General features: G+C 61.3%; 206 protein-coding genes, 3 tRNA genes, 2 rRNA genes, 1 other RNA gene and 1 riboswitch (2 of these 213 only partly in view). Of the genes, 137 read left to right on the top strand and 75 right to left on the bottom strand.

Features of this window, described 5'->3' with window-relative positions:
- The 12 genes from ACX3M4_RS21925 to ACX3M4_RS21980 form a co-directional block, all read left to right on the top strand.
- A 23S ribosomal RNA gene (locus ACX3M4_RS21925) occupies positions 1-1369 on the top strand; it begins 1355 nt to the left of the window's first position.
- Between the two features lie 233 nt (positions 1370-1602).
- Positions 1603-1717: ribosomal RNA gene (rrf, locus tag ACX3M4_RS21930) — 5S ribosomal RNA — on the top strand.
- A gap of 43 nt (positions 1718-1760) precedes the next feature.
- Positions 1761-1837: transfer RNA gene (locus tag ACX3M4_RS21935), tRNA-Met, on the top strand.
- Positions 1838-2351: 514 nt separating this feature from the next.
- Complete coding sequence (locus ACX3M4_RS21940) at positions 2352-3347, top strand: GlxA family transcriptional regulator (RefSeq protein WP_459359484.1); 996 nt, start codon at positions 2352-2354, stop codon at positions 3345-3347.
- A gap of 132 nt (positions 3348-3479) precedes the next feature.
- Entirely contained in the window at positions 3480-4784 is a 1305-nt protein-coding gene (locus ACX3M4_RS21945) for a M24 family metallopeptidase (RefSeq protein ID WP_459355099.1), read from the top strand.
- Positions 4785-5468 (top strand): isochorismatase family protein, encoded by a 684-nt coding sequence (locus tag ACX3M4_RS21950; protein ID WP_459355100.1) that lies wholly within the window; start codon positions 4785-4787, stop codon positions 5466-5468.
- 20 nt (positions 5469-5488) lie between these two features.
- Positions 5489-6151 (top strand): ABC transporter permease, encoded by a 663-nt coding sequence (locus ACX3M4_RS21955; RefSeq protein ID WP_459355101.1) that lies wholly within the window; start codon positions 5489-5491, stop codon positions 6149-6151.
- On the top strand, positions 6148-7266 hold the full coding sequence (locus tag ACX3M4_RS21960) for an ABC transporter ATP-binding protein (protein WP_459355102.1): 1119 nt from the start codon (positions 6148-6150) through the stop codon (positions 7264-7266). The genes ACX3M4_RS21955 and ACX3M4_RS21960 overlap by 4 nt, the downstream gene beginning before the upstream one ends.
- A gap of 11 nt (positions 7267-7277) precedes the next feature.
- The gene (locus tag ACX3M4_RS21965) at positions 7278-8057 is read left to right on the top strand and encodes an ABC transporter permease (protein WP_459355103.1); all 780 of its coding nucleotides are present in this window, start codon (positions 7278-7280) and stop codon (positions 8055-8057) included.
- Positions 8058-8089: 32 nt separating this feature from the next.
- On the top strand, positions 8090-8983 hold the full coding sequence (locus tag ACX3M4_RS21970) for a glycine betaine ABC transporter substrate-binding protein (RefSeq protein ID WP_459355104.1): 894 nt from the start codon (positions 8090-8092) through the stop codon (positions 8981-8983).
- Between the two features lie 126 nt (positions 8984-9109).
- Positions 9110-10042: an alpha/beta hydrolase gene (locus ACX3M4_RS21975; protein ID WP_459355105.1), complete on the top strand. Its 933-nt coding sequence runs from the start codon at positions 9110-9112 to the stop codon at positions 10040-10042.
- A gap of 331 nt (positions 10043-10373) precedes the next feature.
- Positions 10374-11255, top strand: a complete 882-nt coding sequence (locus ACX3M4_RS21980; RefSeq protein WP_459355106.1) for an AraC family transcriptional regulator — start codon at positions 10374-10376, stop codon at positions 11253-11255.
- Positions 11256-11374: 119 nt separating this feature from the next.
- Here ACX3M4_RS21980 and ACX3M4_RS21985 read toward each other — a convergent pair whose 3' ends face one another.
- The 3 genes from ACX3M4_RS21985 to ACX3M4_RS21995 all read right to left on the bottom strand — a co-directional run bounded on the left by ACX3M4_RS21985 (position 11375) and on the right by ACX3M4_RS21995 (position 16728).
- Positions 11375-14548 carry an efflux RND transporter permease subunit gene (locus ACX3M4_RS21985; RefSeq protein WP_459355107.1) on the bottom strand — a complete coding sequence of 1058 codons (3174 nt, stop codon included), beginning with the start codon at positions 14546-14548 and terminating at the stop codon, positions 11375-11377.
- Between the two features lie 132 nt (positions 14549-14680).
- Positions 14681-15871 carry an efflux RND transporter periplasmic adaptor subunit gene (locus tag ACX3M4_RS21990; protein ID WP_459355108.1) on the bottom strand — a complete coding sequence of 397 codons (1191 nt, stop codon included), beginning with the start codon at positions 15869-15871 and terminating at the stop codon, positions 14681-14683.
- A 59-nt stretch (positions 15872-15930) separates the two neighbouring features.
- Positions 15931-16728: an alpha/beta hydrolase fold domain-containing protein gene (locus ACX3M4_RS21995; RefSeq protein ID WP_459355109.1), complete on the bottom strand. Its 798-nt coding sequence runs from the start codon at positions 16726-16728 to the stop codon at positions 15931-15933.
- A gap of 166 nt (positions 16729-16894) precedes the next feature.
- Here ACX3M4_RS21995 and ACX3M4_RS22000 point away from each other — a divergent pair, with 166 nt between their 5' ends.
- The 11 genes from ACX3M4_RS22000 to ACX3M4_RS22050 all read left to right on the top strand — a co-directional run bounded on the left by ACX3M4_RS22000 (position 16895) and on the right by ACX3M4_RS22050 (position 31778).
- Positions 16895-17809 carry a LysR family transcriptional regulator gene (locus tag ACX3M4_RS22000; protein WP_459355110.1) on the top strand — a complete coding sequence of 305 codons (915 nt, stop codon included), beginning with the start codon at positions 16895-16897 and terminating at the stop codon, positions 17807-17809.
- Positions 17810-18141: 332 nt separating this feature from the next.
- Entirely contained in the window at positions 18142-19443 is a 1302-nt protein-coding gene (gene serS, locus ACX3M4_RS22005; protein WP_459355111.1) for a serine--tRNA ligase, read from the top strand.
- A 545-nt stretch (positions 19444-19988) separates the two neighbouring features.
- Entirely contained in the window at positions 19989-21005 is a 1017-nt protein-coding gene (locus ACX3M4_RS22010) for a substrate-binding domain-containing protein (RefSeq protein ID WP_459355112.1), read from the top strand.
- Between the two features lie 113 nt (positions 21006-21118).
- Positions 21119-22639: a sugar ABC transporter ATP-binding protein gene (locus ACX3M4_RS22015; protein WP_459355113.1), complete on the top strand. Its 1521-nt coding sequence runs from the start codon at positions 21119-21121 to the stop codon at positions 22637-22639.
- Positions 22640-22731: 92 nt separating this feature from the next.
- Positions 22732-23655, top strand: coding sequence for an ABC transporter permease (locus ACX3M4_RS22020; protein WP_459359485.1), 924 nt, complete (start codon positions 22732-22734; stop codon positions 23653-23655).
- A gap of 26 nt (positions 23656-23681) precedes the next feature.
- A complete protein-coding gene (locus tag ACX3M4_RS22025) occupies positions 23682-24662 on the top strand; it encodes a sugar-binding transcriptional regulator (RefSeq protein ID WP_459355114.1) in 981 nt (326 codons plus the stop codon).
- Complete coding sequence (locus tag ACX3M4_RS22030) at positions 24652-25647, top strand: aldo/keto reductase (RefSeq protein ID WP_459355115.1); 996 nt, start codon at positions 24652-24654, stop codon at positions 25645-25647. The genes ACX3M4_RS22025 and ACX3M4_RS22030 overlap by 11 nt, the downstream gene beginning before the upstream one ends.
- A gap of 59 nt (positions 25648-25706) precedes the next feature.
- Positions 25707-27434, top strand: coding sequence for a glycerol-3-phosphate dehydrogenase/oxidase (locus ACX3M4_RS22035; protein ID WP_459355116.1), 1728 nt, complete (start codon positions 25707-25709; stop codon positions 27432-27434).
- Positions 27425-28267 (top strand): class I fructose-bisphosphate aldolase, encoded by an 843-nt coding sequence (locus ACX3M4_RS22040; RefSeq protein WP_459355117.1) that lies wholly within the window; start codon positions 27425-27427, stop codon positions 28265-28267. Before ACX3M4_RS22035 ends, ACX3M4_RS22040 begins: the two co-directional genes overlap by 10 nt.
- The gene (locus ACX3M4_RS22045) at positions 28260-29774 is read left to right on the top strand and encodes an FGGY-family carbohydrate kinase (protein WP_459355118.1); all 1515 of its coding nucleotides are present in this window, start codon (positions 28260-28262) and stop codon (positions 29772-29774) included. Before ACX3M4_RS22040 ends, ACX3M4_RS22045 begins: the two co-directional genes overlap by 8 nt.
- Positions 29775-30140: 366 nt before the next feature.
- Positions 30141-31778, top strand: a complete 1638-nt coding sequence (locus ACX3M4_RS22050; RefSeq protein WP_459355119.1) for a GMC family oxidoreductase — start codon at positions 30141-30143, stop codon at positions 31776-31778.
- A 183-nt stretch (positions 31779-31961) separates the two neighbouring features.
- Here ACX3M4_RS22050 and ACX3M4_RS22055 read toward each other — a convergent pair whose 3' ends face one another.
- Positions 31962-33401 carry a helix-turn-helix domain-containing protein gene (locus tag ACX3M4_RS22055; RefSeq protein ID WP_459355120.1) on the bottom strand — a complete coding sequence of 480 codons (1440 nt, stop codon included), beginning with the start codon at positions 33399-33401 and terminating at the stop codon, positions 31962-31964.
- Between the two features lie 130 nt (positions 33402-33531).
- Here ACX3M4_RS22055 and ACX3M4_RS22060 point away from each other — a divergent pair, with 130 nt between their 5' ends.
- On the top strand, positions 33532-33828 hold the full coding sequence (locus tag ACX3M4_RS22060) for a helix-turn-helix domain-containing protein (protein WP_459355121.1): 297 nt from the start codon (positions 33532-33534) through the stop codon (positions 33826-33828).
- Positions 33829-33987: 159 nt separating this feature from the next.
- Here ACX3M4_RS22060 and ACX3M4_RS22065 read toward each other — a convergent pair whose 3' ends face one another.
- Both ACX3M4_RS22065 and ACX3M4_RS22070 read right to left on the bottom strand, forming a co-directional pair.
- Positions 33988-34929 (bottom strand): LysR substrate-binding domain-containing protein, encoded by a 942-nt coding sequence (locus ACX3M4_RS22065; RefSeq protein ID WP_459355122.1) that lies wholly within the window; start codon positions 34927-34929, stop codon positions 33988-33990.
- Positions 34930-35361: 432 nt separating this feature from the next.
- The gene (locus tag ACX3M4_RS22070; protein WP_459355123.1) at positions 35362-36165 is read right to left on the bottom strand and encodes a creatininase family protein; all 804 of its coding nucleotides are present in this window, start codon (positions 36163-36165) and stop codon (positions 35362-35364) included.
- Between the two features lie 168 nt (positions 36166-36333).
- Between ACX3M4_RS22070 and ACX3M4_RS22075 the strand changes: the two genes are divergently transcribed.
- The 7 genes from ACX3M4_RS22075 to ACX3M4_RS22105 all read left to right on the top strand — a co-directional run bounded on the left by ACX3M4_RS22075 (position 36334) and on the right by ACX3M4_RS22105 (position 42052).
- On the top strand, positions 36334-37299 hold the full coding sequence (locus tag ACX3M4_RS22075) for a putative metalloprotease CJM1_0395 family protein (RefSeq protein WP_459355124.1): 966 nt from the start codon (positions 36334-36336) through the stop codon (positions 37297-37299).
- A 118-nt stretch (positions 37300-37417) separates the two neighbouring features.
- Complete coding sequence (locus ACX3M4_RS22080) at positions 37418-38578, top strand: MFS transporter (RefSeq protein WP_459355125.1); 1161 nt, start codon at positions 37418-37420, stop codon at positions 38576-38578.
- Between the two features lie 44 nt (positions 38579-38622).
- Positions 38623-39408, top strand: coding sequence for an ABC transporter ATP-binding protein (locus tag ACX3M4_RS22085; protein ID WP_459355126.1), 786 nt, complete (start codon positions 38623-38625; stop codon positions 39406-39408).
- Between the two features lie 248 nt (positions 39409-39656).
- Entirely contained in the window at positions 39657-40202 is a 546-nt protein-coding gene (locus ACX3M4_RS22090) for a MarR family winged helix-turn-helix transcriptional regulator (protein WP_459355127.1), read from the top strand.
- 375 nt (positions 40203-40577) lie between these two features.
- Positions 40578-40811 (top strand): hypothetical protein, encoded by a 234-nt coding sequence (locus ACX3M4_RS22095; protein ID WP_459355128.1) that lies wholly within the window; start codon positions 40578-40580, stop codon positions 40809-40811.
- A 101-nt stretch (positions 40812-40912) separates the two neighbouring features.
- On the top strand, positions 40913-41266 hold the full coding sequence (locus ACX3M4_RS22100) for a cupin domain-containing protein (RefSeq protein ID WP_459355129.1): 354 nt from the start codon (positions 40913-40915) through the stop codon (positions 41264-41266).
- A 216-nt stretch (positions 41267-41482) separates the two neighbouring features.
- Positions 41483-42052, top strand: a complete 570-nt coding sequence (locus ACX3M4_RS22105) for a putative immunity protein (RefSeq protein ID WP_459355130.1) — start codon at positions 41483-41485, stop codon at positions 42050-42052.
- A 147-nt stretch (positions 42053-42199) separates the two neighbouring features.
- Here ACX3M4_RS22105 and ACX3M4_RS22110 read toward each other — a convergent pair whose 3' ends face one another.
- The 3 genes from ACX3M4_RS22110 to wrbA are packed head-to-tail and all read right to left on the bottom strand — an operon-like array spanning position 42200 to position 44045.
- On the bottom strand, positions 42200-42697 hold the full coding sequence (locus ACX3M4_RS22110) for an MFS transporter (protein ID WP_459359486.1): 498 nt from the start codon (positions 42695-42697) through the stop codon (positions 42200-42202).
- A complete protein-coding gene (locus ACX3M4_RS22115) occupies positions 42697-43419 on the bottom strand; it encodes an MFS transporter (protein WP_459355131.1) in 723 nt (240 codons plus the stop codon). Before ACX3M4_RS22115 ends, ACX3M4_RS22110 begins: the two co-directional genes overlap by 1 nt.
- Positions 43416-44045, bottom strand: coding sequence for an NAD(P)H:quinone oxidoreductase (gene wrbA / locus ACX3M4_RS22120; protein ID WP_459355132.1), 630 nt, complete (start codon positions 44043-44045; stop codon positions 43416-43418). The genes ACX3M4_RS22115 and wrbA overlap by 4 nt, the downstream gene beginning before the upstream one ends.
- 102 nt (positions 44046-44147) lie before the next feature.
- Here wrbA and ACX3M4_RS22125 point away from each other — a divergent pair, with 102 nt between their 5' ends.
- Complete coding sequence (locus tag ACX3M4_RS22125; RefSeq protein ID WP_459355133.1) at positions 44148-45062, top strand: LysR family transcriptional regulator; 915 nt, start codon at positions 44148-44150, stop codon at positions 45060-45062.
- Positions 45063-45108: 46 nt separating this feature from the next.
- On the opposite strand, the gene ACX3M4_RS22130 is transcribed toward ACX3M4_RS22125, so the two are convergent.
- Positions 45109-45564, bottom strand: a complete 456-nt coding sequence (locus ACX3M4_RS22130; protein ID WP_459355134.1) for a methylated-DNA--[protein]-cysteine S-methyltransferase — start codon at positions 45562-45564, stop codon at positions 45109-45111.
- A 127-nt stretch (positions 45565-45691) separates the two neighbouring features.
- Here ACX3M4_RS22130 and ACX3M4_RS22135 point away from each other — a divergent pair, with 127 nt between their 5' ends.
- From ACX3M4_RS22135 to ACX3M4_RS22150, 4 genes are all read left to right on the top strand, one after another.
- Positions 45692-46591: a DMT family transporter gene (locus ACX3M4_RS22135; RefSeq protein ID WP_459355135.1), complete on the top strand. Its 900-nt coding sequence runs from the start codon at positions 45692-45694 to the stop codon at positions 46589-46591.
- A 152-nt stretch (positions 46592-46743) separates the two neighbouring features.
- Positions 46744-47388, top strand: coding sequence for a L,D-transpeptidase (locus ACX3M4_RS22140; RefSeq protein ID WP_459355136.1), 645 nt, complete (start codon positions 46744-46746; stop codon positions 47386-47388).
- A 92-nt stretch (positions 47389-47480) separates the two neighbouring features.
- Positions 47481-47966 (top strand): OmpA family protein, encoded by a 486-nt coding sequence (locus tag ACX3M4_RS22145; protein ID WP_459359487.1) that lies wholly within the window; start codon positions 47481-47483, stop codon positions 47964-47966.
- Positions 47967-48350: 384 nt separating this feature from the next.
- Positions 48351-49442: a LacI family DNA-binding transcriptional regulator gene (locus ACX3M4_RS22150; protein ID WP_459355137.1), complete on the top strand. Its 1092-nt coding sequence runs from the start codon at positions 48351-48353 to the stop codon at positions 49440-49442.
- A 248-nt stretch (positions 49443-49690) separates the two neighbouring features.
- Here ACX3M4_RS22150 and ACX3M4_RS22155 read toward each other — a convergent pair whose 3' ends face one another.
- From ACX3M4_RS22155 to ACX3M4_RS22185, 7 genes are all read right to left on the bottom strand, one after another.
- The gene (locus tag ACX3M4_RS22155) at positions 49691-51331 is read right to left on the bottom strand and encodes a BCCT family transporter (RefSeq protein ID WP_459355138.1); all 1641 of its coding nucleotides are present in this window, start codon (positions 51329-51331) and stop codon (positions 49691-49693) included.
- 29 nt (positions 51332-51360) lie between these two features.
- Entirely contained in the window at positions 51361-51774 is a 414-nt protein-coding gene (locus tag ACX3M4_RS22160; protein WP_459355139.1) for a universal stress protein, read from the bottom strand.
- Between the two features lie 295 nt (positions 51775-52069).
- Positions 52070-54241, bottom strand: a complete 2172-nt coding sequence (locus ACX3M4_RS22165; protein ID WP_459355140.1) for a diguanylate cyclase — start codon at positions 54239-54241, stop codon at positions 52070-52072.
- Positions 54242-54392: 151 nt separating this feature from the next.
- A complete protein-coding gene (locus ACX3M4_RS22170) occupies positions 54393-55574 on the bottom strand; it encodes a pyridoxal phosphate-dependent aminotransferase (RefSeq protein ID WP_459355141.1) in 1182 nt (393 codons plus the stop codon).
- A gap of 311 nt (positions 55575-55885) precedes the next feature.
- Positions 55886-56245, bottom strand: coding sequence for a VOC family protein (locus ACX3M4_RS22175; RefSeq protein ID WP_459355142.1), 360 nt, complete (start codon positions 56243-56245; stop codon positions 55886-55888).
- 116 nt (positions 56246-56361) lie between these two features.
- Positions 56362-57498: an epoxide hydrolase family protein gene (locus tag ACX3M4_RS22180; protein ID WP_459355143.1), complete on the bottom strand. Its 1137-nt coding sequence runs from the start codon at positions 57496-57498 to the stop codon at positions 56362-56364.
- A 161-nt stretch (positions 57499-57659) separates the two neighbouring features.
- Positions 57660-58547, bottom strand: a complete 888-nt coding sequence (locus ACX3M4_RS22185; RefSeq protein WP_459355144.1) for a PhzF family phenazine biosynthesis protein — start codon at positions 58545-58547, stop codon at positions 57660-57662.
- Between the two features lie 97 nt (positions 58548-58644).
- Here ACX3M4_RS22185 and ACX3M4_RS22190 point away from each other — a divergent pair, with 97 nt between their 5' ends.
- The 6 genes from ACX3M4_RS22190 (at position 58645) to ACX3M4_RS22215 (ending at position 64062) form a co-directional block, all read left to right on the top strand.
- A complete protein-coding gene (locus tag ACX3M4_RS22190; RefSeq protein WP_459359488.1) occupies positions 58645-59499 on the top strand; it encodes a LysR substrate-binding domain-containing protein in 855 nt (284 codons plus the stop codon).
- Positions 59500-59694: 195 nt separating this feature from the next.
- Positions 59695-60801, top strand: coding sequence for a CobW family GTP-binding protein (locus ACX3M4_RS22195; RefSeq protein WP_459355145.1), 1107 nt, complete (start codon positions 59695-59697; stop codon positions 60799-60801).
- Positions 60802-60813: 12 nt separating this feature from the next.
- Positions 60814-61791 carry a WD40 repeat domain-containing protein gene (locus tag ACX3M4_RS22200; RefSeq protein ID WP_459355146.1) on the top strand — a complete coding sequence of 326 codons (978 nt, stop codon included), beginning with the start codon at positions 60814-60816 and terminating at the stop codon, positions 61789-61791.
- Between the two features lie 40 nt (positions 61792-61831).
- Positions 61832-62332, top strand: coding sequence for a DUF2937 family protein (locus ACX3M4_RS22205; RefSeq protein ID WP_459355147.1), 501 nt, complete (start codon positions 61832-61834; stop codon positions 62330-62332).
- A gap of 95 nt (positions 62333-62427) precedes the next feature.
- Entirely contained in the window at positions 62428-63327 is a 900-nt protein-coding gene (locus ACX3M4_RS22210) for a LysR family transcriptional regulator (RefSeq protein ID WP_459355148.1), read from the top strand.
- A gap of 195 nt (positions 63328-63522) precedes the next feature.
- Entirely contained in the window at positions 63523-64062 is a 540-nt protein-coding gene (locus ACX3M4_RS22215; protein ID WP_459355149.1) for a TetR/AcrR family transcriptional regulator, read from the top strand.
- A 53-nt stretch (positions 64063-64115) separates the two neighbouring features.
- On the opposite strand, the gene ACX3M4_RS22220 is transcribed toward ACX3M4_RS22215, so the two are convergent.
- Entirely contained in the window at positions 64116-65189 is a 1074-nt protein-coding gene (locus ACX3M4_RS22220) for a Glu/Leu/Phe/Val dehydrogenase dimerization domain-containing protein (RefSeq protein WP_459355150.1), read from the bottom strand.
- A gap of 306 nt (positions 65190-65495) precedes the next feature.
- Here ACX3M4_RS22220 and ACX3M4_RS22225 point away from each other — a divergent pair, with 306 nt between their 5' ends.
- Positions 65496-67388, top strand: coding sequence for a HoxN/HupN/NixA family nickel/cobalt transporter (locus ACX3M4_RS22225; protein ID WP_459359489.1), 1893 nt, complete (start codon positions 65496-65498; stop codon positions 67386-67388).
- Here the strand turns inward: ACX3M4_RS22225 and ACX3M4_RS22230 are convergent.
- From ACX3M4_RS22230 to ACX3M4_RS22240, 3 genes are all read right to left on the bottom strand, one after another.
- Positions 67385-68143: a gamma-glutamyl-gamma-aminobutyrate hydrolase family protein gene (locus ACX3M4_RS22230; protein ID WP_459355151.1), complete on the bottom strand. Its 759-nt coding sequence runs from the start codon at positions 68141-68143 to the stop codon at positions 67385-67387. The genes ACX3M4_RS22225 and ACX3M4_RS22230 overlap by 4 nt on opposite strands.
- Positions 68144-68210: 67 nt before the next feature.
- Positions 68211-68873, bottom strand: a complete 663-nt coding sequence (locus ACX3M4_RS22235) for a response regulator transcription factor (RefSeq protein WP_459355152.1) — start codon at positions 68871-68873, stop codon at positions 68211-68213.
- A 13-nt stretch (positions 68874-68886) separates the two neighbouring features.
- The gene (locus tag ACX3M4_RS22240) at positions 68887-70248 is read right to left on the bottom strand and encodes a cache domain-containing protein (RefSeq protein WP_459355153.1); all 1362 of its coding nucleotides are present in this window, start codon (positions 70246-70248) and stop codon (positions 68887-68889) included.
- Between the two features lie 188 nt (positions 70249-70436).
- Here ACX3M4_RS22240 and ACX3M4_RS22245 point away from each other — a divergent pair, with 188 nt between their 5' ends.
- The 3 genes from ACX3M4_RS22245 (at position 70437) to ACX3M4_RS22255 (ending at position 75338) form a co-directional block, all read left to right on the top strand.
- Entirely contained in the window at positions 70437-71537 is a 1101-nt protein-coding gene (locus ACX3M4_RS22245; RefSeq protein ID WP_459355154.1) for a TRAP transporter substrate-binding protein, read from the top strand.
- A gap of 78 nt (positions 71538-71615) precedes the next feature.
- On the top strand, positions 71616-72650 hold the full coding sequence (locus ACX3M4_RS22250) for a TRAP transporter small permease subunit (RefSeq protein ID WP_459355155.1): 1035 nt from the start codon (positions 71616-71618) through the stop codon (positions 72648-72650).
- Between the two features lie 21 nt (positions 72651-72671).
- Complete coding sequence (locus ACX3M4_RS22255; protein WP_459355156.1) at positions 72672-75338, top strand: TRAP transporter large permease; 2667 nt, start codon at positions 72672-72674, stop codon at positions 75336-75338.
- A gap of 119 nt (positions 75339-75457) precedes the next feature.
- On the opposite strand, the gene ACX3M4_RS22260 is transcribed toward ACX3M4_RS22255, so the two are convergent.
- From ACX3M4_RS22260 to ACX3M4_RS22270, 3 genes are all read right to left on the bottom strand, one after another.
- Positions 75458-76180 carry a response regulator transcription factor gene (locus tag ACX3M4_RS22260; protein ID WP_459355157.1) on the bottom strand — a complete coding sequence of 241 codons (723 nt, stop codon included), beginning with the start codon at positions 76178-76180 and terminating at the stop codon, positions 75458-75460.
- 28 nt (positions 76181-76208) lie between these two features.
- Positions 76209-78179, bottom strand: coding sequence for a PAS-domain containing protein (locus ACX3M4_RS22265; RefSeq protein WP_459355158.1), 1971 nt, complete (start codon positions 78177-78179; stop codon positions 76209-76211).
- Positions 78180-78270: 91 nt separating this feature from the next.
- Entirely contained in the window at positions 78271-78693 is a 423-nt protein-coding gene (locus ACX3M4_RS22270; protein ID WP_459355159.1) for a Ros/MucR family transcriptional regulator, read from the bottom strand.
- A gap of 87 nt (positions 78694-78780) precedes the next feature.
- On the opposite strand from ACX3M4_RS22270, the gene ACX3M4_RS22275 reads away from it, so the two are divergent.
- Positions 78781-78969 carry a hypothetical protein gene (locus ACX3M4_RS22275; RefSeq protein ID WP_459355160.1) on the top strand — a complete coding sequence of 63 codons (189 nt, stop codon included), beginning with the start codon at positions 78781-78783 and terminating at the stop codon, positions 78967-78969.
- Between the two features lie 452 nt (positions 78970-79421).
- Entirely contained in the window at positions 79422-80549 is a 1128-nt protein-coding gene (locus ACX3M4_RS22280) for a porin (protein ID WP_459355161.1), read from the top strand.
- Positions 80550-80715: 166 nt separating this feature from the next.
- Here the strand turns inward: ACX3M4_RS22280 and ACX3M4_RS22285 are convergent, their stop codons facing one another.
- Entirely contained in the window at positions 80716-81606 is an 891-nt protein-coding gene (locus tag ACX3M4_RS22285) for a LysR substrate-binding domain-containing protein (RefSeq protein WP_459355162.1), read from the bottom strand.
- Between the two features lie 106 nt (positions 81607-81712).
- Here ACX3M4_RS22285 and ACX3M4_RS22290 point away from each other — a divergent pair, with 106 nt between their 5' ends.
- Together ACX3M4_RS22290 and ACX3M4_RS22295 are read left to right on the top strand one after the other, a co-directional pair.
- Positions 81713-81880 carry a hypothetical protein gene (locus ACX3M4_RS22290; protein WP_459355163.1) on the top strand — a complete coding sequence of 56 codons (168 nt, stop codon included), beginning with the start codon at positions 81713-81715 and terminating at the stop codon, positions 81878-81880.
- Between the two features lie 152 nt (positions 81881-82032).
- On the top strand, positions 82033-83067 hold the full coding sequence (locus ACX3M4_RS22295; RefSeq protein WP_459355164.1) for a LacI family DNA-binding transcriptional regulator: 1035 nt from the start codon (positions 82033-82035) through the stop codon (positions 83065-83067).
- 202 nt (positions 83068-83269) lie between these two features.
- On the opposite strand, the gene ACX3M4_RS22300 is transcribed toward ACX3M4_RS22295, so the two are convergent.
- The 3 genes from ACX3M4_RS22300 to ACX3M4_RS22310 are packed head-to-tail and all read right to left on the bottom strand — an operon-like array spanning position 83270 to position 85882.
- The gene (locus tag ACX3M4_RS22300; RefSeq protein ID WP_459355165.1) at positions 83270-84037 is read right to left on the bottom strand and encodes an ABC transporter permease; all 768 of its coding nucleotides are present in this window, start codon (positions 84035-84037) and stop codon (positions 83270-83272) included.
- A complete protein-coding gene (locus ACX3M4_RS22305; protein WP_459355166.1) occupies positions 84034-84828 on the bottom strand; it encodes an ABC transporter ATP-binding protein in 795 nt (264 codons plus the stop codon). The genes ACX3M4_RS22300 and ACX3M4_RS22305 overlap by 4 nt, the downstream gene beginning before the upstream one ends.
- A gap of 43 nt (positions 84829-84871) precedes the next feature.
- On the bottom strand, positions 84872-85882 hold the full coding sequence (locus ACX3M4_RS22310; protein ID WP_459355167.1) for an ABC transporter substrate-binding protein: 1011 nt from the start codon (positions 85880-85882) through the stop codon (positions 84872-84874).
- A 543-nt stretch (positions 85883-86425) separates the two neighbouring features.
- On the opposite strand from ACX3M4_RS22310, the gene ACX3M4_RS22315 reads away from it, so the two are divergent.
- The 10 genes from ACX3M4_RS22315 to ACX3M4_RS22360 all read left to right on the top strand — a co-directional run bounded on the left by ACX3M4_RS22315 (position 86426) and on the right by ACX3M4_RS22360 (position 97905).
- Positions 86426-88354, top strand: coding sequence for an AMP-binding protein (locus ACX3M4_RS22315; protein ID WP_459355168.1), 1929 nt, complete (start codon positions 86426-86428; stop codon positions 88352-88354).
- Complete coding sequence (locus ACX3M4_RS22320; RefSeq protein WP_459355169.1) at positions 88351-89178, top strand: ABC transporter ATP-binding protein; 828 nt, start codon at positions 88351-88353, stop codon at positions 89176-89178. The genes ACX3M4_RS22315 and ACX3M4_RS22320 overlap by 4 nt, the downstream gene beginning before the upstream one ends.
- A gap of 12 nt (positions 89179-89190) precedes the next feature.
- A complete protein-coding gene (locus tag ACX3M4_RS22325; protein ID WP_459355170.1) occupies positions 89191-90144 on the top strand; it encodes a branched-chain amino acid ABC transporter permease in 954 nt (317 codons plus the stop codon).
- 4 nt (positions 90145-90148) lie between these two features.
- Positions 90149-91225, top strand: coding sequence for a branched-chain amino acid ABC transporter permease (locus tag ACX3M4_RS22330; RefSeq protein WP_459355171.1), 1077 nt, complete (start codon positions 90149-90151; stop codon positions 91223-91225).
- 107 nt (positions 91226-91332) lie between these two features.
- Entirely contained in the window at positions 91333-92664 is a 1332-nt protein-coding gene (locus tag ACX3M4_RS22335) for an ABC transporter substrate-binding protein (protein WP_459355172.1), read from the top strand.
- Between the two features lie 61 nt (positions 92665-92725).
- Positions 92726-93580, top strand: coding sequence for an ABC transporter ATP-binding protein (locus ACX3M4_RS22340; protein ID WP_459355173.1), 855 nt, complete (start codon positions 92726-92728; stop codon positions 93578-93580).
- A gap of 39 nt (positions 93581-93619) precedes the next feature.
- Positions 93620-94858, top strand: a complete 1239-nt coding sequence (locus ACX3M4_RS22345; protein WP_459355174.1) for a phenylacetate--CoA ligase family protein — start codon at positions 93620-93622, stop codon at positions 94856-94858.
- 292 nt (positions 94859-95150) lie between these two features.
- Entirely contained in the window at positions 95151-96230 is a 1080-nt protein-coding gene (hemH, locus tag ACX3M4_RS22350) for a ferrochelatase (RefSeq protein ID WP_459355175.1), read from the top strand.
- A gap of 239 nt (positions 96231-96469) precedes the next feature.
- A complete protein-coding gene (locus tag ACX3M4_RS22355) occupies positions 96470-97453 on the top strand; it encodes an SPFH domain-containing protein (RefSeq protein ID WP_459359490.1) in 984 nt (327 codons plus the stop codon).
- Complete coding sequence (locus ACX3M4_RS22360) at positions 97450-97905, top strand: NfeD family protein (RefSeq protein WP_459355176.1); 456 nt, start codon at positions 97450-97452, stop codon at positions 97903-97905. The genes ACX3M4_RS22355 and ACX3M4_RS22360 overlap by 4 nt, the downstream gene beginning before the upstream one ends.
- Positions 97906-98023: 118 nt before the next feature.
- Here the strand turns inward: ACX3M4_RS22360 and ACX3M4_RS22365 are convergent, their stop codons facing one another.
- The 3 genes from ACX3M4_RS22365 to ACX3M4_RS22375 all read right to left on the bottom strand — a co-directional run bounded on the left by ACX3M4_RS22365 (position 98024) and on the right by ACX3M4_RS22375 (position 100855).
- Positions 98024-98875 carry a flagellar motor protein MotB gene (locus ACX3M4_RS22365; protein WP_459355177.1) on the bottom strand — a complete coding sequence of 284 codons (852 nt, stop codon included), beginning with the start codon at positions 98873-98875 and terminating at the stop codon, positions 98024-98026.
- 21 nt (positions 98876-98896) lie between these two features.
- Positions 98897-99664 (bottom strand): motility protein A, encoded by a 768-nt coding sequence (locus tag ACX3M4_RS22370; RefSeq protein ID WP_459355178.1) that lies wholly within the window; start codon positions 99662-99664, stop codon positions 98897-98899.
- Between the two features lie 177 nt (positions 99665-99841).
- Positions 99842-100855, bottom strand: a complete 1014-nt coding sequence (locus tag ACX3M4_RS22375; protein ID WP_459355179.1) for a KpsF/GutQ family sugar-phosphate isomerase — start codon at positions 100853-100855, stop codon at positions 99842-99844.
- 200 nt (positions 100856-101055) lie between these two features.
- On the opposite strand from ACX3M4_RS22375, the gene ACX3M4_RS22380 reads away from it, so the two are divergent.
- The 3 genes from ACX3M4_RS22380 to ACX3M4_RS22390 all read left to right on the top strand — a co-directional run bounded on the left by ACX3M4_RS22380 (position 101056) and on the right by ACX3M4_RS22390 (position 105195).
- The gene (locus ACX3M4_RS22380; RefSeq protein ID WP_459355180.1) at positions 101056-102519 is read left to right on the top strand and encodes an outer membrane beta-barrel protein; all 1464 of its coding nucleotides are present in this window, start codon (positions 101056-101058) and stop codon (positions 102517-102519) included.
- Positions 102520-102593: 74 nt separating this feature from the next.
- The gene (locus ACX3M4_RS22385) at positions 102594-103865 is read left to right on the top strand and encodes a lytic murein transglycosylase (protein WP_459355181.1); all 1272 of its coding nucleotides are present in this window, start codon (positions 102594-102596) and stop codon (positions 103863-103865) included.
- Positions 103866-103959: 94 nt separating this feature from the next.
- Positions 103960-105195: an SGNH/GDSL hydrolase family protein gene (locus tag ACX3M4_RS22390; protein ID WP_459355182.1), complete on the top strand. Its 1236-nt coding sequence runs from the start codon at positions 103960-103962 to the stop codon at positions 105193-105195.
- 81 nt (positions 105196-105276) lie between these two features.
- Here ACX3M4_RS22390 and ACX3M4_RS22395 read toward each other — a convergent pair whose 3' ends face one another.
- Positions 105277-106707: a glutamate synthase subunit beta gene (locus tag ACX3M4_RS22395; protein ID WP_459355183.1), complete on the bottom strand. Its 1431-nt coding sequence runs from the start codon at positions 106705-106707 to the stop codon at positions 105277-105279.
- Between the two features lie 91 nt (positions 106708-106798).
- Complete coding sequence (gltB, locus tag ACX3M4_RS22400) at positions 106799-111529, bottom strand: glutamate synthase large subunit (RefSeq protein WP_459355184.1); 4731 nt, start codon at positions 111527-111529, stop codon at positions 106799-106801.
- 592 nt (positions 111530-112121) lie between these two features.
- On the opposite strand from gltB, the gene ACX3M4_RS22405 reads away from it, so the two are divergent.
- The 5 genes from ACX3M4_RS22405 to ACX3M4_RS22425 all read left to right on the top strand — a co-directional run bounded on the left by ACX3M4_RS22405 (position 112122) and on the right by ACX3M4_RS22425 (position 115926).
- A complete protein-coding gene (locus ACX3M4_RS22405) occupies positions 112122-112421 on the top strand; it encodes a BufA1 family periplasmic bufferin-type metallophore (RefSeq protein WP_459355185.1) in 300 nt (99 codons plus the stop codon).
- Positions 112422-112513: 92 nt separating this feature from the next.
- A complete protein-coding gene (gene bufB / locus ACX3M4_RS22410; protein ID WP_459355186.1) occupies positions 112514-113410 on the top strand; it encodes an MNIO family bufferin maturase in 897 nt (298 codons plus the stop codon).
- 1 nt (position 113411) lies between these two features.
- Positions 113412-114197: an HvfC/BufC N-terminal domain-containing protein gene (locus tag ACX3M4_RS22415; protein ID WP_459355187.1), complete on the top strand. Its 786-nt coding sequence runs from the start codon at positions 113412-113414 to the stop codon at positions 114195-114197.
- Between the two features lie 39 nt (positions 114198-114236).
- Positions 114237-114821: a DoxX family protein gene (locus ACX3M4_RS22420; protein WP_459355188.1), complete on the top strand. Its 585-nt coding sequence runs from the start codon at positions 114237-114239 to the stop codon at positions 114819-114821.
- Positions 114822-114867: 46 nt separating this feature from the next.
- On the top strand, positions 114868-115926 hold the full coding sequence (locus ACX3M4_RS22425; RefSeq protein WP_459355189.1) for a threonine aldolase family protein: 1059 nt from the start codon (positions 114868-114870) through the stop codon (positions 115924-115926).
- A 270-nt stretch (positions 115927-116196) separates the two neighbouring features.
- Here ACX3M4_RS22425 and ACX3M4_RS22430 read toward each other — a convergent pair whose 3' ends face one another.
- The gene (locus ACX3M4_RS22430; RefSeq protein ID WP_459355190.1) at positions 116197-116643 is read right to left on the bottom strand and encodes an Hsp20 family protein; all 447 of its coding nucleotides are present in this window, start codon (positions 116641-116643) and stop codon (positions 116197-116199) included.
- A gap of 274 nt (positions 116644-116917) precedes the next feature.
- Between ACX3M4_RS22430 and ACX3M4_RS22435 the strand changes: the two genes are divergently transcribed.
- Positions 116918-117334 (top strand): hypothetical protein, encoded by a 417-nt coding sequence (locus tag ACX3M4_RS22435; RefSeq protein ID WP_459355191.1) that lies wholly within the window; start codon positions 116918-116920, stop codon positions 117332-117334.
- Between the two features lie 183 nt (positions 117335-117517).
- Entirely contained in the window at positions 117518-118624 is a 1107-nt protein-coding gene (locus tag ACX3M4_RS22440; protein ID WP_459355192.1) for an alpha/beta fold hydrolase, read from the top strand.
- 166 nt (positions 118625-118790) lie between these two features.
- Here the strand turns inward: ACX3M4_RS22440 and hisN are convergent, their stop codons facing one another.
- Both hisN and ACX3M4_RS22450 read right to left on the bottom strand, forming a co-directional pair.
- Positions 118791-119588 carry a histidinol-phosphatase gene (gene hisN, locus ACX3M4_RS22445; RefSeq protein WP_459355193.1) on the bottom strand — a complete coding sequence of 266 codons (798 nt, stop codon included), beginning with the start codon at positions 119586-119588 and terminating at the stop codon, positions 118791-118793.
- A 297-nt stretch (positions 119589-119885) separates the two neighbouring features.
- On the bottom strand, positions 119886-120794 hold the full coding sequence (locus ACX3M4_RS22450) for an N-formylglutamate amidohydrolase (RefSeq protein ID WP_459359491.1): 909 nt from the start codon (positions 120792-120794) through the stop codon (positions 119886-119888).
- A 325-nt stretch (positions 120795-121119) separates the two neighbouring features.
- Here ACX3M4_RS22450 and cpdR point away from each other — a divergent pair, with 325 nt between their 5' ends.
- The 5 genes from cpdR (at position 121120) to ACX3M4_RS22475 (ending at position 123882) form a co-directional block, all read left to right on the top strand.
- The gene (gene cpdR, locus ACX3M4_RS22455) at positions 121120-121479 is read left to right on the top strand and encodes a cell cycle two-component system response regulator CpdR (protein WP_006932209.1); all 360 of its coding nucleotides are present in this window, start codon (positions 121120-121122) and stop codon (positions 121477-121479) included.
- Between the two features lie 150 nt (positions 121480-121629).
- Positions 121630-121704, top strand: a tRNA-Val gene (locus ACX3M4_RS22460).
- Positions 121705-121855: 151 nt separating this feature from the next.
- On the top strand, positions 121856-121981 hold the full coding sequence (gene ykgO / locus ACX3M4_RS22465) for a type B 50S ribosomal protein L36 (RefSeq protein WP_008196524.1): 126 nt from the start codon (positions 121856-121858) through the stop codon (positions 121979-121981).
- A 161-nt stretch (positions 121982-122142) separates the two neighbouring features.
- Positions 122143-122805: a tetratricopeptide repeat protein gene (locus tag ACX3M4_RS22470; RefSeq protein ID WP_459355194.1), complete on the top strand. Its 663-nt coding sequence runs from the start codon at positions 122143-122145 to the stop codon at positions 122803-122805.
- A gap of 69 nt (positions 122806-122874) precedes the next feature.
- Positions 122875-123882, top strand: coding sequence for an alpha/beta fold hydrolase (locus tag ACX3M4_RS22475; protein WP_459355195.1), 1008 nt, complete (start codon positions 122875-122877; stop codon positions 123880-123882).
- Between the two features lie 46 nt (positions 123883-123928).
- Here the strand turns inward: ACX3M4_RS22475 and pyk are convergent, their stop codons facing one another.
- The gene (gene pyk / locus ACX3M4_RS22480) at positions 123929-125365 is read right to left on the bottom strand and encodes a pyruvate kinase (RefSeq protein ID WP_459355196.1); all 1437 of its coding nucleotides are present in this window, start codon (positions 125363-125365) and stop codon (positions 123929-123931) included.
- The gene (locus ACX3M4_RS22485; RefSeq protein ID WP_459355197.1) at positions 125362-125793 is read right to left on the bottom strand and encodes a DUF1036 domain-containing protein; all 432 of its coding nucleotides are present in this window, start codon (positions 125791-125793) and stop codon (positions 125362-125364) included. Before ACX3M4_RS22485 ends, pyk begins: the two co-directional genes overlap by 4 nt.
- A 466-nt stretch (positions 125794-126259) precedes the next feature.
- On the opposite strand from ACX3M4_RS22485, the gene ACX3M4_RS22490 reads away from it, so the two are divergent.
- The 3 genes from ACX3M4_RS22490 (at position 126260) to ACX3M4_RS22500 (ending at position 127923) form a co-directional block, all read left to right on the top strand.
- On the top strand, positions 126260-127069 hold the full coding sequence (locus tag ACX3M4_RS22490) for an N-formylglutamate amidohydrolase (protein WP_459355198.1): 810 nt from the start codon (positions 126260-126262) through the stop codon (positions 127067-127069).
- A gap of 40 nt (positions 127070-127109) precedes the next feature.
- Positions 127110-127406, top strand: coding sequence for a DUF1244 domain-containing protein (locus tag ACX3M4_RS22495; protein WP_459355199.1), 297 nt, complete (start codon positions 127110-127112; stop codon positions 127404-127406).
- Between the two features lie 250 nt (positions 127407-127656).
- Complete coding sequence (locus tag ACX3M4_RS22500) at positions 127657-127923, top strand: DUF2312 domain-containing protein (RefSeq protein ID WP_459355200.1); 267 nt, start codon at positions 127657-127659, stop codon at positions 127921-127923.
- Positions 127924-127996: 73 nt separating this feature from the next.
- Here the strand turns inward: ACX3M4_RS22500 and ACX3M4_RS22505 are convergent, their stop codons facing one another.
- The gene (locus ACX3M4_RS22505; RefSeq protein WP_459355201.1) at positions 127997-129796 is read right to left on the bottom strand and encodes a DUF882 domain-containing protein; all 1800 of its coding nucleotides are present in this window, start codon (positions 129794-129796) and stop codon (positions 127997-127999) included.
- A 245-nt stretch (positions 129797-130041) separates the two neighbouring features.
- The gene (locus tag ACX3M4_RS22510) at positions 130042-131577 is read right to left on the bottom strand and encodes a sigma 54-interacting transcriptional regulator (protein WP_459355202.1); all 1536 of its coding nucleotides are present in this window, start codon (positions 131575-131577) and stop codon (positions 130042-130044) included.
- Positions 131578-131771: 194 nt separating this feature from the next.
- Between ACX3M4_RS22510 and ACX3M4_RS22515 the strand changes: the two genes are divergently transcribed.
- The 6 genes from ACX3M4_RS22515 to ACX3M4_RS22540 all read left to right on the top strand — a co-directional run bounded on the left by ACX3M4_RS22515 (position 131772) and on the right by ACX3M4_RS22540 (position 139168).
- On the top strand, positions 131772-133592 hold the full coding sequence (locus ACX3M4_RS22515) for a M3 family oligoendopeptidase (protein ID WP_459355203.1): 1821 nt from the start codon (positions 131772-131774) through the stop codon (positions 133590-133592).
- A 9-nt stretch (positions 133593-133601) separates the two neighbouring features.
- Positions 133602-134498 carry a heme-dependent oxidative N-demethylase family protein gene (locus ACX3M4_RS22520; RefSeq protein ID WP_459355204.1) on the top strand — a complete coding sequence of 299 codons (897 nt, stop codon included), beginning with the start codon at positions 133602-133604 and terminating at the stop codon, positions 134496-134498.
- Between the two features lie 103 nt (positions 134499-134601).
- Positions 134602-135981 (top strand): ABC1 kinase family protein, encoded by a 1380-nt coding sequence (locus tag ACX3M4_RS22525; RefSeq protein ID WP_459355205.1) that lies wholly within the window; start codon positions 134602-134604, stop codon positions 135979-135981.
- Between the two features lie 174 nt (positions 135982-136155).
- Positions 136156-136437: an aa3-type cytochrome c oxidase subunit IV gene (locus tag ACX3M4_RS22530; RefSeq protein WP_459355206.1), complete on the top strand. Its 282-nt coding sequence runs from the start codon at positions 136156-136158 to the stop codon at positions 136435-136437.
- Positions 136438-136586: 149 nt separating this feature from the next.
- Entirely contained in the window at positions 136587-137258 is a 672-nt protein-coding gene (locus tag ACX3M4_RS22535; RefSeq protein ID WP_459355207.1) for a pseudouridine synthase, read from the top strand.
- Between the two features lie 662 nt (positions 137259-137920).
- On the top strand, positions 137921-139168 hold the full coding sequence (locus ACX3M4_RS22540) for an ABC transporter substrate-binding protein (protein WP_459355208.1): 1248 nt from the start codon (positions 137921-137923) through the stop codon (positions 139166-139168).
- Positions 139169-139243: 75 nt separating this feature from the next.
- Here ACX3M4_RS22540 and ACX3M4_RS22545 read toward each other — a convergent pair whose 3' ends face one another.
- Together ACX3M4_RS22545 and rpsU are read right to left on the bottom strand one after the other, a co-directional pair.
- The gene (locus ACX3M4_RS22545; RefSeq protein WP_459355209.1) at positions 139244-140059 is read right to left on the bottom strand and encodes a tetratricopeptide repeat protein; all 816 of its coding nucleotides are present in this window, start codon (positions 140057-140059) and stop codon (positions 139244-139246) included.
- 205 nt (positions 140060-140264) lie between these two features.
- A complete protein-coding gene (gene rpsU / locus ACX3M4_RS22550) occupies positions 140265-140492 on the bottom strand; it encodes a 30S ribosomal protein S21 (RefSeq protein WP_008188883.1) in 228 nt (75 codons plus the stop codon).
- A 402-nt stretch (positions 140493-140894) separates the two neighbouring features.
- On the opposite strand from rpsU, the gene ACX3M4_RS22555 reads away from it, so the two are divergent.
- Positions 140895-142292 (top strand): MATE family efflux transporter, encoded by a 1398-nt coding sequence (locus ACX3M4_RS22555; protein WP_459355210.1) that lies wholly within the window; start codon positions 140895-140897, stop codon positions 142290-142292.
- Positions 142293-142334: 42 nt separating this feature from the next.
- Here ACX3M4_RS22555 and ACX3M4_RS22560 read toward each other — a convergent pair whose 3' ends face one another.
- The 3 genes from ACX3M4_RS22560 to ACX3M4_RS22570 all read right to left on the bottom strand — a co-directional run bounded on the left by ACX3M4_RS22560 (position 142335) and on the right by ACX3M4_RS22570 (position 144291).
- The gene (locus ACX3M4_RS22560) at positions 142335-143429 is read right to left on the bottom strand and encodes a 5-(carboxyamino)imidazole ribonucleotide synthase (RefSeq protein ID WP_459355211.1); all 1095 of its coding nucleotides are present in this window, start codon (positions 143427-143429) and stop codon (positions 142335-142337) included.
- 29 nt (positions 143430-143458) lie between these two features.
- A complete protein-coding gene (purE, locus tag ACX3M4_RS22565; RefSeq protein ID WP_459355212.1) occupies positions 143459-143947 on the bottom strand; it encodes a 5-(carboxyamino)imidazole ribonucleotide mutase in 489 nt (162 codons plus the stop codon).
- A gap of 137 nt (positions 143948-144084) precedes the next feature.
- A complete protein-coding gene (locus tag ACX3M4_RS22570; RefSeq protein WP_459355213.1) occupies positions 144085-144291 on the bottom strand; it encodes a YdcH family protein in 207 nt (68 codons plus the stop codon).
- Between the two features lie 367 nt (positions 144292-144658).
- Here ACX3M4_RS22570 and ACX3M4_RS22575 point away from each other — a divergent pair, with 367 nt between their 5' ends.
- A complete protein-coding gene (locus ACX3M4_RS22575) occupies positions 144659-144838 on the top strand; it encodes a YdcH family protein (RefSeq protein ID WP_459355214.1) in 180 nt (59 codons plus the stop codon).
- A gap of 286 nt (positions 144839-145124) precedes the next feature.
- On the opposite strand, the gene ACX3M4_RS22580 is transcribed toward ACX3M4_RS22575, so the two are convergent.
- Both ACX3M4_RS22580 and ACX3M4_RS22585 read right to left on the bottom strand, forming a co-directional pair.
- Positions 145125-146759, bottom strand: a complete 1635-nt coding sequence (locus ACX3M4_RS22580; protein WP_459355215.1) for an acyl-CoA synthetase — start codon at positions 146757-146759, stop codon at positions 145125-145127.
- A gap of 101 nt (positions 146760-146860) precedes the next feature.
- Positions 146861-147625, bottom strand: a complete 765-nt coding sequence (locus ACX3M4_RS22585) for a sulfite exporter TauE/SafE family protein (protein WP_459355216.1) — start codon at positions 147623-147625, stop codon at positions 146861-146863.
- 184 nt (positions 147626-147809) lie between these two features.
- Between ACX3M4_RS22585 and ACX3M4_RS22590 the strand changes: the two genes are divergently transcribed.
- Together ACX3M4_RS22590 and ACX3M4_RS22595 are read left to right on the top strand one after the other, a co-directional pair.
- Positions 147810-149717 carry a propionyl-CoA synthetase gene (locus tag ACX3M4_RS22590; RefSeq protein ID WP_459355217.1) on the top strand — a complete coding sequence of 636 codons (1908 nt, stop codon included), beginning with the start codon at positions 147810-147812 and terminating at the stop codon, positions 149715-149717.
- 226 nt (positions 149718-149943) lie between these two features.
- The gene (locus ACX3M4_RS22595) at positions 149944-150735 is read left to right on the top strand and encodes an SDR family NAD(P)-dependent oxidoreductase (RefSeq protein ID WP_459355218.1); all 792 of its coding nucleotides are present in this window, start codon (positions 149944-149946) and stop codon (positions 150733-150735) included.
- A 15-nt stretch (positions 150736-150750) separates the two neighbouring features.
- On the opposite strand, the gene ACX3M4_RS22600 is transcribed toward ACX3M4_RS22595, so the two are convergent.
- Entirely contained in the window at positions 150751-152559 is a 1809-nt protein-coding gene (locus ACX3M4_RS22600; protein WP_459355219.1) for an ABC transporter transmembrane domain-containing protein, read from the bottom strand.
- 304 nt (positions 152560-152863) lie between these two features.
- Here ACX3M4_RS22600 and rpmE point away from each other — a divergent pair, with 304 nt between their 5' ends.
- Positions 152864-153088 (top strand): 50S ribosomal protein L31, encoded by a 225-nt coding sequence (gene rpmE, locus ACX3M4_RS22605; protein ID WP_459355220.1) that lies wholly within the window; start codon positions 152864-152866, stop codon positions 153086-153088.
- A 428-nt stretch (positions 153089-153516) separates the two neighbouring features.
- On the opposite strand, the gene rcdA is transcribed toward rpmE, so the two are convergent.
- The gene (rcdA, locus tag ACX3M4_RS22610) at positions 153517-154056 is read right to left on the bottom strand and encodes a protease adaptor protein RcdA (protein WP_459355221.1); all 540 of its coding nucleotides are present in this window, start codon (positions 154054-154056) and stop codon (positions 153517-153519) included.
- A gap of 414 nt (positions 154057-154470) precedes the next feature.
- A complete protein-coding gene (locus ACX3M4_RS22615; RefSeq protein ID WP_459355222.1) occupies positions 154471-154668 on the bottom strand; it encodes a DUF1192 domain-containing protein in 198 nt (65 codons plus the stop codon).
- A 159-nt stretch (positions 154669-154827) separates the two neighbouring features.
- Here ACX3M4_RS22615 and ACX3M4_RS22620 point away from each other — a divergent pair, with 159 nt between their 5' ends.
- The 4 genes from ACX3M4_RS22620 to ACX3M4_RS22635 all read left to right on the top strand — a co-directional run bounded on the left by ACX3M4_RS22620 (position 154828) and on the right by ACX3M4_RS22635 (position 159887).
- Positions 154828-155838: an NAD(P)H-quinone oxidoreductase gene (locus ACX3M4_RS22620; protein WP_459355223.1), complete on the top strand. Its 1011-nt coding sequence runs from the start codon at positions 154828-154830 to the stop codon at positions 155836-155838.
- Positions 155839-155986: 148 nt separating this feature from the next.
- Positions 155987-156727: a DUF1013 domain-containing protein gene (locus ACX3M4_RS22625; protein ID WP_459355224.1), complete on the top strand. Its 741-nt coding sequence runs from the start codon at positions 155987-155989 to the stop codon at positions 156725-156727.
- Between the two features lie 283 nt (positions 156728-157010).
- Positions 157011-157967 carry a TAXI family TRAP transporter solute-binding subunit gene (locus ACX3M4_RS22630; protein WP_459355225.1) on the top strand — a complete coding sequence of 319 codons (957 nt, stop codon included), beginning with the start codon at positions 157011-157013 and terminating at the stop codon, positions 157965-157967.
- Positions 157968-158111: 144 nt separating this feature from the next.
- On the top strand, positions 158112-159887 hold the full coding sequence (locus ACX3M4_RS22635; RefSeq protein WP_459355226.1) for a TRAP transporter permease: 1776 nt from the start codon (positions 158112-158114) through the stop codon (positions 159885-159887).
- A gap of 93 nt (positions 159888-159980) precedes the next feature.
- Here the strand turns inward: ACX3M4_RS22635 and ACX3M4_RS22640 are convergent, their stop codons facing one another.
- Positions 159981-160676 (bottom strand): M50 family metallopeptidase, encoded by a 696-nt coding sequence (locus tag ACX3M4_RS22640; protein WP_459355227.1) that lies wholly within the window; start codon positions 160674-160676, stop codon positions 159981-159983.
- A 116-nt stretch (positions 160677-160792) separates the two neighbouring features.
- On the opposite strand from ACX3M4_RS22640, the gene ACX3M4_RS22645 reads away from it, so the two are divergent.
- Entirely contained in the window at positions 160793-161161 is a 369-nt protein-coding gene (locus tag ACX3M4_RS22645) for a VOC family protein (RefSeq protein WP_459355228.1), read from the top strand.
- Positions 161162-161213: 52 nt separating this feature from the next.
- Here ACX3M4_RS22645 and ACX3M4_RS22650 read toward each other — a convergent pair whose 3' ends face one another.
- The 13 genes from ACX3M4_RS22650 to tkt all read right to left on the bottom strand — a co-directional run bounded on the left by ACX3M4_RS22650 (position 161214) and on the right by tkt (position 174133).
- Positions 161214-162254 carry a peptidoglycan -binding protein gene (locus ACX3M4_RS22650; RefSeq protein ID WP_459355229.1) on the bottom strand — a complete coding sequence of 347 codons (1041 nt, stop codon included), beginning with the start codon at positions 162252-162254 and terminating at the stop codon, positions 161214-161216.
- 13 nt (positions 162255-162267) lie between these two features.
- The gene (locus ACX3M4_RS22655; protein WP_459355230.1) at positions 162268-163257 is read right to left on the bottom strand and encodes a flagellar motor protein MotA; all 990 of its coding nucleotides are present in this window, start codon (positions 163255-163257) and stop codon (positions 162268-162270) included.
- 281 nt (positions 163258-163538) lie between these two features.
- Positions 163539-164345, bottom strand: coding sequence for an inositol monophosphatase family protein (locus tag ACX3M4_RS22660; protein ID WP_459355231.1), 807 nt, complete (start codon positions 164343-164345; stop codon positions 163539-163541).
- A gap of 73 nt (positions 164346-164418) precedes the next feature.
- Positions 164419-164982 (bottom strand): elongation factor P, encoded by a 564-nt coding sequence (efp, locus tag ACX3M4_RS22665; protein ID WP_459355232.1) that lies wholly within the window; start codon positions 164980-164982, stop codon positions 164419-164421.
- A 160-nt stretch (positions 164983-165142) separates the two neighbouring features.
- Positions 165143-166291, bottom strand: a complete 1149-nt coding sequence (locus ACX3M4_RS22670; protein WP_459355233.1) for a tetratricopeptide repeat protein — start codon at positions 166289-166291, stop codon at positions 165143-165145.
- 13 nt (positions 166292-166304) lie between these two features.
- Positions 166305-166946, bottom strand: a complete 642-nt coding sequence (locus ACX3M4_RS22675; RefSeq protein WP_459355234.1) for a thiamine phosphate synthase — start codon at positions 166944-166946, stop codon at positions 166305-166307.
- 116 nt (positions 166947-167062) lie between these two features.
- Positions 167063-168130 carry a class II fructose-bisphosphate aldolase gene (gene fba, locus ACX3M4_RS22680; protein ID WP_459355235.1) on the bottom strand — a complete coding sequence of 356 codons (1068 nt, stop codon included), beginning with the start codon at positions 168128-168130 and terminating at the stop codon, positions 167063-167065.
- 228 nt (positions 168131-168358) lie between these two features.
- A complete protein-coding gene (locus ACX3M4_RS22685; RefSeq protein ID WP_459355236.1) occupies positions 168359-168730 on the bottom strand; it encodes a VOC family protein in 372 nt (123 codons plus the stop codon).
- Positions 168731-168749: 19 nt separating this feature from the next.
- Positions 168750-169943, bottom strand: a complete 1194-nt coding sequence (locus tag ACX3M4_RS22690) for a phosphoglycerate kinase (RefSeq protein ID WP_459355237.1) — start codon at positions 169941-169943, stop codon at positions 168750-168752.
- Positions 169944-169969: 26 nt separating this feature from the next.
- Positions 169970-170593, bottom strand: a complete 624-nt coding sequence (locus ACX3M4_RS22695) for a LysE family translocator (RefSeq protein WP_459355238.1) — start codon at positions 170591-170593, stop codon at positions 169970-169972.
- A gap of 42 nt (positions 170594-170635) precedes the next feature.
- Complete coding sequence (locus ACX3M4_RS22700; RefSeq protein WP_459355239.1) at positions 170636-170824, bottom strand: hypothetical protein; 189 nt, start codon at positions 170822-170824, stop codon at positions 170636-170638.
- Positions 170825-170989: 165 nt separating this feature from the next.
- Positions 170990-172000 carry a type I glyceraldehyde-3-phosphate dehydrogenase gene (gap, locus tag ACX3M4_RS22705; protein ID WP_459355240.1) on the bottom strand — a complete coding sequence of 337 codons (1011 nt, stop codon included), beginning with the start codon at positions 171998-172000 and terminating at the stop codon, positions 170990-170992.
- Positions 172001-172144: 144 nt separating this feature from the next.
- Positions 172145-174133, bottom strand: a complete 1989-nt coding sequence (tkt, locus tag ACX3M4_RS22710; RefSeq protein ID WP_459355241.1) for a transketolase — start codon at positions 174131-174133, stop codon at positions 172145-172147.
- A 430-nt stretch (positions 174134-174563) separates the two neighbouring features.
- On the opposite strand from tkt, the gene ACX3M4_RS22715 reads away from it, so the two are divergent.
- From ACX3M4_RS22715 to ACX3M4_RS22745, 7 genes are all read left to right on the top strand, one after another.
- Complete coding sequence (locus ACX3M4_RS22715) at positions 174564-174860, top strand: DUF4164 domain-containing protein (RefSeq protein ID WP_459355242.1); 297 nt, start codon at positions 174564-174566, stop codon at positions 174858-174860.
- A 5-nt stretch (positions 174861-174865) separates the two neighbouring features.
- Entirely contained in the window at positions 174866-175246 is a 381-nt protein-coding gene (locus ACX3M4_RS22720; protein ID WP_459355243.1) for a cell division protein ZapA, read from the top strand.
- Positions 175247-175338: 92 nt separating this feature from the next.
- A non-coding RNA gene (gene ssrS / locus ACX3M4_RS22725) (6S RNA) lies at positions 175339-175493 on the top strand.
- A 46-nt stretch (positions 175494-175539) separates the two neighbouring features.
- Positions 175540-176118, top strand: coding sequence for a 5-formyltetrahydrofolate cyclo-ligase (locus tag ACX3M4_RS22730; RefSeq protein ID WP_459355244.1), 579 nt, complete (start codon positions 175540-175542; stop codon positions 176116-176118).
- Between the two features lie 42 nt (positions 176119-176160).
- Entirely contained in the window at positions 176161-176988 is an 828-nt protein-coding gene (locus ACX3M4_RS22735; protein WP_459355245.1) for a TIGR00282 family metallophosphoesterase, read from the top strand.
- 106 nt (positions 176989-177094) lie between these two features.
- Positions 177095-177841: a YebC/PmpR family DNA-binding transcriptional regulator gene (locus tag ACX3M4_RS22740; protein ID WP_459355246.1), complete on the top strand. Its 747-nt coding sequence runs from the start codon at positions 177095-177097 to the stop codon at positions 177839-177841.
- A gap of 281 nt (positions 177842-178122) precedes the next feature.
- Positions 178123-178419: a MazG-like family protein gene (locus ACX3M4_RS22745; RefSeq protein ID WP_459355247.1), complete on the top strand. Its 297-nt coding sequence runs from the start codon at positions 178123-178125 to the stop codon at positions 178417-178419.
- Between the two features lie 296 nt (positions 178420-178715).
- On the opposite strand, the gene ACX3M4_RS22750 is transcribed toward ACX3M4_RS22745, so the two are convergent.
- Positions 178716-179477 carry a TSUP family transporter gene (locus ACX3M4_RS22750; RefSeq protein ID WP_459355248.1) on the bottom strand — a complete coding sequence of 254 codons (762 nt, stop codon included), beginning with the start codon at positions 179475-179477 and terminating at the stop codon, positions 178716-178718.
- Positions 179478-179665: 188 nt separating this feature from the next.
- Here ACX3M4_RS22750 and ruvC point away from each other — a divergent pair, with 188 nt between their 5' ends.
- The 18 genes from ruvC to serA all read left to right on the top strand — a co-directional run bounded on the left by ruvC (position 179666) and on the right by serA (position 199505).
- Positions 179666-180190 carry a crossover junction endodeoxyribonuclease RuvC gene (gene ruvC / locus ACX3M4_RS22755; protein ID WP_459355249.1) on the top strand — a complete coding sequence of 175 codons (525 nt, stop codon included), beginning with the start codon at positions 179666-179668 and terminating at the stop codon, positions 180188-180190.
- Positions 180187-180804, top strand: coding sequence for a Holliday junction branch migration protein RuvA (ruvA, locus tag ACX3M4_RS22760; RefSeq protein ID WP_459355250.1), 618 nt, complete (start codon positions 180187-180189; stop codon positions 180802-180804). The genes ruvC and ruvA overlap by 4 nt, the downstream gene beginning before the upstream one ends.
- A complete protein-coding gene (locus tag ACX3M4_RS22765; RefSeq protein WP_459355251.1) occupies positions 180801-181046 on the top strand; it encodes an endonuclease in 246 nt (81 codons plus the stop codon). Before ruvA ends, ACX3M4_RS22765 begins: the two co-directional genes overlap by 4 nt.
- The gene (gene ruvB / locus ACX3M4_RS22770; RefSeq protein WP_459355252.1) at positions 181036-182076 is read left to right on the top strand and encodes a Holliday junction branch migration DNA helicase RuvB; all 1041 of its coding nucleotides are present in this window, start codon (positions 181036-181038) and stop codon (positions 182074-182076) included. Before ACX3M4_RS22765 ends, ruvB begins: the two co-directional genes overlap by 11 nt.
- Positions 182077-182192: 116 nt before the next feature.
- Positions 182193-184301 (top strand): methyl-accepting chemotaxis protein, encoded by a 2109-nt coding sequence (locus ACX3M4_RS22775; RefSeq protein ID WP_459355253.1) that lies wholly within the window; start codon positions 182193-182195, stop codon positions 184299-184301.
- Between the two features lie 83 nt (positions 184302-184384).
- Positions 184385-184852, top strand: coding sequence for a tol-pal system-associated acyl-CoA thioesterase (gene ybgC, locus ACX3M4_RS22780; RefSeq protein ID WP_459355254.1), 468 nt, complete (start codon positions 184385-184387; stop codon positions 184850-184852).
- 262 nt (positions 184853-185114) lie between these two features.
- Positions 185115-185822 carry a protein TolQ gene (gene tolQ, locus ACX3M4_RS22785; RefSeq protein WP_459355255.1) on the top strand — a complete coding sequence of 236 codons (708 nt, stop codon included), beginning with the start codon at positions 185115-185117 and terminating at the stop codon, positions 185820-185822.
- Positions 185823-185825: 3 nt separating this feature from the next.
- The gene (gene tolR / locus ACX3M4_RS22790) at positions 185826-186275 is read left to right on the top strand and encodes a protein TolR (RefSeq protein WP_459355256.1); all 450 of its coding nucleotides are present in this window, start codon (positions 185826-185828) and stop codon (positions 186273-186275) included.
- A gap of 6 nt (positions 186276-186281) precedes the next feature.
- On the top strand, positions 186282-187226 hold the full coding sequence (locus tag ACX3M4_RS22795) for a cell envelope biogenesis protein TolA (protein ID WP_459355257.1): 945 nt from the start codon (positions 186282-186284) through the stop codon (positions 187224-187226).
- A gap of 78 nt (positions 187227-187304) precedes the next feature.
- On the top strand, positions 187305-188654 hold the full coding sequence (tolB, locus tag ACX3M4_RS22800) for a Tol-Pal system beta propeller repeat protein TolB (RefSeq protein WP_459355258.1): 1350 nt from the start codon (positions 187305-187307) through the stop codon (positions 188652-188654).
- 151 nt (positions 188655-188805) lie between these two features.
- Entirely contained in the window at positions 188806-189297 is a 492-nt protein-coding gene (gene pal / locus ACX3M4_RS22805) for a peptidoglycan-associated lipoprotein Pal (protein WP_459355259.1), read from the top strand.
- Between the two features lie 253 nt (positions 189298-189550).
- The gene (gene ybgF, locus ACX3M4_RS22810) at positions 189551-190507 is read left to right on the top strand and encodes a tol-pal system protein YbgF (protein ID WP_459355260.1); all 957 of its coding nucleotides are present in this window, start codon (positions 189551-189553) and stop codon (positions 190505-190507) included.
- Positions 190491-191867 (top strand): tRNA lysidine(34) synthetase TilS, encoded by a 1377-nt coding sequence (gene tilS / locus ACX3M4_RS22815; protein ID WP_459355261.1) that lies wholly within the window; start codon positions 190491-190493, stop codon positions 191865-191867. The genes ybgF and tilS overlap by 17 nt, the downstream gene beginning before the upstream one ends.
- 169 nt (positions 191868-192036) lie before the next feature.
- Positions 192037-193953 carry an ATP-dependent zinc metalloprotease FtsH gene (ftsH, locus tag ACX3M4_RS22820; RefSeq protein WP_459355262.1) on the top strand — a complete coding sequence of 639 codons (1917 nt, stop codon included), beginning with the start codon at positions 192037-192039 and terminating at the stop codon, positions 193951-193953.
- A gap of 176 nt (positions 193954-194129) precedes the next feature.
- Positions 194130-195473: a phosphoglucosamine mutase gene (glmM, locus tag ACX3M4_RS22825; protein WP_459355263.1), complete on the top strand. Its 1344-nt coding sequence runs from the start codon at positions 194130-194132 to the stop codon at positions 195471-195473.
- A gap of 211 nt (positions 195474-195684) precedes the next feature.
- The gene (locus ACX3M4_RS22830; RefSeq protein WP_459355264.1) at positions 195685-196497 is read left to right on the top strand and encodes an outer membrane protein; all 813 of its coding nucleotides are present in this window, start codon (positions 195685-195687) and stop codon (positions 196495-196497) included.
- 165 nt (positions 196498-196662) lie between these two features.
- Positions 196663-197841, top strand: a complete 1179-nt coding sequence (locus ACX3M4_RS22835) for a phosphoserine transaminase (RefSeq protein ID WP_459355265.1) — start codon at positions 196663-196665, stop codon at positions 197839-197841.
- A gap of 77 nt (positions 197842-197918) precedes the next feature.
- The gene (serA, locus tag ACX3M4_RS22840; protein ID WP_459355266.1) at positions 197919-199505 is read left to right on the top strand and encodes a phosphoglycerate dehydrogenase; all 1587 of its coding nucleotides are present in this window, start codon (positions 197919-197921) and stop codon (positions 199503-199505) included.
- A 117-nt stretch (positions 199506-199622) separates the two neighbouring features.
- On the opposite strand, the gene ACX3M4_RS22845 is transcribed toward serA, so the two are convergent.
- Positions 199623-200519 carry a DMT family transporter gene (locus ACX3M4_RS22845; protein ID WP_459355267.1) on the bottom strand — a complete coding sequence of 299 codons (897 nt, stop codon included), beginning with the start codon at positions 200517-200519 and terminating at the stop codon, positions 199623-199625.
- 158 nt (positions 200520-200677) lie between these two features.
- On the opposite strand from ACX3M4_RS22845, the gene ACX3M4_RS22850 reads away from it, so the two are divergent.
- The 5 genes from ACX3M4_RS22850 (at position 200678) to ACX3M4_RS22870 (ending at position 207553) form a co-directional block, all read left to right on the top strand.
- Positions 200678-201949 carry an MFS transporter gene (locus tag ACX3M4_RS22850; RefSeq protein ID WP_459355268.1) on the top strand — a complete coding sequence of 424 codons (1272 nt, stop codon included), beginning with the start codon at positions 200678-200680 and terminating at the stop codon, positions 201947-201949.
- Between the two features lie 278 nt (positions 201950-202227).
- Positions 202228-203520: an adenylosuccinate synthase gene (locus tag ACX3M4_RS22855; protein WP_459355269.1), complete on the top strand. Its 1293-nt coding sequence runs from the start codon at positions 202228-202230 to the stop codon at positions 203518-203520.
- 260 nt (positions 203521-203780) lie between these two features.
- Entirely contained in the window at positions 203781-205499 is a 1719-nt protein-coding gene (locus ACX3M4_RS22860) for a hypothetical protein (RefSeq protein ID WP_459355270.1), read from the top strand.
- Between the two features lie 78 nt (positions 205500-205577).
- A riboswitch (TPP riboswitch) is annotated at positions 205578-205684 on the top strand.
- Positions 205685-205832: 148 nt separating this feature from the next.
- Positions 205833-206588 carry an ABC transporter permease gene (locus tag ACX3M4_RS22865; RefSeq protein ID WP_459355271.1) on the top strand — a complete coding sequence of 252 codons (756 nt, stop codon included), beginning with the start codon at positions 205833-205835 and terminating at the stop codon, positions 206586-206588.
- Positions 206589-206611: 23 nt separating this feature from the next.
- Positions 206612-207553, top strand: a complete 942-nt coding sequence (locus ACX3M4_RS22870; RefSeq protein ID WP_459355272.1) for an ABC transporter substrate-binding protein — start codon at positions 206612-206614, stop codon at positions 207551-207553.
- Between the two features lie 18 nt (positions 207554-207571).
- On the opposite strand, the gene ACX3M4_RS22875 is transcribed toward ACX3M4_RS22870, so the two are convergent.
- The 3 genes from ACX3M4_RS22875 to ACX3M4_RS22885 all read right to left on the bottom strand — a co-directional run bounded on the left by ACX3M4_RS22875 (position 207572) and on the right by ACX3M4_RS22885 (position 212049).
- A complete protein-coding gene (locus ACX3M4_RS22875; RefSeq protein ID WP_459355273.1) occupies positions 207572-209797 on the bottom strand; it encodes a CHASE2 domain-containing protein in 2226 nt (741 codons plus the stop codon).
- 161 nt (positions 209798-209958) lie between these two features.
- Positions 209959-210846, bottom strand: coding sequence for an RNA polymerase sigma factor RpoH (rpoH, locus tag ACX3M4_RS22880; protein ID WP_459355274.1), 888 nt, complete (start codon positions 210844-210846; stop codon positions 209959-209961).
- A 177-nt stretch (positions 210847-211023) separates the two neighbouring features.
- Positions 211024-212049: an RluA family pseudouridine synthase gene (locus ACX3M4_RS22885; protein ID WP_459355275.1), complete on the bottom strand. Its 1026-nt coding sequence runs from the start codon at positions 212047-212049 to the stop codon at positions 211024-211026.
- Here ACX3M4_RS22885 and ACX3M4_RS22890 point away from each other — a divergent pair.
- Together ACX3M4_RS22890 and ACX3M4_RS22895 are read left to right on the top strand one after the other, a co-directional pair.
- Positions 212048-212404: a hypothetical protein gene (locus ACX3M4_RS22890; protein WP_459355276.1), complete on the top strand. Its 357-nt coding sequence runs from the start codon at positions 212048-212050 to the stop codon at positions 212402-212404. The genes ACX3M4_RS22885 and ACX3M4_RS22890 overlap by 2 nt on opposite strands.
- 134 nt (positions 212405-212538) lie before the next feature.
- Positions 212539-212614 (top strand) — tRNA-Glu (locus tag ACX3M4_RS22895).
- Between the two features lie 71 nt (positions 212615-212685).
- Here ACX3M4_RS22895 and ACX3M4_RS22900 read toward each other — a convergent pair.
- The 3 genes from ACX3M4_RS22900 to ACX3M4_RS22910 all read right to left on the bottom strand — a co-directional run bounded on the left by ACX3M4_RS22900 (position 212686) and on the right by ACX3M4_RS22910 (position 215838).
- Positions 212686-213468, bottom strand: a complete 783-nt coding sequence (locus ACX3M4_RS22900; RefSeq protein ID WP_459355277.1) for a DeoR/GlpR family DNA-binding transcription regulator — start codon at positions 213466-213468, stop codon at positions 212686-212688.
- Between the two features lie 61 nt (positions 213469-213529).
- Complete coding sequence (locus ACX3M4_RS22905) at positions 213530-214942, bottom strand: hypothetical protein (protein WP_459355278.1); 1413 nt, start codon at positions 214940-214942, stop codon at positions 213530-213532.
- A 290-nt stretch (positions 214943-215232) separates the two neighbouring features.
- A complete protein-coding gene (locus ACX3M4_RS22910) occupies positions 215233-215838 on the bottom strand; it encodes a DUF1134 domain-containing protein (RefSeq protein WP_459355279.1) in 606 nt (201 codons plus the stop codon).
- A gap of 184 nt (positions 215839-216022) precedes the next feature.
- Between ACX3M4_RS22910 and ACX3M4_RS22915 the strand changes: the two genes are divergently transcribed.
- The 8 genes from ACX3M4_RS22915 (at position 216023) to ACX3M4_RS22950 (ending at position 224649) form a co-directional block, all read left to right on the top strand.
- A complete protein-coding gene (locus ACX3M4_RS22915) occupies positions 216023-216448 on the top strand; it encodes a YHS domain-containing (seleno)protein (protein WP_459355280.1) in 426 nt (141 codons plus the stop codon).
- 238 nt (positions 216449-216686) lie between these two features.
- Positions 216687-217331 (top strand): histidine phosphotransferase ChpT, encoded by a 645-nt coding sequence (gene chpT, locus ACX3M4_RS22920; RefSeq protein ID WP_459355281.1) that lies wholly within the window; start codon positions 216687-216689, stop codon positions 217329-217331.
- 133 nt (positions 217332-217464) lie between these two features.
- Positions 217465-220287, top strand: coding sequence for a hybrid sensor histidine kinase/response regulator (locus tag ACX3M4_RS22925; RefSeq protein ID WP_459355282.1), 2823 nt, complete (start codon positions 217465-217467; stop codon positions 220285-220287).
- Positions 220284-220775 carry a chemotaxis protein CheW gene (locus tag ACX3M4_RS22930; protein ID WP_459355283.1) on the top strand — a complete coding sequence of 164 codons (492 nt, stop codon included), beginning with the start codon at positions 220284-220286 and terminating at the stop codon, positions 220773-220775. The genes ACX3M4_RS22925 and ACX3M4_RS22930 overlap by 4 nt, the downstream gene beginning before the upstream one ends.
- A 37-nt stretch (positions 220776-220812) precedes the next feature.
- Positions 220813-221178 (top strand): response regulator, encoded by a 366-nt coding sequence (locus ACX3M4_RS22935; RefSeq protein WP_006932059.1) that lies wholly within the window; start codon positions 220813-220815, stop codon positions 221176-221178.
- Between the two features lie 20 nt (positions 221179-221198).
- Complete coding sequence (locus ACX3M4_RS22940) at positions 221199-222416, top strand: protein-glutamate methylesterase/protein-glutamine glutaminase (protein WP_459355284.1); 1218 nt, start codon at positions 221199-221201, stop codon at positions 222414-222416.
- A complete protein-coding gene (locus ACX3M4_RS22945) occupies positions 222413-223303 on the top strand; it encodes a CheR family methyltransferase (RefSeq protein ID WP_459355285.1) in 891 nt (296 codons plus the stop codon). The genes ACX3M4_RS22940 and ACX3M4_RS22945 overlap by 4 nt, the downstream gene beginning before the upstream one ends.
- Before the next feature lie 374 nt (positions 223304-223677).
- Entirely contained in the window at positions 223678-224649 is a 972-nt protein-coding gene (locus ACX3M4_RS22950) for an MBL fold metallo-hydrolase (protein ID WP_459355286.1), read from the top strand.
- 118 nt (positions 224650-224767) lie between these two features.
- On the opposite strand, the gene ACX3M4_RS22955 is transcribed toward ACX3M4_RS22950, so the two are convergent.
- Together ACX3M4_RS22955 and ctrA are read right to left on the bottom strand one after the other, a co-directional pair.
- Positions 224768-225931: an ABC transporter substrate-binding protein gene (locus tag ACX3M4_RS22955; protein WP_459355287.1), complete on the bottom strand. Its 1164-nt coding sequence runs from the start codon at positions 225929-225931 to the stop codon at positions 224768-224770.
- 112 nt (positions 225932-226043) lie between these two features.
- Positions 226044-226736, bottom strand: coding sequence for a response regulator transcription factor CtrA (gene ctrA, locus ACX3M4_RS22960; protein ID WP_031270498.1), 693 nt, complete (start codon positions 226734-226736; stop codon positions 226044-226046).
- Between the two features lie 372 nt (positions 226737-227108).
- Here ctrA and fliI point away from each other — a divergent pair, with 372 nt between their 5' ends.
- The 3 genes from fliI to ACX3M4_RS22975 all read left to right on the top strand — a co-directional run bounded on the left by fliI (position 227109) and on the right by ACX3M4_RS22975 (position 229578).
- Positions 227109-228434: a flagellar protein export ATPase FliI gene (fliI, locus tag ACX3M4_RS22965; protein ID WP_459355288.1), complete on the top strand. Its 1326-nt coding sequence runs from the start codon at positions 227109-227111 to the stop codon at positions 228432-228434.
- A 28-nt stretch (positions 228435-228462) separates the two neighbouring features.
- A complete protein-coding gene (fliJ, locus tag ACX3M4_RS22970; RefSeq protein WP_459355289.1) occupies positions 228463-228870 on the top strand; it encodes a flagellar export protein FliJ in 408 nt (135 codons plus the stop codon).
- Between the two features lie 273 nt (positions 228871-229143).
- Positions 229144-229578 carry a paraquat-inducible protein A gene (locus ACX3M4_RS22975; protein WP_459355290.1) on the top strand — a complete coding sequence of 145 codons (435 nt, stop codon included), beginning with the start codon at positions 229144-229146 and terminating at the stop codon, positions 229576-229578.
- A gap of 127 nt (positions 229579-229705) precedes the next feature.
- On the opposite strand, the gene ACX3M4_RS22980 is transcribed toward ACX3M4_RS22975, so the two are convergent.
- On the bottom strand, positions 229706-230686 hold the 3' portion of the coding sequence (locus ACX3M4_RS22980) for a DUF2336 domain-containing protein (RefSeq protein ID WP_459355291.1). It continues 135 nt past the right edge of the window; 981 of the gene's 1116 nt are visible here — the last part of the coding sequence; the start codon falls outside the window, past its right edge; its stop codon occupies positions 229706-229708.

Below are 230686 nucleotides of genomic sequence, written 5' to 3' on the forward strand. Positions count from 1 at the left end.
CAGTTAATATTCTGCAGCTTGGTGGTAGTGACGGATGCTGTGTGTAGTCTTCCCTTATTGGATTGGGGAGGCTGCGAAGGTGTTCCAGGAAATAGCTCCACCGTACAAACCGTACCCGAAACCGACACAGGTGGACTGGTAGAGCATACCAAGGCGCTTGAGAGAACTATGCTGAAGGAACTCGGCAAAATGCTCCCGTAAGTTCGCGAGAAGGGAGACCTCTTTGTGGGCAACCATGAAGGGGTGGCACAGACCAGGGGGTGGCGACTGTTTATCAAAAACACAGGGCTCTGCGAAGCCGTAAGGCGACGTATAGGGTCTGACGCCTGCCCGGTGCTGGAAGGTTAAGAGGAGGTGTGCAAGCTCCGAATTGAAGCCCCAGTAAACGGCGGCCGTAACTATAACGGTCCTAAGGTAGCGAAATTCCTTGTCGGGTAAGTTCCGACCTGCACGAATGGCGTAACGACTTCCCCGCTGTCTCCAGCATAGACTCAGTGAAATTGAATTCCCCGTGAAGATGCGGGGTTCCTGCGGTCAGACGGAAAGACCCCGTGCACCTTTACTACAGCTTCACACTGGTATTCGTGACGACATGTGTAGGATAGGTGGTAGACGTTGAAGCAGGAGCGCCAGCTCTTGTGGAGTCACCCTTGAAATACCACCCTTGTCGTTATGGATATCTAACCGCGGTACAACAATATCCGGGACCGTGTGTGGCGGGTAGTTTGACTGGGGCGGTCGCCTCCCAAATGGTAACGGAGGCGCGCGAAGGTGGGCTCAGAGCGGTCGGAAATCGCTCGTTGAGTGCAATGGCATAAGCCTGCCTGACTGCGAGACTGACAAGTCGAGCAGAGTCGAAAGACGGCCATAGTGATCCGGTGGTCCCTCGTGGAAGGGCCATCGCTCAACGGATAAAAGGTACGCCGGGGATAACAGGCTGATGATGCCCAAGAGTCCATATCGACGGCATTGTTTGGCACCTCGATGTCGACTCATCACATCCTGGGGCTGGAGCAGGTCCCAAGGGTTTGGCTGTTCGCCAATTAAAGTGGTACGTGAGTTGGGTTCAGAACGTCGCGAGACAGTTCGGTCCCTATCTGCCGTGGGTGTAGGAGAATTGAGAGGATCTGTCCCTAGTACGAGAGGACCGGGATGGACGTACCTCTGGTGGACCTGTTGTGGCGCCAGCCGCATTGCAGGGTAGCTATGTACGGACGGGATAACCGCTGAAAGCATCTAAGCGGGAAACCCACCTCAAAACCAGTTCTCCCTGAAGAGCCGTGGAAGACCACCACGTCGATAGGAAGCGTGTGGAAGTGCGGCAACGCATGAAGCTTAGCTTTACTAATAGCTCGTTCGGCTTGATCCTCTCATTAGTCAATGTTCATCTTTTAAAAGCGCCTCACGGCGCTTTGAAAAGATCATCTGGTTCGCTCACGCGCGTTCGCCCTAAAGGGCTGCGCTCCGCGGGGGCGGCCAAACGTGGCCGGCGCGCAGTCGCGCTTGCCTCAGCTTCGCTTCGGAACAAACGTTCCCTTGCAAGGCAGATCTAGTAAATCAAAAAAATATATAGACCAGTTCACGCAAATTGCGCTTCGCCGGCCTGGTGGCCCTAGCGGGGAGCCCCCACCCGATCCCATCCCGAACTCGGCCGTGAAACTCCCCAGCGCCAATGGTACTGCATCTTAAGGTGTGGGAGAGTAGGTCGCCGCCAGGCCTGCCAATCGCAATTTACCTCTTCAACTCCCCTCCGACCTCAACGCGGGATGGAGCAGCCCGGTAGCTCGTCAGGCTCATAACCTGAAGGTCGCAGGTTCAAATCCTGCTCCCGCAACCAAACATAAAAACCCATCAGCTTCGCTGGTGGGTTTTTTTGTTTGATTACGGGGTCGACGATTTTGACCTGACAGGGCTCCTGCAGGGCGCGCTCTGCGCGACGCAGCGGGACAAAAACTCGCAAATCCTGAGACCGAAAACAAATACAAATAGGCCGTCCTTCAGGGCGGCCTTTTTTTGTATTCGATCAGCGGAGACAGGTGAGAAACTGACGGGGTCCCCGCAAGGAGGGCTTTGCCCGACGCAGCGGGGCAGAAAACCATCAAATCCTGTAAAACAAAACCAGATCCCCGAATAGCCCGTGTGTTGCATGCCGCCTTGTATGCCGTATCGGGATAACTATGTCGCATTTGAGGCCCAAAATGGAGGCTGGTTGAAGGGGGGCATATGCCGGGCGCCTCAATTTCCTTAATGCTACGTGCGGCCAGAGATAGAGCATGGGCGTGCGGAAATCGAAAAAGTTGGCTAATCTTCGTCGACATCCCCAGGCGAGGTTGCGATGAATGACACCGAGAATCGAGCCGCGTGAGCCGCCCAAACAGTCGACAGGTTCCGGCACGATCGCCTCCCAATTCGCGGTTCTCGTTTTTCCCGGTTTCCCGATGATGGCCTTCAGTTCCGTTATCGAACCCTTGCGTGCTGCCAACACGTTATCCGGTCGAGAACTATACCAGTGGCAGGTTGTCGGACCGAGCAGAGAGCCTGTCGTCGCCTCGAATGGGGTTGCCGTCACACCGAGCTTTGCGGCGATAGAAAATCCGGCCGCAGACAGAATAGTGGTCTGTACTGGGGGAAATGCCGAAAATATCCAGGCCACCACCGCGGTGTCCTGGATCCGGAAACGGCTGCGGAGCGGCGCCGAGCTCGGCGCGGTCGCCGATGCGGCTTTTTTTCTTGCTCGTGCGGGCCTCCTGGACGGTTACGCCTGCACGCTCCATTGGACGAGCCAGCCCGCCTTCGAGGAAGCCTATCCCGACATCGATTTGCGCCGGGACCTGTTTGTCATCGACAGGAAGCGGTTCACGTCCGCCGGTGGCGTCGGATGTCTGGATATGATGCTGGAGATCATCGCCAGGGACCACGGGGCCGAACTTGCCTCCGGTGTCGCAGAATGGTTTGTTCACAGCCAGCTTCGTGCCAGCGTGGACCGAAGATTGATGCCGCTGCGTCTGCGGACCGGCATCCTCGATGAACTGGTCCTGTCTGCAGTTGCCATCATGGAAGAACACGTCGAGAGCCGTCTGCAGATGCCGGTTCTTGCGGCAAGCCTGAGAGTGTCGCCCGACAAGCTTGAACGTGCCTTCGCCGGCGAAGTCGGGATTTCTCCTGGTGCCTATTATAGGAAACTTCGTTTGAGGCGGGCCGTGGACCTGCTGGCGCATTCCAGTCTTTCCGTGAGGGAGGTTGCCCTCGCATGCGGCTTTTCGTCAATGTCGAGCTTTTCGCGCGCCTTCAGGGAAGCGACGGGACACCCGCCAAGCAAGGTGCGGCGACAAACATCAGTCCGCTAACGCCCTTGGCTGCTTGAACGCTTTGCAGGTACAGCATTTGCGGAAATCCGCACAATAGGTGCGGAAATACGCATAAGAATGACCGAATGCCTCAGCCAAACTCCTTTTCGTGGTTAATTCTGCGAGGGCGAGATGAGCATTGTCGTATTTGATCCGGACCGTACGGAAGAGGTCGATTTCAAGGATCGCATGCGTCATCCTGCTGCGGCCGACGCTTCGGGTGGCATGTGGCTCTCGGATACGGAACCTTCCTTCATCGATACGAACGCCCTGCGGCAAGGCCGTCTTCGCAGATTGCGGGACTGGATGGTTCGGGACGGATACGGGGCGCTCGTCCTGTTCGACCCCTACAATCAACGCTATGCCACCGGTTCGCGGAACATGTTCGGGTATTTCCTGCGAAATTCCACGCGGTATTTCTTCGTGCCGGCCGAGGGACCGATCGTCCTCTTCGAGTATCCGCAGAGCTATCATGTGTCCATGGTTCTGGACACTGTCGATGAGGCAAGACCCTCCAAGCTGGTCTGGTCGTCGGTCTCGAACCGCGATGACGAAACGGCCGGCGCCTTTGCGGATGAAATTGCCGACCTTTTGAAAACCCATGGCGGGGGATCGACCAGGATCGGCCTCGATCGATGCAGCCACCTGCATGCCCTTGCTTTGGAAAAGCGCGGCTGCGAGGTCATTGACTGCCAGGGTGAGATTCTCGCCGTGCGCGCTGTCAAGACACCCGAGGAAGTTCGCTGCCTGCAGGCTTCCATGGCCGGGGCCGAGGCGGCCGTGTCGGCGGTGCGTGAGGCAATCAGGCCCGGTGTATCGGAAAACGATCTTTTTGCGATCATGTATCACGAGGTGATCCGGCAGGGCGGGGAGTTCATCGAAACAAGATTGTTGACCTCGGGTCAGCGGACCAACCCCTGGTTCAACGAGGCGAGCGGACGCAAGATCCGTCCAGGTGAGCTTGTTGCTCTCGATACCGATACGATCGGATGTTACGGGTATTATTCGGATTTCTCCCGCACCTTCCGTTGCGGGCCCGGAAAGCCGAGCGACTATCAGAAGATGCTTTACCGGATGGCTTACGACCAGGTTCAGCACAACATCGGTATCGTCAAGCCAGGCATGGCCTTCCGAGAAATCGCCGAAAGGGCCTGGAAGATCCCCGACCGTTTCGTGGACCAGCGCTACACGTCGGTCATGCACGGCGTCGGCATGCATGGCGAAACCCCGTTTATCGCCCATTCCATGGATTACGAGACCTACGGCCGCGACGGCCACCTGGAACCGGGAATGGTCGTCAGCGTCGAGAGTTACATCGGCGAAAAGGGAGGCCGGGAAGGCGTCAAGCTCGAGGATGAAATCCTGATAACGGAAACAGGAACGGAGCTTCTTTCAAGGTTCCCATACGAAGACGATCTGCTTGAAGGACTGTCCTGAATGAAGCGGCCCTTGCGCCTTCCGCGTGACAAGACCGCTGTCCTGTTTGTCGACCTGCAGGAAGAGCAGCGCCAGGACGAGCGGTATGTCGTTGCCGGCTGGGAGATCATGCTGGCAAACGTCAAGCGTCTGCAATCCGCAGCGCGGCAGGCCGGTGTGGAGGTCATCCACTCGGCCTATGTTGTCGACACGTCTTCAGCCGGTCACTCTCCGCATTTTCCGATCTCGGCGGATGGCCGTCCGATCTTCAGCGCAAAAGACGATCCATTGACCGAACTCTGCCCCGAAGTCGGGCCGGTCAACGGCGAAATTGTGGTGATCAAATCCAGCGCCAGCGCCTTCGGCAATCCCGAACTTGCCGGACATCTGAAAAAGCTCGGAACCGAGTGGCTGATCGTGGCCGGTGTCTGGACGGAGGCGTGCATCGACGCGACCGTCAAGGATGCGATGGCACGGCACCTGCGGGTGATCCTGGTGAAGGATGGCTGCGCAAGCGGCAGTGTCGCGATGCACCAGACAGCCGTCCTCAACATAGCCAACAGGCTTTACGGCGGCGGCGTTGCAACGACCGAGACCGCCTGCCGGATGATCCTGGGTGAGGAAGCCGTGCTCTGGATGGCCGAAATCTCCGTACCCTACCGATTTAGCTATGAGAACGCGCAGGAGCTGTACGAAAGCCTCTAACCAATTCGGGACCCGTACCGATGGAAATCTTGCAATACATGTATGACAACATGGACCTGATTGCGGAACGGACCCTCCAGCACATCTGGATCGTTGCGGTCGCGGTTTCCATTTCGATCCTGACGGCAGTCCCGATCAGCATCCTGATCACGCGGTCGAAGCCGGCGGCGAGCCTCGTTCTCTATCTGGCGTCTATGATGATCACCGTGCCGTCGATCGCGTTGTTCGGCCTCATGATCCCGCTTCTCTCGCCGATCGGCTACGGGATCGGATATGTTCCCGCGGTCATCGCGATCATCCTCTATTCCCAGCTCCCTATCATCCGCAACACCTATGCGGCCTTGATGGATGTCGACGCGGCTCTAAGGGAAGCTGCAAAGGGCATGGGAATGAACTCGCTCCAACGCCTTCGCCATGTGGAGATCCCGCTAGCGATCCCGATGATCATGGCCGGCATCCGCACCGCTGTTGTCATGAATATCGGTGTCGCCGCCATCGCCGCCTATATCGGAGCAGGAGGGCTCGGCCGTTTTATCGCGCGCGGCATCAGCCAGAGCGACCCGCGGCAACTGGTGACAGGCGCGCTTGCCGTGTCGCTGCTGGCGATTTGTGTCGACCTGTTTCTGTCTCTTGTGCAGAAGAAGCTGACCTCCAAGGGGCTGGTTGAAAGGGGGGCGGCATGATCCGGCTGGAAAACCTCTCCAAAATTTTTGAGACAGAGCGCGGGCCGATTGTCGCCGTCGACAAGGTTTCGCTTGAAGTCCCCGCCGGAGAAATCTGTGTTCTCCTGGGCCCGTCCGGTTGTGGGAAGACCACAACGATGAAGATGATCAACAGGCTGATCTCGCCGAGTGGGGGGAAGGTCTTCGTCGACGGCCAGGATACCGACGGCGTCGATCCAATCAGGCTCCGCCGCTCGATCGGCTATGTCATCCAGCAGATCGGCCTTTTCCCGAACAAGACCATCGAGGACAATATCTGTATCGTTCCCGACCTCCTTGGGTGGGACAGGTCAAAGTCGCGCCGGCGCGCCTGCGAGCTTCTGGACATGGTCGGAATGAAACCCGACCAGTTTCTGAGGCGATACCCGCGAGAGCTTTCCGGGGGGCAGCAGCAACGTGTCGGTGTCATTCGAGCGCTGGCAGCCGACACGCCGGTCATGCTTATGGATGAACCCTTTGGTGCCATCGATCCAATTAACCGGGAGGTGATCCAGAACGAATTCCTGCGCATGCAGGAAACGATCCGCAAGACGATCATCTTCGTTTCCCACGATCTCGACGAGGCCGTGCGCATGGCCGACCGGATCGCGATTTTCAGAGCTGGAAAACTCGAGCAGTTCGATCCGCCGGCCCATCTTCTGGCCTCACCCCGCAATGACTTCATCCGCGATTTTCTCGGAACGGACGCGGCTCTGAAACGGCTTCTGCTCGTGAATGTGCGCGACGCGATGCAGTCCGCACATGAGACCGTTCGGCCGGGGATGAATGCCGTACAGGCGCGGGCGGTCATCGACCGGACCGGGACGGACAAGGCCGTCGTCATCGACGGCAACGGCAGGCCTTTGGGCATGGTCAGCCGGGAGAAGGTAAAACAGGCGGAGATCATCGTTTCCGACGTCCTGGAGCCGCTGCGCGCAACCATTGCGGTAAGCGATGATCTGCGGAATGCAACCGCGCTGATGTTCACGCACGATATGCCGGTCCTTCCCTGCCTGGACGAAAACGGCGAACTTCAGGGCGTGCTGACCTACGGGGCCATCGTCAGGTCGCTGTCAAGGCAGGAGGCCGCGGCATGACGGAAGCGGGCTTGAACACATCCTTAGAGGCGGAACCTGAATCCCGGGTGGAAAAGCAGCCGGCCGTCCATTCGCCGGTCCGGGCGAGGACCCTGCTTCCCTTCTTCCTGGTGGTTGCGTGTGCCGGTTTCTGGTTCGCCTTCAGCGACATGCCCAAGGCGATCCTGTCATACCGGGGAGACATTACCTACCTCTTCGGGCAACACATCAGGCTCGTCGCAATCTCGGCCGGTCTCGCTGTGGCAAGCGGCCTGTCTGTCGGCATCATCCTCTCCCGGCCGGTCTTTAACCGAGTGTCGGAACTCGTTCTCCAGATATTCAATCTCGGGACCACCATACCGACACTTGCGGTTCTGGCGCTGAGCATGACCCTTCTCGGGATAGGGCTCCTGCCCGCCGTTTTCGGCCTGTGGGCAGCAACACTCCTGCCGATCGTCCGCAATACCTATACCGGGCTCAAATCGACGCCGGCACATCTGCTTGATGCGGCAACCGGAGCAGGCATGACACCGGCGCAAATCTTCTTCCACGTCGAATTTCCCAATTCGCTTTTCGTCATATTGAGCGGCATACGCACGGCACTCGCCATCAATATCGGCACCGCCCCGCTCGCGTTTCTGATCGGAGCTGGCGGATGGGGGGAATTGATCTTCACCGGGATCGCACTCAACGACCTGCCGATGATGCTGGCAGGCGCCATTCCCACGGCTCTAATGGCCGTTTTCGCCGATTTCCTTCTGGCCCGGCTTCAGTACCTCATCGTGCCACGAGGAATAAACCCGCTTCGATGAAGCCGGGAAACACCAACAGACGGGGAAAAGTTATGACCTTCTTTGGAACACTCACGAGACCTGTATTGGCTGCGGCCGTGGTTTTATGCGGGTTCGCGCAAGCGCAGGCTGCCGAAATCACGATCGGTGGCAAGGACTTCACCGAGCAGTATCTCGTTGCCGAGATGACGAAGCAGTTGCTCGAGAAGAACGGTTTCGACGTCAAGAAGAACGACGGCATGGGGACGAATATCGTTCGTGCGGCGCTCGAAAACGGCGAGATCGACCTGTACTGGGAATACACCGGAACCGCACTGGTCAATTTCAACAAGATCACCGAGCGCCTGACGCCGGAAGAAACCTACAACACAGTGAAGGAGATGGACGAAGCCAGGGGACTGACCTGGCTCGCCTCCTCAAACGCCAACAACACCTACGCGCTTGCGGTGCGTCCCAACAATCCGAAAACCGACAGCATGGAAACGCTGACCGATCTTGCAGCAGCCTATGCAGGCGGTGAAGCCGTCATCATGGCGACGACGGCGGAGTTTCCGAAACGGCAAGACGGCCTGCTCGGCCTGCAGGTAACCTACGGTTTCGAAGCGGGACGGGCGAATATCAAGCCGATGGAAATCGGTCTTGTCTTTCCGGCGCTGGAAAACGGAGATGTCGATGTGTCGGTCGTCGCTGCCACCGACGGCCGCATTGCGGCGATGAACCTGAGACTGCTCGGCGACGACAAGCATTTTTTCCCGGACTACGCATTGGTGCCGGTCGTCAGGACGGAGGTTCTTGAGGCAAATCCGGCGTTGAAGGACCTCATAGAGACGCTTTCGACAAAGCTTGACGATGCCACTATGCAGCGTCTCAACGGCGAGGTCGACGTCGAAAAGAAGGCGATAGAGGACGTTGCTGCCGGTTATCTGCAGGAACAGGGCTTGTTGTGAGACATTTCTCGCTGCGTCCCGGTCTCAGATGCTCGTTTGCGCAATCCCGCTGCTTAAAGAATTGCCGCCGGCAGAAGGCTTCCTCATCGGGGCCGGTGGTGAAGTGCTGAAAAACCGGATCAGCGGATGACAGACTACGCACACCTGCTCGACGAAGACGTTGCCGCCTTTGTCGAGCGGGTCAACGCTTTCTATCCACCCCGGTCCCTGGCACTTCCCGTCGAGGAGAACCGGCGCATTTACGATCGAATGTGCGCGGACTGTCGGGCTCCACGCCCTGCCCATGTTGTCTCCGTGGACCGGATCGCGACACATGCAGGCGTCGAGGTGCCTGTCCGTTGTTATCGAAGCGGCCGCAGAGAGGCATCAGCGCGCCCGGTCGCGCTTTATTTCCACGGAGGCGGTTTCATCCTCGGCGATCTGGACAGTCACGACGACATCTGCGCGGAAATCTGTGCAGGCACGTCACTCGATGTCATATCCGTGGATTATCGCCTAGCGCCCGAACACAGGCATCCGGCTCCTTTTGAAGATGCCGCCACTGTCTTTGCCTGGGTCCGTCAAGCAGAGGGCCGGGACGTCCTCCTGATCGGCGAGTCCGCTGGCGGAAATCTGGCCGCCTGCCTCGCCCATTCCATCGGGGCGGATCGTGGACTGATTGGCCAGGTCCTCATCTATCCCGCGCTGTCCGGTCCTTGCCCGGGCGACAGTTTCCGGCGTCACGCTCATGCGCCCCTGTTGGCAGCGGAGGATATCGCAGTCTACGACCGGTTGCGGTGGAGCGGACCGGAGGATCGTGAAGACATCCGGTTTACGCCTTTTGCCGCCGAAACCTTCACGAACATACCGCCGACATCCCTTTTTGCCGCCGAATACGACCCGCTCACTTCAGAGGGGGAGGCATATTGCAACCTGATCTCACAGTCGGGAGGCTGCGCCAGGTTTTTCGAGGAAACGGGTCTGATACATGGATATTGCAGAGCGCGAAAAGTCTCGTTTCGGGCCGGAGAGGCCTTCAAACGCATCCTCGCTGAGGTGGACAGGCTGGCGGGATCTTAAAACAAGGATATGGTGCGGGACACAGTGAATTCGTAAGATAGGCAGTGTTTTCAATTGTTTGGCAAATAGATTTCATTGTCGCAGACCTGAAGTCCAGCATGCGGCTCTGGCCTAACCACGCATTATGTTGCCACCGGTCCGATAACAAAAAGTCAGGGTCTCAGCGGTTTCACGCTCCCGCAATCAAACATAAAACCCTGTCAGCAACACCGGCGGGAGGCCTTGGTTACGTACCAGACGATCGCCTGAGCAGAACCGCAAGATCGATCGAGCAAGGTGTTGTCCCGGAGGGCTATCTGATGGGGCCACGAGGAAGGGACAGGACGAAACCGTGAAGACCGCGCTTCAGAACTATCATGGCCGGATGCTGCGGGCCCTCGACTACATCGACAGCCATCTGGATGGTCAGCTGGATCTGGAAAAGATAAGTGCCGCCGCAGCCTTTTCGAAATTTCATTTTCACCGGCAGTTCACGGCGGCTTTCGGTGTTTCCGTCTACCGTTATGTGCAACTTGCCCGTCTGAAACGTGCGTCCTACCGGCTTGCCTACAGGGAAGACGAGCGTGTGACGGAGATTGCGATGGAAGCGGGGTACGAAGCTCCGGATGCCTTTGCCCGGGCCTTCCGGCAGCGGTTCGGGCAATCGCCTTCCGAGTTCCGGACTTCTCCCGACTGGGAACCGTGGCATGCGGCCCTTGGGCCACTCGATCTAGCCAGGAGCAAGCGTATGCAGAAGACCTATACCGCTCAAGATGTCACCATCCGCACTGTGACAGCCACCAGGATCGCGCTCATGGAGCACCGGGGAGACCCGGCGTCGCTTGGCGCTACAATCCAGCGCTTTATTGCCTGGCGGAAAGCCCGGAACCTGCATCCGAAAGATCATCCGACCTTCAATGTCTGGCGGTCGGAGCGGCTGCCGGAAGACCCTTCCGGTTACAGCGTCGATCTGTGTGTCGGCACCGACGGGCCGATCGATGACGAGAACGCAGAGATCAAGGCAGGCGAGATCCCGGCGGGACGTTGCGCCGTCATGCACATTGTCGGCAACACGGATAACCTGGAGCCTGCCGCACTCTATCTTTATCGCACCTGGTTGCCGGAAAGTGGTGAGGAGACACGCGACTTTCCGATCTATTGTCAGAGGCTCAGCTTCTTTCCGGAAGTCCCGGAACACGAGGCGGTCGTGGACCTGTTCCTGCCGTTGAAATGATATCCGGGACCGCGCAGCGTGTAGTTCCCGGGGATAAGGAAAAGCCCGCCGGTTGGTACCGGCGGGCTTCTTGCGTTTGAGGTTCTGACCGGAAGGAAACGGCTTCTGGTGGGCCGGTCCTATGCGTCCAGCAGCTCTGCCGTCGTTCCGTGCTGCACCAGCGGGCGGTTGCCCGAAAGTTTCCGGACCAGCACGTAGAAGACCGGCGTCATGAAGATGCCGAAGAAGGTCACGCCGATCATGCCGGAGAAGACGGCGATGCCCATGGCAACGCGCATTTCCGCACCGGCTCCTGTCGAGAGAACCAGGGGCACGACGCCCATGATGAAGGCCATCGAGGTCATCAGGATCGGGCGCAGGCGCAGCCGGCTGGACTCGATGGCGGCCTCGACCGGCGATCTGCCCTCGAATTCCAGTTCACGGGCAAATTCCACGATCAGGATCGCGTTTTTCGCCGAGAGCCCGACAAGCACCACCAACCCGATCTGGGTGAAGATGTTGTTGTCGCCCTGGGTCAGCCAGACCCCGGTCAGGGCAGCAAGCACACCCATCGGCACGATCATGACGATCGCAACCGGCAGCATCAGGCTTTCGTACTGGGCTGCCAGCACCAGGTAGACCAGGAGCAGTGCCAGCGGGAAGACGAGGAAGCCGGAACTGCCTGCCAGGATCTGCTGATAGGTCAGGTCCGTCCATTCGAAGTCGATTCCCTTCGGCAGGGTTTCCGCTGCAATGCGTTCCACCGCTGCCTGGGCCTGGCCGGATGAGAAGCCCGGTGCCGGACCACCGTTGATGTCGGCGGCCAGGAACCCGTTGTAGCGTGTTGCCCGTTCCGGACCGGTGGTGGCATCAACCTTCAAAAGGGCCGCGAGCGGGATCATCTGGCCGGTGGCGGAGCGGACCTTCAGCTTGCCGATATCGTCCGCATGCGCCCGGTATTGGGCGTCCGCCTGGACCCGCACGCTGTAGGTCCGGCCGAAAGCGTTGAAGTCGTTGACATAGAGCGAGCCGAGATAGATCTGCAGCGTCTCGAAGACATCCGTCACCGACACGCCGAGCTGTTCGGCCTTGGTGCGGTCGAGATCCGCATAGAGCTGCGGCACGTTGATCTGGAAGCTGGAGAAGAGGCCTGCCAGCTCCGGCGTTTGATAGGCCTTCGCCAGGAAGGCCTTGTTGGCTGCGTCCAGCGCCTGGTAGCCGAGACCGGCCCGGTCCTCGATCTGAAGCTTGAAGCCACCGGTCGTGCCGAGGCCCTGGACGGGCGGAGGCGAGAACATGGCAATGAAGGCGTCCTGGATGCCGCCGAACTTCTGGTTCAACTGCATGGCGATGGCATCGCCGGAAAGTTCCGGCGTCTGGCGCTCCTCGAAGTCCTTCAGCGTCGCAAAGACGATGCCGGCATTCGACGAGTTGGTGAAGCCGTTGATGGACAGCCCCGGGAAGGCGATGGCGTGCTCGACGCCTTCCTGCTCCAGGGCGATCTCGCTCATGCGGCGGATGACGTCTTCGGTGCGGTCGAGCGTTGCCGCGTCGGGCAATTGGGCGAAGCCGATCAGGTACTGCTTGTCCTGCGCCGGCACGAAGCCGCCCGGAACCGTGGTGAAGAGGCTGTAGGTGGTCGCGGCCAGAGCCAGATAGACGACCATGACGATGCTCTTGCGTGACAAGAGGCCGCCGACGCTTCTGCCATAGGCATTGGAGCCGGCGCCGAAGGCCTTGTTGAAGCCCTTGAAGAACCAGCCGAACAGGAAGTCCATGGACTTTGTCAGCCAGTCCTTCGGTGCATGGTGATCCTTCAGGAGAAGGGCCGCGAGCGCCGGGGAGAGCGTGAGCGAGTTGATCGCCGAGATTACGGTCGAGATCGCGATCGTCAGCGCGAACTGGCGGTAGAACTGGCCGGAAAGGCCGGTGATGAAGGCGAGCGGGACGAAGACGGCGACCAGCACCAGGGCGATAGCGATGATCGGTCCGGAGACTTCCTTCATGGCCTTGTAGGTCGCCTGGCGCGGGCTGAGGCCGTTCTCGATGTTGCGCTCGACATTCTCCACAACGACGATGGCGTCATCCACGACAATGCCGATGGCAAGGACCAGACCGAAGAGGCTGAGGGCGTTGATCGAGAAGCCGAAGACATACATGACGCCGAAGGTGCCGATGATCGAGACCGGAACCGCGATCAGGGGAATGATCGAGGCGCGCCAGGTCTGCAGAAACAGGATCACCACCAGCACCACCAGCACGACGGCTTCCAGCAAGGTGTCGACGACCTTCTCGATGGAAGAGCGCACGAACTTGGTGGTGTCGTAGACGATCTCGTATTTGACGCCGTCGGGCATGGCGATCTGAAGCTCGTTCATGGTTTCCACGACCGCATCGGAAATCGCAATGGCGTTGGAACCCGGGGCCTGGAACACCGGAATGGCAACGGCCGGCTTGCCGTCGAGCAGCGAGCGCAGGGAATAATCGGCGGCACCAAGCTCAATGCGGGCGACGTCGCGCAGACGCGTTACCTCGCCGTTTTCGCCGGTGCGCACGATGATGTTGCCGAATTCTTCCGGCGTCTGCAGGCGGCCTTGTGCGTTGACGCTGAGCTGCACATCGACACCGTCGACATTGGGCGACGCGCCGATGATGCCGGCAGCGGCCTGGACGTTCTGTTCGCGGATGGCGCGGGAGATGTCGCTGGCCGCCAGATTGTGGCTGGCCGCCTTTTGCGGGTCCACCCAGACGCGCATGGAATAGTCGCCCGAACCGAAGACCTGCACCTGGCCGACCCCCTGAAGGCGGGCAAGCCTGTCCTTGATGTTGAGGACGGCGTAGTTGCGCAGGTAGGTGATGTCGTAGCGGTTGTCAGGCGAGGTGAGGTTCACCACCATCATCAGGTCAGGCGAACTCTTCACCGTCGTGACGCCTAGGCTCCGCACTTCCTCCGGAAGACGGGGTTCTGCCTGGGAGACGCGGTTCTGGACCAGTTGCTGTGCCTGGTCGGGATCGGTGCCGAGTTCGAAGGTAACGGTCAGCGTCATGACGCCGTCGGAGGTCGCCTGGCTGGACATGTAGAGCATGCCCTCGACACCGTTGATCTGCTCTTCCAGCGGCGTTGCCACCGTCTCGGCGATGACCTTCGGGTTTGCACCCGGATAGGCGGCACGTACCACAATGGAGGGGGGTACGACTTCCGGATATTCGGAAATCGGCAGGGATCCGAGGCCGAGGAGACCTCCGAGCAGGATGAGGATCGACAGCACACCGGCAAAGACCGGACGGTCGACGAAGAAACGCGAGATATTCATATCCAGGCCCTTCCAGCCGGAATTGGCGACATGCGTCCCGTCCGGCGGAAAGACCGCCAGGCTTCAGGGACGTGACTGTGGGGAGGGGTGGTGGAGGCCAGAGCGCGATGTGCCTGGCCTCCGCCTGCCGGTTCAGTTGACCGTGGCGACGTCGTTTTCGACCTGCGGGTCGATCAGGGCGCCGGAGCGGATACGCTGCAGGCCGTTGACGACGATCCGCTCGCCCGCTTCCAGGCCGCTGTTGACGATGCGGGCGCCTTCAGCGGTGCGGCCGAGATCGACCGCGCGGTAGACAACCTTGTTATCCGTACCGACGACATAGACGTATTTCTTGTCCTGGTCGGTGCCGATGGCCCGTTCGCTGATCAGGATCTTGCTTTCAGGCTTCGGCTCGCCCATGCGGATGCGCACGAACTGACCGGGGATCAGCCTGCCTCCCGGATTGTCGAAGACGGCCCGGACACCGATCGTGCCGCTGCTTGCATCGACCTGGTTGTCGACGAGCTGAAGCTTGCCCTTCACTGGATGGCCCTCGGCTGCGGAGGTCTCGATCTCGACCGGGATCATCTCCAGCGGCGGCACGGCATTCTTCGTGTCGGGAAGTTCTGCCAGCACCCGGGACACCAGGTCCTCGCTGGCGTTGAAGCTGGCATAGATCGGGTCGACGGAGACCAGGGTCGTCAGGGCAGGCGAGGCAGAACCCGCCGCGACCAGGTTGCCGACAGTGATCTCGATCTTGCCGACGCGGCCGGAGACCGGGGCCAGCACCTTGGTGTAGCCGAGTTCCAGCCGGGCAGCTCTCAGGGCGGCCTTCGCGGTACGGAGATTGGCCTGCGCTTCCGCGTAGGCGTTCTGGCGCTGGTCGAGCACGCTCTGGGAGATCGTCCGGTTCTCGATCAGCCTGGAGCCACGGTCAAGCTCAAGCTTGGCAAGGTTCAGCTGGGTTTCGGCGAGTTCCACCTGGCCTTCCCGCTGTGCGACGGCGGCCTCATAAGGGGCAGGGTCAATGGTGAAGAGCAGGTCGCCCGCTTCCACCAGAGCCCCTTCGCGGAAATCGACGGAGAGGATAGAGCCGGCGACACGGGATCGGATCTGAACCCGGTCGACGGCCTCCAGGCGTCCGGAAAACTCTTCCCAGACAGTAATCTCGCGGGATTTGACGTCGGCGACGGTGACCGGGACGGCGGGGATGCTGACGATGTCGCCGGCGGCCGTTGCCGGAGTGCTTGCCGGCAGATTGAGAACGAAGGCAGCGGCTGAAACAGAGACAGCAACTGCCAGACTGGCGCCCGCAAGGGCCCAGCGTCTGCTTTTCGATGTCATTGGTCTCTCCTTGGAACCCCTTGCGGCAAAGGCCGGTATCCGGGGGTCTTAGCTGTAGTTCACTGGATGCTGACGGACCGGACGAAGCCGGAAAACTGTTTGGACAGGCTCTCTTGCCAGGTCGCGGAATGGCCTGTCCTGCCGCCATAGACCGACGGCCAGCCGGCGTCAGTGGCAAGGACATGCCGGTCGACCCTGACATCGGCCTTTTGCAGGCAGTCCGAGAAATTGAGGGTTTCATCCCGCAGCGGATCGTCCTCGGAGGTGACGATCAGCGTCGGTGCAAGCCCTGTGAGGCGGGAACACATGCAAGGCGCGGCATAGGGATGGCAGATGCCGGCGCTCAGATAATGGCTCCAGCCATCGGCCCAGATATCCTTCATGCCGGCTTCGTCCGACTTGGCGAAGGACGCCGAGCCCATGAAGGGATCGAGCAGGGGCGACAGGAGCATCATGCCGTCCAGCTCATTGGCGTAGTGGTCGCGCGCCTTCAGCGCGATGGCGGCGGCAATGTTGCCGCCGGCTTCGACGCCGCCGACGAGCAGCAGCGACTTGCGATTGCCGAGCCCGGCGCGCTTCTGCGCCAGGTAACTGAAGACGGAGAACCCGGTTTCGAGCGGCTTCGGAAACACATCGCCGAGAGGCGCAGTGTAGTCCGGCATCACGACGATGGCGCCGGTTTCGGCGATCAGCTGGGCGACGTCGCTTTCCTGTGGCAGCTGCCCTTGAAAAGCGCCGCCATGAAAATAGATCAGGACCGGCGGTGACTTCGAATATTCGGCGCCCTGATAGACGCGCGCCGCCACGGGGCCGATGGCCACCTTGTCGAGCGTCATGTCCTTTATCTGCACCGTCATCGGTTTGGTTCGCTTCGGTTTGTGAGAGGAGAGGAGCAGATACGATCAGCTCCCTTGCTTGTGCATTAGGTATTGTTGTTCCATCTCTGGAATAAGTAGTGGTTTTTTGGTTATACTATTCGAAATTTCGAATAATTAGCCTGTTTTTTGAGCGGAGTGCCCAAGGATGGATCAGCTTTCGGCCATGCGCGCCTTTGTCCGGGTGGTGGAGACCGGAAATTTCACCCGCGCCTCCGAAACCCTGCAGATGCCGAAGGCAACCGTGACCAATCTCATCCAGAACCTGGAGCGGCATCTGCAGACCAAGCTTCTCAACCGAACGACGCGGCGGGTGATCGTGACGACGGACGGGGCGCTCTACTATGAGCGGGCGGCGCAGATCGTTGCTGAAGTCGACGAGCTGGATGGAAGTCTCTCACAGGCGCAGAGCGCGCCGGGCGGCCGGCTGCGGGTGGAAATGTCCGGTGCCTTTGCCGACTGGTTCGTGATCCCGAAGCTCGGCGAATTCTACAGCAAGTATCCCGACATCCGGATCGATCTCGGCATTGGCGACCGGACGGTCGACTACCTGGCGGAGAATGTCGACTGCGCGCTGCGTGGTGGTGAACCGGCCGACCAGTCGCTGATCGCGCGGCGTATCGGCGAAGTGGGACTGATCACCTGCGCCGCGGCAAGCTACGTGGCCGAGGCAGGCATTCCCGACACGCCCGGTGACATCAAGGCAAACCATCGCTGTGTCAGCTATTTCGTCGCCCAGACCGGGCGGGTCATGCCGTTCATCTTCCGAAGGGACGGCGAGGAGATACAGGTTGAGGGCCGCTATCAGTGTGCGGTCAACGATGCGCGCAGTTATGTCACGGCGGCGCTTGCCGGATATGGCATCGCGCAACTGCCCGACTACATGGTCACGCAAGAGCTGGAGCGCGGCGAGCTTGTGCCTCTGCTAACGGATTGGTCCGCCGATACGATCCCGCTCTACATCGTCTATCCGCCGAACCGGCATCTCAGCAACAAGGTCCGGGTCTTTGTCGACTGGCTGGTCCGGATTCTCTCGGAGATCCGTCCCGCCGGACGAACCTGAGTGCCATCCGGCGCAGGCCCGAAAAGCGGGGGCAGATTGCATCTGCGGCGGGAGACGAGCCTCGACAATTCCCCAAGCGCGCGCTAGAGCATCCTGCGTTCCATTGAACGCAGAGAAGATGCCCGGCTCAAATCCGCGATCAGCATTTGGACATTCAATCGATTGCGATTGTATGTCCGCTGCTCTACTGAGACGGCAGATGACTATGTGGCCTCGCCATCGCGGTTCCGTCGACAGCGTACCCTGCCCGAAAGAATGCGGTTCGGACCGGTTCCTTCAGGTTGTAGCCTGTCCCCCGGTGGCTTGCGAAGGCCGGAATGAGGAGTTTGGCAATGATTGACCTGAACCTGCTGCGCACCAATCCCGATGTTGTCAGGGCGGCGATCAAGAACAAGTCGGCGTCGGTCGATCTGGATCTGCTTCTGCAGCTCGACAAGGATCATGTTGCGATGATTCAGCAGGTCGAGGAAATGCGCGCGGAACGCAACAAGCTCTCCTCTTCCATGAAGGGCGGCAAGCCGGATCCGGAGACGATTGCCAAGGCGCGCGCGCTGCGGGACGAGCTCAACAAGAAGGAAGAGGAACTGGCCGGCAAGAAGGCCGAGTTTCTTGCCCTCTACAAGAAGGTGCCGAACATCCCGACCGACGACACGCCGATCGGCCATTCGGAGGAGGAAAACCAGGTCGTGCGCCAGTGGGGCACGAAGCGCGAGTTCGATTTCGCGCCGAAGAACCACTACGACATCGCACTCCATCACGGCTGGATCGACAAGGAACGCGCCGCCAAGGTCACCGGCGCCCGCTTTGCCTATCTCAAGGGCGATCTGGTCAAGTTGCAGATGGCGCTGATGTCGATGGTCATGGACAAGCTTTCCGACGAAGCCTTCATTGCGTCGATCGTTGCGGAAGAAGGCTTGAAGGTCTCGACGAAGCCGTTCGAACCGGTGCTGCCACCCTACATGATCCGCACGCCGATGTATGACGCCATGGACCGGCTGGAGCCAACCGAGGAGCGTTACAAGATCGAGGGCCAGGACCTGTGGCTGCAGGGCTCGGCCGAGCATGTTCTGGGGTCCATGCACGCGGACGAGATCTTCGAGGAAGCCGATCTGCCGGTCCGCTATCTCGGCTATGCGACCTCCTTCCGCAGCGAAGCGGGTGCGGCCGGCAAGGACATGGAAGGCATCATCCGTCTGCACCAGTTCGACAAGCTGGAGCTGGAAAGCTTCTCCACCGCCGACGCCGCCCATGACGAGCATCTGCTTTTCGCCGCGATCCAGGAACGGCTGATGCAACTGATCGGCATTCCCTATCAGAAGCTGCAGAAATGCACTTTCGACATCGGCAAGCCGAATGCCAAGGGATCCGACATCGAGGCCTGGCTGCCGGGGCAGGACAAGTACCGCGAGACCCACACGGCCGACTACATGACCGACTACCAGGCGCGCCGTCTCAACACGCGTGTGCGCCGGACGGAAGGCGCTCTGGAGTTCATTCACACCAACGATGCGACCGCCTTTGCCTGCGGCCGCGCGCTGATCGCGATCATCGAGAACTATCAGAACGAGGACATGTCGGTGACCGTCCCTGACGTCTTGCAGTCCTATATGGGCGGGCGCAAGACGATCGGCTGATCGGTCGCCAGAGGCCGGTAAAAAGGCGCCTGCGGGCGTTTCCAATTCGGGCAGACGGAGGACGCTTCGTCTGCCCTTTTCTTTGACATCGACTACCGGCCGGACGGTTTCAGGCACTGGTCGAAAGACGATCTTCCAGGGTGTTTCCGGTTCCGGAATTGCCACGCAGACAACAGCTCGCAAGCGCAGTCAGCCCGAAAAAATTCAAGATTACAATCGGTTGCGCTCTGCCGAAGGGTCAAGGATCGCTGCGGTCGTTCCTGACTGAGCTTGAAATAAATTTCAGAAAAAGAAATAAATACCAAAAATGTTTGACCCTCTGCCGGGGCTGCCTCTATCCCTGATCTCGCCGGGATAAAAACCGGTGCTTGAAATTTCTTGCAGTGGCCCGTCGTTCTTGTCAGGCTGGTGCAGGACCGGGAGGAGCGGTCAGGGCAGTCGGCGTTGAGAGGAACGCGAGCGGGTGCTTTGACTTTTTGAAATCGATCAACTTTTGGATGCTCAGCCGGGTCCGGCGGACTGTCCGTTGATCCAGGGAGGAACCTATGAGCATTGTGAAATTCAAGGGCATTCTGGCATCGACCATGCTGACGGCCGCACTCGTGGCGGCAGCGCCAGCCGCCGCCGACGGCCTGAAATGCGAGCCGGGCGAAACCTACATCATGAATGTCATGGTCTCCGGCCATCCCTACTGGGTGCCGGTCTACCAGGGCTTCAAGCAGGCCGCGGCCGCCTTCGGCTGCGAAACTGTCTTCTCCGGCACGCCGGACTATGACATCACCAAGCAGATCGCGTCGTTCGAACAGGACATGGTCAAGCAGCCGGCCGGCATCCTGCTGCATCCGATGCAGTCCGATCCCTTCATCGACCCGATCGACCGGGCAATCGACAGCGGTACCGAGATCGTGACCTTTGCGGCCGACTCGCCGAACTCCAAGCGCAGCGCCTATATCACCTCCGACAACCTCGCCGAAGCCAAGTTCGCGGCGGAAGAGATCGTCAAGCAGGTGGGCGACAGCGCCGAATATGCCGTGCTTGAGAACCCGGGCCAGTCCAACCACGACCTGCGCGTCACCGCGCTGATCGACTACATGGAAAACAACTACCCGAACATGAAGCTTGTCGGACGCCAGGCGACCAACCAGGACAGCAATGCCGCCTACCGGGCGACCGGCTCGATCCTGCAGGCGAACCCGAACCTTGCCGCGCTCTGGATCCCCGAGGCCGGTTCCGCGGAAGGAGCGGTGGCTGCGGTTCTGGAAGCCGAATCCAAGGTCCTGATCATGCATGCGGACGTCACCCCGACGACGCTCGAACACATCAAGGCCGGCAACATCCACATGGCGCTCAATCCGAACCAGGGCATGCAGGGCTTCATGGGCTTCATGGCCGTCTTCCTGGCAGCGCATTCCGACGTGTTCGATCCGTTCAACGACTACAAGGTCTCCGGCTACAATCCGGTCCAGATCCCTTACGTCGATAACGGGTTTGCCGTGATCACCAAGGAGAATGCCGACAGCTTCGACCTCAACGTCTACATGGACGGCCGCGATCCGAGCTGATGCAGTCTGGCCGGGGCGGGCAATGCGCCCCGGTTTCTCTAACGGGTTGCCCTTGGAGGGCAGCGCCGCGGGCAACCCGTCTTTTCCGGAATTATGAGCAAAGCGGTTCAGTCATGACCGACGATCTGATCCTCAGGATCTCCAACCTCTCCAAGTCCTTCGGGCCGGTCCATGCCCTGAAGAGCGTCGATTTCGACCTGAGGAAGGGAGAAATCCATGCGCTGGCAGGAGAGAACGGCGCAGGCAAGTCGACCCTGATGAACATCATCGACGGCATCCTGCAGCCGGACAGCGGCGAGATCTTCTTCGACGGCGAACCCGTGACGATTGCCTCGCCGGCCATGGCGCAGAGGCTCGGGATCGGTTTCGTGCACCAGGAGATCGCGCTTTGCCCGGATGTGACGGTCGCGGAAAACATCTTCATGGCGACCACGAATAGCAGCCGCAAGTTCCTGATGAATTACAGGGCGCTGGAGAAAAAGGCCGGTGAAGTGCTCGGCCAGCTCGGCGACATCGATCCGGCTACCCTGGTGCGCGATCTCTCCATTTCCCACCAGCAACTTGTCGAGATCGCCAAGGCACTGACGCTCGATTGCCGTGTGCTGATCCTGGACGAGCCGACCGCGGCCTTGACCGAAAAGGAAGCGCAGGTCCTCTTCAAGATCATGCGCCGGCTTGCCGACAAGGGCATCTCGATCATCTACATTTCGCACCGCATGGTGGAGATTTTCGACAATTGCGACCGGGTCTCCGTCTTCCGGGACGGCAAATACATCACCACACGCAACGTGGCCGAGATCCAGCCTGACGACGTCGTCAATGCGATGGTCGGCCGGGTCATCGACGAACTTTATCCGCGCAAGCAGTCGGAGAGTGAAAAGTCCGGCGACATCATTCTCGATGTGCGCAATCTCACCGAACGCAGCCGCTTCAAGGACGTTTCCTTTCAGCTCAGGAAAGGCGAGATCCTTGGCATTGCCGGCCTGATTGGCGCCGGCCGCAGCGAAATCGTCAAGGGCATCTGCCGCCTTGAGGGAGACGTGACGGGGGAGGTCAGCCTGAACGGGCGCAAGCTGTCGCTGACGAGCTACCGGGACAGCATTGCCGAGGGCATTGTCTACCTCTCCGAAGACCGCAAGGGCGACGGCATCTTTCTCGACATGGCGATTGCCGCGAATGTCTCGGCGCTGAAGCCGGAGCAGGTCACCAGCAGCTTCGGCCTGATCAACCGCCACAAGGAAGAGGCCCAGGCCGAGGCGCTCGGCAAGCGGCTCAATCTCAAATGCGGCTCGCTTTCAGATCCGGTGTCGTCGCTTTCCGGCGGCAATCAGCAGAAGGTCGCGATCGCCAAGATGCTGTCGGTCAATCCGAAGCTGATCTTCCTGGACGAGCCGACGAGAGGCGTCGATGTCGGCGCCAAGGCGGAGATCCACCGCATCCTGCGCAATCTTGCCGCCGGCGGTGTCGGCATCCTGGTCATCTCGTCCGAACTGCCGGAGCTGATCGGGGTCTGTGACCGCGTGCTGGTCGTGCGCGAGGGACGGATCAGCGGCGAGGTCACCGGCGAGCGGATGACCGAAGAACACATCATGCATCTGGCATCCGTCGGTGATGCCGGGGCGACACTAAATTGAGTGTGGGGGAAACCATGGAAGACGCCGTCTCCCTGACGGGCACGCCGCAAGGCAAACCGGCCGAGGCATCGCTGATCAGGCGCCTGTTGCGCATGCGCGAAACCGGCCTCATCGCGATCATTCTCGTGCTCTTTATCGTGATGTCCTTCGCCTCGCCCTATTTCCTGACCTGGGTGAACATGCGGGCGATGGTCATGGCCTTTGCCGTGGAAGGCATCGTCGTCGTTGGCATGACGATCCTGCTGATTTCAGGTGGCATCGATCTCTCCGTCGGTTCGGTGACCGCACTTGCCATGGTGATTGCCGGCTGGCTGTTCCTGAACGGGGTCGATCCCTGGGTGGCGTCAGCGATTTCGATTGCCGCCTGCAGCGGCATTGGCGCGTTCATGGGCTTTTTCGTCACCCGCGTCGGGCTGCACCATTTCATCGTGTCGCTGGCCATCATGGTGATCGCGCGGGGCATATGCCTGCTCGGAACCGGAGGACGGCCGCTGGGGCTTTTCACGCTGCCGCCGGAGTTCAAGTTCATCGGCCAGGGCTCCATCGGCCCGATCCCGGTCGTGATCCTGATCTTCTTCGTGGTGGTGATCGGCTTCGACTTCCTGCTGCGCCGGACAACCATGTTCCGCAAGGTCTTCTATACCGGCAGCAACGAGAAGGCGGCCGCCTATTCCGGCATCCGTACCAAGCGGGTCGTGTTCTTCACCACGACCCTCTGCTCGGCGCTTTGCGGCGTCGCCGGCATCATCTACATGGCACGCTTCGGTTCTGCCCAGCCGACCTTCGGCATCGGCATGGAACTGAACGTCATTGCCGCGGCCGTCATCGGCGGGGCGAGCCTCAAGGGCGGTTCGGGCACCATCTTCGGTGCGATCCTGGGGGCGGTGCTGTTGTCGGTGGTCTCCAGTTCGCTCGCCCTGCTCGATGTCTCGGTCTACTGGCAGGACATCATCCGCGGGTCGATCCTGCTGGCCGCGGTCTCCATCGACCACTATCTCGTCAAGAAACGCGCCTGAGCGGAACGAACGGAGAGGCTGACCTCATGGCGGACAAGAAAAACGATATCGAGCTGATGCGCCAGATGCACACGGTCCTCGTGCTGCATTTCCTGGAAGGCAAGAAGCAGTCGGAAATTTCCGATCTTCTGAACCTGTCGACGTCCAAGGTGAACCGGCTGATCACGCAGGGCCGCCGGATGGGCATGATCAAGATCGATATCGAGAACCCTTTCCAGCGCCTGACAGACCTGGAGCACATGCTGGAAGAGACGACGCCCTTGTCGAAGGCGCTTGTGACCTCGTCGGTCGAAGGCAGCCCCAATACGACGCTGAAGCAGGTCGGCCGGGCGGCGGCCAACCATCTGGTGGAGACGATCCGCGATGGCGACATCATCGCCATCACCGGCGGCAAGGCTGTCGGTGCGGTGGTGCAGAACATCGAGACGGACCGGAAGTTCGACGTCACGGTGGTGCCGTTGACCGGCGGCGTCCAGGGCAAGTACCACACCGACGTCAACCATCAGGCGAGCCTCATGGCGGAAAAGCTCGGTGGCAGGGCCTTGCAGCTGCATGCACCGCTCTTTGCCGAAAGCCGGGAACAGCGCGACATGCTGATGGAGGTCGCCTCCATCCGCGAAGTGCTGGACCTGGCGCGCAAGGCCACCGTCGCGCTGGTCGGCATCGGCTCCATCGTCACGCCCGGCTCCAGTTACTACGATCTTCACCCGATGCCGGATTCCGACCGCAAGATGCTGGTGGGCAGCGGTGTCGGGGCCGAGTTCCTGGCCTATCTGATGCGCCAGGACGGGACCGTCGCCGACTATGCGCTGAACTCCCGTCTGGTGGCGCTGGCGCCGGAAGAACTGCGCCGGTTCAAGCGGGTGATCGGCGTTACCTCGGGCGAGGAAAAGATCTGGCCGATCCGCGCCGTGCTCAACGGCAATTACCTCAATTCCCTCATCCTGGACGAGGACACCGCCAGCGCTGTCCTGGCAACCATGGAAGGCAAACAGAATGTTGCATGAAATGCTAAACCGGGAAATCGGCCGCTCCGGCATCAAGGCGTCGGCCATCGGGCTCGGCACCTGGGCCATCGGCGGCTGGATGTGGGGCGGCACGGACGAAAGCCGGTCGATCAATGCCATCCAGGCCTCCATCGACGAGGGCGTCAGCCTGATCGACACCGCACCCGCCTATGGCCAGGGCTTGTCTGAAGAAATCGTCGGCAAGGCCATCAGGGGCCGCCGCGACAAGGTGGTGCTGGCGACCAAATGCGGTCTCGTCTGGCACACGCAGAAGGGCAACCATTTCTTCGACTACGATGGCAAGCCGGTGCACCGCTATCTCGGCAAGGATGCAATTGTCTATGAGGTCGAGCAGAGCCTGAAGCGGCTCGGCACCGACCACATCGACCATTACATCACCCACTGGCAGGACCCTACGACACCGATCGCCGAGACCATGGAAGCGCTGGAGATGCTGAAGACCCAGGGCAAGATCCGCTCCATCGGCGCCAGCAACACCTCCGTCGACGACGTAAGGGCCTATGTGGCGGCCGGGCAGCTCGACGCGATCCAGGAAGAATATTCGATGGTGAAACGGGACATCGAGGCGACCCTTCTGCCGGTCTGCCTCAGGGAAGGTGTTTCCGTGCTCAGCTATTCCTCTCTGGCGCTCGGCCTCTTGACCGGCAAGATCGGGCCGGAGCGAACCTTTGACGGTGACGACCAGCGCAAGGACAACCCCCGTTTTTCCGTCGAAAACCGGCGCAAGGTGGCGCAATTGATGGAGGCCATAGAGCCGATCGCCGAGGTGCACGAGGCAACCAAGGCGCAGGTGGTCATCGCCTGGACGTTGCAGCAGCCGGGCATCACCTTCTCGCTCTGCGGGGCGCGTGATCCGGATCAGGCGCGGGAGAATGCCAAGGCCGGACGGCTGCGGCTTTCACCTGAGGAAATCGGGACGATCACCAGCGCGGCGGCCGTCCATCTGACCGAACTCGCCGCTTAAGGCACACGACAATTCGAACCGGAAGGGCGCCGGAGGCAACTTCGGCGAACAGGGAAGGCATGTCCGCACAACGGCAGGAAAAATGGGACCGCATCGCGCAGGACAGCGCCTTCGATGCCGTTGTCGTTGGTGGCGGCATCAACGGCATAGGCGTCTATCGCGAGCTGGCGCTGCAGGGCCTGAAAGTGCTGCTGGTGGAGCGGAGCGACTTCTGTTCCGGCTGCAGCTCTGCCCCCTCGCGCATGATCCACGGGGGGCTGCGCTACCTGGAAAACGGCGAATTCGACCTGGTGCAGGAATCCTTGCGCGAACGCGATGCGCTTCTGGTCAACGCGCCGCATCTGGTGCATCCGCTGCCGACAGTCATTCCGATCGGGACGGTATTTTCAGGTCTTCTCAACAGCGCGGCCAGTTTTTTCGGCCTGTCGGGTGCTCCCTCAAGCCGGGGGGCGGTGCCGATCAAGCTCGGGCTGACGCTCTACGACTGGGTGACGCGCAAACGCCGGCTGCTGCCAAAACACAGGTTCCGCGGTGCGGCGGCAACCCGCCAGCGCTGGCCGAAACTCACCGGCAAGATCCGTTGCTCCGCAACCTATTTCGATGCCTGGATCAGTCACCCGGAACGGCTTGGGCTGGAACTCATCCGGGATGTGGAACGGGACGCGCCGGAATGCATCGCCCTCAACTATGCCTGTCTCAAGCCGGACGACGGCGGGTTTTCGCTTGAGGAAGGTATCGGCGGCAAGACGGTGCGGATCGAGACGAAAGTCATCGTCAACGCGACGGGTGCCTGGCTCGACGATGCCATCGACGAGCTTGCCGGCAAAAGCGCACACGAACCTCTCGTCTCCGGCACCAAGGGCTCGCATCTCATCCTCGACAATCCGGATCTGGAAGCCGCGCTCGACGGCCACATGGTCTATTTCGAGAACTCCGACGGCCGGGTCTGCATCGTCTTTCCGTTCTTCGGCAAGGTCCTTGCCGGGTCGACCGATATCCGGGTGAAGCGGGCAGAGCGTGTGCGCTGCGAGCCGGAGGAAGAGGACTATATCCTGAACTCGCTAGCTCTGGTGTTTCCGGAGGTCGACTTCGGTCCCGAGGACGTCGTCTACAGCTACAGCGGCATCCGTCCGCTGCCCAAGAGCGATCATGATTTCACCGGCCGGATTTCCCGCGGCCACTACACCAAACGTGTTGAGGGGCCCATACCGCAGATCTGCATGATCGGCGGCAAGTGGACGACCTTCCGTGCCTTTGCCGAACAGGCGGCGGATGAAGTCCTTGGCGAGCTGGAATGGCGGCGGAAGACAGACACGCTGGCGCGTCCCATCGGCGGGGGGCGGGACTTTCCCAAGACCGCCGCCATTCTGGAGCGGGATCTGGTTGCCGGGTTCGGCATCGCGCCTGCACGCGCAGCGCATCTCGCCGCCACCTACGGCACGTCTGCCCGGGATCTGTTGACCTTTTGCCAGCGCCGGTCGGATGACAGGCCGCTCGGTCCCCAGACCGAAATCACCCTGGCCGAAATCGCCTTTATCGCCCGGCAGGAGAGCGTGGTGACCCTCGCCGACATCGTGCTGAGGCGCACGACACTGGCCATCCGCGGTTTGTTGACGACGGAGCTGCTGGACGCGCTGACCGCGACGGCAGCCAATGAACTCGGCTGGAGCGCCGAAGAGTGCGAGCGCCAGAAAAGCGCGCTTGCCGAAGACCTTTCCACCTACCACGGCGTCACGCTGGACGGACGCCGGAGCGAAGACCTCAGCAGGAGCAAAGTATGCGTTTGAGCCCGAAAGCCCGCATGAACCGGATGTTCACCAATGGCGGCTGTCTGGATGTCGCCATCGACCACGGCGTCTGCAACGAACCGACTTTCATGGTCGGCCTGGAGGATATGGCGGGCGTCGTCGACACGTTGATCAAGGCCGGGCCGGATGCGATCCAGATGGCCTATGGCCAGGCGGACCTGCTGCAGAACCGGCCGGAGAAGGACAAGCCGGCGCTGGTGATGCGCATCGACATGGGCAATCCCTACAATGACCAGCGCCACCGGGTGATGTGGTCGATGCTGCAGAATGCGGACGAGCCGATCATCGGCGCCCTGGAAATGGATGCCGCTTGCGTCGTGGTGAACCTTTTCATGCTTCCGGACGAACCGGAACTCTTCCGCCAGTGCGTCGAGAACATTTCGCGTGTCCGAGCCGCCTGTCACAGATACGGCATGCCGTTGATGATCGAGCCGCTGGTGATGCTGCCGAATGACATTCGCGGCGGCTATCAGGTGGATGGCGATGCGGACAAGATCGTCACGCTGGTGCGGCTTGCAAGCGAAATGGGAGCCGACATCATCAAGGCGGACCCGACCGAAAAGGCGGAGGATTTCCACCGGGTGGTCGAGGCTGCGCGCGTGCCGGTGCTGGTGCGCGGTGGCGGCAAGGAAGACCTCAAGACGGTCCTGAGCAAATCCGCAGCCCTGATGCGCCAGGGTGCCAAGGGCATGGTCTATGGCCGTAACATCTATCAGCACGACAATCCGAAGGCTGTGGTTGCGGCGCTGATGGCAATGATCCACAACGGAGCGGACGGCGACGAAGCGTGGGACATCTATAACCGTGGCTGAGAGACCTACCTATCTGCTCGGGCTTGACGCCGGCAACACCGTCATCAAGGCGGTGTTGTTCGATCTGGAAGGACGCCAGGTCGCCATGCATGCGCTCGACGGCACCTCGTCGACACCGTCACCGGGCCATGTCGAGCGGGACCTGAACGAACTCTGGGAAAATGCCAGGACGGCTATCCGGACCTGTGTCACGGAAGCCCGGATCGATCCGTCGCAGATCGCCGCCATTGGTTGTGCCGGGCACGGCAACGGGCTCTATCTTTTGGACACGACAGGCGATCCGCTGATCGGCATCCAGTCGCTCGATACGCGTGCGGCAGGTCTTGCGGGGGAGTTGAAGGCTGACTGCGGTGAAGAGCTTCACGCTCTTTGCAGGCAGGAGCCGTGGCCGTCGCAGACGCCGGTGCTGCTTGCCTGGATCAAGCGGAACCGGCCCGATCTCTATCAACGCACCGGAACGGTTCTGCTTTGCAAGGATTTCATCACCTTCCGGCTGACCGGCGAACGGGTCAGCGAGATTTCGGACATGTCCGGTGCGGGCCTGACACGTTTGCCCGAATGCGTCTACGACGACGCTCTGCTGGATCTCTACGGGCTTGCGGATGCGAAGCGCCTGCTGCCACGGCTGATCCAGCCGGCGGATGTCGCAGGCCGGGTGACGAGAGAGGTCGCGGAGGAAACAGGACTTGCCGAGGGCACGCCCGTCATCGGCGGCTATTTCGACGTCATCTCAAGCGCACTGGGTTCGGGCGTTGTCCGGGAAGGCGAAGCTTCGCTCATAGCCGGAACCTGGAGCGTCAATCAGGTCTTTTCCAGCCGCGCCGTCAATGACCGCCGGGTGTTCATGGCGTCGGGCTTCGCGCCCGGGCGCTTCGTCAATATCGAATCCAGCGCCACGTCCGCCGCGAACCTGGAATGGTATGTGCGCGAACTGGTGGAGCGGGGCGGTCATCACGACGACCCCTTCGACTATTGCAACGCGCGTATTGCCGAGGCGACACCGGCGCCGGACGATCCCTTCTTTCATCCCTTCCTCTATGGCTCCGGGCAGGGGGCGGATTTCCGCGCCGGGTTCTACGGCCTTGCCGGCTGGCACACGGAAGGGCATCTGCTCAGGGCTCTCTTCGAAGGCGTGCTCTTCGAACACCGCCGCCATGTGGAGGTGCTGGCCGCATCCGGCTCGACCTTCGACAAGGCTGTCCTCTCGGGGGGCGGGTCCCGCAGTCCGGTCTGGCCGCAGATGTTCGCCGATTGCCTGGGCGTGCCGATCACCGTTGCCGAGGCGCGGGAAACCGGCGCGCTGGGAGCTGCCATCGGCGCCGCAATCGGAGTGGGGCTATATCCGAACTACGAAGCGGGCGTTACGGCGATGACGCGCGCAAAGCGGAATTACCTGCCGGATGCCGGCATGAAGGCGCATTACGACCGGCGGTACGATATCTATTGCAAACTGACGGAAGCCCTGCGGCCCCTCTGGGCCGAAATGCAGGCTCTGAAAAAGACTTAGTGGAGCGTATTTGACATTTGAGTCCCGCTCGCGGCTAGGCTGATGCACAAATGTCAAATTCAAAAGCTCCACTAGAATCATATATTTATCTAGTGGTTCTTATGATTCTGACATTTGCTCCAGCGCTGGCAACAGGGGGATGCAAATGTCAGAATCGAACCACTAGGTTCCGGCCCTAGTCCTCTTGGGGAAGTTGCCGAAACGTCAGGATCGACTACGGTTGGCCGGGTAATGTGTCGCCCGGTTGCCGGGATGCGAAAAGCCTGATCAGAATGAAGATGTTAGAGCGGTGGCCTGAAGCCCAACGGGCGGCTCGCTCAGGCCGGCAGATCATGGCCGGTCACAAGGGTGGAAACGGAAGAGACGATGAGTGCTCGGCAAGAACTGGATGGAACCTACGACTACATCATCGTCGGTGCGGGTACGGCGGGCTGCGTTCTGGCGAACCGGTTGACGGAAGACCCGTCTGTCCGGGTGTTGCTCCTGGAAGCGGGTGGCTCCGACAATTACCACTGGGTGCATATACCGGTCGGCTATCTCTACTGCATCGGCAATCCGCGCACGGACTGGATGATGAAGACCGCGTCCGAACCGGGCCTCAACGGCCGCAGTCTCGTCTATCCGCGCGGCAAGGTTCTGGGTGGCTGCACATCGGTCAACGGCATGATCTACATGCGCGGCCAGGCGGCGGACTATGACCACTGGCGCCAGCTCGGCAATGTCGGCTGGTCCTGGGACGATGTCCTGCCCTATTTCCTCAAATCCGAAGACCATCATGCCGGCAAGACCAGCCTTCACGGAGCCAGTGGCGAGTGGAAGGTCTCACGGCAGAAGCTGACCTGGGACATTCTGAAAGCGGTGCAGGAAGGGGCGCGGGAATTCGGTATCGAGCCGCGTGCAGACTTCAACGATGGCAATAACGAGGGCAGCGGTTTCTTCGAGGTCAACCAGAAGAACGGCGTGCGCTGGAACACTGCCAAGGGCTTCCTGCGGCCGGCGCTGAAGCGGCCGAACCTACGGCTGATCACCCAGGCGGAAACCCGCCATCTGGTGCTGAACGGCAAGCGTGTCGCAGGCGTTTGTTTTGTTCACAAGGGCACGGAACGTGTTGCCCGCGCCAATGCGGAAGTGCTGCTGGCAGCCGGTGCGATCAACTCGCCGAAGATCCTCGAATTTTCCGGTATCGGTAACGGTGAAGTGCTTGCCGACCGCGGCATCGCGCTTCACCACGAAAGCGCCGGTGTCGGCGAGAACCTGCAGGACCATCTGCAGATCCGTACGGTCTACAAGGTACAGAATGCGAAGACGCTGAACACGATGGCGAACAGCCTCGTCGGTAAGGCGCGGATCGCGTTGCAATATGCACTCACCCAGTCCGGGCCGATGTCGATGGCGCCCAGCCAGTTCGGCATGTTCACCAAATCCGATCCGTCGATGGAAACGCCGGACCTTGAATATCACGTGCAGCCGCTGTCGACCGACAAGCTCGGCGACCCGCTGCATCCCTTCCCGGCAATCACCATGTCGGTCTGCAATTTAAGGCCGGAAAGCGTCGGGTCGGTCCATGTCTCCGGGCCGGATCTCGCCAAGCAGCCGGAGATCAGGCTGAATTATCTGTCGGCGGACCGGGACCGGGAAATCGCGGTGAAGTCCGTGCGCCAGGCACGGCAGATCATGACGGCGAAGGCGCTGCAACGCTATCAGCCGGAAGAGATCCTGCCCGGGCCGCAGGTCGACAGCGATGAGGACCTTCTGAAAAAGGTCGGCGACATCGCCACCACCATCTTCCACCCCGTCGGGACCTGCCGCATGGGGCCGGACGAGGCCTCGGTGGTCGATCCGGAGCTGCGTTTGCGTGGGCTTGAGGGGCTCCGGGTGATCGACGCCTCGATCATGCCGAAGATCGTCTCCGGCAATACCGCTTCTCCGGTCGTGATGATCGCGGAAAAGGCGGCGGACCTGATCCGGAAGAGCTGCAAGGGCGCGATTTCGAACGCGGCTTGAGGGGCGTTTTCAAGGCATCTGTGAAAGTGGTTTCGACACACACCTTCCTCATCCTGAGGAGGACCGTGAGGTCCGTCTCGAAGGATGGGCTCCTTGCTCCCGAGTGTGCGGCCCATCCTTCGAGACGCCACTGACGTGGCTCCTCAGGATGAGGGAGAATTTGAAGCGCGTCCCCGAAAAAAACTAATCCAGCGCCTTCACCCGGTACGGAATAATCCCGCGCTGGCCGGGGTCGATGAAGGGGTCCTTGTCGACGGCCGGGAAGGCACGCTGGTCGCAGTTGTCGCGCGGGCAGATGCGGCAGTTGACGCCGATGGGTTCCGGCGAGGCGATCTCGTCGACGGCGATGCCGTCGGCATAGACGAGCGCATCGGCGTACCGGACCTCGCAACCGATGCCGAGGGCATAGCGGCGTTCGCCGCTGCGGTAATCGGGCTGGTGCTTGGTGATCGAGGTGGCAACGCAGAGATAGCGCACTCCGTCCGGCATCTGGGCGACCTGCGAGGTGAACTTGTTGGAGTTCTGTTCAAACGCCTGGTGAACGTTCCAGCGCGGGCACGAGCCGCCGAAGCGGGCGAACTGGAAGCGGGTGGCGCTGTGACGTTTGACGACATTTCCGGCCCGGTCGATCTTCACGAAATAGAACGGCAGGCCCTTTGCCCCCGGTCGCTGCAGGGTCGACAGCCGGTGGCAGACCGTCTCGATGCTGGCATCCAGCCGATTTGAAAGAAGCTGGATGTCGTGGCGTGTCTCGGCGGCAGCTTTCAGGAACTCGTCGTAGGGCAGGATCAGGGCGCCGGCAAAATAGTTGCGGAGCGCCAGCCGCGCGATGCTTTCGGCCGACTTGGTCTTGAAACGTGCTCTTGCGACTTCCTCCGAGATGAGTTCGCGCATGCAGAGTTCGGCGATCACCGAGCCGAGCAGGAAGCTTTTGGTCGAGGAGGGAATGGCACTGTAGAGGGCGATGGTCCTGGAATAATCGTCCTGGCGGATAAGTGTGCCCTGATAACCGGGGAATTCCGTCACCTCGATGCCGAACCGCGCCTGCAGCCAGCCGATGAGAGCGCCCAGTTTCGATGGCGCCTTGTAGAGACCAATCTCCAGCGCCAGCCTTTCCGCGGCCCTGTCGATGGCGTCGACGTAATTGTCCATGTAGTGGAAATAGTCGCGGACTTCCTCATAGGCCGATTTGCGCGGCCCCGGCCCGCCTTCGCCCGCGCCGCTGAGCTGGACGAGGTCGTCCTCGTCCGCCTCGCGGTCGTGATAGGTGCGCAGCGTGCCGTAGAGATCCATGATCGCCTTGGTGATGCCGGGCGCGCGGGTGACGAGTTCGTGCACCTCCTGCCGTCCGACGGAGGCGGAGTGGAACTGGCTGTCGGCGAAAATTTCCTGCAGGTCCTGCACCACGCGGTCGAGGTCGTTCTGTTCGAAGGCGGAGAGATCGACGCCGAAGATGCGGTTGATGGTGAGCAGCACAGAGGCGGTGACCGGCCGGTTGTTGTTCTCGATCTGGTTCACATAGGCGGTCGACAGCCCGATCTTCTTGGCAAGTTCCGATTGGGAGAGGCCAAAATCCGCCCGGATCTGCTTCAGCGTGTGGCCGGAATAGAGCTTTTTGCTCACTTGACACCCTTCTCAAATCGAATTGCAAAGTTTTTGCAATATGCAGTAAGCTTTTTAACATTTTACAATAGCCGGGTAATGATGAACAGTCCCCTCATCACGGATGGAACTCAAAGCCTGGGAGCAAGTGATGACAGCTCATTTCGCCCTGCCGACAATCGGACCCGACGGTCAGACCGGCCCTTTCAGCGGCATTCGCTGGCCGATGAATCTCGGTGACCTTGTTACCCCGCGCCAGCTGGAGATCATGCTGAAGCTGTGCGAGGGCAAGGTGAACAAGCAGATCGCCTACGAACTCGACGTGTCGATCGCGACCGTCAAGGCGCATATCCGCAACGCCATTACGCGCCTCGGCGCCCGCAACCGCACCAATGCGGTGGCGATCGTTGCTGCCAACAGCGCAATTTTCCAGAATGCAGCCGGCTGACCGCAAGGTCAGTCCAGCAACCTGTGCGGCCCCATCGCCCGCTTCTCTATAAGCCGATAACGGCAGATGCTTCCGACGAGGCGGTCCGATGGGCCGCCTTTTTTTGATTTTCTGGGATATGCGTTCCGGAAAGGCAGGCCGTCGTCGAGCCTTTTGCCGTCAGGCCGCCGGCCGGCGGATCATCGCTGCGCGGATCGTCTCCACCTCGGCTGCCAGGAAGTCGCAGAAATCCTTGGCAACGATCGAAATGGGCCGGTGGGTCGGCGTCAGGATGGATAGGCCGTTCTGAATGCGCGGCCGGAAAGGGCGGAAGACGATCATCGGCGGGCCCATGCCGAGCCGGCCCTTTTCCTGGGCGTTGTAGGCGGTGATGACGTCGCAGATGAGGGCGCAGAGGCCCGCTTCCACGAAGCGCAATCCGGGCCAGGCGGTCTGCAGCTCGAAGCGCTGGTTGAAGCGCACGCCCGCGTCGCGGAACCGGGCCAACGTCTGCTTGTGGCTGCGGTGCTCGGAATGGAGCAGCGCCAGCGGATAGCCGTCAAGTTCTGCAGGCGTGATCACTTCCTTCGAGGCCAGCGGATCGGTCGCCGGTATTGCGCACATGCATTCCAGGTCGAAATCGATCTGGTCGAAGGAATTGCGTGCGCGCGGGGTCTCGGCAAAGCCGATGTCGAATTGCTGGGCGGCAATCAGTTCCTCGATCTCGGCAGACGTCCGGCTGGCGAGCGCAACCTTGACGCTGGGTTTGTCGGCAACGAACTGCGACAGGGCGTTGGGCAGGAAGTCGACGACGGCCTCGGGAATGCCTGCAATGCGCAACTGGCCATGTTCCCGGTTGGCAAGGCCCCGCAGCGTCCGCTTGGAAATTTCCAGACGCTTCAGGATCGCTTCGGCTTCTTCCAGAAAGAACTCGGCTTCCGGCGTTGGCACCAGGCGGCCCTGTTCGCGCACGAACAGTTTCAGTTCCAGTTCCGTTTCAAGACCGGCAATGGTGGAGCTGACCGCGGGCTGCGTCCGGCCAAGCGTGCGCGCCGCTTCCGAAATGGAGCCGCTGCGCATGACTTCACGAAAAGTCGCCAATTGCCGAATCGAAAGATTCATCGGTCCCCGTGAACTGCCCCTCCCGGACCCTAGTGGTTCGATTCTGACATTTGCATCCCCTTGCTGCTAGCGCTGGAGCAAATGTCAGAATCATAAGAACCACTAGATAAATATATGTTTCTAGTGGAGCTTTTGAATTTGACATTTGAGCAACAGCCTAGCCGCGAGCGGGACTCAAATGTCAAATTCGCTCCACTAGAGCTTATGCAGGGGCAGGCCGAATTCGGCCCGCCCTTTGTTGTTCTAGACCAAACACTGTGTCGCTTTATGAGGTAGAGGTCAACATCGAGAGGAAGAGGCGGCGCTCAGCCGAGTTGTTTAGGTGATTTTACTAAAGAAGATTTCGCGAAGGGTAATGAATACGCTTCCTGAGTGCTTCCGCGCCAGTAAAGGGTAGCCGGTTTGGCGGCGGGATTTTCTATCACTTTTGCTTTATCGCTCCGGCGCCCACAGCCGGTTGAGGTCGAACGCGTGGACATCCTCGAGAAGCTCGATAAAGCCCCGCGCCGCGTGATCCTGCGACTGTCTGCCTTTTTCAGCGCTTGCCAGCGCCGCGTTGCCGAGCGCGCCGGAAGGGTTGAGGTCCTGGGCCTTCCAGCCGTATTGCGCCTTGCCGTGGCCGCGCAGGTGCCTGAACTCTTCCAGGTAGCGCTGTTGTTCGGACGGGAAGTCCTTTGCACGGTCCATGCGCACGAGGTCGGGGCGCAGGTGCAGCATCAGCGAGGTCTCGATATCGCCGCCATGAATGCCGTAGGCGAATTCCTCCTGGGCGTAGAGACCATCGGGCTGGCCGAAACGCAACCAGTTGGTGGCGGTGACGAACATCTCGTGCTTAACGCGCAGCTCCCGCGCGACGATGTCGAGCACCGGCACGTTGCCGCCGTGGGAATTGATCATGACCAGCTTGCGGATGCCGGCGCGGGCAACACATTCGCCAAGCTCGATCCAGGCTCGGGTGACCGTCTCCCAGGAAAGCGTCAGTGTTCCGGGCGAGGAAATGTGCTCGTCCGACTTGCCGACGGTCTGAAGAGGCAGGAACGTGACGGGGAGGTTTTCGGGCAGCAGCTCGATGACGCGGCGGATCTGGCCTTCGGCAATCGTCGTGTCGGTGGACAGCGGCAGATGCGGGCCGTGCTGCTCGATGGCGGCGACAGGCAGGACCGCGATCCAGTCCTCATGATCGGCCGATTCGAAATCGACCGTCGTCATATCTTGCCAGAACGGCTTGGGCAGCATGGTCTTGTTCCGTCTTTGATGGCACCCGCCCGCTCTCATTTGCATAGCAGGGCCCGGCAGGCAAGGGCTGTGAGGGAGGCGGCGCCACCGGAACCCTCACGAACATATGATGCCGTTTCTTAACCGGTGTTTAGAATTTGCTGACACCTCTCAAGGACAATCGCCGCCATGATCGGCGCAATTCTGACCAACACGCCGGCGATCGTTCTGAAAGGAAGCGGTGTCGCGGCGGAGCGCGATCCTGGCTCGGGGGAAGTTGCCCAGGGCCGGGCCGGGGAAAGTGCGCGCGACAGTCTGGCCAGCCCGCGCGCCGCGGCGATCCGTTCAGACGGCGCGGTGCCGCTTACGCCCGAGGCGGTGCTGGCGCTGCAGGAAAGCGAAGATCCGACAGGTGCCGATGGGCGCAAGCCGCTGCCGGGAGCGACAGACGACGAGGAGACTGCGGGCAGCGCAAATGCGGCCAATCCCGGCGCGGAGGAAGAAGACGCCACGGGGGAAAGCGGTGCTGCGCCAGGATTGCAGGATCCGGCTGAAGAGACGGTAAGCGACGAGGAAGACGCGGACGGCGACGGCCTCAACGAGGCGGAAGAGCAGCAGGTCGACAAGCTGAAGCAACGCGATCGCGAAGTGCGCGCCCATGAACAGGCCCATGCCACCGTCGGCGGTGCCTATGCCAGTGCGCCGAGCTATACCTACCAGCAGGGGCCGGACGGCAAGCGGTACGCCATAGGCGGCGAAGTGCAGATCGACACTTCCAGGGAACGCACGCCGGAGGCCACCATCCGCAAGATGCAAGTCGTGATCCGCGCCGCCACGGCACCGGCAGATCCGTCGTCCCAGGATATGAGAGTGGCGCAGCAGGCGCAGGCACAGCTTGCCGAGGCGCAGGCCGAACTCCGGCAGCAGAAAACCGAAGAACTGTCCGGCGGTGAAGACGAGGATCCGGGACAGCTCGGAGAATCCGACCGCGGCGAGGATGATGCCGGATCGTCCGAGACGGCGCAGGCCGGCGGCGGTAGAGACGAAGCTTCGGCTGCCGGCCGCCGGGAGCGCGCCGATGCCGCGTCCGCCTATCAGGCGGCTGTCGAGCGTGCCGCCGGATCGATTTCCGTGGCCGGTTCCCTGATCGCCTGACCTCAATTCGCCGTATTTCTTTTGCAAGCGATCAAACGTTCGCAGCTTGTCTTGCCGCCTTAGGCGTGACAGAAAGGCGGTCCCCTTCCGGCCCTGTGCCCCCGTTACAGATCAGATCATGCCAGTCCCCACTCAGGATCAAGCAATTGCCGCGCGCCGCGTTGTCTCGGCGGTTTTCTTCATGTGCGGCACCTTCATCGGCATGTGGGCATCGCGCATCCCGCAGATCAAGGACACCACGGGTCTGGACGAAAGCGGCTTCGGCATCCTGCTGCTGGTGATGGCCTGCGGCGCGCTGGTGGCATTCCCACTGACGGGCATGCTGATCGACCGGATGGGCGCGGCGCCCATGACCAAGCTTCTGGCAACGGCCAATGTCGCGACCTTCGTGCTCGTCGGCATTGCCCCCAATGTGCCCGTTCTGACGATTGCCCTGTTCCTGGCCGGATTTACCTTCGGTGCCCTCGATATCTGTATGAACGGCTGGGGCGCGGAGGTGGAGAAGGCGATCGGACGGCCGATCATGTCTTCCTATCACGGTCTCTACAGTCTCGGCGGCGGCGCCGCGGCGCAGGCAGGCGGTTTCGCGATTGAGGCCGGGCTGGGCGTTGCCCTGCATTTCACGCTCTGGGGTGTCCTAGTGGCGCCCTTTCTGGTCTGGTTCTGGCGGCAGAGCTGGCCGCAGGCGGAACAGGCGGCGACGGACGGCCGCAAGGCGCCGCTCTTTGCGCTGCCCAAGGGTGCGCTGGTTCTCGTCGGGTTGATGGCGCTGGTCGCGGCACTCGGCGAAGGCGCCGTGACCGACTGGGCCGCGCTCTACCAGATCGACGATCTCGGCTATTCGGTTGCCATCGCACCGACCGCGTTCACGGTGTTTTCCGTTGCCATGGTGATCATGCGGCTCTCCGGTGACAGGATCATCGCCCGCTACGGACCGGTGCCCGTGGCGCGTGTCAGCGGCGTGGTCGCCTTTGCCGGCGGCTTGCTGCTCGTGACGGGCTGGAACATCTGGGCCGTGTGGGCCGGCTGCTTCGTGATGGGGCTCGGTTACGCCGTGCTGTTTCCGCTCGCCATGTCCCGCGCGGCCAGCGATCCGCACATGTCCAAGGGTGCGGCTCTTGCGGCAGTGGCCACGCTTGGCTATGGAGCATTCCTGTTGGGGCCGCCGATCCTCGGTTTCATCGGCGACCTGCTGTCGCTTCGGGCGTCCTTCGTCACCGTGGCCGTCCTGACGATGGCCATTCCCTTTCTCGCCGGGGCGTTGAAGGTCAGGACCTGACAGGAACACCGCAGTCGGGAAAACTCAAAAGCGGAACGGTTCTCATGACACAGCAAGGCCAGGCTCCCGTCATCGTCTCGCTCAGCGGCATTACCCAGGTGTTCGACACGGGTACGACGGCGCTGCAGGATTTTTCGCTGGATGTGCACGAGGGCGAATTCGTCTCCCTGCTGGGGCCGTCCGGCTGCGGCAAGTCCAGTGCGCTCCGGATCGTCGCCGGACTTTCCCAACCCACTTCCGGATCGGTCTCCTGGCCGCAGGAAACCGGTGCGCAGGAGCATGAACTCGGGTTCGTGTTCCAGGAATCGACGCTGATGCCCTGGTCAACGGTCTTTGCCAATGTCTGGCTGCCGCTCAGGCTGAAGGGCGTTGCCCGTGCGGCAGCCCGGGAACGGGTGCTGGAGGCGCTGGCGACCGTCGGGCTGGAGGAGTTTGCCGATCATTATCCAAGGCAACTTTCCGGCGGCATGAAGATGCGGGTCTCCATCGCAAGGGCGCTGATCACGCGGCCGAAGGTGCTGCTGATGGACGAACCTTTCGCAGCGCTCGACGAAATCACCCGGTTCAAGCTCAACAATGATCTGCTGCGGCTGCAGAAGAGCTTCGGCTGGACGGTGCTTTTCGTGACCCATTCGGTCTTCGAATCCGTCTATCTCTCCGACCGTGTCGTCGTCATGGCGGCCCGTCCCGGCCGGGTGGCGCTCGAAAAGGAGATCGTCACGTCCGGGCCGCGCGAGGAAGGTTTCCGCAATTCGTCCGTCTATAACGACTATTGCCGGGATGTTTCGGCCGCCCTGCAGGCGGCGATGGAGCCCGCCGACAGTCTTTGATGCCGGCTTTTCGGGCAATCCGATACCGATCTCCTCCAGGGTGGTTTTCAGGTCTCTGTCAGTTCTTGCGATGCTTCCAAATCCGGTCTGCCGTATTGTTTAGCTGGATAACGGGCGGCAAGCCCATGCAGGGTCAGAAAAATTGCCCGCATTCACCGCAGTGTCATTTGACGGTTAAATAACCCGGCTAGTGTGCCGCCGCGCCGAGATGAGCGTGATTCGGGTTAATCGAGGACGGGGACGGTTTCATGGCTTTCAATTACAAGAAAAGCATAACCTTTCGCCTGGTTCAGGCCGCGAAGGCACAGCGGGCCCGCTCCGGCGCGCATCTGATGCGGATCGGGCTGCATCCGGGGCAGGAGCTGGTGCTCAAGGTTCTGGCCGACGCGGACGGACGCACCATGAGCCAGCTGGCGCTGGCGCTCGGCGTGCAACCGCCCACCGTCACCAAGATGGTCACCCGCTTGTCCAGCCAGGGCTACGTGCGCCGCCAGGTCTCCGATACCGACGGCCGTCTGGCCCGGGTCTATCTGACCGAGACCGGACGCGAGCTGGTGGTTTCCGTCGACAGGGCCTGGAAGCGGCTGGAGCGCGAGGCCATGTCCGGTCTCGACGACAAGGACCGCAAGAAGCTGCGCAAGCTGCTGCGCCAGGTGGAAAAGAACCTGTCGCTTTCGGTCGACGACGATCCCGAGCATGAAGCCGACTTCGACACCGATGGCGATGAGCCTGCGGAAGTGCAGGCCAAGGAGCAGGACGCCAAGGAGAAAGATAAGGAACTGTCGGCGGCCTGACGGTCAGTGGCAAGGCACGCTGTCTACAGGTCGAGGTGAGAACAGGGGACTTCCCCGCCAAGCACACCGCTCCGGCGACCGCTTGCGGTTTCACCCCGGGCAAGCGAAGCTCAGACCCCGGGGCCTACTCGCAGGACAATTTGCCGGGGCTTTTGAACAAGATCGATAGACACCCAACCAAACGCGCTCTGGAAACGAGTGAGCCACGGGCCTCCCTTCGGTCGCCCGGGGTGACAACAAGTTTGCCGGGCAATGCCGCAAACGGTCTGTCGCGACTCTTCTCCGGCACAAAGATTACAAATCGGTCATTTGAAACCGGCCCACCGGACACCTACCTCCCTCTCAGCCGAACCGGAAACTGTGAGGATGGCTGATATGTACGCAAAAATGCACTCCCTGAACGAAGATCGCGGCGCCCGCCGCGCCGCGGATCTGCGCCGCCGCTTTGCCCATGTCTCCGACGCCGCCATTTCCCGTCCGGCGACCGGCCGGCGGAACTCCGCACAGGCCCGCGTCCTGACGCGTTCGCGCAAGGCGCAACTGACCGAGTTGCTGGGCTGGAGCACCCTGGCGACCGTGATGGTGTTCATCGGGTTCCTGGTCCTGTAGGGCATCGTCCCGGCCATACTGGTCAGCACATGCCGCTCCGGCTAGCATCCTGCAAATCACTCGCCCGGGCTCGAGCCCGGGCATTTGCGCAGGAGCCAAGCATGCACGCCTTTCTTCCCTTCAATCTCGACGACATCATTGCCGAAGAGGACGCACCGGCTTCCGAAAAGGTCCTCTCCGGCGACCCGCGCTTCACCACGTGGCTGGTCGAGGCGACAGACAAGGAAACGCTTTTTACCGGGGTCTGGCAATGCACGCCGGGCGCCTGGCGCATCTCCTATGACGAATGGGAATTCTGCTCCATCCTCTCCGGCCGTTCGAAGCTGACCGACAAGGACGGCAACACGCGCGACATCGGCCCGGGCGACAGCTTTGTCCTGCAGCCGGGTTTTTCGGGCGTCTGGGAAGTTCTGGAGACGACGCGGAAACTGTTCGTCATCCGGTTGCCGGGGTAGGGGGATGGGGTGTTCAAAGGGAAGGGAAGGGGCCTGCAGCGGACTGGCGGTTTAAATAGCAAAGACGTTCAATAGCTGTCGATATTGTTGCGGGCCGATCGCCGGTTTCGACCCTGTCGAGGCCGTTCTTCGGCAAAAGCTGAAGTGGCTACCGCTGACATTGCAGACCACCGGACATTGTGAACAGAAACGGCACTATCCTCGGGGTGATGACGTATGAGCCAGACTTCATGCTCGGGCAAACCGGTCGACGCGGAAAGTTTTCTTCGCCTTGCAGCTCTTTGGGCGGCCGATTGTGCAGACATGGCGCTCGCAGTATTTGAAGGTGAGGAGTGCGGAGACAATCGACCCCGGGACGCCATCATGGGCGCTCGAAAATTCGGACATGGTGGCCCGCGAAATAAAATGCTGCGTCAACTCGCATGGGCGGCTCATGCTGCCGCCAAAGAGAGTGACACGCAATTCGCAAAATATGCTGCGCGCTCCGCGATGTTGGCGGCAGCGGTGGCTTATACTCATATAGAATTGAAGCTGGGCAGCCAGGGTATTCGTCAAGCCAGGCACGTATTGGGGCCGGCTGTCTATGCGGCCCTGGCTTGCGAGGTCGTCTCCGAAAGCCGGGCTGGGGTCGCAAATAAAAAGTTACAGATCGCGGCCGACATCGCGCCAGCAGAAGTGGGAATTCTTTTGCTGCGTTTTCCCCCACAGCCTCAAGGCTCTACGCGTCCAGGCCAACTCTTTCATCATCTCGACACCAATTTGAGGCTGGCTTCTGCGAGATGGTGAAAAGTCACCAGCCCACATTCCACTCCAATCCGACTTTGAATCGACCTGAGCGCAAAGCCTGCCCTTGAAGCATCTCCAAAGCACCCGGAACGGCAATGGCACGCATCCCTGTTTTGGGTGCCGTGACCGGAGTGCCATTTGTCATCTTTACGAGACCACAACATTACGCCGGTGTTTGTCGATGCGTTTGCCAGTTGCCGCCACAAGGGCGATTGCAACCAGGGCCGCACCGGCAACGGCGTATGCGGCCGAACTCCAGCCAAAACGCTCGATTGCGGTGCCGACGGCCGTCGGACCAAGGATTTGTCCCAGGTTGTTGCCTTGTATGATCAATCCGAGGATCACCGGAACCTGACCAGCCGTCGGAGCGACAATTGGCGCGGAAGACAGGATCGTCGCCGGGATCAGCCCGCCAACGGCCGAGAACAGCATGCAAAGAGCAAACGTCGCTGCAGCGGGCAGCAAAGGCAAAAATATGCCGAAACTGGCCAAGCCCATGGTTACGCTGGCACCGGTGAGCAATACTGCACGACTGACGCCACGGGACAGCAGAAGACCCGCCGCCAGATTTCCAGACACATTCACAGCGGAAGCGAGAGCGCTCAACAGTCCGGCAGTCTGGTGGGAGACACCCATTTGCTCCATCAGCAACACAGGCAGGAAGCTGAACAGAGCAAAAAAAACATCAGACTGTAAAGTGCGAACGTGCCGGCAAGAGCGACCGGCACCCCGGCGTGAAACACAGAAACCGTATCGGATTGCAGTTTGCGCCACGACCAGGGGTGACGTTGGTCATCGACCGGAACCACCCATGGCACAAGCACGCAGATGATCAAGGTGAGCAGGCAGCTCGTCCACCAAATCATCCGCCAATCCCCGAACAGGGGGCCGGTCAGCATCGCAATCGCCATGCCGACAGGCATGAAGCAACTCCAAAGGGCAAAAGCCAAATCACGGTCGGAGGATTTCGCGACACGGCTCAGGATCGAGGGTGCTGCAACTGTTACAAGGAGGAAGCCGGCACCTTCGATGACGCGGGCAAGCAAGAGCCCCGACATACCTGAAACCACCGCACCAAGACCCGACCCAAACACTGTCGTCAGCAATCCGATTATCAATAGTCGCCTGCCGCCGAAACTGGCGGCAAGCGCGCCTGTCGGAATACCGCCCACGAGCCCGAGAACCGCAAAGATCCCCGTCAACCAGCCGATGGCCACCAGGCCAATCCCGAGATCTGATTGCAGCAATGGGGCGGCGATGGCCGCTTTCCCGACCTGCAACGCCGTAACGATACCGGCACCGACGATCACAAACACCGCCAACCAACGGGTGCGCGGCGGCTCCAAGGTAAAGGCAGAGGCTGTCATGCGGCTGCTCTCGCCTGCCGGCCAATAGCCAGGGCCAAAGCGATCCCGGCGACGTGTCGCCCTTGGAAGCGGGCGCCTTCCAGTTCGTTTTCACTTGGTTGGCGATCACCGCCGTTGCCATCATCGGCCAGCGTGGACGCTCCATAAGGAGAACAGCCGGTGATCTCGTCCATCCGCATCTGTCCCTTGAAGGTGTAGGGTAGACCGACGACCATCATCCCAAGATGGAACAGGACAGTCTGTGTCGACTGTATGGTGGTTTCCTGACCACCGTGCTGGCTGCCTGTAGAGGTAAAGACGCTGCCAACCTTGCCGACCAGCTTGTCTTCAAACCAAAGGCCACCGGTCTGATCGAGGAAGTTCTTCATCTGGGAAGCCATCGTGCCGTAACGTGTCGGCGTACCAATGATAATGGCATCGTAGTCAGCAAGCTCGGACACTCTGGCGACCGGTGCCTGCTGGTCGACCTTGTAGCCGGATTTGCTTGCTACAGCGTCCGGGACAAGTTCAGGAACCCGTTTCACGTCGGCAGTGGCGCCAGCCTGGCGAGCACCGTCGGCGACCGCTGCCGCCATCGTCTCGATGTGACCGTAAGACGAATAATAAAGTACCAGTATTCTGGCCATGGTTGCACCTTGCTTCGGTTTATGGAACGCCAGCAAAATGCCTTTTTTAACTGCTCTATCTAAGTGATATAATTTGCATCAAAACGATCAATAGAGGTGATCATGCTGGATGCGCTGACGCTCGATCAGATGCGAACATTTGTTGCCATTGCTGACAGCGGAAGCTTCCGGGCGGCCGCACAGTCGTTGTCGAGGGTCCAATCCGGCGTGAGTGTCGCGATCGCCAATCTTGAAGCACAACTTGGTGTCGAATTGTTCGACCGTTCCGGACACCGGCCGGTTTTGACCCGGCAAGGCCAAATGCTGCTTGGCAGCGCAAGAGATATTCTCCTGCGCGTCGATGTGCTGCGGGCCAAAGCCCGCGGATTTGCAGCGGGCGTGGAAACGGAACTCGGGATCGCAGTGGACACTCTCTATCCATTGCAGAAGGTCGGAACAGCAATTTCGCAAATGCGGGACAGCTTTCCCCCGGTCTCTGTGCGGGTTCTGGTCGAGCCCCTGGGCGGCCCGCTCGAGGCTTTGAGGCAGAGGCGTTGTGCACTGGCGGTGATGGTTGGCGAAGATTTTCGGGATCCGCGTATTAAGTTCGACGCGCTGACGTCCATCGTCCAGGTCGCGGTGGTGGCCGCAGAGCATCCACTCGCCAAAGGCAAGGGTGGCAGGGCCCCGGAAGCTCTGGATCTTGCGGACCATCTTCAGATTGTCTTGACCGACCCTTCCCCGATATCCGCCGGACGTGACTTTGGCGTTATCTCGCCGCAGACCTGCCGCGTGAACACGCAAGATGCCAAGTACAACCTCATTCTTGGCGGCCTTGGCTGGGGGCGGCTGCCTTTGTGGCTGGTAGAGCGCGATCTCGAACAGGGACGGCTGGTCAGGCTTTATGTGAGTGCTCTTGGCCGCAACGGTGAAGTCGCGGCGCAAGCCTATGTTGCCCATCGTCTCGATGAAACGATGGGGCCGGCGGCAAGGCATCTTGCAGATGTCCTGATCAGCCTGCATTCGGATGGCGCGTGACTGACAAACTGAAATGCACTGTCACGTCCTCGGCACTCTGCCGCTCCTAAACCAGAAACGGATACCCGCCTTCCAGCTTCAACAGCGCGATCTTGGTATCGGTGCCACCGGCGCCGGAATAACCGCCGAGGCCGTTGGCCGACAGTATGCGGTGGCAGGGGATGACGATGGGGATCGGGTTGGCGCCGCAGGCCTGGCCGATCGGCTGGCCGTAGGTGTCGAGTTCCCTGGCAAGGTCGCCATAGGTGCGGGTCTCGCCATAGGGGATCGCCAGCATTGCGCGGAAGACGGCCTGGTGCAGCTCGCCGCCCTTCGGGGCCAGCGGCAGGTCGAAGGACTTCAGATCGCCGGCGAGATAGGCTCGAAGCTGACGGGCCGCTTCTTTCAGCAAAGGTGTTTCTTCTTTGCCCGCAGCGCCGTTCCAGTGTATCTGGGTGATTGCGCCGTCATATTCCGTTATGGAAAGGCGCCCCAGCCAAGTGTCTATTTCTGCAACAGGCATCATCGTTCCCGTGACCGTTGTTACCTAGGTAGTGGGCCCTGGGTCACAACTCAACCGGGTCAAGCCGTCGAAGCTGGCCGCACGGTCCGCATCATTTGTGGACACTCCACCGAAAGGGCCGCCTTCCATGGCGCATGACAGTCAGGAACGCCCGTCCGGATCGCCGGCCGCCGCACCTCTGGCCGGCATCGGTCTCATCGTTCTGGCCTGCCTCAGTTTCTCCGTTCTGGATGCCACGGCGAAATACATGTCCACCAGTCTGCCGACACTGCAGATCGTCTGGGTTCGGTTCGTCAGTCATGTGTTGCTGACGCTGGTTCTGTTCCAGGTCTGGCGAAAACCCTCGCTCCTGAAGACGAGACGGCCGGGGTTGCAGCTCGTGCGCGCCTTCTGTCTGCTCGGCACGACCATCTGCAACTTCATGGCCGTCCGCTATCTGCAGCTTGCCGAGACCATGGCGATCATGTTCGCCGGTCCCTTCGTCATCACCGCGCTAGCCGGTCCGATGCTGGGCGAATGGGCGGGCGCGCGGCGCTGGGCAGCGATCGTCGTTGGCTTCCTGGGGGTGCTGGTGGTCACGCAGCCCGGCATCGGCGGCATGCACTGGGCGGCGATCTATTCGGTCGCGGCCATGACCTTCTATGCTTTTTACGCGCTGTTGACGCGTCAGCTGACGGCGACCGACGGCTCCGCAGGGCTTCTGATCATTTCCGGTATCGTTGCGGCAGTCGCCATGACGCCGGCGGGACTAACGGTCTGGCAGACGCCGCCCGATGCCTGGACCTGGATGCTGCTCTTTGCCACCGGCGTCTTCGGAGCCGGGGGGCATTTCCTCTTCATCATGGCGCACCGCATCGCGCCGGCACCGGTGCTCGCGCCTTTCATCTACACGCAAATCGTCTGGATGATCGCGCTCGGCTACCTGGTCTTCGGCGACGTGCCGTCGTTCACAACCCTGCTTGGCGCTGCCATTGTCGTCGCCTCCGGCCTTTATATTCTCTACCGGGAGCGGGTGAAGGAGATCTGATCCCGGCATCTTGCCTGTCCACCTCCCTCAAGGGTGGTTGACGCGATTGGCGACTTCCAGTCTTAATACCGGCTGGCGCCCTGCCGGACCTTTCCGGCGATGGCAGGGGTCCGCCGGTCAGCAAGGATCGCCACGCCTGGGGGAGGTATGGGATGGACTTGAACCGCCGCATGTTTTTGACGGGGGCTGCTTCGGTGGCCGGAACGCTGGTTCTGCCGCACGCCGCCAATGCCAATGCAGCCGCCAACGCCTATTTCAACGGCTACCAGCCCGATGGCGACTTTCAGTACAGGCGCACGAACTTCAACAAGATCGACCCTGTCTGGCACCGCCAGATGGTGAAGTATTTCAGCAACGAGCCGCCCGGCACCGTTGTCGTCGATACCAACAACCACTTCCTTTACTGGGTCTGGGAGAACAACACCGCCCTGCGTTACGGCGTCGGTGTGGGGCGCGAAGGTTTCCAGTGGTTCGGCCGGGCGCGGATCGACCGCAAGCAGTTGTGGCCACGCTGGGTGCCGCCACCGGAAATGCTGCAACGCCAGCCGGACCTGCCGCGGATGGTCGAGGGCGGATCGCCCAAAAACCCGCTTGGCCCGAGGGCTCTTTATCTTTACCGGGACGGACGCGATCTCGGGTACAGGCTGCACAGCACGCTGGAACCCTGGAGCATCGGGCATGACGTCTCCAGTGGCTGTATCCGCATGTTCCCCGAGGATGTTATCGATCTCTACCAGCGCTGTCCCAAGGGGACGGGTGTCCTGGTTCTGGAGCATCTTGGCGCAAATGCCGGCTGAAGCCGGTGCCGCAGACTGAATCACGAAGAGAAGTGGGGGCTTCCTTGGGAAATAGATTGGGCCGGATCGGCCAGGGCGCGTTTGTCGCCTGCATGCTTGCCTTTGGTCTTGCCGGCTGCAACAGCGCCGGCCTGACGTCGCCGGACGTGACAAATGCTCCGGCCGCCGGATTCGGTAATATCTCGTCAGGCTCGGAGGAAGAGTTCATCCTCAATGTCGGCCGCCGGATCTATTTTGAAGAAGGCTCGGCTGTCGTCTCCGAAGAGGCCCTTATCACGATCAAGAACCAGGCGCAGTGGCTGAAGAAGAACAAGAAGTGGCTGGTCAAGATCCAGGGTCATGCGGACGATCCGGGCAGCGAGGCTGCGCAAAAGACCCTGTCCACCCAGAGGGGCGATGCCGTCATGGCCGAATTCGTCAAGCTCGGCGTCAACCCCAAGCGCATGTGGGTCAAGGGCTATGGCGTGGAGCGGCCGGTGACGGACTGCGACAAACTGACCTGTCAGTCACAGAACCGCAGGGTGGTCGTCAACTTGAGGGAAGAGTTCGACGACTCCGCTCCAGCGGCTTTGCGCTAGTGGTTCGATTCTGACATTTGCATCCCCCTGCTGCTAGCGCCGGAGCAAATGTCAGAATCATAAGAACCACTAGATAAATATATGATTCTAGTGGAGCTTTTGAATTTGACATTTGAGCACCAGCCTAGCCGCGACCGGGACTCAAATGTCAAATTCGCTCCACTAGATCAGCGGACGCACAACCGGGTCCGGTTGAGTGTCCAAAGCTGATCGATCTTAAGGTGGTAGAGCATCTTAGGTGCGTTCTCCTGAACGCACGATGCTCTCTCTCTGACGCCGGCTTTGCGGGACGGAAACTCAGAAAACGCAAAAAACCTGTTTACCCCGGCGGCAGAGGTCTATAACGGTCTCTGCCATTGCCGCTGCGGTCATCGAGAAATAGGAATGTCTGAAGACAACGGTTCCCCTCCCTCCCAGCCGGAATTTCCGCAAAAGCCGGGCAAAAGGCTAACTCTCGGACATATTGCCGACCAGCTCGGGATATCCACGGCCACCGTGTCGCTGGCGCTGCGGGACAGTCCGCTTGTCGCCGAAGAGACACGGGTGAAGGTCAAGCAGACCGCCGAAGAGATCGGTTACATCTACAATCGCTCTGCCGCGTCGCTGCGCACCGCGCGCAGCCAGATCGTCGGTGTCGCGGTCCACGACATCCTGAACCCTTATTTCGCCGAAGTGTTTTCCGCGCTTGAGGATGTCCTCGAAGAGCAGGGGCAGATGATCTTCATCTGCAACCATCGCGACGACGTCAAACGCCAGCGTGCCTTCGTCAACACGCTGCTGCAGCACCGGGCCGACGGCCTGATCCTGTGTCCCTCCGTCGGCACCTCGGCAGAGGAAATCAACCGGCTGGTGGACCAGGGCATTCCGGTGACGCTTGTGGCGCGCGAAGTCCCCGGCGTCTGGGCGCCCTGCGTGCGCGGCGACGACCTGGCCGGCACCTACCAGATCACCAAGCATCTCATCAAACAGGGGCACAAGGACATCGCCATGGTCGGCGGGCGGCGGGAAAGCTCCACCGGGCGCTTTCGCAATGCCGGCTGGCGCAAGGCACTGGAAGAAGCCGGCATCGACCCTGCGGGCCAGCTGGACCTGCCGGAGCTGATGACCCAAGCGGACGGACGGGCAGCCGTGCCGAAGATCATGGAGGCAGAGCGCCGGCCGACAGCCATCGTCGGCTTCAACGATCTGGTCGCGCTTGGCATGATGACCACCTTCCGCCGCGCCGGCATCGAACCGGGGCCGGATATGGCGATCACAGGTTATGACGATATCGACGGCGCGGATGCCCGCACGCCCGCGCTGACGACCGTCTCGGCCCAGCCGGACAAGATCGGCCGCCTGGCGGCCCTCACCCTGCTGCGCCAGATCGCAGGCGACCGGGTCCCGAATACACCCATCGTCATCGAACCGGAAGTGCGCATCCGCGAAAGCTCGCCGCCTCCGGGTGTGCGCCTGGCACCGAAGCTGGCTGAGTAAAACGGGCGGCTGGGGCTGCCCTCAGCTTACACCTTCCACGAATATCCTCGCCACCGTCCTCCCGGCCAAGCGAAGTGTGAGCCGGGACCGGGGAAGCATGGAGCGGGGGTCTTTTTCGTTTGATCGCAAATCTTTCGGCTCTCCGGTCCCGGATCTTCGATGCGCGGCGTCCGGGATGACGAGAAGAGAGGTGTTGCAAAGAAAAACGGGCGGCAAATGCCGCCCGTTTCATTGTGGGGTGCTGTCCTTCAGCGTGGCTCGTCCTTCAGCCCCTTGAAGATGGCGTAGCAGGCCAGCAGCAGCACGATGGTGAAGGGGAAGCCCGTCGAGACCGCCATGGCCTGCAGGGCGCCGAGGCCGCCGCCGAGCAGGAGCGCGATGGCGACGAGGCCCTCGAAGGTGCACCAGAAGACGCGCTGGGGCACGGGGGCGTCGACCTTGCCGCCGGCGGTGATGGTGTCGATCACCAGCGAGCCGCTGTCCGACGACGTCACGAAGAACACGATCACCAGGACGATGCCGATGAAGGAGGTGATCGAGGCCATCGGCAGGTCGGCGAGCATGCCGAACAGCGACAGTTCCGGGCTGTAGCTGGCAATCACATACTGATGCACCTTGCTGCTGTCCGGATTGGTCAGGACCTGTTCGATTGCCGTGCCGCCGAAGGCCGTCATCCAGATCACGGAGACAATCGTCGGGATGATGAGCACACAGACAATGAACTCGCGCACGGTGCGGCCGCGGCTGACCCGGGCAATGAACATGCCGACAAACGGCGACCAGGAGATCCACCAGGCCCAGTAGAAGGACGTCCAGCCCTGGCGGAAGCCGTCATCCTCACGGCCGAAGGGCATGGACAGCGGCACGATCTCCTTGCCGTAGGCAAAGAGGTTGGCGACGAAATCGGTTGCCAGGGTGGCCGTTGGGCCGGCGGCGATGACAAAGACCAGCAGCAGCGCGGCGATCATCATGTTGATCTCCGACAGCACCTTGACGCCGCCGTCGAGCCCGCGCAGCACCGAGATCAGGGCAACCGCCGTGATGCCGATGATGAGCACCACCTGTGCCGTCACGCTGACTGGAATACCGAAGACGAAGTCGAGACCGGCGTTGGCCTGCTGTGCGCCGAAGCCGAGCGAGGTTGCCAGGCCGAACAGGGTCGCGAAGACGGCGAGGATGTCGATGACGTGTCCCGGCCAGCCCCAGGTGCGTTCGCCGAAGATCGGGTAGAACACCGAGCGCATCGTCAGCGGCAGGCCCTTGTTGAAGGAAAAGAGCGCCAGCGCAAGTGCCACCACAGCGTAGATCGCCCAGGGGTGCAGGCCCCAGTGGAAGATGGTGGCAGCCATGCCCATCGCCTTGGCGGCAGCGACATTTTCCTCAATCAGATTGCCGTCGGCATCGAACGGGGAAGGCACGCCGACCGGCTCGGAAAAGGCCATGTGATAAACCGGCTCCAGCACGCCGAAAAACATCAGCCCGATGCCCATGCCGGCGGCAAAAAGCATCGCGAACCAGCCGAAATAGCTGTAGTCCGGGTCGGCGTCCTTGCCGCCGATGCGCACGTTTCCGAGGGGTGTCACGATCAGCGCGAGACAGACGAGAACGAAGATGTTGCCGGAGATGATGAAGAACCAGTCCAGGTTCGACGTCAGCCATTTGCGCATGGCATCGAAGATCGGCCCGACTTCGGTCTGGAAGGCAAGTGTCAGGAAGACGAAGGCGACGATCGTCAGGCCGGAGATCAGGAAGACCGGATTATGGATGTCGAGATCGAACGGACCGACCGAGGTTTCGATATTGTCCTGGCCGATCTCGTATTCCGTATCGATGAGATTGGCGGCACCGTCCGGACCCGGGATGCCCTGGTTATTGGCGCTGTCACTCATGGGCGCGCTCCTTGTGTGTAATTGTTTTGTTATCTGACGAGAAAGACAGAGACATCCGCATGCGCCGCGATGCGGCCGCCGTTCGACGGCCAGATATGGTCTGGCAGATGCGGGATATGGGTCGCCATCACGACGAGGTCCGCGCCGCATTCGTGCACGGCCTTCAGCAGGCCGTCTTCCAGTTCAACGGCAGGGTCGTGAACAAAAACTTCGTGGCCGGTGGCGTCGATACCGTGAAGTCGGCCCTGCTCTGTCGCATAGGACGCGAGCTTGTTGCGAAACTCTTCAGGCGTATGGGCAAGCGCACCGGGCGCATTGGAAGTTACAGCTGCAAATACAACCGCAATATTGTCGGCTTTCGCCAGGTTTGCCCCCGCCTGAACGGATTTTTCAAGTTTATCCGCATGGCGTAGGTCAATAGGAATGAGTATTTTTTTGAACAAATGTCCCTCCCTGAGTGATAACGACTAAAATATTTTGATATCAAGTCGTTGGTATCATCACGCGGAGGGTCCGCACAGGCATTGAATGATATTGTTTTGTTACTTGTTCCGCTCCGCTGTGGCTCAGAATACTGTCGCACAAATGGTAACGAGCGTCAAAAGAACGGCAGAAACAGGTGCCGTTACGACACCCGTGCAAGAAATGACAGCAACCTGGAAACCGGTTCATGGAGAGGCAGCGGCGAACGTCAAAGCCCTTCGCCGCTGCGCTTCAATTCCGCCGTGGGTCGCCTGGTTACAACACCGGAGATTTTTCCGGCTGTAACGCCTTGTGGGCGACGCATTTGTTGCGGCCGGTCGACTTGGCTTCGTAGAGCGCCATGTCGGCCTTCTGCATCAGGGTCGAGAATTCGACATCCTCGCGGGCGGCCGAGGCAAGGCCCATGCTGCAGGTAACGGTCTGCGCGACCACGTCATGCTGACACTCCTGCATGATTTTCAGCCGCAGGCGCTCGCAGACCAGCATGGCGTCGTCCATGGTGGTGTTGTGCAGGATCATGCAGAATTCCTCGCCGCCGACCCGGCCGAAGACGTCGACCGCGCGCAGGGCGCCGCCGACAATATCGGCGAATTTCTTCAAGACTTCGTCGCCGGTGGCATGACCATGCAGATCGTTGATCTGCTTGAACTTGTCGATATCCATCATGACTGCCGTGAACGGCCGCTTGGTGCGGCGGAATCGCTGCACTTCCGTGTTGGCCTGTTCCAGGAAGGCGCGGCGGTTGAGGATCTGGGTCAGGTCGTCGACGCTGGCGACGCGCTCCAGGTTGATCTTGGCATTCATAAGCGCCTGATGATCGCGCTGGCGGGCTATCTCGTGGCCGATCCAGTCGGCGAACTGACGCACGATCTGCAGGTCGGACGGTGTGAAGTTACGCTTGCGGATTTCGGAATCGGTGAAGTTGATCGTGCCATGCACCTCGCCATCCACAAGCAGCGGTGCGCCGATATAGGTCTCGAGCTTGAAGATTTCGTAGCAGGGATGCTTTGCGAAGGTGGAAGAGGCAGCGTTGGAAGTGGCAACTGCATCATCGGTGCGAAGGGTCAGATTGCAATAGGTATCCTTCAGCGGGAAGGAGGTCCCGGGAACAAGCTCGCCGTTGGGGCTCTGGGCGTGGGTAACCGTGTAATGGTCGTCGATCACATGACTGATAATGCCGAAAGGCACCTCGAAATGCTCGGTGCCAAGGCGCAGGATTTCCGCGATCTTGTCCTCGTGTCCGAGTTCCCGTGTCGATGTGATGGCATAGAGTTCTGCCAGGGTCCGTTCCGTTTTCTTCCGGTCGGTAATGTCGGAAATCAGAACGACGATGCCGAGGACGTTGCCGTCCTCGTCGATGCGCGGATTGCAATCCACAAGACATTCACGGGTAATGCCGTCCGGGAAGTGGAAGCATGTTTCAGTTGAGACCTTCTCTCCCTTCTGGGCGGCCATGAACATCGCGCGCGCATTTTCGCGCTCTTTCCAAGGCAGGCGGTCGCGCAGACGGGTCCCGATCAGGTTTTCGGCTTCGTCGTTGAACCAGGCGCAGCCGGTTTTGTTGATAAAGACACAATTGCCGTCCAGGTCCACGTCCATGACGCTGGCAACGATACTGTCGGCCATCAGGCTGAGGTTCTGGTAAGCGTTTTCCGCCTCTGCCCTGGCCTTTTTCAGCTCCGTGATGTCGGTTCGAATTCCGGCTATGCCACCACGGCGGGTGCGCATTTCGGAAATCCGGATCCATCGCCCGTCGCTGAGATTCTGCTCGAGAACAGCACCGTCAGCCGCCAGATGCCGCTCGAGGCGTTCTGCTAGCCAATCTTCCGCACCCAGACCGCCGGTATCGTATTGCTTCCGGTTGAGGCCGAAACGCAGAATGTCCTCAAAGCGGTTGCCAGGGAACATCGACGGTGCGGACGGTGCATAAATTTCGCGGTAGGTATCGTTGCAGATGATCAGCCGGTCTTCCTTGTCGAAGATTGCAAAGCCTTCGCTGATTGCATCCAGCGCGTCCTCGAGCGTCAGCGCAATGTCGCTCAGTTTGCTTTCAAGAGCCTTTCGTTCGCTTTGATCACGGGCGATAAAGAGGAGACCGCTCAGGCATTGATCTGTATCGAAGAGAGGCGCGCTGACCACTTCCACGGAAGCCGTGGTGCCGTCCTCCAGAACGAGTTCGACTGCGTACGCCTTGCGATTCCGATGGTCCGTCGGGACTTGATAAAGTTCGGCCATCTGTTCGTACTGACTGGGGTCCGCAAAAAAGCGTTTCGTCGTAGAGCCAACGATATCGTGGCTCTTGCCGCGAAGCAGTTTCTCCATCGCTTCATTGATGAAAATTATGGTTCTTTCGGCATTGGTGACGAGAACACATTCGTTCAAGGCACCGAAGGACTGTTCAAGATCCAGAACTATGCTCTCTGCCATTTGTGTCCCCGTTGTCTCGCCTTCGCTTGGGCTTGTCCCTTATTGAAGACAATAAAAGTTTAATAAAAGGGATACGCAAAGGAAGACTCGTGGAAGAAGTTGATCTCGTTAACCTTGTGCCGGGGTTGCGATTGGTAATAGTGCTTATTGTTCAAGTCGTGGTGCTGTCTTTGAGGAAGTTGTCGATCCTCTTCAACGCCTCACGAATGTTGCCGACCGAATTTGCGTAAGACAATCTGATGTAACCCTCGCCCAATATTCCGAAATCCGGACCGCCTATGACGGCAACACCTGCCTCCTCCAGCAGAGCCGAGGCCAGCGCCTTGGCTTTCCAGCCGGTGTTCTCGATATTGGGAAAGGCGTAGAACGCGCCGAGCGGCGTCCGGCAGGAGAGATTGCCGATGGCGTTGAGGCCAGCAACCGTCACCTTGCGCCTTTCGTCGAAGGCCGCGACCATTTCACTGACGGCTGTCTGCGGTCCGGTGAGCGCTTCCAGGGCGGCGAACTGGGCCGGAGCGTTGACGCAGGACCAGGCATTGACGGCGAGCTTGCGCGCCTTGCCGATGAGGCTGTCCGGCCAGAGCGAGAAGCCCAGACGCCAGCCGGTCATGGCATAGGTCTTGGACCAGCCGTCAAGCAGGATCAGCCGGTCATGCAGGGTCTCGAAGGTGAGGAGGGAGACATGCGACATGCCGTCATAGGTCATCTGCGAGTAGATCTCGTCGGACAGGACCGCGACGTCGGGGAACCGTTCCAATCCGGCGACAAGTTTTTCGATTTCGGCGCGCGGTGTCACGCCGCCGGTCGGATTGGCAGGCGAATTGAGGATCAGGAGCCTGGTCTTGTCCGTGATGAGGGACAGCGTTTCCTCGGCTGAGAAGGCAAAGTTGTTTTCTTCGCGGATCGGCACCGGCACCGGCCGGGCACCGGTAAACTCGATCATCGAGCGGTAGATCGGAAAACCGGGATCCGGATAGAGGATCTCGGCGCCCGGTTCGCCGAACATCAGGATCGCCATGAACATGGTCACCTTGCCGCCGGGAACGATCAGCACATTGTCCGGGTTTGTCTCCGTGCCGTGGCGCCTGAGTAGGTCAGCGGACACCGCCTCGCGCAGGGGGGCTATACCGGTGGCCGGTGTGTAGCCGTGCTGGCCGTCACGCAGGGCCTTGACTGCTGCCTCGACGATATTGTCCGGGGTCCTGAAATCCGGTTGGCCGATGCCCAGATTGATGATGTCGCGCCCCTGGGCGGCGAGCTCCGTCGCACGGGCCAGCACGGCAAAGGCGTTTTCCTCGCCGATGCGGTCAAATCCGCTGATCGTCTGCAGCATTCCGGTCTCTCCCCGAGGGCTCTTCGGCGTTTTCGCAGGTCCGCCAGCATGGTCGGGGCTGACGGTACTGCGGCGTCAAGGGCCTTGGAAAGGCTGAAAAGAGGGGAAAGCGTTCGGGCGAGGCACTTCACCGGTGGGGAGGCGAGCGATGGGCCAGCAGCTCTGCCGGCCTTATACCAACCTCAACACATAGGAACCCATCTGACCGCGTTGCGCCGCTTGAACGGCCAGCCAGGCCGTCCTGCGCAACGCGCCTTGCCGGCAAACCGGAACAGCACCATCAGATGGGTTCCTATGTGTTGAGGTTGGTATTAGGGTTTCGCGGGTTGCCAAAGTTCGATCGGATTGCCCTCCGGATCGTGGATCCGGGCAAACCGGCCAACTTCCGAGTCCCATTCGGCCCGGGTTTCCACCGCGATGCCGCTTTCCGTCAACTTTCTGATGAAGCCGTCGAGGTCATCGACCCGGAAATTGATCATCCATTGCTGTTCCGCGCGCCCGAAATAATCGGTGGTCGCAGAGAAAGGCCCGAAGATGGTCATCCCCGCCTCCTGCTGCCACACAGACTTCTGCAGGTTGTCGATGCCGAGATGGGTCTCATACCACTCCGCGAGCCCGGCCGGGTCCGCTGACCTGAAGAACACGCCACCAATTCCAACGACTTTCGGCATGAGTTGCTCCCTTGATAAAGACGGTGATGCAGGCAAGAGGCGAAGGTGTCCCGATGGCGTTTCGCGCCGGTGCAGGTCAAATGACTAAAGTCCTTCGCGACGGCGATCGACTATATCTATCCACTGATCACCTTGGTGAAAAACCGGCGCATGTCGGCGACAAGCAAGTCAGGCGCATCGAGGGCCGCGAAGTGCCCGCCGTGCGGCATTTCCGTCCAGTGAACGATGTTGTTCGAACGCTCGGCGAAGTTGCGCACAGACCGGAAATCGTTGGGGAACACGGCAACGCCGGTTGGTGTCGGGTTGTCCACCTCGCGATAACCTGCGCCTGTTTGCGTGTCTTCGAAATAGACGTTCGCCGCAGATCCGCTGGTCGCCGTGAACCAGTAGATGGCGTTGTTGGTCAGATAGCGCTCCCGGTCCACTTGATCGACGCCACTTCCCTCAAAACCAAACCACAGTTCGGCATTCCAGGCCAGCTGGCCGAGTGGCGAGTCGACTAGTGCAAAGGCAAGTGTGCCGGGGCGCTTCGACTGGATGGCCTGGTATCCGCCGTATTTTTCAAAGGAGGCCAGGTTCGCCATTCCCTCCAGCTCGAAGGGGGAGAGTTTCTCCATCTCGCCTGGTTGTCCCGCGGGAAAGGCGAAGATCTGCAGAAGGTGCGTGCCGGCAAGACCTTCAGGTGCGAGGATGCCGAGTTCGCGGCCGACGAGAGCACCCGCATCCCCTCCGTGAGCACCGTAGCGTCCGTATCCCAACCCTTTCATCAGCGTATCCCAGGTCTTTGCCGTTTTGGCACTGTCCCAGCCCGGCGATGTCATCGGACCGGAAAACCCGAAGCCCGGCAGAGATGGAATGACAAGGTCAAAAGCAATCGACGGGTCCAGTCCGTGCGCTTGCGGATCGCTCAAGGGGCCAATCAGGTCGATGAATTCGATGAAGCTGCTGGGCCAGCCGTGGCTGAGGATCAATGGAAATGCGTCGGGCACCGGCGACTTGATATGCATGAAATGGATCGGCTGACCGTCGATCTCCGTCATGAAGTGAGGGAACCGGTTCAGCTCGCGCTCATGCGTCCGCCAGTCGTAAGCGGTCCTCCATTGGTCGGCGAGTTCCCGGATCAGACCGGCCGGCTGGCCGCGTGACCAGTCACCGGTGATGGCAGCGGGCCACCGTGCCTTTTCCAGGCGATCTTTCAGGTCTGCAATCGCCTCGTCGCCGATCTGGATCTTGAACGGTTCTGCGGTGAACACCGGGTATTCCTCCTGTGATAGCGAAAGGGCGGGGCTGTTTGCGAGTGAAGCGGCAAGCGAAATCGCGCCGCCGCTGAAGGCGCGCCGGGTAATTGTCATGTCCTGACGAGGTAGAACCCGGCGGGGCACGGGCATCCGTCCCGCCGGAGGCGAAGGTGCTGTCAGACCGTCAATGTGCCGCGCATGACGACGATGCCGGCGCCTGAAATTTCCGGCTCGGGGGAAAGGCCGACCTTCAGGATGCTCCGCCGGCCCATTCTGGTGCCCTGTTCGATCTCGATGCGATCGGAAATCAGGCCTTCGGCTGCGAGGTAGGCTGCAAGCGGGCCGGCTGCGGTGCCGGTTGCCGCGTCTTCCCAAAGCCCGACCGTCGGGTTGAAGAACCGTGCATAGGCCCGGTCCGGCGCGGCAGCAGAAATTGCATAGATGTAGCACCCCTCCGCCGAGGCTGTGTCCAGGACCTTCAGAAGCGCTTTTGCTGCCGGATCGGCGCGGTCGACCGTCGCGGCATCGCGAAGACGTACCAGGAGGTGCCCTGCGCCTGTATTCGCGACACGCGGCGCAGGGGTTGAAAGAACATCTTCCGGGGCGAGGCCCAGTGCCGCCGTCAAGGGCGCAAGGTCTCTCAGTTGAGTCCCCAACTTGAGCGGGGCCTGCTTCATCCGGCCGTGGATGCGGCCTTCCATCGGCCGCAGTTCGATCGGTAGTACCTCCCCCGCGATTTCCTGCCGGAACTGACGCGGGGCAGAGATCGTGCCGAATTTGCCGCTTTCGGCAAGCCAGAGCCAAGCACCGAGTGCATTGTGGCCGGCTCCGCCGACTTCGGCTCCAGCCGCGGTGAAGGACCGGAGTTTGAGGTCCGCTCGCTCGCTGTGCATGACGAAGGTGGTTTCCGCCTGGTTGAACTCGCTCGCGATCCGCCGCATCTGGCTCTCGGAGAGCCCGTCGGCATCTTCCACGACTGCAAGCGGATTGCCGCTCAGCGGGGTGTCGGCGAACACGTCGATGAGGCCGGCGGCGTGGGCAGCACTGTTCGATTGCGAGGACATGGCCTTGCTCCTATCTTTGCGATGGCGCTGACTGTGCACCGGACGGCCTCACGCGCAAAACGCGCATTGCTTGCCTGATTGACAAGGGAAACTAATCATTCGTCCCTCACTTGAATCCCTTCGCATCCTGGAAATGTGCGTCAGCATAGGCAGCTTTGCCGGTGCGGCAGATCGTCTGGCCCTTACGCCGGCGGCTGTAAGCCTGCGCATTCGCACGCTCGAGGCGGAACTCGGTCAGCCCCTGTTCAACCGTATCGGCAGACGGGTCGAGCCGACGCCGGCAGCGGCAGCGCTGGCAATCCGGATCAGGCAGGCCCTGGATGGGATCGGCGAGGCGCTCGATGCATTTCACGCGGCTGCAGCGCCGCTGCGGGTGACGGTACCCCCCGCTTTCGCCGCTCTCTGGCTGGCGCCGAGACTGCCCGGTTATCGTGTGCCGGGATGCGCGGCCATCGAACTCGATATTTCCTCGGATCTGCGGACACCGCCCGCCTTCGATGTCGCCATCCGGACCGGGCGGGGAGGTTGGGACGGACTGGATGAATTTCCGATTGCGCCGGTCGATGTCACGCCGATGGTGGCCCCTTCGCTGCTCGAAGGCCGCAGGCTGGCCGATCCGGAGGATCTTGCCGGGTTCGATCTCCTGCGCCATCCCGACTGGAGCAAATGGTTTGCAATGGCGGAGCGGACAATGCCGAAAGGCCTGCGCTTCACCGGCATCAAATACTCGCTTTTCGAACTGATGGCGGCCGCAGCGGTCGCGGGGCATGGCGTTGCCTTGCTGTCGCCGACGCTCTTCCACCCGCTGATCGACGAAGGCAAGCTCATTGCGCCCTTCTCCACCGTGTTGAAGGGTCCGGACTGGTATTTTGCGCTGATCCGGGAAGGCGATCAGCGCCCGGCGCCGCGAGACTTCTGCACGTGGCTCCGCGAGGAGATCTGCCGGTCCTAGATGTGACGTGCGGGGGGCGCGCGGGAAATACCTGAACAGCACCCCAATCCCTCCAGCCGGTTTCCACAGGCCGGGCTGCAAACGGGAAATTTCACCACCGCCCTCCCAAAGCGGCGGTGTTATGCTTATATTCGCGCCAAAGCGGCCCGCCGGATAGCGGGCACCTTCCCATCCCCTGCCAGGAAATTTAGCGCAATGACTGCGACCCAGGACAGCCAGGCCCAGATCCCCGTCACCGTACTTACGGGCTATCTCGGTGCCGGCAAGACGACCCTTCTCAACCGCATCCTGACCGAGAACCACGGCCAGCGGTACGCGGTGATCGTCAATGAATTCGGCGAGGTTGGCATCGACAACGACCTTCTGGTCGAATCCGACGAAGAAATCTTCGAAATGAACAACGGCTGCATCTGCTGCACGGTGCGCGGCGACCTGATCCGCACAGTGCAGAACCTGATGAAGCGCAAGAATTCCTTCGATGCCATCATCGTGGAGACGACCGGCGTTGCCGATCCGGCACCGGTCGCCCAGACCTTCTTCATGGACGACGACGTGCGCGCCGCCGCAAAGCTCGATGCGGTGGTTGCCGTCGTCGATGCCCGCCACGTGCTGCAGCGTCTGGAAGACACCGAAGAGGCGGAAGACCAGGTGGCCTTTGCCGACGTTATCCTGATCAACAAGACCGATCTCGTCTCCGCCGAGGAACTGGCCGCCGTCGAGGCCCGCATCCGTTCCATCAACCCCTACGCCGTCCAGCATCGCAGCGAGCGCTGCAGCATCGACATTGCCAAGGTGCTTGACCGCGGCGCCTTCGATCTTGACCGTATCCTGTCGCTCGACCCGCATTTCCTGGAGCACGGCCACCACGCCGACGAATGCGGCCCGGATTGCGACCACGATCATCACCACCACCATGAACATGACCACGATCATGAGCACGGACACCATCATCACGGTCACGGTCACGGGCACGATCATGGGCATCACCACCATGAGGAGGATCCGCATTCGGTGAAGAGCATCTCGCTGAAGGCCGGCGACCTCGATCCGAACATGTTCTTCCCCTGGGTCAATCAGGTCACCCAGGTCCAGGGTCCGAACATTCTGCGCATGAAGGGGATCCTGGCCTTCAAGGGCGATCCGCAGCGCTACGTGATCCAGGGCGTGCACATGATCGTCGAGGGCGATCACCAGCGTGACTGGAAGGACGGCGAACAGCGCGAAAGCCGTCTCGTCTTTATCGGCCGCGATCTCAACTGGGATGTGCTGAAAGACAGTTTCCAGGCCTGCGTCGCCCAATAAGGACCTCACGTTTTGCCGACAATTGCACCAGTGGACGCGGACGGCTATGTCGTCCGCGCCGGTTTCCTGAAAGGCTGCGCCTATTTTGCCTCCGGCGAAGGCGAGATCATCTTTTCCGGAACGGGAGAAACCAAGCACCGTCCGCACAAGGCGGGACTGCTGGCGGCCGAGCCTGCCATCGACCGGACGGCTCTGATCACGTCCGGGGACGATGGCTGCATCTATCGGACCGGTGTGGACGGATCTTCCGAACTGGTGGCGGAACGGCCGCGCAAGTGGATCGACCTGATCGCGGCAGGCCCTTCCGGAGCGGTTGCCTTTGCCAGCGGCCGCACAGCCTGGGTGAAGCTCGGCAGCGGTGAGGAAAAGGAATTCGCCCACGACCGGGCAGTTGGCGGTCTTGTCTTCGCGCCCAAGGGCATGCGTCTTGCAGTTTCCCGGTATGACGGGGCGACGCTGTGGTGGGCCGGGACAGCCGGTGCGCCGGTGGAACTTTCCTGGAAGGGCGCGCATCTCGGCGTCAGCTTTTCGCCCGATGGCAAATATCTCGTGACGTCGATGCAGGAGAACGCGCTGCACGGCTGGCGCCTGTCGGACAGCCAGGACATGCGCATGACGGGCTATCCGGCCAAGGTCAAATCCTTCAGCTGGTCGGTGAAGGGGCGCTACCTTGCGACCTCCGGCGCCAATGCCGCGATCCTGTGGCCCTTCTTCGGCAAGACCGGGCCGATGGGGCAGACGCCGCTGCAGCTCGGAACGCGCGGCGACAACCTGGTGAGTGTGGTCGCCTGTCACCCGAAGGAAGATGTCTGCGCGGTCGGTTATCAGGACGGCATGATCCTGATGTGCCGCTTTGCCGACAATGCGGAAGTCCTGCTGCGCCGGCCGGGCCAGGGGCCTGTGTCGACACTCGAATGGGATCCGGAAGGCGTCCGGCTCGTTTACGGTACTGAGGCGGCCGAAGCCGGGATCGTCAGTCTGCAGGACTGAGATATCTCTTGGGGCACTGGCCGCGGTAAGGGAGGTCCAGATGGCACGTATCCTGATGCTGCTTGCCATGCTCTTGAGCGGGACGGCGACGTCGCAGCTGCCGGAATTCTCGCAGCAATACCGGCAGAGGCTCGGCGGCGCCATCGATGCGCTGGAAGAAGTTCTCGCCGACTTCAACCGCGATGCCGCCCGTCACGGCCTTACCCCGGCCGAAGCGATCGCCCGGCAGAAGGCGTCGGAAGACCCCTTCGTGCGCTCGCGCGGCGACAGCATGCTGAATGCGGAAATCCGCCTCAGCCGGCTGAAGCTGCAACAGGACGAATTTGAAATGGCGGGGCCGTTGGAACGGCTGCTGATATTTGCCCGCGGCTTCGATCCGCAGCTTGCCCAGGCAACCGCCTCGGACTACGAACCCGCCGTGCCGGTGACGCCCACGGGTTTTGCCAGCGCCGGCATCGGCGCGCTTGGCGGCCTTCTGGTAATGCGCGCACTCTTTGGCGTCGCGCGTCTCGGGCGCCGCCGCAAGCCCGTTCGGGAGTGACCGGCGCAGCGACGAGAATACCGCGAAGCTTTTGACCGGCCGATATCAAATACGCTAAGCAGGGCGCTTGTGCCCGCAAGCTGGAAGGAAACCGGATGGACGCGATTACGCGGATGCGCTGCTTCATTCAAGTCGTCGATTCGAACGGATTTTCCGCAGCTGCCCGCGAAATGGGCCGGTCCAAGGCGCTGGTTTCCAAATATGTGGGCGAACTGGAGGACGAGCTGGGCGTGCGCCTCTTGAACCGCACGACGCGGCAGGTCTCCATGACGGAGGTCGGCGAGGCCTATTACAAGGAGGCGGTGGAGATCCTGCAGCGGATCGACGATCTGCAGGCCTCTGTCCAGTCAAGCCACCAGGAGGTGCGCGGCCGCTTGCGTGTTTCCGCACCCCGCTCCATGGGCGACGACCTGCTCAACAGGGCAATGATGCATTTCCTGGTCCGCTATCCGGAGATCAACCTGGATCTCAGGCTGGAGGACCGGTTCGTCGATCTGGTGGAAGAGGGCTTCGACCTCGCCGTACGCGTGACGCAGCTGGAGGATTCCAGCCTCATCGCCCGGCGGATCGCACCCTTCCGCACGGTCGTCTGCGCAACGGCGGAGGTGATCGAGAGGTTCGGAGCGCCGAAGGTGCCGGCCGATCTCGCCTCCCGTCCCTGCATCATCGATACCAATTACCGCTACAAGCAGAACTGGGCCTTCCAGAAGAACGGCGAGCGCCTGTCCGTTGCTGTCAAGGGACCGCTGGAGGTCAACAGTGCTGCGGCGGCGCGGGAAGCCGCGCTCTGCGGGCTCGGATTTTTGCGGACCCCGTTCTTCTTCGTCTCGGAGGATATCGAAAACGGCAACTTCATTGTTCTTCTGGAGGATTTCGAGGAGCCGATGCGCGGTATTCATGCAGTATATCCGCACCGGCGGCATCTGAGTGCCAAAGTTCGTGCTTTCGTCGATTTCCTTGTCGAGTGGTATTCCTCGGGTCGCGGCAATCAATAAATTTCAAACACCAAAGCTAATATTCCGGCTGCTGCCCGGGTGCCGGATATCCTTGAGGAATGACTATATGAAGCTTTTTTCCGCGCCGGGGCCGTCAAGATTTTCCACCTGCGGTTATTTAAGTAAAAATACGTGGACCAAGTTCCGGCGAAAGAATGACTTGAAAGTCAGAGGTATAGGCACCAAAGTCTAATCATGGAAAACGCTCAGGAACATATCGCAGCCCGTCTGGAAGAGGTCTTCTGGAGCCGGGGGTTCGCCGAGCCGAGCGTTCCGGAACTGAGAGCCGGCGCGGGTGTCAGCATGCGCACGCTCTACCGGCATTTCCCGTCCCGCGAGGCAATGGTCCTCGGGGCTCTTGAATACCGCCACCGGCGGTATCTCGTCTATGTGCGCGAAGGCGTAAGCGTGCCCGGACTGGAGGCCGCCGTGCAGCTCTTCGACAAGCTGGGTGGCTGGATGCGCATGACGGCCGGCAAGGAATGCATGTTCCGCCAGGCTCTTGCGGCCAATCCTGACAGCGCGGAAATTGCCGCCATGGTCAAGCGCCACAAGGGCGAGTTGCTGCGTTTCTTTGGCGAACTCAGTGGCCAGGAGGGGTTCGCCTCGAAGCTCTACCTGCTGCACGAGGGCGTGACGGCCTGTTATGCCGAAATGGGCGAGGCCGCTGTCGAGGACGCCAAGTCCCTTGTGCGGCAAATGTTCAAGCTCGCCAACGAGAGCAAGTTTTCCTGAAACGAAAACGGCGGCCTCAAGTGCCGCCGTCCGGTTACTTGCGATTCCGTCGCTCAGGCCTTGCGGGCCTTGGCAAGACGTTCTTCCGCCATGGTGTCGGCAACGCGCTCCGGCGTCACGTTTTCGCGTGCGGCGCGTTCGAAGATAACTGCCAGCGTTTCGCCGATGGCGACTGTCTTTTCCCGCACTAGCTTGTCGCCGCTGTCGGCTGTCGCCAGCGCGATGGAGATGACGCCGCCCGCGTTGATCGCATAATCCGGGGCATAGAGGATGCCGCGCTTCTTCAGCGCTTCGCCGTCGGCCGGGGTCTGCAACTGGTTGTTGGCGGCTCCGGCAACGATCTTTGCCTGGATCTGCGGAACGGTGCGGGCATTGAGGCCTGCGCCAAGGGCGCAGGGAACGAAGATGTCCGCTTCCACCATATGCGCTTCGGCCGGATCGACGGCGGTCGCGCCGAAAGCTTCGATTGCCTTGAGGACGGCCGGGGCGTGAATATCGGAGACGATCAGCTTCGCACCGGCTGAATGCAGCTGGCGGGCAACGTCATAGCCGACATGGCCGAGGCCCTGGACGGAGACGGTCCTGCCTTCCAGATCATCGCTGCCGAAGACGAATTTCGCAGACGCCCTGATGCCTTCGAAGACGCCGAGCGCAGTGTAGGGCGAGGGATCGCCAAGGCCGGTTGCCTTTGTGCCGCGCACATGGGCGGTGTGGCGGGCGACAGCCTCCATGTCGTCCGGGGAAACGCCGACATCCTCCGCGGTGATGTAGGTGCCGGACAGACGCTCCACATGACGGCCGAAGGCTTCCATCAGGGCTTCGGACTTGTCCTTGCGCGGATCGGCGATGATCACGGCCTTGCCGCCGCCGAGATCCAGACCTGCGAGGGAGTTCTTGTAGGTCATCCCGCGGGAGAGGCGCAGGGCGTCCGTCAGCGCATCATGGGGGTTTTTATAAGGCCACACACGGCATCCACCGAGTGCCGGCCCGAGAGTGGTGTCGTGGACCGCGATGACTGCGCGCAGTCCGGTCTGTTTGTCCTGGACGAACACGACGTTTTCGTGAGTGCAGGTTTCCGGGTGATCGAAAACAGCACCGTGGTGAACAGATGTGTGCAAGGCGTTCATTTCTGGCTCGGCAGTTTGGTTATCGTTGTGAATATTTTACGCCTCTCTCCGGGAAGAATGTCTTTTTTCTCCTAATTCTCACATTGAGTTGAGCTGAAACGTTCCGCTGGAAGCGATTTGACGCGAAAATCGTTCTCAGAATTTTTCGCGCCGCAAAACCCGGCCAGCCATTATCCTGCCGTCTTCTCTGGTCAAGGAGGACTCAGCGTGTCATGTAACCCTATTACGTCTGACCTTGCGGGTGATTTCGTGCTCAAACTTTCCGCCTCATCGATCCGGGGGCTTGCGGCTGCCGCAAGCCACGCAATGCTTGCATTGGTGCTGCTGCTGGCTGCCCTCACCGGTGCCGCCGCCCACCCCCATGTCTTTGTCGAGGCGCGCTCCAGGCTGGTGTTCGACGATGCCGGCAACGCCGTTGCCCTGCAGCAGATATTCCGGTTCGACGAAGCCTTCTCCGCTTTCGCGATCCAGGGCTTCGACACAAACGGGGACGGTATCTATTCAAGAGAGGAACTGAGCGAGCTCGCCAAGGTCAATGTCGAGAGCATGGCGGATTTCGGTTATTTCACATTTGGCGACAACACCCGTGTGGAGTTCGATTTCAACGCGCCGACGGACTATTGGCTTGAAGTGGTCGACGTGCCGCTGAAGGACTATTGGGTGATGAAGCCGGAAGACTTCGCGGCCATGGAAGAAGACGTGCGCTTGAACGGCGGCTCCCTGCCGGAAACCGCGAAGCTTCTGCAGCTGCATTTCCTGCTGCCGTTGAAGGAGCCGAGTGACGCGGCCAATGTGATTACGCTCGATGTCTACGACCCGACATATTATGTCGATTTCCGCTTCGGCAAAGAAGACGGGGCTGTCGGTCTCGTCAATGCGCCGGGCGAATGCCGTGTAACGCGCAAGGAGCCTCCGCCGCTGGACGCGGCTGCGGCCTATGCACTGGCACAGATCGGTGCGGACCAGCGCGATTTGCCGCCGGAACTTCAATCGGCCGCGGCGAGCCAGATCAACCAGATGATTGTCGCCTGCGGTGCGGCTCTTGCGGCGGCACCAGCACCGGCACCGGCAGTACCGGAAAGTGTTCCTGCAGCCGACGTGGAAACTTCTGCCGGCACGAGCACCATGGTCACGGCCGAAGACACCGGTCCGGCTTCTCAGGCCCCTGCCATTGCGGACGCTGACACTGGTGCAGTCGAGACATCCACTTCGACGGAGGTGGCGGAGACTTCCGCGAACCCGGTCAAGCGCATCCTCGGGATCATCGCAGTCAAGCAGAAGGAATTCTATCAGGCGCTTGTCGGCAGCCTTAGGTCCTTCCGCGCCAATCCGAACGCGGCCTGGCTCCTGATCGGTCTCTCCTTCGCCTACGGGATCTTCCATGCGGCGGGCCCCGGACACGGCAAGGCGATCATCACGTCCTATGTGGTTGCCAACAACGAAACGCTGAAGAAGGGCATCGTGCTTTCCTTTGCATCCGCCTTCGCCCAGGCGGTCACGGCGATCGTTCTTGTCGGCGGGCTCGCGGTCCTCTTCAATCTTACCAGCATCGTCATTCAGGATACGGCTTTCTGGCTGGAGGTCGGGTCATATGTGCTGATCACCGGACTTGGCGGCTGGCTTCTCTGGCAGAAAGCCGTGCGCCCGTTTGCGGCTGCGCTTGCCTTGCGCTTCAGCGGTAGCGAGCTGGCCGTGGCGGGGGCGCCTCAAGGTCATCATGGTCACGGCCACCACCATCACGGCCACGATCATGGCCACCACCATCACCACGATCATTCCCATCATCATGAGATCGGTGCGGACGGGGTTTGCTCCACATGCGGTCATGCTCATGCGCCGACACCGGACATGATGCAAGGCCGGATCACGCTGGCGCGCGCCGGATCCATCGTGCTTGCCGTGGGCCTGAGGCCCTGCACCGGCGCATTGATCGTTCTGGTGTTTGCCCTTTCCCAGGGCATGATCCTGGCCGGGGTCGCCTCGACACTGGTCATGGCCGTCGGCACGGGGATCACGGTGTCCCTGCTGGCAGGGCTCGCCGTCGGGGCGAAGGATCTTGCCATAAGGCTCTTCGGCGAAGGCAGCCCGATGGCAGGCAGGGTTCACCGGATCATCGAGATCACCGGCGCGAGCGTGGTGTTCCTGCTTGGATTGACACTTCTGCTCGCGACAGTGGGCTCAAGGTGGGGGCTGGTCTAAAGCCCCAGCCGCTTCACCCGGTAAGCCCTGACCGCGTCGCCGAAGGCGGCGAAGAGTTTTTTGGATGGCCCGTCCGTGGTCACCCAGTATTCGGGATGCCACTGGGTCGCCAGCACATAGCCGGCGCTGTCCTTCACCGAGGCTGCCTCGATGGTGCCGTCCTCGGCTTCGGCTTCCGCCGTCATGCCGTTGCCGAGTACGCCGACGGCCTGGCGGTGCAGCGAATTGACCTCGAAAGGCTCGTCACCCAGGACCGCGGCAAGGCAGCCGCCAGAGGCGACCTCGACCGGATGCGCGATGCGGAAGCGCTCGTCCTGCTGTTCGGACGTCGGGGCCCGGTGATCGCTCCGGCCTGCCATCGTCTGGATTTCGGTGTGCAGGGTGCCGCCCATGGCGACGTTCAGTTCCTGCATGCCGCGGCAGATGGCAAAGACCGGGATGCCGCGTTCCACAGCGCGTTTCAATAGCGGCAACGTGGTGGAATCACGGGCTGGATCGTACGGGCCGTTTTCTTCCGTCGGGTTCTCGCCGTAAAGCTCCGGATTGACGTTGGAGCGGGAGCCGGTCGCCAGCACGCCGTCGACCTGGTCGAGTGCGGCGTCGAGATCGAGATCCGCGCCGAGCGAGGGCAGGATCATCGGGATGGCGTCGGAACCCTTCAGGACGGCCTGAAGATAGGTGGAGGTGGCTGCGTGCCAGTTATAGCCCTCGATGGTCTTCACATCTGCGGTGACGAGGACGAGCGGTTTGGACATCTTATGCCTGTAGACTGGGAGAAACGGGTCTCGAACTGGAATGTGATCACAAAATAGACGTCAAAGCTCAGTCCAGCAATCCCAGATCCTGCGCAACCTTGTAGAGTTGAGCAGCATTCTTGGTGCCGACCTTCTCGCGCAGGTTCAACCGGTGGGATTCGACGGTGCGCACGCTGATGCCGAGGTCCTTGGCGACCTCCTTGTTGGGCTGGCCTCTGGCAATGGCAGTCAGGACCTGGCGCTCCCGGTCGGTCAGGCCGTAGGGATCTTCGACCGGCGCGGACATGCCGGCGCCGACAAGCGTCGGTCCGACCGCGGAGGAGAAGTAGTAGCCGCCATTGGCAACGCTGGTGATGGCGGTGATCATTTCCGCCGCCGAAATGTCCTTCAGGATATAGCCACGCGCACCTGCCTGGACGACGCCGCGTACATATTCCGGATTGTCATAGACCGAAAGGATCAGCACCGCGACGCCCGGCAGCGTCTTGCGGATCTCGGTCGCTGCTTCCAGTCCGTTCATCACCGGCATGGAGACGTCCATCAACAGGACGTCCGGACGCAGCTCACGCGCAAGGGTGAGCGCATCGCGGCCGTTGGTGGCTTCGCCGACGACCTCAAGGGCCGGTACCTTCTGCAATCGGGCGCGAATGCCGTCCCGGACCAATTCGTGGTCGTCCGCAAGCAGGACGCGGATCGGTTTGGTGAAGGTGCGGGGAGAAGGTGAATGCATGGTCATATTTTCATCATGCCGCTTTTGCCGCCGTATTGTCGAGTGGCATCTGAACCTTGATCCGGGTTCCACCGGGAGATCTGCGGCTCAGGGTTAACCGGCCGCCATAGGTTTCAATCCGTTCGCGCATGTTGCGGAAGCCGAGCCCCCCGGATTTTGGCAACGGCCGCGGCAGACCGACGCCGTTGTCCTCGACCGAAAGCACCAGGTTCTGGCCGCCGACTTTCAGTGAAATGGTCACCTCGCTGGCATGCGCGTGGCGGGCCACGTTGGTCATGCATTCCTGCACCACCCGGTAAAGCGCGGTCTTGGCACCTTCCGACAGGCGGCTGTGGCATTGTTCCGCCGAGACATTGACCGTGATGCCCGACTGGTTCTGGAATTCCTTGCCGAGGCTGCCGAGGGCCGCCGCCAGGCCCATGTCGTCGAGAACGCTGGGGCGCAGGTCCCGCGAGATCCGCCGGACCTCGGCAATGGTGCCGTCGAGCGTCTTCAGGCATTTGGCGGCCTGAACCTGCAGGTCCGGGTCGCGGTTGGCCTCGCTGTGGATCATTTCCACGCCGTAGCGCACGGACACGAGCAACTGCGAGATACTGTCGTGCAACTCGGTGGAGACGCGCTTGCGCTCCTGTTCCTGCACCTGGAAGATCCGGTTTGTGAGTTCCTTCAGCTTGCTGTCGGCAAAGCGCTGTTCGGAAAAGCGGACGCCCGCGATCAGCGAACCGGCAATAATGATTGCCGCCAGGGTGATCATGAAGATCACGAACAGGGTCTGGCGGATGGAGCGCGCGAAATCGGTCCGGATGCCGGTGATCTCGCGGGCGATGTCGTCGGTATAAAGGCCCGTGCCAAGCATCCAGCCCCACTTTTCGAGCAGGATGGCGTAGCCGAGCTTTTCCTCCACGGTGCCGGTGGAGGGCTTGTGCCAGACATATTGATGGAAGCCGCCGCCATGCCTGGCCGCCTCGATCAGGTTGCGGATCACATAGTCGCCGTTGGCGTCCTGCAGGTCCCACCAGTTGCCGCCGACAAGTTGCGGCAGCTTCGGATGGACGAGATTCGTGCCGTCGAGCGTATAGGCGAAGAAATAGCCGTCATAATCGAAGGTCAGGTGCTGCAGGATATCCTTGACCTGTTCCTGCGCGGCCTCGCGCCCGCCCGGTTCCTCGCGGTAGATCTGCTCGATGGAGGTCAGTGCGAGGCTGACATAGTTGCGGATCTCCTGGCGCTTGGCAGACAGGATGCGCTGTTCTACCGCTTGTGTCTGGGCGTTGATCAACTCGCGGGACTGATAGTAGGTGGCGCCGCCGATCAGGAGGGACACCGCGATCAGGGGCAGTATCGTGATGAGCAGCAATTTGGTCTTGAACGTCACGGAAGGTGCCCTCTTGTTGCGCATCAGCGCCGCGAACTGACTTTCTCTTGCGCAGTTCTCGGTAGAACTACTGAGAAGCTGCGCAGAACCACGAATAGCTTATCGGACCTCCGGTCAACTAGACATACGTCGAGATCGGTGCAAGTGTGTACCCGGTCCGAAATCGGGTCCGTTTAGGGAGGAAACTAATGGATCGTCGTTCGTTTATCAAAAAGGCTGGTATTGGCGCTACGGGTGTCGCAGCTGGTTCCATGCTTGCTGCTCCGGCCATTGCGCAGGGCACCAAGGAGATGGTCATCGTCTCCACCTGGCCGCGTGACTTCCCGGGTCTCGGCATTCCGGCACAGCGCCTGGCAGCCCGTATTGCAGAACTGACCGAAGGCCGCCTCAACGTTCAGTATTTCGCCGCCGGCGAGCGCGTCGGTGCATTCGACTCCTTCGACGAAGTCGCTTCCGGCAACGCACAGGCCTATATCGGCGCCGACTATTACTGGAAGGGCAAGCATCCGGGCTGGGCAGCCTTCACGGCCGTACCCTTCGGCCTGACCCAGACCGAAATGGACGCCTGGATCAAGTACGGCGGCGGCCAGGAACTGTGGGACGAGCTCGCAAGCGAATTCGGCCTGAAGAACCTCGCCATGGGCAACACCGGCGTGCAGATGGGTGGCTGGTTCAACAAGGAAATTGAAACCGCCGACGACCTGAAGGGTCTGAAGATGCGTATTCCGGGCCAGGGCGGCGACGTCATGGCGAAGCTCGGCGCGTCTCCGGTGTCCCTGCCGGGCGGCCAGATCTACGAAAACCTCGTCTCCGGCGCAATCGACGCAACCGAGTGGGTGGGTCCGTTCAACGACTACTTCATGAAGTTCTACGAAGCCGCCAAGTACTACTACTATCCGGGCATGCACGAGCCGGGCGCAATGCTGGCCCTTGGCATGAACAAGGCCTTCTGGGATGGTCTCGACAAGGTCGACCAGCAGATCATCGTCGCCGCCTGTGCGGAAGAGAACTCCAACACCATGGCGGAAACCAACGCCAACAACGGTAAGTACCTCACCCGTCTCGTCAACGAGCACGGCGTGGTGCTGAAAGAGTTCTCCGACGAGATCTACGACAGCTTCGGTGAAGCTGCCCAGGAAGTTCTGGAAGAAGCTATGGATCACTCCGAGCTCTCCAAGAAGATCTTCGAAAGCGTCATCAATGCGCGTCAGGAGATCGGCAGCTACATGGCGATCTCGGACATTGCCTACAGCAACAAGCGCAACCGCTTCCTCGGCATTCCGGGCTAAACGGTCGGCGAATAAAAGGGGCGGGAGCAATCCCGTCCCTCTTTGCATTGACGAGATCAAAATAGAGGCACAGCCACGATGACGGCCTTGGACACTGTTCAAGACGGCTCGCCTGTTATGAAATCCGGCGGCTCGGCCTCGCCGGAAAGCGCCCGCTTGTTCCGCCTGTTCGGCTGGATCGTACTGGCGATCATGACGGCGTTTCTGCTCAACAACTATCTGACCTACTGGCAAAATCTTCCGGGCATAGCGCCGGTCTTCGGCGGCGCGGCCAACGGGTCGATGCCGGTCGTGTGGTCCTGGCTGCAGCTCGGGCTCTATGCGCTGCTTGTCGTGGCCGCCCTTGCCTATGTGATGAAGAACGGCAACACGCTTCGCCAGGACAGCGTGCGCATCAGCAACCTGAATGCCTACCTCATCCGGGCGTGTTTCTTCGCGGTGCTCATCGTCGGTCTGGTCGACAGTGCCATTTCATTCCTGCGCATCGAAGGGTTTCTGCCCGACGTCGTCGGACAGGCCCTGGCGGACGATCTCGGCAAGTCTCAGTTCCGCGGTCCCTATGTGCACATGCCGCTGATCGCGCTGTCTTTCGTGCTGGCATTGTTCACCCGCACCCTCGGCTTCACCTGGCTGGCACTTCTGGTCGTTGCCGCAGAGCTGGCGATCGTGATCGGCCGTTTCGTGTTCTCCTACGAGCAGGCCTTCCTGGCCGATCTCGTGCGCTTCTGGTACGCCGCGCTGTTCCTGTTCGCCAGCGCCTATACGCTGCTGGAGGAGGGGCATGTGCGCGTTGACGTGGTCTATGCCGGGCTGTCCGCCAAGGCGAAGGGGTATGTGAATGCCATCGGGTCGGTTGTCCTCGGCATGAGCCTTTGCACCGTCATCCTCGTCATCGGCATGGGCGGCAAGCAGAACATCATCAACAGTCCGATCCTGACCTACGAGACCACGCAGGCCGGCTTCGGCCTCTATGTCAAATATCTCATGGCCGGCTTCCTCGGCGTGTTCGCCGTGTCCATGATGATCCAGTTCGTGGCCTATTTCCTGGACGCGGTCGCCGACATACACGGCGAACCGGGCGGCCGGGATCATGACAGCCATACTGTTCAATAGCGCCTGACGAGACTGTTTGATATGGAACTCTTCTTCCTTCTTCTTCTGGTCGTGCTGATGGCGATCGCGCTGGGGTCCGGCTTTCCGGTTGCCTTCGCGCTTCCCGGCTCGGCCATCCTGACCATCGGCATCGCCGCCGGAACGGGTTACCTCTTTGCCGGCGATACGGCTGCCTACTTCTCCCACGGCGGGCCGGGCCAATGGCTCAGCGCGGGCGTGACCAACTTCCGGGGAATTTACTGGGAGGCCGAACGCGACACGCTGATCGCCATTCCGCTCTTCGTCTTCATGGGCATCATGCTGCAGCGGTCGAAGATCGCCGAAGACCTGCTGGTCACCATGGCGCGGCTGTTCGGTCCGGTGCCCGGTGGCCTTGGTATCTCCGTGGTGTTCGTGGGCGCATTGCTGGCGGCAACCACCGGCATTGTCGGCGCCACCGTCGTCGCCATGGGCCTGATCTCGCTGCCGGCCATGCTGCGCAACAAGTACTCGGTGCCTCTGGCAACGGGGACGATCGCGGCCTCCGGTACGCTCGGCCAGATCATTCCGCCGTCGATCGTGCTCATCATCCTGGCCGACCAGCTCGCCAGCGCGGTCGATCAGGCCGGATCGCTGCGCCAAGCGCTCTACAAGTCGAGCACCGGCGAACTGTCGATGCCCTCGGACTATTCGGTGGTCTCCACCAGCGCCGGGGAAATGTTCCTGGGAGCGTTCCTGCCGGGTCTCGTCCTGGTGGGCCTCTACATGCTGTTCATTCTCGGCTTCGCGTTGCTCAACCCGAAAGCCGCACCGGCAGTGCATGAAGAAGGCACGTTCACGCGCCAGTTCGCGGTGAAGGTCCTGATCACGCTGGTGCCGCCGCTCGCCCTGATCTTCCTCGTTCTGGGGTCCATCATCGCAGGTGTCGCCACCGTCAACCAGGCCGGCGCCATCGGTGCCATCGGTGCCATGGTCATGGCCGGCTACCGCTTGCGGGACGGCAAAAGGGGTGCCTACACACCGGCAATCATCGCCATTCTGGCTTTGCTCGGCATTGCTCTGGTGGTCAGCTTCTATGGCGCGGTCAACATCAAGCTGATCCAGACAAGCGACGACGTCGTCGCCCTGGTGCTGGCGCTCATTGCCGTGTCGTTGCTCCTGATCGCGATCCTGTGGTCCGGCTGGCGGACACTGAAATTCGAAGACACCATGCGCGGCGTCATGGTGGAAACCGCGAAGACGACCGCACTTGTCTTCATCATCCTGCTCGGCGCGGCCATGCTGACGTCCGCCTTCCGCGCGTTTGGCGGGGAAGAGCTGGTGAAGAACTTCCTCCAGGGCCTGCCCGGCGGATTCTGGGCTCAGTTCCTGATCGTGATGCTGGTCATCTTCATCCTCGGCTTCTTCCTCGATTTCATCGAAATTGCCGTCGTGGTGGTGCCGATCGTCTCGCCGATCCTGCTGGCCGACCCGTCTGCCAACGTGACGGCGGTCTGGCTTGGCGTGATGATCGGTCTCAACATCCAGACATCGTTCCTGACGCCCCCCTTCGGCTTCGCGCTGTTCTATCTGCGCGGGGTCGCGCCGGCGGTCGTCAAAACGCTGGACATGTACAAGGGTGTCATAGCCTTCATCTGCCTGCAGCTGGTGGCGCTCGGCATCGTCGGGCTCTATCCGCAGCTGGTAAACTATCTGCCCAACCGCTCGTCGCTCCTGTCGGAAACGGCTCCGCCGCCGAAGAACCCGCGCCTGCAATACTGCATGGAAAACGTCGTCTATGAGGATTTCCAGCAGAATGGCAACAGGATCCTTTCCGCGATCCAGACGGTTCAGGACATCGACATGAGCTATCTGCCTGCGGACCTGCAGAAGGATGTCACAGAGGGTCTCGAAAAGGCCCGGGATGCTTTGCCGCAAATGCAGGCGATCCGGGAGGCGGAGGTTGCAGTTGCCGGAGCTTCTGGTGCCTACAAGCCGGTGCATGACGATGTGCGGGCGCTGGAGCGCGATGCGCGCCGGATCGACGAGCGTATCGAGGAACTCGAGGTCGTCGTCTCGCGGTCCAGTGAGCGGGGGATCTATACGGCAGCGCAGGGGGAACGGGCACAGGCCCGGATCGAGGTTCTGACCGCGCGGCGCGATGCATTGCTCGCCCAGATCCCGGCCGATTGGAAGGACACCTACGCAACATTTGCGAAGATCCAGAAGGCTGAAGACCAGGCGCGGCTGACCTACCGGCGAACCGTCGACCAGGCCTATGAGCCGATCGTCGAGCTGAAGGCGATCCTCAGTGGTGCGGACCTCATTGCCAGCTTCAAGCCGGAACTGGAGGCTCTGAAGGCGGAAATTCCGTCGCTGGAACCGAAGGCGGCAGAGGAAGCAATTTCCAACATGCGCTCCAAGGTGGGCGATGCGGAAGGCACCGGCGATATCCGCGAAGGTCTGAACGAAGCCCGCAAGATCATGCGCAGCCGTACACCGAACGCGGAAGAAGCTGTCGCGGAAATCGACAAGTCGATCGCAGCCCTCGACGCGGATCTCGCCTGGCGCGAGAAAGGCGCCGAGGAGATCCTGCCGAAGTTGGAAGCCTTTGACGCTGCGGTCGCGAACAATATCGGCCTCAGGGCGCAGGACCGGTTGCCGAAGGACATGGCGCTGAACGTCGCCGGATGCCTGTCGGATCATCGGGACATTTCCCTGAGCTTCTGACCGGCAGACACGCAAAAAAATGGAAGCGGGGGGAGAAATCCTCCCGCTTTTGTTTTTTCATCTCAGACCGGTTTTCCGGACGGGGCGCAGCGACGTTCCACTTGCGGAACCCTCGAGCCTCAACTCCACTTCACATCGCAGGCGAGCATGTAGCCCGAGCCGTAGATGGTGCGGATGTGGGCCGGGCCGTCCTTGCGGTTGAGCTTCTTGCGGATGCGGGAGATGCGCACGTCGATGGACCGGTCGAGGCTTTCGTCGCGGCCACCATGCTCCAGCAGATAGTCTCGGCTGAGAACGCGCTTGGGCGCGCGCAGCAGCGCTTCCAGCAGGGTTGCCTCGCCGGTCGAGAGGAACGTCTCCTCGCCTTCCGGGGAGATCAGGCAATGGGAAGCGGGCTGGTAGGTCCAGCCCTCGAAACGGGCGTTGTCGACGGTGGGCCTGGCCGGTGTCTGGTCAGTGGACCGGCGCAGGATGGAGCGGATCCTGGCGACGACTTCACGCGGGTCAAAAGGTTTGACCACATAATCGTCCGCGCCGAGTTCAAGCCCCATCACCCGGTCGGTGGAATGGCCGCGGGCCGACAGAACAATGATCGGCACGGAAGAGCGGCGGCGGATCTCGTTGATGAGAGCCATGCCCTCCATGTCGGGCAGGCCGAGATCGACAATGCAGGCATCCGGTGTCTCAAGGCCGAGCGCCGTCAGCATCTGCGAGGCGGTGGAGAAGACCTTGCCTTCCATGTCGAACTGGTGCAGGGCCTCAAGCAGCAGGTTGCCGATCTCCGGCTCGTCATCGACGATGAAAACCGTACGTTTGGCTGCCGGGTGAGAGCGAGACTGCAAAGCGCGTTCCTGTGGTTAGGTTTGAACGTCAGGACGGGTCGGGGTCGGGCGAAAGAATCTTCTGCAAAGTGTCGGCAAGTTGATCATCTGCAAAGGGTTTCGCCAAGACTGGAAATTCGCAACTGCGGTCCTGGTCGGCGAAGGTGGACCAATCGGCATAGCCGGACATCAGGGCGATGCCGAGGTCGTGCCGCCTGTCGCGGATTTCCCTTGCCAGCGTCAGCCCGTTGATCTGACCCGGCATGATGATATCGCTGAGGACGCCGCGCAGTTCCGGCAGGTCGAGAGCCAGTGCTCTCGCGTCCTCCGCGCTTTCCGCACGCAGCACCGCGTAGCCCAGGCTCTGCAACTGGTCGGTCACCGTGTTGGCGACGTCCGGGTCGTCCTCCACAAGAAGCAGCAACTCGCCGTGACCCCGCTTCACCGGGATTTCGCCGTCCTGCTCGGGCGCGGCGTGCAAGGATGCCGGCAGTTTGCGGTAGGGCAGGTACAGTGTCAGATAGGTGCCGACGCCAAGGGCACTGGAAATGTGGATCGCACCGCCCGATTGGCGGATAAAACCATAGACCATGGAAAGACCAAGGCCGCTGCCGGTGCCGAAGGACTTTGTGGTGAAGAAGGGTTCGAACACCCTGAGCTGCGTCTCCGCATCCATGCCGCCGCCGGTGTCGTTGACGACGATCCGGCCGTAACGGCCGGCCGGAATGCCGAGTTCGTCGGCCTCCCGGGAACCAAGTTCCGTATCGTCCAGGGCAAAGCTGAGCGTTCCGCCTTCCGGCATGGCATCGCGGGCATTGAAGGCAAGGTTGATCAGCGCCGTTTCCATCTGGGTCGGGTCGATGCAGGCGCCGACTTCCTCCTCAGGCAGGCGGAAGGTCAGCTTGACCGCGGCGGGCAGTGACCCTTCCAGCAGACGGCCCGCACTTGTGATCACCCGGCCAAGCGACACAGTCTGCGGATCGACCGCCTTGCCGCGGGAAAAGGCGAGCAGGCGCTGGATCAGGTCGGAGCCCCGTTTGGCGGCCTGCAGCATCGGTGTCAGCTTGCTGTCCAGGTCCAGCCTCTCAAGCGGTGTTTCCATGCGGCTGAGGGTGAGCAGATTGCCCATCAGGATGGCGAGCAGGTTGTTGAAGTCGTGGGCGAGGCCGCCAGTGAGCTTTCCGACCGCGTCCATCCGCTGCGACTGAACCAGGGCGGCTTCTGCGGCCTTCTGATCTGTGGCATCCAGCGACAGGACGAAGATGCCGAGCGTGCGGCCGTCCTTTGTCATGTCGGGGATGAGGGTGGAGCGCATATAGGCGGTAGTGCCGTCGGGGCGCTTGCGCTGATATTCGTAACTGACGGCGTTGCCTTCGAAAGCCCTGTTGATATGGGGCTCAAGCTCGGCGAAGAGCTCCTTGCCGACCACCTCCGGCGCAGGTCTTCCGGCGATCGAGGCCACGGACTGGCTGAACCAGTCCGCATAGCGGCGGTTGGCGAAGCGGAACACGGGCCCAGGCGAAAGATAGGCGATCAGCGCCGGAATGTTGTCGGTGACCAGCCGCAGCCAGTCTTCGGATTGCTGCAGGGCGCGGGTGCGTTCCTCCACCGTGCGCTCCAGCTTCTCCTGGCGCTGCCGGTCTTCGGTGACATCGGAATAGGTGGTGACGAAGCCGCCCTGCGGCAGCGGCGTGCCGGAAACGGCGATGACCTGGCCGTTCGGGCGGATGCGCTCGAAATAGTGCGGCTCGAACAGTTTCGCCCGTTCCAGACGGCGCAGGATCTTGCCTTCGATGTCGCCGGGACCGTATTCGCCGCGCTCGGCATTGACGCGCAGAAAGGCTTCCAGATGGGTGCCGCGCTGCGCCAGCTCCTGCGGGAAGTCGAGCATCTCCCAAAGGCCGCGATTCCACGCGACCAGCTTGAGATCCGCATCGAAGACGGAAAAGCCCTGGTTGATGTGGTCAAGCGCCGCCTGCATCAGATCAAGCTGGGTCTTAAGCTGCCGTGTTTCCTCCATAGGATGACATTAGTGCAAAAGACAGACGGGCTGAACCAGCTTTGCTTAGTCCGAAAGGGCAGCGAAGGTCTCCAGGCAGCAGGAGAGTGGCTTAGCGGTTCCGATGTCCGAGCTTTGCTTCCCTTGCCATCTCGGCACGCTTTTGCGCGTAGGCCGGAGCCACCATCGGATAATCCGGGTCGAGGCCCCATTTCCGCCGGTATTCGGCAGGTGTCATGTTGAACTTGGTCTTCAGGTGGCGGGTCAGAAATTTGAACTTCTTGCCGTCTTCCAGGCAGATGATGAAGTCGGCTGTCACCGACTGGCGGATAGGGACTGCGGGAACGAGGGGTTCCCGTTGAGCCGTAGGTCCGGCACTCGATGCGGTTTCCAGGGCACCGTGAACGTCCTGGATGAGATCGACCAGATCCTGTTTCGCTACCGGGTTGTTGGTCACGTATCTGGATACGATCCCCGCTGTAAGTGCCATCAGGTTCGGCGGTTCGAAGGATTCGCCTTCATCAAATTCAGCCATGGAGGATTCCTGTTGCGACTGTGACGGCTGGGTGAGCCCCGTTGGCGGGTGACGTCGAGGTGGGGCGGCGGATTTCCTGAAATAGATTTGTTCGATGACTTCAAAATTCAAGTAGCTAATAAAATTTGTGCAAATAAAATTTTAGAAGAGCGAAATTTGCTGCAACGCAGCGCGAGTGGCGGCTGGTCGGCTGCGGTTTTGACTGTTGATTTGAAGAAGAACGCGGTCACTGGGCGGGAAACTGGAAAAATCACGAAAAAAGCAAAGGAAATATAGACAAAAACGAAGTGACTATTTCTTGGAGAGTGATTCTATTGCTTGGCATTGTATTACACTGAACAGTGTAGTCACGACTTTTTTCATGTTGCATGAAGACAAGAGCAGAAATTCGGCGAAAATATCCGATAAGTATTTAAAGTATAAAAAAGGCAGTCCATATGGGGGCTTGGAATCCGGAGTTCAAGGGCAAAGTCGAAAAAGTGATAGTTTGTAAAAAAGGTAGGTTATTCAATGTGTTGCAAAAATGAGACTCGGTTTTCCAATGTTCGTTTCCGGTATTTTCCTGCTTGAACTACGGACCGCAACCTGTCTTTTTGGAATGGAGACGGCCAAATCAGTTTAAGTATTTTTCTGATAGTGGAAGTCTAATGGTTTGCGTAAGGGGTTTATCGCAAGTATTTGAAATGGCCTCTTTGCCTTCCGCCTGAATTTGAACCTGGAGTAATATGATGAAACTCAAGAGCTTGATGCTCGGCGCTGCAGCGGCTGCTGCTGCCACCACCGCCCAGGCTGCCGATCTTCCGGTCGCTCCGGAGCCGGTTGATTACGTTCGTGTCTGCGATGCTTATGGCGCTCGCTTCTACTACATCCCGGGCACCGAAACCTGCCTGCGCGTCGGCGGCCGTGTCCGTACCCAGTTCGTTGTGAACAACGTCCTGGACGACGGTGCATGGGGCAACCGTGACTCCGACGGCTATTCCTGGCTGTCTCGCGGCTATGTGTACCTCGATGCGCGCACCGCGACCGAATTCGGTACGCTGCGTGCCTACGTTTCCATGTACATGACCAACACCAACGGTGCGTCCTCCTCCACGCTGGAAAATGCCTACATCCAGTGGGGCGGCCTGACCGCCGGCCGTCTGACGTCGAACTTCGACATCAACACCGGTCAGGCTTTCATCGGTGTCGTCGATCGTGACTGGTCGGACGTGACCACCACCCAGATCGCCTACACCGCTGCCTTCGGCAACGGCCTGTCCGCAACGATCGCTCTGGAAGACCGTTCCAACCGTGAATATGGCGATTACGGCGGCACCCGTGCTCCGGACGTCGTTGCAGCTCTCGGCATCTCTCAGGGCTGGGGCTCCGCCAAGCTCTCCGGTGCCCTGCACCAGGTCTACCCGGATGTTGCCAACAACAACGCGACCGGTGGCGAAGATAACCTCGGCTGGGCGATCGGCGGTGGCGCAACCATCAACCTGCCGATGATCAACTCCGGTTCGAACATCTTCTTCCAGGGCTTCTACGGCGACGGCGCGCTGGCTTACGTCACCACCTACGACGGTGTGGCAGATTACAACGGCGATGACACCTCGACCGCCTACTCCCTGTCGGCTGGTGCCTACATCCAGGCAACTTCGACGATCGGTCTGGCGCTCGACGGCTCCTACCTCGACATCGACGCGGCACAGGGCCTGAACGACGTGACCCGCTATGCGGTTGACGGCTCCGTTCAGTGGGAACCTGTTTCCGGGTTCGTCATGGGCGCCGATGTGGGTTATGCTAACACCGATGTCGACACCGTTGGCGACACCGACGAGCTGAAGTTCGGCGTGCGTATGCAGCGCACGTTCTAATCAGCTCAAAGAGATCTGACTGCGAATTAGACCTCCAGTCAGTCACGCAGCCCGGCAGCCTCCAAACTGCCGGGCCGCCCCCGTTTCAGGGCCGGAACTCCTTACGGGTGGGATGGCACGGGCGCAATGCCCCAAGCGGGTCGAGGTCGAGCCGGGCAGCTGGGTGTCAGGCCGTTCTCAGTTCGCCGGCAAGCCAATCGGCAAAGATCCGTCCTGCAGGCGGAAGACCGGAAAAACTTGGGGTGACCAGCCAGTAGGCACCAGGTCCCGCCAGGCTAGCAAAGGCTGTCCTCAGCTCTCCCTTGTCGAGATACGGCCTTGCGAAGATCTCGTCGACCAGAGCAACACCCTGTCCGCTCAGGGCGGCCTGCAGGATCAGGCCCTGATGATCGTAGCGCTGTCCACGGTCGGGGCCATCATAGGAGACCCCCATCTTCGAGCACCAGAAGCGCCAGTCGCGCGCACCGATTTCGTGCAGCAAAGGCAGCCGGATGAGGTCTGCCGGACTGCGCAGGGGGTGATCCGCACCCGGCAAATGAGGCGACCAGACCGGGATCATGGTCAGGTCAAGAATGCGTCTGGCTTCCGTGTTTTTCCAGCTGCTTTGCGTTGCCGAGAAACGGATGGCCAGAACCGGTTCGTGCGGCCGGAATTCGATCGACCGGTCTTCCGTTTCGACCATCATCTCGACTTCGGGATTGGCAGCCTGAAAACCGGACAGGCGCGGCAGAAGCCAGCAGGTTGCAAAACCAGGCTCGACCGACAGCGAAAGGCCGCTTTGCCGGTGGTTGTCCGATAGGCTCTGCAGGCTCGTCTCGATGGTATCGAATGCACGGCTGAGGGTCGCCAGCAGTTCCGCGCCCGCAAAGGTCAACCGGACACCCTGGGCCATGCGCTCGAACAGTCTGACGCCAAGCCGTGTTTCCAGCTCACGCACCTGCCGGCTGATGGCCGCCTGTGACACGAAAAGCTCTTCCGCCGCCCGCGTGAAGCTCTGGTGGCGGCCGGCAGCTTCGAAACTGCGAAGCGCGGTGAGAGGAAGTCTGGAACGGGACACTCATAACCTCAGGTTGGTCTACCCGGCGAGATTAGTCGTTTGCGAAAAACCTGCAAGAGCGGTTTTCTTCGAGGAAATTCAATCCTTTTCACGAAGACGCACCCCGATGAGCGCAAAGAACGAAAAGCCGGGCATCGGCTTGGACGCCGCCGGCGAGAAGCCTGCGGTGTCGTTACATCCGATCCTTGAGATCCTCGATATCATCCTGGTCTCTGTCCGGATTGCGACGCTTCAGGCCGGATCGGTCGCGCGCCGGAAAACCGATCGGTCTTGACGTATCGGCGCATCTTGCAGGTGCTCTCACCGGACGCTCGCCGCTCTCGCGGACGGAGGGGCGGGAAATGGTTTTGCCGGTGAATAGGTCTTCCCTTCCGAGGGCCTCAAAAAATTAGCGACGTCAGATCGTTATCGGCTAACATTCCGGGAATGCCCAGGTCCGATTACAAAAGATCAAATCCGACGGTTCAGGACGTCGCCCGCGCGGCCAATGTTTCCACCGCTACTGTCAGCCGTGCGCTGACAGCGCCGGATAGGGTCTCCGATGAAACCCGCCGCCGGGTCTCCGAAGCGGTCGAGAAGACCGGTTATGTCATCAATCACGCTGCGCGCAATCTCCGCCGCAGGGACACGGGCACAATCGTTGCGCTGGTTCCCGATATCGGCAATTCGCACTTCTCGAATATCCTTCAGGGCATCGAGACGGTCTGCGCGGAAAGCAGCCTGAAAGTTCTGATCGCCGATACCAGAAAACCCACCATGTCGCGCTCGAACCTGAGCGACTATTTCAGCAAGAACAACTGCGACGGGATCGTGATCCTGGACGGGCATTTCTCAATCTCACGCATCCGCGCGTCGAACCCCAAATCGCCGCCGATCGTAACCGCCGGCGAATGGAGCGACGATCCGGCCGTGCCGATTGCCGTGGTGGACAACCTGCTGGGTGCCGAACTGGCGGTCTCGCATCTCCTCGGCCTGGGGCATCAAAAGATCGGCCATGTCACGGGGCTGCTCACGCACAGGGCGGGCCGGGACAGGCTTCAGGGCTTTCAGGCAACGCTGACCGGAGCCGGTATCGATCCGGCGGGTGCGTGGGTCCTCGAAGGCGACTACACGCTGGACGCCGGAAAAAATGCAGCCGAAGTCTGGATGACCCTGCCCGAGCGGCCTACCGCGGTTTTCTGCGCCAGCGACCGGACGGCCTTCGGCTTCATTTCCCGTTTGAGCGAAGCCGGGATTCGCGTGCCACAAGATGTCTCCGTGGTCGGATTTGACGATATCGACATTGCCGGTCATTTCGTGCCGCCCCTGACCACCGTTCATCAGCCCCGTCGGGCGGTCGGCGAACAGGCCGCCAGGCTGCTCTTGAACCTGCTTCAAGGGGCGCAGCCGGACGAAGGCAGCGTGCAACTGGAGCCCTGGCTGGTGGTGCGCAGAAGCGCGGCCAGTCCCGGTTCAGGGTAGAGCTTCGTCCATCCGGCAGTTTCCAGTGGTTCGATTCTGACATTTGCATCCCCCTGCTGCTAGCGCTGGAGCAAATGTCAGAATCATAAGAACCACTAGATAAATATATGATTCTAGTGGAGCTGTTGAATTTGACATTTGAGCATCAGCCTAGCCGCGAACGAGACTCAAATGTCAAATTCGCTCCACTAGCTCGCACAGCTTAGTGCGGCGACCGCTCCGCCCAGCTTGCAAAGATCTTCTCCAGCCCGACGACGATATAATAAAGGACGATGCCGAGCAGGGCCAAGGCGATCAGAACGGCGAACATGAGAGGGTAATCCGAATTCGTTTTGCCGCTGTCGAAAAGTGCGCCGAGGCCGCGGCCATGCGGGCTGACGATCTCCATCAGGTTGGTGCCGATGAAGGCGAGTGTCACCGACACTTTCAGTGCGCCGAAAAATTCAGGCAAGGTTTTAGGCAGGGCGATTTTCCAGAAGATCGTCGTCTGCGACGCGCCGAGGGCTCTCAGGATGTCGCGGTATTCCGGTTCGAGGGTGGAAAGCCCGATCGATACCGAGACGGCAATCGGGAAAAACGAAATCATGAAGGCGATCAGCACCGTGTTGAAGTCGTGCGCGCCGACGAACATCAATGCCACGATGGGGACCACCGTCGCCTTGGGAATGGCGTTGAAACCGACAAGCAGGGGGTAGAGCCCGTCCCGCATCGTGCGCGAGAACCCCATGATCATGCCGATGGCCGTGCCGACGACGACAGCCAGCAACAGGCCTGCGACCGTGCGCCAAAGCGTCTGCCAGCCCATCACCAGGAAGAGTTCCCAATACCGCGTATAGGCCGGCCACAGATCGCTGGGAGAGGCCATCTTGTAGTTGGGCCACCCGTTGAGCCAGACCAGAGCCTCCCAGAGCAGCAGGAATATCAGGATCGCAATCAGCGGAACGATTACTTTTTTAAGCCCTCCGGTCATGGTTTGGCCTCTTCCGGGGCGCGGCCCTGAGCGATTTCGATCTGGTGCCGCAGGATGGTCAGGCGTTCGGCTGCCTCTGCCGTATAGAGATCGTTCAGGTCGGGGGGCGCCGACCTGTCGATATTCATGAGGTATTGGGTGCGCGCCGGACGCCCGGAAAGCACGACAACCTGATCGCCCAGAAAGATCGCCTCGCGCAGATCGTGCGTGATCAAAACGCCCGTGAACGGTTCTTTTGCCTTCAACTCGTGCATGGTCTGCCAGAGATCCTCGCGCGTGAAGGCGTCGAGCGCTCCGAAAGGTTCGTCGAGGATCAGGACTTCGGGCTGGTGCACCAGGGCCCGGCAGAGGGAGGCACGTTGGCGCATGCCTCCGGACAGTTCCGAGGGGCGCTTGTCCTCAAAGCCTTCCAGGCCGACGAGCGACAGGAGATGGCGCGCCCGGTCGACCGCGGCTTTCCCCCGCAATCCGTTGGGAACGATCTCCAGCGGCAGCATGACGTTCTTCAGAATCGAGCGCCACTCGAGCAGCACCGGGTTCTGGAAGGCCATGCCGACGGTCGAGCGCGGGCCGCGAACCTGTTCGCCGTGAAGCCAGACTTCGCCCTCGTCCGGACGCATCAGGCCGGCAATCAGCCGGGTCAGTGTGGATTTGCCACAGCCTGACGGTCCGACAACGGCACAGAAGCCGCCTTCCTCCACCGATACGTCGAGACCGTCCAGCACGCGCAAGGGGCCAGACGCCGTTCGGAAGGCGTGGCGCACGCCTTTTATTTCAATCAAAGCTGTCATGTGAACCTTGGCGGTCGGAGGCGCGGCGGCCTCCGAGCCGATATTATTTCAGGGGGAAACCGCCTGCGGGAAGATAGGCGTCCGTGAAATAGAGGCTGGCGTCCGGTTCGTTCTGGAACGTATAGACGGTTCCGATCTGCTTGATGGCATTGGCCATGCGGTCCGCGTCTATGCCACCCATACCGTTTGCCGTCGTGTAGTCGGTGACGACGTTGGCGTCGATCGACAGTTGCAGGCGGCGCTGTTCAAGTTCCGCGTCGGCGGCGGGATTGCGCGCCAGGAGGGCGGGCATGACGGCTGCCGGATCGGCGATGGCGTCCTTCCAGCCCATGGCGACGGCCTCGAGGAAGCCCTTGATCACTTCCGGATTTGCAGCCGCGTAATCGGAATTCACAATCACCGCATTGCCGTAGAGATCGAGACCGTGATCGGCCATCAGGATGGTCGAGATGTCTTCCTCGGGCACGCCGAGGCGCACAAGGTTCAGATAGGAGCTGAACGAAAAACCGGTGATGGCGGACACGTTGCCTTCGGCGAGCATCGGTTCACGGGTCGGGAAGCCGACCGGTTCGACCTTGATATCATCCATGTTGAGGCCGTTCTCGGCCGCAAAAATCGGAAACTGCGCCCAGGCGCCGTCCGGTGGCGGAGCGCCGAGAACCTTGCCGGCAAGATCTTGCGGACCTTCGACGCCGAGGGACTTGCGGCCGATGACGGCAAAAGGCGGCTTGTCATAGATCATCATCGCGGCGATGACCGGTGCGCCCGGGTTCTGGTCGAGAAACTTGATCAGGCTGTTGATGTCGGCAAACCCGACCGGAAACGCGCCTGTCGCGACTTTCGGTATGGCGTCCAGGGAACCGGAGCCCGCGGTGATCTCGACGCTCAATCCCTTTTCGTCAAAATGGCCGTTGTCTATCGCGGCAAAATAGGGGGCGGCAGGGCCTTCAAATTTCCAGTCCAGAGCAAAGGGGACGGCAGTCTTCTCACTCGCGGTCGCGGCCGTGGTTCCGACTGCAATGAGCGCGGCCGCAACGATTTTGCTGTAGAGCATCAACATCTCCTGTTTCTCGGACTGGGCAGCCCGTGAGAGGGCCGTGCATTGTCGTACAAGCAGATCAGGTTAGTGATGGTTTCAGAGTTTTGCAAACTTTTTCAGCAGGTATAATTTTTGGGCAAAATGCGGCGGGCGAGAAAGGGCGGGAGCCCTTGTCCCGGGCGGTCTTTGCCGGACCGGCCGCATGCCGGTATCGCCTTGCTGTCTGCGGTTCGCCTGGAAAAGTCGGATGCCGGTTCTTCCGGAAGCCGGTCCTCGCCCCGGCGGTCGATCTCGCACCTGCAGCGCAATTGAAACAATTCGACATGATTGAAACATATTGCTGCAAATCGGCCATCCTAGCCTGCTTGTAACGGGCTTGGGGCAACCTGGCTGTTCGCCTTTAACAATTTACAGGTTGAAGGAACGGGCGGCAGGGCGTTTCATACCCGATAGGAACGACCCCGAACAATTGGGGCGCCTTCTAAAGGGAAGAGACAATCCATGGTAGGGTCGGCCAGCGCTTCGCCGCGCGAGGAGGACACCTTTCCGAAGATTCTTATGCACAATGCGAAGGTCTTCGGGTCCCGGACCGCGTTCCGGGAAAAGGACTTCGGGATCTGGCAAAGCTGGACCTGGTCCGAGGTGTCGGAAGAAATCCGCGCATTTTCCATCGGTCTGAAATCGCTTGGCCTGAAAGCCGGCGACAAGATCGCCATCGTCGGCGCCAACCGGCCACGGCTTTACTGGGCCATGGTCGCGGCGCAGGCCGTCGGGGCGGTGCCGGTACCGGTCTATGCCGACAGCGTTGCCGAGGAAATGGCCTTCGTGCTCGGTCATGCGGAAGTCACTTTCGCGGTGGTGGAAGACCAGGAGCAGGTCGACAAGCTCCTGTCCATGGCGGACGATGTTCCGAGCCTCAAGGAGATCGTCTACGACGAACAGCGCGGCCTTCGCGATTACGATCACACCCATCTGAATGCCTACGCGGCCATCCAGGACAAGGGCCGCGAGCTGATTGCCAGGACGCCGTCGCTCGCCGCCGACTGGGAAGCCGGTTTTGCCGGCGGCAAGGGTTCTGATATTGCCGTGATGCTCTATACGTCCGGCACCACCGGGCGGCCGAAGGGCGTGATGCTCTCCTTCGACAATCTCGTCATTTCCGCGCGCAACGGCAACGCCTTCGACCGTCTCGACGAGACCGAGGAAGTGCTCGCCTACCTGCCGATGGCCTGGATCGGCGACCACGTCTTCTCGCTGGCGCAGGCCTTTACTGCCGCTTACTGCGTCAACTGCCCGGAAAGCATGGACACGATCGATGTCGACCGGCGCGAAATCGCTCCGAGCTATTTCTTCGCCCCGCCGCGCGTCTTCGAGAACATGCTGACCATGATCATGGTGCGCATGGAGGATGCCGGCAAAGCCAAGCGGGCGATGTTCGACTATTTCATGGAGATCGCGCGCCAGGTCGGTGAAAAGATCCTCAACGGTGAACAGGTCGGGATAAAGGACCGGTTGCTCTACCGGATCGGCGAGTTGTGCGTTTACGGACCGCTGAAGAACCGCATGGGCCTGACGCGCATGAAGGTCGGATATACCGCCGGCGAGGCTATCGGGCCGGAAATCTTCCGTTTCTACCGCTCGCTCGGTCTGAACCTGAAGCAGCTCTACGGGCAGACGGAAGCCAGCGTCTATATCACCCTGCAGCCGGACGGCGAGATCTTTGGCGACACGGTCGGCAAGCCGGCGCCCGATGTCGAACTGAAGATCGCCGAGAGCGGTGAGGTGATGTACCGCTCGCCAGGCGTCTTTGTCGGCTATTTCAAGAACGATGAAGCAACCGCGAGCACCAAGACGTCCGACGGCTGGGTGCATACAGGGGACGCCGGCATCATAGCCGAGAACGGTCACCTGAAGATCATCGACCGGGCCAAGGATGTCGGCAAGCTCAACGACGGCTCGCTGTTTGCGCCGAAATATATCGAGAACAAGCTGAAGTTCTTCCCCAACATCAAGGAGGCGGTCGCCTTCGGTCACGAGAAGGACATGGTGGCGGTCTTCCTCAACATCGACCTGACCGCCGTGGGCTCCTGGGCCGAGCGCAACAACGTCAACTACGCTTCCTATCAGGAGCTCGCCTCGAACCAGGATGTCTACGCGATGATCGAGGGCCACGTGGACCAGGTGAACCGGGACCTTTCCCGCGAGCCAATGATGGCCGGGGCCCAGATCAAACGCTTCCTGATCCTGCACAAGGAACTAGATGCGGATGACGGTGAGCTGACCCGGACCCAGAAGGTCCGCCGCAGCTTCATCGCCGAGCGGTACGAGCCGCTGATCGAGGCACTCTACGACGGCTCGACCTCCAAGCATGTGCGTACGGAAGTCACCTACGAAGATGGCCGCAAGGGTGCGCTCGAGGCGACTGTCGAAATTCGGGACATGACGGTCCACGACGCCGGAAAGGGCATGCAGGAGGCCGCCGAATGAACGCCATTGTAAAGGAAAAGGTCATTGCTCCGGAGGCCGCGGCTGAAGTTGCGGAGCGCGAAGTTCTACTGAAGGTCGACAATGTGTCGCTGTCCTTCGGCGGCGTGAAGGCGATCACCGACATTTCCTTCGACATCCAGAAGGGCGAGATCCGCGCCATCATCGGCCCGAACGGTGCCGGCAAGACGTCGATGCTCAATGTCATCAACGGTTTCTACCACCCGCAGGAAGGCACGATCACCTGGCAGGGCAAGGTCCGCCGCAAGATGAAGCCCTACGAAGCTGCGAGCCAGGGCATCGCCCGCACATTCCAGAACGTTGCGCTCTTCAAGGGCATGACGACACTCGACAACATCATGTCCGGCCGATCCTTGAAGATGCACCGCAATTTCTTCTGGCAGCTCATGTGGCGGGGACCGGCGGAGCGCGAGGAAATCGAGCATCGCCGCAAGGTCGAGGACATCATCGACTTCCTGGAAATCCAGGCGATCCGCAAGACGCCGGTCGGCCGCCTGCCCTACGGGCTGCAGAAGCGGGTCGAGCTCGGCCGGGCGCTGGCCATGGAACCGGAACTCCTTCTCCTGGATGAGCCGATGGCTGGCATGAACCTGGAAGAGAAGGAAGACATGAGCCGGTTCATCATAGACGTGAACCAGGAATTCGGCACCACGATCGCGCTCATCGAGCATGACATGGGCGTCGTCATGGATCTCTCCGACCGGGTGGTCGTGCTCGACTACGGCAAGAAGATCGCCGACGGACCGCCTGAGGAAGTGCAGGCCAGCCAGGCCGTTATCGACGCTTATCTCGGCGTGAGCCACTAGGAGGGACGACCCATGCTCTACGACATTTTCATCGATCCCTTCGTGCAGATGTACGACATGCCGGACTTCTTCCTGCAGGTCCTGTGGGAAGGGTTCGTCGCGGGAATTCTCTACGCTCTGATCGCGCTCGGCTTCGTGCTGATCTTCAAGGCATCCGGTGTCTTCAACTTCGCGCAGGGCATCATGGTGGTGTTCGCCGGTCTGACGCTGGTGGGCCTGCACGAAAACGGAGTGCCCGCCTTCCTCGCCCTGATCCTGACCATCGGCGTGATGGGGATCCTGGCCTACGGGGTCGAGCGTGTGGTGATGCGGCCGCTGGTCAATCAGCCCGACATCATCCTGCTGATGGCGACCATCGGTCTGACGTATTTCCTGATCGGCTTTGGCGAGTTCGTCTTCGGCGGCGAGCCGAAACAGATGATCACCGAGGAGCTCGGCCTGCCGACCGGTTCGACAGCCTTCGAATTCGGCGACCGCGGGCTCGTCATCCTGCAGCATATCGATATTGCCGCTGCGGTGATTGCGGTGGTGATGGTGACGGCGCTCGGGATCTTCTTCAACAAGACCCGCATCGGCCGGGCGCTCCGGGCCGTCGCGGACGACCATCAGGCGGCACTCTCCGTCGGTATCTCGCTCAACCAGATCTGGGCAATCGTCTGGTTCGCCGCCGGCCTCGTGGCGCTGGCAACCGGCATCATGTGGGGGGCGCGGTCCGATGTGTCCTTCGCGCTGGAGATCGTTGCCTTCAAGGCCTTGCCGGTGCTGATCCTCGGCGGTTTCACCTCCATTCCGGGGGCGATCGTCGGCGGGCTGATCATCGGCTTCGGCGAGAAGATCGGCGAGCTTTACTGGGGTGGTCTGGTCGGCGGCGGGATCGAATCCTGGCTCGCCTATATCATCGCCCTGATCTTCCTTCTGTTCCGGCCGCAGGGTCTCTTCGGCGAACGCATCATCGAACGGATCTGAGCCCATGTTCTATCGTGAAGCTGGACAATTCAAAACGAGCTACAAGGCGGATCAGGCGCTGTTCCCGATCCTGCAGGACCGGGTCGGCCTGGCCGTCATTCTGGCGCTCGCCTTCATCGTCATTCCCCTTACGGCCAATGACTTCTTCCTGACCTCGATCATGATCCCGTTCCTGGTGTTCTCGCTGGCGGCCATCGGGCTCAACATCCTGACGGGGTTCTGCGGTCAGCTGTCGCTTGGCACGGGCGCCTTCATGGGGGTCGGCGCCTATGCGGCCTACAAGCTGACCACGCTCTTTCCGGATGCCAACGTCATCGTCATGGTGCTGCTGTCGGGTGTGTTTTCGGCCGCCATCGGTGCCGTGTTCGGACTGCCGAGCCTGCGAATCAAAGGGCTCTACCTGGCTGTGACCACGCTGGCGGCACAGTTCTTCCTGGAATGGTGTTTCATCCGCATTCCGTGGCTCTACAACTACAATGCCTCGGGTGCGATCGAAGTGCCGCGCCGTGAGGTCTTCGGCATCGTCGCCTCCGGCGCCGAAGCCACCCCGCTCGCCCGCTATTTCATCGTGCTCGGCATCACCACCCTGATCGCCTTCCTGATCGCCAACGTGCTGCGCGGGCGCATCGGCCGCGCCTGGATGATGATCCGCGACATGGACATCGCCGCCGAGCTGATGGGCGTGAAGCCGCTGCAGACCAAACTGATGGCGTTCGCGGTCTCGTCCTATATCTGCGGCGTTGCGGGGGCGATGATGGTGTTCTTCTGGCTGAACGCGGCTGAGCCCTCCTCCTACTCGATCCGGCTGTCTTTCCAGATCCTGTTCATGGTGATCCTGGGCGGGCTTGGAAGTCTTGGCGGTGCGTTCATGGGCGCGGCCTTCATCTGGATCCTGCCGGTGTTCCTGAAATTCGTTCCGGGGCTGCTCGGCTTCGACCTTGCCGCGGAAACAGTGCAGCACGCGACCTACATGATCGTCGGTGCGCTGATCATTTTCTTCCTGATCGTCGAGCCGCACGGCTTTGCCCGGCTCTGGCAGATCGCGAAGCAGAAGCTCAGGGTCTGGCCGTTCCCCTACTGAGGTAGGCCGGCCAGCCTTTTCACCCGCCATCCGGACATGGACCGATCCGGTGAGGAATGGCGCAACCGGTCCGGCGGTCACCGACAGGTGCCGCATGGGAGGAGAATATGAAAAGCATCAAGCAACTTGCGCTTGGAACCGCCGTTGCGCTTGGGGTCGGTCTTACCGGCGCCATGACAACCGCGGTTCAGGCCCAGGACACCAATTACGTGCCGCTCCTGACATACCGGACCGGTCCCTATGCCGGCTCAGGCATCCACATCGCCAACGGCATGCACGACTACCTGAAGATGCTCAACGAGCGCGACGGCGGCATTGGCGGCGTCAAGCTGGCTCTGGAAGAGTGCGAAACCGGCTACGACGCGCAAAAGGGCGTGGAGTGCTACGAAGCCACCAAGGGCAAGGGCGCGCTGGTCTATAACCCCTATTCCACCGGTATCACCCTGCAGCTGATCCCGAAGGCCGGTGTCGACAAGATTCCGGTCCTGTCCATGGGCTACGGCCTCTCGGCGGCGGCCGACGGCTCCACCTTCCCCTGGATCTTCAACGTGCCGGACACCTATTGGGACGGCGCTTCTGTCGTCATCAAATACATCGGTGAGCAGGAAGGTGGTCTCGACAACCTGAAGGGCAAGAAGATCGGCTATATCTTCCTCGACGCAGGTTACGGCCGCGAGCCGATCCCGCTTCTGGAGCAGCTGGCCGAGAAATACGGCTTTGAACTGTTGCAGTATCCGGTTCCGGGTGCGGAAATGCAGAACCAGTCCTCGCAGTGGCTGAACGTGCGCCGCGACCGTCCGGATTACATGGTCATGTGGGGCTGGGGCGCGATGAACCCGACCGCCGTCAAGGAAGCCGTCAAGATCCGCTTCCCGATGGACAAGTTCATCGGTGTCTGGTGGTCAGCCGGCGACGATGACGCGGCTGCCGGCGGCGAAGGCGCCAAGGGCTACAAGGCGATGAACTTCTCCGGTGTCGGCGCGGACTTCCCGGCGCTCGATGACATCAAGAAGCATGTCGTGGATGCAGGCCTGTCCACCACCGATGCGGAAACCATTGGCGGAACGCTCTACAACCGCGGCGTCCTGAACTCGGTGATCATTGCAGAAGGCATCAGGACCGCGCAGGAACTGACCGGCAAGAAGGTGATCACGGGCGAGGACATGCGTCTCGGCCTCGAAGCCCTGAATCTGGACGAAGCCCGTCTGGAAGAGCTGGGTCTCAAGGGCTTTGCCCATCCGATGAAGGTGACCTGCGAAGACCACGCCGGCAGCCATCCGGTGTTCATCCAGGAATGGGACGGCAAGAAGTGGCGCCAGGCCTCCGGCTGGATCGAGCCGATGACTGACGTCGTGCGCCCGCTCCTGGAAGCCGCTGCGGCCGAGTATGCGGAAAAGAACGCACCTTGGCCGGCACGCACCGAACCCTGCCCGAACTAAGCTGAGGCAGACCGCTCCGCCGCGCCTTCCCGCGCGGCGGAGTTCCCAGGGAGATGATGGAATGGCATTGCTGGATGTGGAACAGACAGGACCCGAGAGCGCTTCTGAAGCTGCCCGGACGATCCTGACGGTCAACAATATCGAGGTCATCTACGACCACGTGATCCTGGTATTGAAGGGCGTCTCGCTGACTGTGCCCCAGGGCGGGATCGTGGCCTTGCTCGGAGCCAACGGCGCGGGCAAGACAACGACACTGAAAGCGGTCTCGAACCTGCTGGGTGCGGAGCGCGGAGAGGTGACCAAGGGCAAGATCCTGTTCGGCGGTGAAGAGGTTCAGGCCCTGTCGCCCAATGATCTGGTCCGGCGCGGCTGCATCCAGGTGATGGAAGGCCGGCATTGTTTCGGACATCTCTCCATCGAAGAGAATCTGCTTACCGGTGCCTATACCCGCAAGGACGGACACAGCGCGGTGAAGGCGGACCTGGAAATGGTCTACAATTATTTCCCGCGCTTGCGCGAGCGGCGGAACAGCCAGGCGGGCTATACCTCCGGCGGCGAACAGCAGATGTGCGCCATTGGACGTGCGCTGATGAGCCGGCCGAAGATGATCCTGCTTGATGAACCCAGCATGGGTCTTGCGCCGCAGCTGGTGGAAGAGATTTTCGAGATCGTGCGCCAGCTCAACCAGAACGAAGGCGTGTCCTTCCTGCTGGCGGAGCAGAACACCAACGTGGCGCTCAAATACGCGACCTACGGCTACATCCTCGAATCCGGCCGCATCGTGCTGGACGGTGATGCCAAGGCGCTGCGCGAGAACGAAGACGTCAAGGAATTCTACCTGGGCGTCGGTGGCGAGGGCCGCCGGTCGTTCCGCAATGTCAAACACTATAAGCGAAGGAAGCGCTGGCTGGCCTGATCGGGGCAGAGCCCGGGGTCTTAACAGGCGGAGACGATCATGAGCGACACTGAGTTTGACGCGCGCGAGCGGCAGGACGCCGTTCAGCGTGAACGGGATCTTTTTGCCAGGTTGCCGGAGCTGCTGGCCCATGCCGCAGCCAAGGCCGAAGGCTGGGCCGCACATCTGGCCGGCCAGGATCTTGCTGCCGTCACCGACAGGGCCGCACTTGCCCGCCTGCCGGTGCTGCGCAAGTCGGACCTTCTTGAAAAACAAAGGGCAAAGCCGCCCTTCGGTGGCTTCCTAGCCGGTGATCTTTCGGGGGCCGCGCGTGTCTTCATGTCGCCGGGTCCGATCTGGGAACCCCAGGCCCCGGGTCTCGACCCGTGGAACGGTGCACGCAGTCTCCATGCAGCCGGTTTCCGCAAGGGCGATCTGGTGCTGAACGCCTTCTCCTATCACCTGACGCCAGGCGGTTTCATTCTTGACCAGGGCGCGATCGCGCTCGGCTGTACGGTGTTCCCGGCAGGGGTCGGCAACACCGACAGCCAGGTGGAGGCGATCGAGGTGCTGCGGCCGGCCGGTTTCGTCGGCACGCCGGACTATCTCAAGGTCCTCCTCGACCGGGGCCGGGAACAAGGGCGGGATGTCTCCTCCATCCGCAAGGCTCTTGTTTCCGGCGGGGCGCTGTTTCCGTCCCTGCGCGAGGAATACGAAGCGCAAGGTATCAGTGTCGGGCAGTGCTATGCGACCGCCGATCTTGGCGTCATCGCCTACGAGAGCGAGGCGAAGGACGGCATGGTGGTCAACGAGGACTATATCGTCGAGATCGTCCGCCCCGGTACCGGCGAACCGGTCGCCGACGGCGAAGTCGGAGAACTGGTCGTCACCAATTTCAACAGCCTCTATCCGCTGATCCGCTTTGCGACCGGCGACCTTTCACGGATCATTCCGGGCCAGTCGCCGTGCGGGCGCACCAACATGCGTCTCGCCGGCTGGATGGGCCGGGCGGACCAGCGCACCAAGGTCAAAGGCATGTTCGTCGATCCCGCCCAGATCGCCCAGATCGTCGCCGCGCATCCCGAAGTCAGCAAGGCACGCCTTGCCGTCAGCCGTGTCGGAGAAGCCGATGCGATGACCCTTTCGGTGGAAACGGAGGCAAAAGGCAACGGCCTGTCGGACAGGGTCGCGGCAACACTGCGCGAGGTTACGCACCTGAAAGGCGACGTTGTTCTGGTGACGCTGGGTGCGCTGCCCAACGACGGCAAGGTCATCGCGGACGAGCGGGAGTACGGGTGAGAGGTTTTTGAGATCAAAGCTGAGTGACGAGCAGCAAAATTTAACCTCATCCTGAGGAAGCGCGACAGCGTTGTCTCGAAGGATGGGCCGCTTGTTCTGGAGCAAGGTGCCCATCCTTCGAGACGGACCTGATGGTCCTCCTCAGGATGAGGTTGTTTGGGTAGTCCAAACTCCTTGCCACCTGTGATCTGCTCTCTGCCACCGGCGTATGATAAATGCCGCATTGGCCTCGAGGCCTGCTTGGACTATGTAAGGCGGCAGCTAGACAGAGAGTTCAGGATCTATCCCGCCGATGACCGTTCAACCGACCGCGCCGATCGCTGCCGACCAGGAAGCCGAGTTCAGGAAAGTGCAACTGCCGAAGGATCACCCTTCGGTCAAGAGTGGCAAGGTCGGCGTTCTCCTGGTCAATCTCGGCACGCCGGATGCGACGGATTACTGGCCGATGCGCCGCTATCTGAGGGAATTCCTCTCCGACAAGCGCGTGATCGAATGGCCCCGGGCGATCTGGTACCCGATCCTCTACGGCATCGTGCTGATGACCCGGCCCGGCAAGTCCGGCAAGGCCTATCAGGAAATCTGGAACCACGAAAAAAACGAATCTCCGCTGCGCACGATCACCCGAAGCCAGTCGGACAAGCTGGTGGAAATGTTCGGCGGCATGGATGGCCGCCTGAAGGTCGACTGGGCGATGCGCTACGGCCAACCGTCGATTCCGGACCGGCTGCAGGCACTGAAGGACGAGGGCTGCGACCGCATCCTGGTCTTTCCGCTCTATCCGCAATATTCGGCAACCACCACGGCAACGGTCAACGATGTCGTCTGCCGCACGCTTCTGAAAATGCGCTGGCAGCCGGCCATCCGCACCGTGCCGCCCTATCACGATGATCCGGTCTATGTGTCGGCATTGGCCAAGTCCGTCGAACGGCATCTGGAAAGCCTCGATTTCGAACCGGACGTGGTTCTGACTTCCTATCACGGCATTCCGCAGTCGTATTTCAAGAAGGGCGATCCCTATCACTGCCACTGCATGAAGACGACGCGGCTGATGCGAGAGGTGCTGGGTTGGAGTTCCGACAAGCTGCGCGTCACCTTTCAGTCGCGCTTCGGTCCGGAAGAATGGCTGCAGCCCTATACGGACAAGACGGTTGAACAACTGGCCAAGGACGGCGTCAGGAAGATTGCCGTCATGAACCCGGGTTTCGTCGCCGATTGCCTGGAAACGCTGGAGGAGATCGCCGGGGACGCCGGTGAGATTTTCGAGCATGCGGGCGGTGAACATTTCAGCCACATCCCCTGCCTCAATGACAGCGACCTCGGCATGGACGTGATCGCCCATGTCGTCCGGCGTGAGCTCGGCGGCTGGATCTGACGGCAGCGCCGGAACCTATCCAACGCTGTTTGTTCGGTTTACCTGAAAACCCTCGTAATTTTTCACGAGGCTTTCCATATTTCACGAGACCGTTTCACAACCGCCCTACACCGGGGAGTGGTCGGGCACAGTGCGTATCCCGGATGGTTCAAACCCTCTCAAAGGTGCTGGAACCGCCCAGGAATTCAGCGCATAGTGACCTCAGTATTTGAAAAGAATTACGGGAGATATTCATGCCAATCGCAGGATTTGACATTTTCCTGATCGGCCTCGTGGTGCTGGTCATTCTGGTCTTTTTCGCGGGCGTCAAGACTGTTCCGCAGGGCTACAATTATACGGTCGAACGGTTCGGCAAGTACCGCAAGACCCTGACGCCGGGCCTGAATTTCATTCTCCCCTTTGTCGACAAGATCGGCCACAAGCTGAACATGATGGAGCAGGTCCTGGACGTGCCGACCCAGGAAGTCATCACCCGTGACAACGCAACGGTGTCCGCGGACGGTGTGACCTTCTACCAGGTGCTGGATGCCGCCCGTGCCGCCTATGAAGTCCTCGGCTTGCAGAACGCCATCTTGAACCTGACCATGACCAATATCCGGTCTGTCATGGGGTCGATGGATCTCGACAATCTTCTGTCCAACCGCGACGAGATCAACGCCCAGATCCTCCGGGTTGTCGACGCGGCGGCGGAGCCCTGGGGCATCAAGATCACCCGTATCGAGATCAAGGACATCAATCCGCCGCGCGACCTGGTGGACGCCATGGCACGCCAGATGAAGGCAGAGCGCGAAAAGCGCGCCTATATCCTGGAAGCGGAAGGCAAGCGGCAGTCGGAAATCCTGAAGGCGGAAGGCCAGAAGCAGTCGCTTATTCTGGAGGCCGAAGGCCGGCGCGAATCCGCCTTCCGCGACGCGGAAGCACGTGAGCGCGAGGCCGAGGCAGAAGCCAAGGCGACCCAGCTCGTGAGTGCCGCGATTGCCGCCGGCGACGTCCAGGCCATCAACTATTTCGTCGCCAACAAATACATCGAAGCCTTCAAGGAACTGGCGAATTCCCGCAATCAGAAAACGCTGATCCTGCCGATGGAAGCCACTTCGATGCTCGGTGCCCTGAGCGGTATCGGAGAGATCGCCAAGGAAGCTTTCGGCGACGACAAGCGCAGCAATAGCCAGCCGTCCTCACGGATCCCCAATACGCGGACGAATGAGGGAGGCGATCTGTGAGCCTGATCGAGAGCACCGTTGCGGCCCTCGGACCCTGGAGCTGGTTTGTCCTGGGCCTCATTCTTCTGGGTCTGGAGATCCTGGCGCCGGGGACGATCTTTCTGTGGTTCGGACTTTCCGCTCTGGTCGTCGGCGTCATGTCGCTGGTCTTCGATTTCGCCTGGCAGGTTGATGTCGCCGTCTTCCTGGTGCTGTCGCTGGTCAGCCTGTTGATCGGCCGGCGGATGATGCTGCGCCTGGCATCGGAAAAGGGCGACCCGGGCCTGAACCAGCGTGGCAGCCGCTATATCGGCCGTGAGTTCACGCTCGCCGCGCCCTTGAACGAAGGCGCCGGGAACCTGTCCATTGACGATACGATCTGGCGCATCACCGGGCCGGATCTGCCGGCCGGAACCAAGGTTCGGGTCGATGCCATCGACGGTGCCCGGCTGGTGGTCTCCCGGGCCGGGTGAGTGCCGGCAAGCCGTCGTAGACCTGCCGGAGCACAGGGTTCCGGGAAAACAAGAAGGCCAGCAGCGACACTGCTGGCCTTTTGCATGTTGTCCGGAAGAGCCGGCGCCTTCGCTTGCCTCAGGGCTTATGGCCGAGGGGCAACGGCGGTTCTTCCGCCTTCAGGAGGATGCCGACGCGCCGGTTGGCGGCAAGATAGGGATCGTTCGGGAAAAGCGGCTCGGTATCGGCCTTGCCGACCACCGCAAAGAACTGGTTCTCCGGAACGCCGTATTCGGCAAGGATCTGACGGGCGGTGTTGGCGCGCTCGCTGGAAAGATCCCATCCCGTATAGCTCGGATCGATCGACTGGCGTCCCGCCGTGGTGTGGCCGGTGATCTCGATGCGGTTCGGCATCTGGGCCAGAACGGGTGCCATTTTGGCGATCAGACGGCGGGTCGTCTCATATGGATATTTCGAGCCCTCGCGGAACATCGAGCGGCCATCCTGGTCGACCAGCATGATGTTGAGCCCATCCTCGGTCTCTTCAAGGATGATGTTGCTGGAGATTTCCGTGATTTCCGGCATTTCCTGCCAGGCTTGCCGGAGAGAGGCGGCAGCTGTCGCGAACTGGCGGGGCTTTTCGATATCGGCTTCCAGGGTGTCATGCGTATTGGCCTCCGGTCCCTGCTTGCGCCGCTTCTCGTGGCGCTCCTGGGAAAAGTCGGAATCCAGTTCCTGATCGACCTGGCTGATGTCCTTCATGTAGTCGCGGATCGGAATCCCCTCGACCTCGATAATCCCGGTCTTGCGCGACGTGTCCTTGACGCCGAAGGCCTCGCGCATCGAACCGGCGACGACCTGCAGCTTTTCCTTGTCCTGAATGGAGAAGGAGATGATCAGAACGAAGAAACACACAAGCAGGGACATCAGGTCGGCGAATGTCACCAGCCATTCCGGAGCCCCACTGTTTTGTGGTTTTTTTCTCGCCATGTCCCGGTTCCGTAACCTGTCTTAAGCCGCGTCCGCCAATTCAGCCTTCAGCTTGTCCGGCAGATAGGCGATCAGCATTTCCTTGATCAAGGCCGGGCTCTTGGATTCGCGGATCTGGCAAACCCCGTCGATGATCAGGGTCTGGTTGAGATCGTCGACATCGAATTTCGCGTCCAGCTTGTCGCAAAGCGGCAGACACAGACAGTTGGAAATGAGTGCGCCGTAAAGCGTCGTCAGAAGGGCGACGGCCATCGACGGACCGATGGCGGCCGGATCGTCCATGTTGGCCAGCATCTGCACCAGGCCGACCAGCGTCCCGATCATGCCGAAGGCCGGTGCGGAATCGCCGAGAGCCTTGAAGACGCGTCTGCCTTCCGAGAGCCGGGACAGTTGCAGGTCGCGTTCGCGCTCCATCGATTCCTTGATGAATTCCAGCTCGTAGCCATCTGCAATGTACTGGACGCCCTTGGCGAGAACGGGATCGGAAACATCGACGTTCTCAAGGCCCAGGGGACCGGATTTGCGGACGATTTCGCCAAGGTTGGTGATTTCCGTGATCAGGTCGCGTGGGCTGGCGCTCTTGCCGGCAAGTGCGACTTTGGATCCGGTCACGAAGGCGGCGATGATGTCGGAAAGCTGAAAACGAATGAGCGTGGCTGCAAAGCCGCCGCCGAACACGATCAGGACCGACGGGACGTCGACGAACTGCGTGAAGCTGCCGCCCAGAAAAATAGCGGCCAGGACGATGCCGAAGGCGCCCACAATGCCGATTAATGTCGCCAGATCCATTCTGTACACACACCAGGGTTTGCGGCTTTCAAGCCGGGAAAACTTTGGGGCAGTGTAAGAGGGTTATGGCTAATCAAATCCTAATGGATGGCCATCAGGGTGCAGGAAAGAACATTTTTGGCATCGCGCAACGCCCTGCAATAGGGCAGGGCGCCGGATTTACAGCCGGGAAATGACTCAAGCAGCGCCGATGCGAAGCAAGTCGTGCAGGTGGACGATGCCGACCGGCCGGCCGTCCTCGATCACGAATACGGATGTAATCGAAAGACTGTTCACCAGTTCCAGGATCGTCGCGGAGAGCGTTTCCGGTGTGATGCTCTTGGGTGAACGGGTCATGATTTCGCCTGCGGTCTTCTCCAGCAGATTGGAGGATACGTGGCGGCGAAGGTCACCGTCGGTGATGATGCCGATCAGCTGACGCAATTCGTCGGTGACGCCAAGGACGCCGAAGCCGCGCTGGGTCATCAGGACGATGCCTTCGCTCATCGGTGTGTTGGCCGAAACGAGCGGCAAACGGTCACCCGAGTGCATGATGTCCTTTGCGGTCTTCAGGCTGGCACCAAGGCGGCCGCCGGGATGAAAGACACGGAAATCCTGAGCGGTGAACCCGCGCCCTTCCAGAAGCGCCACGGCAAGTGCGTCGCCGATTGCCAGCTGGATCAGGGCGGAAGTCGTCGGAGCCAATCCGTGCGGGCAGGCTTCGGTCACTGCCGGCAAAGCCATGACGACATCGGCGGCGCGGCCAAGGGTGCTGTCCTTGCGCGAGGTGATCGCGACGAGTTTGACCTTGAAGCGGCGGGTATAGGAGACGATGCCGGCCAGTTCCTGGGTCTCGCCGGACCAGGACAGGGCGATGACGACATCGTTCTCGGTGATCATGCCGAGATCGCCATGACTGGCTTCACTGGCATGAACGAAAAAGGCGGGTGTGCCGGTGGAGGCAAGGCTGGCGGCGATCTTGGTGCCGATGTGGCCGCTCTTGCCGATGCCGGTGACAATCACACGGCCCGGGCTCTTCTGAATGAGTTCGCATGTTTGCTGAAACGGAGCGGCCAAGCCATTTTTCAGTGCGGTCCGCACTGCGCTGAGGCCAGCGATTTCCGTTTCAAGGGTCCGTTCGGCGGAGACGAGACACTGGGTTGCCATATCATGGGTCTCATCGGAAACGGGGTCGCGCAACAGACTGGTCATACTTAATACTTTTTTGTGTTTGACCGCCTAGCTCTATGCCAGTCTCCGGTAAGGATCAAGAAGCCGTGATCTTTTAAATGCATTATATGGCTGGTCCTGCAGTCACTTTGTGTAACTTGTCATTTTGCAAAAAGAAACGAAGCATTAACCATCCTTCGTCAGTTTGGACCTGAACACGACGTCGACTGGTCCCGGACTCCATGCGCAGTTTCCTGCTCCCGATCCTCTGCTTTGCCTTGGTGCAGGCCGTTCCCGCGGCCGCGCAAACCACGCTGTCCGATCTGCGCGGTTCGGATGCGCCGCTCGGTGCAAGCGATTCGGAGACGGCCGTTGACGCCGCAGCCGCTCCGGCGGAACAAAATCCGGCACAATCAAATGTTTTTTCCTTGAGGCCATCGCTGAATTCCGCAACGGCCGAGACCGGGTCTTCGGGGCTGGGAACTGCCGGAAGGGTAACGCCGGTGCGTCCCTTCGCCGACAGAATTGCCGCCGTCGACAGGGCCGTGCCGCTCGGCGACAGCGCAATCGACGACAGTGTTTTCGCCGGCGACACCACCTTCGATGCTGCGGAAGGCATCCGGCTCGGTTCGTTCACGTTTACGCCCCAGCTCACGGCGACATCCGGCTACACGGACAACCGCTCCCAGTCGTCAAGCGGAAGCGCCGGTTCGTTCTACCGTCTTTCGCCGGACCTGTCGCTGACGTCCGACTGGTCCAGGCATGAGTTGGACCTTGCCTTCAGAGGATCCTACACCGGCTACCCGGGAGATACGGACGACAACGAAGGCGACGTCTTTGCGGCCGGCAATCTGCGGCTGGACATCAGCGAGGCAACCCAGGTCACCACCAGTGTCTCCTACACCTACAGCCAGGAAGATGACGGCAGTGCGGAATCTTCCGGCTCGACCGACACAAACCAGCTGCTTTCCGGCAACGTGAGCGCCACTCGGCGGGTCGGCATTCTTGCTGCAACCGCATCCGTCGGTGCGGATCACAACCTTTATTCCTCCGAAACGGTCTCGGAAAGCGGCCGTGACAACACGCTCTATTCCGCCAGCCTCAGGCTGGACGGCAATACGGGCAGCATCCTGTCACCGTTCGTCGAAGGCTCTTTGCTGCTCAGGCGTTATGACGATACCTGCAGTGATGCGCTTTGCGAGAAACGCAACGCCAACGGTTATCAGGTCAAGGGCGGCGTCACCATTGCCTCGGGACCGAAGGTCACCGGAGAGCTTGGTGCGGGCTGGCGGATCGAAAATATCGAGGACAGCCGCCTGGAGGATCTCTCTGGTCTTGTCGTCGATGCGTCCCTGGTCTGGTCGCCGAGCCGCCTGACCACGGTTACCGCCGGTCTCGGGACCAGCTTCGAAGCGACCGACATCGACAACGCCAGCGGTTCGATCATCTATTCCGGCGATCTTCGCCTGGCCCACGCCTTCTCCGACCGTCTGGTCGCCGAAACCGGTGTCGGCTACAGCTACCGCACCTATGAAGGCGTTTCCATCGAGGAGAGGACCCTGACCGGCTTCGGCGGGCTCACTTTCGCGCTGACGAAAAACATCGCCCTGACGACCGATTACACCCATCGGCGCTTTGACAGTTCCCAGGACGGCAGCGACTATACGGAAAACGCGGTTGAAGCCGGACTTCGTTTCCGGCATTAACGGTACGGTAACCAAATCAACACCATTCATGGGGCGGGGGTAGAAACACGGACACGGGCATCAAGGAGGCCCTGATGCGAAGCCTTGCGCAGCTGGCTGCGAATGTGAAGATGTTACCACCCTTTTCCGGACGCGTGAAAAATCTGGCCCGCTGCCTGCTGGCATCGGCAATTACGGCCGGCAGCCTCATGACGGCAACGCTGCCTGCGGCCGCAGACAACGGCTTCAACCGCTTTGTTTCCGGCTTCTGGCCCAAGGCGCAAGCGGCCGGAATTTCCGCGCAGACCTATAATTCCGTCTTCACCGGCATGCAGCCGGACGACGACACCCTGCGGCTGATGAGCAAGCAATCCGAATTCGTCAAACCGATCTGGGACTATCTGGACAGCGCCGTCTCGAATGACCGGGTCGAGAAGGGCCGGAAATTCCTGACGGAATACGCGACGGTCCTGGCCAATATCGAAGCCCGTTACGGTGTCGACCGCGAGGCGGTGCTGGCGATCTGGGGCATGGAAACCAACTACGGCGGCTTCATGGGCCGGCACAACGTTATCCAGGCACTGGCAACGCTTGCCTATGCAGCGCCGCGCCGGACGGAATTCTGGGAAAAGGAACTCATCACCGCGCTTGGCATCGTTCAGGCGGGTCACGTGCGTTTTCAGGATATGGAAGGGTCATGGGCGGGGGCCATGGGTCATACCCAGTTCATGCCCACCAGCTGGAAGGCCTATGCCGCCGATTATGATGGCGACGGGCGCCGTGACATCTGGACTTCCATTCCCGACGCTCTGGCGTCCACGGCTGCCTACCTGCAAAAGCACGGCTGGCAGACCGGCAAGACCTGGGGCTACGAGGTCACGCTGCCGCGGGGCTTCGACTTTCATATGGCCGACGGCGACAAGACGTTGACCCTTGGCGAATGGAGCCGGCAGGGCCTCAAGCGAACCAACGGCCGCGATTTCCCGCGTGCCTCGGACAATGCCATTCTAGTTCTGCCCGCAGGCGCGAGCGGTCCGGCCTTCCTGATGCTGAAGAATTTCTACGTCATCAAGCGCTACAACAATGCCACCGCCTACGCTCTTGCCGTCGGTCATCTCGCCGACCGGATCATCGGCGGCGGTCCTCTCGATGGCGACTGGTCGCGCGAACACCTGCCGCTCAACCGTTCGGAAACGGCCGAACTGCAGGCGCTCTTGAACCAGCGCGGGTTCACCGTCGGAACGGCGGACGGCAAGATCGGCCCGGCGACCCTGCGCGGCATCCGCGCCTATCAGAGTTCGCGCGGATTGATCCCGGACGGCTACGCGTCGGTGGTTTTGCTGGCCCGGCTGAAGCTCGACGGTTAAACTGGGGGCTGGGCCGGCGCATCCAGGCGCCCGACAGGAGCCGAGAGTGATTTTCCGAAACCGGCAAAAACAAGCCTTTAGAACGCCGCTTGCAATGCTGCCGCTTGCCGTTGTCTTCGCACTCGGGCTCGTGGCCGGCGGCATTGCGGCGCAGGCGCAGGATCTGCCGGCGAAGGAAATCATTGTCGCGCAGAACCCCTTCAAAGGCTTCAATCCTTTTGCGCCGCTGCAGCGCCTTTTCGGAGGCGGCGAGCGGCGCGACAAACCGCAGCAACAGACGCAAAAGCCGCGGGTTGCGCGGCCGACCGGTGCAGCTCCGAATTTCGAAATCCTGCCGAAAGACCCGAATGCCGGCCTGATCCTCGTGGTCGGCGACCGCATGGCCCGCGGCGTGTCGGACGGGCTCAAGTTCACGCTCGCGGAAAAGCCGCAGGTCAGGGTCGAGCCCATCACCGACGATAGAGCCGGCTTTACCGGCGAGAACCCGCCCGACTGGACGACGCAGGTTCTGGCCAAGATCCGCGGTGCCGATGTGAAGGCGGTCGTGGTCATGATCGGCCGGCAGGACCTTGGCAAGACCTTTCCCGGTGACCCGCCGAAGGAGTTCATGACCGCGGAATGGCTGGAGACCTACAGAGCCAAGGTTGAGGCACTGGTGCGGGTGGTGCGGCAGGAAAAGAAACCGCTTGTCTGGGTGGGGTTGCCGCCGACCAACGAGGAGCTGGTGAATGCGGATTTCACGCAGTTGAATTCGATCTTCCAGAGCGGTTCTGAAGACCGGCGCGTGCGCTATGTCGACATCTGGGACATTTTCCTGGCCGAAGACGGCAGCTATTCCTCCTTCGGGCCGGATGTGGACGGCAAGAACACGCGTCTGCGTACGAACGACCGCATCGATTTCACCTGGGCGGGCTATCGCAAGGTGGCGTTCTTCGTTGAAAGGGAACTGTCGCGGGTGCTGGGCGGTTATGGCGGCCTGGCCTTCGAGGGCGTCGACGACGATCCGAATTTCATCGTGCTGACGGGCCGCACGACGTCTCCGGAAGCGCTGCTGCTCGGCGGCGAGGAGGACGAGGCGATCAACCCGCTCAGCCGCACCTACCGCTTCTTCGTCAACGGCGAACCGCTGCCGCCGATCCCCGGGCGCGTCGACGATCCGCGTCAGCCCGAGGCCGAGGCGCAGCCTGTCGTTGTTTCCGTATCCGACATCGAGGAAACGGTCGCTCCACCCGGGCCTGAGCTGCGAGGTTCATTCCCTGAAATTACCCGGGTTCCGACCCAAAACCGGATCTCGGTAACCGTTCAGCCGTCAGCGGAGGACTTGAACTGACGGGTGTCTTGAACTGACGGGCCACAAAAAACGCCGGCGGATGCCGGCGTTTTCGTTTTTGTTTTCGTGAATTGGTCGATCTTACCGCGGCAGGTCGGTGGTTCCGGTCAGGAATTCATCGACCGAACGGGCGGCCTGGCGGCCCTCGCGGATGGCCCAGACCACCAGCGACTGGCCCTTGCGCACGTCGCCCGCGGCAAAGACCTTGTCCATGCTGGTTCTGTAATCTTCGGTGTTGGCCTTCACGTTGGTGCGGCCGTCCAGTTCCAGCTTGTCGCCGGCTTCGGCCACATAGGTGTCGAGCAGCGGGCCGGAGAAGCCGATGGCGGCCAGCACCAGGTCGGCGCGCAGGATGAATTCGGTGCCTTCGATCGGGCGGCGCTTTTCATCGACGCGGGCGCATTTGACGCCAATGACCTTGCCGTCCTCGCCAACGAGGCCGAGGGTGGCGGCGGAAAATTCGCGCTCGGCACCTTCAGCCTGGGAGGACGAGGTGCGAAATTTCGTCGGCCAGTAGGGCCAGACATGCAGCTTGTCTTCCTTCAGCGGCGGGATCGGCCGGATGTCGAGCTGGGTAACGGAGAGCGCCCCCTGGCGGAAAGCGGTGCCGACGCAGTCGGAGGCGGTGTCGCCGCCGCCGATGACAACGACATGTTTGCCGCCGGCCCAGATCGGCGCTTCATTGCCTTCCGGCTCACCGCCGACACGGCGGTTCTGCTGGACGAGGTACGGCATCGCCCAATGGCAGCCTTCCATTTCCATGCCGGTGACACCCGGATCCCGCGGTCGTTCAGCACCTGCGCACAGGATGACCGCGTCATGGCGCTCGGCGAGTTCTTCCAGGGAAACGGTAACGCCGACATTGACGCCGTAATGGAAGGTGACGCCTTCGGCTTCCATCTGCTTCACGCGCTTGTCGATATAGTGCTTTTCCATCTTGAAGTCGGGAATGCCGTAGCGCAGCAGGCCGCCGGCCTTGGGCTCGCGCTCATAGACGTGCACCGTGTGGCCGGCGCGAGCGAGCTGCTGGGCAGCCGCCATGCCTGCGGGGCCGGAACCGATGATGGCAACGGCCTTGCCGGTCTTGGTAGCAGACGGTTCCGGAACGATCCAGCCCTGTTCCCAGCCCTTGTCGGCAATCGCCTGCTCGACGCTCTTGATGTTGACCGGGATGTCTTCCAGGTTGAGCGTGCAGGCTTCCTCGCAAGGCGCCGGACAGATGCGGCCGGTGAATTCCGGGAAGTTGTTGGTGGAATGCAGGTTCTTCAGCGCGTAGTCCCAGTCGCCCTGATAGACGAGGTCGTTCCAGTCCGGGATCTGGTTGTTGACCGGGCAGCCGGTCGGACCGTGGCAGAACGGGATGCCGCAATCCATGCAGCGTGCCGCCTGGTTGGCGACTTCCTGGTCGTTCAGGGGAATGGTGAATTCGCGGAAATGGCGGATGCGGTCAGAAGCAGGCTGATACTTCTGTTCCTGACGATCGATTTCCATAAAACCGGTTACCTTGCCCAAGGTGACCTCCTCAAATCTCTGTGCGTCTTGTCCAGTCGGCTGCAATCGGCCGCTTTTGGCGGCCGAGAGCCGGTTCGTGTCAGGTGCCGGATTATTCGGCGGCGATCATTCCAAGGCGCTGTTCTTCCATTTCGCGCAGCGCCCGGCGGTATTCGACCGGCATCACCTTGACGAATTTCGGCCGGTAGGCCGCCCAGTTGTCAAGGATCGCCCTGGCCTTGGCCGAGCCGGTATACTCCACATGCTTGGTCAGCATCTGGCGCAGCCGCTCGTCATCGTGGCGGGTCATGTCGCAGGAAAGGTCCACACGGCCCTTGTGCTCGATGTCGCCGCCATGGTGGTGCAGCTTTTCCAGAAGGTCGTCTTCTTCCGAAACCGGTTCGATGTCGACCATGGCAAGGTTACAGCGCGAGCCGAAGGTGCCGTCTTCGTCGAGCACATAGGCGATGCCGCCGGACATGCCGGCCGCGAAGTTGCGCCCTGTCTGCCCGATGACGACGACGACGCCGCCGGTCATGTATTCGCAGCCGTGATCGCCGACGCCCTCAACGACGGCGATGGCGCCGGAGTTACGGACGGCGAAGCGTTCCCCGGCCACACCGCGGAAGTAGCATTCGCCCTCGGTCGCTCCGTAAAGCACGGTGTTGCCGACGATGATGGAGTTCTCGGCCACGATGCGGGTGTTTTCCGGCGGGCGCACGATCAGCTTGCCGCCGGCAAGACCCTTGCCGACATAGTCGTTGGCATCGCCCACGAGATCGATGGTGACACCACGGGCGACGAAGGCGCCGAAGGCCTGGCCGGCAGTGCCCTTCAGGTTGATCTTCAGGGTGTCGGCGTGTTTCAGGCCCTTGTTGCCGTAGCGCTTGGCGATCTCGCCGGAGAGCATGGCCCCGACCGAGCGGTCGACCGAGCAGATGGTCTCGTCGACGATCGTCGGTTCCTTGTGCTCCAGCGCCGGCTTGGCGGCGGCGATCAGGCGGCGGTCGAGAATGTCGACGATCGGGTGATCCTGACGCGTGGTCCAGCGGGTTTCCTCGGGCGCCGCGTCCGGCTGGAAGAAGATCCTCGAGAAGTCGAGGCCCTTGGCCTTCCAGTGCTCGATAGCCTCGTTCTTGTCGAGGATATCTGTGCGGCCGATCATGTCCTCCAGCTTGGCAAAGCCGAGGGCTGCCATCAGTTCACGCACTTCCTCGGCGACGAAGAAGAAGTAGTTGATGACGTGCTCCGGCGTGCCCTTGAAGCGCTTGCGCAGGACCGGATCCTGGGTGGCGATGCCGACCGGGCAGGTGTTGAGGTGGCACTTGCGCATCATCAGGCAGCCGGCCGCGATCAGCGGCGCGGTGGAGAAGCCGAATTCGTCCGCGCCGAGCAGAGCGCCGACGATGACGTCCCGGCCGGTGCGGATGCCGCCGTCGACCTGAAGGGCGATGCGCGAACGCAGGCCGTTCAGCACGAGAGTCTGCTGGGTTTCGGCAAGGCCGATTTCCCAGGGGCTGCCCGCATGCTTGATCGAGGTCAGCGGCGAAGCGCCGGTGCCGCCATCATAACCGGAAATGGTGATGTGGTCGGCGCGCGCCTTGGCAACGCCGGCCGCAACCGTGCCGACGCCGACTTCCGACACCAGCTTGACGGAGATGTCGGCTTCCGGATTGACGTTCTTCAGGTCGTAGATGAGCTGCGCCAGATCCTCGATGGAATAGATGTCGTGGTGCGGCGGCGGCGAGATCAGGCCGACGCCCGGGGTCGAATGACGCACCTTGGCGATCACCGCGTCCACCTTGTGGCCCGGCAGCTGGCCGCCTTCGCCGGGCTTCGCACCCTGCGCGACCTTGATCTGGATCATGTCGGAGTTGACCAGGTATTCCGTGGTCACGCCGAAACGGCCTGAAGCGACCTGCTTGATGGCCGAACGCTGCGGATTCCGGGAGCCGTCCGGGAGCGGGTTGAAGCGCTCCGGCTCTTCGCCGCCTTCACCGGTGTTCGACTTGCCGCCGATCTGGTTCATCGCGATCGCCAGCGTGGTGTGCGCCTCGCGGGAGATGGAGCCGAAGGACATGGCGCCGGTGACGAAGCGCTTGACGATGGCTTCGGCAGACTCCACGGCGTCGAGATCGATCGGCGCACGGCCGACTTCCTCTGCCGCCTTGATGCGGAAGAGGCCGCGGATCGCGTAACGACCGCTCTTTTCATTCACTTCCCGGGCAAATTCGCGGTAGGTGTCCGGCAGCTTAGAGCGCACGGCGTGCTGCAGCAGGGCGACCGAGTCCGGCGTCCAGGTGTGGCTTTCGCCGCGGGTACGGTAGGCGTATTCGCCGCCGACCTCGAGCGACCGGCGCAGGATGGCGACGTCGCCGAAGGCTTCCTCGTGGCGCTGAACCGTTTCCTCAGACACCTGCGACAGGCCGATGCCCTCGATCATGGTGGCGGTGCCGAAGAAGTACTTCTTGACGAAGCCCGAGGCGAGGCCAACCGCGTCGAAGATCTGCGCGCCGCAATAGGACTGGTAGGTCGAGATGCCCATCTTGGACATGACCTTGAGGATGCCCTTGTCGATCGACTTGATGTAGCGGTAGACGACTTCGTCCTGATCAACCTCTTCCGGGAAGTCCATTTCCATATGCATGGAAAGCAGCGTCTCGAAGGCGAGATAGGGGTTGATTGCTTCCGCGCCATAACCGGCCAGCACGCAGAAATGATGCACTTCGCGGGCTTCGCCTGTTTCAACGACAAGGCCGACCGACGTCCGGAGGCCCTTGCGGATCAGGTGATGATGCACGGCGGCCGTTGCCAGCAGAGCCGGGATCGCGATCCGCGAGCGGCTGATCAGACGGTCGGACAGGATAATGATGTTGTAGCCGTCGAGAACGGCCTTTTCGGCGCGTTCGCACAGCTCGTCCAGGGCGCCTTCCATGCCGACGGCACCCTTTTCGGAATTATAGGTGATGTCCAGCGTCTTGGCGGAGAACTGGTTGTCGGCGATGTCGCCGATGGCACGGATCTTCTCCAGGTCCTCGTTGGTGAGGATCGGCTGGCGCACTTCCAGACGCTTGGAGGTCGACAGGCCCTCCAGGTCGAAGATGTTCGGGCGCGGGCCGATGAAGGAGACAAGGCTCATCACCAGCTCCTCGCGGATCGGGTCGATCGGCGGGTTGGTGACCTGGGCGAAGTTCTGCTTGAAATAGGTGTAAAGCAGTTTCGATTTGTCGGAGAGTGCCGAGATCGGCGTGTCCGTGCCCATGGAGCCGATGGCTTCCTGGCCGACGGTCGCCATCGGCGTCATCAGAAGCTTGATGTCTTCCTGGGTGTAGCCGAAAGCCTGCTGGCGATCGAGCAGGCTCTCGCCGGCAACCGGTGCGCGCTGGCGCACGCCCGGAAGGTCTTCCAGGACGATCTGGGAGCGGTGCAGCCAGTCCTTGTAGGGGTTGGCGGTCGAAAGCTGCCGCTTGATCTCGTCGTCGGAGACGATACGACCTTCTTCCAGGTCGATCAGCAGCATCTTGCCCGGCTGCAGGCGCCATTTCTGGACGATGCGCTCTTCTTCCACCGGCAGCACGCCGACTTCCGAGGACATGATGACGAAGTCGTCGTCGGTAACGATGTAGCGGGCCGGACGCAGGCCGTTGCGGTCCAGCGTCGCGCCGATCTGGCGGCCGTCGGTGAAGGCGACAGCGGCCGGGCCGTCCCACGGCTCCATGATGGCGGCGTGGTATTCGTAGAAGGCGCGGCGGTTGTCGTCCATCAGCGGATTGCCGGCCCAGGCTTCCGGGATCAGCATCATCGCCGCATGGGCAAGCGAATAGCCGCCCATGACCAGGAACTCGAGCGCGTTGTCGAAACAGGCCGTGTCCGACTGGCCTTCATAGGAGATCGGCCAGAGCTTGGAGATGTCGTCGCCGAGCTTGGCGGACGAGACGGAGGCCTGACGTGCCGCCATCCAGTTGACGTTGCCGCGCAGCGTGTTGATCTCGCCGTTATGGGCAACCATCCGGTAGGGATGGGACAGTTCCCAGGACGGGAAGGTGTTGGTGGAAAAGCGCTGGTGCACAAGCGCCAACGCAGACGTAAAGCGCTCGTCCTTCAGATCGGAATAGTAGGCGCCAAGCTGATAGGCGAGGAACATGCCCTTGTAGACGATCGTCCGGCTGGAAATTGAAACGATATAAAAGCCCTTCGTCACCGCGTCGGTTTCGGCACGCACGCGGTTGGAAATGACTTTGCGCAGCACATAGAGCCGGCGTTCGAAGGAATCGGCGTCGCCACCGGTTTTCTTGATGAAGACCTGGCGGGAGACCGGCTCGGTGGCGGCGATGTCCGGCGCCTTGGAGAGAGAGGAGTTGTCGACGGGCACGTCGCGCCAGCCGATCAGTTCCTTGCCTTCCTCTTCAATGACGCGCTCGATGATCTTTTCGCACTTGGCGCGCAGCTCGGCGTCCCGCGGCAAGAAGAGGAAGCCGACGCCATAGTCGCCTGCTTCCGGGAGCGGCGTTCCGGCCTTGGCCATTTCCTCGGCAAAGAAGGCATGCGGGATCTGCACCAGCATGCCGGCGCCGTCGCCCATCAGCGGGTCGGCACCTACGGCGCCGCGATGGGTGAGGTTTTCCAGAACCTGCAGACCGTCGGAAATGATCTTGTGGGATTTCACGCCCTTCATCTGGGCGATGAAGCCCACACCACAGGCATCGTGTTCGCGCGACGGATTGTAGAGCCCTTTCTCGGCGGCCGTGCGCAGTCGCTCCGCAAGAGTGGTGGTCGCAGTGGTTTTCACACCTGCGTCCCCGGCTTGCATGGCTGTGCTGGTCGTCAGCTCTCTCTTCGTCATTTGCGCCCTCACTGTAAACCCCAGTGCAGCCGTGGCTGGGAGCGTCGGGTTCCGTTCGGGTCGCATTCCATCAAGAATACGGCTCGGCGAACCCTGGCTTTTGGCCCCGGCTCTGTTGTTGTATTAACCGCGTCGGCCATCAATTGAAACCGCCGCATTGACGCAGCGGACACTCCGCTGCCGTGTCGATCCGTCCCGCTTCGTCGCGGATCCTCCCCGGATCCGTCTGGCGGTCGGCCTGCTTGCCGCTTCTGTCTCCCTCGTCCGGGAGGTTGGCGTTAATTGGGACAGCATACCTGTCCTATTCCAAGCGGCGCGACCATGACAGATTTCGCAGCCGCGAGCAAGAGTGTTTCTGCGTCGCCTTATTATAATTGTTTCGCGCGAAAACATCCAATCGTCCGGAAAGGTCGAAACGGGCTGGTTTTTCGTAAGAATCTTGCGTTTGTTAAAGTTTGTGCAATTGCTGACAAAACGGTCACAGGCGTTTGATTTCCTATTTATCGCCGGTAAGGTCATCTACAAAAGGCATCCGCGCTGCCAGCGCAGGCACCGGATTGAACAGGATTTGGATCGACCAGAGGAGATCGAGATGACGCATAAGGTCATGTCTGCAGCCATTGTCGCAGGTGCGGTGGCAACCGCCCTTGCCGGACTGTCTTCCACCCTTCCCGCCCAGGCCCAGGCCAAGGAAAAGTGCTACGGCGTGTCCCTGAAAGGCCAGAACGACTGCAAAGCCGGTGAAGGCACGACCTGCGCCGGGACCTCCACCGTCGACTATCAGGGCAACGCCTGGACACTTGTTCCCAAGGGCACCTGCGTTTCCATGGAACTGCCCGACGGCCGCAAGGGGTCGCTGACCGAACTGGACCGCGATCTGCCGAAGGCCTGATCCAGGAACCTTCTTCGCCGCGACTGCGGCAATTTGCGCGGGCAGGCGCACAGTCGCCTGCCTGTCACATCCGTCGCCAACCGGAGCCCTTCATGCCGTCCGACCCTAGCAGCCAGACCCGGACACGCGTCGACGCGGCCATCCCCGCCCGCGCCGGAGCCGGGCTGAAGGCGGACCATGTCGCCGCCATTCTGGAAACGTCGGCGGATATCGGTTTCTTTGAAGTCCATGCCGAGAATTATATGGGCGCGGGCGGCCCGCCCCATCGGCAGCTGGAAGCGATCCGGGATCGCTATCCGCTATCCCTGCATGGCGTCGGCCTCTCGATCGGCGGGGAGGGGCCGCTGGACAAGGCCCATCTGGAGCGGCTGTCTCAACTGGACAGGCGCTATGAGCCGGGTCTTTTTTCCGAACACCTGGCGTGGTCAAGCCACGACACCACCTATTACAACGATCTGCTGCCGGTTCCTTATGACCGGCCAACGCTGGAACGGGTCTGCGACCATATCGACGAGGTTCAGGAAACCGTCGGCCGGCGGATGCTCCTGGAAAACCCGTCGACCTATGTCGCCTTTGCGCAGAGCACCATGAGCGAGCTGGATTTCCTGCGTGAAATCACCCGGCGGACCGGCTGCGGCCTGCTGCTCGACGTCAACAATGTCTATGTCTCCTGCACCAATCACGCCCGTTCGGCCGAAGACTATCTCGCTGACTTCCCGATGGAGGCGGTCGGGGAAATTCATCTCGGCGGTCACGCACCGGACCTGGACGACGAAGGCAGGCTGCTCCTGATAGATGCCCATGACCGCGCGGTCGACGCTGCAGTCTGGCAGCTCTATGAAAGCGTCATCCGTGGCTTTGGTGCTCTGCCCACCTTGATCGAATGGGACAATGAGGTTCCCGATTGGCCCGTGTTGCTTGCCCAGGCCCGGGAAGCCGAACAGATCCTCGCCGAAGCTCCGTCCGCCGGTCTGAAAAAGGCAGGGTGAGATGCGCGGGCTGGCATCCAACGAGACGCTTACTGCCGCCGACTTCGGCCGGGCGCTGCTCAATCCGGAAGCCGATACGCCGGCCGGCGTAACAGGTCCCGACGGGCAAGCGGCGCCCAAGCGCTTCAACGTCTACCGCAACAACGTGATCGTCAGCCTCTGCGATGCCCTGGCCCAGTCCTTTCCGGCGATCGGGGCTCTGCTTGGCGAGGAATATTTCCGGGCGCTGGCCCGCGCCTTCGTGCTGGAACATCCGCCGGAAACGCCGGTGCTGCTCTGGTATGGCGGTGGCTTTGCAGATTTCATCGAGACCTTTCCGCCGTTGAAAGCCTATCCTTATCTGGCAGATGTGGCACGGCTGGAATGGGCCTGGCTGCAAGCCTATCACGCGGCCGATGCCGCGCCGCTCGATCCGGCGGCGCTTGCTGCCATCGCGCCGGAGGCGGTCGGCGACATCCGGTTCGAGATGCATCCGGCAGCCCGGATCGTTCCGTCAAACTGGGCCATCTGGGATCTCGTACGTCTCAACCGGTTCGAACCGGAACCGGACGAGGGTCTCAATCCGGACTGTCCTCAGCCGGTTCTGGTTTCACGTCCGGATCTTGAGGTGAATGTTCTTCTGCTCGGGCCGGGCGGAGATATCTTCCTGGAGGCGCTGATGCGCGGTGCAAGCCTCGGCGAGGCGGCCGGGCTGGCGCTGGAAGCCTGCAAAGAGTTCAATCTGTCCGATTGTCTGTCGGACTGTCTGTCAAATGGTGCTTTTTCCGGTCTTCGATGTGACCGATAATCCTGCCGCCGCAGAGGGCGGAATTGTAAGGGGGACTTCATGGGTGTGCTGATCGGATTTTTCGTCAGGCTCTATACGATGGTTTTTGGCGCGCTGGAACGGCTGACCGACGGCTGGTTCCTGGGGTTGGCTGCCCGGCTGATCTTTGCCTCGGTGCTGCTGCAGTTCTTCCTGAACTCGGCAATGACCAAGATCGGCGGCAACTTCATGAACATCTTCACCCCGACGGACGGGGCCTATGCGCAGATGCTGCCCAAGCTCATGGAGCAGGTCAGCTACGACAGCAGCCAGATCGCCTTCTTTCCCTACGGTCTGATGGTCCTCTTCGGGACCTGGGGTGAATTCGTTCTGCCGGTGATGGTGGTCGCCGGGCTCTTCACCCGGTTTGCCAGCCTCGGCATGATCGTCTTCATTTGCGTCATGACCTATGTCGACATCTACGGCCACGGCGCCGATGCCAAGACGATCGGCGCGCTTTTCGACGGCGATCCCTATGCCATCATTGCCGACGACCGGCTCCTGTGGATCTTCCTGTTGCTGGTGCCGGTGCTGAAGGGGCCGGGCGTGATTTCGCTCGACTGGCTGCTCGGCCGCTCCTACCGCAAGAGGGAAATGTACTACTGACAATTCTCCGGTTGAGCGCCCGCGAAACTAGTGATTAAACCGGATCATGAATTTCGCGAGCGATAATTGGGCGGGTGCGGCTCCGGCGGTGATGTCGGCGCTGGCCCGCCATAATAACGGGTATGCGCCGGCCTACGGCACCGATCCCCTGACAGACACGATCACGGCCCGGTTCAACGAGATTTTCGAGCGCGAGACCGCAGTCTTTTTCGTGGCGACCGGCACGGCGGCGAATTCGCTGGCGCTCGCATCCCATGCGAGACCGGGCGGGGCGCATTTCTGCCACCGCGATTCGCATATCCAGGTGGACGAGTGCAACTGCCCGGAATTCATGACGGGCGGCAACAAGCTGGTGAGTGTCGCAGGTGGGGGCGGCAAGTACACCCCAGAGGCATTGCGCCAGGCCATGGCGGCTTTTCCGGACGGTGTCGTCCATCACGGTCAGGCAGCCGCCGTCTCCATCAGCCAGGCGACGGAAAGCGGCACAGTCTATACCCTCGATGACATTGCGGCGATCAAGGCCGTTTGCGACGAGCGCTCCGTGCCGCTTCACATGGATGGGGCCCGGTTTGCCAATGCGCTGGTGACCCTCGGCTGCTCGCCCGCAGACATGACCTGGAAAGCCGGTGTCGACGTGTTGTCCTTCGGTGCAACCAAGAACGGCTGCTGGTGTGCCGAAGCGGTCGTGTTCTTCGATTTGGAAGCGGCGAAAGGCTTTGAATATTTCCGCAAGCGCGGTGGTCATCTCTTTTCCAAGAGCCGCTTCGTCGCCGCCCAGTTCGAGGGCTATTTCGACGACGATACCTGGCTGACCAACGCGGCGCACGCCAACGGCATGGCAACGCGGCTGGCCAAAGGCATCCGGGAGCTTGGCGGCCGCACGGCCTGGGCGGTGGAGGCAAACGAGCTTTTCCCGATCCTGAAACGTGCCCAGGTGGAGGCCTTGCAGGCGGCCGGAGCGAAGCTCTACGAATGGCCGGCCAAGGATCTTGATCCGGATCACGCTCCAGCAGCTGACGAAACCTGCGTGCGCATGGTCACCAGCTTTGCGACGGCGGACGAAGACGTGGAGACGTTTTTGAAGGTGCTGGCCGGGACGGTTTAGCTTTTCTTTGGCCGTGGGTTTGCCGGTTCTCTTGCTGTCATCCCGGACAAGCGAAGCGCAGATCCGGGACCCACTCGCGGAACCGCTTGCAGAAGAGAAAACCCTCTGGAAACGAGTAGGCCCCGGATCTCCCGTAGGTCGTCCGGGGTGACACTGTCGGTTGCTGTACTGTCCGCGATCAGTCAATCGACTTTTATAGAGCCAGACCAAAAAAAGCGCCCGGTTTCCCGGGCGCCTCGACAAAAGCGGACTACAGAGATCGTCGGCCGCTTAGTGCGACGTCGATTCGATCTGCTTGGTGCCACCGCTGGTGATTTCGATCTTGCGCGGCTTCATGGCTTCCGGGATTTCCCGGACGAGATCAACATGGAGCAGGCCGTTTTCGAGGCTGGCGCCTTCCACACGGACATGTTCGGCGATCTGGAAGCGGCGTTCGAAGGTGCGGGAGGCAATGCCGCGATAGAGAATTTCCCGCCCGGCATCTTCTTCCGTCTTCTCACCCTTGATGGTGAGGACGTGTTCCTTGGCCTCGACACTCAGCTCGGCTTCGGCGAACCCGGCGACGGCCATGGTGATGCGGTAGGAGTTTTCGCCCGTGCGCTCGATGTTGTAGGGCGGATAGCTCGGAGCGTCGCTGCCGGCTGTGTCCAGCATCGAGAAAAGCCGGTCAAAGCCGACCGTGGAGCGGTAAAGCGGAGAAAAGTCGAAGTGACGCATGTGTCTGTCCTCTCTTGAGCAACTGATACTTCACTGATGTCTGCGTTCCTGTGTCCCCCGATTTGGCGGGACCGGACCGCGTTGCAGACCCGTCATTGGCGCCTGCAGGAAATGATTTGGGAATTCGGTTTTTTCATTTCAAGAGGGGGACGGCTTTGCCGCTTCCAGAACCTGAACGCCACATGAACGGGACCTTCCGGTTGCGTTCAAGTGGCCCGGTGCATCTTCCAATCAACGTCAGCGCGGCGCTGGCGGTCAGATGAGGAGAATGAAGATGTTTGCCAAGATTTCCAAGATTTCCGCCCCGATCGCCGGTGCCATTCTGCTGGTGTCTGCCGGTCTCGTCACCACGGCATCCGCTGCGCCCCAGGCCGGCAAGCTTCAGGTGCAGACCCCGCAGGCCGAGCTGGTCGTCAAGGTCGGTCAGCGTCATGGCCACGGCCGTAACGGCTGGCAGGGTGGCCACGGCTGGCACCAGCAGCAGATGGGTCCGCGCCAGATCCGACGCAGCCTGCGCCATCGCGGCTTCCACGACATCAACATCCTTGACCGCCGTGGCCCGATGTTCATCGTCAAGGCACGTGGCTGGCAGGGCTTCCCGATGCGGCTGGTGGTCGATAGCCGCAACGCACAGATCGTTCGCATGCAGCCGATGGGTCACCGCCGTCACGGCCATAACCGTTGGAACTGACTGGTACGAAACTGTTTTTCAGGGCCGGTTCCCATCGGGAGCCGGCCTGAACCGTTTGCAGGGCCGAAATGGCCATATTTCGCAGGTGCGGTAAAAGGTCTAGGAGGCTGGAAATTCAGCTGTTATGCATAATTGTCGATTATTCTCCGCAACAGACCTGCCGGAAACCGATTGAAGACGAGAATGCCAGCCGAGCCGAGAAATGCGGACCGCATGATCCTGATCGATCATCCCGACAATCCCGTACCGCCCGGGGCACGTGCTGGTTTCGTGACTACGCCCGACGGGGTTCGTATCCGCTATGCCCATTGGCCGGCGCTCGGCAGCCCGCGAAAGGGCACGGTGACGCTGCTGCAGGGCCGGGCGGAATTCATCGAGAAGTATTTCGAGGTAGTGACGGATCTGCGCACGCGCGGCTTTGCGGTTGTCACCTTCGACTGGCGCGGCCAGGGTGGGTCGCAGCGGCTGACGCGCAATCCGAAACGCGGCCACATCTCCAACTTCCGGAAATTCAGGCTCGATCTCAGGACCGTTCTGAAAGAAGTTTCGCTTGCGACCTATCCGGGACCTCATTTCGCGCTTGCCCATTCCACCGGCGGCCTGGTGTTGCTGTCGGACGCTGACCGTCTGAGGACCATGCTTGACCGAGCGGTCCTGACCTCGCCGCTCCTGGGACTTCCCTCCGGCAGCTGGTCGCCGGGGCTCGCCGGCCTCGGCAAATGGGTCCTGCGCAAGCTCAGCTTCGGCCTCTTCGGCCGGCCGGGTTTGAAGGCGGCGGCGCCGAAAACCTCCTGGCTGATAGAAGGGGTAGCTTTTCCCGTCGCCCGTTTCTTTTCCCTGATCGGCTTTGGCCGCCTTTTCGTGCCGGGCGGCAATGCCATGATTTTCGTGCCGTTCGAGACCAACCGGCAAACCACCGACCGGGTGCGGTTCGAGCGGTTCAACAAGGTGCTGGAAACCGCGCCCGAACTCGGGATCGGTGCGCCGACACTCGGCTGGCTGAGCGCCGCGGGCCGCGCCATGATGGCGCTTCGCACCCGTTCCGCCGGTCCGACGATGAAGTTGCCTTGCCTCGTTCTGGCAGCGGGCAACGACCGCATCGTCTCGACACCGATGATCGAGGATTTTGTCGCGCGCACAAAGGCGGCCGCTTATGTGGAGATCCCCGGTGCAGCCCACGAACTGATGATGGAACGGGATATCTACCGGGATCAGTTCTGGGCGGCCTTCGAAGCCTTCGTGCCGGGTTTTGAAGCCGAGCAGGCATTGGCGCAGGCCGCAGCAAAGTAAGTTGCTCGACCACTTTAAGATCGATCAGCTTTCGTGCCGCCGCCGCTTGCCGATTGATGCTCCCTAAAGCGTGTCGCGTTCAATTGAATTCACGTGACCCGCTTTGTCTCTTTTTTGACGTATGTCTTATTGCGAAAAACCGGAGTCCACTTCTTCGCGACGTGCTCTAAAGAGCCAGTTCCCGCAGTAGGATGTCGTGCAGGCGCGGGTCGCCGGAGGCGACGATTTGGCCGCCATCTGCGGGCGAACCGCCGGTCCAGGTGGTGACGACACCGCCGGCGCCCTCAATGATCGGCACAAGGGCGACGATGTCATAGGCCTGCAGCCCGGTTTCGATCACCGCGTCGCCATGTCCGGCAGCCACCATGCAATAGGCATAACAGTCGGTTCCGTAGCGCGACAGCTGCACGGAAGCCTCGACGCGGTCGAAGGCAGTGCGTTCCCCGTTCTTGAAGAGAGCCGGTGTTGTCGTGAAGATCGTGGCGTCCTTCAGCGCGTCACAGGCACGTGTCCGGAGCGTCCTGGCTCCAAGAGGCCCGTGATACCAGGCGGTTTCGCAGTCGCCGCCGAAACGCTCGCCGATATAGGGCTGGACCATCATGCCAAGGCTTGGCTTGCCACCGGTCTTGAGCCCGATCAATGTGCCCCAGGTGGGCAGGCCGGTGATGAAGGACCGGGTCCCGTCGATCGGGTCCAGGACCCAGACATGTTCGGCATCGAGGTTTTCCGGGCCGTGTTCCTCGCCGAGGATGCCATGGCCCGGATAGGTGCCGTTGATAAGCGCCCGCATGGCCGTTTCACCGTTCTTGTCGGCAACCGTGACCGGATCGAAGCCGTCCACCCATTTGTTGTCGATGGCAAAGCCCTGCCGGAAATGCGGCATGATGGCATTGCTGGCAGCTTCCGCGAGCGTGTCCAGGAAAGGGGCAAACGCATGCAAACTGGAAACGGGCTCTGCGGACATCAACACCTCCACTCAAGGTTTGTCGGGGATTGTATCTTGGCCGTGGCGCGCGCCGGATTTGAGTTTCCGGGCAGCACGCAAGGCCGCTTTGCCGCCTGTATAACCGCTTCTGCAAAAAAATGTATCTGCAAAACCTGAATGCCTGCTCATACTTTGTTCAGTTTCGGCAGGGGGGTGGTCTTGACCTTTGTGCGGTGCAATGCGATTTTATTGCGGTGCGATACGTTGTGTCGTACCGCCCTCCTTGGGCGTTTCCTCCCTAGACTCGGGCCGCCTCTTTTGAGCGCGGCCTTTTTTTTATTCGGCTGCGATGGAGTCCGCGGGCAGGGCTGCGTCCGGCATTGAGATCAGTTCCCGGGCAAAGCTGCGCAGATTGTGGAAGAGATCGCCGAAACCGACATTGGGCTGGTGGGAGGCTTCGTCCATATAGAGACCGCGGTTGATCTCGATCTGCAGGGCATGCAGCCCGCTGGCCGGACGGCCGTAATGTTCGGTGATGAAACCGCCCGCATAGGGTTTGTTGCGGGAAACGCTGTAGCCCATGTTCTTCAGGATCGAACAGGCGAATTCGGTGAGATCGCTGCTGCAACTGGTGCCGTAGCGGTCGCCGAGGATGAAATCCGGCCGCGTGTCCGTTGTCTGGCATTTGACGCTGGAGGGCATGGAATGGCAATCGATCAGCACCGCATAGCCGAAGGTGACATGGGTCTGGGCCAGGAGGCGCCTCAGGGTCGAGTGGTAGGGCTTGTAGATTTCCTCCACCCGCGCCAGCGCTTCCTCCACCGGCAGCTTGTGCCGGTAGATCTCGTGATTCTCGCTGACGATCCTGGCAACCGTGCCAAGCCCGCCGGCGACCCGGATCGATCGGATATTGGCGTAGGTCGGCAACCGGCCGTCGAACATCTTCGGGTCGAGCTCATATGGCTCGCGGTTCACATCAAGGTAGGCTCTTGGAAAATGCGCGCGCAGGAGCGGCGCGCCGAGCGGCACCACATGGGCAAAGAGGTCGTCGACATAAGCATCTTCCGACCGCCGGATCGCCGTTTCGTCCAGGCGCGACGAAGCCAGAAATCCCTTTGAATACTGTCGGCCGGAGTGGGGGGAGTTGAAGACGAAGGGAACACGCTGGTCGGCGGGACACAGAACGTCAAAGGCGGGAAAGCCGTTGAAATCGGCTTCAAAGGGTGCATTGAGGGAAGGCTTGATGTCGTCCGTCAAATGGTGTGTCCCGGTTGGCGCCCGGTGCGGGCCGTCGCCTATGGTGCCAAGGAATCAACACGCAGTCCACAGGTACGGCCGCAAAAGCGTGAGAGGCGATGTGGATAGGTCTTGCGGCATTGACCAAAAAGCCCGGGTTCCGTTGGGCGAGCCGGGGACTGCGCCGGTGTGGCGGTGCGCTTCCGCTTGTCAACAGATCGCTGTCCACATCTGGGACAGGGCTGGCCAATTCTCCCTATCATTCTGTGGAATTCGAGCTATAACCGGCAGAAAGGGATGAAGCCCACACGAACAAAGGACCTGGTCGATCACGATGCCGCGTATCCTGCTTGCCGAAGATGATAATGACATGCGCCGCTTTCTGGCGAAGGCGCTGGAAAATGCCGGCCATGATGTCGTGTCGTTCGATAATGGGAGAAGCGCCTATGAGCGCCTGCGCGAAGAGCCGTTTTCCCTGCTCCTGACCGATATCGTGATGCCGGAAATGGACGGGATCGAACTGGCGCGCCGCGCGACCGAACTCGATCCGGACCTGAAGGTCATGTTCATCACCGGCTTTGCGGCCGTAGCGCTCAATCCGGAATCGGACGCACCGAAGGACGCCAAGGTCCTGTCCAAGCCGTTCCACCTGAAGGATCTTGTCCAGGAAGTGGAACGGATGCTGGCGGCCTGACGGCCACCGCCGGATGGCGGAATTCCGCGGGTGCGCTCCGGACTGGGGAAATTTTGACAGTCCGGTGAAAAAGGGGGGTTGCACAGTTTGCCGATCCCCGTTATATCGCACTCCACCACGGCGCTGGGGCGCCGCTGGACCGAGAAATTCGGGCGTGTAGCTCAGCGGGAGAGCACTTCGTTGACATCGAAGGGGTCACAGGTTCAATCCCTGTCACGCCCACCATTATTGCACTTGTCGAATGTTTCGAAGGTGCGGGATTGATCTGAAGACAGGCGCAGGACCTGCCGCTTCTTCCAGACCGATCCAACAGAATGTGAGCGCCTTGGGCGCTCATTTGGTTTAAAGAAGCAGGGCCCTTTAGGGGGACAGTGACATGAAGATCAAGAATTCGCTCAAAGCGCTCATGACCCGCCACCGCGAGAACCGCATGGTTCGCCGTAAAGGCCGCGTCTACATCATCAACAAGAAAAACCCGCGTTTCAAGGCACGCCAGGGCTGATCTTGTCCGTGCGCCATCTGGCGTGCCGGTGAAAATCTTCGTTCTGTCAGAAGCAGTTACCTGCTACTTGACGGAGCTGAAGAGCCGGTGGAACGCCAGACGCACGAAGATGTGTCAATTTCCCGGATTGACCGCCGCATCCGACGATCCATAATCGACGGATGCGGATTTTTGTATTTGCCCTTCTGTTCGCGCTCGGCACTCTGACCGCCGGCGCCCAGCCTGTCCCCGATCTCGGCCCGGACGTCGAACCGCCGTCTGCCGAGGATTTTGACGTCATGCCTGTCGAGCCGCCACAGGAAGGCGGCCAGGTGGTGGTGGAAGAGGGGGATCCTGAAGACGAGCAGGACCGCCTCGACGAACTCTTTTCAAAGCTGGCGGAAGTGGAAACGCCGGAAGCTGCCGCGCCGATCGCACGCGAGATCCAGATGCTCTGGATGGATTCCGGGTCCGACACCGTCGATGTCCTGATGTCGCGCGCCGGCAAGGCAATCCAGGCCGACGATTCCGCGCTTGCACTCGATCTTCTGGATGTTGTGGTGCTGTTGAAACCCTCTTATGCGGAAGGCTGGAACCGTCGCGCCACGGTCTATTACATGCGCGAGGATTTCGGCAAGTCGCTGGTGGATATCGAACGCGTGCTGGCGCTGGAGCCCCGCCACTGGGGTGCGCTCTCCGGTCTCGGCATCATCCAGCGCCGCCTCGGCATGAACGAGGATGCGCTGAAGACTTTCAGACGGGCTCTTGAAGTCAATCCCGGCCTCGAAAATGCACCCAAGGCCATCGAGGATCTGGAAAAGGATGCAGAGGGCGAGGCCGCCTGATTTCAGCGGGTCCCGCGAGCTTTTGTATAAAGGCCTTGATCAGCCGGCAAACGGTGCTATCTCCGCCTTATGATCCTGTTCCCGATTGCCTTCCTTGCCTTCCTTGCCGTCCTCCTCCTGTGTGCGCTCTATTCGGTCTACCGTTACCGGCGGATCTCCCGTGCATTTGCTCCCGACGGCTCCTTTGCCGTCGTCGACGGCGTTCGGCTGCACTACCATTTCGTTCCCGCAAGCGCGATCCGTGACGATCTGCCGGTGCTGGTGTTCCTGCATGGTGCCAGCGGCAATTCCTATGACATGCGGATGGCGCTGGAGAAGCCGCTGCGGCAGCGTTTCAGTCTGCTTTTTGTCGACCGGCCGGGCCTCGGCTTCTCCGATCCCGATCCGAGCGGTCTCGGTGCGCCTGAGGGCCAGGCAAAGCTGATTGCCGGCCTGTTGAAGACGCTGCAGATCGACAGCGCAATCATCGTGGGGCATTCGCTAGGCGGCTCGGTAACGGCGGCGCTCGGGCTGGCCGCGCCTGAGCGCGTCAAGGGACTGGTCTTCCTGGCGCCGGTCAGTCATGTCTGGCCCGGCGGGGTCAACTGGTACTACCGTGTGGCGGCTCTGCCCGTTATCGGCTTTCTGTTTACCTGGACCTTGACACTGACGGTCGGCGAAAGGCTCGTGCCGGGCATGCTCGCCCATGTCTTTCATCCGGATCCGGCGCCTGCCGGCTATGCAAACGCCGTTTCCCTGCCGCTGCTTTTCCGCCCGGCAAGCTTCCGGTCCAACGCGAGGGATGTCTGCGGCCTGAAGGCGGCCGTGTGTGCGCAAGCGGTCCTGTATCCGCAAATCGGCTGTCCTGCGCTAATCGTGACCGGTACGGACGATACGGTCGTCTGGCCGTCCATCCACTGCGAAGGGCTGTTGAGGGATCTGCCGCAGGCGGAGCTCTTGATGCTCGACCGGGCCGGGCACATGCCGCATCACACCCACAGGGAAGAAATCGCGGCGGCGGTGGAGCGGCTTGCCGAGAGGGTCACAGAGGCGTCAATGGCCGATCCAGGCGCAGAAAAGGCCTTGCAGCTGGCATGAAAAAGGCGGCCCGGAGGCCGCCTTTCCTTTTCAACCGATTAGATCGTCAAATGCCGCCCTGGCCGTCGCTGCCGACAAAGGCAATCCGCAGCATGTTGGTCGAACCGGGCGTGCCGAAGGGGACGCCGGCGGTGACGATGATGCGCTGGCCGGGCTTGGCGAAGTCTTCCTTGTAGGAAATCCGGCAGGCGCGGTCGATCATGTCTTCTTCGTTGGCCGCATCCTCGCTGACGACGCAATGCAGGCCCCAGCCGAGCGACAGCCGGCGCGCGGTGGCGAGCACCGGGGAGAGCACGATGACGGGGCTTGCCGGACGTTCGCGCGAGGCGCGCAGGCCCGTTGCACCGGACGTCGTGTAGCAGACGACCGCGGCAAGGTTCAGCGTTTCGGCAATCTGGCGGGCAGCCGCAGAAATCGCGTCGGCGCCGGTCGCTTCCGGTTCGGTGCGCTGTGCGTAGATGATGGCGCGGTAGTTGCTGTCCTGCTCCACCTGCTGGGCGATCTTGTCCATGGTGGAGACGGCTTCGATCGGGAATTCCCCGGCAGCCGATTCGGCAGACAGCATGACGGCGTCAGCGCCTTCGAACACCGCCGTCGCGACATCGGAAACCTCGGCGCGGGTTGGCACCGGAGCGGTGATCATGGATTCCAGCATCTGGGTCGCGATCACCACAGGCTTGCCGGCGCGGCGGCAGGCACGGGTAATGCGCTTCTGCAGGCCCGGGACCTGTTCCAACGGCAGTTCGACACCGAGATCGCCGCGGGCGACCATGATGGCATCAGAAAGCTCGATGATCTCGTCAAGACGGCCAATGGCCTGCGGCTTCTCGATCTTGGCCAGCACGCCCGCGCGGCCGCGCGTGATCTTGCGCACTTCGGCGATGTCGTCCGGGCGCTGCACGAAGGAGAGCGCCACCCAGTCGACATTCTGTTCCAGCGCGGCGATCAGGTCCTTGTGGTCCTTCTCGGTCATGGCGCTGGTGGCGATTTCCGAATCGGGGACGCTGACGCCCTTGCGATCGGACAGCTTGCCGCCGACGATGACTTCGGTCACGGCCCGGGTCGGGCCGGCTTCGAGAACCTTCAGCTGGATCTTGCCGTCGTCGAGCAACAGGCGGTGGCCAGTCTCGAGCGCCTTCAGGATTTCCGGATGCGGCAGATGAACGCGATTGACATCGCCGCCGGACGTATCCGCATCCAGGGTGAATTTGGCGCCGTTTTCCAGCATCACCGGACCTTCGACAAAGGTCCCAACACGCAGTTTGGGTCCCTGCAGATCGGCCAGAATGCCGATCGGCCGCCCGACCTTCACCTCGACAGAACGGATGCGGTCTACCAGCATCTTCAGACGATCATGGTTCGTATGGCTCATGTTGATGCGGAAGACGTCCGCACCGGAGCGATACAATTGTTCGATGATGTCTTGTTCTGAGGAGGAGGGTCCGAGAGTTGCCAGAATCTTAACTCGTCGGTTACGCCTCATCGCCCACCAGTCCCCTGTTGCACGGGTTCGGTCAGCTGGACCGTCCAGCTGCTCTGTTCGCCCGTGTCGATTTCAAAAAAGCCTGTCCGCTCATAGCCGCGAGCCACGCAGTCCTCAATTCCGCGAATGGTGAATTCTTTTTCCCGGGTGCACATGAAAGCGCGCCCGCCCCATTCGCCGAACTGGTCGTAATCAACTGCGTAGATGTAATAGTATCGTGACACCAGCGACCCTGGTACGAGGGTCTCGCAGGAATTGGACGCAAGGTTCCACCAGCCTTCGGTGACCCAGTCGGTCTTGTCCTTGTAGCCGATGGCGATGCCAACCTGGCTGTCGGTCTTGTTGCAAAGACGCAAGTCCGCCTTCGCTTCGGTGCTGATCGCGGAGAAAAGCAGCAGGGTCAGAAAAGCGGCAATGGCAGTTTTCATGGGCGCGCCACTACGCGCCCGAGGCTTGCCCTGGTACCCTTCCCCAACCTTAAACATATGCAGTCGTTCACTTTGCTGCTTTACAGACATTCGCTTTTTGCGTTGCCAAGGGGGTCTTGTCAACGTCGTTAACGGGATCCGTAAGCTTTCGCCCAAACTTGTTCCCCGGACCGGTCGGATATGATTGCCCAAACGAACGGTCCCACCCTCCTATGGCGTCAGAAATGGGGCGGGAACATGACCGCCCCGCGCCTGTTGCGCATTCCCTGTCAATAAAGGGTATACAGCGATCCGCAGGCATTGGCAAAAACACCAGAGGTCTTTTGTTTGTGCCGCGGCCAGGCCGTGGAAAACCCCGCGTGACGTATGGCTGCCCTGCGGTTTTGGGGCTTGGTTCGCCGGCCGGTTTGCCGTACACCTGACCGCCTGCAAACGAGCAGTCCAACAGGTTTCCGAATAGCGCGACATGATAGAAACAGCAGCCGAGGCCGGCGAGAGCTTTCAGCCGACCGAATATGTAAATGGCGATTTCAGTTCCGGCATCCTTCTCCTGTGCGATCATGCACGCAACACGGTGCCGCCCGGCTACGGCGACCTTGGCGTGCCGGCCGAGCAGTTCAAGCGTCATATCGGCTACGATATCGGTGCAAGGGCCGTTACGCTGGAACTGGCGCGGCGGCTGAATGCGCCCGCCTGTCTCACCACGTATTCGCGCCTCCTGATCGATCCGAACCGCGGCGAGGACGATCCGACGCTTGTCATGCGCCTTTCCGACGGTGCGGTCGTCCCCGGCAATGCGAAGGTGGATCGTGCCGAACGCGATCTCAGGACGACGCTTTATCACAAGCCCTATCACGAGCTGATCGATCGCACCCTGGACGGCATGATTGCCGCTTCCGCGCCGCCCGCAATCATTTCGATCCACAGCTTTACACCGGTCTGGCGCGGTGTGCCCCGGCCCTGGCACGTGACCGTGCTCTGGGACAGCGACCCCCGCGCCGTCGAACCGATGCTGGCGGGTTTGCGGGCGCAGGAGGACCTGATCGTCGGCGACAACGAGCCCTATGACGGGGCTCTCAAAAACGACACAATGTACCGGCACGCAACGGGCCGCGGTCTCGCCCACGCGCTTCTGGAGCTGCGCCAGGACCTGATCGCGGACGAGGCCGGAGCGCTGGAATGGGCCGACAGGCTGGAGCCCATCATCAGGGACATTGCGGCCCGGACGGATTGCCGGCAGATCAAACATTTCAAGTCGCGGTGCGACGCAGAGTGAACCCACCCGCCGGATGTCATTGAGACGAGGAGGTCCTTCCATGGACGATCAGACAAGACTGGAACTGGAAGCCGCCGTGTTCCGGCGTCTCGTGGATCATCTGCGCGGCCGCACGGATGTCCAGAATATCGACATGATGAACCTGGCCGGATTTTGCCGCAACTGCCTGTCCAACTGGTATCAGGATGCTGCCCGCGACAGGGGGCTGGATCTCGACAAGCCGGCGGCCCGCGAGATCGTCTACGGGATGCCTTATGACGACTGGAAAGCCAAGTACCAGACGGAGGCGACTGCGGAACAGCAGACGGCCTTTGAGAAGAACAAGCCGGAGCACTGAGGTCCGGCCCGAAGATTTTTGCGAGAAGGCGGACAGCGGCTTTTTGCAACAAGCGTGCACCGAAAGATTGATGATGCGGGTCCGGTGAAATCGGGTAAACGCAACACGCATCGGCCATGACGCCGGACCGCTTGACGGTCGTCACCGAGTCTGGCAGGGCACGCTGCGGGAATTCCTGGCGGGGCGGGGCGCGACCTGAAGCGCGGCCGGCCCGTCCGGCAGACATTGGTTTAAAAGGAGTAAGAAGCACATGTCCGATCCGGGTGGAGTTGCAGGCGATCAGCTGCGGGCCTTCGTGGAACGCATCGAGCGTCTGGAAGAAGAAAAGAAAGTCATCTCCGACGACATCAAGGACGTCTATGCAGAAGCCAAGGGCAACGGCTACGACGTGAAGATCCTGCGCAAGGTGGTTTCCCTGCGCAAAAAGCAGCCGCATGAGCGCGAAGAAGAGGAAGCGGTCCTGGATCTCTACCTGCAGGCACTCGGCATGCTGGGTCCGGTCTCGGCCGAAGGCTAAGCGGTCTTCGCAATGTCTGAAACGAAAAGAGCGGCCCCGGGGCCGCTCTTTTTTGTTTCTCTTTCGCCTGGTGTCAGCGGGCGAAGCGCACCGGCAGAATGACGACGGCAGGGCCGTCGAAGCGGTCGGTCCGGAGGCCTCCATTGGGTTCGGACTCGAAGCTGGCGGCGACGAAGCGGTTGCCGGGCGTCATGACATTCTTCAGCTGGCGCTGATTGGGATGGCTGAGCCAGGCAAAGGCCTGATGGCGGGTGGTGCCGGCACCGGACAGCAGAACCGGTTCGGACTTGTCCGGCAGGCTGGCAAAACCGGCCAGCGGGTCGACGATCTGGTCGCGCGGGATGCGGCCGGAAACAGACGGTTGCTTCGCGGGGGCCGCCTTTGCCGAGGCTGGTGCGGTCGGTTCCGTCACGGCCGGGCGCAACGCGCGGTTCAGACTTGGCGGTGTCGCGGTTGCCGACGCATAGGCGAGGGTCGTTTCCGGCCGTTGCGCCGGGTTCGGCGTGGGAATGGCGGTCCCGGTCGCCGCAGCGATTGCGGCCACGGGATCGTCCGTCGTTGTATCTGCCTGGTTCGCCCCGGGATTTGTCAGGCCGAGATTGGCTGCCGCAACCTTGGCGGCGTCGCTGAGGCCCCGGGCGGGCTTTTGAGCAGGCGCACGGGCGACCAGGAAGCGCTGGTCGATCTCCTGCGGCGGCAGTGCCGGCTGGCTCGGCGATGCGGGCTGGCCTGACTGGAGAGCTACACGTTGCGAATCAAGCGTATTCGGTGCGGGCGCAGGCGCGTTCGCAGCCGGAGCGGCGTTGGCAATTGGCGCGGGCGGCGGGGACTGCGGCTTGAAAATTGGTGCGGCGCTGGCGACCACGACAGGTGCCTCTTCCGGTTTTTCCGGCTCCGTCTCGACCACTTTGCGGCCGGGAACCGGCGGGTTCTCGATGACAACCGCAGGAGCTTCTGCCACCGCAGCCCGCGGCGCGTTGCCCACGGCGCCGGGGCGCTTGGTGTCATTGTCGCGGCTGTTGCCGTTGCCGAAGAGGCTGGCCAGCAGGTTGCCGTTGCCGGCGGGTCTTTCGTCCTGGCCGACGACCGGGATGGGTTTTCCAGGCCGCGTCAGGCTCTGGTCCCGCGTGGTCGGACGGCTGTCGCTGCTGCGATCGTTCGACGCGACGATGGTCGGTTTGGATGAGCCGGAGCGACCGGATTTGCTCTGGGCAAGCGCGACGGAATACCCGCTCATCGGTTTGCCGTCAGACGGAATGTGCAGGGTCTTGCCGTCCGGGAAAACCTTGGCCAGTTCCGACCGGCTCATCTTGGGCCAATGGCGGACGCTGCCGGTGTCCATATGGACGAAGGGGGAGCCCGAGGTCGGATAATAGCCGACACCGCCGACTTCCATGCGCAGGCCGGTCGCGCGCAGCTTTGCAAGGTTTACGCCGGGGATGAAGAAATCCATCGCCTTGCCGCGGGTATGCTGGCTGTTCTTGGCAACGCCTTTCGAGCGGCTGCGCAGCATGTTGTTCGTGGCCGGAGACCGGTAACTGGAGACGACATGAATCGGCTGCGACCCGCCGACCTGCCGATAGACTTCCCAGACAAGGTCAAGAAGTTCAGGGTCGATCTTGGTCTGTTCGTTCCGCCGCCAATCGCGCAGGAAATGGTTGGCCTTGCGCAGGCCATCCTGCAGGTAACGGCCGTTTTTCTTGAAGGTAATGGAAACGCGCTCTTTGGTATGCGCGTTGAAAAGGTTCAGCGTACGCGTTTCGGCTTCGGCGGCAGCCGACAGGCAAACTGTCACGACAACAAGCGCGCTGGCCGTAATGACAGCACGCTTCAGCCAACCGACGGCGTCGAAATCAACTAACCGTTTACGCAATCTCTATCTCGCCGTTTAAGTGGGCTTTCACCCATCCCGTGCTCCCCAGCAGGAGATATAGCCTAGCCGTTGCAGGTTAAGAAGTTTTTACCCTAATTTCACTTGGCTGATAATCGTTGCAGATTGGCAACGGCGCAAGCGCTTAGTGGCAAATCCCTCCGGTGTCGCTGGATATCCGGAGAATGCGTCAAAATATCGTCCAAATCGACGCTTTTGGCCATGATCTGCCTCAAACTCAACCGGAATCAGGCTGCGGCATCCGCGCCGCTCTCGTCAAGGCCGTATTCCTTCAGTTTCCGGTAGAGTGTGGAACGGCCGATTCCAAGCCGTTTGGCCACTTCCGTCATACGCCCGGAATAGTGATGGATGGCGGCGCGAATCAATTCCTCCTCGATATCGGCGAGCTTGCGAACATGCCCTTCCTTGTCGAGGTTGCGCATGAAGCCGAAGGGAGCGGACTGCTCGAAACCCGGCTGCGCCGCAGCGACCGGCGGAGTGACCGGTCTGGCCATCTGCGGCTGCGGGGCGGCGACCGGCGCGGGTTCGGATGTGGAGGGGCCGGCCGGTACCGCCACAGCCGGCTGGTCGGTCGCCGCGGCGACCTGAGGAAAGTCGTGGACCGTCAGCTCGGCGCCATCACACAGGACCACCGCCCGGAAGACGGCATTTTCCAGCTGCCGGATATTGCCCGGCCAATTGTACTCCTGCAGCATCGCCAGAGCGTCCGCCGAGACACCGGCCACCTGCGGCTTGCCTTCCTCGGCGGAGAAACGCGCCAGAAAATGCCGGGTGAGGGCGGGAATGTCCTCGCGCCGGTCGCGCAGCGGCGGGATCCATATCGGGAAGACGTTGAGTCGGTAGTAGAGATCCTCGCGGAACACGCCCTCTTTCACCTGGTCGACCAGCCGCCGGTTCGTTGCCGAGATGAGCCGGAAATCGACCTTGACCGGACGGCGGGCGCCGATGGGATCGATCTCGCCTTCCTGCAGGGCGCGCAGCAGCTTGACCTGCACTTCCTGCGGCAATTCTCCGACCTCGTCCAGGAAAAGCGTGCCGCCATGGGCCTCCTGGAACTTGCCCGTGTGCTTGTCGACCGCGCCGGTAAAGGCGCCTTTCTCGTGGCCGAACAGGATGGATTCCACCAGATTGTCCGGGATGGCACCGCAATTGACGGTGACGAGCGCCTTGGACTTGCGGTCGCTGGAGCCCTGGATTGCGCTGGCGATCATTTCCTTGCCGACGCCGCTCTCGCCCTCGATCAGGATCGGGATATTGGAGGCCGCCGCGCGTTTGCCGAGATTGATCACCCGCTCCATCGCGGGCGAATGGGTGATGATGTCGGAAAAGGTCAGCGTGCCGGAGGCCTTGCTCCGGATACGGGTGATCTCGCCTTCCAGCGCCGACGTCTTCAGAAGATTGCGGATCGAGACATTCAGCCGTTCCGGGGCCACCGGCTTGACCGCGAAATCCTGTGCGCCGGCATTCATCACCGTGACGACCGTATCGATACCGCCGTGAGCGGTCTGCACGATCACCGGCGTCGCGATCTTGTCCGCGCGCAGCTTGCGCAGGACGCCGAGGCCGTCGAGCTCCGGCATCACCATGTCGAGGATGATCAGATCAATCTCGCTCGCCTCCGGGCCGGTCATGATGCGCACGGCCTCGGCGCCGTTCTCGGCGGTCTTGGAGCGGTAGCCGAATTTCTTGACGGCCTCCTGCAGCAGCCGCCGCTGGATCGGATCGTCGTCAACAATAAGAATTTTGCCGCTGATTGCTTGCATTGGCGGTGCCGCTCGTCCCGAATTTGTCTCGTTTCGAACCATTCTGGTCGCAATTGGGTAAACAAATCGTCCAAGGGTCGGGAAAAAAGTTTTCACCGCCTGATTGCGGCGGCGGCGTTCCCCGGCCTACTAATTCATCAACACCTTATCGCCGCGGACCGACCGGTCTGCGGTCACCGGAGAAGACAAGACAGATGCCCAATCCCGTTTTCGCCCCTGAGGCTTCCGCTGCCACCGACCTCGGAAACCTGCCGGAATGGGACCTCACAGATCTCTACCCGGCCGTGGATGCACCGGAAGTTGCCGCCGACCTCAAGGAAATCCTCGACCGGTCGCGGACCTTCGAGACTTCTTACAAGGGCCGCCTGGCGGAGCTTGCAACAGACAACATTCCGGCGCTTGTGACGGCGATCCGGGCCTACGAGGATCTGGAAGACGTCATGGGCCGGCTGATTTCCTTTGCCGGTCTCGTCTATTCGGAAAACACCATCAAGCCGGAATCGCAGAAATTCTATGGCGACGTCCAGGAACAGATCACCACGGCCAGCTCACATCTGCTGTTCTTCACACTTGAAATGAACAAGATCGACGACGCGGTCGTGGAAGCCGCGCTCGAAGATCCGCAGTTTGGCCATTACCGCCCGTGGATCGAAGACCTGCGCAAGGGCAAGCCCTTCCAGCTGGAGGACCGGGTCGAGCAGCTCTTTCACGAGAAGTCCGTCACCGGAGCCGCTGCCTGGAACCGGCTCTTCGACGAGACGATGGCCTCGCTCGGCTTCGAGGTCGACGGCAAGGAAATGTCCATCGAGCCGGTGCTCAACCTGCTTGTCGATACCAAGCCGGAGACGCGCAAAAAGGCGTCGGAAGCGCTGACGAAAACCTTCAAGGAAAACCTGCGCACCTTTACGCTGATCACCAATACGCTGGCCAAGGACAAGGAAATCTCCGACCGCTGGCGGAACTTTTCCGATATCGCCGACAGCCGCCATCTGGCCAACCGGGTCGAACGGGACGTGGTCGACGCGCTGGTCGCCGCCGTGCGCGATGCCTATCCGCGCCTGTCGCACCGCTATTACAAGCTGAAGGCCAAGTGGCTGGGCATGGACCAGCTCAACACCTGGGACCGGAATGCACCGCTGCCGGATGCCGACACGCGCGTGATCCCGTGGCAGGAGGCGAAGGACACGGTTCTGTCTGCCTACGGCGCCTTCTCGCCGGATATGGCGGAAATTGCCGGCCGCTTCTTCGACAAGGGCTGGATCGATGCGCCGGCCCGCTCCGGCAAGGCACCGGGCGCCTTTGCCCATCCGACCGTTCCGAGCGCGCATCCCTATGTCCTGGTCAACTATCAGGGCAAGATCCGCGATGTGATGACGCTGGCGCATGAACTCGGCCATGGCGTGCACCAGGTGCTGGCCGCCCCCAACGGCCCGCTGATGGCGCCGACGCCGCTGACCCTGGCGGAAACCGCCAGCGTCTTCGGCGAGATGCTGACCTTCAAGTCGCTGCTCGCCAAGGCCGACAATCCACGCACCCGCAAGATCATGCTCGCCTCCAAGGCCGAAGACATGATCAACACGGTGGTGCGGCAGATCGCCTTCTATACCTTCGAGCGCAAGGTTCACACGGAACGCCGCAACGGCGAGCTGACGGCGGACAAGATCGGCGAATTGTGGCTGTCCGTGCAGGGCGAGAGCCTCGGCCCGGCGATCCGGCTGAATGAGGGCTACGAGACCTTCTGGACCTATATCCCGCACTTCATCCATTCGCCCTTCTATGTCTATGCCTACGCTTTCGGCGACTGCCTCGTGAATTCGCTCTACGCCGTCTACGAGGAGGCGGAGACTGGTTTCCAGGAGAAGTATTTCGACCTCCTGAAGGCCGGCGGCACGAGGCATCACACGGAGCTTCTGGCTCCGTTCGGCCTGAGCGCGACGGATCCGGATTTCTGGAAGAAGGGTCTTTCCGTGATCGAGCGGATCATCGACGAGCTGGAAAGCCTGGAAGATGCGTAAACGGTCTGAATGACACGTCCGGCACCCCCGTTCCGGCACACGCCCTATGACGGTTCCAGCAAGCCCTTCACGGTCGGCCTGAAGCCGATCGGCGAAGAGGTCTGGCTGGAGCCGGACGCCTTTCTGGTGCGGCATCTCACCGAAAAGGAAAGGCTGTTCGCGGTCGATCGCGACGCCGTTTTCCGGCATGAGGCGGACACCGGCGCGGCGCAGGACGAAGTGCTTGCACTGATCCTGGACAATCTCTCCCGGTTCCATTCCGCAACCCATCTGGTTTCGGAAACGGCCGTCGAGTTGCGGGAAAGTGGTCGTACGGTCGCTCTCGGCGACCGGCCTGCGCTGATGACCGCCTCCAGGCTGGTGCAGGAAGACCTGGTGCTCATGCGGCCGGGCGAGGGCGGATACAGGCTTGCGGCCGCTTCGCTGTGTTTTCCGTCATCCTGGTCTCTGGCCGAAAAGTTCGGCCTGTCGATGACCGGCATTCACGAAGGCGTTCCGGGTTTCAACGGCAGCCGTATCGGCCAGATGGTCGCGCGTGTCTTCGATAATCTGGCTGCGGGTCAGTTCCTCGAACGCTTCAACTGGTCGATCTATTCCGATGCGGCCCTGCACCATCCGCAGCCCAAGCGCATCGACATCAATGGCGATGGCAGTGTCCTGGCGAAGCTGTTTCTGCGGGTCGAACGGCAAACGTTGCGCCGGCTTCCGGGATCGGGCGACATCCTTTTCACCATCAAGGTGCATCACGATCCTCTGGCAGCGCTGAAGGCGCGGCCGGACCGGGCAGAGCTTGCCGCTGGACTGCGGACCCAACTCCTGGCCCTCGACGAGGCGCAGCTTTCCTACAAGGGTTTTGTGCCGATACGGGATGGGCTGGCCGCGGAGCTTGAGCAGTTGATCGACTGACTTGCGTCGATTTGGCCTGCGGTGTGGCTGGAAACTGCCCGCGCACTGCATATGTTGTTCGGTGACATTGCTGTTTTCCGCCCGTTGAGGAGTTTCTGCGCATATGCCCGACCCGAAAGACCGCGAGAGCAACCGGTTCAGTGCCCGCATGGGGCGCTATGCCAGGGTCGGGACCAACATGGGCGGGATCGCCGCCAAGGTCGCAGGCGCAAGGCTCTTCGGCATGGAGCTGGACAACGCCAAGAACGCGGCCGAGCTGGCAGCAGCCCTTGGCGGGTTGAAAGGTCCGCTGATGAAGGTGGCACAGCTCCTGTCGACCATTCCCGATGTGCTGCCGCCGGAATACACGACCGAGCTCGCCAAGTTGCAGGCGAGTGCGCCGCCGATGGGCTGGGCCTTTGTGAAGAGGCGCATGCGGGCCGAACTCGGGGCCGACTGGCAGGGACGCTTCGCCGACTTCGGCCGGGAGCCCTCAGCTGCCGCCTCGCTTGGCCAGGTGCACCGGGCAACCGCCCACGATGGACGGGTGTTGGCCTGCAAGCTGCAATATCCGGATATGGCCTCGGCCGTGGAAGCCGATCTGAAGCAGCTGCAGATGCTGTTTTCGCTCCACAGGCGCATGAGCCCTGCCATCGATACAAGCGAAATTGCCAAGGAGATCAGCGCCAGGGTGCGGGAAGAGCTGGATTATGCACGCGAGGCCGCGCATATCGCCATGTACCGGGAAATCCTTGGTAATTTCGACGGCATCAGAGTGCCGGAGGTGGTCGATGAGCTTTCCACCAAACGCCTGCTCACCATGGGCTGGCTCACCGGCCGTCCGCTGCTCGACTTCAAGGAACACAGCCAGGAAGAACGCAATCTGCTGGCCCGGACCATGTTCCATGCCTGGTGGCATCCCTTCAGCCATGTCGGCGTCATTCACGGCGATCCGCATCTCGGCAATTACACCGTCTTCGAACAGGAGGGCCGGCCCGCGGGCATCAATCTGCTTGATTACGGCTGCATCCGCATCTTCCCGGAAGCCTTTGTCGAGGGCGTTGTCGAACTTTATCGCGGTCTTCTGGAAGAGAACAACGACCGTGTGGTGGCCGCCTATGAACGCTGGGGCTTCAAGGATCTGAAAAAAGAGGTCATCGAGGTCCTGAACATCTGGGCGAGGTTCATTTACGGCCCGCTCCTGACCGACCGGGTGCGCTCGCTCGCCGACGGGGTCTCGGCAGCCGAATATGGCCGCAAGGAAGCCTTCCGGGTGCACACGGCACTGAAGGAGCTTGGGCCTGTAACCGTGCCGCAGGAATTTGTCTTCATGGACCGGGCGGCAATCGGCCTTGGCGGCGTTTTCCTGCATCTCAAGGCGGAGCTGAATTTCTTCGAACTCTTCAATGAACAGATCGAAGGCTTCGATGCGATGACCGTGCGCAATCGGCAGGACGCGGTTCTGGCCTCGGCAGGACTTTCCGGAGCTTCACACGCCGCCTGAACCGGCATTGGTGCCGGGCTGGTGCCGGCGAAGGGCAGCTGAATGGGCTCTGTTTTCGCAGCATGCCAAAAAGTCGCGTTTTTGCCGCCGGAAACTGCAATTGCGTGCATTGCCGAACCGGCGGGCTTTATTGTATGAAGGCTGCCGACTAAAGATTTTTCCCTGGGGGACCTCATGTCTGACGATACCGCGACCGGAATGGACTACGACGCTCACGAGCAGACGTATGCCGGGTTCATCAACATCTCCAAGATCGGCACGATCGCGTGCCTGACCATCGTCCTGTGCCTGATCATGTTCGCTTTCGGCGGCACGGTGGCGACCGTGTTCGGCTGGCTGATGCTGATCGCCATGCTCGTCTCGACCGCCATCGGCATGGCCCTTGGTGCGTCCGGCTGGATCCCGCCGGCACTCGTGTTCCTGGCAACCGGTGTCCTGGCCATTTTGACCGTCTGAGGCTTTGCTTCCCGGACCCAAGGGCTGGGAGCAGACTTGCCTCGGCACACAACAAGCTTCCTAAAAGGCGCGGCCAGGTCCGCGCCTTTTGCATTGGGCCTTTCCGGGCGGCTTTCCCCGCGGATGGTTCCGGAGTTTACGACTGAACCATGAACCAGCCTGCGCCCGATATCTTCGTCTATGATCCGCCTCTGGAGCCCTACCTGAGCGTGCTCCACACGGACGGTGACCTGCTGGTCGTCGACAAGCCGAGCGGGTTGTTGAGCGTGCCGGGCAAGGCGGCCGAACATTCGGATTGTCTGGAGGCCCGGGCACAGGAAAGCTACGCCTCAGCGCGGATCGTCCACCGGCTCGACATGGATACGTCCGGTGTCATGGTGCTGGCGCTGAATGCGTCCGCGCACCGGCATCTCGGACTGCAGTTCGAACGGCGCAAGACCACGAAGACCTATATCGCCGACATCTGGGGACATCTGGCGGCCGATAGCGGCGAGGTGGACTTGCCTCTGATCTGCGATTGGCCGAACCGGCCGAAGCAAATGGTCAGCTTCGAATTCGGCAAACCTGCGCTGACGCGCTGGCAGGTTCTGGAGCGCGGCGAACGTACTACCCGGGTCCGGCTCTTTCCTCATACGGGCCGCTCACACCAACTGCGGGTTCACATGCTGGCGCTCGGGCATCCGATTATCGGCGACAGGTTCTATGCGGACAGTGAGGCCCTTTCGGCCTCGCCAAGACTGGCGCTGCATGCGGAAAGCCTGGAGCTGCATCATCCGACGGGTGGCGAACGCAACCGGTTTGTCGCCGAGCTTCCGTTCTAGTGGAGCGAATTTGACATTTGAGTCCCGCTCGCGGCTAGGCTGATGCTCAAATGTCAAATTCAAAAGTTCCACTAGAATTATATATTTATCTAGTGATTCTTATGATTCTGACATTTGCTCCAGCGCTAGCAGCAGGGGATTGCAAATGTCAGAATCGAACCACTAGCGCCCGTCGCATTCAACTGACGTTTAGAGCACGTCGCGAAAAAGTCGGTTCCGGTTTCCAGGCGCGTTTCAATAATCTCAAATTACCTTCTTGACTCTTTGGAACGTTCCAAGTTCTATGTTTTTGCAAATTGGAACGATCCAAAGACTCGAATAGGAGAAAAACATCTGCACTCGGCTGCTTGCCGGAGGCCGTGAGAACGTGCGCGCTGTACGAATCTGCTCACGCTCCGTCACGCACGCAGTCATCGGCATCACAGGAAGTTTGCTGCGTCTCTCGCGGGATCCGACACACGCCCGCGGCGGACGCGTTCAACACCATGGTTCGTTCTTCCCGTGCCTCCAGAAAGCAGGACACCAAGTGTGCCGGCGTTCTTGCGATGCAGCGCTGGTCCGTCTGCTCACCAAGCCGTCACGCAACCAGGTGCCGCGCCTGAAGGGGCAGGCAAGAGACGAGCCCAAATCAACAAACCTTTCAAAACAGGGAACACCCAAGCATGCGTAGAATTACAGTGGCCGCTATCGGCCTTGCGGTCTCAGTCTCGTCCGCCTTCGCGGAGCCGGCTGTGGAAGTCATGCATTTCTGGACGTCAGGCGGTGAAGCGGCTGCCCTTGCCGCCGTTCGCGACAAGGTCGTTTCCGAAGGCGTCGCCTGGAACGACGCTCCGATTGCCGGGGGCGGTGGCGATCAGGCAAAGACGGCGTTGCAGGCGCGCATAGCGGCGGGAAATCCGCCCTCGGCCATGCTGATGCTCGGCCAGAACATCATCGATTGGGCGCAAGAAGGCATGCTCGGCGATGTCAATATCGTTGCAGAGGCGCAGGACTGGGACACGGTCCTGCCGCAGGCCGTCAAGGACTTTACAAAGGTGGGCGGCCGCTATGTCAGTGCGCCGACCAACGTGCATCGCACGGACATGATCTGGGCGTCGAAAGCCGCATTTGAAAAGATCGGTGCCGAATATCCGAAAAGCTGGGAAGAGCTGAATGCATTGGCACCGAAGTTCCGTGCGGCCGGCATCATACCGCTTGCCCACGGCGGTCAGGCCTGGCAGGAGCTCTATATGTTCGAGGCCGTGTTGTCGGGTATTGGCGATGCGGATTTCTATCGCAAGGCGCTTGTGGACCTGGATGAAGACGCGCTTCGCAGCGACACCATGCTGATGGTCTTTGAACAGATGGCCCAGCTGCGCGGCATGGTCGATTCCAACGCCCCGGGCCGGGACTGGAACCTGGCTTCGGCGATGGTCATCAATGGCGAAGCGGCGATGCAGATCATGGGCGACTGGGCCAAGGGGGAATTCGCCAATGCCGGACAGCGTCCCGGAGAGGATTTCGCCTGTATCCCGGTGCCCAAGGCAGAGGGCGATTCCTTCGTCTACCTGGTGAATTCCCTATCCTTCTTCGAACAGCCGGATGCCGAAGGCAAGGAAGCCCAGGAAGTTCTGGCAAGCGCGATCATGGATCGTGACGTGCAGATCGCCTTCAATCAGGCGAAAGGGGCCATTCCCGCGCGCAAGGACGTCAATCTGACGCATTTGGATGACTGCGCCCGGATCACCGCCGCTTCGTTCACGCAGAACGATGAGGAAGGGACCGCTGTCCCCACCTTTGCCGGCACGCATGCTGCGCCGGCCGCTGTCGTCGGGGCCGTATCGGATGTGATCACTGACTTTTTCAATTCCGACATGACGCCGGAAGATGCAGTCGGGTATCTGGCGGAAGCTGTTTCGCTGGCAAGGTAATAACGGACTGCCCCGGTCTCATGGACGGTCTCATGGACGGCCACCGGGGCAGTTTCCACCCCGAGCCGGCTGGCCTTAGCCCTGGCCGACGCGGCCGAGGCCTTCGCGGGCGATCTTGTTGGAATTGTCCAGCGTGATGGCGCGGGTATAGCTGCGGCGCGCGTCCTGAGCGTTGCCGAGCATTTCCAGGGCGACGCCCCGGTTGGCCCAGGCAACGGCGGAATCCCGGTCGAGATTGACCGCCATGGAAAGGTCGGCATTGGCCGCGTTCGGATCGTTCACTGCAATATAGGAGATGCCGCGGGCGATGTAGGGCGCGCTTGCCTTCGGGTTGAGGCCGATGGCAGTGGCGAAATCCTCGATGGCGCGCTGGTGCTGGTTCTGGGCCTGGTAGATCAGGCCGCGATTGTAGAACGCACGCGCGTCGGAGCTGTCACGGGTGATGACGGAATTGAAATCGGCCAGGGCGGCGGAATAGTTGCCCTGCTGGCGGTAGATGTTGCCGCGGCCGACATAGGCAACGTCATAATCCGGCTTGATGTTGATCGCGCGGGTATAGTCGGAGATCGCTTCCTGGTCGCGGCCCATGCGGCGCAGAACCAGCGCCCGGTTTGCCCAGGTCTGGTAGGACTGCGGGTTGAGCTGCAGGGCCTGGTCGAAATCCGCCACCGCCTTGTCGAGCTTGCCGGCCTGGCCATAGGCAATCCCGCGGGTGCTGTAGGCACTGGCATCGCCCGGGTTCGCTTCGATCACCGCCGACAGCGAGGCAATGTTGGTCGAGGAACCGGCCGAGGCATTGGTCGGCACGTCGTCATAGACGCCGGAAGTGTTGCAGGCGGCCAGCAAGGTTGCCAGGCTGAACAACGTTGCATGGGGCAGAAACTTGCGCATACGGCAGATACGATCTCTTAACGTCGAGCGATTGGACATGCCGTTCATCTGCCTCCAATTGGGCGGTAATGTGGCTGCGACAAGCTGGCGGGGGCCGTTTTCCGGCTATCCCCGCAAAACGCCAAAAAGCCGACCGTGACTCCGGCCGGCCTTACGGCATCTCGATGACAATGGCGAAACAGGTCGCCAGGCTCACTCAAGCCGCTTAGCGGCGAGCGGACTTGCCCGGGAGCAGACCTTCGCGCTGTGCCCGCTTGCGAGCCAGCTTGCGCGCGCGGCGAATGGCTTCAGCCTTTTCACGCGCCTTCTTTTCAGACGGCTTTTCGAAGTGACCGCGAAGCTTCATTTCACGGAAGATGCCTTCGCGCTGCATCTTTTTCTTGAGCGCCTTCAGCGCTTGATCGACATTGTTGTCGCGAACCAGAACCTGCACGCGTTTTTTCCCGTTTTCGATGCGCTGCGGTAAATCCGCAGCCAGAAGAACCATGATGGAAGCGAGGTCTTGCCAGCATCTACCTCGACATTTCCTAGACACGCAGTGAACGCTCACCGTCCATACGGTGTTCATGCATTCACATGTGTACAGAGAACTAGTCGCCGCTGACGCGTCGCTCACTTTGGGGCGCTTTCTACCAGAGCAATCCTCTGCTGTCCACACTCATTCGCAAAGAAAGGCGCCGAAATTGGACTCTTTTGCGCTTCGAGGCCGGAGAAGCGGCAGCGAGAAGGGGAGTAGACTCCGACGGTTATCACCGGTAGAGGTGGTTGTCTCACCCCGGCCAGACAATCCCTCGCACAAGAAGGCATGGCCCCGCCCCTATTGTTGGAGGAAACGATGGCGCAGCACGCGTCAAGGGCTTCCGATTCGGTTCAGCCCGTGTCTCTTTGGCGGAGCGACATCCGGCCGACGCTCGCACTTGGCCTGCCGCTGGCCGGTGCGCAGCTGGCGCAGATGGCCATCAACACGACCGATGTCCTGATGATCGGGCGTCTTGGCGCGGAAGAGCTTGCCGCTTCCGTGCTGGCTTTCAATTTCTACATGCTTGTCTGGTTTTTCGGCATGGGCGTCCTCCAGGCGGTCATTCCGCTTGCCGCCCGCGCCCGCGGCCAGCGCAAGCTGCGCGACCTGCGCCGGACCGTGCGCATGGGGTTCTGGGTGTCGGTGCTGTTCTGCATTCCGGTCTGGGTCGTCCTGCTCTTCATCGAGCCGATCCTGATCGCGCTTGGCCAGAACCCGAAACTCGCCGCCCTTGCCGGCGTCTATATGCTCTACCTGCAATGGACCATGCTGCCGGCTTTGCTGATCATGGCCGTTCGCGGCTTCCTGACCGTGATGGAGCGTACGCAGGTCGTCCTCTGGGCAACGATCGCCGGAGCTGTCGTCAACGCGGTGCTGGATTATCTGCTGATCTTCGGTGAATTCGGCTTTCCGCGGCTGGAACTGGTCGGTGCCGGTATTGCCTCCGTCTTCAGCGCCTCCGTCACGTTCCTGTTCCTCCTTGCCTATGCGGTGCTGCACCCGAAGCTCCGGCGCTACAACATTCTCGGCCGCATCTGGCGCTCCGACTGGCCGGTCTTCTTCCAGATCGTGCGGCTCGGCGTGCCGATCGCACTTACCATCATCGCGGAAGGGTCGCTGTTCGCGGCTGCGTCGGTCATGATCGGCTGGCTGGGAACGCTGCCGCTTGCCGGTCACGGCATTGCCATGCAGATCGCGTCGATCACCTTCATGGTGCCGGTTGGTCTTTCCGTCGCCGCCATGACGCGGGTCAGCCTTGCTGCCGGGCGGGGAGATCGCCGGGGCGTCGGCCGGGCGGGGTGGACCGCGCTCTGCGTGACCGTGCTCTTCATGGGCTGCTTCGCACTGCTCTTCTGGACCATCCCGGAAACGCTGGTCGGCTTCTATCTCGATCTCGACGACCCGCAAACGGAAGAGGTCCTGGCCTATGGCGTGTCGTTCCTGACGGTCGCCGCGCTGTTCCAGCTTGCCGATGGCGGCCAGATCATCGGCGTCAACAACCTGCGCGGCCTCGGCGACACCACCATTCCGCTGTTCTATGCGCTGTTCGGCTACTGGGTGGTCGGCATCAGCCTGTCGCTGGGCCTGGGCTTCGTGGCCGGTTGGGGCGGGGTGGGCGTCTGGTGCGGGCTGGCCGGGGGGCTTGCCTCCGTTGCGCTGCTGGCGAACCTGCGCTTTGCCAAAAGGGAAAAGCTGGGTCTGGTGACGGGGTAGGCCCGTCACCGCTCATTGCAATGCTCTCTTGGTAAACGCGGATCAGGCGGATTTCTTCGAGATCCGGTTGACGTGCCCCATCTTGCGGCCTTCACGGGTTTCCGCCTTGCCGTAAAGATGCAGCCGGGCAGCCGGTTCCCTTAAAACCGCTTCCCAGCTGTCGGCGTCAAAGCCGATCAGGTTTTCCATCACGGCATCGGAATGCCGCTCTGACGAACCGAGCGGCCAGCCGGCCACCGCGCGGATATGCTGGTCGAATTGGGAGGTGAGGCAGGCATCCTGGGTCCAGTGACCGGAATTGTGCACCCGGGGCGCGATCTCGTTGACGAGCAGCTTCTCGCCGGCCCCGTCGCGCACCAGGAACATTTCCACGCCCATGACACCGACATACTCAAGGCCGGCGGCGATCTTCTCGCCCATGGCGCGGGCCGCATCCGCGGTCGCCTGTGAAACGCCGGCAGGTACCGTCGAGGTCTTCAGGATGTGATGTTCATGGTGATTGCGGGCGATGTCGTAGCAGGCTATGGCGCCGTCGACGTCGCGGGCCACGATCACGGAAACCTCGCAGTCGAAGGGGATCAGAGCCTCAAGCACCATCGGCACGGCACCAAGCTTTTCAAAGGCGCCGTCGGCGTCTTCGGGCTTGCGGATCATCAGCTGGCCCTTGCCGTCATAGCCGAACCGGCGGGTCTTCAAGACGCCCTTGCCGCCGAAACGGGCAATTGCGGCATCAAGATCGTCCTGCGAACCGATGTCGGCGAAATCCGCGATGGCGACGCCTGCATCGGAGAGAAACCGTTTTTCGAAGAGCCGGTCCTGGGAGACCTCCAGCGCCCGCACACCAGGTTGGACCGGAACCTTCGCGTCGAGATGGGCTGCGGCCGGGCCGGGAACGTTCTCGAATTCATAGGTGACGACGGAAACGGAGGCGGCGAAACGGTCCAGTGCGTCGATGTCTTCGTAAGGGGCGACCGTGAAGGTGGCGCTGACATCGAAAGCCGGGCTGTTCGGATCCGGACAAAAGATATGGGCCTTGAGGCCGAGGCTGGCGGCGGACTGTGCCAGCATGCGGCCAAGCTGGCCACCGCCGAGAATGCCGATGGTATCGCCTGGGCTCAAACGGATCGTGGCGCTCATACTGTGTCTCCTGCCTTGCGAAGGTCCGATCAAGCGTCAGACGGCGTTTCGGCCACAGCGGCGGTGCGCTCCTTGCGGAACGTGTCGAGTGCGGTCTCGACCGCCGGGTCGTGCAGGGCAAGGACGGCGGCTGCCAGCAGGGCTGCATTGGTCGCGCCTGCCTTGCCGATCGCCAGCGTGCCGACGGGGATGCCGGCCGGCATCTGCACGATCGACAGAAGGCTGTCCTCACCGGAGAGCGCCTTGCTTTCCACCGGAACGCCGAAGACGGGAAGCGGTGTCAGGGAAGCCGTCATGCCGGGAAGATGAGCCGCGCCTCCGGCGCCGGCGATGATGATCTTGAAGCCTTCGGCCTTGGCGCCCCTGGCGAAGTCGTACATGCGGTCGGGCGTGCGGTGCGCCGAGATGATGCGGGCCTCATAGGACACGCCAAGCTGGTCGAGCGTCTCCGCCGCATGTTTCATTGTCGGCCAGTCCGATTGACTGCCCATGATGATCGCGACGTCCGCTTGTGCCATTTCGTGCTCCAGGTTCCGGCGGCCTCAGAAGAGCCGCGGAGTATAGGCAGGGCGCGGCGCATCGCAAGCGCGAATCGGCGAAAAATTAGCGGGAAATTGCGATTTTCAGACGGCGTCCCTTCCAGATGCGGAAGGTCTCAGGCGATGATGTCAGGGAACAGCTGATCTTCAAGCACTGCGATCCGGTCCTTGATCATCAGTTTCTTCTTCTTCAGTCGCTGAAGCTGCAGAACATCATGGTTCGAGGTTGCCGCCAGCGCTTCCACGGCCACATCCAGATCGCGGTGTTCCTGACGCAGCTGCGCCAGCTGCATACGCAATGCGTCACTATCCATCTGCGCCATCAATATTCCCCGAAACAGGACCCAGTCCTAATCCAATTTGCCGCCGCCGGGCAAGATAGCATCTTTGGCAAGGCCGTGGCCGGTTTTCGGCTGCCGCCCGGATCCGGCTCCAGACCCCAGGGCCGGTGCCGGGGCGCGGGAAATTGACCCAGGTGGAAAAAATGTGAACTGGCAAATCTTTCATGGGGAAAAATGGTTAGTTTCGAGGCGGTTAAGACGCCACGTTTCTTCAGGGTTTCGTAAGGATAGCAGCGAGAATGCATAATTTGACGGCGAAACGCCTCCGCTATGCGGATTCAGCAATCGACAAGGGCGGAAAGTCTGTGGCACGATGACAGGGTTGAGCCAACAGACAGGAGGTTTTTCCATGTCAATGCAGTCGCATCTCGCAGAACTTGAGCGCCGTCACGCGGAAATGGAACGCAAGATTGAAGACGCTCAGTTGCATCCGAGTACAGACTCTCTGAAATTGGCTGACATGAAACGACAAAAGCTAAAGATCAAGGACGAGATAGCGCGGCTACGACAGGACGCGACACTCCACTAGACAGGCCCTGAGCCAAGAATTTTAAGACGCCGCGCACCAGCGCGGCGTTTTGTTTTTAGGGGAGTGAGAGGTGTGGGGACCTTGTAATGTTTCCTCTCCCCCTCATCCTGAGGAGCCGCGCAAGCGGCGTCTCGAAGGATGGGCGGCGCACTCTGGAGCAAGCGGCCCATCCTTCGAGACGGACCTTTCGGTCCTCCTCAGGATGAGGAGTAAGGTCGCGAAGCCGGACGAGTGGACGGCAGAAACGGGTTGTAGAGTTCCCCTTGCCGACGCCTCATCTGCACCCTCACAGCGCCTTCGCCAGTTCCCTCAGTTCGAATTTCTGGATCTTGCCGGTCGAGGTCTTGGGCAGGTCGCAGAAGACGATCGTGCGCGGCGACTTGAACCCGGCCAGGTGCTGACGGCAGAAGGCGACGAGATCCGCTTCGCTTGTTTTCGCGCCCTGCCGCAGTTCGACGAAGGCGCAGGGCGTCTCGCCCCACTTCTCATCGGGCCTGGCGACGACGGCGGCGGCCTGGACGTCCGGATGCTTGTAGAGGACTTCCTCCACCTCGATGGAGGAAATGTTCTCACCTCCCGAGATGATGATGTCCTTGGAGCGGTCCTTGAGCTGGACATAGCCGTCCGGATGTAGGACGCCGAGGTCGCCGGAATGGAACCAGCCGCCCTTGAAGGCCTTGTCCGTCGCGTCCGGGTTTTTCAGATATCCCTTCATCACCACATTGCCGCGGAACATGACTTCCCCCAGCGTTTCGCCATCCGCCGGCACCGGCTCCAGCGTCTCCGGGTCCAGCACGGTCAGCGCTTCCAGGGCGACGTAGCGCACGCCCTGGCGGGCTTTCTTGCGCGCCTGCTCCTCGGCGGCAAGCTCGTTCCATTCCCGCTTCCAGTCGTTGACGACGGCGGGACCATAGACTTCCGTGAGGCCGTAAAGATGGGTGACGTTGAAGCCGGCGGTCTTCATGGCGGCGAGCACGCTCTCCGGTGGCGGGGCGGCGGCCGTGAAGAATTCCACCTCCCGGTCGAGTTCGCGTTTCTGGTCGGGCGCCGCATTCAGCAGCGTCGACATGATGATCGGTGCGCCGCAAAGATGTGTGACGCCCTCGTCTGCGATCAGGTCCCACATGGTCTTCGGCCGGACCCAGCGCAGGCACACATGCGTGCCGGCGACCAGCGACAGCGACCAGGGGAAACACCAGCCGTTGCAGTGGAACATCGGCAGGGTCCACAGATAGACCGGATGCTTGGCCATGGACGCGGTGATGACGTTCGCCTGGGCCAGCAGGTAGGCGCCGCGGTGATGATAGACGACACCCTTGGGATTGCCGGTGGTGCCGGAGGTGTAGTTGAGCGAGATCGCGTCCCATTCGTCCGCCGGCAGAGCCCAGGCGAATTCCGGATCGCCGGACTGCAGGAAGGCTTCGTAGTCGAGCGTGCCGAGACGCGCGCCGTCCTGGGGAAATTCCGGATCGGAATAGTCGATCACCAGCGGGTTGACGGTCGCGAGTGCCAGCGCTTCCTTGATGACGGGGGCATATTCGCGGTCCGTGATCAGAACCTTGCAATCGGCATGATCGAGCTGGAAGGCAATGATGGCGGCGTCCAGCCGCGTATTCATGGAATGCAGCACGGCCCCTGCCATCGGCACGCCGTAATGGGCTTCCAGCATCGGCGGCACATTGGACAGCATCACACTGACCGTATCGTTCTTGCCGATGCCGAGGCCCGACAGCGCCGAGGCAAGCTGGCGCGCGCGGCGGTAGAAGCTGCGATAGTCTGTGCGCTGGCGACCATGAACGATCGCGATCGTGTCCGGAAAGACATCGGCCGCGCGCGCCAAAAAGCTGAGCGGACTGAGCGCTGCAAAATTGGCCGTGTTCTTGTCGAGACCCTGCGTGAACGGGCTTGCTGCGGCGTCCATGATCTTCCTCCCTCGATCGGCCTCTCCGGGCCGCAAGGACACGTTACCCCAAGCCGGCGACTTCGCAATTCATCCTTGCGGCTGGCACTAACCCGAATGCGTCACGCCAGAAGACCCAACAGCCCGTCCCAGGTCAGCTTTGCACCGATCAGACCCATGAAGATGTAGATGATGGCGTAGAACATCTCCGCCTTGACGATCCGCACCAGCCAGACGCCGACAAGCGTCGCGACAAGGGCAACAGGGAACAGCATAACGGAGGTGGAAAGGTTGGTGGCGTCGAACTGGCCAAGCAGGAAATAGGGCAGCAGCTTGATGGCATTGACAGTCGCAAAGAAGATCACAGCCGTGCCGGCAAAAAGCACCGGCGCCAGGCGCAGCGGCAGCATGTACATCTGGAAGGGCGGACCGCCGGTGTGGCTGATGAAGCTTGTGAAGCCTGCGACTGTGCCCCAGAAGGTGCCCTTTGGGATGTTGTGGCCGCTGGCGGAGGTCTTCTTGCGCTGCTTGAAGACATAGTCGGCGACAAAGGCAAGCGACATGATCCCGATCAGGAAGAGCACGAAGGCATCGTTGACATAAGCGGCCGTTGCCCAGCCGATGCCGATGCCGATGACGGCGGCCGGCACAAGGATCGTGAGGCACTTCCAGTCGGCGCGGCCGCGATAGGCGATCAGGGCAACCACATCCATGACGATCAGGATCGGAAGCATGATGCCGGCAGCCTGCAGCGGCGATATCATCAGCGCCATGATCGGTACACCGAGCATGGCGAAAGTTCCACCGAAACCGCCTTTGGACAGGCCGACGAAAAATACGGCCGGAATTGCCGCCGCATAGAACCAGGGATCTGAAATGGGAGTCATGGGCCGGATAAGCTGTGGGACAATCGGACAGGTCCGGCAGACAATCACGCCAGAAGGATTACGTAAAGTCCCGCAAGCCGAATTGACTATGGAGGGAGGCTTGCCTTTTCAGGTTCCCTTACAGCACTCTATGCCGCAAATGTGAGGGGCGTATGCCTCTGGCTGCTGCTTGGGAGGACAGGACATGGCAAGCCGGTATCACGAGGTCTATCAGGGCTGGAAAGCGGATCCACTCGGTTTCTGGAAGGCGGCCGCGGACGAGATCGACTGGGTCAGCACCGGCGAGAAAGTGTTCGATCCGGACCAGGGGCAGTATGGCCGGTGGTACCCGGACTGGGAATGCAACACCTGCTACAACTGTCTCGACCGGCATGTGGAACGCGGCCGGCCCGGTCAGCCCGCGCTGATCTATGACAGCCCGATCACCGGCCGCACCGCCACCTACACCTATGCGGAACTGTTGGAGGAAGTGGAGGCGATGGCCTGTGTCTTCGCCGACCATGGCCTTCAGAAGGGCGACCGGGCCATTCTCTACATGCCCATGATCCCGCAGGCCGTGATGGCCATGCTTGCCTGCGCGCGTCTCGGTTTCATTCATTCCGTCGTCTTCGGTGGATTTGCCGCCAATGAGCTGGCAACCCGGATCGACGATGCCACTCCCAAGGCCATCATCGCCGCCTCCTGCGGGCTCGAACCCGGCCGGGTCATCGCCTACAAGCCGCTGATCGATCAGGCCATCGAAATTGCCAGACACAAGCCTGACTGCTGCCTGATTTTCCAGCGCGAGGAACGGACCGCCGAGCTGAAAGAGGGCCGGGACTTCGATCTGGGCGTATTGCAAGACGCCGCCAAGGCCGCCGGCCGCACCATCGCGCCGGTTCCGGTGAAGGCCACCGATCCGCTTTATATCCTCTACACCTCCGGCACGACCGGCCAGCCCAAGGGCGTCGTCCGCGACAATGGCGGCCACATGGTGGCGCTGAAATGGTCGATGAAGAACCTCTACGACATTGCCCCAGGCGAAGTGTTCTGGGCGGCATCCGATGTCGGCTGGGTGGTGGGGCATTCCTACATCTGCTACGCGCCGCTGCTGCACGGCTGCACGACCATCGTCTTTGAGGGCAAGCCGGTGGGGACCCCCGATGCCGGCACCTTCTGGCGGGTGATTTCGGAGCACAACATCGTCTCGCTCTTCACCGCGCCGACGGCCTTCCGCGCCATCCGCAAGGAAGACCCGAACGGCACGTTCATCCAGAAATACGATCTCTCCAATTTCCGCTCCCTGTTTCTGGCCGGTGAGCGTGCCGACCCGGAAACGGTCAACTGGGCCATCGACCAGCTGCAGGTGCCGGTGATAGATCACTGGTGGCAGACGGAAACCGGCTGGTGCATCGTCGGCAATCCGCTCGGCCTCGGGCAGTTGCCGGTCAAGCCCGGCTCGCCCACCGTGCCGATGCCGGGCTATGACGTGCAGGTGCTGGACGATGCCGGTCATCCGCTCGGGCCCAACACGCTGGGCAATATCGTGGTCAAGCTGCCGCTGCCACCAGGCGCATTTCCAACCTTGTGGAATGCGGAGAAACGCTTCTTCGATGCCTACATGGCGGAGTTCCCCGGCTACTACAAGACGGCGGATGCGGGTGTCATCGACGATGACGGCTATCTGTCGATCATGGCGCGGACCGACGACATCATCAACGTCGCCGGCCACCGCCTTTCGACCGGTGGCATGGAAGAGGTCCTGGCAACGCACCCGGCTGTTGCCGAATGCGCAGTGATCGGCATTGCCGACAAGCTGAAGGGCCAGCTGCCTTGCGGCTTCGTGGTGCTGAAGGCGGGGGTCGAGCAGTCGCATGAGGAGATCGAGAAGGAACTCATCAGGCTGGTGCGCGACAAGATCGGACCGGTGGCAGCCTTCAAGATCGCCATAACCGTCGACCGGTTGCCCAAGACCCGCTCCGGCAAGATCCTGCGCGGGACCATGCGCCAGATTGCCGACGGCGAAAGCTGGAAGATGCCGGCCACCATCGACGATCCGGCCATTCTGGACGAGATCAGCGACGCGCTGAAAACGCACGGCATATCGGCCTGAGGACCGCTGGCGGGAGAACGTGATTTCCCCGCCTGTTCGGACTGTTGGGAAAGTCGCAGGGCGTTTTTCTCGCGTAAATCAACGGGTAAGACGCCGATTGACGCTACTGGAGGGCCAAAACGGCCATCGACAGCGTGGATTTTGCATCATAATGTCGGGCCGCCGCGAAGCGGCCCACGCCTTTTCAGCGTGGCAGTATTGAACTCGAGCAGCCGCGAGGTTTCCCGTGTCTTTGGAAAACAAGGTCGCCATCATAACCGGTGCAGCCAACGGGATCGGGCTTGCCATCGCCCGGCGCTTCGTCGCCGACGGGGCCAAGGTCGTGATCGCCGACGTGGATGACGATGCCGGCGAAGCCGCGGTTGAAGACCTGAAGGTCCAGGGCGAGGCCATGTACATTCATTGCAATGTCGCCGAGCGCCTGGACGTGCGCAACATGGTCGCCGAGACGCTGAACGCCTACGGCGACATCGACATTCTGGTTAACAATGCTGGCGTCGTCATCGGCGGCGATTTCCTCGAACTCGAGGAAGACGATTTCGAGCGCGTGCTGTCGATCAACCTGAAGGGCGCTTTCCTGTGTTCCCAGGCGGTTGCCCGTCACATGGTCGAGACGGTGGAAGGCGGCGGCGCACCGGGCTGCATCATCAACATGTCCTCGGTCAATTCCGTGCTCGCGATCCCGGGGCAGATGGCCTATTGCGTCTCCAAGGGCGGCCTGGCGCAGCTGACGAAAACCTCGGCGTTGTCGCTTGCCAGATACGGCATCCGGGTCAATGCCATCGGGCCGGGCTCGATCATGACCGACATGCTGGAATCGGTGAACAGCGACGCGGCCGCCAAGAACCGCCTGCTGTCGCGCACGCCGATGTTGCGTGTCGGCGAGGCGTCGGAAATTGCCGGCGTCGCCGCGTTCCTTGCGTCCAGCGATGCCAGCTACGTCACCGGCCAGACCATCTACGCCGACGGCGGCCGCCTGCCGCTCAACTACACGGTCGACGTTCCCGACGAGGCGTGAGCAGAGACGTCGCGGCTAGACAGCCTCCAGTTCCTTTTCCGCACCGAATTGCAGCCGGGCCAGCTTGGCGTAGAGGCCGTCTGCGGCGCTAAGTTCGGCGTGGGTGCCGGTTTCGACGATATGGCCGCCGTCCATGACCACGATCCGGTCGGCTTTCAGAACGGTGGCGAGACGGTGGGCGATCACCAGCGTGGTGCGGCCCGCCATCAACCGGTCGAGTGCCTGCTGGACCAGGTTTTCGCTTTCCGCATCCAGCGCGCTGGTCGCTTCATCGAGCAAGAGGACGGGCGCTGCCTTGAGGACTGCGCGGGCGATGGCGATGCGCTGGCGCTGGCCGCCGGAAAGGGTGATGCCGCGTTCGCCGACCAGCGTGTCATAACCGTCTGTCATCTTCTCGATGAAGGGTGCGGCAAGGGCAGCTTCGGCGGCGGCGATCACTTCCTCGCGGCTGGCATCCGGCCGGCCATAGGCGATGTTCTCGGCAATGCTGGCGCCGAAGATCGCCGTGTCCTGGGGGACGAGTGCGATGTGGCGACGCAGATCCGCCGGGTCCAGATCCGGCAGCGCGATGCCATTGAGCTGGATTTTGCCCTCTACCGGATCATAGAAGCGCATCAGCAGGCTGAAGAGGGTCGACTTGCCGGCGCCTGACGGTCCGACCACGGCAACGGTTTCACCGGGGGCAACGGTCAGGTTGAGGTCGCGCAGGACCGGCATGGTCTTGCTGGTGCGATAGGCGAAGGACACCTTGTCGAAGACGATCTCGCCGCGCGGCGTTTCCGGCAGTTTCGCCGGCGAGGCGGGGGCGGTGATTTCCGGCTGGATCTCCAGGAGCTCCGACAGGCGCTCCGCAGCGCCTGCTGCCTGGGAGAGCTCACCCCAGACTTCCGAAAGCGCCGCCAGCGATCCGGCGGCCAGTATCGAATAGAGCAGGAACTGGCTGAGTTCGCCGCCGGTGATGCGGCCGGAAAAGACATCGCTGGCCCCGATCCACAGCACCGCGACGATGCTGGCGCCGATCACCATGATGGCAAAGCCGGTGAGGGCTGCCCTTGCCATGATCGACTGGCGCGCCGCCTGGAAGGCGGCTTCCACAGCCGTCCCGTAGCGGTTGGCGCTGCGGCTTTCGTGGGTGAAGGCCTGGAGGGTGCGGACCGAGCCCAGCATCTCGCTGGCAAAGGCGGAGGCGTCGGCAAGCGTGTCCTGGGCAAAGCGCGAGCGCTTGCGCACCTGGCGGCCGAAGCCGAGGATCGGGATGAGGATCACCGGAATGGCGGCGAGCACGATGACGGAGAGCCGCGGGCTGGTCACGACCATCATCACGGCTGCCCCAAGGAACATGATCAGGTTGCGCATGGCAAGCGAGGCGCTGGCGCCGAAGGCGGCCTTGATCTGAGTGGTGTCGGCGGTGAGGCGCGACAGGATCTCGCCGGACTTGGCGCTGTCGTAAAAGCCGGGGCTGAGCCGGGTCATGTGGGCAAAGACGTCGGAACGCACGTCGGCCACCACGCGCTCGCCAATCCACATGACCAGGAAATAGCGGACGGAGCTGGCGGTCGCGAGGGCGCAGACGACGCCGATCAGCACGGCAAAATAGGAATTGACCAGCGCCGGGTCGTCGGCACCAAAACCGAAATCGATCATCCGGCGGACGGCGGCGGGCAGAACCAGCGTGATCACCGCGGCCGAAAACAGGGCCGCGACGGCGGCCGCCACCATGCCCCTGTGCCGGAGAAGGTAGGGCAGCAGCCGTGTCAGCGGCCGGAGCGATCTGCGGGAACCGGCGGTTTCCGGTGTTTCATCTTGTGCTGGGGCGTCGGCCACAGGGCTCTCCTCGTTCTTTGATCCCGTCTTAGCATGTTCCGCCGTGCGGACAATGGCCTTGACCTTGGCCAAACAGCCGGGCTGATACGGTGGGCAAGCCGGCGGGAAGTCAAAAAAACCTTCGCTGGATATAGGTGGAAATTGCGGGATTTTGCCCCTTGTCTTGGCTCTCGCCATGGGGTATATCCCCGCCTCATGTTTCTGAGGGCGGCGTCCGCAACCGGATCGGCGGCCCTTCATTTCGTTTTGCGTTTGCGTGGCGGCCTTCCCGGAAGGCGCTGCAGGGCGCTTGAAAGGACCGGTCATGAAAACGGATATCCATCCCGACTACCACACCATCAAGGTCGTCATGACCGATGGCACCGAATACTCCACCCGTTCCACCTACGGTTCGGAAGGCGACACCCTGACGCTCGACATCGACCCGACGTCCCACCCGGCCTGGACCGGCGGCGACCGTCAGCTGATGGACCGCGGCGGCCGCGTGTCCCGCTTCAAGAACAAGTTCGCTGGCTTCCTGGGCTCCTGATCCCACAGTCACGACAGCTTCAACGAAAGACCCGGCCACTGGCCGGGTTTTTTGTGTCTGGGAAAAGGATCTTAAATCCGCAAAGATGTCCGCCTTCTGTGTGTGAATGTCGATTTCCATTTCGTTCGCAGCGTGACCCCCACCCCCAACCCCTCCCCACAAGGGGGAGGGGAGCCAGGCGGCAACCGTTCGCGATTGCCGCCAGATATCTCTGGCGTCCATTGGCAAACACAACTTGACACTCTCGCAGCCAGGTCTTTCAGCGCGCTGCGGAAGGTTCCCTTCCCCCCTTGTGGGGAAGGGTTAGGGATGGGGGTACTCCGCGAAGCGGTCAGCTGGTTGCATCCCGGCATCGACAGAGGTCGTCCCGGACAAACAAAAAGCCGCCTCGCGGCGGCTTCTCAAAGTCGAAAGAGATTTGATCAGGTTCAGCCGAACTTGCCGAAGGCGGCGTGGAGCTTGCTGATCTGGGAGGCGACCGGGTTGTCGTTGGTGGCGGCTTCCGCCTGTTCGACATCCTTGCGGTAGAGCATCTTGTCGAGGTGGATGACGCGTTCCTGCAACCGGGTCGAGCGGTCGACCAGTTCGCGCAGCGTGCCCGGAAGATCTTCCCAGGACGGACCGCCGGTGGCGCTGGAGAGCTTGTCGAGGCGGACCTTGTTCTTGTCGCTGCCTGCCTGTTCGCGGGACATTTCGCCTTCGTTGACGGCGCGCTGCAGGAGAAGCCAGGAGGCCAGCTGCATCAGCCGCGTGGTCAGGCGCATGGATTCGGTGGCATAGGCGAGGGAGGCGGGGCGCGGAAGCTGCTTGGCTTCCTCACGGCCGCTGCCGTCCAGATACATCGCGGTTTCCTCGACCAGCGACATGCCTTCCTGAAACAGGTTCTGGAAGCTGTCGGAGCTGGCAAGATGATGCGCGATATGAACTGCGCTTCCTGTTTCACCGGCTTTTTTCATGTCGTCCGTCATAGGATTACTACGCCTCAGTTACTCGTCCGGTTGCCCTTGCATCTCTTCTTGATCCGTCCCGGGATCTGACATCCCGTCTCAGATGTTCCTTTTTGGAACGATGCAGGTCTTCATGCCCTATAACGAGCAAGCCCTGTGCCAGTTGCACAGGTAAACCGGCGTTAACCAGAACATTGACAAGATACTATGAGGACCGGGCAAAAAAAAGAGCCGCAGGGTTGCGGCTCTGAGTCTTTAACAGGGAGGCGTCAAACAGAGTGGACAGGAGCCACTCACATCCAGATGACTGGATACCTAAATTTATACTTTGGAAAGATTAATAAGAGGTAAACGAGTAAATCTTTACCTATCGCATTTACCCTAAGTACCGGTGCGAAAAGGAATTTGAATAAAATCTGGTAATATTTGACAGGCCTAATTCTGGAAAAATGAGTTGGCCGCATCGCGAATAGTGCCCCGTTGCTCAAGCTCCCTCTGGGTTCGGTTAATTTCGCCGGTCAAAGCCTCGATGCGTTCGGCAAGTTCGGCTTCGGAAAGACTCGACAGATCCTCGCCGACGGTCACAGCGCCGGTGCTGGATTTTTTGGGGACATCTTCATCAAAAAGGCCCATGGGTTCCCTCCTTCGACGGTTTCAGACCCATTGCCGGTCGCCTTCGGCGGCTTGCCTGACAGGTCCGTTTTCCTGCAAATAGACTGACGTTCGATTTACCTTATGCCAGGCACAGATGGCCTAGCCAGTCCCAAAATGAACCACAAAGGAAGCGTCCCTATGCAGAATCTGCCGGATCGCATGACCGCCATTGCCATTTCGGAACCCGGAGGCCCCGAGGTTTTGCGGCCTGAGGAACGGCCTCTTCCCGTTTTGGGACAGGGCGAGATCCTGATCCGGGTTGCGGCCGCCGGCGTCAACCGGCCGGACGTGCTTCAGCGCAAGGGAGCCTATCCGCCGCCACCCGGCGCCTCGGACCTGCCGGGACTGGAGGTCTCCGGAGAGGTCGTCGCGCTTGGCGAGGGGGCAACACGCCACGCGATCGGCGACAAGGTCATGGCGCTCGCCCCCGGCGGCGGCTATGCCGAATACTGCAAGGTGCCCGAAGGCCATGCCCTGCCGATCCCCGCGGGCCTGTCGATGGTGGAAGCGGCGGCGGTTCCGGAATCCTTCTTCACCGTCTGGACCAATGTCTTCGACCGCTGCGGCCTGAAAGGCGGCGAGCGGTTCCTGGTTCACGGCGGCACTTCCGGCATCGGCACGACGGCGATCCAGCTCGCCAAGGCCTTCGGCGCGGAGGTCTTCACCACCGTCGGCTCTGAGGCAAAAGCCGAGGCGGTCAGGAAGCTCGGCGCGGACCACGCCATCAACTACCGGGACCAGGCCTTCGAAAAGGCGATCCTGGAGATTACAGGTGGTGACGGTGTCGATGTCATCCTGGACATGGTGGGCGGCGACTATGTCGAGCGGAACTGGAAGGCGGCCGCGGTCGAGGGGCGTATCTGCCAGATCGCAACGCTGAACGGTATCGCGGAGAACGTGAATTTCTCACGCCTGATGGTGAAGCGCCTGACCCATACCGGTTCCACCCTTCGCCCGCGCAGCGATGCCTTCAAGACGGCGATTGCCGAAAGCCTGAAGGACAAGGTCTGGCCGCTCATCGAATCGGGCAAGGTCGGCCCGGTGATGGATTCCACTTATCCTCTGGCGGAGGCGGCGGAAGCCCATCGGCGTATGGAAGGTTCTGGCCATATTGGCAAAATCGTCCTGGCGGTGGAGGATGCAGCCTGAGCGGAGGTGGGGACAAAGTAAAACGCGCGCGAGTATTTGCGTTTCTGCGTCTTTCAGCATATATTCCCGCCACTTCCCAGGAAACCGACCAAGGAACACCGCTTTTTCGCCCCGCCGGGCGAGGGAGCAGACGAGAGGAATTTAACCGATGGCGAACACGCCGCTTATGCCGAAGGCAACCGCCGTCTGGCTCGTGGACAACACTGCGTTGAGCTTCACCCAGATCGCCAACTTCTGCAAACTGCACCCGCTGGAAGTGAAAGCGATTGCCGATGGCGAAGCCGCGCAAGGGATCAAGGGTCTTGACCCAATCCTGACCGGCCAGCTCTCCCGTGAAGAAGTCGAAAAGGCTCAGAACGACCCGAACTACACGCTGAAGCTGCAGGGGTCGAAGGTTGTGGTTCCTGAATCCAAGCGCAAGGGTCCGCGCTATACGCCGGTTTCCCGCCGTCAGGACCGCCCGAATGCGATCCTTTGGCTGGTGCGCAACCATCCGGAACTGAAGGACGCCCAGATCATGCGCCTCGTCGGCACCACCAAGCCGACTATTGCCGCGATCCGCGAGCGGACCCACTGGAACTCCGCGAACCTGACCCCGTCCGATCCGGTGACCCTGGGCCTGTGCAGCCAGCTCGAGCTGGACATGGAAGTGGAAAAGGCCGCCAAGAACGCACCGCTGCCGATGGCAGGCGAGGCGCACGAGCATCTGATGCCGGTGGAAGAGAGCACCAGCGAAGATGCGATCGCGGCAGCCTTCTCGTTCGATACCTCCAAGCCGATCCAGCGCGAAGAGGAAGAAGCGATCGACGCCGACGCCGTCTTTGCCAAGCTGAACTCGCTGAAGAGCGAAGCCAAGGACGAGGACGACGACGAAGACAGCAACGTCTGAAACCAGGCAGACGTCAGGTTTTCAAAACCGCCGGCTGGAATCAGCCGGCGGTTTTTTTGTTTGCCGGCCCGGTTGCCTCCAAGGCACGTTGCGAAAAAGTGGGTTCCGGTTTTTCGCAATAAGACGTGCGTCATAAAAGAGATAAAGCGGGCGACGCGAATTCAAATGAACGCGACGCGCTTTAGTTTGCGGGCCGGTTGCAATTCCTGTCCAGATCATATGAAAACGCGTTGCCACGGGCAGGATGTCACAATAGATTTGCCGAAAACATCGGGAGACCCTCATGACAAACACACTGTTGAAGCTGGCCCTTGGGCTGACGTTTGCCTTTGGTGCGCTCGAGGCACAGGCCGAGACGCGGATCACCTATAAATCCGCCAAATCCGGATCGTCCTATTACCAGATGGGTGTCCAGATCGCCGAGGCCGTCAAGACCGGCAGCAATGGCGATATGATCGTGACCCTGGAGGAGAGCCAGGGCTCGGTCCAGAATGTCATGGAAGTGAAGGCGCGAGGCGGCGACTACGTCTTTACGACGCCGCCGGCACTGGTCTCGGCCGCCCAGGGCGGCAAGGCGATGTTCGAAGGCAAGGGCGATCCGAAATTCGAGGAGATCCGCGCCCTCTTTCCGATCCCCTCGCTGACGATGCATTTCGTCATGTCCAAGGAAAGCGGCGTTACCGACTTTGCCGGCATGGAAGGCAAGACCATCCTCCTTGGCAAGGGCTCCTTCGGCGCGACGGAAGGCGAGAAATACCTGCAGCTCTTTGGCCTGGAAGGCAAGGTCAACATCGCCGACGCCGAACTTTCCAATGCGGTTGCCGCGCTGAAAAACGGCCAGATCGACGGCTTTGTTACTGCCGGGTCCTGGCCGGCGCCGAACGTTATCGAGGCAGCAGCCTCGATGGATGTCACCATCCTGTCTCTCAACGACGAACAGATCGCGGGTACAAATCGCACCAGGCTGGTCATTCCCGCCGGAACCTATGGCGGCCAGGAAACGGATATCGTCACGACGTCTCTGCCGGTGGTCGCCTATGCCACTACGGCGATGGACGATGACACGGCCTATGAGTTCACCAAGATCTTCTGGGAAGAAAAGGCGAAGATGGGCTCCGAGTCGCCCTGGTGGAACGGCGTTGGTCCTGATCTCATGGAAAACATCTCCGGCAAGATCCATCCAGGTGCGGTTCGCTACTACGAAGAAGCCGGTATCGCGCTCACCGACGCCCAGAAATAAGCCGGTCCGGTTACCGCCGTGCTTGCCCGGACTTGCCGGGCAATGCTTCGGCAAGCAAAATCTCCAAATGGCCCGGCAGCCGACACTGCCGGGCCAACGCTCTTTCCCTCCTGTATATTCAAGTTCATGTTCAGCGCAGATCCCGTGAATTCATCCCTCCAGCGATGGGCCGTGCTTGTTCTGGCGGGCCTGCTTGTCGCCTTTCATCTCGGGTTGATCTTTTCAGGCCTCGTTCCCAATCTCGTCAGCCGGCCGCTGCATCTCGCACTGGCTCTGCCGTGGATCTTCGTCTTTGCGGGCGGCGGGTGGCTTAAACGTGCCAGCGGCGCGGTGTTCTGTGTAGCGGGTGTCGCTGCCTGTCTCTGGGTCGCAGCCAATCAGTCAGTCCTGTCGGACCAGTACGGCTTTCTGGAGGGCGATTTCCAGTTTGTTCTCGCCGCCGTTCTGCTGGTGACCGTGCTGGAAGGTGCGCGCCGGGCGATTGGCTGGCCGCTGCCGGTCGTCGCCGCGCTGGCGCTGGCCTATGGCCTTTTGGGCCAGCACATCCCGGGTGAATTCGGCCATTCCGGCACACCAATGGCCAGTTTCCTCGGCACGCTGACAATTGCCGAAGGCGGGATCTGGGGAAGTTTGACGGGCGTTTCCGTCGGCGTTGTCGCGATCTTCGTGATCTTCGGTGCGGTGCTGAATGCGGGCGAAGCGGGGCAGGGTTTCATGAATGTCGCCGCTGCGGCTGCCGGCCGGCTGAAGGGCGGTGCGGCCAAGGTGTCGGTGCTCTCTTCGGCGCTCTTCGGCTCGATCTCGGGCTCTGCCTCGGCGAATGTCGCCTCCACCGGCGCGATCACCCTGCCGGCGATGACGAAGCTCGGTTATCCGAAACGGCTGGCAGCAGCCGTCGAAGCGGTGGCCTCCTCGGGCGGCCAGATCATGCCGCCGCTGATGGGAGCGGGTGCCTTCGTCATGGTGGAGCTGACCCGGGTTCCCTACACCCAGATCATGGCCGCCGCCGTGCTGCCGGCGCTGCTCTATTTCTTTGCCGTCTGGGTCGGGATCAACGCCTATGCGCGGCGGTACGATCTTGCCGCGATCGATCAGGGCGACCAGCCCCGGCTCGCTCAGGTGCTTGTTACCTCCGCCTTCTTTCTCGTCCCCTTCACGGTTCTCCTCTGGGCCATGTTCGGGGCGGGCTACACGCCGCAATATGCGGCCTGTATCGCCATTCTGGCGGGTTTCGTGCTGCTCTTCTTCAACGCCAAAGGGACCTTCGATCCGAAGCAGATCCTGGAGCGGCTGGAAAGCGCGGTCCTGACGGCCGCCAGACAGGTCTCGGTGATCGCCGCGATCATCGTCTGCGCCTCGATCATCATCGGCGTGCTGGCCATCACCGGCCTTGGCGTCAAGATCACCTCGCTGATCCTGTCAGGCTCAGGCGGTTATCTGTGGCCGTCTCTTTTCCTGACAGCGATTGCCTGCCTGATCCTGGGCATGGAAGTGCCGACGACAGCGGCTTATGTCATCTGCGTTTCCGTCGCCGGGCCGGCGCTCATCCAGCAGGGGCTGGAGCCGCTGCAGGCACATCTTTTCGTCTTCTGGTTTGCGCTGCTCTCCACCATCACACCGCCGGTCTGCGGCGCGGTCTTCATCGCCGCCGGCATGATCGGCGAGAACTGGCTGAAGGTCGCGATGTCCGCGATGGCGCTCGGGTTGGGCCTCTACATCATCCCGCTGGCCATGGTGGCAAATCCTTCGGTCCTTGAGCTTGCATCAAGTCCCGTCCTGGCGGTCGCCGCCACCTTGAAGATCGGCATCGGCCTCGGCCTCGTCTCCTTCGGCGTCATCGGCTTCCGTCAGCCCCTTCAGAAACTGGCGGCGACCGCCGGAGGGCTGCTGGTGATTTTTACCGGTGGCGGCTGGCTCTAGTGGAGCGAATTTGACATTTGCTCCAGCGCTAGCAGCAGGGGGATGCAAATGTCAGAATCGAACCACCAGGGGGCGATCCAAAGCGCGCGCGCCTCACGAAGTCCGGTTCCGGCGGTTTTTCCGGAAATCGAGATTGCTGCTTTCGCCCAGCCCCCTGCGGAGGCAGAAATAGATGATGGCAAGGCTCGCCAGCAGCCACAACCCACCCCAGAAGAGCGTCGGCCCACCATATTCTTCCGCCAGCATATAGGCGTCGGAGCGGATGCCGGAGCGGCGGATGGTGTCGTCGAAAATGTCGTAGGGCACATAGAAAATGCTTGTGAGACCGATCACCCGGAGGATCAGGTCGTTGATCTCGACACTTAGATAGCGGGCCGCCGCCAACATGGCCACGCCCGCGCCGAGGCAGAAGGCGAGGGCGAACCAGTCACGGATGTAAAGCGCGGTGACAATCAGGGTAAAGGCACCGAGCCCACCGAGCACGATCCGGTCGGCATCGGTCTTGAGTGCGATCAGGAGCAGCGCCAGGCCGATGCCAAGCGAGCCGAGATACCCGGCCGTGAGCGTCAGGAACCGGCTGCCGCCGCGCGTCACCGCGTGCCCGCCCTGGGAGGGAGACAGGGAAATCTCGACGACGGAGCCCCCCGTCAGGATCGCCGCCAGGGCATGAGAAAGCTCGTGCAGATAGACAATCAGGATCTTCAGCGGAACGACGATGAAGGTGTTCCAGAGCAGGAACATGACGAGTGTCAGGAGAATGAGTTGCCAGTGGCCCTTGAGGATCTGCATGGGGCAGACTGGGCGGTGCCGCGAGGAAAAAGTCAAGAAGGCATGCGCAGTCGGCTTGCCTTGGAGAGTCCCGACCTTTTTTCTGTAGTTCCTGTTCCGCGCCGAAAGTACTCGAAATGAAATTCGTCAATCCATTGCCCTTTGTTGCCGATATCGAGCGGGCGAAACGGTTCTATGCAGAGGTGCTAGACCTGCGGATTCTGGAAGATCATGGCGACTTTGTTCGCTTTGAAAGCGGTTTTGCACTACACGACGGAGCAGCGCTCCACCAGACGGTCTTCGGCGATCCTCCGGTGGGAGACGAGCCCTATGGCAGGCGCAATCTCGTTCTTTACTTCGAAGACGAAGATATCGAAGTGACCTTTGCGCGGGTCGCAACTCGCGTCAGGCTGATCCACGGGGTCGAGACACAGGCCTGGGGGCAGCGCGTCTTTCGGTTCTTCGATCCGGATGGTCATATCGTTGAGATCGGCGAGCCGATGTGACTGCAACGTTCTTGGCCATTTTGGCAGTGGTCGAAATTGCCCTGCCCGATGCCTACCGCTCCGTGAGCTTCAGCTCGATGCGGCGGTTCTTGGCCAGCGAGTCCGGCGTTTCGCCTTCTTCCAGCGGCTGGAATTCGCCGAAGCCGGCGGCAACAAGCCGTTTGGGGTCGACGCCGCGTTCGATCAGATAGCGGACCACGGAAATGGCTCGGGCTGCGGAGAGCTCCCAGTTGTTGCGCAGGCGTCCGGTGCCCGAAAGCGGACGGGCGTCGGTATGGCCGTCAACGCGCAGCACCCAGTTGATCTCGTCCGGGATCTGGCCGCTGAGTTCCTGGATGGCGTCGGCCAGCTTGTCGAGTTCCTGCCGCCCTTCCGGGTTGATGTCCTCCGAACCGGAATCGAAAAGCACTTCGGACTGGAAGACGAAGCGGTCGCCGACGACGGAAATGTCGGAGCGCTGGGAAAGGATCTCGCGCAGGCGGCCGAAGAAGTCGGAGCGGTAACGCGACAGTTCCTGCACCCGCTGCACCAGGGCGGCGTTGAGGCGCTTGCCGAGGCTGGCAATCTTCGCCTGGCTCTCGTTTTCCTTCGCCTCCGAGGCTTCCAGTGCCGCGTTGGCGGCAGCAATCTGGCGGCGCAGTGCTGCGATCTGCTGATTGAGCAGTTCGACCTGGGCGAGCGCGTCGGCACTGATCTGGCGCTCGTCGTCGAGAAGGTTTTCAAGCTGCGAGGCGCGCCCGCCCGCAGCATCAGCGGCGCCCGAGCTGTTCTCCAGAAGACCGAGCAGGCGGCTCTGTTCTGCCTCGGCATCGGAGAGGCTTGCCTGCAGGCCGAGGATCGTGTCTTCCAGCTCGCCGGACGAGGCCCGTTCCAGCGCCAGCAATTCCGTCAGTTCGCTGATCTGGGCATTGAGGCGGTTCAGCACCGTATCGCGGCCGGACAGCTGCTGGGAGAGGAAAAACTGGGCGATCATGAAGATCGACAGCAGGAAGATGATGACAAGCAGAAGCGTGGCCATGGCATCGACGAAGCCGGGCCAGTAGTCCGTCGATTGAGCCCTTCGGCGTGCGCGCAGTGCTGCCAGTCCGGCCATTCTCGGATCCTACCTATTCCTTGGCGCGATCGAAGGCGGCGGCGATAGAGGACAATAGGCCTTCGATACGCTTCTGCTGCTCGCCCTGGGCTTCGGCCCAGTCGCGCATCATCTGCTGCTCTGAGCGAACATGCTTGACGAGCCCCTGGATGCCTTCCGCAAGATTGGCCATGGCCTGGTTGGCGTTCTTGCTGCCGCCCTCCTCGACGCTTTTCTGCAGGGCGGAGATCGACGCCTGGATCTGCTCGACCCCCGGCGATTCCGTCGTGCCGAAGAGGCTGTCTTCCGGGTCGATGTCGGTGACGGTGGAAAGCCAGTCTTCCAGTTCGTTGTAGAAGCGGTTCTGTGCCTGGCCGGCCTGCAGGTCGAGAAAGCCGAGGATCAGCGAGCCGGTGAGACCGAAGAGCGAGGACGAGAAGGCCGTGCCCATGCCGGAGAGCGGTGCCTCCAGGCCGGCTTTGAGATCCTCGAAAATGACGTTGGCATCGCCCGAACCGACATCGAGCGACTGGATGGTGGCGCCGACCGAACTGACGGTCTGAAGCAGGCCCCAGAAGGTGCCGAGCAGGCCGAGAAACACCAGGAGGCCGGTGAGGTAGCGCGACATCTCGCGGCTTTCCTCAAGGCGCATGCCGATGGAATCGAGGATCGAACGGGCGGCTGTCGGTGTCAGCGCCATGTCGCCGGTCTTGTTGCCGAGGAGGGCCGCCATCGGGGCGAGCAATACGGGCGAGCGCGTGTCGAGCGCCGGATCACCGATGCGGAAGCTGTTGACCCAGGAAATTTCGGGAAACAGGCGGATGACCCGGCCGAACAGGAGCAGGATGCCGAAAGCGCCGACGAACACGATCAGGCCGTTGAGGCCCGGATTGCTCATGAAGGCGATTGAGATCTGCGGAAACAGGATGAAGGCGATAAAGGCGACGATCACCAGGAAGATGATCATGAAGGTCAGATAGGCCCGCGGGCTGGACAGGCTGTAGGGATCAAACTCACGGGCCATATTGCGCTATCAATCACCTGTTTCAGACGTAACCGATTGATAGCGTGATTTTTAACGGCTTGGAAACCTCGAATTGCGGATGAGGGGTGAATTAACCCGGGAAAGCCGGAAAACCGGCTGAGAAACAAACAGATCACCTCATCTTGAGGAGGGCCGTAGGCCCGTCTCGAAGGATGGGCCACCTACCGCAGAACAAGGATCCCATCCTTCGACACAGCGCTTTGCACTTCCTCAGGATGAGGGAATTGGTGTGGCTGTTTTCTCTGTAGCGCGTGAAACGGTCAGGCCTGAGCCTGTGCTTCCGCCTTCTTCAAAAGACGCAGCAGCAGTTTGTGGGCGTCCTCGTTGCCGACGACGATGTCGCCGGTGTCCAGCATCTTGTTCTTGCCGTCGAGATCGCTGACGAAACCGCCGGCTTCGCGCACCATCAGAATGCCGGCTGCAATGTCCCAGGAATTGAGATTGCGTTCCCAGTAGCCATCAAGTCGGCCGGAAGCGGTCCAGGCAAGATCGAGAGACGCGGCGCCGCAGCGGCGGATGCCGGCTACTTCCGGCATGATGTGACGCAGTTCGCGCAGCGTGCGGCCGTGATCGCCCTTGCCGATGAAGGGCAGGCCGGTGCCGAAAACCATCTCGGTGAGCTCGGTACGGCCGGCAACACGCAGGCGGCGGTCGTTGAGGAAGACGCCACGGCCGCGCTCGGCGGTGTAAAGCTCGTCCATGACCGGGTTGTAGATGACGCCGGCGACGATCTCGCCCGCACGCTCCAGCGCAATGGACGTAGCGAAGATCGGAATGCCGTGAAGGAAGTTGGTGGTGCCGTCGAGCGGGTCGACATGCCAGCGGTGCTGACCGTCGGTGCCTTCGATCTCGCCGCTCTCTTCCATCACCAGACCGAAGGTCGGCCGGGCCTTGGTCAGCTCGGTCCGCACGATATCTTCGGCTCGGCGGTCGGCCGCGGAGACGAAATCGCCCGGTCCCTTGCGGGAGACCTGCAGGTTTTCGACTTCGCCGAAATCGCGAACCAGGGACCGTCCGGCCTTGGTTGCGGCTTGAACCATCACGTTGAGAAGAGCTGTGCGGGCCATTTCTTGTCACTTGTTGTTGGGCGCCGCCCGGAAAGATCCGGGCGCGCCAGGTCAGGGTCTTGCCGGAGCGGGATCAGTCCGCGCGGCGGACATATTCCAGGGAACCGGTGTCGACAATGATCTTTTCGCCGGCGGTGATGAACGGCGGCACCATGACGCGGACGCCGTTTTCCATGAGCGCGGGCTTGTAGGAGGACGACTGGGTCTGGCCCTTGACCACGGCGTCGGCTTCCTGGATTTCCAGGGTGACGAACTGGGGCAGGGTGATGCCGATCGGGCGCTCTTCGTGCATTTCCAGCGTGACCATCATGCCGTCCTGCAGAAAGGCGGCGCGGTCGCCGACGAAGTCGGCCTGCAGTTCCAGCTGCTCGTAGGTTTCCGTGTCCATGAAGATCAGCATGTCTTCCTGGGTGAAGAGGAACTGGAAGTCCTTCTGTTCGAGACGGACGCGCTCGACCTTGTCCTCGGAGCGGAAACGCTCGTTGAGCTTGCGGCCGTCGATCAGGTTCTTCATTTCGACCTGTGCGAAGGCGCCACCTTTGCCCGGCTTGACGTGCTGGACTTTGACAACGGCCCACAGCGTTTCCTGGTGCTGAAGCACGTTACCGGGCTTTATTTCGTTTCCGTTGATTTTCATGGAACGACCGACTTTTTGATTTGTTTTGGATCTGAAGCATCGCGGTCGCCGGTGAAGGCCGGCGCGCGGGAAATTTGCTCGCGCCTGTCCACCACAAAAGCCTGAAAAATTCAAGGAAAAAAGGCAAACATCCTTACGATTCGGCACGCCATCGGAAGGTTTACGGAGATTCCTTCGTCTGATCCGTCGACGGAGCCATCAATGTGGCCGAATATTGTTCGGCAAGCTGGCGCGCTTCCGTCATGGTCGTTTCGTCCAGGCTCTCCACGATCCGGTCGAGCGTGAGGTCGGACACGCCCAGGGTGCGGGCGATCAGGTGCCAGCCGGCAGCAGCGGCGTAGTTCTGTTCCCGGCCACGGCCATAGGCGTACACCCGGGCCAGCCGGTTCATGGCAACGGGATTGCCCGAGGTGGCGGCACGCTCGAACCAGTCGGAGGCCTCCGCCTCGTTCGGATCGACGCCTTTGCCCTGGAAACGCAGGATGCCGTAATAGACCTGTGCCGAGGTGTGCCCGCGCCGCGCGGCCCGGCCGAGCCAGAAGGCCCCGAGGCCGGGATCGTTCAGACCCGTCTGCGCCTCCAGATAGGAAAGGCCGAGCGCATATTGCGCTTCCGGATCGTTCAGCTTGGCGGCCTGTTCCAGGAGCTCGCGCGATTTCTTTTCGTCGAAGGGCCGCCCTTCGCCTTCCTGATAGAGGATTGCGAGGTTGTAGAGCGCGGAGGCATTGCCCGCTTCAGCGGCCTGTTCGAAGAGGTCGGCGGCCTTCTTCTTGTCGACGTCGACACCGGTGCCGAGCAGATAGAGCTGGGCCAGTTGCATGGCGGAGCCGTTGTCGCCCTTTGCGGCGGCGAGATTGTACCAATCCGCCGCCTTGGCCTTGTCCTGCATGATTCCGAGGCCCGCTTCGTGCAGGACGCCCATCAGCGCCTGGGCCGACTTGTCGCCGTTTTCGGCAAGCGGTGTCGCCAGACCCAGAGCCGTCAGGAACCAGCCTCGCTGGAATGCGGCATAGGCCGTGTCGGAGGTGGCAGACTCGCCTTCCTGCAGTTTGGGAGGACCCGCATCGACAATGCTCGGAAGGGTCTTCTTCTGGGTGGTCACGTCGATCAGAACAGGCAGGGGGGTTCCGTTGCCTTCGGTTGCCGGGGTTTCCTCGGCGGTGGTTTCCTGAGCAGGAGCGCCCTGAGCCGGGGCCTCCGTGTTCTGCGTCTCCTGCGCGACAGCGGGGGCTTGCAATGCCATGAGCAGCGTTGCCAGAAGCGGCAGGCGGCGAAGATATTGCGGAAAGCTGGTCTCAGGTCTCGGCATATGTCAGGCCCGACTAATCGACATCAGGAAAGGGATGGGCTTCCAAAATACGGTTGGCTTCCGCAACGACGGCGGCGATATCGGCGCCAGACTGCCAGACGGCATCCTTCAGCGCAACGAAGTCCGCACCGGTCGCGGCCACGTCGGCCAACGTCTCCAGGCTGTTGCCGCCCAGGGCAACGCAGGGCGTTTCGAACAGCTCGGCCCACCAGGACGCGGTCTTGAGGGTCTTGTCATGGGCTACCGGTTTTTCGGCAAGGTCCAGCTTGCCGAAAAGGATGTAGTCGGCGCCGGTTTCCGCCAATTCCATCGAATCGTGCTTGAGCTTGCTGCCACCCGTGCCGACGATCCGGTCCGGCTGGAAACTTTCAACCGCCAGCTTGAGGTCTTCAAGCGACGTGTCGACATGGACCCCGTCCGCGCCGCTGCGGCCGGCGGCCTGGGTGTCGCGGTAGACGATTGCCGCGGCACCGCCCGCCTGGATCACCGGCACCAGCGCGGTTGCCACCGCCTGCAGTTCTTTTGTGCTCGCGCCGGGCCGGTAGATCAGCACGCTGGCGATGTCGCCGCCTTCAAAGGCCTTGCCGAGCTTGGCGGCCATGTCGTCGGTATCGAAATCCGGCGGGGTGACGAGAAAGAGGCGGGGGCGGTTCACTTTGGCTGTCCTGATTGATCTCACATCGGGATCTTGTCCCTAAAGACGGCGAAAGAGGGACGCAAGGCCCCTCTTTCAAGAAAGTGAACGAATTTCCTGGCCGCGGGGGCCGGGCCTCAGCCGATTTTGGGGTCGAGGCTGCCGTTGGCGTAGCGGGTCGCCATGTCGGCCAGGGTGACGATCTTCTTGATCCTGGAAGCCTGACCGGCGGTGTTGAAGGCTTCAAGGCGCAGGACGCAGAGCTTCTCCATGGCATCGCGGGCGGGCTTGAGATACTTGCGCGGGTCGAATTCGCCCGGGTTCTCGCTCAGGATCTTGCGGATCTGACCGGTCATCGCCATGCGGTTGTCGGTGTCGATATTCACCTTGCGCACGCCGTTCTTGATGCCGCGCTGGATTTCTTCCACCGGCACACCCCAGGTCTGCGGCATCTCACCGCCATACTGGTTGATGATGTCCTGCAGGTCCTGCGGCACGGAGGACGAGCCGTGCATGACGAGGTGGGTATCCGGCAGGCGGCGGTGGATTTCCTCGATGACGTTCATCGCCAGAATGTCGCCATCCGGCTTGCGGGTGAACTTGTAGGCGCCGTGGCTGGTGCCCATGGCGATCGCCAGGGCGTCGACCCTGGTTTCCTGAACGAACTTGACCGCTTCTTCCGGATTCGTCAGCAGCTGGTCATGGCTGAGCTTGCCTTCCGCGCCGTGGCCGTCCTCCTTGTCGCCCATGCCGGTTTCCAGCGAGCCGAGAACGCCGAGTTCGCCTTCGACGGAAATGCCGCCGAGATGGGCCATGTCGGTCACCGTCTTGGTGACGCCGACATTGTAGGCCCAGTCGGCCGGCGTCTTGCCGTCGGCTTCCAGCGAGCCGTCCATCATCACCGAGGTGAAACCGGCCTGGATCGCGGTCATGCAGGTCTGCGGCGCGTTGCCGTGGTCGAGATGCACGCAGACCGGAATGTGCGGATAGATTTCGACGACCGCGTCCATCATGTGCTTCAGCATGACGTCGTGCGCATAGGAGCGTGCGCCGCGGGAGGCCTGGATGATCACCGGAGAATCGGTCTTGTCGGCAGCGGCCATGATCGCCAGCGCCTGCTCCATGTTGTTGATGTTGAACGCAGGAACGCCGTAGTCGTGCTCTGCGGCATGATCAAGAAGCTGGCGGAGGGTGATACGTGCCATCTATAATCTCCCGAGGATCTGGGTCCGGTTCGCTAGTCAGCCTAGCGAAAAATGACGTCACTTATTTTGCGGTGCGTCAAGTCCCGGTGGTTCTAACAAGATTTCCGGTCATGGAAAGAGGGGCGTGACCGCTTAAATCAATTTAATTCCAATGGCCTCAGGGAAAACAGCAAGTCGTATTTAATTTGAACGGCAAATTAAATCTTGGCAGAGACGGAGTGCCGCCCGTTATTGCACTGGCGAACTGATATCGACGAATGTTCCGGCCGGATCGCGCAGGATCATGCGGCGCTGACCGTAGGGCATGTCTCGCGGTGCTTCGACGATGTTGGTCTTGAGGGCAAGCGCCCGCTCATGGACCGCGTCGCAGCTTTCGACCACGAAGGTCAGCATCACCCCGGCCGGGGCGCGCTGGGCACGTGCCGGGACGATGTCGCTCGATTGCAAGAGGATGCCGAGTTCGAAGGCGGGATTTTCCGGATCGCCCAGGTTGACGAACCAGTCGGAGGCAAATCGCGGCGTGAGGCCGAGAAGCTGTTCGTAGAAAGCCGCCGTCGCGACGACTTCCTCCGTCAGGATATTTGCGAAACAGCGCTGCATATCTGCCTCCGGTTCGGTTTCAGGCTTCGAGGGCTGTCACTCCAGGCAGTTCCTTGCCTTCCAGCCACTCCAGAAACGCGCCGCCCGCGGTCGAGACATAAGAGAAGTCGTCGGCCGCACCAGCATGGTTGAGGGCGGCTACGGTATCGCCGCCGCCGGCGACGGAATTCAGCTTGCCGGCTTTTGTGTTTGCCGCCGCATGTTTTGCCGCTGCAACTGTTGCCGTATCGAAGGGCGCGATTTCGAAGGCGCCGAGCGGGCCGTTCCAGACGAGCGTCTTGGCGGCGTCGATCCTGGCCTTGACCGTTTCGATGGAGGCTGCGCCGACATCGAGGATCATGCCGTCGGCCGGAATGGAGTCGAGGGCGACGGTCTCGTTTGCAGCGCCTGCCTTGAATTCCTTCGCCACGACGGCATCGGCCGGCAGCACGATCTCGCAGCCGGCCTTTTCGGCAGCCGCCATGATCCGCTTTGCGGTTTCAGCAAGGTCATGCTCGCACAAGGACTTGCCGACATCGGTGCCATTGGCAGCCAGGAACGTGTTGGCCATGCCGCCGCCGATCACCAGCATGTCGACCCTGGCGACGAGATTTTCCAGGAGGTCGATCTTGGAGGACACCTTGGCGCCGCCGACCACGGCCAGCACCGGGCGCACCGGGTTGCCGAGGGCGGAGCCGAGGGCTTCGAGTTCGGCCTGCATGGTGCGACCGGCATAGGCCGGCAGAAGCCGCGCAATGCCTTCCGTGGAGCCATGGGCGCGGTGCGCGGCGGAGAAGGCGTCGTTGACATAGATATCGCCGTTGGCGGCAAGCGCCTTGGCGAAGTCCGGATCGTTCTTTTCTTCGCCCTTGTGGTAGCGGGTGTTTTCCAGGAGCAGGACTTCACCGTCTTGAAGGTCCGAGACCGCGCCTTCCGCCGCCGGACCAATGCAATCGTTGGCGAAGACGACCGGTTTGCCTAGCAGGGCTGCGACCGCGGGGGCGACGGGTGCCAGCGACATGCCGGCAACGCGCTCGCCCTTCGGGCGGCCGAAATGGGCCAGCAGGATCACCCTGGCCTTTTTGCCGCAGAGTTCGCGGATCGTCGGCAGCACGCGTTCGATGCGGGTGGTGTCGGTCACCTTGCCGCCATCCATCGGCACGTTGAGGTCAACGCGGACCAGAACGCGCTTGCCGGCAATGTCAGTCAGGTCGTCGAGAGTTTTGAAAGCCATGAGAACACCTGTTTGGGAAACCGCGATCAGGGACGGGAGGAATTGGTCGAGACGGCGATGCCGATGCCGAAGAGCGTCAGAAGCACGCCGAAGGAGCGCTCCATCCAGAGTTTGGCGCGCATAAAGCGATGCCGGACGGAAGGCAGGGTGAAGAAGACGGTCACCAGCACGAACCACAGGAACACGCCGCTTGCCATGATCACGCCGTAGCCGATCTGGGTCCAGAGCGGGGTTGTGGGAGACGTGACCTGAAGGAAGACGGAGAGGGCGAACATGGTTGCCTTCGGGTTGGTCACGTTGGTTAGGAATCCCCAGCGCAACGCCTTCAGCGGCGGCATGCCGTTCATGGCGCCGTCGGCGGGCATGTCCTTCGACGCGGTCCGGTACATGGTCACGCCCAGAAAGACGAGATAGGCCGCGCCGATCAGCTTCAACACATTGAAGAGCAGGATCGACTGGGAAACGATCAGGCCGATACCGGCGAGTGCATAGGTCACATGGACGCCGAGTGCCAGCGCGATGCCGAGCGCGGTCATGATACCTGCAAGTCGGCCACCGATCAGCGCGTTGCGCAGCACGACGGCAAAATCAGGTCCGGGGACGATCGCGACCACAATAGTCAGCGAAATGACGGTGAGAAGTTCGAGCAATTCCGGGCTCCGGCGGTAGGGCAGGGGACGGTGTCCGGCAGGTCAGAAGTCCAGTTCTGCCGGATTGTTGTTTTTCGAAGCACCGGGCTGGGACCGGTCCATTTCCGGCTCCCAGTCCTGATCGGACGGAACCCGTTGCCGCTCTTCCGTGAGGTCCGACCAGTAAAAGACGATGCCCACCAGGCAACCGACTGCGAACAACGACCCAAGAATGACCAGGAGTGCGGTCATGACGGCGTCTCCAGGTTTGAACTGCACCAAACAAGGCCAAGTCTACATGACCTTGGTGCGGATCGTCTGCCTGAAATGACGGTCGGGCGGCGGATTTCTTCAGGAGGGCGGCTGATGCCGTCAAAAAAGACGCCGGAGAATGTCCGGCGTCTTTAACGGTTCGGCTTAGATGAGCTTCGCCATGGCGATGGCGGTGTCGCTCATGCGGTTGGAGAAGCCCCACTCGTTGTCGTACCAGGACAGGATGCGCACGAAGGTGCCGTCCATGACCTTGGTCTGGTCCATGTGGAAGACCGAGGAATGGCTGTCATGGTTGAAGTCCATGGAAACCAGCTTCTCGTCGGTGTAGCCGAGGATGCCCTTCAGCTTGCCATTGGCGGCAGTGCGGATGGCGTCGTTGATTTCCTGGACGGTCGTTGCCCGCTTGGCGATGAAGTTCAGGTCGACCACGGAAACGTTCGGGGTCGGCACGCGGATGGCGACGCCGTCCATCTTGCCTGCCAGGTCCGGCAGCACCAGGCCGACGGCCTTTGCGGCGCCGGTAGAGGTCGGGATCATGGACATGGCCGCCGCACGGGCGCGGTAGAGATCCTTGTGCATGGTGTCCAGGGTCGGCTGGTCACCAGTGTAGGAGTGGATCGTGGTCATGAAGCCCTTCTCGATGCCGACGGCCTCGTTGAGGACATAGGCGACCGGAGACAGGCAGTTGGTGGTGCAGGAGGCGTTGGAGACGACAAGGTCGCTGGCTGTCAGGGCATCGTGGTTGACGCCGTAGACGATGGTCTTGTCGGCGCCGTCCGCCGGAGCGGAGACGAGAACGCGCTTGGCGCCGGCTTCCAGGTGCATGGAGGCCTTGTCCTTGGCGGTGAAGATGCCGGTGCATTCCATGGCGACGTCGACGCCCAGTTCGCCCCAGGGAAGTTCCTTCGGGTCGCGGATCGCAGTTACCTTGATCGGCTTGCCGCCGCCGACGGAAATGGTGTCGCCGTCGACCTTCACCTCTGCCGGGAAACGGCCGTGAACGCTGTCGTAGCGCAGCAGATGCGCGTTGGTTTCGACCGGGCCGAGATCGTTGATGCCGACGACTTCAATGTCAGTGCGGCCGGATTCGACGATGGCGCGCAAAACGTTGCGGCCGATGCGTCCAAATCCATTGATTGCTACCTTGGTTACCATAATCCACTCCCGCAATCTTCGGTATGCCTCACAGGAAGCTAAACCGATTTAAAAACCACATCCAGTGGTCGCTTGATGAGCACGCTCGTGCTCGAAAGGCCCGGCACCATAGGAGGAAGTCTTGGTGCCGGGAATTGATTTCGATTAAGCGCCGAGCTTTTCCTTGGCAGCAGCAGCAACCGCACCAGCAGTGATGCCGAAGTGCTCGTAAAGCTGCTTGTAGGGACCGCTCGCGCCAAAACCGGTCATGCCGACGAAGATGCCGTCGTTGCCGATGAAGCGGTCCCAGCCCATGCGGATGCCGGCTTCGACGGCGATCTTGACCTGGCTGGTGCCGATGACGGCGGCCTTGTAGTCCTCGGACTGGGCTTCGAACAGTTCGAAGGACGGAACGGAGACGACGCGTGCGGCGATGCCGGCTGCGGTCAGTTCCTTGTGGGCAGCGACCGCGATTTCCACTTCCGAGCCGGAGGCGAAGATCGTGACCGCGGCGTCCTCGTCGCTGTCGATCAGTACATAGGCGCCCATGGCGCAGAGGTTGTCTTCCTCATAGGTCTTGCGCAGCGACGGCAGGTCCTGGCGGGTCAGCGCCAGCACGGACGGGCCGGCCCGGTTTTCCAGCGACAGCTGCCAGCACTCGAGCGTCTCGGTGATGTCGGCCGGGCGGAAGAAGTTGAGGTTCGGAATGGCGCGCAGGGCAGCGAAATGCTCGACCGGCTGGTGGGTCGGGCCGTCTTCACCAAGGCCGATGGAATCATGGGTCATCACATGGATGACGCGCTGGCCCATCAGGGCCGCCAGGCGGATCGACGGGCGGCAATAGTCGGAGAAGATCAGGAAGCCGCCGGAATAGGGGATCACGCCGCCGTGCAGCGCCATGCCGTTCATGGCAGCGGCCATGCCGTGTTCGCGGATACCGTAATGGATGTAGCGGCCGGAGAAGTCGTCCGGGGTCACCGGGGCCGTCTGCGCGGTCTTGGTGTTGTTGGAGCCGGTCAGGTCGGCGGAACCACCGATGGTTTCCGGGACAGCCGCATTGATGACGCCGAGAACGGCTTCCGAGGCCTTGCGGGTCGCCATCTTCGGCTGGTCCTCGGCCAGCTTCTTCTTGTAGTCCTGCATCGCCGTCGCATAGGCGGCAGGCAGGTCGCCGCGGTTGCGGCGCTCGAATTCGGCGCGGGTTTCGGCGTCGGCTTCGGCAAAGCGCTTCTGCCAGTCCTTGTGGGCCTGGGCGGAGCGCAGGCCGGCAATGCGCCAGGCGTCGAGAATGTCGCTCGGAACTTCGAACGGCTCATGCGGCCAGTTGAGGGCGGCGCGGGTGCCGGTGATCTCGTCCTTGCCGAGCGGCGAGCCGTGCACCTTGGCGGTGCCGGCCTTGGTCGGAGCGCCGAAGCCGATGGTGGTTTTGGCGGCAATCAAGGTCGGGCGGTCGCTGGCCTGGGCCTGGCGGATCGCGGCGGAGATGGCGACCGGGTCGTGGCCGTCGACGCTGAGCGTGTTCCAGCCGGAGGCGGCGAAGCGGGCCTGCTGGTCGGTCGAATCGGTGATCTCGACCTTGCCGTCGATGGAAATTCCGTTGTCGTCCCAGATGACGATCAGCTTGTTCAGCTTCAGGTGACTTGCCAGAGACAGGGCTTCCTGGCTGATGCCTTCCATCAGGCAGCCATCGCCGGCGAGCACATAGGTGTAATGGTCGACGAGGTTTTCGCCGAAGCGGGTCGACTGCAGGCGCTCGGCAATCGCCATGCCGACCGCGTTGCCGAGACCCTGGCCGAGCGGGCCGGTGGTGGTCTCGATGCCTTCGCCATGGCCGTATTCCGGGTGGCCGGCAGTGCGGGAGCCGAGCTGGCGGAAATTCTTCAACTCGTCCAGCGAGAAGTCTTCATAGCCGAGCAGATAGAGCAGGCTGTAGAGCAGCATGGAGCCGTGACCGGCGGAGAGCACGAAGCGGTCGCGGTCGGACCATTTCGGTGCGGTCGGGTCGAACTTCAGAAATTCGGTGAAAAGAACTGTCGCGATATCCGCCGCGCCCATGGGCAGGCCCGGGTGACCGGAGTTGGCCTTTTCCACGGCATCGATGGCAAGAAAGCGGATCGCATTTGCCATGCGCTGGTGTTTATCAAGATCGGTCATCGTCTTCCCGTTGCTTGGAGCCCCCCTCAACCGCAGCGGTGTGCTCGTCAAGGCAGATTTGAGGTGCGTTGCTCAATATTCGACTGTCGTCAGTTTCGATCAGGCGCCAGACAAATATCAGGAACCGCACCCGAGTCAATAAAACTGCTTTCCGTCGCCTGGCGGCATCTTGGCGGAAGAAATTTTCTTTCCACGCGTTATAGAGTTGAGGATTCTGCCAATGACGGCATTGACTGTGAGAAGTTGCGGTGCCTAAGCTCGACGCCCTAAGAAAGATTTGCTTTTTCGCCGTAGCACGCGCGGCTGCATGCATTGTCCGCGATGCACTCTTTTTAGGCAGCCATCGCAAGGGTGAAAGCGCTAAATCTCCAGTCTGACTTGGAAGGAACAGGCGGGCCGCCGCAGAAGAACAATTGGGACGACGTAATATATGGCGGATGTCGACTGCATGGAAAAGACCAGCCTTGCCGATGCTGTAAAGCGCCTGGAAAAGGCTGTCGGCCATCTGGAAACAGCCGTCCAGCGCCGTCTGGATGCTGACCGGTCGCTGAACGCGCTTCAGGATGATCTGCAGCGGCTCGGCGAGGACCGGTCGCAACTGGCCGCTTCGCTCGACGAAAGCGAGGCACGCGCCTCGCGGCTGGAAGAAGCCAACAGGGATGTCTCCCGGCGGCTCGTCTCGGCCATGGAAACCATCCGCAGCGTGCTTGACGCGCACGGGGGCTAGGGCGAATGGCGCAAATCACGGTCACCATCAACGGCAAATCCTTCCGCATGGCCTGCGACGATGGCGAGGAAGAGCGGCTTCAGGGCCTCGCTGCCCGCTTCGACGGCTGGATCAACGACTTGCGCGGTGCCTTCGGCGAGATTGGCGACCAGCGCCTGACCGTGATGGCCGGCATCATGGCCGCGGACCAGCTTTCCGAGATGGAACGCAAGCTTGCCCGGCTCGAAGAGGAACTGGCGGCGGCAAAGAAGCAGCAGGTCGATGCGCTCGACAACATGAGCCAGCACGAGGAAGAACTGTCGCGGGCGGTCAACAAGGCGGCTGCGCGCATCGAAAGCCTCGCCGACGGCCTCTCCAAGAGCCTGCGAACGTCGGAAGTCTCCTGAGACCGTTTCAGCGGTCCCTTTCCTTCAACTTCGTTTGTGATGAAATCCGCGCCGCTCTGGTAATCGCGCCCAAGCCGGATTATATGCGTTAGTTGCGGCTGCCCGATACGTCAGGAACATTATCCCCGGGGCCTTACGCATTCCCTTGGGAGCTGTCCCTGCTCTGGGCCGTGGTCCGTTGCATACGGCGCCCACCTACATTGTAGGTTTCCCGGGATTGCAAATCCAACGGTCGGGCGGCTGCGCATATTCTCCTCCCGGGAGAGCGGGCCGTTCTGTTTGCATGAGGGCCCATGACCGATCTTTCCTCCGTTGCCGCCGAAAAAGACGTTCTGCGCAGAGAAGTCCTTGCCCGCCGCAAGGCGATGCCCGTCGTCGAGCGCATCGAAAAAAGCCTGATGCTTGCCGATCATGCCGAGGCACTGCCGCTGCCGGAGGGCGCAAATGTCGCCGGCTTCTGGCCGATCCGCGACGAGATCGACCCGCGTCCGCTCATGGACCGGTTGCGCCAGCGGGGCTACGGCCTCAGCCTCCCGGTGATGACGGGGCCGAGCCTCCTCTTCCGCAAACTGGAGCGGGATACGGAGCTGGTTCCTGCCGGGTTCGGGTGTTCGGAACCCGGACCGTCCGCCCCGGAGGTTCGCCCGGATGTTCTCCTGATGCCGCTCGCCGGTTTCGACGCATGCGGAACACGCATCGGCTACGGCAAGGCCTTCTACGACACGACGATTGCGCTCTTGCAACAGTCGGGGCCACTTTTGTGCATCGGCCTCGGCTTTGCGCTGCAGGAGGTTGACCGCGTGCCATCTGAGGCGCATGACAGGCCGTTGAATGGAATTCTGACCGAACAGGGATACCGGGCCTTCGCCTGACGGCTCCAGCTGGAGCGCCACGCAAATGCCCAGCGAGGATATATGCGCATTCTGTTTCTGGGCGATCTCGTCGGCCGTGTCGGCCGGACCGCCGTCATTGAGCAATTGCCGGAACTGGTGGAAGCCAACCAGCTCGATTTCGTGATCGTCAACGGCGAGAATGCCGCTTCCGGCTTCGGCATCACCGAGGCGATCCTGCAGGATGTGCTGGATGCGGGGGCCGATGTGGTCACCACCGGCAACCATGTCTGGGACCAGCGCGACACGCTCGTCTATATCGAGCGCCAGGACCGGCTGCTGCGGCCGGTGAACTATCCGAAGGGCACACCCGGTCGCGGCGCGCATCTTTTTACTGCGCGCAACGGGGCGCAGGTGATGGTCGCCAATGTGATGGGCCGCATCTACATGGACGCGCTCGACGATCCGTTCGCTGCCATCGACAAGGTGGTGAGCGACTGCCCGCTCGGGCAGGTAGCCGATGCCATAATTGTCGACATGCATGCGGAAGCGACCAGCGAGAAGCAGGCCATGGGCCATTTCCTGGACGGCCGCGTCAGCCTCGTCGTCGGCACGCATACCCATGTGCCGACCGCCGATCATCAGATCCTCGAAAACGGCACGGCCTATATGTCGGATGCCGGCATGTGCGGGGCCTATGACAGTGTGCTCGGCATGGACAAGGAAGAACCGGTCAACCGCTTCCAGCGCAAGATTCCCGGCTCCCGTTTCACCCCGGCAACGGGTGAAGCCACCATCAGCGGCGTTGCCATCGAGACCGACGACCGCACGGGTCTGGCCGAGCGCATCGCGCCGGTCCGGATCGGCGGACGGCTGGAACCGGTGGTGCCGAAATTCTGGAACGGCGGCTGATCCAGGCCCTCATCGTCAAATTCTCTGAGCTGGATTTTCCGCCGCAACTTGCCTATAAGCGGCCCAGTTTTCACCGACATCACCGTAAAAAGAACCGAGAAGAGCCATGGCAGGCCATTCAAAATTCAAGAACATCATGCACCGCAAGGGACGCCAGGACGCGGCCCGTTCCAAGATGTTCTCCAAGCTGTCCAAGGAAATCACCGTCGCCGCAAAGATGGGCGACCCGGATCCGGACTCCAACCCGCGCCTGCGCCTGGCCGTCCAGAACGCCAAGGCTCAGTCCATGCCGAAGGACAACATCCAGCGTGCGATCAACAAGTCGCAGACCGGCGATGGCGAAAACTACGAAGAGATCCGCTACGAGGGCTACGGCCCGGCAGGCATTGCCGTTGTTGTCGAGGCGCTGACCGACAACCGCAACCGCACGGCCTCCAACATCCGCTCCTATTTCACCAAGTGCGGCGGGTCTCTTGGGGAAACCGGCTCGGTGTCCTTCATGTTCGACCGGGTCGGCGAAATCGTCTACAAGCCGGAAGCCGGTGAAGCCGATGCCGTGCTGGAAGCGGCGATCGAGGCCGGTGCCGAGGACGTCCAGTCCGACGAAAGCGGCCACACGATCTACACCGCCTTTGAAGACCTGAACGAGGTCTCCGCCGCGCTGGAAGCAGCGCTCGGCGAAGCGGAAAGCACCAACATCATCTGGAAGCCGCAGAACCTGACGCCGGTCGATACCGAAAAGGCCCAGACGCTGATGAAGCTGATCGACATGATCGAAGACGACGACGACGTCCAGAACGTCTACACCAACTTCGATTTCGACGAAGACACCATGGCGGCTCTCGCCTCCTGATCGCGAGCTTCGATCCAAGTTTGAGAACCCCGGCAATGCCGGGGTTTTTGTTTGGAAATGCCGATACGCTTTTTGAATAAAAACCCCCACCCCTAACCCCTCCCCACAAGGGGGAGGGGGACAAGGCTCTGCCCGGCGTCGGATGCTCAAGTCAATGGCTGGACTTCGGTGGAGATCGAACCTCCGACCCGACAGACGTTCGGCGGAAATCCCCCTCCCCCTTGTGGGGAGGGGCTAGGGGTGGGGGTACAAACAGTGTCGCAAACTCAGGAGCTATCTTGATGTTCAATATCTACGACCTCACCCGGAAGGATCCGAAAACCCTGCAGGAGCGGGCGTTGAAGCTGGCGGAGGAAGCGGGGGAACTGGCTCAGGCGGTATTGTCGGCAACCGGAGCACCTGGGAGCGCCTACAAGAACCAGACGCTGGCGGATGTGCGCGAAGAAGCGGCCGATGCGGCGATCGTCGCCCTCAGCATTCTGGCGCAGGCCTCCGAAAGCCGCGAGGCGTTCGAGGACGAACTTGCCCGGCTGATGGCGGAAAAATGCGCCAAGTGGCAGGAAAAACTGTCAGGGTAACTCATCCTGTCTGAAGGACATGCCTCCAAGCTCAAACCTCATCCCGAAGAGAGCCGTCAGGTCCGTCTCGACTCCGGCCTCATCCTGAGGGGGCCGTCAGGTCCATCTCGACTCTGACCTCAGCCTGAGGGAGCCGTCAGGTCCGTCTCGACTCTGACCTCATCCTGAGGAGGACCGATAGGTCCGTCTCGAAGGATCGGCCACATACTCCCGAACAGGTGGCCGATCCTTCGAGACGCGCGCAAGCGCGCTCCTCAGGATGAGGCGGAAGTTGGCTGAAATGTCGGAAAACAGACCTACCGGAACAGCGGATCCAGCAGCGGCATGCTGGTGAGGGCCGCAAGCGCGATGAGGCCGTAGGCGAGTTTGCGGTAAAGGCCCGGATCGGCACGCTTGAAGCCGTTCGAGCCGGCATAGATCGCCAGCGCATAGACCGGGATCGCCATGATCAAGAGGTGAAACACCTCCAGCGTGAAGAAGCCGTTGAGCGTATAGGCGATGAAGGTACCGACACTGGCGAGCGCGAAGAAGACGATCAGGTTGGCGCGCACGATCGCCGGTTCCTTCGCGCTCGACAGCCAGAAGGCGACGACGGGCGGGCCGGAAACCTGCGAGATCCCGCCAAGAACCCCGGCAACCGCACCCACACCCAGGGACACCGGCTTCGTCGGTTTGCGGTGATAGCGCCATCCTGAGACCAGCAACAGCAACAAGCCCGTCACGATGGCAAAGATGGACCAGCGCAGCACCAGAACGTCGGAATTTGCCAGCAGCCAGGCTCCGAAATGCACGAAGACAATCGCGCCAATGACCGCTGGCAGCACGGTTGCCCAGTCGCAGATCCTGAGCGCCCGGACGACGAGAGGCAGGGCAACGATGCCGTCGATGAAGAGGAAGGCTGCGGCGGCCGTCGAGGGCAGCATGACGCTCGTCGCAACGGGCATGAAAATCATGCCCGCGCCAAAACCTGCAAATCCGCGCACGCAGCCGGCGACAAACAGAACGGCGGCCAGGAAGGCGAGCAAGGCGGGCGAAAACGACTGAAACAGCTCGAACATGAAAAACTCGGAGGCTGGCTGCGGGAGCGCCGGTGGGGGATGCTTGGGTCCCGGACCCGGGCACAAGGGCATGCTTTCGGCAGCAGCCGGTCGGAAACGATGCCCGGCACAGGTTTTGGACAGGCTTTCCGGTGGTAAGCCGCGCTTTGTCTGGCGTCAACGGGGAAGTTTTGTTACCGATTTGTTCCATGACACACGCGATTCGATTGCTGGGCATCGACCCGGGGCTGAGGCGCACCGGTTGGGGCATCATCGAAGCGGCCGGCAACCGGTTGAGCTTCATTGCCTCCGGCACGGTGACCTCCGACAACAAGAAGACCCTGGCAGAACGCCTTGTCGAGCTGCATGACGGCTTGACCGACGTGGTGCGCCGGCACGATCCGGTGGAAGCTGCAGTCGAGCTGACCTTCGTCAACAAGGATGCCGGCGCGACGCTGAAGCTGGGCCAGGCCCGCGGCGTTGCCCTTCTGGTGCCCTCGCTCGCCGGCCTGCCTGTCGCCGAATATGCGCCGAACCTCGTCAAGAAGACCGTGGTCGGCACGGGGCATGCGGAAAAGGAGCAGATCCGCGCCATGGTGAAGGTTCTCATGCCGCGGGCCACCTTCAATTCGGACGACGCGGCCGATGCGCTGGCGATCGCCATCTGCCACGCCCAGCACCGGGCAAGCAGTGTCCGCATGGCGGCACAGATCGCCTCAAGGGGGGCCGCATGATCGGCAAGCTCAAAGGTACGGTCGACAGCTATGGCGAGGATCACGTGATCCTCGACGTTCACGGCGTCGGCTACCAGGTCCATTGCCCGTCCCGCATCCTGCAGGGCCTGCCGCGGGCGGGAGAGGCGGCGGTGCTTTTCATCGAGACCATCGTGCGCGAGGATATGATCCGGCTCTACGGCTTTGGCATCGAGGCGGAGCGCGAGTGGTTCCGTATCCTGATGACGGTTCAGGGCGTCGGGGCGAAAGTCGCGCTCGGTATCCTCGGCATCCTGAAGGCCAGCGAGGTCGCCAATGCGATCGCGCTTGCCGACAAGGCGACGATCTCGCGGGCACCCGGTGTCGGCAAGCGCGTGGCGGAGCGCATCGTCGCGGAGTTGAAGGACAAGGCACCGGGCCTTGCCAGCATCGACGCGGGCACCATCGCGGTCGCCCGGAACGTTGCCGACAAGGTGGCCTCAAGGCCGGTGGCGGAAGCGGTTTCCGCGCTGACAAATCTCGGCTATGCCCAGGCACAGGCGAGCGCTGCCGTCGCCAAGGCCGTCCAGTCGGCCGGGGACGAGGCGACGACGGAGACGCTTATCCGTCTGGGATTGAAGGAGTTGGCCCAATGATCGCCGTGACTTATGCCGTCATTGCCATTGTCTTCGTCGTGCTCGGCATCGGCGGTATCATGTATCTCGATCACCGGTTTTCCCTGTCGGTGGGAGACAGGCCCTTCGCCATAAAGGGACGGCGGATCGAGACGGACGATCCGTTCGTCCGCAGCCAGCACAGGAAGTTCTACGCACTCCGGGTGGCCTATTCCTTTGCCCTGCTTGTGCTTTTGTTTGTGGTCGTAAGCCATGTCGGATGACAGCCGCATCGTCACGCCGGAAATCCGCGGTGACGAGATCGACAGCACCATGCGCCCGCAGGCGCTGGACGACTTTGTCGGTCAGGCTCAGGCACGCGCCAACCTGAAGGTATTCATCGGGGCTGCCAAGGCGCGCGGCGAGGCGCTCGATCACGTGCTATTCGTCGGTCCTCCGGGTCTCGGCAAGACGACGCTGGCGCAGATCATGGCGCGCGAGCTTGGGGTGAATTTCCGCGCGACCTCCGGTCCGGTGATCGCCAAGGCCGGCGATCTTGCCGCACTGCTCACCAATCTGGAAGAGCGCGACGTTCTCTTCATCGACGAAATCCACCGGCTCAGTCCGGCGGTGGAGGAAGTGCTCTATCCGGCAATGGAAGACTTCCAACTCGACCTGATCATCGGCGAAGGGCCGGCGGCCAGGTCGGTCAAGATCGATCTTGCGAAATTCACGCTTGTCGCCGCGACAACGCGCCTCGGGCTTCTGACGACGCCCTTGCGGGACCGGTTCGGCATTCCTGTGCGGCTGCAGTTCTATACGGTTCCGGAACTGGAACACATCGTCAAACGCGGTGCCTCGATCCTCGGTATCGGCATGGCGGAGGACGGTGCTCACGAGATTGCCAAGCGCTCGCGCGGCACGCCTCGCATTGCCGGGCGTCTTTTGCGCCGGGTGCGCGACTTCGCGGTCTTTGAAGGCGCGGAGCGGGTCGACAGGGCGCTTGCCGACAAGGCGCTGCTTCAGCTGGAGGTCGACGGGGCCGGGCTCGACAGTCTCGACCGTCGCTATCTCAACCAGATAGCTCTCAATTTCGGTGGCGGGCCTGTCGGCATCGAAACGATCGCAGCCGCCCTTTCGGAACCGCGGGATGCGATCGAGGAAATCGTCGAGCCCTATCTGATTCAGAACGGCTTCCTGCAGCGCACGCCGCGCGGCCGTATCCTGACAGCCATGGCCTTCCAGCATCTTGGGCTGGCTGTGCCGTCCCGTCCGGACGCTCCGCAAATGGGTCTGTTTTCAGATCCCGACTAGTCTTTCATAAAAGCAGATAAACCCTTGTATTGTCATAACTATCAGGTCTTGTTCAGCGATTAAGCATTTATTCGCGAATCCGAGCCTATTCTCCCGTTAACTATTCGGGGGAAACCATGCGGAAGCGGCTTTCATCTAAACTGGCTCTAATGTTTCTGGCCGGCGCACTGACCATGTGCGTTGCCATTGTCACGGTCACTTCGATCATTTCCCGGGACGTCGCCAACGGGCAGGCGGATGCCGGGCTTCAGAGCGCGACCAGTGCCAAGCAGAAGGTGCTGGAACTGTCGCTCGGGCAGGTCAAGGACAGCGCGGCGTTCTTTTCGACGCTTGAGGGCGCCAAGGACAGCCTGATGAAGACCATGGTCGGCTGGAAGAACCTGAAGGAGGGCCAGAACGAGCTTCTCCGGCGGCTCTTCGTGACCGAAAATCCGGATCCGGAACAGCGCCATCTGCTCGTGGAACCGGCGGAATCGAACTATTACGTGAACAACCACAAGGTCGTTCACCCCGTGTTCCAGGAACTGACGGGCCAGGGGCTCTTCTCCGACGCGGCCCTCGCCAATCCGGAAGGCTTCATAACCTACACCTACCGCAAGGGGCCTGAATTCGCCTTCCATGTGGAGGACGAGGCCATCCAGGGCAATCCGGTCCAGATCGCGCTCGGCAAGCTCTTCGCCGCCTCCAAGGACGGAACGCTGGCAGGCGGTCAGATTTATTCCTCCGGTTTCGTGACCTCCGAGGACGGCACCGTTTCGCAGGTTCTGGCCCTGCCGGTCTTCTATCTCGACCGTTTCTTCGGTGCGATCGCCTTTACCGCCAACATGGAACAGCTCGCCGGTCTCTTGAACGAGAAGACGGGCCTCGGCGAAAGCGAGCGCAGCTTCCTCTCCGATTCGGACGGCAAGCTTGTGATGCTGGATCCGTCCGGTGGCGCGGCAAAGGTGCATGACATTGCCGATATCCGCGTCGACGACCGCCTGATCCAGCTCGATGACGGCGTCTACCGTTTCGCCGAAGCCAGCAACACCTTTGTCGGTGCACCCTTCGGTGTTGTCGAGGCCGTGAAGCAGACCGAGCTTTCGGCTGCCGCCGACCGTATCACCTATGGCGCGATCATTTCCGGCTTCCTTTGCCTGGTGCCGATCGTCGGTCTGATCTGGTGGGTGACCCGGCGCATGTTCGCGCCGATGGAGCGTCTGTCCGTTGCCGCGCGCAGGATCGCCGATGGAGACCTGGACGTTGCTGTCGAGGCGACCGAGCGTGCTGACGAAATCGGCCGCATGGCTCGCTGTATCGAAGTGTTCAAGGACAACTCCGTCGAACGCGAGCGTTTGGCATCCGAGCGCAAGAAGGGGCACATTGCCCGGGAAGCGCGTGAAAAGCTGATCGATTCGCTGATTGCCGACTTCCGTGCCGAATCCCAGGCCGTGCTGGAACTCGTGGAAACCAATATCTCGCGGGTCGAGGAAGTCTCTTCCGCGCTAAGCCACCGCTCCGCGGCGGCGTCCGACCAGGGCCAGACTGCCGTTTCGACGTCGGAAAATGCTTCCTCCAACGTGCAGGCGGTTGCCTCGGCGACGGAAGAGCTGAACGCATCGATTTCGGAAATCTCGCGTCAGGTCGAAACCACCGCCTCCATCGTTGCCCAGACGACGACAGCGGCCCAGAGCTCCAACTCCAAGATTTCGGGTCTGGCGGAAGCCGCCAACAAGATCGGCGACGTGGTGTCGCTTATTTCCGAGATCGCCGAGCAGACCAACCTCCTGGCGCTGAACGCCACCATCGAGGCCGCCCGCGCGGGTGATGCCGGCAAGGGCTTCGCGGTCGTCGCGTCGGAAGTGAAGTCACTCGCCGGGCAAACGGCCAAGGCGACGGAAGAAATCTCCGCCCAGATCGCGGCAATCCAGGCCTCCACCACCGAGGCGGTGGAAGAGATCGCCCGGGTGTCGGAATCGGTCGAAGAGGTCAATTCCTATACGGCGACCATTTCCGATGCCGTGCAGCAGCAGGGCGCGGCGACCGGCGAGATTTCGCGCAACGTTGCCGAAGCCGCGGATGGGACTCGCAGTGTCGCTGCGACGGTCGCTTCGCTGAATGCCGGTGTTGCGGAGAACTCGGAAGCCGTCGGCGACATGCTGAACGCCACCATCGAGATGAAGCAGCAGGCAGAACGTCTGCGAGGCTCCGTCGAGAAATTCCTGGCCGAGGTTGCGGCAGCCTAGGGAAACGCTCTAGGAAGAAAGCAAGTCAGGCCTCCCGGTCGGAAGACCGGGAGGCTTTTTCATTTGCCGTGAAGGATCAGAACGTGTCGGATTGGCCGGATATCGCCGGCCGCCTGGAAGAGGGCGGTCATGTGCTCCCCGTGCGGGTCTATTACGAGGACACCGATTTCACCGGCATCGTCTATCACGGGGCGTATGTGCGTTTCTTCGAACGCGCGCGCTCCGATTTCCTGCGGCTCATGGGCATTCATCATTTCGAGATGGCCGATGGCATCCACGGCGCGAAACTGGCCTTCGCGGTCAAGACGATGACCCTGGACTTCCGCAAGCCGGCGCGAATCGACGATGTGCTGCAGGTACACAGCAGTCTTGCCGAATACAGGGGTGCGCGGATCCGGCTCGATCAGCTGGTCTATCGCGAGGGCGAGCTTCTTGTTTCGGCTGCCGTCACCGTCGCCGTGATCACCGCCGAAGGCCGGCCGACCCGGTTGCCCCATGATCTTTCCGAAAAACTTTTGATGTATGTTCCGGCCGAAAACGTGGGCGGCTAAGCCGCAAAAATCACTGCGGTGTGGGCTAAGGGGCCGGTTTCGAAAATACTTTCAAATTCGATTACTGCGTTAATCTTGCAGTAACCTTAATTGATTCCTTTAGAGGGGGGCTTTCTTTGGCGGGAAAGTCCCAGTTTTGACAAAATCCAACGTCAGAGAGGCGACTGGTCACAGAGCCGGTCGGCTGATTCCGGTTCCACGCTGCCGCATTCGGAACCTTCACTGCAACACCGCGTCAGCAGACCTAGGGGTCATTGAATTTATGGAAACACTCGTCAACACGACACTGACGGCGCCGCATGGCGACATCTCGTTCTTTTCGCTGTTCTGGCAGGCGCATATCGTCGTCAAGCTCGTGATGGTCGGGCTATTGGCGGCTTCCGTCTGGTGCTGGGCGATCATCGTCGACAAAGTCATGCTGATCGGCCGCACACGGCGGCAGATGAGCCGGTTCGAAACCGTTTTCTGGTCGGGCCAGTCTCTCGAGGATCTGTACGGCACGCTTCACAATCGCGTGAACCATTCCATGGCGGCGCTGTTCGTTGCGGCCATGCGCGAATGGAAACGCAGCCACGAAGGCGCGCGGCCGGCAATCGGCAGCCTGCAACAACGTATCGACCGGGTTATGGACGTGACGATCCAGCGTGAGGCGGAGCGGCTCGAAAGCCGGCTGCTGATCCTGGCTACCGTCGGCTCGGCCGCCCCCTTCATCGGCCTCTTCGGCACGGTCTGGGGCATCATGACCGCCTTCCAGGCGATCGCGGCCTCCGAGAGCACCAACCTTGCCGTCGTGGCTCCGGGCATCGCTGAAGCGCTGTTTGCGACCGCTCTCGGCCTGCTCGCCGCAATTCCGGCGGTTATCGCCTATAACAAACTAGCAGCCGATGTCGGCAAGGCGGTCTCGCGCATGGAAGGGTTCGCAGACGAATTCTCCGCGATCCTCTCCCGCCAGATCGACGAAAGGGGCTGAACCATGGCCATGCAGGTCGGTTCCGGTCAATCAGGCGGACGGCGTGGCCGGCGCCGGCGGCGCAATGCGCCGATGAGCGAGATCAACGTCACGCCGATGGTGGACGTGATGCTCGTGCTGCTGATCATCTTCATGGTGGCCGCACCTCTGCTCACGGTCGGCGTGCCGATCGACCTTCCGGAGACCCAGGCCAAGGCGCTGGAAGGCGATACTGAGCCGATAACGATCTCGGTGAATGCATCCGGTGAGATTTTCATTCAGGAAACGCCGATCACCATCGACGAGATCGTTCCGAAGCTCGAGGCCATTGCCTCCAACGGCTACGAAGAGCGCATCTATGTGCGCGGCGATCAGGATGCCGACTACGGCACCATGATGAAACTCATGGGCCGCATCAGTGCGGCCGGGTTCAAACATCTCGGCCTTGTTACTTTGGAAGAACGGGACTCGTAACGCCAAATGCGCGCAGGTCTCATCGCGTCTCTGGCCGGACATACGGCCCTTCTCCTCTGGGGCTTGATCGCCTTTCCGGACGCGGAGAGTTTTACCGTCCCGCAGGTGGAATCCCTTCCGGTCGACCTGGTCCCGGTAGAGGAATTCACCCGGCTCCGAACCGGCGACAAGAGTGCCGAAATCCGCGAAGTTGCCGCAGTGAAGCCGAGCGAAACGCCGGACAAGGAGCCGCCGAAGCCTGCGGACAAGCCGGGCGAGAAGAAGGCTGAACCGGTGCCGCCGAAACCGACACCGGCACCGACGCCTCCTCCCGCGCCCGCACCGCAGCCGGTGGCGGAACCGGCACCGGCTCCGGCCCCCGTTCCGGAACAGGTAGCCGCCGTGGAACCGGCTCCGGCACCTGCGCCGGCCGCCGAACCGGTGCCGCAGCAGGCAGCTCCCCCCGTGCCGCAGCCGATCGTCACCAAGGTCGCCCCGCGCTCGAAGCCGACACCTCCTCGAAACACGCCTGAACAGCCGAAGCCGGAACTCGACACCTCAGAGATCGCGGCGCTGCTCGACAAGCGCGACCCGGCCAGGGAACAGGGCGAGCAATCCCAGCAGCCGGCGTCGCTCGGCTCTGAAAGGGGCCAGCCGGTCGTTCAGATGAGCGTGTCCGAACTGGATGCACTCCGTGGGCAGGTCGCCAGATGCTGGAACCCGCCGGTGGGTGCCGTCGGTGCTGAAGACCTGAAGGTCAAGGTGAAGTTCAACCTGTCGCAGAACGGCGAGGTGACAGGTGGGCCCCAGGTCATGAATTCAAGCGGTAATCCCGCGTTCGGAGCTGCGGCCAGCAGCGCGACGCGTGCGATTATGCGCTGTGCGCCATACAATCTGCCAATTGCCAAGTATGAAGCATGGCAGGAAGTGATCATCAATTTCGATCCGAAAGAGATGATCGTCGGAGGGTAGAGCGTCAGGCGATGTTTGAACCAGTCCTGAACCTAGACCCGATTGTCCGGATAAACCGATAAGGGAGCTGTTGTGCTCATGCGCGGAATTTTGAAAAAACTTTCTGTACTTGCGGGGAAACAAGCCCGCGGGCTCGCCCTTCTCGTTGCCTCATTTGCTGTTTTTGCTCCTCTGCCGGCCGTGGCTCTCGTCGAGATCGACATCACCCAGGGCAATATCGAGCCGCTGCCGATTGCGCTGCCCCCCTTTTCCGCTGAAGGCGGCGACGGCAAGCTCGCCGTCGACATGACCGGTGTGATTGCCGCCGACCTGAAGCGGTCGGGCCTCTTCAATCCGCTCGATCCGGCCAGCTTCATCCAGAAGAACATGAGCGTGAATTCCTCGCCGCGCTTCGGCGACTGGCGCCAGATCAGCGCTCAGGCGCTTGTCACCGGCACGGTCATCAAGCAGCCGGACGGGCGCCTGCGCGCCGAGTTCCGCCTCTGGGACGTCTTCGCCGGCGAGCAGATGCTCGGCCAGCAGTTCTATACGACGCCGGAAAACTGGCGCCGCCTTGCCCACATCATCGCGGATGCGATCTATGAGCGCCTGACCGGTGAAAAGGGATATTTCGATACGCGCATCGTCTTTGTCGACGAGACCGGTCCGAAGGACAAGCGCGTCAAGCGGCTGGCCATCATGGACCAGGACGGCGCCAACACGCGCTACCTGACCCGGGGCGACGATCTGGTGCTGACGCCGCGCTTCTCGCCGACGAGCCAGGAAATCACCTACATGTCCTATGCGGGGGCGGACCCGAGTGTCTACCTGCTCAACATCGAGACCGGCCAGCGGGAGATCGTCGGCAACTTCCCGGGCATGACCTTTGCCCCGCGATTCTCGCCGGACGGCCAGAGCGTGGTGATGAGCCTGCAGCAGGGCGGCAATGCCAATATCTTCAAGATGGACCTGCGCTCGCGCCAGACCACAAGGCTGACCAACGACGCCGCCATCGACACAAGCCCGTCCTTCTCGCCGGACGGCAGCCAGATCGTGTTCGAATCCGACCGGGGCGGCACGCAGCAGCTCTATGTCATGAATGCAGGCGGCGGCGGAGCGCAGCGCATTTCCTTCGGTCCGGGACGCTATTCGACGCCAGTCTGGTCACCGCGCGGCGACCTGATCGCCTTCACCAAGCAGCATCAGGGCCGGTTCATGATCGGTGTGATGCGGCCTGACGGCAAGGGCGAGCGTATTCTGACCGAAGGGTATCACAACGAAGGACCGGCCTGGTCGCCCAACGGGCGCGTGCTGGTATTCTTCCGCGACACACCGGGCGCCAATGGCGGCCCTCAGGTCTGGACCGTGGACCTGACCGGTTACAACGAGCAGCGGGTAGAGACCCCGGCCTTTGCGTCGGATCCGTCCTGGTCGCCGCTCATCGACTGAGGCAGTGGTTCGGTCTGCTCGGGCAGGCTGTGTTAAGCTTTCGCTAACCACGTTTGATAGGGCGTTTTTTACCGGTTTTGGCTAGAAAACGTTTACCAAGAACCAGACGATCCCAATGTCAGGTTGGCGGGCTGGGGTTTAGGAGACAGGAATGTTCAAGAGTGAAACCGCCGCACGAGGCGCGCGATGGGTAGCAGTTGTTTTCGCGCTTCTGTTTGTGGTTGCGTGTGATCGTACCAAACCGGACGGACTTGCCAACGGTGTGAATGCAAAGCCGGGCACAGGCCAGGACTTCGTCGTCAATGTCGGCGACCGCGTCTTCTTCGAGGAAGACCAGTCGACCCTCAACGCCCAGGGCCAGACGACACTTGCCAACCAGGCCAAGTGGCTGAACCGCTATTCCCAGTACACGATCACCGTGGAAGGCCATGCGGACGAGCGCGGCACGCGCCAGTACAACATTGCGCTGGGGGCCCGCCGTGCCCAGTCCGCGCGTGACTACCTGGTCGCCCAGGGCGTGAATGCGTCGCGCATCAGGACGATTTCCTATGGCAAGGAACGCCCGGTCGCCGTTTGTAACGACAACAGCTGCTGGTCCCAGAACCGCCGTGCGGTGACCGTGCTGAACAACGCGACGAACTGATCGTTCAGCCTTTGATGTCTGGAAGGCCGGGCCGGTGCCCGGCCTTTTGTTTGTGAGGCGCCCGAACTCTTCGATTTCAGCCGGAAACGTCAAAATTTGGCCGAAGTCCGAGCGCTCTGTGCACTTGAGTACAGTGCCGGGCGTGGTAAGTACTACGCACGTGGATTTGTTTTGTAATTGCGTCTGAGAGCGATCCGCGAACGGGCCCGGTACGGGGTCCAGCACCGGGACATTTCCCAGACCGGAGGAGCGAATGCGGAATTTTAAGGGACTGGCAGGTCTCGTCATGGCGTTGGTCTTCATCGTCGCTGCCACGCCGTCACAAGCCCAGCTGTTCGGCCGGAAAAACGACGATTCCAGCGTGCGGATCGGCCAGCTGGAAGAACGGATCCGGGTCCTGACAGGCCAGATCGAACAATTGTCCTATCAGATGCGCGAGCTGCAGGATCAGATGCGCCGCATGCAGGAGGACAACGAGTACCGCTTCCAGCAACTGGAAGGCGGCGGAACGGGCAAACGGTCGGAGATTGCGCCGACCGGTGCTCCCGGGTCGACTGCGCCGGGTCTCGGCGCTGACGGCATCCCGGTGCCGGGTACGCTGTCCGATCCGAACGGCACCGTCGCCACCTTGCCGGTCGACGGGTCCGGCGACGGCAGCTGGGATCAGTCCGGCGGCTATGAAAACGACTTGCCTTCTAACGGGCCGATCGATCTGTCGAAACTGGCGAACGGGCTGGAAAACCTTCCGGGAGCCGGCCTGGAGACCGTTCCCGATCCTGGCCTTGCCACCGACGATGACCAGATCGCCAACGTGATCGGCAGCGGCGACCCGCGCACGGATTACGATCAGGCCTATTCGCTGGCGGTCAACGGCGATTACTCGGCAGCGGAACAGGGTTTCCGCACCTTTCTGGAAAATTACCCGGACGACCAGCTGGCGGCAAACGCGCAATACTGGCTCGGCGAGAGCCTTCTGGCGCAGCAGAATTACCGCGAGGCAGCCGACGCGTTCCTGAAGACCTATACCGATCATCCTGGTAACGCCAAAAGCCCTGACAGCCTGTTGAAGCTTGGCGTATCGCTGCACGGCCTTGGCGAAGCGGAGGCAGCCTGCGCGACCTTCTCCGAGCTGTTGAACAAATTTCCCAATGCCGCCCCAGCCGTTCTGACCCAGGCGCGCGACGAGCGCCGCCGTGCACAGTGCTCCTGACAACCCGGTTGAGCCTCGCGGGCTCCCGGATGATCGTGTCGACACGCTCTTTTCCTGTCTGAATTCCTTTTCCAATCTGGCCCTTGCCGTCTCAGGCGGAGCCGATTCCCTTTCTCTCCTCGTTCTTTTCAGCGAATGGCGCCGTCGTACCCGATGGCCTGGCTCGGCCGAAGTGCTGTGCGTCGATCATCGCCTGCGGCCGGAAAGCGCCGCCGAGGCAGATTTTGTCGCCGAAGCCGCGAGATCGCACGGGCTTTCCTGTACCCGGTTGACCTGGCACGGGGATAAACCCGGCCGGAACATTCAGGAAGAGGCGCGCCGCGCCCGCTACAGCATAATGGCGGAGAGAATGTGCCAGAGCGGCGCAGAAGCGCTTGTGCTTGGCCATCATCTTGACGATCAGGCCGAGACCTTTCTGGACCGGCTGACACGCGGCAGCGGCGTTTCCGGCCTGAGCGCCATGGCAGCTGACGAACCGGACGGGCCGTCCGGCCTGCGTCTGCTGCGGCCGTTTCTGGAGATCCCGAAGGAGAAGCTGGAAGCAAGTCTTGTCGAGCGAGGGATCCCCTGGTGTTCCGATCCTTCGAACCTCGATCCGAAATACAAGCGCAGCCGCCTGCGGGCTGTCATGTCGCTTCTGGAAGGGGAGGGGCTGAGCGCGGAGCGGATCGGCCGTACTGCTGCGAATATCCGCCGGGCGCGGGAGGCTCTGGAGGCAACCGCCCGGGATCTTGCCTTCAAACATGTGGAAGAACACCCGGCCGGGCCGCTGCGTCTGGAGCGATCCGTCTATCGCACCATTGCGGAAGATCTCCGGCTGCGTTTGCTCAATTTCCTTGCAATGCGGGCGAGGGGGCTGCCCGCGCGCCAGCGACTGGAAAAACTCGAAACGCTGGATCGCTGGCTGATGTCGCAGGAGAAGGGGCGACATACCCTGTCGGGTGCCGTTTTCGAAGCAGGAGATTTTTGGCTCTGGTGTTGGCGCGAGCCAGGCCGGAATCCTCCCGAAACGCTGACCGGTCTTGCCGGAACCGGAACGTGGGACAACCGTTTCCGTTATTACGTTACGTCAAATGGCGTGTCAGTGACGGAGGGGACTGGCCTTGCTCTGGGGCCGATTTACGCTGCACCGGTTGTGTCGAGGGAGATCGACTGGCCGGACGGGTGGCCGAAAGCCGCCTTTGATTGCGCGCCCGCGGTCTGGATGAAGGGCGAAATCGTCTGGATGGCTTTGGGCTTTGACACTAATGCCAACGGTAATTCTGCCATGGGAGCAGCGCTGAAAATCGAGCGTTTGCCGTTCGCGGATAAATTGATGGCTAACCTTGTGGAAGACGGGGGCGAAGCCGGAGAAATCTGAGGTTTTCCCCGATGCGAACATCTGGTACAGGTCCGGGCTTAAGAAAATAGTCAGTGCATATGCGCAACTATGGCGCACCGCCTTGGCAGCGGGCTTTGGGCGACCTATCTTCGCCATAAAGAAACGTAACCGCGTCCATGTAGTCGTGTTGGGCGGTTAAGGAAACGAAATGAACGCACACTTTCGCAACTTCGCTCTCTGGGTCATCATCGCCCTGTTGCTGATCGCCCTGTTCCAGCTGTTCCAGAGCCCTGCTCAGCATGGCGCTACCAACGATATCGCCTATTCCGAATTCATGCGGCATGTCGATAACGGCGAGGTCAAATCGGTCCTGATTCAGGAACAGAAGATCAGCGGCGACTTCACAAGCGGCGGCGGGTTCCAGACCTACGCGCCGGAAGGCGCGCAATATGTCGACGAGTTGCGCAAGAAGGGCGTTCTCATCAAGGCCCGCGCACCGGCCGAGAGTTCGCCGCTTCTCAATACGCTTCTGTCCTGGCTGCCCATGCTGGTCATTCTCGGCATCTGGATTTTCGTGATGCGGCAGATGCAGGGCTCCGGCGGCAAGGCGATGGGCTTTGGCAAGTCCAAGGCCAAGCTGCTGACGGAAGCTCATGGCCGCGTCACCTTCGAGGATGTCGCCGGCATCGACGAAGCCAAGGAAGACCTGCAGGAGATCGTTGAATTCCTGCGCGACCCGCAGAAATTCCAGCGCCTTGGCGGCCGCATTCCGCGCGGTGTCCTTCTCGTCGGGCCTCCGGGCACCGGTAAGACGCTGACCGCCCGCGCGGTTGCCGGCGAAGCCAACGTGCCCTTCTTCACCATTTCCGGTTCCGACTTCGTGGAAATGTTCGTCGGCGTGGGTGCTTCCCGTGTCCGCGACATGTTCGAACAGGCCAAGAAGAACGCTCCCTGCATTATCTTCATCGACGAAATCGATGCGGTCGGCCGTCATCGCGGTGCCGGTCTCGGCGGCGGCAATGACGAGCGCGAACAGACGCTCAACCAGCTGCTGGTCGAGATGGACGGTTTCGAGCCGAATGAAGGCATCATCATCATCGCCGCGACCAACCGGCCGGACGTTCTCGACCCGGCGCTGCTGCGCCCGGGCCGTTTCGACCGCCAGATCGTGGTGCCGAACCCGGACATCACCGGCCGCGAGAAGATCCTGAAAGTACATATGCGCAAGGTTCCGCTGGCGCCCGATGTCGACGTCAAAACCCTGGCGCGTGGCACCCCGGGCTTCTCAGGTGCCGATCTCATGAACCTCGTCAACGAGGCTGCTCTTCTGGCTGCCCGCCGCTCAAAGCGTTTGGTCACCATGGCCGAATTCGAGGACGCCAAGGACAAGGTGATGATGGGGGCGGAACGCCGCACGCTTGTCATGACCGAGGAAGAAAAGAAGCTGACCGCCTATCACGAAGCCGGTCACGCGCTGGTGGCTCTCCACCAGGCAGCTTCCGACCCGATCCACAAGGCGACCATCATCCCGCGCGGACGTGCGCTCGGCATGGTCATGCGCCTGCCGGAGAAGGACCAGGTGTCGCTGACCCGGGCCAAGTGCAAGGCCGACCTCGCGGTTGCCATGGGTGGCCGTGTCGCCGAGGAGATGATCTTCGGCTACGAGAAGGTGACCTCCGGCGCCTCCGGCGATATCCAGATGGCAACCAAACTGGCTCGCGCCATGGCAACCCAGTTCGGCATGTCCGACAAGCTGGGCCCGCTGCTCTATGGCGAGAACCAGGAAGAAATCTTCCTCGGCCATTCCGTTGCCAAGAACCAGCATGTCTCCGACGAGACCCAGAAGATCGTCGATGCGGAAATCAAGTCCTTCGTCAATCAGGGCTATGAGACCGCCAAGAAGATCCTTGGCGACCACGAGGACCAACTGCACACGATCGCCAAGGGCCTTCTGGAATACGAGACCCTGTCCGGCGACGAGATCAAGGACCTGCTGACAGGCAAGCCGCCGGTGCGCGACACCGACGACGACCAGCCGGTGGGCCGTTCCTCTGCGGTGCCGACCGCCGGTGCCAAGCGCGGCGGCGACGAGGCCAGCGGCGGCATGGAGCCGCAGCCGTCCTGACCGGTCAGCCCAGATCGAGACCTCGCGATGCCCGGCCCCCGAGCCGGGCATCGTTCTTTGTGGGATAGGTCTGGCAGACGTTAGCGAATAGTAACAATTGCTCACATATTTTGAATCGTGAGCAGGCTCGATTGCGCTAAAAGTGCGCAGGCGAACACATTCAGACAGGCAGATTGATGCGCAAGTTTTTCGGCACCGACGGTATTCGCGGCCAGGCGAACAGCTATCCGATGACGGCTGAAATGGCACTCAAGGTCGGTATGGCCGCTGGGTTGACGTTCAAGAACGGCGGGCATCGCCACCGGGTCGTAATCGGCAAGGATACCCGTCTGTCCGGCTACATGCTGGAAACCGCGCTGGTTGCCGGCTTCACGTCGGTGGGCATGGATGTCTTCCTGCTCGGCCCGATGCCGACCCCCGCCGTTGCGATGCTGACGCGCTCGCTCCGGACCGATCTCGGCGTCATGATCTCCGCCTCCCACAATCCGTTCCAGGACAACGGCATCAAGTTCTTCGGCCCGGACGGGTTCAAATTGAGCGACGAGATCGAGAAGTCGATCGAGGAGCTGATGGAAAGCGATCTGACATCCCGTCTCCCGGGCGCGAGTGAGCTCGGCCGGGCGAAGCGGATCGACGGAGCGCAGCAGCGCTACATCGAATTTGCCAAGCGCACGCTGCCGCGGGAAATGAGCCTGGAGGGCCTGCGGGTCGTCATCGATTGTGCGAACGGCGCTGCCTACAAGGTGGCTCCGGAGGCCCTGTGGGAGCTGGGCGCGGACGTGATCTCCATGGGGGTCAATCCGGACGGTTACAACATCAACAAGGAATGCGGCTCCACCGCGACCGATGCGCTGTCGCGCAAGGTGCACGAAGTCCGTGCCGATATCGGCATTGCCCTCGACGGCGACGCCGACCGCGTCATCATCGTCGATGAAACCGGCACCGTGGTCGACGGCGACCAGCTGATGGCGGTCGTGGCTCAGTCCTGGCAGTCCAGCAACCGGTTGTCTGCACCCGGCATCGTCGCCACCGTCATGTCCAACCTTGGCCTGGAGCGTTATCTGCAGAGCCTTGGGCTCGGTCTTGCGCGCACCAAGGTCGGCGACCGCTATGTGGTCGAGCATATGCGGGCCAACGGCTACAATGTCGGCGGTGAGCAGTCCGGGCACATTGTCCTGTCCGATTTCGCCACGACGGGCGACGGTCTGATTGCCGCGCTGCAGGTCCTGGCCTGCGTCAAGGACCAGGACAGGCCCGTGTCGGAAGTCTGCCGCCGGTTCGAGCCGGTCCCGCAGATCCTGAAGAATGTGCGCTACAAGGGCGGCAAGCCCCTGGAACAGGACGCCGTCAAGTCAGCAATCGAAGACGGAGAAGCCCGTCTCGGTGCGACGGGCAGGCTGGTGATTCGCGCGTCCGGTACGGAGCCCCTCATCCGGGTGATGGCGGAAGGCGACGATGCGGACCTCGTGAACCAGGTTGTTAACGACATTGCCGGCGTGGTCGCAGCCACCGCAGCGTAAATCTGACGAATACTGACGAGAGCCGCCTCGTAAGGGGCGGTTTTTTAATGTTCGGTAAACAGTTCCTTCGCTGTTAACTCTTTCTTAAGGTAAAAAAACGCGGTTAAGGAACAGAGTTAAGTCACAATTAATGAATTCCCGTCAGTATCCTTTCAAGTTTGATGTGTCCGGTCATTGGAAAAGCGGACGCTCACTGAAAGAGGACGAGGACATGGACAATTTCTTTAAGCGTTTGTCTTTGACCGGCTTTGCTGTTGCGCTCTCCACTGCTGCTTATGCCGCGGACTTGCCAACTCCGGTCATTGAACACATCCCGCAAGTTCCGGCGGCAGCCGGCGGGCTCTACCTACGCGGCGATCTCGGCTACAAGATCTACGGCGATCCGAGCGGCAGCTTCAACGACCCGATTATCGGCGATCTGCGCTTCGAACGGGAATCGCTCGACAATACCTGGATGATTGGCGTCGGTATCGGCTACAAGTTCAACGACTATTTCCGGTCGGACGTCACAATCGATTATGAAGCTGCGGCTTCCGCCAAGGGGTACGCGGTCTGCGGTTCCTGTACAGGCGGCTACTCCACGGAAGGCACGGACATCGATGTCTGGACCGTCATGTGGAACGCGTATGTCGATCTCGGTACCTGGAACCGGATCACGCCCTATGTCGGTGCCGGTATCGGCGCTTCCTATGTCCGGACTGATGGAACCTATTCCATCAATCCGGGTGGAACCGGCCAAACGGATTATGACGGCGAGCATAGCGAATGGAACTTTGCCTGGGCTTTGATGGCCGGTGCTTCCTACGCTGTCACTGACAATTGGGCGATCGATGCAGGCTATCGCTACAAGGATCTCGGCACGGCAAAAACCGTCAAGCTCTACGATGCCGGTACCGGTGGCACCCGTGTGAAGTGGGACGACCTCACCGCTCAGGAAATCCGCCTCGGTGTCCGCTATACCTTCGGTGCTGCGGCCGGTCCGGTCTACTACGAACCGCAGGGTCCGATCACCAGCAACTTCTGATCCTTGGGATCAACGAATATCGAAAGGCCGGTCGCTCGACCGGCCTTTTTGTTTCCTCAAGCGGTCTTTGCCGATTTGAATTGACCGAAGGTCAGGAACGTCATATCCCCATAGGTGGGCCACCCCTCCCCAACGAGGGGCTACTATCTGCGAGGGTAGACAGATATGACAGACCTCACCGTCACGCCGGACGTGCGTCCGGCCAATCCCAATTTCTCTTCAGGTCCCTGTGCGAAGCGTCCCGACTGGTCGCTGGAAGCGCTCGGTGATGCGCCGCTCGGCCGGTCGCACCGCGCCAAGCCCGGAAAGGCGAAGCTTGCGGAAGCCATCGAGCTGACCCGCAAGGTCCTGAACGTTCCTTCCGACTACCGGATCGGCATTGTCCCGGCGTCAGACACGGGTGCCGTCGAGATGGCGCTGTGGTCGCTGCTCGGTGCCCGCGGTGTGGAGATGCTCGCCTGGGAAAGCTTCGGCTCCGGCTGGGTTACCGACGTCATCAAGCAGTTGAAGCTGGCAGATGCGCGGGTGCTGGAAGCGCCCTATGGCGAATTGCCGGATCTCAGGTCGGTCGATTTTTCCAAGGACGTCGTCTTCACCTGGAACGGCACCACCTCCGGCGTGCGTGTCCCGAATGGCGACTGGATACCTGCTGACCGCGAAGGCCTGACCATCTGCGATGCGACTTCGGCCGCCTTTGCGCAGGACCTGGCCTTCGACAAGCTCGATGTCGTGACCTTTTCCTGGCAGAAGGTGCTGGGCGGGGAAGCCGCCCACGGCATGCTGATCCTGAGCCCGCGCGCCGTCGAACGCCTCGAAAGCTACACCCCCGCCTGGCCGATGCCGAAGATCTTCCGCATGACCAAGGGCGGCAAGCTGATCGAGGGCATCTTCAAGGGCGAGACCATCAACACGCCGTCGATGCTCTGCGTCGAGGATTATATCGATGCCCTGAAATGGGCCGATGGCCTTGGTGGACTTTCGGGGCTGCGCGCCCGGGCCGACGGTAATCTCAAGGTCCTGACCGACTGGGTGGAGAAGGCCGGCTGGGTGGATTTTCTGGCCGTCGACCCGGCAACCCGGTCCAACACGTCGGTCTGTCTCAAGGTCACCGATCCGGGCATCCTGGCGCTTTCCGCCGACGCTCAAGCCGCCTTTGCCAAGTCGCTGGCGACGAAGCTGGATGCCGAGGGCATTGCCTACGATATCGGCGCCTACCGCGATGCGCCGTCGGGTCTCAGGATCTGGGCCGGCGCAACGGTCGAGGCCAGCGACCTCCAGGCGCTGACCGCCTGGCTCGACTGGGCTTTCCACGCGGAAAAAGCAAAACTGCCTCAGGCCGCCTGAGCCTGAACTTCCTTCAATGACGACACCTCCGGGCGGGCTTGCTGCCCGGTTTCCTCGCATATTCAAGGAGGGTGCTCATGGCTCCCAAGGTACTCATATCCGACAAGCTGTCGGACGCTGCCGTGCAGATCTTCAAGGACCGCGGCGTGGATGTGGATTTCCTGCCGGATGTCGGCAAGGACAAGGAAAAGCTGCTGGAGATCATCGGCAGGTATGATGGCCTGGCCATCCGCTCCGCCACCAAGGTGACGGAAAAGATCATTGCCGCAGCGGACAATCTGAAAGTCATCGGCCGGGCCGGGATCGGCGTCGACAATGTCGACATCCCGAAGGCGACGGCCAAGGGTATCATCGTGATGAACACGCCCTTCGGCAACGCCATCACGACCGCTGAACATGCGATCTCGCTGATGATGGCTGTCGCGCGGCAGATCCCGGCAGCGGATGCCTCGACTCAGGCCGGCAAGTGGGAAAAGTCCCGCTTCATGGGCCGCGAACTCACCGGCAAGACGCTCGGGCTGATCGGCTGCGGCAATATCGGTTCCATCGTTGCCGACCGGGCCATCGGCCTGAAGATGAAAGTCATTGCCTTCGATCCGTTCCTGACACCGGAACGGGCCATGGCGATTGGGGTCGAGAAGGTCGAACTGGACGGACTTCTCAGCCGCTCCGACTTCATCACGCTGCATACGCCGCTGACCGACAAGACCCGCAATATCATCAATGCCGGCACGATCGCGAAGATGCGGAATGGGGCTTATCTCATCAACTGCGCCCGCGGCGGGCTGGCCGATGAGGCGGCGGTCAGGGATGCGCTTGAGGCGGGCAAGCTCGCGGGCGCAGCCTTCGACGTCTTTGTCGAGGAACCGGCCAAGGACAACGTACTCTTCGGCGCGCCGAATTTCGTCTCCACGCCGCATCTGGGTGCTTCCACCGCGGAAGCCCAGGAGAACGTGGCGCTGCAGGTGGCCGAACAGATGTGCGACTACCTGTTGCAGGGGGCCGTGCGCAACGCTCTCAACATGCCGTCCATCACCGCCGAGGAAGCGCCGAAGCTGGTGCCCTTCGTCAGGCTGGCGGAGCAGCTCGGATCGTTCGCCGGCCAGCTGACCGAGACCGGTATCGAGGGCGTTCGGCTGGAATATGCCGGAGCGGTTGCCGAGATGAACGTGCAGGCCTTGACAGCCGCGGCTCTCACCGGGCTGCTGACGCCTTTGCTGCAGACCGTCAACATGGTCTCGGCACCGATCCTCGCCAAGGAACGCGGCATGAAGATCGAGGAGATCCGGCGCGAGAAGGACGGCGTCTACGAGACCTACATGCGGTTGACGGTGATCACCGAACGCCAGGAGCGCTCTGTTGCCGGCACCGTCTTTGCCGACGGCAAACCGCGCATCATCCAGGTGAAGGGCATCAACATGGAAGCCGAACTTGGGCCCCACATGCTTTACATCACCAACGAGGACAAGCCCGGCTTCATCGGTCATCTCGGTATGGAACTTGGCGACAGCGGCGTCAACATCGCGACCTTCAACCTGGGCCGACTTGCCGCTGGAGCGGATGCCATCTGCCTGGTCGAGGTCGACGGCGCGGTTCCGGCCGACGTCATGGCGCGGCTGCAGGCCGTCTCGCATGTCAAGCAGGTCAAGGCCCTGAAGTTCTGATTGCAATCGGAAGAGCGCCCTTCAGAGGCGCTTTTCCGGACTTCTGTCAGGTGCAGCCCAAGACCCTGACGCTTGAGCCTTCTGCTTTTGGAAAACTGCAGAAGGCTCCTTTTCCGATCAGGCCGCCGGGGCACGGCGGCGGCGCACAAGGCGTCCGTCGAGGACGATCAGGCCCACCAGCAGGATGGCGAAACCGCCAAGCTGCAATGGGCTCAAGTTTTCCCCAAGGATCAACCAGCCGAAGAAGAGCGCGCTTGCCGGCACCAGCAGCGTCACCAGCGATGCATTGGTGGCCCCGGCTTCGGCCAGAAGCTGGAAATAGATCAGATAGGCGAAAGCCGTTGCCAGAACTCCGAGCGCGAGCACGTTGAGCCACACAGTCAGGCCAGGGTCTGCGACAGTCCAGCTGCCTGCTGTCAGAAGCGCAACAGGCAACATCAAGAGGCTGGAGCCGATCAACTGGCCGGTGGCGGCAACCTGCGGCGGCAGTTCGCGGAACCGGCGGGCGAAGGTGGCGGCGCAGGCATAGGAGACGGCGGCGCCAAGGCAGCAGAGCTGCGCCCAGACGGGATCTTCCGCCAGGCCCGACAGGCTGCTCGACAGCATCACGGCAACACCCGCCACGCCGAGCACGACACCGGCCACCCGGTTGGCCTGCAGCGTCTCCTGTTTCACAAGCAGGCTGGCGACGATCACCGTGAAGACCGGTGTCGTCGCATTCAGGATCGAGGCGAGGCCTGCGCCGATCACCGTTTGTCCCAGGAACAGGAGCGAAAAGGGGACCGCATTGTTCAGGAGGCCCATGACCAGGAATGGCAGGGCGTATCTCGGTTCAAGCCGTGCGATCAGCCCGCGATGCCAGAGGATTGCAAGCAGGACCATGCAGGCAATGAAGACGCGGAAGAACACCAGCACAAAGGGTGGTATTTCGGCGACGGCGACCTTGGCGAACAGGAAAGACCCGCCCCAGATAGCGCCGAGGACGATCAGCATGATCCAGTTTCGAAGCGGCATAGCAATGTCCCGGATTGACGGATGATCTTCCGGATAACACTGCACCAAGGTGGACGACACCCGAAAAGCGAGCGGAACGGGCTTGCACCGGAGAATTTGTCCGGCAAGAGTAAATTCTTGCGGGAGGCTCTTTCCGCGATTCCGAAAGATCTTCACCCATGACTCATCCAGTCGAGACAGCGGAAGAACGCTCTCTTGCCGGCCGTCTGACCCCGCTTCTGGTTGCTGCCGCCTGCCTTCTGGGTGCGAACGGCGTCACCGTGACCATGATCTCGGTGCGGGCGAAGTCGGAAGGCCTTTCGGATGCCATGATCGGCCTGCTGGGGTCGTTCTATTTCGGCGGCATGATCCTGGGCGTCCTGCTGACACCGTTCCTGATCGCGCGAGCAGGGCATATCCGCGTCTTTTCAACGCTGGCGTCGATCAGTGCCATCGCCATCCTAACGATTGCCTTCACACCCGCGGGGTGGGGCTGGTTGCTGATAAGGCTGGTCGGTGGTGCGGCCTTCTGCGGCACCACCATGGTGCTGGAAAGCTGGCTCAATTCCATCGCCACCAATTCATCGCGCGGGCGGATCCTGTCGGTTTACCGCATCGTCGACATGACCGCGGTCATGGCCAGCCAGTTCATCCTGCCCGCGCTCGGGCCGCTTGGCCCCGATATCCTGATTGTCCTGGCGATCCTGTTCTGTCTGGCGCTGGTGCCGATCTCCCTCACCAGCGAGCGCAATCCCCAGGCACCTCCCGCCCGTCTCATCGATCCGCTGATGCTTTGGCGAGTCTCGCCGGTGGCGCTGGTTGCCACCTTGACCATCGGCCTCACCAACGGCGCCTTCCGCATGGTCGGCCCGATCTATGTGGAAGCGATCGGCCTCGGTCTGGAGACGGTTGCAGCCCTCATCGCCGTCTGGGTCTTTGCCGGTGCCGTCTTCCAGTTCCCGGCCGGCTGGCTGTCCGACCGGTTCGACCGGCGCGTCGTCCTCGGTGTCTTCACCGTGGGTGCAGGGCTCGCCTGCCTCTTCATTTCCAATGCCTCGAACCAGTTCGAACTCTATGCCGGCGTCTTTCTCTTTGGCGGTTTTGCGCTGCCGCTCTATTCTCTCTGTGCCGCCCATGCCAACGATCATGCCGAACCGGGGCAGTTTGTCGATGTGGTCGCCGGGCTGACCCTGGCCTACGGAATAGGGGCGATGGCGGGTCCTTTCCTTGCGTCCCTTGTCATGGCGCGGTTCGGTGCCCCGGCCTTTTTCGTCTATACGGCGACGCTGCACCTGTCGCTCGTCGTCTTCATCCTGGCGCGGATCATGAGCCGGGAGGCCGTCCCTGCCAGCCGCCGCCATCGTTTTGTCTGGCTCCTCAGAACGTCGCCGATGATCTTCCGGCTGGCCCGCAGCGAAAAGTCGGACGACGGCGACCCACCGGCCAAATGACGAGGCGGCGACGCGCCTGAATGCCGGTGTTTTTCAAGCGGGAAGATGCCGGAACTCCGGCCAAAGCCGGGCGCCTGCGACCTATTGGCCTGGAGAGGATCGGAAGGGGCAAAAAAACGTCTCAAAGCGCGGCAAATTGCCTGGCGAGACTCGCGCGCGCCGGATTTCCTGTCTATAGTCCGCGCCGTTTGCCCCGGTCAGGTTGCCGGGGCTTGTCGTGTTGGCATCCCGGGTAAAGCCGGCGGTGCGAGAAGCTGCTTCAGGAGAGCAAAGTCTAGATGGCGAATGTGGTTGTTGTCGGTTCGCAATGGGGTGACGAAGGCAAAGGCAAGATTGTCGACTGGTTGTCGGAACAGGCCGATGTCATCGTACGGTTCCAGGGCGGACACAATGCCGGGCATACGCTCGTCATCGACGGGGTCAGCTACAAGCTGTCTCTCCTGCCGTCCGGTGTCGCGCGCGAAGGCAAGCTGTCCGTGATCGGCAACGGCGTCGTCCTGGACCCGCATGCGCTGGCAGAAGAAGTCGAGCGTCTCGGCAAGCAGGGCGTCGTGGTGACGCCGGACAGCCTGCGCGTTGCCGAAAATGCCACCCTGATCCTGTCGCTGCACCGCGAGCTTGACGCCCTGCGCGAAAACTCCAACACCGGCACCCGCATCGGCACGACCAAGCGAGGCATTGGCCCGGCCTATGAAGACAAGGTCGGCCGCCGCGCCATCCGTCTGATGGACCTGAAGAACCTGGCGACCCTGCCGGCCAAGATCGACCGGCTCCTGACCCACCACAACGCCCTGCGCCGTGGCCTCGGTCAGGAGGAAATCTCCGCCCAGGCGATCTATGACGAACTGGCCAGCATCGCGGACAAGGTGCTGCCCTATATGGACAAGGTCTGGTACCTGCTGGACGACCTGCGCCGCCAGGGCAAGCGTATCCTGTTTGAAGGCGCCCAGGGCGCGCTGCTCGACATCGACCACGGCACCTATCCTTTCGTGACCTCCTCCAACACCGTCGCCGGCCAGGCCGCGGCGGGGAGCGGCCTCGGCCCGAACTCGATCAACTACGTGCTTGGCATCACCAAGGCCTATACGACCCGCGTCGGCGAAGGTCCGTTCCCGACCGAGCTGAAGGACGAGATCGGCGAATTCCTGGGCACCCGCGGCCACGAATTCGGCACCGTCACCGGCCGCCGCCGCCGTTGTGGCTGGTTCGATGCCGTGCTGGTGCGCCAGACGGTCTGCACGTCCGGCATCACCGGCATCGCACTGACCAAGCTGGACGTTCTGGACGGCCTCGACGAGATCAAGATCTGCATCGGCTACGAACTGGACGGCGAGCGGATCGACTATCTGCCGGCTTCCCAGGGCGCACAGGAACGGGTCAAGCCGATCTACGAGAGCCTGCCGGGCTGGAAGGAATCCACGGAAGGGGCCCGCAGCTGGGCCGACCTGCCGGCACAGGCGATCAAATATGTTCGCCACGTCGAAGAACTGATCGGCGCACCGGTCGCCCTGCTGTCCACCAGCCCGGAGCGCGACGACACAATTCTTGTGCAGAATCCCTTCCAGGATTGAGATCTGTGGCTGTAGAAGCACAATATTGAAGACTTGGCCGCGCGCTGCGAATCACGGCGCGCGTCCCTATTCGTTTGCCGGTGCTGCCAATGTGCCGGGCATGAAAATTGTGGTAGGAAAGGGTACTGTCAGGTTCGCTGATGCCGCTGCGTCAAATCAAGAAAACGCAACGGTCCTGAAAAAACTTGCTATAAGCCTGTGATGTTTCGATTTCCCAGGCCCGCAAAGAAGCGACTTGCAGTCGGCCGGTAGGCAGGAAGATGGCTGATTACTATTCAATTCTGAAGAAAACGATCGCGTCTTTGCCCGAGAACAATGGTGCCGCCCGCCGGAGCGTCTATAGCCGTGCGCGCAATGCCATCGTCAACCAGCTGAAAGCATACGAGCCGCCGCTCGCGCCGTCCGAGATCACTGCCGAGCAGCTTCGTCTGGAAGAAGCCATTCGCAAGGTCGAGGCGGAAGCCGCCCGCGAAAGCCTTGGCCTCGGCCCGGTTGCGCCCAAGGTTGAGCCCGCCGCACCGGTGGCACCCGTGGCGGCACCGGCTGCCGCCGCCCCCGGGCCGGAAGCCGCCGAGGTGGCACCGGCACCGGCCGTACATCATGAGCCGGATGCAGAGCCAGCAGCCGAACCGGCTGACGCGACGATCCCGTCACCGCTGAAAGATACGCTGGACGAGGCTCAAACCCTTGGCGGTGCCGCGAGCCAGGCGGTCCAGAATGCCAAGGACGCCGTCGAGCCACACACGGAACCGGCAGCTGCCGTCCGGCAGGAGCCCGCTTTCGGCAACCAGCCGCAGGCCGATGACGGCCTGTTCGAGCCGGAAGAAGAACCTTTGCCGGCGGGCGGATCGCTTTATGCGGAAGACCGTGAACCGGCCGAAGCACCGGCGGCGAAAAAGAGCCGGTCGAAGCGCAACAAACCGTCAGCCTCGGACTCCCTGCGCGACAGCGGCGGCATTGGCCGCCTTGTGCCGATTGCTGCTGCTGCAGCGCTTCTGCTGGGCGTTGTCGGCGGCGGTGCCTATTATTTCCTGACTTCCGACGAGAATGTCACCGCGACGCGCCCCTCAGGCGAAACACCGGATTCGCAGACAGCGACAAACGTTCAGCCGCCGGCGGAAACACCTGGCGCGGCACCGGTCGAGGATGACGACGCCGCCAAGAACACCGACAGGTTGCTGAATGATGGCGACACGGACGTCGTGGCTCCGGACGCACGTACGGTGACGACCACGACCATCACGCCGCAGGCAGATGCCCCGGCCCCTGCGCCTTCGCAGCCCTCCATCGTCAGCAGCGCCGACGAAACACAGCCCCCCGGGATCGACGCTCCGGTTCCTCCCGCGACAGAACCGGAAGCGGTTCCGGAAGACAATCTGACGGCCATCTCTCCGGACGAGCCGCCTGCCGAGCAGCCGGTTGCGACAGAAAATTCGGGCGTCCAGCGGTCCATCCTTTATGAGGAAGGCGAAGAAACCGGCGGTGCGGGCACGGCCGCACAGGGCGCGGTTGTCTGGAACATTGAGGAAGAGACCAATCTTGATGGCAAGGCACAGGCAGTGCTGAGCGCTTCGGTCGAAGTTCCCGAGCGGGACATCAAGGTGGATATCCGCATCAAGCCGAACGACGACACCTCGCTTCCGGCGAGCCATCTTGTTGAAATCAAGTATGAATTCCCCGAGGATTTTGCTGCCGGGGACATCGTCAACGTGCCGGGTCTCGTCATGAAGCCGACAGAGGAAGCCCGCGGCGATGCGCTGATCGGCGCTTCGGTGAAGGTTTCTCCGGGCTTCTTCTGGATTGCGCTTTCCAGCCTTCCCAACGAACAGCAGCGCAACCTTGCCCTGTTGCGCGAACGTGGCTGGATCGACATTCCGATGCTCTATGAAAACGGCAAGCGCGGCATTCTGACCCTGGAAAAGGGCACAGCAGGTGCCGATGCCGTCGAGAAGGCGATCTCGGCCTGGCAAGCCGGCTAACAGATAAGGCCCCTGCTTGAAAATAGAACAAGCCGCAAACTGCGGCTTGTTTTTTTTTGTCCGTCAGGGCATGGTCCGGGCTGGTCCGAGGGGTGTTCCGGTTACCGGAGCTGAGATGGTGCAATGCCGAACCCTTAGAACCTGATCCGGGTCATGCCGGCGAAGGGACGGAATCCTTAGCCTATTCCCGGATCTCCAATGTCAGTTTCGGCTTTGTCCGAAGACGGGAGATCCTATGCGTTTTTGTCTGCGTCAGCAGAAGATGCTGTGCATCCATGTGCCGGTTACGGCCCGCGCCGCCTTTCCAAAGGGGCAGAAAGCGGGTGTGGGCGCATGACATCGTTCCTGAAATCCCTTGCCAGATCGCTCCTGGGGCTCGCCGTGGCGATTGCCGCCTGGGCGGCAATCGTGCGGATTACCGGGGCGCAGCACTATATTCTGCCCGGACCGGAACGGGTCTTCTCGGCGCTTGTCTCCCACACCGGATTTCTGCTCTATCATGCGGGCATCACGGCCTATGAAACGGTGATCGGGTTCGTTCTGGGAGCTGCGGCAGGTGCTGCCCTGTCGGTGCTGCTCTGGCTGTTTCCGAAGGCGGCCAGAATTGCGATGCCGCCCATCCTGGTGACCCAGGCATTGCCGGTCTTTGCCATCGCGCCGATCCTGGTCCTGTGGCTCGGTTTCGGCCTTGCTTCCAAAATCGCCGTGATCATCCTGGTGATCTTCTTCACGGTCACGTCGACGTTCTTCGACGGCCTGCAACGGCTGGATCCCGGCCTGCACGATCTTGCAAGGCTTTACCGGCTGTCGCGCTTGCGCGAACTCTGGTTCTTCCGCCTGCCTGCAGGCCTGCCGGCCTTCGCTTCGGGCCTGCGTGTCGCCGCGGTGTTTGCGCCGATGGCCGCCATCATCGGCGAATGGGCCGGTGCCAAGGGCGGTCTCTCCTTCATCATGCTTCAAAGCAGCAACCGCATGCAGTCCGACATGATGTTCGCGGCCCTGATCCTGCTCGCCGTGATGGTCCTGATCATGCGCTTTGCCGTCAATCGTCTCACCCAGCTTCTCGTTCCCTGGCAGCCTCTCAACTAGCTGCCGCCACCTGGAGGATCTCCATGAAAAAACAGCTTCTGTCCCTTGCACTCGCTGCCGGTCTGCTGGCCTCGTCGCCGGCCCAGGCTGGCGACAAACTGACCCTTCTGCTCGACTGGTTCGTCAATCCGGACCATGCGCCGCTCGTCACCGCGCAGACGATGGGCTTCTTCGAAGCCGAAGGCCTGGATGTGGAGATCATCGAACCGGCCGATCCGGCCATGCCGCCGAAGCTGGTCGCAGCCGGGCAGGGCGATATTGCCATCTCCTACCAGCCGACGCTCCATGCACAGATCGAGGAAGACCTGCCGCTCAAATGGATCGGCACGCTGGTGGAAACGCCCTTGAACTCGCTGATCGTTCTGAAGGACGGCCCGGTGAAGGATCTGAAGGATCTCAAGGGCAAGACCATCGGCTTTTCGGTCTCCGGTTTCGAGGATGCCATGCTCGCCCAGATGCTGAAGTCGGCTGGCCTTTCCATCGACGATGTCGAGCTGGTCAACGTCAACTTCGCCCTTTCCGGATCGCTGCTGGCGGGCCAGGTGGACGCGGTGATCGGTGCCTACCGCAATTTCGAGCTCACCCAGCTGGAGATCGAAGGCAAGCCGGGCAAGGCCTTCTTCCCGGAAGAAAACGGCGTCCCGGCCTTCGACGAGCTGATCTACGTGGTCAACAAGGACAAGACCGGCGATCCTCGCTTCGCCAGGTTCCTGGCGGCCGTGGAGGCGGCGACGATCTTCCTGACCAACCATCCGGACGAAGCCTGGAATGCCTTTATCGAGGCCTATCCGCAGCTCAACGACGAGCTCAACAAGCGGGCCTGGTACGATACGCTGCCGCGCTTCGCCAAACGTCCGGCTTCGCTTGACGCAGGCCGTTACCAGCGTTTTGCCGAGTTCATGGCTGAAGCCGGCCTTATCAAGGAAGTGGTGCCGGTTGAGAGCTACGCGGCTGAAATCCGCTGATGATTGGTGCAGCGCCGCTTATTGCGCGGCGCTGCTTGCCTCCTTTGAGGCTTCCAGGCTGTCGATCGCTTCTTCGAAGCGGCTGTAGAAAGCGGTCAGATGAGGCGCCAGGCCCTCGGCATTACCGAGCGCGGCTCTGGCCGCCGGAATGTCCTGGGCCCGGATCGCCTGCAACAGGCGGTCATGGACTGCCTCCAGGTCTTCAAACGCCTTCGAGGCCTTCATTGTCTCGTCGCCGATGAGGGCGAAGAGCTTGACCGGCCTGCTCTTTCCTTTCAACGGAATCTCGCCCGCTTCCAGGCTGGCAAAACCTGGCGCGGCCAGCCGGGTATCCTCCGAGACCAGCAGTTCCGCACCGACAGCCTTGCAGCTCGATTCAATACGCGAGGCGACGTTCACCGCATCGCCGATGACCGAATAATTGAAGCGTCTTGCCGAGCCCATGTTGCCGACGCAGGCTTCGCCGCTGTTGAGGCCGATGCCGATCTTCACCGTCCGGGTCTTCAAGCCCCGTGCCTTGAAGCCGAAGGCGTCGGCGGCGTTGAGGTCTTCGACCACCTTCAGCATGGCGAGACCTGCCCGGCAGGCCCGTTCGGCATGATCCGGCACGGAAAGGGGTGCGTTCCAGAACGCCATGATGCTGTCGCCGATATATTTGTCGATCGTGCCGCCCCCGGCCTGGATGGCATCCGACAGGGGCGACAGCAACGTGTTGAGAAAGCTGACCAGTTCCTGCGGCGTGAGCTGCTCGGAAATCGGTGTGAAGCCGCGAATATCCATGAAGAGGATCGTCATCGGCCGGATCTCGCCGCCGAGCGCAAGCTGTTCCGGCGTCTTTTCGAGCTGGGTGACGAGGTCGGGCGACAGATATTGTCCGAAGGCCTGGCGCACGAAGCGTTTCTCGCGCTCGGTAAGGAAATAGAGCAGGGCGGTGGCGGCGGAAAAGACGAGGATCGAGGAGATGCTGGGATAAATCGGATCGATCAGGAGACCGTCCGTCCAGAAGACGTAAAACGATCCGCCGACAAGACCGGCAGCGAGCGCCGCGCCCAGGAGTGCGGTGCCGATGCTGCCGATCGCCGGCAGGGCCAGGATCAAAATGGCGCCAACCGCCATTGTCGCAATGACCTCGAGCCCATCGGACCAGTCCGGCCGTGACAGGAACTGACCGAAAAAGATCTGTTCGACCGCCTGGGCATGAATAGAAACGCCCGGGACCTGTTCACCGAGGGCACTTGCGCGAATATCGCGCAGACCGACCGCCGATGTGCCGACGAATACGATCTGGTTTTCAATATAGGGGGCAAGGTCAACCAGTTTGCCGGGGTCGAATAGCAGTCTGGCGGACAGATAGCGTTCCGGGTGTTCCCGGTCGGAATTGTAATAGAGCCAGAGTTCACCCGCCTTGGTGGTTGGCGGCCTGAAACTGCCGATCTTGATCGCCGTCACGGCAGGATCGCCGGTCGCCGTTTCCGTGCTCGATCCCGTGGCGCGGATAACGATGCCGCGTTCCCCGAGGCCAACGCGCAGGGCTTCCGTCGTCAGGCTGGGATAGATTTCCTTGCCGTCGCTGACGATCAGCGGGACACGCCGGACGATGCCCTCCCGGTCTTCTTCCGATACGGAAATCGATCCGATCCCGCTGGCGTTCTCGCGCAGGACATCAAGATTGGCGACCACACTTGTGAAGGGTTTCAGGAAGGATGCGGGATCCTGGCCGGCGAAGGACGTGCCGGCGATCTTGAGCGGTCTGCCATCCGTCGTGTCGGGAGTAACGCCGAAACCCAGCACCACGGGAGCTTCGGCAATCGCGGCGGCAAACACGTCGTCATGATCCGGAAGGGCGTCCATGGCCTTAAGTAAGTCAGGCGTGGCGTCGAGGCCGAGCATCTCCTTCAGTTGCCTGGGCGAGGTCCGGTCGGGCTCGGAAAAGACGATGTCGAAGACGATGGCCGCGGCCCCCATCTCGTTCAGGACGCGCACCATCTCCGCCATTCTGGTGCGCGGCCAGGGCCATTGGCCGATCTCGGCAATGGATGCTTCGTCAATGTCGATGATGCGGACCGGCGCTTCCTGATAGGGGCGTGGCTTGATGCGCTGGTAGTAATCAAAGGTAAGTTCGCGCAGGGACGTCAGGAAAGCCGGGTCGGCAATGCGCAGGCTCGTCATGCAGCCAAGAACGAGGCAGGCCACGGCGGCGACCAGCACGCGCCTGGAGAACAGCGTTTTGACGATCCGGCGCATGGCCCATCCTGTATCGATCCGACGGGGCAAGCCTATGTGTCGCGCGGAAGCTCCGCAAGCTGCGGGCATTCGGTGGACAAAGAAAACGCCGGAGCCCAGGCCCCGGCGTGTTTTCGTTGAGCTGTTGTTCTCGGATGCTGGTGGCCCGTCAGCCGCCAGGCTTAATGGGCCGGCTGCTGGTCCATGGTGCGGGCGCTGTTGCGCACGGCTTTCTGGACTTTTTCGAAGGCACGGACTTCGATCTGGCGCACGCGTTCGCGGCTGACACCGAATTCACCGGAGAGGTCCTCCAGGGTCATCGGGTCCTCTGCAAGGCGGCGGGCCTCGAAGATACGGCGTTCGCGCTCGTTCAGGACATCCATCGCGTCGTTCAGCATTTTGCGGCGCAGATCCAGCTCTTCCTGATTGGCGAGCAGGGTCTCCTGGCTGTCGCTTTCATCGACAAGCCAGTCCTGCCATTCGCCGGCATCGGCTTCCGCGCGCACCGGTGCGTTCAGGCTGGCATCGCCGCCGAGGCGGCGGTTCATGGAAATCACTTCCTCCTCGGACACGCCGAGCTTGGTCGCGATTTCCGCCACCTGATCCGGTTTCAGATCGCCCTCGTCCAGCGCCTGGATTTTGCCTTTGAGGCGGCGCAGGTTGAAGAACAGGCGTTTCTGGTTGGCGGTGGTACCCATCTTGACGAGGGACCATGAGCGCAGGATGTATTCCTGAATGGCGGCCTTGATCCACCACATGGCATAGGTCGCAAGCCGGAAGCCCTTGTCCGGCTCGAACCGCTTGACCGCCTGCATCAAGCCGACATTGCCTTCGGAGACGACTTCCCCGATCGGCAGGCCGTAGCCGCGGTAACCCATGGCGATCTTGGCGACGAGACGCAGGTGGGAATTGACCAGCCGTTCTGCGGCTTCCGGGTCCTCGTGCTCCTTGTACCGCTTGGCGAGCATGTACTCTTCCTGCGGCTGCAGCATCGGAAACTTGCGGATCTCATCCAGGTAGCGGCTGAGACCGCCTTCCCCGGCCGTGAGCGTCGGTACGTTCTGGGCCATGTCATGCACCCCCTTTCGTCAAGTTTGCGACCCCATCCTCCCGCTGCCCCGCAGTGTTACGCAAGCAAGCCATTTCGGAGGAAAGGCGGACGCAGAATAGTGTCCGTTCAGGCACACAAGAGCATCTAATATAGGTTCAAATCGGCCGATTACATGGCTGGAAAACGAAAACCCATCCTAAAATTTTTGTAATCCTGACAAAAGATTTGCGAAATCAGCCGGGTAAGGACTTTCAAAGCGCAAAGTTTTGCCGCTGACCGGGTGCTCGAAAGCCAGAAGACCGGCATGCAGGGCCTGGCGTCCGAAGCCGCTGACAAGGCTTTTCAAGGGCTCCTCAAGCCGGTTGGACTTGGTCTTGTATCCGGAGCCGTAATCATCGTCGCCGATAAGCGGATGGCCGATATGGGCCATGTGCACGCGGATCTGGTGGGTTCGGCCGGTTTCCAGGCGACATTCCATCAGCGATGCCAGCGACGGCTGGTCGGGACGGCCGAAGCGCTCCTTGACCTGCCAATGAGTGATCGCATGTCGGCCGGCGGTCTTGACGACGGCGATCTTCTGCCGGTTGGATTGCGAGCGCGCAAGATTGGCGTCGATCGTTCCCTTCAGAGCGGAAGGCGCGCCCCAGACCAGCGCCGAATAGGCCCGTTCCAGCGGCCCGGTGCGGCCATGATCGGCGAATTGAGCGGCAAGACCCTGATGGGCCAGGTCCGTCTTGGCAACGACCAGGAGCCCGGTCGTGTCCTTGTCGATCCGGTGAACGATACCCGGGCGCTTGACGCCGCCAATGCCGGACAGGCTGTCGCCGCAATGATGGATCAGCGCATTCACCAGCGTGCCGGTCCAGTTTCCGGCACCCGGATGCACCACCAGGCCGGCGGGTTTGTCGACCACGATCAGATGCTCGTCCTCGAAAACGACGCTGATCGGAATGTCCTCGCCCTGGGGCTCGGGGTCCTCAGGTTCGGGCAAAGTGAGGCTCAAGGCATCGCCTTCATTGACCCGGTATTTCGGCTCCACTATTTTCGCGCCGCCGACGGTGACGTCTCCCGACTTGATCAGAGACTGGATCCTGTTGCGGCTAAGGGCATCCAGATGGGCCGCCAGCACCGCATCCAGCCGTTTGCCGGCATCGGCTGCATCAACTGTCAAACTGAAATTCTGGTCCAGACCGGCCGGATCGTCGAGGGAATTATCTGTCATGTCTCAACCTGATTATCGCGATGAGGGTCCGGGTGAAAAGCCGCTTGATCCCGCGGCCGAGCGCATCCAGGCGAAACTGAAGCGCTTGCTCTTCGGATCGTCCCTCGTGATGATCGCGGGCTTCATCGCTGTCTTTGCAGCAATTATCTACAAGATCAACACCAATAAAAGCGACATCGTCGACGGCCAGTTCGCCGCAACCGTCGCCGTGGGCGCGGAAGCCGAGGTTCTGCAGGCAAACCTCTCCGACGGGTTGCTTCTGGTTCTGGTGCGCGAAGGCAGCCGGACGTCACTGCTGCGCTTCGATCCCGTCACCGGCAAGGAGCTGGGCCGCACGGACTTTGTTGCCCGCTGACGCAGCGTCGGGCCCGTGCCGGGCCGTTATGAACAGGCATATGACAAAAAAATGAAATTTAGGGCTTGCGTCTTCAGCGGCGCAGCCTTATTAGCACGGACCTCGGCTTGAGGCGCAACGTCTCTCAAGCCTCCGCGCCCATCGTCTAGCGGTCTAGGACGTCGCCCTTTCACGGCGAAAACACGGGTTCGAGTCCCGTTGGGCGTACCACTTCTCCCCAAGGTACGAACAGCTTCTCCACAGGTTGTGCAGCACTTGCGCACAGCCTTGCGAACTGATGTTCAGCCGTCCGCTTCCTGTTCCTGGCGTCCTGTCTCGATCAGCTCCACCTCGGCCTCCTCGGCAATCCGGGCAAAGTCGGGGGTGGGGCAGTAGTCCGTGACGAAGGTGCCGACCTGGCGCAAATGGCCGACGCGCACGGGCGCAGTGCGCTCGAACTTGGTGCTGTCGGCGGCCAGGATCACGTGGCGGGCATTGTCCATGATGGTCTTGGTGACCTTCACTTCCCGGTAGTCGTAGTCGAGCAGGGAGCCGTCCGGATCGATTGCCGAGGCGCCGATGACGGCAAAATCGACCTTGAACTGGCGCATGAAGTCGACAGCCGCCTCGCCGACGATGCCCCCATCCGAATGGCGCAGCACGCCGCCGGCAATCACAACCTCGATCTGGGAATAGCCGCGCATCAGGCTGGCGACGTTGATGTTGTTGGTGATCACCATCAGGCCGCGATGCTGCAGCAAGGCCTGGGCGACGGCTTCGGTCGTCGTGCCGATATTGATGAAGATCGACGCATTATCGGGGATGAGCGAAGCGACTTTCTCACCGATATCCGCCTTTTCCCGGCTGGAAATGATCCTGCGGGCTTCATAGCCGACGTTTTCGATGCCTGAGGAGAGGAGAGCGCCGCCGTGGGTGCGCGCCAGGAGGCGCCGCTCGCAGAGTTCGTTCAGGTCCTTGCGGATGGTCTGGGGGCTGACATCGAAACGCCTTGCAAGGTCGTCAACGCTGACCCGGCCCAACTGGCGGGCAAGCTCAAGAATGGCATTGTGGCGTTCGATCAACATTTACCGCTGTCTCATCAGGTGCTTATCCTGCCACCTAAATGACAAGACCGGCTGCCTGAGATCAAGCCACATCTTTCTTTTTCTGTTTCGCGGCTTTCGTTTTGTCATCGGCTTCGGCGCTTTGTTCGCTGTCCTTTGCCGGACCTGCTGCTGCGGCAGCCTGGCTTTCCGCCTCCGCGCGTGACTTGTTGCGGTTTGATGCAACGATGCGGCTGACAAGGGCTTCGGCTGCCGAGGCGATGTTGGCGGACTTGGACGGGGCCGATGCCGGGGTCGGGGCCGATGCCGAGGATAGGGCCGGGGCAGGGCTATCGGTGGCCTGAGATGGCGTAGCTTTGGGAGGCGTCCCGTTGCCGTTCATATGAGGTGCGGTAACGGGGGGAAGGTCTTTCTTCGCGGCCGTGCCGCTTTCGCCTTTGCCTTGGATTTGTGCGGCTGCCGGCTTCTTCACGGTGCCGGCCGTTTTTCCCGGAACTGGCGCGGTCGCTGCCTGCTTCACCGTTATGGCATCGGCGGCGGTCAGCTTTGCGGCCAGTGCACGGAATTCCTGACGCAGGTCGGCAAGGGCCGGCACGGAGGCAAGATCCTTCTGCAGCTTCTCGACCTGGCCGGTCATCCGTTCCAGGGCGCGTTCCTTGCCCTTCAACTCGGTGAAGTGGCGTGCGTTTTCTCCGGCGAGCTTTTCGAGCTGCGTCTGCAGACGCCTGGATTGTTCGCTTTCAGACGGTCCGGCCGCATCCAGCATCAACGACAGCCGGGTCACCTCCGCCTGAGCCGAGACATATTTGGCTTCGGTGTCGATCAGCTGTGCTTCCAACTTTGCAAGGCGGCTCTTGGCAGCTTCGGTGCGATCGGCTTCCAGTTGTCCGGCAACGGTCGGTTCGTAGCGCGCCAGCTTGGCCTTGAGCGTTGCGACTTCCGCTTCCAGGCCGGTAATGGTCGCGAGCGCCATCGTGTCGCGGGCTGGCAGCCAGCCGCTGTCGTCGTCGTCCGTTCCCTTGCTGGCGGTTGAGGACGGCTTGTCGTCCGGCAGCTTTGTCCAGCTTTCGGCAAGTGCCTTTTCGGCCTCGGACAGCTTTTCCTTGAGGGCAGTGACCTCGGCCGACAAAAGATCGACCGCATGCTGGTCGCTCGTCTGAGCGGCAACCTTGCTTTCCAGGTTCGTGAGCTGTGCCCGTTGAGCTTTTTTCAGCTCTTCGACTTCCGCCTTGATGCGTGTGGCGTCGATCTGGGCCTTGGCGGCCTTCTCGCGCTCGGCATCGAGCCGTTTCTCGACCCGCCGCAGTTCGACCGCATGGCGCGCCCGTTCCTGGTCCTGGGCGGCGCGGACTTCCGCATAGCTGGCAGGGTTGACGGCACGGAGCGCTTCTTCGGTGAGGCGGGCAGCCCGGCGATAAAAGGCGGGCAGAATTGCAAGGCCGATCAGGCCGGCAGTGCAAAAGCCCAATGCCACATACATCGCTGCTTCAATCAAGTCCGGCTCCCGCTTCCGTCTCAGGCGCACCTTGCTTCCCGCAGGACCAGCAAGCTGCTCATCACCCTGATCTCAACCGGCGCAATCTCCTTCATCGCAATCGATTGAAGGTCCGCCGGTCCTAAGTGCCCACCGCTCCATCATTAGACGAGCGCGGCACTGCCGCCAAGTCTCGTCAATTCTACGGCTTCAACCGTATTTTGCGGCCCGGTTGCAGGGATGCCCGGGCAAACATGATTAAATCAACCGGCCTTAGAAAACTCAACCGGTTCCAGCGAACCACATACCACTTAAAACGGATTCCAGGTCGGTTCCCGGGTAAACTTCAGGTAGCCGAGGTTCAATCCCAGCCGCGCGCCGACACCGGCACGTACCGGAACTAGCACGATTTCGTTCTTCAGGAGAACAGTCATGCCGACCCCGCCGACAAGATAGGCGGACCCGTTGACGCCTGCAAAGCGGGTATAGGCCGAGTTCACGGTCGGCAGGTTATAGACCAGCATCATCACCCGGGCGCCGTCCGCACCGAAGTCCCAGCCGAGGGACGGGCCCTGCCAGTAGATCTTGTGATTGCCGGCGTTGCGGGTGTAGAGGTGCCCTTCGCCGTAGCGTGCCCCAGCCACAATGGCGCCGGATCCCTCTTCGCCCAGAATATAGCCGTTCGGTTCGCCGTAGCTGGAGAAGGCTTTTTCGACCACGGAGGCTAGGCCGCCGGAAACGGAGCCGAAGAACTGGTGTCCCGTCTTCAGGATCTCGTCCTCGTTGTAGGTCTGTCCTTGCGGGATAGGCTCATTGCCGGAGGACTGTGCCGAGGACGGCGTGATGGAAGCCATCATGCCCAGGGCCAGGATCGCGGCCGGGATCAGCGTTGCAATGTGCCAGGATCTTTGTGCCATTCAAGTAACTCCCAAAACTGGACTGCAGTATCGGCTGTTGCAGTCCGGCCGGACGGCAATGTTAAACTGGTGTGAACATCATGCTGATTCGCATGGGTCCTTGCATCTTACATAAGCCGAATCGATGGAAAGCTGGCCCCAAAAAAAGACGAGGATGTGTCTTTCCGCCGTCTTGGTCCTGTTCTTGTGTGTTTTCGCCGCAAAAGTCCTTGCGCGTCCCCAGGTTTTTGTTCCCGATCTCATCACCGGTTACGCGATCGGCGGCCATGACCCGGTCAGCTTCTTTGTCGACGGCTATCCGCGCAAGGGCAAACGCGAGCATGAATACAAGTGGGGCGGGGTGGAGTGGATCTTTGTCAACGAAGGCAACATGGCGGCCTTTCAGCGCGATCCCGAGGCCTATGCACCACTCTTTGCCGGTTGCGGCGCCTATGCGCTGGCAGAGGGGTTCGCCACTGCAGGCAATCCGTTCATCTATGCGGTCGTCGACGGACACCTTGTTTTCTTCCACTCGGTGGTCAACCGGTTTCTCTTCGTGGTCAACGGCTCCCAGTTGATGAGCGCGGCCAGGGAAAATGCAGAGCGGGTGGGTTGTACTCCCATTCTCTGATGCCGGAACGTGGGGCTGAGACCGGTGCTCCTGCCTGACCGCACCGCTCAGGTGTTTCCCGCCGGGTTGCCGGCAAGCGGTCAAGGGCAGGGATGACAGGTTCCCGGAGGGCAACTTTCATCTGGATGACCGGGTTTGATAGCCGGCTTCGCCTTGGCAGCGGCTTTTAGGACGTGTAACCCTTGCAAAAGTCCCGAATCAACCCTGCCGCACTCCTCAAGAAGAGCCTTCAATCGCCATGTCCGCACTTAAAGAGCTTTCCTCTCTTGACCTTGCCGCGCTGGTGGCCAGCCGTGTCTGTCACGACATCATCTCCCCCGTCGGCGCGATCACCAACGGGTTGGAGGTGCTCGACGAGGAAGGCTCGGAGGACATGCGCGAATTCGCCATGGACCTCATTCGGAAGAGTGCCCGGCAGGCTTCGGCAAAACTGCAGTTCGCGCGCCTTGCCTTCGGTGCTGCGGGTTCCGCCGGTGCCGAGATTGATCTGGGGGATGCCCAGGTCGTTGCCACAGGGTTTATGGAAAACGAAAAATCCAATCTAAATTGGCAACTCAGCCGGCATCTGATGCCGAAGAACTACGTAAAACTCCTGCTAAACTTGATCCTTATCGCTAACCAATGCGTTCCGCGCGGCGGCGAGATCAAGGTGGAAATGGAAGGCGAGCCCTCTTCGCCGTCCTTTACGCTGCACGCGAGCGGCCTCAATCCGCGTATTCCTCTCGGAATGAAGGAAACCCTGAGCGGAGAAGAGCCCGAGCGGGTCGATGCGCACTCTGTTCAGCCGATCTATACGTTGCTGCTCGCCCGTGAGTGCGGCATGGTATTAACAATAGATAAACAAGAAGAATTGGTAAAAATAACGGCCTTCGCGGCAGAATAAAAACCGCCTCCAAAAGTCTCCACCTGTTTCAGCGTATCTTAACTGTTTGCCGTCAACCTAGCCTCATGGACTTCTCGGTCCAGACGTCCCTTTCGGGATGCGGAACCAGTAACAAGTCGGGTGAGAGCAGGCCATGGACGACCTCCTCAGGGAATTCATTACCGAGACGAACGAGAGTCTCGATGTTGTTGACGTTGAGCTCGTAAAGTTCGAGCAGGAACCGAACAACGCCACGATCCTAGATAACATTTTCCGCCTGGTGCATACCATCAAGGGCACCTGCGGCTTCCTTGGCCTGCCCCGGCTTGAAGGTATTGCGCACGCGGCTGAAACGCTCATGGGCAAGTTCCGTGACGGCGCGCCGGTGACGCAGGAGGCGGTCTCCCTGATCCTGACCTCGATCGACCAGATCAAGGAGATCCTGAGCGAGCTGGAAGCGGCCGAAGGCGAAGAGCCCCAGGGCGATGACAGCGAGCTGATCAGCGAGCTGGAACAGATGTCCGCGAAGGCTGATATTGCCATGAAGGGTGGTGGTGCTGCTGCAGAAGCGCCTGCCCCTGTCGAGGTGGCCGCCGAACCGGAAGTTGAGGCTGAAGCCCCGGCGGAAGAAAGCTCCGAACAGACACTGGAACGCCCCTTGCGTCCTGGCGAGGTTTCGCTGGACGAACTGGAGCGCGCGTTCCGCGAGACGGAAGTCGAAGTGGAAGTCGTCGAGCCGGAGATGCCGGAAGCCGAGGACATGTTCGACGAGATGGACGATGTCGAGCCGGTCGCAGCACCCGCACCCATGGCCGCCAAGGCGGAAGCAAAGGCTGCTGCCAAGTCTCCCGAAAAGAAGAAATCGGGCGGCGGCGACGGCGAGAAGAAATCCTCCGGCGGTGGTGTTTCCAACCAGAGCATCCGCGTTGCGGTCGACACGCTCGAACACCTGATGACCATGGTGTCCGAACTGGTGCTGACCCGTAACCAGCTCCTGGAAATCGTGCGCCGTCACGAGGACAGCGAATTCAAGGTGCCGTTGCAGCGCCTGTCGAATGTCACCGCAGAGTTGCAGGAAGGCGTCATGGCGACGCGCATGCAGCCGATCGGCAATGCCTGGCAGAAGCTGCCGCGCATCGTCCGCGACCTCAGCCAGGAACTTGAAAAGCCGATCGAACTCGACATGATCGGTGCGGATACCGAACTGGACCGCCAGGTCCTGGAAATGATCAAGGATCCGCTCACCCACATGGTCCGCAACTCCGCCGACCATGGTCTGGAGCGTCCGGAAGAGCGCCGCGCGGCGGGCAAGCCGGACAAGGGCACCATCACGCTGGCAGCCTATCATGAAGGCGGCCATATCATTATCGAAGTCCGCGACGACGGTAAGGGCATCGATGTCGAGAAGGTGAAGGCGAAGGTCGTGGAACGCGGCCTTGCGAGCGAAGCCGAAGTCGACAAGATGACGGATGCCCAGATCCACAAGTTCATCTTTGCCGCCGGCTTCTCCACCGCTGCCAAGGTCACCAGCGTTTCCGGACGCGGCGTCGGCATGGACGTGGTGCGCAACAACATCGAGCTGATCGGCGGTACCGTCGACCTGCGCTCCACGCAGGGCAAGGGCTCGAGCTTCATCATCAAGATCCCGCTGACGCTGGCGATCGTCTCGACGCTGATCGTCGAGGCAAGTGGCGATCGCTTTGCGATCCCGCAGCTCTCCGTCGTGGAACTGGTCCGCGTGCAGACCAATTCCGAACACCGTATAGAGCGGATCAAGGACACGCCGGTCCTGCGCTTGCGCAACAAGCTGCTGCCGCTGGTGCATCTGTCCCAGCTGCTCGGTATCTATGAGGGCGAGAACGCCGATGAGGCCATCGACGCGGACAACGGCTTCATCGTTGTCATGCAGGTCGGCAGCCAGACTTTCGGCGTCGTTGTCGACGGTGTCTTCCACACCGAGGAAATCGTGGTCAAGCCGATGTCGACAATGCTGCGTGCGCTCGACATGTTCTCCGGCAACACCATCCTGGGCGACGGCTCGGTGATCATGATCATCGACCCGAACGGCATCGCCGGTGCCATGGCAAGCCATGCTTCCAGCGCGGTTACCGAGAACCAGGAAGACGAGCAGGAAGACCTGCAGCGCCGTGCGATTTCCGGCCAGAGCTCGATCTCGCTCCTGCTGTTCCGCGCCGGTGCGCCGGAGCCGAAGGCCGTGCCGCTGTCGCTGGTCACGCGTCTGGAAGAGTTCGAGGTCTCCAAGATCGAGCGCTCCAACGGCCGCGATCTCGTTCAGTACCGCGGCGCGCTCATGCCGCTGGTCTATGTCAACGAGGGCGACAGCCACAAGACGGAAGGTACCCAGCCGATGCTGGTCTTCTCGGATGCTGGCCGCTCCATGGGCCTCGTGGTCGACGAGATCGTCGACATTGTCGAGGACCGTATGCACATCGAGGTCGGGTCGGAACGTCCAGGCATCCTGGGCTCCGCCATCGTCAAGGAACGTGCGACCGAGATCATCGACCTCGGCTACTATCTGCCGCAGGCCTTTGAAGACTGGTTCATGCGCAAGGAAATGGACATCGAGGCGCTGACGAAGAAGGTTCTCTTCGTCGACGACAGCTCCTTCTTCCGCAACATGCTGACACCGGTGCTGAAAGCCGCGGGCTACGACGTGACCACCTGTACCGGTCCGCATCAGGCCTTCGAGCTTCTGGAAAACGGCGACAAGTTCCATGCGATCGTCAGCGACATCGAAATGCCGGAAATCAACGGCTTCGAGTTCTGTGAATCGCTGCGCCGTGACCCGCGGTTCCGCAACATCCCGATCCTGGCCCTCTCGTCCATGGTGACGCCGGCCTCGATCGAACGCGGCCGCCAGGCGGGCTTTGACGACTACGTCGCCAAGTTCGACCGTCCGGGCCTGATCGCGGCTCTGAAAGACGTCTTCTCCGGTGAAATGGGAGCTGCAGCATGAGTGTGCTGGAACACAAACTTACCGCGGAACAAAAAGCCGCAAGTGACATGATCCAGTATGTGACCGTCGTGATCGGGGGCCAGCTCTTTGGCCTGCCGATCTCCCAGGTCCATGATGTGTTCGTGCCCGAAAGCGTGACCCGGGTGCCGATGTCGGCTCCGGAAGTCCAGGGTGTGCTGAACCTGCGCGGACGGATCGTCACCGCCATCAACATGCGCCGCCGTCTTCACTTGCCTCCCCTCAAGGAAGGGCAGATGATGGCCGTGGGTATCGAATACAAGCAGGAAAGCTATGGCCTGGTCATCGATACGGTCGGCGAGGTTCTGACCCTGCCGTCCGCATCCGCGGAACCCAACCCGTCAAACCTGGACCGGCGCTGGGCCGAAATTTCCGGAGGCGTGCACCGCCTGGACGGGCGGCTGATGGTCATCCTGGATGTCGACCGCCTGCTTGGATCGATGTTCACCGAACCCATGGTAGCAGCATAACAAGGCCAAACATGGCCGATGAGTGGAGTTACGCCTGATGAAACAGTGCCTCGTAGTCGATGACTCAAGCGTCATCCGTAAGGTGGCTCGCCGCATTCTCGAGGATATGAACTTCGAGATCACCGAAGCCGAAGACGGTCAGCAGGCGCTTGACGAATGCCGGAAAACCATGCCGGACGCCATCCTGCTCGACTGGAACATGCCGGTCATGGACGGGCTCGAGTTCCTGACCAGCCTCAGGGCGGAAGAAGGCGGCGAAAACCCCATTGTCGTCTTCTGCACGACCGAGAACGATGTGGCCCATATCGCGCGCGCCATCCGGGCCGGTGCCAATGAGTACATCATGAAGCCGTTCGACCGCGAAATCGTCGAAGCCAAGTTTCAGGAAGTCGGTCTTATCTAGTATCGAGTTGGGCAGTCTCAATGGCGTTTGCGCAAAGAAGTATAACAGCGGGCACAACAAGCCCGGGCAACGACCCCATCAAAGTCATGGTCGTAGATGACGCAGTGGTCATCCGCGGCCTTTTGACCCGCTGGCTCGGCGAAGACAAAAGTCTGAAAGTCGTCGGCTCGCACCGGAATGGAAAGCTTGCGGTCGAGGATATCGAGAAGAGCAACCCGGATGTGGTTGTCCTCGATATCGAAATGCCCGAAATGGACGGGATGACGGCACTGCCGCTCATGCTCGCCAAAAAGCGCGACCTCGTCGTGATCATGGCTTCGACCCTGACACGCCGGAACGCGGAAATCAGCTTGAAGGCCCTGTCGCTCGGCGCAGCCGACTATGTGCCGAAGCCGGAATCGACGTCCGAGGTCACGACCTCGATCGATTTCCGCCGCGAGCTGGTGGAGAAGGTCAAGGCGCTTGGTGCCCGCGCCATCCGCATGCGCGGCCCGGCCCGTACCATGCGCGCAGAAACCAACGCGGGCCGTACCTCCCAGCCGGTTTCGCCAATTTCCGCCCGTCCTGCCGGGGACACCCGCGCAAGCTTCCGCGGAGCGCCGCAGCCCGTCGCGGCTGCGCCGAAGTTCCAGACCCGGGCCTATTCCTCGGTACGTCCGCGTATCCTGGCAATCGGCTCCTCGACCGGCGGGCCCCAGGCCCTGCAGGAGCTCATGCGCGAAGTCGGGACGGCCATGAACGACGTGCCTGTGGTCATCACCCAGCACATGCCGCCGACCTTTACCGCGATCCTGGCTGAGCATATGGGCAAGGCTGCCCTGCGTCCGGCCAAGGAAGGTGAGGACGGCGAGATCCTGAAGCCGGGCAACATCTATGTCGCCCCTGGCGGCAAGCACATGATCGTCGAAAAGGACGCGGGCGCCGTGAAGATCCGGCTGACCGACGGTCCCCCGGTGAACTTCTGCAAGCCTGCGGTCGATCCGCTGTTCGATAGCGTCGCCAAGGCTTACGGCTCTGCGACACTTGGGGTCATCCTTACCGGGATGGGCCATGACGGGGCCGACGGTGTCAAAACAATCGCTGCCGGTGGCGGCAGCGTCATCACACAGGATGAAGCCACCAGCGTTGTCTGGGGGATGCCCGGTGCAGCTGCGCAGACAGGCGTGTGCAGCGACATTCTTCCACTCAAGGAGATCGGGCCGAAGATCTCGCGGATACTGAAGGGGAACACGCGATGACCCCAAGCGAGTTCGATTTCCTCAAAAACTTCCTGAAGACCCGGTCCGGTCTCGTGCTGTCGAATGACAAGCAGTATCTGGTCGAAAGCCGTCTGCTGCCGATCGCGCGCAGCTCAAAGCTGGAGACCCTGAGCGCCGTCATCCAGACCCTGCAGCGCGGTGGCAACCGCGCGCTGGAAACGGATGTCGTCGAGGCGATGACGACCAACGAGTCGTTCTTCTTCCGCGACAAGACGCCGTTCGAGCACTTCAAGGATACGATGCTGCCGGCTCTGCTGCAGAGCCGCGCCACGCGCAAGCAGCTCAAGATCTGGTGCGCGGCTGCTTCCACTGGTCAGGAACCCTATTCGCTCGCCATCTGCCTGAAGGAAGATGCGGCGAAGATGCCGGGCTGGCGGACGCGGATCCTCGGTACGGACCTTTCGACGGAAGTGCTGGAAAAGGCCAAGACCGGTCTCTACAGCCAGTTCGAAGTCCAGCGCGGCCTGCCGATCCAGATGCTGCTGAAGTATTTCGAGCAGAAGGGCGACATGTGGCAGATCAATGCCGGCATGCGCGCCATGATCGAATGGAAGATGCTCAATCTCCTGGAGAGCTTCACGATCCTGGGAGAATTCGACATCGTCTTCTGCCGCAACGTGCTGATCTATTTCGACCAGGCAACGAAATCGGAGATCCTCGGCCGGCTGGCGAAGTCGCTGCCCGACGACGGTTATCTCGTGCTCGGCGCCGCCGAAACGGTGGTTGGCCTGACCGATGCCTTCAAGCCGGTGCCGAACAAGCGTGGCCTGTTCCAGAAGAAACAGGCTGTTCAGGCGGCGACGGGCACCGTTTCCAGTCCACGACTTGCCGTCGGCGCCGGTGCAGGTCTCGGCCTGCAGCGCTAAGCGCACATACCTCGAATTCGAAAAGGCGGCTTCCGGCCGCCTTTTTGTTTTCGCGCGCGCTCCGCCATTCTGTTCAACCTTGTTTTTTGATTTGCGCCGCTGCGGCACAAGTCTTTTTCGCGCCCACTCGCGTCAATTTTATCAAGGTTTCCGCCGCAAAGCCTTGCCGAGCTTGTCCTTTGACCCATTTGCCGGGCCATAGCCTGAGGCGTGTCGCGTTCATTTGAATGCACGTGACCCGCTTTAACTCTCTTTTGATGCACGTCTTTTTGCGAAAAACCGGAATCCACTTTTTCGCGACGTGCTCTAAGGGCTCCCGATTGGCACAGGTCTCAGGAGCCCGATCTGAATACCGGAACGGCAGGGAGTGACAGATGACCGAGATCAAAGTTGAACTGACGCGCCGCGCGGCGCTTATTGGGGCCGGCGGCCTCGTGGCCGGGGCAAGCCTTGCGGGGACCGGTGTTGCCCATGCGGCTGCGGAAAAACAGGGTACGGCGCCAACGCCGATCGCCCGTTACCAGCTGGGTGCCTTCGAGATTAACACCTTGCACGACGGCGCGGTTTCGTTGACTGAACCGCAGAAGACCTTCGCCATGAACGTCGATGCCGATACGTTTTCGGCCACCAACGCCGAAAACTTCCTGCCCGACGACAATTTTCAGATCAGCTTTACGCCGACCCTGGTCAATACGGGGAGCGAACTGATCCTGTTCGACACGGGCAACGGGGAGGGCGCCCGTCCCGGCCGGGGCAACATGCGCACGGCGCTGATGAATGCGGGCTACACACCTGAACAGGTCGATGTGGTGGTGCTGACCCACATGCATCCGGACCATATAGGCGGCCTCCTGGAAGGTGGTGCGCCCGCATTCCCGAACGCACGTTATGTGACCGGCCAGAAAGAATATGATTTCTGGGCAGCGATGGATGCGGAAGCCAACGGGGTCACCAAGCTGATGGCATCAAACGTCAAACCGCTGGCCGATAAAATGACCTTCCTGGAAGATGGCGGTTCCGTCGTATCCGGCATTACCGCCATGGCCGCCAACGGACACACGCCGGGCCACATGATCTATCTCATGGAAAGCGACGGCAAGCAGCTGGCTCTGACTGCCGATACGGCGAACCACTATGTATGGTCGCTGGCGCATCCGGAATGGGAAGTGCGCTTCGACATGGACAAGGAAGCCGCCGCCGCGACCCGCAAAACCGTGTTCGGCATGCTGGCCAGCGACAAGATCCCGTTTGTCGGCTATCACATGCCGTTCCCGGCCGTTGGTTACGTGGACACAAACGGCGACGGATTCCGCTACGTACCGGCTTCCTACCAGTTGCAGCTCTGAAAAGCGTTGCATGAGAAGAGGACCGGATGTTTCCGGTCCTCAATACGCCGGAATGTTTTCAAAGCAATCGCCGGTTAAGACAGCTCCGTCTGGGCGGGCGCACCCCTTTTCGCCGGTCTCAAGGCGCCGGAACGGATGAAGGCAGGATTTCCTGTTCCAGGTGAAGCCGGCCGGCCTCGATGCCGATCAGGGAAACCGATTTCAACGGAATGCGGGAGCCGTCGGGAAAGCTGATCCTGCCCGTAACGCCGTCATAGCCCTTCAGCTCCAGAAGGCCCTGCAGCACACCCGATTGCGTCGCCTGCCCCGATGTCTCAACGGCGGCTGCCAGAAGCCCGGCCGCGTCGTAGGCAAGGGCGGAAAATGCTGTCGGCGTCTCGCCCGGAAAGGCCTTGCCGTAGGCGTCCTTGAAGCGGATGACCTGCGGATTGGCGGTATCCTCGCCGAGATAGACGTGGGTGGTGAAATAGACGTTCTTGATGTCCGCGTTTTCACTCCAGACATTGGTGTCGTCATAGCCGTCGCCGCCAAGCACCGGACCGTCAAATCCTGCCTTTCGCAGCGCCTTGACGATGCGCGCTGCATTGTGTGCGGTCTCTACGCTGACGAAGACGGCATCGGCGCCGGTCAGGCGGGGCAGGTCCCAGGTGTTGGCATCCGGATCGATTGCCACGGTCTCAAGGATCTTGCCGCCGAGTTCGGCAAAGCGTTCGGAAAAATATGTCTGCAGCAGTTTCGGATAGGTGCGTTCCATGTCGGCCAGAATGACGGCCGACCTTGCGCCGCGACTGCCGTGGATCCATTCGGCGGCGGCGGCGGCCTGCACGTTGTCGCCGAAACAGGCGAGAAACAGGTAGTCCGGTATCTGCTGCGGCAGCTTGGGCGAGGTTGCCCCGCTGGTCAGAAACACCGTCCGCGCTTCGGCAACGGGCGGTGCAGCGGCCAGAACGGCGTCGGTGTCGGACAGGCCGAAATAGGCAAGGATACCGGGGTCGGAGGCAAGCGCCCGTTCGATCCCGGTGCGGAGCTTGCCGGGGTCCGTCCTGCCATCGACCGGAACGAGGTCGATCTTGTGGCCGAGGATGCCGCCGGCAGCGTTGATTTCCCTGACAGCAAGATCGGCGCCATTGACGGAGGGAATGTCATGCGGTGCCTGCCGTCCACTCAGGTTGAAGACAGCGCCGAAGGTCAGCCTTGTCTCTTGTGCACCTGCACTGCCGCAGCACAGCCCGGTCAGCATCAATCCGGCAAGGACAAGCGGAAGAAGGCGGTTGAGGATCAAGGGGCTTCCTTTCAGGGAACGCTTGTCGGGATCTGCAGTCGGTCAGACGATAGCACAAAGAAAAAAGCCCCGGCTTGCCGGGGCTTTCAAACTTCAACGTATACGCGTTGGATCAGGCGGCTGCCTCGACATCCGGCTCGCGCAGCACGTAACCGCGGCCCCACACCGTTTCGATGTAGTTCTTGCCGGAGGTGGCGGCGGCCAGCTTCTTGCGCAGCTTGCAGATGAAGACGTCGATGATCTTCAGTTCCGGCTCGTCCATGCCGCCGTAGAGATGGTTCAGGAACATCTCCTTGGTGAGCGTGGTGCCCTTGCGCAGCGAAAGCAGCTCGAGCATCTGGTATTCCTTGCCGGTCAGGTGGACGCGCTGTCCACCGACTTCGACCGTCTTGGTATCCAGGTTGACCTTAAGGTCGCCGGTGACGATGACCGACTGTGCATGGCCCTTGGAGCGGCGGACGATCGCATGGATACGCGCAACCAGCTCGTCCTTGTGGAACGGCTTGGTCATGTAGTCGTCAGCGCCGAAGCCGAGGCCGCGAACCTTGTCTTCAATCCCCGCGTTGCCGGACAGGATCAGGATCGGTGTCTTGACCTTGGAAACACGGAGTGTCCGGAGAACCTCGTAACCGGACATGTCCGGCAGGTTCAGATCCAACATAATGATGTCGTAGTCGTACAGTTTGCCGAGGTCGATGCCTTCCTCGCCAAGATCTGTCGTGTAGACGTTGAAGTTCTCGGACTTCAGCATCAGCTCGATGCTCTGCGCCGTGGCGCTATCATCCTCAATCAACAATACACGCATGCCAATCCCCTTGTTCTGCCTTTCCTGGGCAAGTCGCAACGGCTCTGTCGGTGCCTGCTACGAAGGACTGATGTTAACCCCGACTCAAAGCTATCGATTAATGGTTAACAAATTCTGATTCGTAACGGCAAGCTCTGCAGAAAGGAAACTGTGAACAACGGCCAACTTGTTGAATCCCCAGAAAAAAACCGGATTCACAAATCTTAATGTTGCGCTTTAAGAAACGGTGCTAACCGATTCCGTTCAGATTCCTTTCGACAAAGCCGATTTGACTTCGAAATGGCTCTCGCTTGTCAGCCTTCCAAAGGTTAAGATTAACCAGATTTGTAAACGATCGGTTACCAAAACCGTTAACGAGGAAAGGAATTTGTCTTGAAGGCGCTTTTCGCCGAAATCGATTCGCTGATGCCGACGGAGATTTATGGCCGCGTTACTGCGGTTCAGGGCCTTCTCGTCGAGATCGCGGGGCCGATTCACGAGATGAGCGTCGGCTCGCGCCTTTTGATCGATTCCGGTGAGGAAAACCCGAAAGTGCCCGCCGAAGTGGTGGGTTTTCGCGAGGGTCACGCGCTGTGCATGCCTTTTTCGGGCCTTGAAGGCGTGCGCATGGGCTGCAAGGCAGTGATTCAGTCACGCGACAGCGTGGTCCATCCGGCGAATGCCTGGCTCGGCAGAGTGATTAACGCACTTGGTGAACCGATTGATGGTAAAGGAGATCTTGCAACTGGCGGAGTGCCTCGCAAATTGCGAAGTTCGCCGCCTCCGGCCTCCGAACGTAAACGGGTCGGCCCGCCGCTGGATCTCGGCGTGCGGGCGCTCAACACCTTCGTAACCTGCTGCGAAGGCCAGCGCATGGGCATCTTCGCCGGCTCGGGTGTCGGCAAATCCGTGCTGATGTCCATGCTGGCGCGCAACACCAAGTGCGACATTGCCGTGATCGGGCTGATCGGCGAGCGCGGGCGCGAGGTTCAGGAATTCATCGAGGACGACCTCGGCGAATCGGGCCTCGAGCGTTCCGTCGTCGTGGTGGCGACGTCTGATGAAAGCGTGCTGATGCGCCGGCAGGCGGCCTATCTTGCCATGACCGTTGCCGAACATTTCCGCGACGAAGGCAACAATGTCCTTTGCATGATGGATTCGGTGACCCGATTCGCCATGGCCCAGCGGGAGATTGGCCTTTCCATCGGCGAGCCGCCAACCTCCAAGGGCTATACGCCGACCGTCTTCACCGAATTGCCGCGCCTTCTGGAGCGGGCAGGGCCTGGCAAGGAAGGCTCCGGGTCCATTACCGGCCTGTTCACCGTTCTGGTGGAGGGGGACAACCACAACGAGCCGGTCGCTGACGCCGTCCGCGGGATCCTCGACGGGCACGTGGTGATGGAGCGTGGTATTGCCGAACGCGGCCGCTATCCGGCGATCAACGTTCTCAAATCCGTTTCCAGAACCATGCCGCGCTGCGTGCCGCCGGAGCAGTTGCCGGTTTTGCGCAAGGCGCGCCAGCTGCTGTCGACTTATACGGACATGGAGGAGCTCATCCGGCTCGGCGCCTACCGCAAGGGGTCCGATCCGACGGTGGACGAAGCAATCTACCGGTTTGAAATGATCGATGATTTCCTCAATCAGGGAAAAGACGAGGCGACGTCACTTTCTGACGGTTATGCGCAACTTGCGAACCTTTTGGAAATGACTCAAGGGTAGACTGCCCGTGTTAGGGGAGTATTGAGTAATGAAGACCCGAGACAGTTTGATCCGTTTGAAACGGTTTCAGGTTGACGAAAAGCGGCGGCAGCTTGCTCAGATCGAAAGCATGATCGCCGAGTTCAATCGCATGGCCGATGAACTCGACGACCAGATCCGGTCCGAACAGGAACGTGTCGGCATCACGGACGTGACGCATTTCGCCTATCCGACCTTCGCCAAGGCGGCGGCGGACCGGCGCGACAACCTGCGCAATTCCGCACATGAGCTGGACGACCAGCTGCAACGTGCCCGTGACGAGCTGAGCGAAGCCATCGAAGAGCTGAAGAAGTTCGAGCAGCTCGAGGAACGCGACCAGCAGCGCGAACGCACCGCCCAGGACATGGCGGAGCAGGACCAGCTCGACGAAGTGGCGGCCCGCGTCCGCGGCCGCTAGGCGCGCCTCTTACCTCTCCTTTGACCCGCCGGTCTCCAACGCGGAGACTGGCAGGACCTCCCGCACAGACTTATATGCCTGATCGCACCTAGTGGTTCGATTCTGACATTTGCATCCCCCTGCTGCTAGCGCTGGAGCAAATGTCAAATTCGCTCCACTAGCGGCGGTCGGGTTTGTGCTTTGTTGCCCGGGTGCTATAGGGAACCCGCGGCGGCGTTGTAGACGACTGCTGCCTGCGTAGAGCAATTTCAAGGAACGGGGCAGGCCGATTTCATGCGATTTTTCCTGGCGCTGCTGCTTCCCCTTTCGACCTTTTCCTTCGCGCTCGGGCTGACGCAGCCGCTTATGCGGTTCGAGCGGCTTTATTTCCTGGAAGACCGGCCGACCCTGATCGATATGGTCCTGAGCCTCTGGCAGGACGGCGATGCAGCGCTGGCAGGCATTGTGGCCCTGTTCTCGATCGGCTTTCCCGCAGTGAAGATCCTGCTGATCCATGTTGCGGTGCTGAGTGGGGCGAAGACCCGTTCGCTGGCACTGCTGTCGATGGTGAGCAAGTGGTCCATGCTGGATGTGATGCTGGTGGCGCTGGTGCTGTTTGCCGCCAAGACCAGCGGCCTTGCCGCCGCGGCCATCCTGCCTGGTCTTTGGTTCTACGCGGCCGCGACCCTGTCGACAGCGGTTGCCGCGACGCTTTGCTCGCGCGGCTGAAAAATCGCCTAAAGCGTGTCGCGTTCAATTGAATTCACGTGACCCGCTTTCTCCCTTTTTTGACGCACGTCTTTTTGTGAAAAACCGGAATCCACTTTTTCGCGACGTGCTCTAAAGGGATGAAAGGTCACATCGCGCCGAGGCGCGTGGGCCGGTCACTTGCGAGACGAGTTTTTTTTTCCCGCCTGTTTGCCTGGAAGTCCGCGCAGCGCGACTGTTTGGTGACGGCCGTGCTGTCGAGATGCTTCTTGTAGGCGACGGTCCATTCCGCGCCCTGGGTCGCCGGCAATTTCAGATGATCGCAGCGGATCTTGGCGAAGAGGGCAAAGGTCGGCATGTCGAGGCCGGCCTTTGCCGCTGCCTTCAGCACGATATCCTGTTTGCCGTTGAAGACCGCGTCCTTGAACGCCTTCTGGGCAATCCGGCCGCGTGCGCTCAGCAATTCGATGGTGTGGTTGAAGCGGCCGTCCTGCAGCAGCAGGATGACGAGTTCGTTGATGGAAATCTCGGCCCGCTCGGCATCGCTCCACAACAGGCCCATGTCCGTGTTTTCAAGGGCGTCGCCGAATTCGCGGCGCAGAACCTTCAACCGGGCGATCTGGTCGAGCTGTTCCTGGGAGAGCGAGCCCTCGATGATGTTGCGCAGCCGCTTTTTTGTTTCGTCATTCACCAGCGGCAGCAGGGAACGGCAGACGGCGGGCGACAGGTCGGACCGCAGGCAGAGATCCTCGCGCAGCACCACGTCCTCGGTGGCATACTTGACGAAACTGAGCATCGTCTCGCGCGAGAGCTTGATCTCGCGGTTGCCGGCCAGGATCCGGTGCACCGGCCGGTCGCCCTTCTCGGCGATGGCGTCGGAGACTTCCGGCGAAAGATCGGTTCTGCGGGCGAGCACCTGCAGATGCGAATTGCTGAGCCGCTCGACGAAGTCGATCAGGTCTTCCTGGCTGAACACCGGGCTCTGGGCGAGAAGGGGCATGGCCACGCTAACCTCGTCCTCGGCGATCCTTCGGGCAAGTTCGGGAGGTGTGTTTGCCTGCGCGGCAAGCTTTTGCGCCAGCCGGGCCCGGTCCTTCGCGGAGCCGACGCCATAGAGCTTGATAATCAC

The organism is Roseibium sp. M-1, from assembly GCF_054515675.1.

Bases quoted from the DNA above. Each gene is read 5' to 3' on its own strand.
- ACX3M4_RS21945 (WP_459355099.1), top strand. From the start codon at position 3,480: ATGAGCATTGTCGTATTTGATCCGGACCGTACGGAAGAGGTCGATTTC.
- ACX3M4_RS21950 (WP_459355100.1), top strand. From the start codon at position 4,785: ATGAAGCGGCCCTTGCGCCTTCCGCGTGACAAGACCGCTGTCCTGTTT.
- ACX3M4_RS21955 (WP_459355101.1), top strand. From the start codon at position 5,489: ATGGAAATCTTGCAATACATGTATGACAACATGGACCTGATTGCGGAA.
- ACX3M4_RS21960 (WP_459355102.1), top strand. From the start codon at position 6,148: ATGATCCGGCTGGAAAACCTCTCCAAAATTTTTGAGACAGAGCGCGGG.
- ACX3M4_RS21970 (WP_459355104.1), top strand. From the start codon at position 8,090: ATGACCTTCTTTGGAACACTCACGAGACCTGTATTGGCTGCGGCCGTG.
- ACX3M4_RS21975 (WP_459355105.1), top strand. From the start codon at position 9,110: ATGACAGACTACGCACACCTGCTCGACGAAGACGTTGCCGCCTTTGTC.
- ACX3M4_RS21985 (WP_459355107.1), bottom strand. From the start codon at position 14,548: ATGAATATCTCGCGTTTCTTCGTCGACCGTCCGGTCTTTGCCGGTGTG.
- ACX3M4_RS21990 (WP_459355108.1), bottom strand. From the start codon at position 15,871: ATGACATCGAAAAGCAGACGCTGGGCCCTTGCGGGCGCCAGTCTGGCA.
- ACX3M4_RS21995 (WP_459355109.1), bottom strand. From the start codon at position 16,728: ATGACGGTGCAGATAAAGGACATGACGCTCGACAAGGTGGCCATCGGC.
- ACX3M4_RS22000 (WP_459355110.1), top strand. From the start codon at position 16,895: ATGGATCAGCTTTCGGCCATGCGCGCCTTTGTCCGGGTGGTGGAGACC.
- serS (WP_459355111.1), top strand. From the start codon at position 18,142: ATGATTGACCTGAACCTGCTGCGCACCAATCCCGATGTTGTCAGGGCG.
- ACX3M4_RS22010 (WP_459355112.1), top strand. From the start codon at position 19,989: ATGAGCATTGTGAAATTCAAGGGCATTCTGGCATCGACCATGCTGACG.
- ACX3M4_RS22015 (WP_459355113.1), top strand. From the start codon at position 21,119: ATGACCGACGATCTGATCCTCAGGATCTCCAACCTCTCCAAGTCCTTC.
- ACX3M4_RS22020 (WP_459359485.1), top strand. From the start codon at position 22,732: ATGCGCGAAACCGGCCTCATCGCGATCATTCTCGTGCTCTTTATCGTG.
- ACX3M4_RS22025 (WP_459355114.1), top strand. From the start codon at position 23,682: ATGGCGGACAAGAAAAACGATATCGAGCTGATGCGCCAGATGCACACG.
- ACX3M4_RS22030 (WP_459355115.1), top strand. From the start codon at position 24,652: ATGTTGCATGAAATGCTAAACCGGGAAATCGGCCGCTCCGGCATCAAG.
- ACX3M4_RS22035 (WP_459355116.1), top strand. From the start codon at position 25,707: ATGTCCGCACAACGGCAGGAAAAATGGGACCGCATCGCGCAGGACAGC.
- ACX3M4_RS22040 (WP_459355117.1), top strand. From the start codon at position 27,425: ATGCGTTTGAGCCCGAAAGCCCGCATGAACCGGATGTTCACCAATGGC.
- ACX3M4_RS22050 (WP_459355119.1), top strand. From the start codon at position 30,141: ATGAGTGCTCGGCAAGAACTGGATGGAACCTACGACTACATCATCGTC.
- ACX3M4_RS22060 (WP_459355121.1), top strand. From the start codon at position 33,532: ATGACAGCTCATTTCGCCCTGCCGACAATCGGACCCGACGGTCAGACC.
- ACX3M4_RS22065 (WP_459355122.1), bottom strand. From the start codon at position 34,929: ATGAATCTTTCGATTCGGCAATTGGCGACTTTTCGTGAAGTCATGCGC.
- ACX3M4_RS22070 (WP_459355123.1), bottom strand. From the start codon at position 36,165: ATGCTGCCCAAGCCGTTCTGGCAAGATATGACGACGGTCGATTTCGAA.
- ACX3M4_RS22075 (WP_459355124.1), top strand. From the start codon at position 36,334: ATGATCGGCGCAATTCTGACCAACACGCCGGCGATCGTTCTGAAAGGA.
- ACX3M4_RS22080 (WP_459355125.1), top strand. From the start codon at position 37,418: ATGCCAGTCCCCACTCAGGATCAAGCAATTGCCGCGCGCCGCGTTGTC.
- ACX3M4_RS22085 (WP_459355126.1), top strand. From the start codon at position 38,623: ATGACACAGCAAGGCCAGGCTCCCGTCATCGTCTCGCTCAGCGGCATT.
- ACX3M4_RS22090 (WP_459355127.1), top strand. From the start codon at position 39,657: ATGGCTTTCAATTACAAGAAAAGCATAACCTTTCGCCTGGTTCAGGCC.
- ACX3M4_RS22095 (WP_459355128.1), top strand. From the start codon at position 40,578: ATGTACGCAAAAATGCACTCCCTGAACGAAGATCGCGGCGCCCGCCGC.
- ACX3M4_RS22100 (WP_459355129.1), top strand. From the start codon at position 40,913: ATGCACGCCTTTCTTCCCTTCAATCTCGACGACATCATTGCCGAAGAG.
- ACX3M4_RS22105 (WP_459355130.1), top strand. From the start codon at position 41,483: ATGAGCCAGACTTCATGCTCGGGCAAACCGGTCGACGCGGAAAGTTTT.
- ACX3M4_RS22110 (WP_459359486.1), bottom strand. From the start codon at position 42,697: ATGGAGCAAATGGGTGTCTCCCACCAGACTGCCGGACTGTTGAGCGCT.
- ACX3M4_RS22115 (WP_459355131.1), bottom strand. From the start codon at position 43,419: ATGACAGCCTCTGCCTTTACCTTGGAGCCGCCGCGCACCCGTTGGTTG.
- wrbA (WP_459355132.1), bottom strand. From the start codon at position 44,045: ATGGCCAGAATACTGGTACTTTATTATTCGTCTTACGGTCACATCGAG.
- ACX3M4_RS22125 (WP_459355133.1), top strand. From the start codon at position 44,148: ATGCTGGATGCGCTGACGCTCGATCAGATGCGAACATTTGTTGCCATT.
- ACX3M4_RS22130 (WP_459355134.1), bottom strand. From the start codon at position 45,564: ATGCCTGTTGCAGAAATAGACACTTGGCTGGGGCGCCTTTCCATAACG.
- ACX3M4_RS22135 (WP_459355135.1), top strand. From the start codon at position 45,692: ATGGCGCATGACAGTCAGGAACGCCCGTCCGGATCGCCGGCCGCCGCA.
- ACX3M4_RS22140 (WP_459355136.1), top strand. From the start codon at position 46,744: ATGGACTTGAACCGCCGCATGTTTTTGACGGGGGCTGCTTCGGTGGCC.
- ACX3M4_RS22145 (WP_459359487.1), top strand. From the start codon at position 47,481: ATGCTTGCCTTTGGTCTTGCCGGCTGCAACAGCGCCGGCCTGACGTCG.
- ACX3M4_RS22150 (WP_459355137.1), top strand. From the start codon at position 48,351: ATGTCTGAAGACAACGGTTCCCCTCCCTCCCAGCCGGAATTTCCGCAA.
- ACX3M4_RS22155 (WP_459355138.1), bottom strand. From the start codon at position 51,331: ATGAGTGACAGCGCCAATAACCAGGGCATCCCGGGTCCGGACGGTGCC.
- ACX3M4_RS22165 (WP_459355140.1), bottom strand. From the start codon at position 54,241: ATGGCAGAGAGCATAGTTCTGGATCTTGAACAGTCCTTCGGTGCCTTG.
- ACX3M4_RS22170 (WP_459355141.1), bottom strand. From the start codon at position 55,574: ATGCTGCAGACGATCAGCGGATTTGACCGCATCGGCGAGGAAAACGCC.
- ACX3M4_RS22175 (WP_459355142.1), bottom strand. From the start codon at position 56,245: ATGCCGAAAGTCGTTGGAATTGGTGGCGTGTTCTTCAGGTCAGCGGAC.
- ACX3M4_RS22185 (WP_459355144.1), bottom strand. From the start codon at position 58,547: ATGTCCTCGCAATCGAACAGTGCTGCCCACGCCGCCGGCCTCATCGAC.
- ACX3M4_RS22195 (WP_459355145.1), top strand. From the start codon at position 59,695: ATGACTGCGACCCAGGACAGCCAGGCCCAGATCCCCGTCACCGTACTT.
- ACX3M4_RS22205 (WP_459355147.1), top strand. From the start codon at position 61,832: ATGGCACGTATCCTGATGCTGCTTGCCATGCTCTTGAGCGGGACGGCG.
- ACX3M4_RS22210 (WP_459355148.1), top strand. From the start codon at position 62,428: ATGGACGCGATTACGCGGATGCGCTGCTTCATTCAAGTCGTCGATTCG.
- ACX3M4_RS22215 (WP_459355149.1), top strand. From the start codon at position 63,523: ATGGAAAACGCTCAGGAACATATCGCAGCCCGTCTGGAAGAGGTCTTC.
- ACX3M4_RS22220 (WP_459355150.1), bottom strand. From the start codon at position 65,189: ATGAACGCCTTGCACACATCTGTTCACCACGGTGCTGTTTTCGATCAC.
- ACX3M4_RS22225 (WP_459359489.1), top strand. From the start codon at position 65,496: ATGCTTGCATTGGTGCTGCTGCTGGCTGCCCTCACCGGTGCCGCCGCC.
- ACX3M4_RS22230 (WP_459355151.1), bottom strand. From the start codon at position 68,143: ATGTCCAAACCGCTCGTCCTCGTCACCGCAGATGTGAAGACCATCGAG.
- ACX3M4_RS22235 (WP_459355152.1), bottom strand. From the start codon at position 68,873: ATGCATTCACCTTCTCCCCGCACCTTCACCAAACCGATCCGCGTCCTG.
- ACX3M4_RS22245 (WP_459355154.1), top strand. From the start codon at position 70,437: ATGGATCGTCGTTCGTTTATCAAAAAGGCTGGTATTGGCGCTACGGGT.
- ACX3M4_RS22250 (WP_459355155.1), top strand. From the start codon at position 71,616: ATGACGGCCTTGGACACTGTTCAAGACGGCTCGCCTGTTATGAAATCC.
- ACX3M4_RS22255 (WP_459355156.1), top strand. From the start codon at position 72,672: ATGGAACTCTTCTTCCTTCTTCTTCTGGTCGTGCTGATGGCGATCGCG.
- ACX3M4_RS22265 (WP_459355158.1), bottom strand. From the start codon at position 78,179: ATGGAGGAAACACGGCAGCTTAAGACCCAGCTTGATCTGATGCAGGCG.
- ACX3M4_RS22270 (WP_459355159.1), bottom strand. From the start codon at position 78,693: ATGGCTGAATTTGATGAAGGCGAATCCTTCGAACCGCCGAACCTGATG.
- ACX3M4_RS22280 (WP_459355161.1), top strand. From the start codon at position 79,422: ATGAAACTCAAGAGCTTGATGCTCGGCGCTGCAGCGGCTGCTGCTGCC.
- ACX3M4_RS22290 (WP_459355163.1), top strand. From the start codon at position 81,713: ATGAGCGCAAAGAACGAAAAGCCGGGCATCGGCTTGGACGCCGCCGGC.
- ACX3M4_RS22295 (WP_459355164.1), top strand. From the start codon at position 82,033: ATGCCCAGGTCCGATTACAAAAGATCAAATCCGACGGTTCAGGACGTC.
- ACX3M4_RS22300 (WP_459355165.1), bottom strand. From the start codon at position 84,037: ATGACCGGAGGGCTTAAAAAAGTAATCGTTCCGCTGATTGCGATCCTG.
- ACX3M4_RS22305 (WP_459355166.1), bottom strand. From the start codon at position 84,828: ATGACAGCTTTGATTGAAATAAAAGGCGTGCGCCACGCCTTCCGAACG.
- ACX3M4_RS22310 (WP_459355167.1), bottom strand. From the start codon at position 85,882: ATGCTCTACAGCAAAATCGTTGCGGCCGCGCTCATTGCAGTCGGAACC.
- ACX3M4_RS22315 (WP_459355168.1), top strand. From the start codon at position 86,426: ATGCACAATGCGAAGGTCTTCGGGTCCCGGACCGCGTTCCGGGAAAAG.
- ACX3M4_RS22320 (WP_459355169.1), top strand. From the start codon at position 88,351: ATGAACGCCATTGTAAAGGAAAAGGTCATTGCTCCGGAGGCCGCGGCT.
- ACX3M4_RS22325 (WP_459355170.1), top strand. From the start codon at position 89,191: ATGCTCTACGACATTTTCATCGATCCCTTCGTGCAGATGTACGACATG.
- ACX3M4_RS22330 (WP_459355171.1), top strand. From the start codon at position 90,149: ATGTTCTATCGTGAAGCTGGACAATTCAAAACGAGCTACAAGGCGGAT.
- ACX3M4_RS22335 (WP_459355172.1), top strand. From the start codon at position 91,333: ATGAAAAGCATCAAGCAACTTGCGCTTGGAACCGCCGTTGCGCTTGGG.
- ACX3M4_RS22340 (WP_459355173.1), top strand. From the start codon at position 92,726: ATGGCATTGCTGGATGTGGAACAGACAGGACCCGAGAGCGCTTCTGAA.
- ACX3M4_RS22345 (WP_459355174.1), top strand. From the start codon at position 93,620: ATGAGCGACACTGAGTTTGACGCGCGCGAGCGGCAGGACGCCGTTCAG.
- hemH (WP_459355175.1), top strand. From the start codon at position 95,151: ATGACCGTTCAACCGACCGCGCCGATCGCTGCCGACCAGGAAGCCGAG.
- ACX3M4_RS22365 (WP_459355177.1), bottom strand. From the start codon at position 98,875: ATGGCGAGAAAAAAACCACAAAACAGTGGGGCTCCGGAATGGCTGGTG.
- ACX3M4_RS22370 (WP_459355178.1), bottom strand. From the start codon at position 99,664: ATGGATCTGGCGACATTAATCGGCATTGTGGGCGCCTTCGGCATCGTC.
- ACX3M4_RS22375 (WP_459355179.1), bottom strand. From the start codon at position 100,855: ATGACCAGTCTGTTGCGCGACCCCGTTTCCGATGAGACCCATGATATG.
- ACX3M4_RS22380 (WP_459355180.1), top strand. From the start codon at position 101,056: ATGCGCAGTTTCCTGCTCCCGATCCTCTGCTTTGCCTTGGTGCAGGCC.
- ACX3M4_RS22385 (WP_459355181.1), top strand. From the start codon at position 102,594: ATGCGAAGCCTTGCGCAGCTGGCTGCGAATGTGAAGATGTTACCACCC.
- ACX3M4_RS22390 (WP_459355182.1), top strand. From the start codon at position 103,960: ATGCTGCCGCTTGCCGTTGTCTTCGCACTCGGGCTCGTGGCCGGCGGC.
- gltB (WP_459355184.1), bottom strand. From the start codon at position 111,529: ATGACGAAGAGAGAGCTGACGACCAGCACAGCCATGCAAGCCGGGGAC.
- ACX3M4_RS22405 (WP_459355185.1), top strand. From the start codon at position 112,122: ATGACGCATAAGGTCATGTCTGCAGCCATTGTCGCAGGTGCGGTGGCA.
- bufB (WP_459355186.1), top strand. From the start codon at position 112,514: ATGCCGTCCGACCCTAGCAGCCAGACCCGGACACGCGTCGACGCGGCC.
- ACX3M4_RS22415 (WP_459355187.1), top strand. From the start codon at position 113,412: ATGCGCGGGCTGGCATCCAACGAGACGCTTACTGCCGCCGACTTCGGC.
- ACX3M4_RS22420 (WP_459355188.1), top strand. From the start codon at position 114,237: ATGGGTGTGCTGATCGGATTTTTCGTCAGGCTCTATACGATGGTTTTT.
- ACX3M4_RS22425 (WP_459355189.1), top strand. From the start codon at position 114,868: ATGAATTTCGCGAGCGATAATTGGGCGGGTGCGGCTCCGGCGGTGATG.
- ACX3M4_RS22430 (WP_459355190.1), bottom strand. From the start codon at position 116,643: ATGCGTCACTTCGACTTTTCTCCGCTTTACCGCTCCACGGTCGGCTTT.
- ACX3M4_RS22435 (WP_459355191.1), top strand. From the start codon at position 116,918: ATGTTTGCCAAGATTTCCAAGATTTCCGCCCCGATCGCCGGTGCCATT.
- ACX3M4_RS22440 (WP_459355192.1), top strand. From the start codon at position 117,518: ATGCCAGCCGAGCCGAGAAATGCGGACCGCATGATCCTGATCGATCAT.
- hisN (WP_459355193.1), bottom strand. From the start codon at position 119,588: ATGTCCGCAGAGCCCGTTTCCAGTTTGCATGCGTTTGCCCCTTTCCTG.
- cpdR (WP_006932209.1), top strand. From the start codon at position 121,120: ATGCCGCGTATCCTGCTTGCCGAAGATGATAATGACATGCGCCGCTTT.
- ykgO (WP_008196524.1), top strand. From the start codon at position 121,856: ATGAAGATCAAGAATTCGCTCAAAGCGCTCATGACCCGCCACCGCGAG.
- ACX3M4_RS22470 (WP_459355194.1), top strand. From the start codon at position 122,143: ATGCGGATTTTTGTATTTGCCCTTCTGTTCGCGCTCGGCACTCTGACC.
- ACX3M4_RS22475 (WP_459355195.1), top strand. From the start codon at position 122,875: ATGATCCTGTTCCCGATTGCCTTCCTTGCCTTCCTTGCCGTCCTCCTC.
- pyk (WP_459355196.1), bottom strand. From the start codon at position 125,365: ATGAGGCGTAACCGACGAGTTAAGATTCTGGCAACTCTCGGACCCTCC.
- ACX3M4_RS22485 (WP_459355197.1), bottom strand. From the start codon at position 125,793: ATGAAAACTGCCATTGCCGCTTTTCTGACCCTGCTGCTTTTCTCCGCG.
- ACX3M4_RS22490 (WP_459355198.1), top strand. From the start codon at position 126,260: ATGATAGAAACAGCAGCCGAGGCCGGCGAGAGCTTTCAGCCGACCGAA.
- ACX3M4_RS22495 (WP_459355199.1), top strand. From the start codon at position 127,110: ATGGACGATCAGACAAGACTGGAACTGGAAGCCGCCGTGTTCCGGCGT.
- ACX3M4_RS22500 (WP_459355200.1), top strand. From the start codon at position 127,657: ATGTCCGATCCGGGTGGAGTTGCAGGCGATCAGCTGCGGGCCTTCGTG.
- ACX3M4_RS22510 (WP_459355202.1), bottom strand. From the start codon at position 131,577: ATGCAAGCAATCAGCGGCAAAATTCTTATTGTTGACGACGATCCGATC.
- ACX3M4_RS22515 (WP_459355203.1), top strand. From the start codon at position 131,772: ATGCCCAATCCCGTTTTCGCCCCTGAGGCTTCCGCTGCCACCGACCTC.
- ACX3M4_RS22520 (WP_459355204.1), top strand. From the start codon at position 133,602: ATGACACGTCCGGCACCCCCGTTCCGGCACACGCCCTATGACGGTTCC.
- ACX3M4_RS22525 (WP_459355205.1), top strand. From the start codon at position 134,602: ATGCCCGACCCGAAAGACCGCGAGAGCAACCGGTTCAGTGCCCGCATG.
- ACX3M4_RS22530 (WP_459355206.1), top strand. From the start codon at position 136,156: ATGTCTGACGATACCGCGACCGGAATGGACTACGACGCTCACGAGCAG.
- ACX3M4_RS22535 (WP_459355207.1), top strand. From the start codon at position 136,587: ATGAACCAGCCTGCGCCCGATATCTTCGTCTATGATCCGCCTCTGGAG.
- ACX3M4_RS22540 (WP_459355208.1), top strand. From the start codon at position 137,921: ATGCGTAGAATTACAGTGGCCGCTATCGGCCTTGCGGTCTCAGTCTCG.
- ACX3M4_RS22545 (WP_459355209.1), bottom strand. From the start codon at position 140,059: ATGCGCAAGTTTCTGCCCCATGCAACGTTGTTCAGCCTGGCAACCTTG.
- ACX3M4_RS22555 (WP_459355210.1), top strand. From the start codon at position 140,895: ATGGCGCAGCACGCGTCAAGGGCTTCCGATTCGGTTCAGCCCGTGTCT.
- ACX3M4_RS22560 (WP_459355211.1), bottom strand. From the start codon at position 143,429: ATGAGCGCCACGATCCGTTTGAGCCCAGGCGATACCATCGGCATTCTC.
- purE (WP_459355212.1), bottom strand. From the start codon at position 143,947: ATGGCACAAGCGGACGTCGCGATCATCATGGGCAGTCAATCGGACTGG.
- ACX3M4_RS22570 (WP_459355213.1), bottom strand. From the start codon at position 144,291: ATGGCGCAGATGGATAGTGACGCATTGCGTATGCAGCTGGCGCAGCTG.
- ACX3M4_RS22575 (WP_459355214.1), top strand. From the start codon at position 144,659: ATGTCAATGCAGTCGCATCTCGCAGAACTTGAGCGCCGTCACGCGGAA.
- ACX3M4_RS22580 (WP_459355215.1), bottom strand. From the start codon at position 146,759: ATGGACGCCGCAGCAAGCCCGTTCACGCAGGGTCTCGACAAGAACACG.
- ACX3M4_RS22585 (WP_459355216.1), bottom strand. From the start codon at position 147,625: ATGACTCCCATTTCAGATCCCTGGTTCTATGCGGCGGCAATTCCGGCC.
- ACX3M4_RS22590 (WP_459355217.1), top strand. From the start codon at position 147,810: ATGGCAAGCCGGTATCACGAGGTCTATCAGGGCTGGAAAGCGGATCCA.
- rpmE (WP_459355220.1), top strand. From the start codon at position 152,864: ATGAAAACGGATATCCATCCCGACTACCACACCATCAAGGTCGTCATG.
- rcdA (WP_459355221.1), bottom strand. From the start codon at position 154,056: ATGACGGACGACATGAAAAAAGCCGGTGAAACAGGAAGCGCAGTTCAT.
- ACX3M4_RS22615 (WP_459355222.1), bottom strand. From the start codon at position 154,668: ATGGGCCTTTTTGATGAAGATGTCCCCAAAAAATCCAGCACCGGCGCT.
- ACX3M4_RS22620 (WP_459355223.1), top strand. From the start codon at position 154,828: ATGCAGAATCTGCCGGATCGCATGACCGCCATTGCCATTTCGGAACCC.
- ACX3M4_RS22625 (WP_459355224.1), top strand. From the start codon at position 155,987: ATGGCGAACACGCCGCTTATGCCGAAGGCAACCGCCGTCTGGCTCGTG.
- ACX3M4_RS22630 (WP_459355225.1), top strand. From the start codon at position 157,011: ATGACAAACACACTGTTGAAGCTGGCCCTTGGGCTGACGTTTGCCTTT.
- ACX3M4_RS22640 (WP_459355227.1), bottom strand. From the start codon at position 160,676: ATGCAGATCCTCAAGGGCCACTGGCAACTCATTCTCCTGACACTCGTC.
- ACX3M4_RS22645 (WP_459355228.1), top strand. From the start codon at position 160,793: ATGAAATTCGTCAATCCATTGCCCTTTGTTGCCGATATCGAGCGGGCG.
- ACX3M4_RS22650 (WP_459355229.1), bottom strand. From the start codon at position 162,254: ATGGCCGGACTGGCAGCACTGCGCGCACGCCGAAGGGCTCAATCGACG.
- ACX3M4_RS22655 (WP_459355230.1), bottom strand. From the start codon at position 163,257: ATGGCCCGTGAGTTTGATCCCTACAGCCTGTCCAGCCCGCGGGCCTAT.
- ACX3M4_RS22660 (WP_459355231.1), bottom strand. From the start codon at position 164,345: ATGGCCCGCACAGCTCTTCTCAACGTGATGGTTCAAGCCGCAACCAAG.
- efp (WP_459355232.1), bottom strand. From the start codon at position 164,982: ATGAAAATCAACGGAAACGAAATAAAGCCCGGTAACGTGCTTCAGCAC.
- ACX3M4_RS22670 (WP_459355233.1), bottom strand. From the start codon at position 166,291: ATGCCGAGACCTGAGACCAGCTTTCCGCAATATCTTCGCCGCCTGCCG.
- fba (WP_459355235.1), bottom strand. From the start codon at position 168,130: ATGGCACGTATCACCCTCCGCCAGCTTCTTGATCATGCCGCAGAGCAC.
- ACX3M4_RS22685 (WP_459355236.1), bottom strand. From the start codon at position 168,730: ATGCAGCGCTGTTTCGCAAATATCCTGACGGAGGAAGTCGTCGCGACG.
- ACX3M4_RS22690 (WP_459355237.1), bottom strand. From the start codon at position 169,943: ATGGCTTTCAAAACTCTCGACGACCTGACTGACATTGCCGGCAAGCGC.
- ACX3M4_RS22700 (WP_459355239.1), bottom strand. From the start codon at position 170,824: ATGACCGCACTCCTGGTCATTCTTGGGTCGTTGTTCGCAGTCGGTTGC.
- gap (WP_459355240.1), bottom strand. From the start codon at position 172,000: ATGGTAACCAAGGTAGCAATCAATGGATTTGGACGCATCGGCCGCAAC.
- tkt (WP_459355241.1), bottom strand. From the start codon at position 174,133: ATGACCGATCTTGATAAACACCAGCGCATGGCAAATGCGATCCGCTTT.
- ACX3M4_RS22715 (WP_459355242.1), top strand. From the start codon at position 174,564: ATGGCGGATGTCGACTGCATGGAAAAGACCAGCCTTGCCGATGCTGTA.
- ACX3M4_RS22720 (WP_459355243.1), top strand. From the start codon at position 174,866: ATGGCGCAAATCACGGTCACCATCAACGGCAAATCCTTCCGCATGGCC.
- ACX3M4_RS22730 (WP_459355244.1), top strand. From the start codon at position 175,540: ATGACCGATCTTTCCTCCGTTGCCGCCGAAAAAGACGTTCTGCGCAGA.
- ACX3M4_RS22735 (WP_459355245.1), top strand. From the start codon at position 176,161: ATGCGCATTCTGTTTCTGGGCGATCTCGTCGGCCGTGTCGGCCGGACC.
- ACX3M4_RS22740 (WP_459355246.1), top strand. From the start codon at position 177,095: ATGGCAGGCCATTCAAAATTCAAGAACATCATGCACCGCAAGGGACGC.
- ACX3M4_RS22745 (WP_459355247.1), top strand. From the start codon at position 178,123: ATGTTCAATATCTACGACCTCACCCGGAAGGATCCGAAAACCCTGCAG.
- ACX3M4_RS22750 (WP_459355248.1), bottom strand. From the start codon at position 179,477: ATGTTCGAGCTGTTTCAGTCGTTTTCGCCCGCCTTGCTCGCCTTCCTG.
- ruvC (WP_459355249.1), top strand. From the start codon at position 179,666: ATGACACACGCGATTCGATTGCTGGGCATCGACCCGGGGCTGAGGCGC.
- ruvA (WP_459355250.1), top strand. From the start codon at position 180,187: ATGATCGGCAAGCTCAAAGGTACGGTCGACAGCTATGGCGAGGATCAC.
- ACX3M4_RS22765 (WP_459355251.1), top strand. From the start codon at position 180,801: ATGATCGCCGTGACTTATGCCGTCATTGCCATTGTCTTCGTCGTGCTC.
- ruvB (WP_459355252.1), top strand. From the start codon at position 181,036: ATGTCGGATGACAGCCGCATCGTCACGCCGGAAATCCGCGGTGACGAG.
- ACX3M4_RS22775 (WP_459355253.1), top strand. From the start codon at position 182,193: ATGCGGAAGCGGCTTTCATCTAAACTGGCTCTAATGTTTCTGGCCGGC.
- tolQ (WP_459355255.1), top strand. From the start codon at position 185,115: ATGGAAACACTCGTCAACACGACACTGACGGCGCCGCATGGCGACATC.
- tolR (WP_459355256.1), top strand. From the start codon at position 185,826: ATGGCCATGCAGGTCGGTTCCGGTCAATCAGGCGGACGGCGTGGCCGG.
- ACX3M4_RS22795 (WP_459355257.1), top strand. From the start codon at position 186,282: ATGCGCGCAGGTCTCATCGCGTCTCTGGCCGGACATACGGCCCTTCTC.
- tolB (WP_459355258.1), top strand. From the start codon at position 187,305: ATGCGCGGAATTTTGAAAAAACTTTCTGTACTTGCGGGGAAACAAGCC.
- pal (WP_459355259.1), top strand. From the start codon at position 188,806: ATGTTCAAGAGTGAAACCGCCGCACGAGGCGCGCGATGGGTAGCAGTT.
- ybgF (WP_459355260.1), top strand. From the start codon at position 189,551: ATGCGGAATTTTAAGGGACTGGCAGGTCTCGTCATGGCGTTGGTCTTC.
- ftsH (WP_459355262.1), top strand. From the start codon at position 192,037: ATGAACGCACACTTTCGCAACTTCGCTCTCTGGGTCATCATCGCCCTG.
- glmM (WP_459355263.1), top strand. From the start codon at position 194,130: ATGCGCAAGTTTTTCGGCACCGACGGTATTCGCGGCCAGGCGAACAGC.
- ACX3M4_RS22830 (WP_459355264.1), top strand. From the start codon at position 195,685: ATGGACAATTTCTTTAAGCGTTTGTCTTTGACCGGCTTTGCTGTTGCG.
- ACX3M4_RS22835 (WP_459355265.1), top strand. From the start codon at position 196,663: ATGACAGACCTCACCGTCACGCCGGACGTGCGTCCGGCCAATCCCAAT.
- serA (WP_459355266.1), top strand. From the start codon at position 197,919: ATGGCTCCCAAGGTACTCATATCCGACAAGCTGTCGGACGCTGCCGTG.
- ACX3M4_RS22845 (WP_459355267.1), bottom strand. From the start codon at position 200,519: ATGCCGCTTCGAAACTGGATCATGCTGATCGTCCTCGGCGCTATCTGG.
- ACX3M4_RS22850 (WP_459355268.1), top strand. From the start codon at position 200,678: ATGACTCATCCAGTCGAGACAGCGGAAGAACGCTCTCTTGCCGGCCGT.
- ACX3M4_RS22855 (WP_459355269.1), top strand. From the start codon at position 202,228: ATGGCGAATGTGGTTGTTGTCGGTTCGCAATGGGGTGACGAAGGCAAA.
- ACX3M4_RS22860 (WP_459355270.1), top strand. From the start codon at position 203,781: ATGGCTGATTACTATTCAATTCTGAAGAAAACGATCGCGTCTTTGCCC.
- ACX3M4_RS22865 (WP_459355271.1), top strand. From the start codon at position 205,833: ATGACATCGTTCCTGAAATCCCTTGCCAGATCGCTCCTGGGGCTCGCC.
- ACX3M4_RS22870 (WP_459355272.1), top strand. From the start codon at position 206,612: ATGAAAAAACAGCTTCTGTCCCTTGCACTCGCTGCCGGTCTGCTGGCC.
- ACX3M4_RS22875 (WP_459355273.1), bottom strand. From the start codon at position 209,797: ATGCGCCGGATCGTCAAAACGCTGTTCTCCAGGCGCGTGCTGGTCGCC.
- rpoH (WP_459355274.1), bottom strand. From the start codon at position 210,846: ATGGCCCAGAACGTACCGACGCTCACGGCCGGGGAAGGCGGTCTCAGC.
- ACX3M4_RS22890 (WP_459355276.1), top strand. From the start codon at position 212,048: ATGTCTCAACCTGATTATCGCGATGAGGGTCCGGGTGAAAAGCCGCTT.
- ACX3M4_RS22885 (WP_459355275.1), bottom strand. From the start codon at position 212,049: ATGACAGATAATTCCCTCGACGATCCGGCCGGTCTGGACCAGAATTTC.
- ACX3M4_RS22900 (WP_459355277.1), bottom strand. From the start codon at position 213,468: ATGTTGATCGAACGCCACAATGCCATTCTTGAGCTTGCCCGCCAGTTG.
- ACX3M4_RS22910 (WP_459355279.1), bottom strand. From the start codon at position 215,838: ATGGCACAAAGATCCTGGCACATTGCAACGCTGATCCCGGCCGCGATC.
- chpT (WP_459355281.1), top strand. From the start codon at position 216,687: ATGTCCGCACTTAAAGAGCTTTCCTCTCTTGACCTTGCCGCGCTGGTG.
- ACX3M4_RS22925 (WP_459355282.1), top strand. From the start codon at position 217,465: ATGGACGACCTCCTCAGGGAATTCATTACCGAGACGAACGAGAGTCTC.
- ACX3M4_RS22930 (WP_459355283.1), top strand. From the start codon at position 220,284: ATGAGTGTGCTGGAACACAAACTTACCGCGGAACAAAAAGCCGCAAGT.
- ACX3M4_RS22935 (WP_006932059.1), top strand. From the start codon at position 220,813: ATGAAACAGTGCCTCGTAGTCGATGACTCAAGCGTCATCCGTAAGGTG.
- ACX3M4_RS22940 (WP_459355284.1), top strand. From the start codon at position 221,199: ATGGCGTTTGCGCAAAGAAGTATAACAGCGGGCACAACAAGCCCGGGC.
- ACX3M4_RS22945 (WP_459355285.1), top strand. From the start codon at position 222,413: ATGACCCCAAGCGAGTTCGATTTCCTCAAAAACTTCCTGAAGACCCGG.
- ACX3M4_RS22950 (WP_459355286.1), top strand. From the start codon at position 223,678: ATGACCGAGATCAAAGTTGAACTGACGCGCCGCGCGGCGCTTATTGGG.
- ctrA (WP_031270498.1), bottom strand. From the start codon at position 226,736: ATGCGTGTATTGTTGATTGAGGATGATAGCGCCACGGCGCAGAGCATC.
- fliJ (WP_459355289.1), top strand. From the start codon at position 228,463: ATGAAGACCCGAGACAGTTTGATCCGTTTGAAACGGTTTCAGGTTGAC.
- ACX3M4_RS22975 (WP_459355290.1), top strand. From the start codon at position 229,144: ATGCGATTTTTCCTGGCGCTGCTGCTTCCCCTTTCGACCTTTTCCTTC.